Origin of the sequence: Stenotrophomonas chelatiphaga (assembly GCF_032054965.1) — a bacterium.
Classification (GTDB): domain Bacteria; phylum Pseudomonadota; class Gammaproteobacteria; order Xanthomonadales; family Xanthomonadaceae; genus Stenotrophomonas; species Stenotrophomonas chelatiphaga.
This window is the reverse complement of sequence record NZ_DAMBRS010000002.1, coordinates 1-230,686: the sequence shown is the minus strand read 5'-3', so window position 1 is coordinate 230,686 and position 230,686 is coordinate 1. Positions and strand designations below refer to the sequence as shown.

General features: G+C 66.9%; 204 protein-coding genes and 1 tRNA gene (1 of these 205 cut by a window edge). 101 read left to right on the top strand and 104 right to left on the bottom strand.

The features are described 5' to 3' along the window. Positions 1-702, bottom strand: partial view of an alpha/beta hydrolase family protein gene (locus RTX79_RS05580; protein ID WP_312682539.1) — the start only. The gene continues 1,278 nt to the left of window position 1, outside the view; 702 of the gene's 1,980 nt are visible here — the first part of the coding sequence; it begins with the start codon at positions 700-702; its stop codon lies beyond the left edge, outside the window. A gap of 147 nt (positions 703-849) precedes the next feature. After that, positions 850-1,485, bottom strand: a complete 636-nt coding sequence (locus tag RTX79_RS05575; protein ID WP_057508841.1) for a LysE/ArgO family amino acid transporter — start codon at positions 1,483-1,485, stop codon at positions 850-852. A gap of 136 nt (positions 1,486-1,621) precedes the next feature. On the opposite strand from RTX79_RS05575, the gene RTX79_RS05570 reads away from it, so the two are divergent. The 4 genes from RTX79_RS05570 to RTX79_RS05555 all read left to right on the top strand — a co-directional run bounded on the left by RTX79_RS05570 (position 1,622) and on the right by RTX79_RS05555 (position 7,976). After that, positions 1,622-2,527, top strand: a complete 906-nt coding sequence (locus RTX79_RS05570) for a LysR family transcriptional regulator ArgP (protein ID WP_042614669.1) — start codon at positions 1,622-1,624, stop codon at positions 2,525-2,527. 183 nt (positions 2,528-2,710) lie between these two features. Then, positions 2,711-4,417 carry a malate dehydrogenase (quinone) gene (gene mqo, locus RTX79_RS05565; protein ID WP_312682535.1) on the top strand — a complete coding sequence of 569 codons (1,707 nt, stop codon included), beginning with the start codon at positions 2,711-2,713 and terminating at the stop codon, positions 4,415-4,417. 196 nt (positions 4,418-4,613) lie between these two features. Further along, the gene (locus RTX79_RS05560) at positions 4,614-6,770 is read left to right on the top strand and encodes a TonB-dependent siderophore receptor (protein ID WP_312682532.1); all 2,157 of its coding nucleotides are present in this window, start codon (positions 4,614-4,616) and stop codon (positions 6,768-6,770) included. A 255-nt stretch (positions 6,771-7,025) separates the two neighbouring features. Next, complete coding sequence (locus RTX79_RS05555) at positions 7,026-7,976, top strand: nucleoside hydrolase (RefSeq protein ID WP_428695960.1); 951 nt, start codon at positions 7,026-7,028, stop codon at positions 7,974-7,976. Between the two features lie 119 nt (positions 7,977-8,095). On the opposite strand, the gene RTX79_RS05550 is transcribed toward RTX79_RS05555, so the two are convergent. Further along, positions 8,096-9,337, bottom strand: a complete 1,242-nt coding sequence (locus tag RTX79_RS05550; protein WP_312682530.1) for an MFS transporter — start codon at positions 9,335-9,337, stop codon at positions 8,096-8,098. A gap of 186 nt (positions 9,338-9,523) precedes the next feature. Between RTX79_RS05550 and RTX79_RS05545 the strand changes: the two genes are divergently transcribed. Then, on the top strand, positions 9,524-10,489 hold the full coding sequence (locus RTX79_RS05545) for a TIGR03571 family LLM class oxidoreductase (RefSeq protein ID WP_312682527.1): 966 nt from the start codon (positions 9,524-9,526) through the stop codon (positions 10,487-10,489). On the opposite strand, the gene RTX79_RS05540 is transcribed toward RTX79_RS05545, so the two are convergent. After that, on the bottom strand, positions 10,455-11,594 hold the full coding sequence (locus tag RTX79_RS05540) for a metallophosphoesterase (RefSeq protein WP_312682525.1): 1,140 nt from the start codon (positions 11,592-11,594) through the stop codon (positions 10,455-10,457). The genes RTX79_RS05545 and RTX79_RS05540 overlap by 35 nt on opposite strands. Before the next feature lie 372 nt (positions 11,595-11,966). Between RTX79_RS05540 and RTX79_RS05535 the strand changes: the two genes are divergently transcribed. Continuing rightward, a complete protein-coding gene (locus RTX79_RS05535) occupies positions 11,967-12,629 on the top strand; it encodes an SDR family oxidoreductase (protein WP_312682523.1) in 663 nt (220 codons plus the stop codon). Between the two features lie 32 nt (positions 12,630-12,661). Beyond that, positions 12,662-13,504 carry an isocitrate lyase/PEP mutase family protein gene (locus RTX79_RS05530; RefSeq protein ID WP_312682521.1) on the top strand — a complete coding sequence of 281 codons (843 nt, stop codon included), beginning with the start codon at positions 12,662-12,664 and terminating at the stop codon, positions 13,502-13,504. A 98-nt stretch (positions 13,505-13,602) separates the two neighbouring features. Here RTX79_RS05530 and RTX79_RS05525 read toward each other — a convergent pair whose 3' ends face one another. From RTX79_RS05525 to RTX79_RS05480, 10 genes are all read right to left on the bottom strand, one after another. Further along, positions 13,603-14,304, bottom strand: a complete 702-nt coding sequence (locus tag RTX79_RS05525; RefSeq protein WP_312682519.1) for an MOSC domain-containing protein — start codon at positions 14,302-14,304, stop codon at positions 13,603-13,605. After that, complete coding sequence (locus RTX79_RS05520; RefSeq protein ID WP_312682518.1) at positions 14,301-15,011, bottom strand: FadR/GntR family transcriptional regulator; 711 nt, start codon at positions 15,009-15,011, stop codon at positions 14,301-14,303. Before RTX79_RS05520 ends, RTX79_RS05525 begins: the two co-directional genes overlap by 4 nt. Positions 15,012-15,093: 82 nt before the next feature. Continuing rightward, positions 15,094-16,941, bottom strand: coding sequence for an NPCBM/NEW2 domain-containing protein (locus tag RTX79_RS05515; RefSeq protein WP_312682517.1), 1,848 nt, complete (start codon positions 16,939-16,941; stop codon positions 15,094-15,096). Between the two features lie 11 nt (positions 16,942-16,952). Further along, positions 16,953-18,515 (bottom strand): sodium/sugar symporter, encoded by a 1,563-nt coding sequence (locus RTX79_RS05510; RefSeq protein ID WP_312682515.1) that lies wholly within the window; start codon positions 18,513-18,515, stop codon positions 16,953-16,955. Between the two features lie 83 nt (positions 18,516-18,598). Next, a complete protein-coding gene (locus RTX79_RS05505; RefSeq protein WP_312682512.1) occupies positions 18,599-19,477 on the bottom strand; it encodes a 2-dehydro-3-deoxygalactonokinase in 879 nt (292 codons plus the stop codon). Then, a complete protein-coding gene (locus RTX79_RS05500) occupies positions 19,474-20,391 on the bottom strand; it encodes an SMP-30/gluconolactonase/LRE family protein (RefSeq protein ID WP_312682510.1) in 918 nt (305 codons plus the stop codon). The genes RTX79_RS05505 and RTX79_RS05500 overlap by 4 nt, the downstream gene beginning before the upstream one ends. A gap of 2 nt (positions 20,392-20,393) precedes the next feature. Further along, positions 20,394-21,542, bottom strand: coding sequence for a galactonate dehydratase (dgoD, locus tag RTX79_RS05495; protein WP_312682508.1), 1,149 nt, complete (start codon positions 21,540-21,542; stop codon positions 20,394-20,396). After that, the gene (locus RTX79_RS05490) at positions 21,539-22,189 is read right to left on the bottom strand and encodes a 2-dehydro-3-deoxy-6-phosphogalactonate aldolase (RefSeq protein ID WP_345784477.1); all 651 of its coding nucleotides are present in this window, start codon (positions 22,187-22,189) and stop codon (positions 21,539-21,541) included. The genes dgoD and RTX79_RS05490 overlap by 4 nt, the downstream gene beginning before the upstream one ends. After that, positions 22,161-22,928: an SDR family oxidoreductase gene (locus RTX79_RS05485; protein WP_312682503.1), complete on the bottom strand. Its 768-nt coding sequence runs from the start codon at positions 22,926-22,928 to the stop codon at positions 22,161-22,163. Before RTX79_RS05485 ends, RTX79_RS05490 begins: the two co-directional genes overlap by 29 nt. Further along, complete coding sequence (locus tag RTX79_RS05480; protein WP_312682501.1) at positions 22,925-23,926, bottom strand: aldose epimerase family protein; 1,002 nt, start codon at positions 23,924-23,926, stop codon at positions 22,925-22,927. Before RTX79_RS05480 ends, RTX79_RS05485 begins: the two co-directional genes overlap by 4 nt. Positions 23,927-24,377: 451 nt before the next feature. Here RTX79_RS05480 and RTX79_RS05475 point away from each other — a divergent pair, with 451 nt between their 5' ends. After that, positions 24,378-25,916: a M4 family metallopeptidase gene (locus tag RTX79_RS05475; RefSeq protein ID WP_312682500.1), complete on the top strand. Its 1,539-nt coding sequence runs from the start codon at positions 24,378-24,380 to the stop codon at positions 25,914-25,916. 69 nt (positions 25,917-25,985) lie between these two features. Here RTX79_RS05475 and RTX79_RS05470 read toward each other — a convergent pair whose 3' ends face one another. After that, positions 25,986-26,993 (bottom strand): LacI family DNA-binding transcriptional regulator, encoded by a 1,008-nt coding sequence (locus RTX79_RS05470; protein ID WP_312682499.1) that lies wholly within the window; start codon positions 26,991-26,993, stop codon positions 25,986-25,988. 93 nt (positions 26,994-27,086) lie between these two features. Between RTX79_RS05470 and RTX79_RS05465 the strand changes: the two genes are divergently transcribed. The 5 genes from RTX79_RS05465 to RTX79_RS05445 are packed head-to-tail and all read left to right on the top strand — an operon-like array spanning position 27,087 to position 31,719. Continuing rightward, a complete protein-coding gene (locus tag RTX79_RS05465; protein WP_312682498.1) occupies positions 27,087-28,139 on the top strand; it encodes a sugar phosphate isomerase/epimerase family protein in 1,053 nt (350 codons plus the stop codon). A 27-nt stretch (positions 28,140-28,166) separates the two neighbouring features. Beyond that, a complete protein-coding gene (locus RTX79_RS05460) occupies positions 28,167-29,384 on the top strand; it encodes a nucleoside permease (RefSeq protein ID WP_309684076.1) in 1,218 nt (405 codons plus the stop codon). A gap of 12 nt (positions 29,385-29,396) precedes the next feature. Next, the gene (locus RTX79_RS05455) at positions 29,397-30,521 is read left to right on the top strand and encodes a Gfo/Idh/MocA family protein (RefSeq protein WP_312682494.1); all 1,125 of its coding nucleotides are present in this window, start codon (positions 29,397-29,399) and stop codon (positions 30,519-30,521) included. 19 nt (positions 30,522-30,540) lie between these two features. Further along, on the top strand, positions 30,541-31,404 hold the full coding sequence (locus RTX79_RS05450) for a sugar phosphate isomerase/epimerase family protein (RefSeq protein ID WP_312682492.1): 864 nt from the start codon (positions 30,541-30,543) through the stop codon (positions 31,402-31,404). 18 nt (positions 31,405-31,422) lie between these two features. Continuing rightward, positions 31,423-31,719 carry a c-type cytochrome gene (locus RTX79_RS05445; protein WP_312682490.1) on the top strand — a complete coding sequence of 99 codons (297 nt, stop codon included), beginning with the start codon at positions 31,423-31,425 and terminating at the stop codon, positions 31,717-31,719. A 29-nt stretch (positions 31,720-31,748) separates the two neighbouring features. On the opposite strand, the gene RTX79_RS05440 is transcribed toward RTX79_RS05445, so the two are convergent. From RTX79_RS05440 to RTX79_RS05420, 5 genes are all read right to left on the bottom strand, one after another. Further along, positions 31,749-32,492 (bottom strand): 3-keto-disaccharide hydrolase, encoded by a 744-nt coding sequence (locus tag RTX79_RS05440; protein WP_312682488.1) that lies wholly within the window; start codon positions 32,490-32,492, stop codon positions 31,749-31,751. 44 nt (positions 32,493-32,536) lie between these two features. Then, positions 32,537-33,112: a gluconate 2-dehydrogenase subunit 3 family protein gene (locus RTX79_RS05435; protein ID WP_312682487.1), complete on the bottom strand. Its 576-nt coding sequence runs from the start codon at positions 33,110-33,112 to the stop codon at positions 32,537-32,539. After that, positions 33,112-34,800 (bottom strand): GMC family oxidoreductase, encoded by a 1,689-nt coding sequence (locus RTX79_RS05430; RefSeq protein ID WP_312682485.1) that lies wholly within the window; start codon positions 34,798-34,800, stop codon positions 33,112-33,114. The genes RTX79_RS05435 and RTX79_RS05430 overlap by 1 nt, the downstream gene beginning before the upstream one ends. Before the next feature lie 30 nt (positions 34,801-34,830). Beyond that, positions 34,831-35,739 (bottom strand): hydroxypyruvate isomerase family protein, encoded by a 909-nt coding sequence (locus RTX79_RS05425; RefSeq protein ID WP_312682483.1) that lies wholly within the window; start codon positions 35,737-35,739, stop codon positions 34,831-34,833. 230 nt (positions 35,740-35,969) lie between these two features. Continuing rightward, on the bottom strand, positions 35,970-36,533 hold the full coding sequence (locus RTX79_RS05420; protein ID WP_057509070.1) for a single-stranded DNA-binding protein: 564 nt from the start codon (positions 36,531-36,533) through the stop codon (positions 35,970-35,972). Between the two features lie 736 nt (positions 36,534-37,269). Here RTX79_RS05420 and RTX79_RS05415 point away from each other — a divergent pair. Continuing rightward, on the top strand, positions 37,270-38,301 hold the full coding sequence (locus RTX79_RS05415) for a LacI family DNA-binding transcriptional regulator (protein ID WP_312682478.1): 1,032 nt from the start codon (positions 37,270-37,272) through the stop codon (positions 38,299-38,301). 52 nt (positions 38,302-38,353) lie between these two features. Here RTX79_RS05415 and RTX79_RS05410 read toward each other — a convergent pair whose 3' ends face one another. From RTX79_RS05410 to RTX79_RS05390, 5 genes are all read right to left on the bottom strand, one after another. Beyond that, positions 38,354-38,668 (bottom strand): hypothetical protein, encoded by a 315-nt coding sequence (locus tag RTX79_RS05410; RefSeq protein WP_312682476.1) that lies wholly within the window; start codon positions 38,666-38,668, stop codon positions 38,354-38,356. Further along, positions 38,668-39,048 (bottom strand): SseB family protein, encoded by a 381-nt coding sequence (locus RTX79_RS05405; protein ID WP_312682475.1) that lies wholly within the window; start codon positions 39,046-39,048, stop codon positions 38,668-38,670. The genes RTX79_RS05410 and RTX79_RS05405 overlap by 1 nt, the downstream gene beginning before the upstream one ends. Positions 39,049-39,243: 195 nt before the next feature. Next, the gene (locus RTX79_RS05400) at positions 39,244-40,962 is read right to left on the bottom strand and encodes an alpha-amylase family glycosyl hydrolase (RefSeq protein ID WP_312682474.1); all 1,719 of its coding nucleotides are present in this window, start codon (positions 40,960-40,962) and stop codon (positions 39,244-39,246) included. Beyond that, the gene (locus RTX79_RS05395; RefSeq protein ID WP_312682473.1) at positions 40,962-42,461 is read right to left on the bottom strand and encodes an MFS transporter; all 1,500 of its coding nucleotides are present in this window, start codon (positions 42,459-42,461) and stop codon (positions 40,962-40,964) included. The genes RTX79_RS05400 and RTX79_RS05395 overlap by 1 nt, the downstream gene beginning before the upstream one ends. Beyond that, positions 42,458-44,680 (bottom strand): Six-hairpin glycosidase-like protein, encoded by a 2,223-nt coding sequence (locus RTX79_RS05390; protein ID WP_312682471.1) that lies wholly within the window; start codon positions 44,678-44,680, stop codon positions 42,458-42,460. The genes RTX79_RS05395 and RTX79_RS05390 overlap by 4 nt, the downstream gene beginning before the upstream one ends. A gap of 237 nt (positions 44,681-44,917) precedes the next feature. On the opposite strand from RTX79_RS05390, the gene RTX79_RS05385 reads away from it, so the two are divergent. Both RTX79_RS05385 and RTX79_RS05380 read left to right on the top strand, forming a co-directional pair. After that, positions 44,918-46,972, top strand: coding sequence for a glycoside hydrolase family 97 protein (locus RTX79_RS05385; protein WP_312682469.1), 2,055 nt, complete (start codon positions 44,918-44,920; stop codon positions 46,970-46,972). Between the two features lie 285 nt (positions 46,973-47,257). Continuing rightward, positions 47,258-50,023: a TonB-dependent receptor gene (locus RTX79_RS05380; RefSeq protein WP_312682467.1), complete on the top strand. Its 2,766-nt coding sequence runs from the start codon at positions 47,258-47,260 to the stop codon at positions 50,021-50,023. 60 nt (positions 50,024-50,083) lie between these two features. Here RTX79_RS05380 and RTX79_RS05375 read toward each other — a convergent pair whose 3' ends face one another. Together RTX79_RS05375 and RTX79_RS05370 are read right to left on the bottom strand one after the other, a co-directional pair. Then, the gene (locus RTX79_RS05375; RefSeq protein ID WP_312682465.1) at positions 50,084-50,401 is read right to left on the bottom strand and encodes a hypothetical protein; all 318 of its coding nucleotides are present in this window, start codon (positions 50,399-50,401) and stop codon (positions 50,084-50,086) included. Positions 50,402-50,607: 206 nt separating this feature from the next. Further along, positions 50,608-52,224 carry an alpha-glucosidase gene (locus RTX79_RS05370; protein ID WP_312682464.1) on the bottom strand — a complete coding sequence of 539 codons (1,617 nt, stop codon included), beginning with the start codon at positions 52,222-52,224 and terminating at the stop codon, positions 50,608-50,610. A gap of 227 nt (positions 52,225-52,451) precedes the next feature. On the opposite strand from RTX79_RS05370, the gene RTX79_RS05365 reads away from it, so the two are divergent. After that, positions 52,452-53,450: a polyprenyl synthetase family protein gene (locus RTX79_RS05365; RefSeq protein ID WP_057507036.1), complete on the top strand. Its 999-nt coding sequence runs from the start codon at positions 52,452-52,454 to the stop codon at positions 53,448-53,450. 141 nt (positions 53,451-53,591) lie between these two features. Here RTX79_RS05365 and murD read toward each other — a convergent pair whose 3' ends face one another. The 3 genes from murD to RTX79_RS05350 all read right to left on the bottom strand — a co-directional run bounded on the left by murD (position 53,592) and on the right by RTX79_RS05350 (position 59,024). Continuing rightward, positions 53,592-54,998 (bottom strand): UDP-N-acetylmuramoyl-L-alanine--D-glutamate ligase, encoded by a 1,407-nt coding sequence (gene murD / locus RTX79_RS05360; RefSeq protein WP_312682461.1) that lies wholly within the window; start codon positions 54,996-54,998, stop codon positions 53,592-53,594. Further along, on the bottom strand, positions 54,979-56,331 hold the full coding sequence (gene murL / locus RTX79_RS05355; protein ID WP_312682459.1) for a UDP-N-acetyl-alpha-D-muramoyl-L-alanyl-L-glutamate epimerase: 1,353 nt from the start codon (positions 56,329-56,331) through the stop codon (positions 54,979-54,981). Before murL ends, murD begins: the two co-directional genes overlap by 20 nt. A gap of 98 nt (positions 56,332-56,429) precedes the next feature. Beyond that, positions 56,430-59,024: a bifunctional aspartate kinase/diaminopimelate decarboxylase gene (locus RTX79_RS05350; RefSeq protein ID WP_312682458.1), complete on the bottom strand. Its 2,595-nt coding sequence runs from the start codon at positions 59,022-59,024 to the stop codon at positions 56,430-56,432. A 76-nt stretch (positions 59,025-59,100) separates the two neighbouring features. Here RTX79_RS05350 and RTX79_RS05345 point away from each other — a divergent pair, with 76 nt between their 5' ends. Further along, a complete protein-coding gene (locus RTX79_RS05345; RefSeq protein WP_312682456.1) occupies positions 59,101-59,973 on the top strand; it encodes a PhzF family phenazine biosynthesis protein in 873 nt (290 codons plus the stop codon). A 29-nt stretch (positions 59,974-60,002) separates the two neighbouring features. Further along, complete coding sequence (locus tag RTX79_RS05340; protein ID WP_312682454.1) at positions 60,003-60,878, top strand: PhzF family phenazine biosynthesis protein; 876 nt, start codon at positions 60,003-60,005, stop codon at positions 60,876-60,878. 78 nt (positions 60,879-60,956) lie between these two features. Here the strand turns inward: RTX79_RS05340 and RTX79_RS05335 are convergent, their stop codons facing one another. Beyond that, entirely contained in the window at positions 60,957-61,388 is a 432-nt protein-coding gene (locus RTX79_RS05335; RefSeq protein WP_057507030.1) for an OsmC family protein, read from the bottom strand. A 351-nt stretch (positions 61,389-61,739) separates the two neighbouring features. Here RTX79_RS05335 and RTX79_RS05330 point away from each other — a divergent pair, with 351 nt between their 5' ends. The 4 genes from RTX79_RS05330 (at position 61,740) to RTX79_RS05315 (ending at position 64,233) form a co-directional block, all read left to right on the top strand. Further along, positions 61,740-62,138 (top strand): HU family DNA-binding protein, encoded by a 399-nt coding sequence (locus tag RTX79_RS05330; protein WP_312682451.1) that lies wholly within the window; start codon positions 61,740-61,742, stop codon positions 62,136-62,138. A gap of 264 nt (positions 62,139-62,402) precedes the next feature. Then, positions 62,403-62,711, top strand: a complete 309-nt coding sequence (locus RTX79_RS05325) for a DUF3861 family protein (protein ID WP_123700475.1) — start codon at positions 62,403-62,405, stop codon at positions 62,709-62,711. 323 nt (positions 62,712-63,034) lie between these two features. After that, positions 63,035-63,559: a hypothetical protein gene (locus RTX79_RS05320; protein ID WP_312682448.1), complete on the top strand. Its 525-nt coding sequence runs from the start codon at positions 63,035-63,037 to the stop codon at positions 63,557-63,559. A gap of 77 nt (positions 63,560-63,636) precedes the next feature. Continuing rightward, entirely contained in the window at positions 63,637-64,233 is a 597-nt protein-coding gene (locus tag RTX79_RS05315) for a DUF1439 domain-containing protein (protein ID WP_312682446.1), read from the top strand. 63 nt (positions 64,234-64,296) lie between these two features. Here RTX79_RS05315 and RTX79_RS05310 read toward each other — a convergent pair whose 3' ends face one another. Then, positions 64,297-64,839: a type 1 glutamine amidotransferase domain-containing protein gene (locus RTX79_RS05310; protein WP_312682444.1), complete on the bottom strand. Its 543-nt coding sequence runs from the start codon at positions 64,837-64,839 to the stop codon at positions 64,297-64,299. 87 nt (positions 64,840-64,926) lie between these two features. Continuing rightward, complete coding sequence (locus RTX79_RS05305) at positions 64,927-65,394, bottom strand: SET domain-containing protein (RefSeq protein ID WP_057508052.1); 468 nt, start codon at positions 65,392-65,394, stop codon at positions 64,927-64,929. A 195-nt stretch (positions 65,395-65,589) separates the two neighbouring features. On the opposite strand from RTX79_RS05305, the gene RTX79_RS05300 reads away from it, so the two are divergent. From RTX79_RS05300 to RTX79_RS05265, 8 genes are all read left to right on the top strand, one after another. After that, complete coding sequence (locus tag RTX79_RS05300) at positions 65,590-66,045, top strand: SUF system Fe-S cluster assembly regulator (protein ID WP_042615235.1); 456 nt, start codon at positions 65,590-65,592, stop codon at positions 66,043-66,045. 16 nt (positions 66,046-66,061) lie between these two features. Next, complete coding sequence (gene sufB, locus RTX79_RS05295) at positions 66,062-67,537, top strand: Fe-S cluster assembly protein SufB (RefSeq protein WP_057508053.1); 1,476 nt, start codon at positions 66,062-66,064, stop codon at positions 67,535-67,537. An 81-nt stretch (positions 67,538-67,618) separates the two neighbouring features. Then, positions 67,619-68,383 carry a Fe-S cluster assembly ATPase SufC gene (sufC, locus tag RTX79_RS05290; RefSeq protein WP_312682441.1) on the top strand — a complete coding sequence of 255 codons (765 nt, stop codon included), beginning with the start codon at positions 67,619-67,621 and terminating at the stop codon, positions 68,381-68,383. Further along, positions 68,383-69,645 carry a Fe-S cluster assembly protein SufD gene (gene sufD / locus RTX79_RS05285; RefSeq protein ID WP_312682439.1) on the top strand — a complete coding sequence of 421 codons (1,263 nt, stop codon included), beginning with the start codon at positions 68,383-68,385 and terminating at the stop codon, positions 69,643-69,645. Before sufC ends, sufD begins: the two co-directional genes overlap by 1 nt. Next, complete coding sequence (locus RTX79_RS05280; RefSeq protein WP_312682436.1) at positions 69,642-70,898, top strand: cysteine desulfurase; 1,257 nt, start codon at positions 69,642-69,644, stop codon at positions 70,896-70,898. Before sufD ends, RTX79_RS05280 begins: the two co-directional genes overlap by 4 nt. Positions 70,899-70,998: 100 nt before the next feature. Then, positions 70,999-71,754 carry a hypothetical protein gene (locus RTX79_RS05275; RefSeq protein WP_312682433.1) on the top strand — a complete coding sequence of 252 codons (756 nt, stop codon included), beginning with the start codon at positions 70,999-71,001 and terminating at the stop codon, positions 71,752-71,754. A 44-nt stretch (positions 71,755-71,798) separates the two neighbouring features. After that, a complete protein-coding gene (locus tag RTX79_RS05270; RefSeq protein WP_312682430.1) occupies positions 71,799-72,338 on the top strand; it encodes a GNAT family N-acetyltransferase in 540 nt (179 codons plus the stop codon). Beyond that, positions 72,335-72,667: a non-heme iron oxygenase ferredoxin subunit gene (locus RTX79_RS05265; RefSeq protein ID WP_057508058.1), complete on the top strand. Its 333-nt coding sequence runs from the start codon at positions 72,335-72,337 to the stop codon at positions 72,665-72,667. Before RTX79_RS05270 ends, RTX79_RS05265 begins: the two co-directional genes overlap by 4 nt. 1 nt (position 72,668) lies before the next feature. Here RTX79_RS05265 and RTX79_RS05260 read toward each other — a convergent pair whose 3' ends face one another. Then, positions 72,669-73,754, bottom strand: coding sequence for a hypothetical protein (locus RTX79_RS05260; RefSeq protein ID WP_312682427.1), 1,086 nt, complete (start codon positions 73,752-73,754; stop codon positions 72,669-72,671). A 228-nt stretch (positions 73,755-73,982) separates the two neighbouring features. Between RTX79_RS05260 and RTX79_RS05255 the strand changes: the two genes are divergently transcribed. The 11 genes from RTX79_RS05255 to RTX79_RS05205 all read left to right on the top strand — a co-directional run bounded on the left by RTX79_RS05255 (position 73,983) and on the right by RTX79_RS05205 (position 87,417). Then, positions 73,983-74,366 (top strand): hypothetical protein, encoded by a 384-nt coding sequence (locus tag RTX79_RS05255; RefSeq protein WP_312682425.1) that lies wholly within the window; start codon positions 73,983-73,985, stop codon positions 74,364-74,366. 117 nt (positions 74,367-74,483) lie between these two features. Beyond that, positions 74,484-76,808, top strand: a complete 2,325-nt coding sequence (locus RTX79_RS05250) for a catecholate siderophore receptor Fiu (RefSeq protein ID WP_312682423.1) — start codon at positions 74,484-74,486, stop codon at positions 76,806-76,808. 57 nt (positions 76,809-76,865) lie between these two features. Next, positions 76,866-77,543 (top strand): Fe2+-dependent dioxygenase, encoded by a 678-nt coding sequence (locus RTX79_RS05245; RefSeq protein WP_312682421.1) that lies wholly within the window; start codon positions 76,866-76,868, stop codon positions 77,541-77,543. A 232-nt stretch (positions 77,544-77,775) separates the two neighbouring features. Then, positions 77,776-79,359 (top strand): hypothetical protein, encoded by a 1,584-nt coding sequence (locus RTX79_RS05240; protein WP_312682418.1) that lies wholly within the window; start codon positions 77,776-77,778, stop codon positions 79,357-79,359. A gap of 141 nt (positions 79,360-79,500) precedes the next feature. Further along, entirely contained in the window at positions 79,501-79,947 is a 447-nt protein-coding gene (locus RTX79_RS05235; protein ID WP_312682416.1) for a hypothetical protein, read from the top strand. Between the two features lie 149 nt (positions 79,948-80,096). After that, positions 80,097-82,478, top strand: coding sequence for a TonB-dependent receptor domain-containing protein (locus tag RTX79_RS05230; protein WP_312682414.1), 2,382 nt, complete (start codon positions 80,097-80,099; stop codon positions 82,476-82,478). A 231-nt stretch (positions 82,479-82,709) separates the two neighbouring features. Then, positions 82,710-83,348, top strand: coding sequence for a PepSY-associated TM helix domain-containing protein (locus RTX79_RS05225; protein WP_312682413.1), 639 nt, complete (start codon positions 82,710-82,712; stop codon positions 83,346-83,348). Between the two features lie 31 nt (positions 83,349-83,379). Continuing rightward, complete coding sequence (locus RTX79_RS05220) at positions 83,380-83,898, top strand: DUF2271 domain-containing protein (RefSeq protein ID WP_057508067.1); 519 nt, start codon at positions 83,380-83,382, stop codon at positions 83,896-83,898. Positions 83,899-83,987: 89 nt separating this feature from the next. Continuing rightward, complete coding sequence (locus RTX79_RS05215) at positions 83,988-84,791, top strand: DUF4198 domain-containing protein (protein WP_123700489.1); 804 nt, start codon at positions 83,988-83,990, stop codon at positions 84,789-84,791. Between the two features lie 56 nt (positions 84,792-84,847). Next, positions 84,848-85,807: an FAD:protein FMN transferase gene (locus RTX79_RS05210; protein ID WP_312682408.1), complete on the top strand. Its 960-nt coding sequence runs from the start codon at positions 84,848-84,850 to the stop codon at positions 85,805-85,807. Then, positions 85,804-87,417: a sulfite reductase subunit alpha gene (locus RTX79_RS05205; protein WP_312682405.1), complete on the top strand. Its 1,614-nt coding sequence runs from the start codon at positions 85,804-85,806 to the stop codon at positions 87,415-87,417. Before RTX79_RS05210 ends, RTX79_RS05205 begins: the two co-directional genes overlap by 4 nt. 53 nt (positions 87,418-87,470) lie before the next feature. Here the strand turns inward: RTX79_RS05205 and RTX79_RS05200 are convergent, their stop codons facing one another. From RTX79_RS05200 to RTX79_RS05185, 4 genes are all read right to left on the bottom strand, one after another. After that, positions 87,471-88,079, bottom strand: a complete 609-nt coding sequence (locus RTX79_RS05200) for a HutD/Ves family protein (RefSeq protein WP_312682403.1) — start codon at positions 88,077-88,079, stop codon at positions 87,471-87,473. A gap of 49 nt (positions 88,080-88,128) precedes the next feature. After that, complete coding sequence (locus RTX79_RS05195) at positions 88,129-88,845, bottom strand: murein L,D-transpeptidase catalytic domain family protein (protein WP_312682400.1); 717 nt, start codon at positions 88,843-88,845, stop codon at positions 88,129-88,131. Between the two features lie 31 nt (positions 88,846-88,876). Next, on the bottom strand, positions 88,877-89,977 hold the full coding sequence (locus RTX79_RS05190; RefSeq protein ID WP_428695959.1) for a L,D-transpeptidase: 1,101 nt from the start codon (positions 89,975-89,977) through the stop codon (positions 88,877-88,879). 300 nt (positions 89,978-90,277) lie between these two features. Further along, positions 90,278-90,604 (bottom strand): ComEA family DNA-binding protein, encoded by a 327-nt coding sequence (locus RTX79_RS05185; RefSeq protein WP_057508079.1) that lies wholly within the window; start codon positions 90,602-90,604, stop codon positions 90,278-90,280. A 262-nt stretch (positions 90,605-90,866) separates the two neighbouring features. Between RTX79_RS05185 and RTX79_RS05180 the strand changes: the two genes are divergently transcribed. The 4 genes from RTX79_RS05180 to murU all read left to right on the top strand — a co-directional run bounded on the left by RTX79_RS05180 (position 90,867) and on the right by murU (position 94,489). Continuing rightward, the gene (locus RTX79_RS05180) at positions 90,867-92,360 is read left to right on the top strand and encodes a M20 family metallopeptidase (RefSeq protein WP_312682395.1); all 1,494 of its coding nucleotides are present in this window, start codon (positions 90,867-90,869) and stop codon (positions 92,358-92,360) included. A 69-nt stretch (positions 92,361-92,429) separates the two neighbouring features. After that, the gene (locus RTX79_RS05175) at positions 92,430-92,702 is read left to right on the top strand and encodes a GlsB/YeaQ/YmgE family stress response membrane protein (RefSeq protein ID WP_123700492.1); all 273 of its coding nucleotides are present in this window, start codon (positions 92,430-92,432) and stop codon (positions 92,700-92,702) included. A 54-nt stretch (positions 92,703-92,756) separates the two neighbouring features. Further along, entirely contained in the window at positions 92,757-93,779 is a 1,023-nt protein-coding gene (locus RTX79_RS05170; protein WP_312682392.1) for an aminoglycoside phosphotransferase family protein, read from the top strand. After that, on the top strand, positions 93,776-94,489 hold the full coding sequence (gene murU, locus RTX79_RS05165; RefSeq protein WP_312682390.1) for an N-acetylmuramate alpha-1-phosphate uridylyltransferase MurU: 714 nt from the start codon (positions 93,776-93,778) through the stop codon (positions 94,487-94,489). The genes RTX79_RS05170 and murU overlap by 4 nt, the downstream gene beginning before the upstream one ends. A gap of 518 nt (positions 94,490-95,007) precedes the next feature. On the opposite strand, the gene hda is transcribed toward murU, so the two are convergent. From hda to RTX79_RS05150, 3 genes are read right to left on the bottom strand one after another with little or no spacing between them, the layout of a single operon-like run. Then, entirely contained in the window at positions 95,008-95,718 is a 711-nt protein-coding gene (hda, locus tag RTX79_RS05160; protein ID WP_057687340.1) for a DnaA regulatory inactivator Hda, read from the bottom strand. Then, on the bottom strand, positions 95,715-96,887 hold the full coding sequence (locus RTX79_RS05155) for an AI-2E family transporter (protein WP_057687339.1): 1,173 nt from the start codon (positions 96,885-96,887) through the stop codon (positions 95,715-95,717). The genes hda and RTX79_RS05155 overlap by 4 nt, the downstream gene beginning before the upstream one ends. After that, positions 96,884-98,020: a DUF2066 domain-containing protein gene (locus RTX79_RS05150; RefSeq protein ID WP_312682388.1), complete on the bottom strand. Its 1,137-nt coding sequence runs from the start codon at positions 98,018-98,020 to the stop codon at positions 96,884-96,886. Before RTX79_RS05150 ends, RTX79_RS05155 begins: the two co-directional genes overlap by 4 nt. Positions 98,021-98,118: 98 nt before the next feature. On the opposite strand from RTX79_RS05150, the gene purM reads away from it, so the two are divergent. The 6 genes from purM (at position 98,119) to RTX79_RS05120 (ending at position 102,423) form a co-directional block, all read left to right on the top strand. Beyond that, positions 98,119-99,180 carry a phosphoribosylformylglycinamidine cyclo-ligase gene (gene purM / locus RTX79_RS05145; protein ID WP_312682386.1) on the top strand — a complete coding sequence of 354 codons (1,062 nt, stop codon included), beginning with the start codon at positions 98,119-98,121 and terminating at the stop codon, positions 99,178-99,180. A gap of 130 nt (positions 99,181-99,310) precedes the next feature. Continuing rightward, on the top strand, positions 99,311-99,751 hold the full coding sequence (locus tag RTX79_RS05140) for a hypothetical protein (protein ID WP_312682385.1): 441 nt from the start codon (positions 99,311-99,313) through the stop codon (positions 99,749-99,751). Between the two features lie 7 nt (positions 99,752-99,758). Beyond that, on the top strand, positions 99,759-100,196 hold the full coding sequence (locus tag RTX79_RS05135; protein WP_312682384.1) for a hypothetical protein: 438 nt from the start codon (positions 99,759-99,761) through the stop codon (positions 100,194-100,196). Further along, a complete protein-coding gene (purN, locus tag RTX79_RS05130; protein WP_312682383.1) occupies positions 100,193-100,855 on the top strand; it encodes a phosphoribosylglycinamide formyltransferase in 663 nt (220 codons plus the stop codon). The genes RTX79_RS05135 and purN overlap by 4 nt, the downstream gene beginning before the upstream one ends. Before the next feature lie 66 nt (positions 100,856-100,921). Then, on the top strand, positions 100,922-101,737 hold the full coding sequence (locus RTX79_RS05125) for a DUF3108 domain-containing protein (protein WP_312682381.1): 816 nt from the start codon (positions 100,922-100,924) through the stop codon (positions 101,735-101,737). A 2-nt stretch (positions 101,738-101,739) separates the two neighbouring features. Beyond that, on the top strand, positions 101,740-102,423 hold the full coding sequence (locus RTX79_RS05120; RefSeq protein WP_312682380.1) for a DUF3108 domain-containing protein: 684 nt from the start codon (positions 101,740-101,742) through the stop codon (positions 102,421-102,423). A gap of 130 nt (positions 102,424-102,553) precedes the next feature. Here the strand turns inward: RTX79_RS05120 and RTX79_RS05115 are convergent, their stop codons facing one another. From RTX79_RS05115 to RTX79_RS05105, 3 genes are read right to left on the bottom strand one after another with little or no spacing between them, the layout of a single operon-like run. Further along, complete coding sequence (locus RTX79_RS05115) at positions 102,554-102,853, bottom strand: EF-hand domain-containing protein (protein ID WP_309683951.1); 300 nt, start codon at positions 102,851-102,853, stop codon at positions 102,554-102,556. Then, positions 102,850-104,121, bottom strand: coding sequence for a UDP-N-acetylglucosamine 1-carboxyvinyltransferase (gene murA, locus RTX79_RS05110; protein WP_312682378.1), 1,272 nt, complete (start codon positions 104,119-104,121; stop codon positions 102,850-102,852). The genes RTX79_RS05115 and murA overlap by 4 nt, the downstream gene beginning before the upstream one ends. A gap of 21 nt (positions 104,122-104,142) precedes the next feature. Then, on the bottom strand, positions 104,143-104,373 hold the full coding sequence (locus tag RTX79_RS05105; RefSeq protein ID WP_005408396.1) for a BolA family protein: 231 nt from the start codon (positions 104,371-104,373) through the stop codon (positions 104,143-104,145). Positions 104,374-104,426: 53 nt separating this feature from the next. On the opposite strand from RTX79_RS05105, the gene RTX79_RS05100 reads away from it, so the two are divergent. The 17 genes from RTX79_RS05100 to RTX79_RS05020 all read left to right on the top strand — a co-directional run bounded on the left by RTX79_RS05100 (position 104,427) and on the right by RTX79_RS05020 (position 117,938). Further along, positions 104,427-105,452, top strand: coding sequence for a KpsF/GutQ family sugar-phosphate isomerase (locus RTX79_RS05100; protein WP_309683936.1), 1,026 nt, complete (start codon positions 104,427-104,429; stop codon positions 105,450-105,452). Positions 105,453-105,513: 61 nt separating this feature from the next. Beyond that, on the top strand, positions 105,514-106,062 hold the full coding sequence (locus RTX79_RS05095; protein ID WP_312682376.1) for a KdsC family phosphatase: 549 nt from the start codon (positions 105,514-105,516) through the stop codon (positions 106,060-106,062). Next, positions 106,059-106,619 (top strand): LPS export ABC transporter periplasmic protein LptC, encoded by a 561-nt coding sequence (gene lptC, locus RTX79_RS05090; RefSeq protein ID WP_312682374.1) that lies wholly within the window; start codon positions 106,059-106,061, stop codon positions 106,617-106,619. Before RTX79_RS05095 ends, lptC begins: the two co-directional genes overlap by 4 nt. 65 nt (positions 106,620-106,684) lie before the next feature. Continuing rightward, positions 106,685-107,194: a lipopolysaccharide transport periplasmic protein LptA gene (lptA, locus tag RTX79_RS05085; RefSeq protein ID WP_057508253.1), complete on the top strand. Its 510-nt coding sequence runs from the start codon at positions 106,685-106,687 to the stop codon at positions 107,192-107,194. Next, entirely contained in the window at positions 107,194-107,913 is a 720-nt protein-coding gene (lptB, locus tag RTX79_RS05080; protein WP_309683928.1) for an LPS export ABC transporter ATP-binding protein, read from the top strand. Before lptA ends, lptB begins: the two co-directional genes overlap by 1 nt. Positions 107,914-107,953: 40 nt before the next feature. Beyond that, on the top strand, positions 107,954-109,393 hold the full coding sequence (locus RTX79_RS05075) for an RNA polymerase factor sigma-54 (protein ID WP_312682369.1): 1,440 nt from the start codon (positions 107,954-107,956) through the stop codon (positions 109,391-109,393). 54 nt (positions 109,394-109,447) lie between these two features. Then, on the top strand, positions 109,448-109,780 hold the full coding sequence (gene hpf / locus RTX79_RS05070) for a ribosome hibernation-promoting factor, HPF/YfiA family (protein WP_042614640.1): 333 nt from the start codon (positions 109,448-109,450) through the stop codon (positions 109,778-109,780). Positions 109,781-109,801: 21 nt separating this feature from the next. Beyond that, entirely contained in the window at positions 109,802-110,254 is a 453-nt protein-coding gene (locus RTX79_RS05065) for a PTS sugar transporter subunit IIA (RefSeq protein WP_057508250.1), read from the top strand. Beyond that, positions 110,251-111,201, top strand: coding sequence for an HPr(Ser) kinase/phosphatase (gene hprK, locus RTX79_RS05060; protein WP_057508249.1), 951 nt, complete (start codon positions 110,251-110,253; stop codon positions 111,199-111,201). The genes RTX79_RS05065 and hprK overlap by 4 nt, the downstream gene beginning before the upstream one ends. Positions 111,202-111,259: 58 nt before the next feature. After that, on the top strand, positions 111,260-112,141 hold the full coding sequence (gene rapZ, locus RTX79_RS05055; RefSeq protein WP_057508248.1) for an RNase adapter RapZ: 882 nt from the start codon (positions 111,260-111,262) through the stop codon (positions 112,139-112,141). A 159-nt stretch (positions 112,142-112,300) separates the two neighbouring features. Next, positions 112,301-112,693 (top strand): PTS sugar transporter subunit IIA, encoded by a 393-nt coding sequence (locus RTX79_RS05050; RefSeq protein ID WP_057508247.1) that lies wholly within the window; start codon positions 112,301-112,303, stop codon positions 112,691-112,693. After that, positions 112,686-112,955, top strand: coding sequence for an HPr family phosphocarrier protein (locus RTX79_RS05045; RefSeq protein WP_042614635.1), 270 nt, complete (start codon positions 112,686-112,688; stop codon positions 112,953-112,955). Before RTX79_RS05050 ends, RTX79_RS05045 begins: the two co-directional genes overlap by 8 nt. A gap of 2 nt (positions 112,956-112,957) precedes the next feature. Further along, a complete protein-coding gene (gene ptsP, locus RTX79_RS05040) occupies positions 112,958-114,715 on the top strand; it encodes a phosphoenolpyruvate--protein phosphotransferase (protein ID WP_057508246.1) in 1,758 nt (585 codons plus the stop codon). 155 nt (positions 114,716-114,870) lie between these two features. Further along, complete coding sequence (mgtE, locus tag RTX79_RS05035) at positions 114,871-116,232, top strand: magnesium transporter (RefSeq protein ID WP_057508243.1); 1,362 nt, start codon at positions 114,871-114,873, stop codon at positions 116,230-116,232. 12 nt (positions 116,233-116,244) lie between these two features. Next, complete coding sequence (locus tag RTX79_RS05030) at positions 116,245-116,511, top strand: hypothetical protein (protein ID WP_312682366.1); 267 nt, start codon at positions 116,245-116,247, stop codon at positions 116,509-116,511. Positions 116,512-116,581: 70 nt separating this feature from the next. Continuing rightward, positions 116,582-117,382, top strand: coding sequence for a prolyl oligopeptidase family serine peptidase (locus RTX79_RS05025; protein WP_312682364.1), 801 nt, complete (start codon positions 116,582-116,584; stop codon positions 117,380-117,382). Between the two features lie 103 nt (positions 117,383-117,485). After that, on the top strand, positions 117,486-117,938 hold the full coding sequence (locus tag RTX79_RS05020; protein WP_312682362.1) for an REP-associated tyrosine transposase: 453 nt from the start codon (positions 117,486-117,488) through the stop codon (positions 117,936-117,938). A 22-nt stretch (positions 117,939-117,960) separates the two neighbouring features. On the opposite strand, the gene RTX79_RS05015 is transcribed toward RTX79_RS05020, so the two are convergent. From RTX79_RS05015 to RTX79_RS05005, 3 genes are read right to left on the bottom strand one after another with little or no spacing between them, the layout of a single operon-like run. Next, positions 117,961-118,911 (bottom strand): aspartate carbamoyltransferase catalytic subunit, encoded by a 951-nt coding sequence (locus RTX79_RS05015; RefSeq protein WP_057508242.1) that lies wholly within the window; start codon positions 118,909-118,911, stop codon positions 117,961-117,963. Between the two features lie 18 nt (positions 118,912-118,929). Next, positions 118,930-119,397, bottom strand: coding sequence for a Holliday junction resolvase RuvX (ruvX, locus tag RTX79_RS05010; protein WP_042614628.1), 468 nt, complete (start codon positions 119,395-119,397; stop codon positions 118,930-118,932). Beyond that, positions 119,390-119,956: a YqgE/AlgH family protein gene (locus RTX79_RS05005; protein ID WP_057508241.1), complete on the bottom strand. Its 567-nt coding sequence runs from the start codon at positions 119,954-119,956 to the stop codon at positions 119,390-119,392. The genes ruvX and RTX79_RS05005 overlap by 8 nt, the downstream gene beginning before the upstream one ends. A gap of 76 nt (positions 119,957-120,032) precedes the next feature. On the opposite strand from RTX79_RS05005, the gene RTX79_RS05000 reads away from it, so the two are divergent. Together RTX79_RS05000 and RTX79_RS04995 are read left to right on the top strand one after the other, a co-directional pair. Further along, positions 120,033-121,826 (top strand): DUF4153 domain-containing protein, encoded by a 1,794-nt coding sequence (locus RTX79_RS05000; protein ID WP_312682358.1) that lies wholly within the window; start codon positions 120,033-120,035, stop codon positions 121,824-121,826. Then, entirely contained in the window at positions 121,823-122,359 is a 537-nt protein-coding gene (locus RTX79_RS04995; RefSeq protein WP_312682357.1) for a DNA-3-methyladenine glycosylase I, read from the top strand. The genes RTX79_RS05000 and RTX79_RS04995 overlap by 4 nt, the downstream gene beginning before the upstream one ends. Before the next feature lie 60 nt (positions 122,360-122,419). Here RTX79_RS04995 and RTX79_RS04990 read toward each other — a convergent pair whose 3' ends face one another. Together RTX79_RS04990 and pilB are read right to left on the bottom strand one after the other, a co-directional pair. Further along, positions 122,420-123,127, bottom strand: coding sequence for a YitT family protein (locus RTX79_RS04990; RefSeq protein WP_057508238.1), 708 nt, complete (start codon positions 123,125-123,127; stop codon positions 122,420-122,422). 154 nt (positions 123,128-123,281) lie between these two features. Then, entirely contained in the window at positions 123,282-125,006 is a 1,725-nt protein-coding gene (gene pilB, locus RTX79_RS04985; RefSeq protein ID WP_312682353.1) for a type IV-A pilus assembly ATPase PilB, read from the bottom strand. A 313-nt stretch (positions 125,007-125,319) separates the two neighbouring features. Between pilB and RTX79_RS18280 the strand changes: the two genes are divergently transcribed. Further along, positions 125,320-125,499, top strand: coding sequence for a type II toxin-antitoxin system HicA family toxin (locus tag RTX79_RS18280; RefSeq protein WP_428695958.1), 180 nt, complete (start codon positions 125,320-125,322; stop codon positions 125,497-125,499). Continuing rightward, a complete protein-coding gene (locus tag RTX79_RS04980; protein ID WP_312682351.1) occupies positions 125,499-125,930 on the top strand; it encodes a type II toxin-antitoxin system HicB family antitoxin in 432 nt (143 codons plus the stop codon). The genes RTX79_RS18280 and RTX79_RS04980 overlap by 1 nt, the downstream gene beginning before the upstream one ends. A gap of 163 nt (positions 125,931-126,093) precedes the next feature. Here RTX79_RS04980 and RTX79_RS04975 read toward each other — a convergent pair whose 3' ends face one another. The 5 genes from RTX79_RS04975 to RTX79_RS04955 form a co-directional block, all read right to left on the bottom strand. Further along, complete coding sequence (locus tag RTX79_RS04975) at positions 126,094-126,381, bottom strand: hypothetical protein (protein ID WP_312682349.1); 288 nt, start codon at positions 126,379-126,381, stop codon at positions 126,094-126,096. Next, complete coding sequence (locus tag RTX79_RS04970; protein ID WP_312682347.1) at positions 126,378-126,791, bottom strand: hypothetical protein; 414 nt, start codon at positions 126,789-126,791, stop codon at positions 126,378-126,380. Before RTX79_RS04970 ends, RTX79_RS04975 begins: the two co-directional genes overlap by 4 nt. An 807-nt stretch (positions 126,792-127,598) precedes the next feature. Next, the gene (locus RTX79_RS04965) at positions 127,599-130,622 is read right to left on the bottom strand and encodes a fused MFS/spermidine synthase (RefSeq protein ID WP_312682346.1); all 3,024 of its coding nucleotides are present in this window, start codon (positions 130,620-130,622) and stop codon (positions 127,599-127,601) included. Positions 130,623-130,926: 304 nt separating this feature from the next. Further along, positions 130,927-135,333, bottom strand: a complete 4,407-nt coding sequence (locus RTX79_RS04960) for an RHS repeat-associated core domain-containing protein (RefSeq protein WP_312682345.1) — start codon at positions 135,331-135,333, stop codon at positions 130,927-130,929. 173 nt (positions 135,334-135,506) lie between these two features. Then, positions 135,507-135,905: a pilin gene (locus tag RTX79_RS04955; RefSeq protein ID WP_312682343.1), complete on the bottom strand. Its 399-nt coding sequence runs from the start codon at positions 135,903-135,905 to the stop codon at positions 135,507-135,509. Positions 135,906-136,260: 355 nt separating this feature from the next. Here RTX79_RS04955 and RTX79_RS04950 point away from each other — a divergent pair, with 355 nt between their 5' ends. The 3 genes from RTX79_RS04950 to coaE are packed head-to-tail and all read left to right on the top strand — an operon-like array spanning position 136,261 to position 139,001. After that, positions 136,261-137,520: a type II secretion system F family protein gene (locus RTX79_RS04950; protein WP_312682341.1), complete on the top strand. Its 1,260-nt coding sequence runs from the start codon at positions 136,261-136,263 to the stop codon at positions 137,518-137,520. Between the two features lie 3 nt (positions 137,521-137,523). Beyond that, positions 137,524-138,387 (top strand): prepilin peptidase, encoded by an 864-nt coding sequence (locus tag RTX79_RS04945; protein ID WP_057687384.1) that lies wholly within the window; start codon positions 137,524-137,526, stop codon positions 138,385-138,387. Next, positions 138,384-139,001: a dephospho-CoA kinase gene (gene coaE, locus RTX79_RS04940; protein WP_312682337.1), complete on the top strand. Its 618-nt coding sequence runs from the start codon at positions 138,384-138,386 to the stop codon at positions 138,999-139,001. The genes RTX79_RS04945 and coaE overlap by 4 nt, the downstream gene beginning before the upstream one ends. 104 nt (positions 139,002-139,105) lie before the next feature. Here coaE and RTX79_RS04935 read toward each other — a convergent pair whose 3' ends face one another. From RTX79_RS04935 to RTX79_RS04905, 7 genes are all read right to left on the bottom strand, one after another. Then, positions 139,106-140,449 (bottom strand): sensor histidine kinase, encoded by a 1,344-nt coding sequence (locus RTX79_RS04935; RefSeq protein ID WP_312682334.1) that lies wholly within the window; start codon positions 140,447-140,449, stop codon positions 139,106-139,108. Then, the gene (locus RTX79_RS04930) at positions 140,442-141,119 is read right to left on the bottom strand and encodes a response regulator transcription factor (RefSeq protein WP_057687381.1); all 678 of its coding nucleotides are present in this window, start codon (positions 141,117-141,119) and stop codon (positions 140,442-140,444) included. Before RTX79_RS04930 ends, RTX79_RS04935 begins: the two co-directional genes overlap by 8 nt. A gap of 145 nt (positions 141,120-141,264) precedes the next feature. Next, complete coding sequence (locus RTX79_RS04925; protein ID WP_245625359.1) at positions 141,265-141,753, bottom strand: hypothetical protein; 489 nt, start codon at positions 141,751-141,753, stop codon at positions 141,265-141,267. Positions 141,754-141,898: 145 nt separating this feature from the next. Next, positions 141,899-142,393: a hypothetical protein gene (locus RTX79_RS04920; protein ID WP_312682330.1), complete on the bottom strand. Its 495-nt coding sequence runs from the start codon at positions 142,391-142,393 to the stop codon at positions 141,899-141,901. A 248-nt stretch (positions 142,394-142,641) separates the two neighbouring features. Beyond that, positions 142,642-143,520 carry a 30S ribosomal protein S6--L-glutamate ligase gene (rimK, locus tag RTX79_RS04915; RefSeq protein ID WP_309683852.1) on the bottom strand — a complete coding sequence of 293 codons (879 nt, stop codon included), beginning with the start codon at positions 143,518-143,520 and terminating at the stop codon, positions 142,642-142,644. Between the two features lie 398 nt (positions 143,521-143,918). Then, positions 143,919-143,992, bottom strand: a tRNA-Gly gene (locus tag RTX79_RS04910). 102 nt (positions 143,993-144,094) lie between these two features. Continuing rightward, on the bottom strand, positions 144,095-145,909 hold the full coding sequence (locus tag RTX79_RS04905) for an autotransporter outer membrane beta-barrel domain-containing protein (protein WP_312682327.1): 1,815 nt from the start codon (positions 145,907-145,909) through the stop codon (positions 144,095-144,097). A 187-nt stretch (positions 145,910-146,096) separates the two neighbouring features. Here RTX79_RS04905 and thiS point away from each other — a divergent pair, with 187 nt between their 5' ends. The 4 genes from thiS (at position 146,097) to RTX79_RS04885 (ending at position 149,793) form a co-directional block, all read left to right on the top strand. Further along, on the top strand, positions 146,097-146,297 hold the full coding sequence (thiS, locus tag RTX79_RS04900; protein WP_312682326.1) for a sulfur carrier protein ThiS: 201 nt from the start codon (positions 146,097-146,099) through the stop codon (positions 146,295-146,297). A gap of 89 nt (positions 146,298-146,386) precedes the next feature. After that, a complete protein-coding gene (locus tag RTX79_RS04895; protein WP_057687375.1) occupies positions 146,387-147,181 on the top strand; it encodes a thiazole synthase in 795 nt (264 codons plus the stop codon). Beyond that, complete coding sequence (gene trmB, locus RTX79_RS04890) at positions 147,181-147,915, top strand: tRNA (guanosine(46)-N7)-methyltransferase TrmB (RefSeq protein ID WP_312682325.1); 735 nt, start codon at positions 147,181-147,183, stop codon at positions 147,913-147,915. The genes RTX79_RS04895 and trmB overlap by 1 nt, the downstream gene beginning before the upstream one ends. 30 nt (positions 147,916-147,945) lie before the next feature. Beyond that, positions 147,946-149,793: an SLC13 family permease gene (locus RTX79_RS04885; protein WP_312682324.1), complete on the top strand. Its 1,848-nt coding sequence runs from the start codon at positions 147,946-147,948 to the stop codon at positions 149,791-149,793. Between the two features lie 66 nt (positions 149,794-149,859). On the opposite strand, the gene RTX79_RS04880 is transcribed toward RTX79_RS04885, so the two are convergent. Next, the gene (locus tag RTX79_RS04880; protein ID WP_312682322.1) at positions 149,860-150,195 is read right to left on the bottom strand and encodes a Rieske (2Fe-2S) protein; all 336 of its coding nucleotides are present in this window, start codon (positions 150,193-150,195) and stop codon (positions 149,860-149,862) included. 182 nt (positions 150,196-150,377) lie between these two features. Between RTX79_RS04880 and RTX79_RS04875 the strand changes: the two genes are divergently transcribed. The 4 genes from RTX79_RS04875 (at position 150,378) to RTX79_RS04860 (ending at position 153,635) form a co-directional block, all read left to right on the top strand. Next, complete coding sequence (locus tag RTX79_RS04875) at positions 150,378-150,653, top strand: hypothetical protein (protein ID WP_057687371.1); 276 nt, start codon at positions 150,378-150,380, stop codon at positions 150,651-150,653. Between the two features lie 199 nt (positions 150,654-150,852). Next, entirely contained in the window at positions 150,853-151,560 is a 708-nt protein-coding gene (locus tag RTX79_RS04870; protein ID WP_312682321.1) for a fumarylacetoacetate hydrolase family protein, read from the top strand. 53 nt (positions 151,561-151,613) lie between these two features. Then, the gene (mscL, locus tag RTX79_RS04865) at positions 151,614-152,027 is read left to right on the top strand and encodes a large-conductance mechanosensitive channel protein MscL (RefSeq protein ID WP_057687369.1); all 414 of its coding nucleotides are present in this window, start codon (positions 151,614-151,616) and stop codon (positions 152,025-152,027) included. A 186-nt stretch (positions 152,028-152,213) separates the two neighbouring features. Next, entirely contained in the window at positions 152,214-153,635 is a 1,422-nt protein-coding gene (locus RTX79_RS04860; protein ID WP_312682320.1) for a M28 family peptidase, read from the top strand. A gap of 44 nt (positions 153,636-153,679) precedes the next feature. Here RTX79_RS04860 and RTX79_RS04855 read toward each other — a convergent pair whose 3' ends face one another. Then, the gene (locus tag RTX79_RS04855; protein WP_312682318.1) at positions 153,680-155,149 is read right to left on the bottom strand and encodes an alanine/glycine:cation symporter family protein; all 1,470 of its coding nucleotides are present in this window, start codon (positions 155,147-155,149) and stop codon (positions 153,680-153,682) included. Between the two features lie 448 nt (positions 155,150-155,597). On the opposite strand from RTX79_RS04855, the gene RTX79_RS04850 reads away from it, so the two are divergent. Continuing rightward, the gene (locus tag RTX79_RS04850; RefSeq protein ID WP_312682316.1) at positions 155,598-156,926 is read left to right on the top strand and encodes a YcaO-like family protein; all 1,329 of its coding nucleotides are present in this window, start codon (positions 155,598-155,600) and stop codon (positions 156,924-156,926) included. Between the two features lie 189 nt (positions 156,927-157,115). Here RTX79_RS04850 and RTX79_RS04845 read toward each other — a convergent pair whose 3' ends face one another. The 5 genes from RTX79_RS04845 to RTX79_RS04825 all read right to left on the bottom strand — a co-directional run bounded on the left by RTX79_RS04845 (position 157,116) and on the right by RTX79_RS04825 (position 164,482). Beyond that, positions 157,116-157,949, bottom strand: coding sequence for a TrmH family RNA methyltransferase (locus tag RTX79_RS04845; RefSeq protein WP_057687365.1), 834 nt, complete (start codon positions 157,947-157,949; stop codon positions 157,116-157,118). Further along, positions 157,950-159,455, bottom strand: a complete 1,506-nt coding sequence (locus RTX79_RS04840) for an alanine/glycine:cation symporter family protein (RefSeq protein WP_312682314.1) — start codon at positions 159,453-159,455, stop codon at positions 157,950-157,952. A 185-nt stretch (positions 159,456-159,640) separates the two neighbouring features. After that, positions 159,641-160,237: a GNAT family N-acetyltransferase gene (locus RTX79_RS04835; protein ID WP_312682312.1), complete on the bottom strand. Its 597-nt coding sequence runs from the start codon at positions 160,235-160,237 to the stop codon at positions 159,641-159,643. Beyond that, a complete protein-coding gene (locus tag RTX79_RS04830; protein WP_312682309.1) occupies positions 160,230-163,355 on the bottom strand; it encodes an efflux RND transporter permease subunit in 3,126 nt (1,041 codons plus the stop codon). Before RTX79_RS04830 ends, RTX79_RS04835 begins: the two co-directional genes overlap by 8 nt. Next, positions 163,352-164,482: an efflux RND transporter periplasmic adaptor subunit gene (locus RTX79_RS04825; RefSeq protein WP_428695957.1), complete on the bottom strand. Its 1,131-nt coding sequence runs from the start codon at positions 164,480-164,482 to the stop codon at positions 163,352-163,354. The genes RTX79_RS04830 and RTX79_RS04825 overlap by 4 nt, the downstream gene beginning before the upstream one ends. A 263-nt stretch (positions 164,483-164,745) precedes the next feature. Here RTX79_RS04825 and RTX79_RS04820 point away from each other — a divergent pair, with 263 nt between their 5' ends. Further along, the gene (locus RTX79_RS04820; RefSeq protein WP_312682307.1) at positions 164,746-166,290 is read left to right on the top strand and encodes an amidase; all 1,545 of its coding nucleotides are present in this window, start codon (positions 164,746-164,748) and stop codon (positions 166,288-166,290) included. Here RTX79_RS04820 and RTX79_RS04815 read toward each other — a convergent pair. Beyond that, positions 166,280-167,263 (bottom strand): LysR family transcriptional regulator, encoded by a 984-nt coding sequence (locus tag RTX79_RS04815; protein WP_057687362.1) that lies wholly within the window; start codon positions 167,261-167,263, stop codon positions 166,280-166,282. The two genes, RTX79_RS04820 and RTX79_RS04815, sit on opposite strands and share 11 nt — an antisense overlap. Positions 167,264-167,463: 200 nt before the next feature. On the opposite strand from RTX79_RS04815, the gene cysK reads away from it, so the two are divergent. Then, positions 167,464-168,423, top strand: coding sequence for a cysteine synthase A (cysK, locus tag RTX79_RS04810; RefSeq protein ID WP_057687361.1), 960 nt, complete (start codon positions 167,464-167,466; stop codon positions 168,421-168,423). Positions 168,424-168,629: 206 nt separating this feature from the next. Further along, complete coding sequence (locus RTX79_RS04805) at positions 168,630-169,235, top strand: O-acetyl-ADP-ribose deacetylase (RefSeq protein WP_312682301.1); 606 nt, start codon at positions 168,630-168,632, stop codon at positions 169,233-169,235. Positions 169,236-169,275: 40 nt separating this feature from the next. Here the strand turns inward: RTX79_RS04805 and RTX79_RS04800 are convergent, their stop codons facing one another. The 8 genes from RTX79_RS04800 to gap all read right to left on the bottom strand — a co-directional run bounded on the left by RTX79_RS04800 (position 169,276) and on the right by gap (position 180,611). Beyond that, positions 169,276-170,403, bottom strand: coding sequence for an ABC transporter substrate-binding protein (locus RTX79_RS04800; RefSeq protein WP_312682299.1), 1,128 nt, complete (start codon positions 170,401-170,403; stop codon positions 169,276-169,278). A 126-nt stretch (positions 170,404-170,529) separates the two neighbouring features. Then, entirely contained in the window at positions 170,530-171,534 is a 1,005-nt protein-coding gene (locus RTX79_RS04795) for a class I fructose-bisphosphate aldolase (protein WP_057687359.1), read from the bottom strand. Between the two features lie 139 nt (positions 171,535-171,673). Further along, positions 171,674-173,140: a pyruvate kinase gene (gene pyk, locus RTX79_RS04790; RefSeq protein ID WP_312682297.1), complete on the bottom strand. Its 1,467-nt coding sequence runs from the start codon at positions 173,138-173,140 to the stop codon at positions 171,674-171,676. 225 nt (positions 173,141-173,365) lie between these two features. Next, positions 173,366-174,055, bottom strand: coding sequence for an HAD hydrolase-like protein (locus RTX79_RS04785; RefSeq protein WP_312682296.1), 690 nt, complete (start codon positions 174,053-174,055; stop codon positions 173,366-173,368). Continuing rightward, on the bottom strand, positions 174,052-175,227 hold the full coding sequence (locus RTX79_RS04780) for a phosphoglycerate kinase (RefSeq protein ID WP_057687355.1): 1,176 nt from the start codon (positions 175,225-175,227) through the stop codon (positions 174,052-174,054). The genes RTX79_RS04785 and RTX79_RS04780 overlap by 4 nt, the downstream gene beginning before the upstream one ends. A gap of 162 nt (positions 175,228-175,389) precedes the next feature. Next, complete coding sequence (locus RTX79_RS04775) at positions 175,390-176,757, bottom strand: DUF3999 domain-containing protein (protein ID WP_312682294.1); 1,368 nt, start codon at positions 176,755-176,757, stop codon at positions 175,390-175,392. After that, on the bottom strand, positions 176,754-179,444 hold the full coding sequence (locus RTX79_RS04770; RefSeq protein WP_312682293.1) for a DUF2339 domain-containing protein: 2,691 nt from the start codon (positions 179,442-179,444) through the stop codon (positions 176,754-176,756). Before RTX79_RS04770 ends, RTX79_RS04775 begins: the two co-directional genes overlap by 4 nt. A 162-nt stretch (positions 179,445-179,606) precedes the next feature. Then, complete coding sequence (gene gap / locus RTX79_RS04765) at positions 179,607-180,611, bottom strand: type I glyceraldehyde-3-phosphate dehydrogenase (protein WP_057687352.1); 1,005 nt, start codon at positions 180,609-180,611, stop codon at positions 179,607-179,609. 190 nt (positions 180,612-180,801) lie between these two features. Between gap and RTX79_RS04760 the strand changes: the two genes are divergently transcribed. The 4 genes from RTX79_RS04760 to RTX79_RS04745 all read left to right on the top strand — a co-directional run bounded on the left by RTX79_RS04760 (position 180,802) and on the right by RTX79_RS04745 (position 185,279). Beyond that, positions 180,802-181,428, top strand: a complete 627-nt coding sequence (locus tag RTX79_RS04760) for an OmpW/AlkL family protein (RefSeq protein ID WP_057687351.1) — start codon at positions 180,802-180,804, stop codon at positions 181,426-181,428. Positions 181,429-181,528: 100 nt separating this feature from the next. Further along, positions 181,529-182,344 carry a S1/P1 nuclease gene (locus tag RTX79_RS04755; protein ID WP_312682288.1) on the top strand — a complete coding sequence of 272 codons (816 nt, stop codon included), beginning with the start codon at positions 181,529-181,531 and terminating at the stop codon, positions 182,342-182,344. 11 nt (positions 182,345-182,355) lie between these two features. Next, positions 182,356-183,156: an MBL fold metallo-hydrolase gene (locus tag RTX79_RS04750; RefSeq protein ID WP_312682287.1), complete on the top strand. Its 801-nt coding sequence runs from the start codon at positions 182,356-182,358 to the stop codon at positions 183,154-183,156. A 170-nt stretch (positions 183,157-183,326) separates the two neighbouring features. After that, on the top strand, positions 183,327-185,279 hold the full coding sequence (locus RTX79_RS04745; RefSeq protein WP_312682286.1) for an acetyl-CoA hydrolase/transferase C-terminal domain-containing protein: 1,953 nt from the start codon (positions 183,327-183,329) through the stop codon (positions 185,277-185,279). Between the two features lie 180 nt (positions 185,280-185,459). On the opposite strand, the gene tkt is transcribed toward RTX79_RS04745, so the two are convergent. The 13 genes from tkt to RTX79_RS04680 form a co-directional block, all read right to left on the bottom strand. Further along, on the bottom strand, positions 185,460-187,460 hold the full coding sequence (tkt, locus tag RTX79_RS04740) for a transketolase (RefSeq protein ID WP_312682285.1): 2,001 nt from the start codon (positions 187,458-187,460) through the stop codon (positions 185,460-185,462). A 206-nt stretch (positions 187,461-187,666) separates the two neighbouring features. Then, positions 187,667-188,989 (bottom strand): dicarboxylate/amino acid:cation symporter, encoded by a 1,323-nt coding sequence (locus RTX79_RS04735; protein WP_123699014.1) that lies wholly within the window; start codon positions 188,987-188,989, stop codon positions 187,667-187,669. A gap of 64 nt (positions 188,990-189,053) precedes the next feature. After that, complete coding sequence (locus tag RTX79_RS04730) at positions 189,054-190,739, bottom strand: BatD family protein (RefSeq protein ID WP_312682738.1); 1,686 nt, start codon at positions 190,737-190,739, stop codon at positions 189,054-189,056. Positions 190,740-190,765: 26 nt separating this feature from the next. Continuing rightward, positions 190,766-192,589, bottom strand: coding sequence for a VWA domain-containing protein (locus RTX79_RS04725; protein ID WP_312682282.1), 1,824 nt, complete (start codon positions 192,587-192,589; stop codon positions 190,766-190,768). After that, the gene (locus RTX79_RS04720; protein ID WP_312682280.1) at positions 192,586-193,587 is read right to left on the bottom strand and encodes a vWA domain-containing protein; all 1,002 of its coding nucleotides are present in this window, start codon (positions 193,585-193,587) and stop codon (positions 192,586-192,588) included. The genes RTX79_RS04725 and RTX79_RS04720 overlap by 4 nt, the downstream gene beginning before the upstream one ends. Further along, complete coding sequence (locus RTX79_RS04715; protein ID WP_312682278.1) at positions 193,584-194,033, bottom strand: DUF4381 domain-containing protein; 450 nt, start codon at positions 194,031-194,033, stop codon at positions 193,584-193,586. The genes RTX79_RS04720 and RTX79_RS04715 overlap by 4 nt, the downstream gene beginning before the upstream one ends. Then, entirely contained in the window at positions 194,030-194,947 is a 918-nt protein-coding gene (locus RTX79_RS04710; protein WP_312682277.1) for a DUF58 domain-containing protein, read from the bottom strand. Before RTX79_RS04710 ends, RTX79_RS04715 begins: the two co-directional genes overlap by 4 nt. Positions 194,948-194,952: 5 nt before the next feature. Beyond that, the gene (locus RTX79_RS04705; RefSeq protein WP_312682276.1) at positions 194,953-195,972 is read right to left on the bottom strand and encodes an AAA family ATPase; all 1,020 of its coding nucleotides are present in this window, start codon (positions 195,970-195,972) and stop codon (positions 194,953-194,955) included. 583 nt (positions 195,973-196,555) lie between these two features. Then, on the bottom strand, positions 196,556-198,526 hold the full coding sequence (locus RTX79_RS04700; RefSeq protein ID WP_312682275.1) for a type IV pilus secretin PilQ: 1,971 nt from the start codon (positions 198,524-198,526) through the stop codon (positions 196,556-196,558). A 21-nt stretch (positions 198,527-198,547) separates the two neighbouring features. Further along, the gene (locus RTX79_RS04695) at positions 198,548-199,081 is read right to left on the bottom strand and encodes a pilus assembly protein PilP (RefSeq protein WP_057687505.1); all 534 of its coding nucleotides are present in this window, start codon (positions 199,079-199,081) and stop codon (positions 198,548-198,550) included. Next, on the bottom strand, positions 199,078-199,764 hold the full coding sequence (locus RTX79_RS04690; RefSeq protein ID WP_312682273.1) for a type 4a pilus biogenesis protein PilO: 687 nt from the start codon (positions 199,762-199,764) through the stop codon (positions 199,078-199,080). Before RTX79_RS04690 ends, RTX79_RS04695 begins: the two co-directional genes overlap by 4 nt. Then, entirely contained in the window at positions 199,761-200,585 is an 825-nt protein-coding gene (locus RTX79_RS04685; RefSeq protein ID WP_312682271.1) for a PilN domain-containing protein, read from the bottom strand. Before RTX79_RS04685 ends, RTX79_RS04690 begins: the two co-directional genes overlap by 4 nt. Further along, positions 200,585-201,643, bottom strand: coding sequence for a pilus assembly protein PilM (locus RTX79_RS04680; protein WP_057687502.1), 1,059 nt, complete (start codon positions 201,641-201,643; stop codon positions 200,585-200,587). Before RTX79_RS04680 ends, RTX79_RS04685 begins: the two co-directional genes overlap by 1 nt. 219 nt (positions 201,644-201,862) lie before the next feature. On the opposite strand from RTX79_RS04680, the gene RTX79_RS04675 reads away from it, so the two are divergent. After that, positions 201,863-204,295, top strand: a complete 2,433-nt coding sequence (locus RTX79_RS04675; protein WP_312682267.1) for a penicillin-binding protein 1A — start codon at positions 201,863-201,865, stop codon at positions 204,293-204,295. Between the two features lie 101 nt (positions 204,296-204,396). After that, positions 204,397-205,017, top strand: a complete 621-nt coding sequence (locus RTX79_RS04670) for a hypothetical protein (protein WP_312682266.1) — start codon at positions 204,397-204,399, stop codon at positions 205,015-205,017. A 32-nt stretch (positions 205,018-205,049) separates the two neighbouring features. Here RTX79_RS04670 and RTX79_RS04665 read toward each other — a convergent pair whose 3' ends face one another. The 14 genes from RTX79_RS04665 to RTX79_RS04600 form a co-directional block, all read right to left on the bottom strand. Continuing rightward, positions 205,050-207,710 (bottom strand): YadA-like family protein, encoded by a 2,661-nt coding sequence (locus RTX79_RS04665; RefSeq protein WP_312682264.1) that lies wholly within the window; start codon positions 207,708-207,710, stop codon positions 205,050-205,052. A gap of 50 nt (positions 207,711-207,760) precedes the next feature. Then, positions 207,761-208,468 carry a pilus assembly protein gene (locus tag RTX79_RS04660; RefSeq protein WP_312682263.1) on the bottom strand — a complete coding sequence of 236 codons (708 nt, stop codon included), beginning with the start codon at positions 208,466-208,468 and terminating at the stop codon, positions 207,761-207,763. A 17-nt stretch (positions 208,469-208,485) separates the two neighbouring features. Beyond that, positions 208,486-209,607 (bottom strand): CfaE/CblD family pilus tip adhesin, encoded by a 1,122-nt coding sequence (locus RTX79_RS04655; RefSeq protein ID WP_312682262.1) that lies wholly within the window; start codon positions 209,605-209,607, stop codon positions 208,486-208,488. Then, positions 209,604-212,321 carry a TcfC E-set like domain-containing protein gene (locus RTX79_RS04650; RefSeq protein WP_312682261.1) on the bottom strand — a complete coding sequence of 906 codons (2,718 nt, stop codon included), beginning with the start codon at positions 212,319-212,321 and terminating at the stop codon, positions 209,604-209,606. The genes RTX79_RS04655 and RTX79_RS04650 overlap by 4 nt, the downstream gene beginning before the upstream one ends. Positions 212,322-212,365: 44 nt before the next feature. Then, positions 212,366-212,878, bottom strand: coding sequence for a CS1 type fimbrial major subunit (locus RTX79_RS04645; protein ID WP_312682259.1), 513 nt, complete (start codon positions 212,876-212,878; stop codon positions 212,366-212,368). Positions 212,879-213,150: 272 nt separating this feature from the next. Continuing rightward, positions 213,151-214,470, bottom strand: coding sequence for a citrate synthase (locus RTX79_RS04640; RefSeq protein ID WP_276540900.1), 1,320 nt, complete (start codon positions 214,468-214,470; stop codon positions 213,151-213,153). 245 nt (positions 214,471-214,715) lie between these two features. After that, entirely contained in the window at positions 214,716-214,958 is a 243-nt protein-coding gene (locus RTX79_RS04635) for a type B 50S ribosomal protein L31 (RefSeq protein WP_057687495.1), read from the bottom strand. A 116-nt stretch (positions 214,959-215,074) separates the two neighbouring features. After that, positions 215,075-216,010 (bottom strand): nucleoside hydrolase, encoded by a 936-nt coding sequence (locus RTX79_RS04630; RefSeq protein ID WP_312682256.1) that lies wholly within the window; start codon positions 216,008-216,010, stop codon positions 215,075-215,077. Between the two features lie 409 nt (positions 216,011-216,419). Then, on the bottom strand, positions 216,420-218,528 hold the full coding sequence (gene recG / locus RTX79_RS04625) for an ATP-dependent DNA helicase RecG (RefSeq protein ID WP_185000325.1): 2,109 nt from the start codon (positions 218,526-218,528) through the stop codon (positions 216,420-216,422). 7 nt (positions 218,529-218,535) lie between these two features. Continuing rightward, a complete protein-coding gene (locus tag RTX79_RS04620) occupies positions 218,536-218,922 on the bottom strand; it encodes a RidA family protein (RefSeq protein ID WP_057687518.1) in 387 nt (128 codons plus the stop codon). 110 nt (positions 218,923-219,032) lie between these two features. Beyond that, positions 219,033-221,189 carry a RelA/SpoT family protein gene (locus RTX79_RS04615; protein WP_312682253.1) on the bottom strand — a complete coding sequence of 719 codons (2,157 nt, stop codon included), beginning with the start codon at positions 221,187-221,189 and terminating at the stop codon, positions 219,033-219,035. A 102-nt stretch (positions 221,190-221,291) separates the two neighbouring features. After that, on the bottom strand, positions 221,292-221,591 hold the full coding sequence (gene rpoZ, locus RTX79_RS04610) for a DNA-directed RNA polymerase subunit omega (protein ID WP_042614409.1): 300 nt from the start codon (positions 221,589-221,591) through the stop codon (positions 221,292-221,294). Positions 221,592-221,701: 110 nt separating this feature from the next. Then, positions 221,702-222,367, bottom strand: a complete 666-nt coding sequence (gmk, locus tag RTX79_RS04605) for a guanylate kinase (RefSeq protein WP_309683741.1) — start codon at positions 222,365-222,367, stop codon at positions 221,702-221,704. Further along, entirely contained in the window at positions 222,364-223,224 is an 861-nt protein-coding gene (locus RTX79_RS04600) for a YicC/YloC family endoribonuclease (RefSeq protein ID WP_057687515.1), read from the bottom strand. The genes gmk and RTX79_RS04600 overlap by 4 nt, the downstream gene beginning before the upstream one ends. 119 nt (positions 223,225-223,343) lie before the next feature. On the opposite strand from RTX79_RS04600, the gene rph reads away from it, so the two are divergent. From rph to pepQ, 7 genes are all read left to right on the top strand, one after another. After that, a complete protein-coding gene (gene rph, locus RTX79_RS04595) occupies positions 223,344-224,069 on the top strand; it encodes a ribonuclease PH (protein WP_057687514.1) in 726 nt (241 codons plus the stop codon). Then, complete coding sequence (locus RTX79_RS04590; protein WP_309683734.1) at positions 224,066-224,455, top strand: VOC family protein; 390 nt, start codon at positions 224,066-224,068, stop codon at positions 224,453-224,455. Before rph ends, RTX79_RS04590 begins: the two co-directional genes overlap by 4 nt. Continuing rightward, complete coding sequence (gene rdgB / locus RTX79_RS04585) at positions 224,455-225,069, top strand: RdgB/HAM1 family non-canonical purine NTP pyrophosphatase (protein WP_312682244.1); 615 nt, start codon at positions 224,455-224,457, stop codon at positions 225,067-225,069. Before RTX79_RS04590 ends, rdgB begins: the two co-directional genes overlap by 1 nt. Positions 225,070-225,078: 9 nt before the next feature. Beyond that, positions 225,079-226,311 (top strand): radical SAM family heme chaperone HemW, encoded by a 1,233-nt coding sequence (gene hemW, locus RTX79_RS04580; RefSeq protein WP_312682242.1) that lies wholly within the window; start codon positions 225,079-225,081, stop codon positions 226,309-226,311. Positions 226,312-226,361: 50 nt separating this feature from the next. Next, complete coding sequence (locus tag RTX79_RS04575; protein ID WP_428695956.1) at positions 226,362-228,794, top strand: DUF1631 family protein; 2,433 nt, start codon at positions 226,362-226,364, stop codon at positions 228,792-228,794. Then, positions 228,791-229,153: a PilZ domain-containing protein gene (locus tag RTX79_RS04570; protein ID WP_312682238.1), complete on the top strand. Its 363-nt coding sequence runs from the start codon at positions 228,791-228,793 to the stop codon at positions 229,151-229,153. Before RTX79_RS04575 ends, RTX79_RS04570 begins: the two co-directional genes overlap by 4 nt. Before the next feature lie 73 nt (positions 229,154-229,226). Next, the gene (gene pepQ, locus RTX79_RS04565; protein WP_312682236.1) at positions 229,227-230,558 is read left to right on the top strand and encodes a Xaa-Pro dipeptidase; all 1,332 of its coding nucleotides are present in this window, start codon (positions 229,227-229,229) and stop codon (positions 230,556-230,558) included. Positions 230,559-230,686 lie beyond the last annotated feature (128 nt).

The window sequence follows — 230,686 nt, the reverse complement described above, 5'->3', positions numbered from 1 at the left end:
CAGCTTCCAGTTCTCGTTGTTGCGATCGCGGTAGAACAGCTTGTTGACGTTGTCCGAACCGGCGCCCAGCGCGAAACGCGCGTTGCCTTCCCCATCGGTGGTGAAGGAGGCGCGCTGCACCGGCGAGCGGGTCACCGGGATGCGGCGCCCACTGGTCACGTCCATCCGCTCCAGCCGCGTGTACGGGTCGCCGTTGAACGAGGACACCGCGATCAGCACGTGCTTGTCATCGCCGGGCAGGTCATCGCTCAGGAACGCGGCGACGGCTTCGGCTTTCTTGCCGGAAATGCGCGTGCCGGTGTTGCCGCCGGTCACCCGGTAGCCGACCAGCAACTCGCCGCTGGTGGTGTTGGCGCGCAGCGAGTACAGCTCGCCGGTGGGCTGTGGCTCGTCGAGCGAACCGAATTTCTGTCCCAGTTCGATCAGCACGCGGTCATCGCTGACCCAGTCGAAACGCCGCGCGTCGTTGTTTTCCGGCGGCACGAAGCGACCCACGATCTGGCCGTCGGCCACGCGCAGGATCGCGACGGCGGTGGACTTCTCCAGCGGAATGGTCGCTGCGTAGTACTCGCCATTCGGCGACAGCTTGAGATCGGTGAAGCTGTCGCGCTTGAGGAACGTGTCCAGGTCCACGTCGGCGGCCGTTGCCATCAGCGGCAGGGCCATCGCGGCCATCATCGCCGCCAGTATCGTCTTGCGCATCCTTATCCCGCCCCTTGCGGACACCATGTCCGCGACCGGGCGATTGTAAACAGGACGTGAACGGATTGGGAATCAGGAAAACCTGAAAAAAAAGGGCGGCACCGTTTCCGCTGCCGCCCTGCACACCACACCTTGGAGAGAGTGGAATCAGTGCACGCCACGGACCGCCAGGGTCAGGGCGAGGATGCTCAGGATCACCGCGATGGTGCCGTCCAGCACCCGCCAGGTGCCGGGCTTGTTGAACAGCGGCGCCAGCAGGCGCGCGCCCAGGCCCTGTGCGGTCAGCCACATGCAACTGGCGGTGACCACGCCGGCCGCGTAGGCCATGCGGTCGTTGCCGAAGTTTTCGGCGATCGAGCCGATCACCATCATGTCCAGCCAGAAGTGCGGGTTGATCAGCGAAAAGCCGACCGCGGCCATCAGCACCGCGCGGCGGCTGCCGTCATCGCTTTCGGCTTCGCCCATGCCGCCGCCGCCGGCGATCGCACGCCGTGCCGACTTCAGGGCATACCAGGCCAGGAACGCCACGCCGGTCCACAGCACCGCGCTGGTCAGCCACGGCGCGGCCTGGATGAGGGTACGCAGGCCGGCCACGCTGGCGAAGATGAAGACCGCATCGATCGCCGCGCAGGTCGCCACGACCGGCACGATGTGCTTGCGCAGGATGCCCTGGCGCAGGATGAAGGCGCTCTGCGCGCCGACCACGGCGAACAGGCCGATGCCGGTGGCGGCACCACTGAACCAGGCCGCAAGGCCGGTGCTGGCGGAAATGATCGAGAACATGGGAGACAACCTTGTCGTGCAGGGGGGCGGTGCCTCGCGAAGGCGGACAGCACCGGGTACGGGGCGTATTGTCGCGTTGCACCAATCCCAAGAAAAGCTAAACTTACTTAAGCCTCTTTAGCAGAACTTAATCGCCATGCGCGTCGACCATGCCCAGCTCCGCGCCCTCGCCGCGGTCATCCGCGAAGGCAGCTTCGACCGCGCCGCGCAGGCGCTCAACGTCACCGCGTCGGCCGTGTCGCAGCGGGTCAAGGCGCTGGAAGACCGGGTCGGCCGGCTGCTGGTCAAGCGCGGCGCACCGGCCACCGCCACCGCCGAAGGCCAGGTGCTGGTGCAGCTGGCCGAGCAGACCGCGCTGCTGGAACACGATGCGCTGCACCGCATGGGCCTGGCCGACGAAGACCTGCCGCAGGCCAGCATCCCGGTGGCGGTCAACCATGACAGCCTGGAGACCTGGTTCCCGCAGGCCGCCCAGCAGTTCGCCCAAGTCACCGGCACCACCCTGGACCTGCGCGTGGAAGACCAGGACCACACCGTGGAACTGCTGCGCCAGGGCACCGTGCTGGGCGCGGTGACCACACTGGATGAGCCGGTGCAGGGCTGCCAGATCCACGCGCTGGGCAGCATCCGCTACGCGGCCACCTGCACCCCGGAATTCCGCGACCGCCACTTCGGCAAGGGGGTCAGTGCGCAGGCGCTGGCCCAGGCCCCGGTGCTGGTGTTCAACCGCAAGGACGACATGCAGGCCCGTTTCGCCCGCCGCATGGCCGGGGTGGAGGTCCCCAACACCGCCCCCACCTGGTGGATTCCGTCCACCCGTGCCTTCGTGCAGGCGAACCTGGGCGGGCTGGGCTGGACCATGAACCCGTTGCCGCTGGTCAAGCGCCACCTGGATGCCGGGCGGCTGGTCTACGTGCGCCAGCGCGCCTGGGAGGACGTGCCGCTGTACTGGCAGCACTGGAAGGGCGATGTGCAGACCATGGCCCTGCTGACCCGCGCCGTGCTGGGCGCTTCGACCGCGCTGATCCGCCGCAAGCGCTGAGGCTTTGCCGGGTCGGGCCGGTCGCGCGCGACGTCCCGCAGGATGCTGCGTCGCACCAAATCCGTACCGGAAAGGGGTAAAATCGGACACTGGTTGCCGTGGGCGGCTCTATCCTGACGCGTTTTTCACGCGCCGTACCTGTCCGGCACGCATCCTGATTCCCTCCCCAAACGAATCGTTCCCATGAAGAAATTTGGCAAGGCTTTAGTCGCCCTGCTCGTGCTGCTGTTGGTGGCGTCGGTACTGTTCCTGTACTGGCCGCTCACCACGCGCTCGGTGCCGGCGGCAAGCAACGAAAAACCCGTTGATGTGGTCCTGGTGGGCGCTGGCATCATGAGCGTCACCCTGGCGACGTACCTGCAGGAACTGCAGCCGGACTGGAACATCCAGATCTACGAACGCCGCGATGGCGTGGCCGAAGAAAGCTCGGATGGCTGGAACAACGCCGGCACCGGCCACTCCGCGTTCGCCGAACTGAACTACACCCCCGAGCTTCCCGATGGCAGCATCGAAACCAAGCGCGCGGTCGGCATCGCCGAGCAGTTCGAGATCTCGCGCCAGTTCTGGTCGCACCAGGTGCGCGAAGGCCGCCTGAGCCAGCCGAGCGACTTCATCAACCCCACCCCGCACATGAGCTTCGTGTGGGGCGATGAGAACATCAACTTCCTGCGCAAGCGCCAGCAGGCGCTGGTCAAGAACCCGCTGTTCTACGGCATGCAGTACTCCGAAGATCCCGCGCAGATCAAGGCGTGGGCACCGCTGTTGATGGAAGGCCGCGACCCGGCCCAGAAGGTCGCCGCGACCTGGATGCCGCTCGGCACCGACGTGAACTTCGGCGTCATCACCCGCCAGCTGACCGATGGCCTCAAGCGCAGCCCGAACTTCGGCCTGCACCTGGGCCATGAAGTGAGCGCGCTGCGCCAGAACGACGACAAAACCTGGAACGTGACCGTCAAGGACCTCAAGTCCGGCAACGAGAGCACCACCCACGCGCGCTTCGTCTTCATCGGTGCCGGTGGTGCCGCACTGAAGCTGCTGCAGCTGTCGGGCATCCCGGAATCGAAGAACTACGGCGGCTTCCCGGTCGGCGGCCAGTTCCTCGCCTTCAAGGGCGCCGACGTCGCCTCGCGCCACAGCGTAAAGGCCTACGGCATGGCCGAAACCGGTTCGCCGCCGATGTCGGTGCCGCACCTGGATTCGCGCAAGCTGGATGGCAAGCCGGTGGTGCTGTTCGGACCGTTCGCGTTGTACAGCACCAAGTTCCTCAAGCACGGTTCGTGGTTCGACCTGTATTCGTCGGTGACCCACAACAACGTGGCGCCGATGTTGAACGTGGGTGCGGACAACCTGGACCTGGTGAAGTACCTGATGAGCCAGGCCCAGTTGAACGACGACGACCGCCAGGCGGAACTGGTCAAGTACTACCCCAACGCCAAGCGCGAAGACTGGACGCTGGTCACCGCAGGCCAGCGCGTGCAGATCATCAAGAATGATCCGCAGAAGGGGCCGCTGCTGCAGTTCGGTACCGAGATCGTGACCGACAAGGACCACACCCTGGCCGCCCTGCTGGGTGCGTCCCCGGGTGCCTCGACCTCCCCGCCGATCATGCTCGACCTGATGGCCAAGGCCTTCCCGGAAGAGATGAAGGCCGGCTGGGAAGCGCGCCTGCGCGAGATCGTGCCGTCCTACGGCCGCAAGCTCAACGAGAGCCCGGCGCTGACCAACGAGATCCGCACGCTGACCAGCCAGACGCTGAAGCTGCCGTTCCTGGACGTGCCGGCCGAGGTGGCCCCGCCGGCCGCCATTCCGGCGACCGTGGCGCGCCCGGCCGAAGCGCCGCTGCCGCCGCAGGAAAAGCGCAACAAGAACGAGGAACTGCAGGCACTGTAAGCCTGCCCCGCGCTTCCGGCACCACACCAACGGCCACCTTCGGGTGGCCGTTTCTGTATCTGGCCGCCAGGGCCAACAGATGCGAATTGTAAAGTTTTCGATAATCATTTACATTTGCGCACCCTGATCCATCCGCTGGCGGCATCCCCGCCGGCCTTGCCCTGCCCGCCTTCCAGGCCCTTCCAGCGAACCCGTCATGACCGCCATTGTTTCGTTCCGCCACGCCCCGTTGGCCGTCGCCCTGCTGGCCGCGCTGTCCACCGCGCCCGCCCTGGCCGATACCCTCGCCGATGCCAGCGCTGCCGCCGACGCCAAGACCCTCGACGAGGTCAACGTGCGCGGCAGCCGCGCCGTCCCGTCCAGCACCACGCGCCTGCCCATCACCCTGCAGGAGACGCCGCAGTCCAGCACCGTGATCGGCCTGGAGCGCCTGCAGGACGAATCGCTGTTCAGCATCAACGATGTGATGCGCAACGTCACCGGCGTCAACGTCTCCTTCTACGATACGCAGCGCCCGCTGTACTACGCGCGCGGCTTTGCCATCACCGATTTCCAGGTGGACGGCCTGCCGACCTACAGCGGTTCGACCAACCAGGAATACGACACCGCTTTCTATGACCGCATCGAAGTGATCCGCGGTGCCAACGGCCTGCTCAGCGGCGCCGGCGTGCCGTCGGCCACGGTCAACCTGCTGCGCAAGCGCCCGGGCAAGGACTTCGATGCCTCCTTCGCGGTCAGTGCCGGCAGCTGGGACTTCCGCCGCATGCAGGCCGACGTCAACGCACCGCTGACCGCCGATGGCCGTTTCCGCAGCCGCGTGGTCGCTGCCTGGCAGGACAAGGACTACTACTACGACCGCTACAGCGAGGACAAGATGTCCGGCATGGCGGTACTGGAAGGCGACCTGACCGACTCCACCACCGTCACCGTCGGCTTCCAGACCCAAGACAACAACCCCACCGCCACCACCTGGGGCACGGTGCCGTTCTTCAACAGCGACGGCAGCTTCGCGCACCTGCCGCGCAGCACAAACCTGGCCCCGGACTGGGCCAAGTGGCAGCGCCAGACCAGCACCGCGTTCGCCAACCTGGAACAGCGCTTCGGCGAGAACTGGCTGCTGAAGGTCAACACTGCCTACACCCGCGGCAACGTGCAGAACGTGCGCGTGTACGGCAGCGGTTATCCGGATGCGACCACCGGCGCAGGCATCTACCTGCTGGGTGCGGCCGGCGAGACCGATGACACCCGCAAGGGCGTGGACGTCTACCTGTCGGGCACCTTCGGCCTGTTCGGCCGCGAGCACGACGTGGTGTTCGGCGGCAGCTTCTCCGACCTGCAGTCCACCGCCTGGACGATGACGCCCACCGCCAGCTGGCGCTACGACATCCCGGACATCCACGCCTGGAATGGCGATGCGCCGGAACTGGTGGTCAACCGCACCGGCGCCCACCGCGATGCGCGCACCACCCAGCGCGGCGTGTATGCCTCCACCCGCCTGCGCCTGGCCGAGCCGCTTTCGCTGATCGCCGGCGCGCGCCTGAGTTCGTGGGAAACCCGCACCCGCGCCTACAACACCGCCAACACCTATATCGCCACCAGCGGCGCCTACAAGGTGGATGACGAGGTCACCCCGTACGTGGGCCTGGTGTATGACATCACCCCGAACGTTTCCGGGTACGCCAGCTACACCGAGATCTTCAACCCGCAGAACTTCAAGGACCGCAACGAAAACCTGCTGGCGCCGGTGGAAGGGTCCAATGTCGAGGCAGGCATCAAGTCGCAGTGGCTGGACGGCCGCTTCACTGCCAATGCAGCCGTGTTCGAGGCGAAGCAGGACAACTACGCCGTGCGCGATGCCAGCGTGCCGGACGGTTCGCTGAGCGACGGCAGTTCGGCCTATATCGGCATCAACGGCACCAAGGCGCGCGGTTGGGAAATGGACCTCAATGGCGAGATCCTGCCGGGCTGGACGGTCAATGCCGGCTTCACCCACGTCAAGGTGACCCGCGCGGCCACCGACCTGCTGTACGCGAACCTGCCCGAAGACTTCCTGCAGCTGAACACCAGCGTGCGCCTGCGCGGTGCCTGGGAGCGGCTGACCCTGGGCGGTGGCGTGCAGTGGCAGAGCAAGGTGCAGGGCTTCAACGTGCCCTACCCGCCCGGTGGCACGGTGACGGTCAACCAGCCGGCGTATTCGCTGGTGCAGTTCAACGCCAACTACCGCATCAGCGACAGCTGGACGGCCACGCTGAGCGTGCGCAACGCGCTGGACAAGACCTACTGGGCCAACCTGGACTACAACAACTACGGCGAACCGCGCTTCGTCGCCTTCAGCCTGCGCTGGAAGTACTGAGGGCAAGGCACGACCCTCTGCCCCGGTAGTGACGACCGCTGGTCGTCACGCGCTTCGCCGCTGCGCTCGCCGAGCATGGCTCGGCGCTACCGACCGCCGACCCTGCCCCGATAGTGACGACCGCTGGTCGTCAGCGCCCTGCCGCTGCGCCCGCCGGGCGCGCCTGTCATCATGTCCGGACACTTGAGACACTACGCTACGGGCAGCCCCGCTGGGCGCGCCCCGCACCACCACGGACAGAAGAAGAACAACAACATGATGCACAACGTAATTTTCGATACCGACCCGGGCGTCGACGACGCCCTGGCGCTGCTGTACCTGCACAAGCACCCGCAGGTGAACCTGCTGGCCGTCACCACCGTGTTCGGCAATGCCGCCGTCGAATCGACCACCCACAACGCGCTGTTCCTGAAGCAGGCCTGGGGCCTGGACGCACCCGTGGCGCGCGGCGCCGCCGGCCCGCTGCAGCCCGATGCACAGCCCGAAGCCTGGCCGGTGCACATCCACGGTGACAACGGCCTGGGCAACCACCCGGTGCCGGCACAGCTGGACGTGGCCGCCGATCCGCGCAGCGCACACCAGCTGATCATCGACCTGGTCCGTGCGCAGCCGGGCCAGGTCACCCTGGTCGCGGTGGGCCGCATGACCAACCTGGCACTGGCCCTGCGCGAAGCACCGGATATCGCCTCGCTGGTACGTGGGGTAGTGATCATGGGCGGCGCGTTCCATGTCAATGGCAACATCACCCCGGCCGCCGAGGCCAACATCTGGGGCGACGCCGAAGCCGCCGACATCGTGTTCACCGCCAGCTGGCCGGTGATCGCCATCGGCCTGGATGTCACCACCCAGGTGGAGATGGATCGCCACGGCCTGGATGCACTGGCCCACGCCGGCGGCGCCGATGCCGACCTGGTGCGTGCGCTGTCGCAGGACTACGTGGACTTCTACCTGCAGGCCGGCCACAAGGGCATGGTGGTGCACGACTGCTGCGCCTGCATCGCGCTGACCCGTCCGGAACTGTTCGAGTTCGAGCATGCCAGCGTGCGCGTGGCCACCGATGGCGTGGCACGCGGGATGACCATCCCCAAGCCGGCCGGCATGGCCTTCGGCCCCAGCGTGTGGGACGGCCAGGCAATGCAGTCGATCGCGATCGGCGTGGATGCCAGCGCCGTGCTGGCCGACATCGAAAAGACCCTGTCGCTGTAACGGAAGGGACGCTGTAACCGCAGGGACGGCCGCTGGCCGTCCTCTGCTGGTGGGTGACGACCGCTGGCCGTCCCCTGCGGGTGGGTGACGACCGTTGGTCGTCACGGCCGGCCGCGGCGCTACCGGAGCGGGCGGGTTTCCGGCAGGCGCCACAGCACCGGCAGCACCAGCACGGCGACGATGGCGATCATCGCCCCGGGCGCGGCATTCCACCCGCTGCGCTCGACCCACCATTGGGCCAACCACGGCGTGGCACCGCCGAATACCGCCGTGGCCATGGTCACCCCCAGCGCCAGCCCGCTCAGCCGGCCTTCGCCGGGGAACTGTTCGGCCGTGGCCGAAGCCGCCACCGCACTGATGCCGCCGGCCACGCAGGCCAGCACCACCGCAGCACCAATCACGCCCATCGTCGATGCCTGCGCCATCCACCCGAACATCGACAGCGGCAGCAGTGCCGACAGCAGGGTCAGCCCCAGCAGCAGGGGCCGCCGACCGAACCGGTCCGACAGCAGCCCGAACAGCGGCGTGGCCAGGATCACCGCCACCGCGGCGATGGTCGACAGCCACAACGCTTCGCCCTCCCCGCGGCCATTGGCGTGCAGGAAGGCCGGCACGTAGGTGATGCCTACGTAATAGGTGATCGAACCGAGTGCGGAGATCGCGAAGGTGCGTGCGACCGCGCCGGGATGGTTGCGCAGGATCTGCCGTATGGGCGCACTGGGCACGCTGCCCTCGCGCTGCTGGCGCTCGAATTCGGGCGATTCGTGCATGCCCGAACGTGCCAGCAGGATGAGCAGCGCCAGGCCGGCGCCGACGAAGAACGGGATACGCCAGCCCCATGTATCCAACGCAGGGGCCGGCAGCAGCGCCACGGTCAGCGCGGACAGCGCCACCGCCAGCAGCGCGCCCACTTCACTGGCTGCCGAGGCCAACGAGGTCACCAGCCCGCGTCGTCGTGGCGGCGCGCTTTCCAGCAGGTAGGCCACCACCCCGGTGTATTCGCCACCGACCGAAAACGCCATCACGCAGCGCAATGCCAGCAGCAGCACGCCGGCACTGGCACCGATCTGCGCATAGGTGGGCAACAAGGCCGTGGCCAGCATCGCCGCCGCCATCAACGCCATCGAGGCCAGCAGCATCCAGCGCCGCCCCAGGCGGTCGCCGAGATGGCCGAAACACAGCGCACCCAAGGGACGCATCAGATAGGACACCGCGAACCCGGCGAGGGTGGCCAGCAGGGCGGTCTCGCCGCCGCCGAAAAACACCCGTGACAGCACGGTGGCGAAATACAGGTAGAGCGTGAAGTCGTACCACTCCACGACGGTGGACAACGCCGCCACCCACATGGAGCGACGATGCATCGTACCAACCGCGCTTCCTGCCCGATCCTGCATCCGCCCGCCTCCGCTCCAGAAGCGGCCACCCTAGCGCAGCGCAGGTGAAGAATAGACCGTGTACGCCACTGGGCTGCAGCATTCCAACGGGCGTGGCGCCTGCTGCACGGCATTGCGGCTAGGCTGCAGGACTTGCCGGAAGGACGCATGCCCGTGCCCCGATACAATGCCGCTTACGACACCCTTTTCATTCGTGGAGGCGTGACGCTCGGGCTCATGACGCCCGTCGGCAGCGACGCCGGCGCCCAACCCGACGCCCCCCGGGCGACCGCGCTGGCACGCCTGGCCGAAGCACAGGGTTTCGCCGCACTGTGGGCGCGCGATGTCCCGTTGATGGTGCCGCAGCGGTCACCTGCGGACACGGCCGCGCCGCAGGCCAGCGCCGTCGATGATCCCTTCGTCTGGCTCACCCTGCTCGCCGCCGCCACCTCGCGCATCGCCATCGGACTGGCCGCGGCGGTGCTGCCACTGCGCCACCCGCTGCACATCGCCAAGGCCGCCCTGAGCCTGGAACGCGTCTCGAATGGGCGCTTCGTGCTGGGGCTGGGATCGGGCGACCAGCCCGAAGAGTTCGCCGCCTTCGGTGCCGTGCTTGAGCAGCGCGCGCAGGTGTTCCGCGAGCGCTGGCCGTTGCTGCGCGCGGCGCTGTCGCCGGATGCACAGGAGCGTGCGCTGATGCTGCAGCAGGTCGGCTATCCGGTACTGCCCGCGCCTGCCGCACGGATCCCGATGCTGGTCGTGGGATCGGCCCGGCAGTCCCTGCAGTGGATCGCCGAACATGCCGATGGCTGGGCCACCTACCATCGCGAAGAAGCCACGCAGGAAGGCCGGATCGGACTGTGGCAGCACGCCCTGCGGCAGAAGCTCGGCAGTGCAACCAAGCCCTTCGTGCAGTCCGCGCAGCTGCAGCTGCTGGAAGATCCTGCAGCGCCGGCCATGCCGCTGGAGCTGGGCCTGCGTGGCGGCAGCGCTGCCGTTCGGGACTACCTGCAGCGCATGCATGCTCTCGGCGTGGACCACGTGATGTTCAACCTCAGTGGCGGGCGGCCCGCCGAAGAGGTCATCGAACAGATCGGCGCGGAGATCATTCCCGCGCTGTCGGCGCCGCCTTCAGGGTGATCAGGGTGATCTCCGAAGGCACGCCGATGCGCGCGGCAAAGCCCGGCCACAGGCCCGCGCCGTTGCTCACGTACAGGGTCATGTTGCCCACCTGGTAGCGGCCGGATACATAACCGCCGTTGGCCCGCTTCACCAGCTGGTCCATGCCGACGATGTGGCCGCCGTGGGTGTGGCCGGACAACTGCAGCTTCACCCCACGCGCCGCATTGGCCTGTGCTTCGCGCGGGCGATGGTCGAGCAGGATCACCGGCGCCTGCGGATCGGCCCCCTGCAGCGCGGCTGCCAGGTCCGGCTGCGGCAGGTCATAGCGCGCCGCCACCGGATCGGTAACCCCGGCGATGGTCAACGCCGCATCGCCACGACGCACTTCGGTATGGGTGTTTTCCAGCACCTGCATGCCCAGTCCGCGGAAGGCCTGCATCCATTGCGTGTACTGGGCGTAATACTCGTGGTTGCCGGTGATGGCGATCACCCCGTCCGGTGCCTGCAGGCCACCCAGCGGGCGGAAATCATCCGCACGGGCAGTGACCGTGCCATCGATCAGGTCACCGGTGATCACCACCAGGTCCGGCTTCAGCGCGTTGCTTTCGGCCACGACCTTGAGCACCCAGTCGCCGGTCAGCAGGCGGCTGGCATGGATATCGGTCAGCTGCAGCATGCGGTAGCCATCGAACGCGGGCGGCAGGCCGGCGATCTCCACGTCGATGCTGCGCGGCTTGGGTACGGCCATGCCCTGGCTGACCCCGAAGATGCCCAGCGCCAGCGCAGTGATTCCAGCCGTGGGCCGCAGCCAGCGCGCGCGCAACGCCGCGGTTGCTCTGGCCGAGCGCAGCAGGCGTGCAAGCAGCAGGGCGGCATCCAGCAGCAGCAGGAACAGCGCCCCCAGCAGCAGGGAGGTAAAGCCCGTGGCGAGCACGGCGATGGCCATTTTCGGGATTTCAGGCGAGGCCATGGTGCCGGCGAACTGGGCCACGATGCGGTGATGCAGGGCCATGGCGAATACCAGCACGGCCAGGACAAGACGCACGGGCAGTGGCAGGCGCAGCGGCCAGACCAGGCGCAGCACGATGTACAGCGCGAGAACGGAAGCGATGACACTCAGCACGATGGGGGTTCCAGGGGGAGCAGTGGGGACGATAGCCGTCCATCGTGACTGATTTCGTATCCGGGGTTCCAGTGCGGAAAGCAGTGTTCCGCTGCGAACGGCGGGGTTCCTCGCGGGCGGCGTTTGGCGGTGGTGCTGGGGGTGGTCCGGGCGGGTGGGGTTGGCAGGACACGCCGCAAGTACGTCCGTGTAGGCTGCATCGCCGCACCCATGCGGCTCAGCGTCCTGCCAACCCCACCCGCCCGGCCCATGACAGGTTCACTGCGCCGGCCGCGGTTGGGAGAAAAAAAAGAAGAGCGCGCGTGGGCCGCTACATGGTGGCAACGTTGGGTGGCGCATGGTGGGGTCCCTTTCCTGTCTGGAGTGCTCGGTATGAGCCAGGTCTTTGTGGTGGGTGCGGCTGGCAAGGTCGGGCGGCACCTGGTGCGGCAGTTGGCGGAGCGCGGCCACCGCGTGCGGGCCCTGCATCGCAAGGCGGAACAGGCTGATGCGCTGCGGTCCGATGGCGCGCTGCCGGTGTCCGGGGACCTGCAGCAGTTGGATGCGGTGGGCCTGGCGGAACTGCTGGCCGGGAGTGACGTCGTGGTGTTTTCGGCCGGCGCCGGCGGCAAGGGCGGCGTGGAGACCACGCGTGCCATCGATGGGCGCGGACTGCAGGTCGCGGTGGATGCGGCGCGGCGTGCCGGCGTGCAGCGCTTCCTGCTGGTCTCTGCGTTCCCGGAAGCCGGACGTGGCACCTCGGTATCGGACACCTTCGAGGTCTACATGGAGGTCAAGAAGCAGGCCGATGTGTACCTGGCCGGGTCCGGGCTGGAGTGGGTGATCCTGCGGCCGGGCACGTTGTCCGATGCCGAGGGCACCGGGCTTGTAACGGCCGGCCCGGCCATCGCCTACGGCGAGGTGCCGCGTGCCGACGTGGCCGCTACCCTGGTGGCCCTGGTCGAGCGCCCCACCATTGCGCGGGCGATCATCGAACTGACCGCGGGCAGCACGCCGGTAGGCGAGGCGCTGCACTATCTTGCTCCGCAGGCCTGACACCCCCTCCACCGCCCACCGGGATTTCCCGCATGCCCACGCCCGATATCGGCGAACGCCGCCGACAGTTCCGCGCCCTGCACCAGCACGGCTGCTTCGTACTTCCCAACCCCTGGGATGTCGGCAGCGCGCGTTACCTGCAGAGCGCAGGCTTCAAGGCCCTGGCCTCGACCAGTTCCGGCCACGCCTGGAGCCAGGGCAAGGCCGATGGCGGTGAGGACCTGGAGCAGGTACTGGCGCACCTGCGCGACATGGTCGATGCCACTTCGCTGCCGCTGAACGCGGATTTCGGTGATGGCTTCGGCGCGACCCCGGCCGATGTCGAACGTGCCGTCCTGCGCGCGATCGACACCGGCGTGGCCGGGCTGTCCATCGAAGATGCCGGGCCGAATGCGTTCCAGCCGCTGCGGCCCCTGGATGAAGCATTGGACCGGCTGCGTGCCGCGCGCGCGGCGATCGACCGTTCGGGTGCAGACGTGATGCTGATCGGTCGTGCCGAGAATTTCTTCGTCGGCCAACCCGACATCGACGACACCCTGATGCGCCTGCGCGCCTATGCCGATGCGGGCGCGGACTGCCTGTATGCACCGGGCATCGTGCAGCGTACGCACATCGAGGCGGTGGTGGCCGCCGTGGCACCCAAGCCGGTGAACCTGCTGGTCGGTGGACCCAGCGCGTTCACCCTGCAGGACATCGCGGCGATGGGCGTGCGGCGGGTCAGCCTGGGCGGCGCACTGGCACGCGCGGCCTGGGGCGGTTTCATGCAGGCCACGCAGTTGCTGCAGGAACAGGGAAGCTTCGCCGGACTGCAGGGCGCAACACCGGGCGCCACGTTGAATGCCTTGTTCGACGCGCCCCTCCACCGCGATGCCTGATGCAGGCCGCCGGGCATGGCGATGCCGGTCGTCCTGACCGTCACTCTCCGGGCCGTCGCGAGCGACGTTGGCAGCGCCTCCTGTCGCTGCCTTCGCCGCTACGGGTTATCCGGTCCCTGCAACCGAGACTGCCAGGATTCCACTTCGTTGCGCTGCAGCCGGTTGGACAGCAGCTTCTTCCACGATTCGGTCAGCGGCAATCGGCTGGCTTCCTCCAGCACGCTGCGCTCCAGCGTCCGGTCGAACAGCACATGGCCCAGCCGGCGCAACGGCCAGTCCGGGCACACCCGCTCCACCACCGTCATCGCATCGCCCGGAGCCACCTGCCCGCCTTCCAGCACACGGTAGTACCAGCCGGTGCGACCGCTGGACTGCATGCTGCGTGCCACGTCCGGCAGCCCGAAGCGGTCGTTGAGCTTCCAGCAGGGCTGGCGGCCCTGTGATACCTGCAGGGTGGCCGTGCCGACCCGGATCACGTCGGCCAGGTGGATCGTATCTTCGGTCCAGCCGGTGCTGGAAAAGTTTTCGCCGAAGGCCCCACTCCCCGCCAGCAGCGGATGCGGATGTCCTTCGCGCCAGAAGGGATAGTGGTCGAAGGGATAATGATGGATGGCTTTTTCCGGCCCCCCGTGCACGCGGCGATCGCCCTGTTCATCGCCTTCGATGCCTTCGGCATGAATGCGCACGGCCTGGATGACCGGCGATTTGGCGATCGCACTGCAGCTTCCGGGCCGCGTGTACGGCACCGCGCGTCCGGTATGGATCGCGTCCAGGGTCACCTCGGGCGGTATCGTGCTCATCGCGGTGCGGGCGCCTCGCTGCGCAGGTTGCTGCGGGAATCGGCAATCATCTCCAGCATCGCCTGCCGGGCCTGTTCGGGCTGCTGCGCGGCGATGGCTTCATGCACGCGCGCATGTCGTGGCAGCGAATACTTGAAGTCCGCATCGGCCTTGCGCGCGGACAGCAGCAGGTAACTCCCCAGCGCGGTTTCGATCACGCTGAACAGCGGGCGCAGCAGTGCATTGCCGGTCGCGTCCAGCACGGCATGGTGGAAGCGCAGATCTGCTGCCGCCCAGGCCTCCATGTCTTCGGACGCCGCCATCGCGGCGTACGCCTGGCCGATACGCGCCAACTGGGCATCGGTACGCCGCTGCGCGGCCAGCGCGGCTGCCGGCGGCTCGATCAGTTCGCGCATCTCCGCCAGTTGCTCGACGAACGCAAGCGTGGGCAACGCCGCGCCGTGCCAGGACAGTACGTCCGGATCCAGCAGGTTCCAGTGTTTGGACTCCCGCACCCGCGTGCCGATCTTCTGGCGGGTTTCGATCAGCCCCTTGGACCCCAGCACACGCAGTGATTCGCGCAGCGCGGTGCGGCTGACCTGCAGCTGCAACGCCAGCAGTTCTTCGCGCGGCAGTATTTCCCCGGGCTTGTACTGGCCAGCCACGATCAGCTTGCCCAGCTCATGCACGATCTGCCCATGCAGGCTACGACTGGACGTCGCCATCATGTCCGGACCTGGTCGGGGGCGCGTGGTTGTTGCATGCCGCCAGTATAGACCGGCCCTGCGCATGCCCCCGGCGGGCCTGCGGTCACTGCAGGCCCGCGCCGGCCCAGGCCACCACCGGAGCGGGGCCGCCTGCTGCCGTGCTGGCCGCCTCGGCCACCAGTTCCAGCACCTGCACACCGTCCAGCCCGACCGCGATCCGCACCGGTGCCTGGCCGCGCCCGACCGGCGCGCTGGTGAACAACGGCTTGCCGTCTCCGTAGACCTTGAACACCACCTTGGCCGAAGCGGCGGCGGTACTGTCATCCACGCCCGCCAGCGCAGTGAAGCGCTTGAAATCGCGCGCTGCCAGCACTTCAAGACGGGAGTTGGCGTGGATGCCGATCCCCCGCGCGTAGGACGTGCCGGCGATGCGCAGCGGCTCGCCCTGCGGCGTGCGGTCCACCCGCGGCGTGCCCGATACCTCGGCCGGCCGGGCGCTGTAACCGGGCAGGCCATCCACCGCCACATGGATGCGGCCGGTGATCTCGCCCAGTGAAATGCCGTCGCGGGTATCCGGCGTCCCGCTGACCTTCAGCAGCACCGCGCCGTGGGCTGGCAGGGTGAATCCCAGACCGCCTCCGGTGGCTGCGATGTCGCGCTGTTCCCACAGGTCGCGGGCATGCAGGGGCGCTGCGTCGCTGAGCAGCATCTGCGCAGCGCTCACCCGTGCCTGCACCGTTGCCTCGCCCCGGTTGAACAGCAGCACGCCGCGTTCGCCGCGGGCGGACAACGGCTTGACCAGCACCTGCACGGGCCCGTCGCTGGCCACGATGCGCCCCTGGTTGCCGGCCGGATCCTGGTTCAGCGCGATCACCTCCGGATTGGACAGCAGCGCCACCTGTGCGGGGGTCGCATGGTTCACATCGAAGCCCACCAGCAGCGGCGCCGCCAGGATGGCCCACATCGAAAAGTGCGTGCGTGCTTCGGTCATGTGGTCGGCACCGAACTCACCCAGTCCCACCGCCAGCATGTCCGGATCATTCCAGCGCCCCGGACCGGCATACAGTTCCCGGCGCGATGCGGTGTCGAAGTTGTGCAGCATGCTTTCCCAGGTCATTTCGATGTCCGCGCTGGTGCGCCACAGGTTGCCGTGGCGGCCGCCCCAGTTGCCCACGCCGGCTTCGCCCCATGGACAGATCGACAGCACGAAGTCGTTGTCCGGATTGAGCTGTGCCAGCAGCCTGCCGACCCGCGCGTACGCACCTTCGACCTTGTCCGCGTCGGTGGCCTGGGCGTCGGCACGCACGATCAACGGACGCCCTTCGCGGTAGGTCGCGCTCGCCAGCGCCTTGCTGCCCTGCCCGAAATCGGCCAGCCCGCAGGCGTCGACCTTGATGTAGTCGAACCCCCATTCCCCGAACATCGTGGCCAGGTCGCTGGCCTCGAAGCCTTCCAGGCCGATCTCGCGCTGCGCGGTCGTGCCCACCGGCAGGTTGGGGCTGTGCGCGTCGTGCGCCTGCGAGCACGCGTTGCGCCCCACGTCGGTGTACAGCCCGGCCTTGAAGCCCATCGCATGCAGGTGGTCGGTCCACGGCCGCAGGCTGGGCGGCCCGCTGCGGCTGGCCGCCATCGGGAACATGCTCGTGCGGATCTGGATGCCGCCGTCGGCGCGACGCTGCAGCCACCAGCCATCGTCGATGTTGATGTAACGGTAGCCGGCCTGCTGCATGCCGTTGCGCTTGATGGTTTCGGCCACCGACAGGATCTTGTCCTGGGTGACTTCGGTACGGAACGCATTCCATGGGTTCCAGCCCATCGGCGGCGTGGCCGCGGCGCCATGTCCGTACACGCTGAAGCGTGCGCTGGGCTGCAGGTCCTGGCGGGACTCGGCGGCCATGCCGGACAACGGAACCAACGCCAATGCGACGGCAAGCAGGGTCGTGCGGGTCATGCTTTCTCTCCTCACCAGAACAGGGTGTACAGGGCGATCAGGATCGCGACGACCGCAATGGCCCCCACGTTGAAGGACGGGCGTGTTGCATACACCACGTCATCGGTGCGCACCACGTCCCTGGCCGGCGCGGCGGGCGTGGCAAGGGACACACCCACCGCCAGCAGCAGCGCCAGCAGGAACACCAGGCCGACCCGATCAATGAACGGCAAGGACGGCCAGGCCAGCTTCAGCACCACCGACAGCACGAACGAACCCACCGCCGCGGCCAGTGCACCGGCTTCGTTGGCGCGCTTCCAGAACAGGCCCAGCAGGAAGATCACCACGATGCCGGGAGTGAAGAAGCCGGTGTATTCCTGGATGTACTGGAACGCCTGGTCGAAGCTGCCCAGCAGCGGCTTGGCGGCCAGGATGCCCAGCACCACCGTCACCGCCGCGGCGATGCGGCCCACGCGCACCAGCGTGGCCTCGTCATGCGGTCCTTTGCGCTGGGCGTAGAAATCCAGGGTGAAGATGGTCGCCACGGAATTGATCTTCGAGGCGAGCGACGCCACGATCGCCGCCACCAGCGCGGCGAATACCAGGCCGAGGATGCCGGTGGGCAGCAGCCGCATCATGGTCGGATAGGCCTGGTCCGGTGCGTCCAGGCCCGGTGCCAGCATCACCGCAGCGATGCCCGGCACCACCACGATGACCGGCATCAGCAGCTTCAGGAAGGCAGCGAACAGCACGCCCTTCTGCGCCTCGCCGATGTCCTTGGCCGCCAGCGCGCGCTGGATGATGTACTGGTTGAAGCCCCAGTAACTGAGGTTCATGATCCACAGCCCACCCACCAGCACGCTGATGCCCGGCAGGTCCTTGTAGAACGGGTTGTCCTTGCTGAGGATCATTTCGAAGTGGCCCGGATGCGCCTCCCACAGACGCTGCACGCCGGCCACGATGCCGGCGCCCTCGCCCAGCTGGCTGAGCGTCAGACCGGTCACCAGCAGCCCGCCCAGCACCAGCAGTGACACCTGCACGATGTCGGTCAGCGCCACCGCTTTCAGGCCGCCGTACAACTGGTACAGCAGCGCGAACACGCCGATCAGCACCACCGCCAGCATCTGGTCCATGCCGGTGACCTGGCTGACCGCGATTGCGCCCAGCCACAGGATGGAGGTGACGTTGACGAACACATACAGGCCCAGCCAGAACACCGCCATCAGCGTGCGGATGCGGCTGCCGTAACGCTGCTCCAGGAACTGCGGCATGGTGTAGATGCCATTGCGCAGGAACACCGGCAGGAACCACTTGCCGACGATCAGCAGGGTCAGCGCGGCCATCCACTCGTAGGAGGCGATCGCCAGCCCGATCGCATAGCCCGAACCGGACATGCCGATGATCTGTTCGGCGGAGATGTTGGCGGCAATCAGCGAGGCGCCGACCGCCCACCACGGCAGCGACTTGCTGGCCAGGAAGTAGTCCTTGGCGTCCTTGGCGTGGCCGGCTTTCTCACGCGAAACCCACTGCGCCAACACGAATACGCCGGCCAGGTAGACCAGTACGATGGAGGTATCGAGCACCGAAAGTTGCATGTCCTGCTTCCTTGAGACGAGTGCGGTGGCGTGCCACCGGCGTTCGGAGATGAAACAAGTAACCCCTTGCCTTGCGCCTGCGCTTATATCGGCAGCTCACGCGCCCGCGCGAGCAGGTACAGGCCGCGGGCCACGGTATCTTCGGCATGCCGCGTCGCCGTCCGGCCCACCAGCGCCAACGCGGACAGGTAGGCGTCGGCCAGGCCCTCTGCCGCGATCACGTGCACCGGTGCGCTGTGCGCATCGAGGTCCTGCAGTTCAGTGCCTATGAGCAGGCCGGACAGGTAGCTGGCCAGCTGCGCCGGCAGCAACTGGTCGAACAGCGCGCGGGTGCGCACGCCGAACAGCTGATGCAGCAGGCTGCCGTCGCGCGCGGCCATCGCCACGCCCTCGGCAAAGGCCGCCGCATCCAGCGGCGCATCGACCATCATCCGGCCCAGCAGGCTGTGCTGGCGCAGCACCGCGAACAGCTCGCCGGTCATGAAGGTGCTGAACCGTTCGATGCGTCCGTCCACCACGCGTGCATGCTTGCTATGCGTACCCGGCAGCAGCACGACGTGCCGGCCCGGCCCCAGCACTGGCAGCAGTGCACACAACTGGGTTTCCTCGCCGCGCATCACATCCGGTGTTCCGTGCACGTCCATGCAGCTCAGTCCAGGTACCAGCCAGAGTTCGCGCTGGACGGCCGCCGATTGCAGCCTGCGCATGCCCGCTGCGATCTCCTGCACCCCTGCGGGCGCCTGCACGTACGGCACTTCCATCCAGCCCTGGCGGCTGCCGATCATGCCCGCCATCACCACCAGCGCATCGTCCCAGCCGTCGATCAGCGTCTCCAGCACCTCGGCAAAACGGCCATCGGCGTTCAACAGCCCCTGGTCGGAGCGCCGGCTGTCCACGCGGTGTCCGTCACGGTCCAGGCGGAACGCGCGCAGGCTGGAGCTGCCCCAGTCGATGGCGATCATGCGTCCGTGAACCGCAGGTCGGGCAGGCCACGCGCACCCTCGAGCGAAACCCGGAAGACCCCGCCGCTGGTCGGCTGGTCCTGCAGCATCGCCACATCCAGCCCATCGCGGGCCGAGGTGACATACAAGGTGCCGAGACCATCGCCGGCAAACGCCACGCAGGTAGGTTGCAGGGCCGGCACCGGCAGGATCCGATCGACCTCGCCAGCGGCGGAGTAGCGCACCACCCTGCCCGCTCCCCACTGCGCGCCCCACACCCGCCCGTCGGCATCCACGACGGCCCCATCCGGCTCGGCTCCGCCATCGATCACCGCGAACACTCGCGGATCGCTGACCGTCGCCGTGGCGGCGTCGTAGCCGGCGTGCATGATCCTTCCCTGCAGCGAATCGCAGTAGTACAGGCCCTGGCCATCAGGATCGAAACAGATGCCGTTGGCGATCGCCACCGGTTCAAGCGCCAGCGCGCGCAGCCCCTGCGCAATGGAGTACTGATGGAACCGCGCGGTGCGCGCACGCGCTGGATCTTCGTTGATGCAGCCGAACACGAAGTTGCCGTTCCGGTCCAGGCGACCGTCATTGATGCGCAGCGCGGCGCCGTCCATCGGCACCTCGCACACCTGCTCGCAGTTCAACCCTGCGCCGGGTTCCTCGCGCGAGGGGTCGGCGAAATACAGCGCTTTTTCCATGCCCAGCAGCAACCGACCCGATTCGCACAGCGCCAGCGATCCCACCCGTCCCGGCGTGCTCCACCACTGCGCGCTGCCGGTATCCGGGTTGCCGCGCCAGATCCGTCGGCCGTTGATGTCGGTCCACCACAGCACGCGCTCGCGCGCACACCAGGTGATGCTTTCGCCCAGCGTGCAACGGCTGTCAAACGCCAATGCGGCCGTCGGCAGGATACCGTCCCCGCTCATGCTCACCATTCGGCCACGCTCCCGTCTTCGTGCCGCCACAAAGGATTGCGCCAATCACCGGCACGGCGCGCGCGTTCGACCACCACCTCCTCGTCGATCTCCACGCCCAGCCCCGGCTGGGTGAAGGGCAGCATCGAACCGTTGTGCAGGGTGAAGGCGTCCTTGTTCCTGACGTAGTCCAGCAGCTCGCCATCGGCGTTGTAATGGATGCCGATGCTCTGCTCCTGCAGTACCGCGTTCCAGCTGGCGAAGTCCACGTGCAGGCAGGCCGCCAGCGCCACCGGGCCGAGCGGGCAATGCGGCGCCAGCGCCACGTCGTGGGCTTCGGCAATCGCAGCGATCTTCATGCATTCGGTGATGCCGCCGGCATGCGAAAGATCCGGTTGCACGATCGACAGGCCACCTGCAGCGAACACGCTCTTGAACTCGGTGCGCGAGAACATCCGCTCACCAGCCGCCAGCGGAATGGCGGTCTGTTCGGCCAGGCGCGGGTAATACTCGGCCTGTTCGGCCAGCACCGGTTCTTCGATGAACAACGGGCGGTAGGGTTCCAGTTCGCGGATCAGCGTCTTGGCCATCGGCCAGCCCACGCGTCCGTGGAAATCCAGGCCGAACTCGATGCTCTGGCCGAACGCTTCGCGTATTTCGGCCACCTTGGCCACGGCCGCGTCGATGGTGCGGCTGGGCGCCAGCAGCGGCATCTCTTCGCAGGCGTTGAGCTTGAAGGTGTCATAGCCCAGCGCCACGCGTGCACGGATCTGTTCGATGATGTCGGCCGGCCGGTCGCCGCCGACCCAGCAATAGGTCTTCATGCGGTCGCGCACCAGCCCGCCCAGCAGCTGGTACACCGGCACGCCCAGCGCCTTGCCCTTGATGTCCCACAGCGCCTGGTCGATGCCGGCCAGTGCGCTCATGAACACCGCGCCGCCGCGATAGAAGCCCCCGCGGTACATCACCTGCCAGTGGTCGTTGATGCGCGCCGGATCCTTGCCGACCAGCTGCTCGCCCAGTTCGTGCACGGCCGCTTCCACGGTGCGCGCACGGCCTTCGATGACCGGCTCGCCCCAGCCGACCACGCCTTCGTCGGTCTCGATCTTCAGGAACATCCAGCGCGGCGCCACGCGATAGGTACTCAGGCGGGTGATCTTCATGCGTTGGTCCTCCGCAAGGCAGCAACGAAGGCGTCCGCATGCTGGGCCGTGGTAGCTGCATCCTGGCCGACGCGGTACAGCTCCCCGCCCAGTCCGGCACCGGCGCAACCGGCCTGCAGGTACTCGGCCAGATTGCCGGGGCCGATGCCGCCCACCGCATACAGCGGCACATCGGCCGGCAGCACGGCCTTCAGCGCACGCACATAGCCCGGGCCGAACTGCGAGGCCGGGAACAGCTTCAGGCGCTGCGCACCGGCGGCCACTGCAGCGAAGGCCTCGCTGGCGGTGGCAAACCCGGCTGCGATATCCAGTCCACGCGAACGTGCATGCGCGATCACCAGCGGGTTCGTATTCGGCGTCACCATCAGCCGCGCGCCGCTGTCCGCCAGACGGTCCACGTCGGCGATGTCCAGCACGGTGCCGGCGCCGACCTCGGCGTGGCCGTCGGCTTCCTGCAGGGCCAACTGCACGCTGCCCAGCCAGTCCGGCGAGTTGGTCGGTATTTCAATCTGGCTGATGCCGGCGTCGATCAGCACGCGCACGTGCGCACGCACCTCGTCTGGGGTGATGCCGCGCAGGATCGCGATCAGCGGGAGCGGGGAAGGGGTCATGGTTGGCTCAGTAGTAAAGTTGGCTGCGGCCGCCATCGATCAGGATGTCGGCGGCATTGATGAAGCGGGCTTCGTCGCTGGCCAGGAACAGCGCGGTCTGGGCGACTTCCGACGCTTCGCCGATGCGTTTCGGTGGCAGCAGCGCTTCCTGTTCCCGGCGCGCCTGCGCGGGATCGGGCTGCGATTCGAACCAGCGTTCGATGCGGTCCACCAGGATCAGCCCGGGCGAGATGGAGTTGAAGCGGAGGCCTTTGTCGGCGTATTCCAATCCGAGTGCCTTGGTCAGGCCGATCAACGCGTGCTTGGCCACGTTGTACGGGAAGGCGCCCTGGATGATGCGATGGCCGTGCACGGAGGCGATGTTGACCACCGATCCCCTGCCCTGCCGCAGCATGCACGGCAACACCGCGCGGGCGAAGTTCCAATGGCCGCCAAGGTTGACGTCCAGGTTGCGCTGCCAGGTCTGCGAAGACAGCTCCAGCGGTGTGGAAAACACATCCATGCCGGCATTGCTGACCAGCACGTCAACCTGGCCGTAGGCTGACACCACGCGTTCCACGAACGCCGCCACGGCATCGGCATCGCTGACATCGCCCTGCTGGAACAGCGCACAAACCGCGTCGTCGGCGCCGGGCGCGGTCTGGTCGTAGCCGGCCACGATGGCACCGTGCGACTGGAACAGTCCGGCGATGGCACGGCCGATGCCGTTGGCCGCACCGGTGACGATGGCTACCTTGCCAGCCAGCCGCTGGGCGGGGTCAGTCACTGCATTCATGGGGTGTCCTTGCTGAAGCGATAACGGATGCGGTTGCGGTAGACCGCACCGGGCTGCAACGTGATGTCCGGAAAGCCGGGCTGGTTCATCGCATCGGGAAAGGCCTGCGGTTCAATGCAGATGGCCGCGCGCGCCTGGTACGCCCTGCCCGATGCACCCTGCAGGCTGCCGTCCAGGAAGTTTCCCGAATACACCTGCACGCCCGCCTGGTCGCTCGACACGTCCAGCACGCGGCCGGAATGCGGATCATGCAGGCGCGCCGCCGCGCGAACGCCGGCGCCTGCCGGGGTATCGAGAATCCAGTAGTGATCCAGGCCCCCGGCGAGCTGCAGCTGCGCATCGCCCCTGACTGACAGCGCGTCGCCGATCACGCGCGCGCGGCGGAAGTCGAACGCGCTGTCGGCGACGTCGCGCACCTGGCCGGTGGGGAGCAGCGCAGCATCGAGCGCCACCGTGCGCGACGCAGGCAGCGTCAGAAGATGCGCGTCCACCGGGCCCGCTCCTTCGCCCGCCAGGTTCCAGAACGGATGGTGGGTCAGGTTGACCACCGTGGGGCGGTCGCAGGTGGCGGCGTAGTCCACGTGCAGGGTGTCGTTGTCATCCAGCCGATAGTCCACGGTGACCGTCAGCGCGCCCGGGAAGCCCTGGTCGCCATGCGGGCTGACCAGCTGCAGCCGCGCCCGGTCACGGCGCACGCCCAGCCATTGCCAGTCCCGTGCATCGAATCCCTCGGGCCCGCCATGGTGGGTGGTGAGGCCATCGACCGAATCAAGCCGGTGATGCTGGCCGCCGAGCATGAAGCCGGCCGTGCTGATGCGCCCAGCCACCCGGCCGATGCTGGCACCGAGAAACGCCCGACCCGATGTCCGCTGGCGCTGCGGGGCATGGCCCAGCACCACGTCTGCGAGCTGCCCATCACGGTCCGGCACCCACATGCCCGCCAGCGCGGCGCCGCGCTGCGCGATCTCTGCCCGAAGCCCTTGGGCGTTTGCCAGCATCACCATGCAATCCACGCTCCACGCCAGGAAACTCCAGGGACACCACGATTCCACAGGTTCGAATGCGGTGCGACGCGGCCTTCGGCCTGAACGGCAATTAATCAAATAATACTACAATTGAAAAGTTGCACTGCAGCATGCAGTTCGTCCTGCATGCCTGGCTGTCATTCACTACCCCCTCCAGCTCCGGCAAGTTTGCCGGCGCTACGGCGCGAAGGGTCAGCCACTCACGTGCACGAGGGTAAGGGATGGCGAGGATCCCGCCAGGATTTCAAGCCAATTCCCCCTGGCACCCTGCTGGCCCGTGCTGCTCCCTTACAGACCATCGCATCCGGCGCCGTTGCCGCGCCGAGCGCCCCGCACCACGGTGTCCTCGTCGGCGCTATCCCCTGAAAACACGGTCTTCCGCAGGGCTACCGCTCCGGCATCCATCCAGCGAGGAGCGCCACCCATGATCCACCTGCCGTCCCGCAGCATGCTGTCCCTCACCCTGCTTTCCGCCGCGATGCTCGCCGCACCCGCGGCAGCGGCCGAGCGCATTCCCCTGCATCGACTCGACCTCGCCGCGACCCCGGCGTTGGCCCACCGCAGCGCTGACGCCGCTGCACTGCCATCGATGCTCGGGCTGGATGCTGGTTCCAGCCTGCAGCTGCTGTCCAGCCACACCGACCGCAACGGCGTGCAGCACCAACGCTTCGAACAGTTGCACCAGGGCGTACCGGTGTTCGGTGAACATGTGGTGGTCGCCACCGCTGCCACGGGCCAGGTGCGCAGCCTGTTCGGCACGGCGGTTGCCTCGCTGCAGGCCGATCTTCCCGATGTGACACCCCGCATCGACGGTGCGCGGGCTGCGGCCATCGCCAAGGCCAGTGCCCCCGGCATGCGCGCCGGCGGCATGCAGGTACAGAACCAGAACCAGCGCCTGATGATCCACCTCGATGCGCACGCCGTGGCACGGCTGGCATGGGTGGTGGATTTCCTGGCCGAGGGCGAAGACCAGCCAGCCACCCGCCCTTTCACCATCGTCGATGCGATGGACGGCAAGGTGCTTGCACAGTGGGAGGGTCTGGCCACGGCCAACAACGGCATCGGTCCGGGCGGCAACGAGAAGATCGGACAGATCGAATACGGCGCCACCGCGCCCTACCTCGACATCACTGCTTACGGGGCAACCTGCAGCCTGGAAAACGAAAACGTAAAAACCATCAACCTCGACCACGGCCACTCAGGCTCGGTGACCGAAGCGCACCGCTTCAGCTGCCCGCAGAACACCGTCAAAGCCATCAACGGTGCGTACTCGCCCTTGAACGATGCGCACGCCGCCGGCGGCGCCGTGTTCGACATGTACCGCGACTGGCTGGATACCGCGCCCCTGCGCTTCCAGCTGAAGCTTCAGGTCCATTACGGACGCAGTTACGAGAATGCGACATGGAACGGTCGCGTCATGTCCTTCGGTGATGGGCTGTCCATGTTTTATCCGCTCGTTGCACTGGACGTGGTCAGTCATGAGGTATCCCATGGCTTCACCGAGCAGAACTCGGGGCTGATCTACAACGCCCTGCATTCCGGCGGCATGAACGAGGCCTTCTCGGATATGGCTGGCGAAGCTGCCGAGTATTACCTGAAAGGCAGCAACGACTTCCTGGTGGGTGCCGAGATCATCAAGCGTGACGCCGCGCTTCGCTACTTCGAAGATCCCAGCCGGGACGGCAGGTCGATCGGGCACGCGCGCGATTTCCGCCCCGGGCTGAACAATCATTATTCGTCCGGCGTCTACAACAGGGCCTTCTACCTGCTGTCCCATCGCGAGGGCTGGGATACCCGGATGGCGTTCACTGCGATGGCGACGGCCAACCGCAACTACTGGACACCCAGCAGCACGTTTGAAAGCGGCGCCTGCGGCGTCATCAAAGCGGCGTTGGACCTGGATTACCCGATAGAGGATGTGGTGATCGCATTCGATGAGGTCGGCGTGCGCTGCGATGCCTGAGCATCCCGTGGCGTGATGCCAGCAACGAAACCCGGCGGGTATCGCGCCTGCCGGGCTGTCGCCGCGCCGTCATCCCTGGCGGGGCCCGGCCGTCGATCCGCGCAGCATCAGGCTGAACGCCAGCGTCTGCTGAAGCGGGACGTCCCGACCTTCGATGATGGCCAGCAGCAGGTTGACCGCGCAGGCGCCGATGTCCCGCATCGGTTGCCGGATGGTCGTCAACGCCGGCGTCAGGTAACGGGACGACGCGAGATCGTCGAAGCCGACGATGGACAGGTCATCCGGTACGCGGATACCCCGATCCCGGCAGGCCGCCAGCGCGCCCAGCGCCATCTGGTCGCTGAAGCAGAAGATCGCCGTCGGCGCAGGCGTTCGGGCCAACTGCGCCAGCACCGCCGCATGGCCGGATTCCACGGAGAAATCCCCCGGCACGACGCGCAGGCTGCGCAGGCGGCCGTGCGCCTTGCCGGCGGCCCGGGCGCCTTCCAGCCGTTGCTGGTGAAGTGGGTTGTCAGTCGGCCCGCCGACCACCGCGATCCGCTCGTGACCCAGCCCATACAGATGCTCCATCACCGCGCGCGCGGCGGCCGCGTTGTCGATGTGGACGCTGGGAATGCCCAGCGCGGGATCGAACTCACAGCCATTGACCACCGGCGCGGTGGGACCCGACTGCTCGACGATCGCGCGCGCGGTCGGGGGCAGGCGATGGCCCAGCACGATCAGTCCATCGGCCTCGTTGCGCCGGAGCATCTGCGCGTAGCGTTCTTCGCGTTCGGGTTGATGCTGGGTATCGCCCAGCAGCACGGCGTAGCCGAGCGCCTGCGCCGCATCCTCCGCACCCTGCAGGATCTGCGCGAAGAACGGATTGGCGATGTCCGGCACGGTGACCAGGATCTTGCCGCTGCGCTGGGTCTTCAGCGTCCGGGCCACCGTGTTGGGGACATAGCCCAGCGCGGCGGCGGCCTGCTCGATGCGGCTGCGCGTGGCCGGCAGCACTTTGTCCGGGCGGGAAAGCGCGCGCGACACCGTTCCGGCGGAGACGCCGACGTGTTTTGCGATGTCGTAGATGGTGGCCATGGTCGGTTCTGGTTGCCGCTGTGCAGTGCACAACAGGTTTCGCGGGACGTGCTGCTAGGGTAATGCAATCGATTGCATCCAGGGTAACCCCGCTTGAAGACACTCAAGGGTCCCGCGCTGTTCCTGGCGCAGTTCATCGGTGACACCGCTCCTTTTGACCGGCTGGACACGCTGGCCGGCTGGGCTGCGGGGCTGGGCTATTCCGGCGTACAGGTACCGACCGGCGCGCCGCACCTGTTCGACCTGGCCGAGGCCGCGTGCAGCCAGGCGTACTGCGATGACATCGCCGGCATGCTCGGCGCACACGGTGTGCAGATCACCGAACTGTCGACCCACCTGCAGGGCCAGCTGGTCGCCGTGCATCCCGCCTACGACAGCCTGTTCGACGGCTTCGCACCGCCGGACAAACGCGGTGATCCCACCGCCCGCCAGGCCTGGGCGGTGGAGCAGCTGTTGCTGGCCGCCAAGGCCAGCCAGCGCCTCGGGCTGACCGCGCATGCCACGTTCTCCGGCGCGCTGGCCTGGCCGTACTTCTATCCCTGGCCGCAGCGCCCACCCGGGCTGGTGGACGAAGCCTTCGCCGAACTCGCCCGTCGCTGGCGCCCCATCCTGGATGCCTTCGATGCCTGCGGGGTGGACCTGTGCTTCGAAATCCACCCGGGCGAAGACCTGCATGATGGCGCGACCTTCGAGCGCTTCCTGGACGTGGTGGACCACCATCCCCGCGCGAAAATCCTGTACGACCCCAGCCACCTGCTGCTGCAGCAGATCGACTACCTCGGCTTCATCGACCGTTACCACGATCGCATCGGCATCTTCCACGTCAAGGACGCGGAGTATCGGCCCAGCGCGCGCAGTGGCGTATATGGCGGCTACCAAGACTGGATCGACCGTCCGGGACGTTTCCGTTCGCTCGGCGACGGCCAGATCGACTTCAAGGCGATCTTCTCGAAGTTCGCCCAGTACGATTTCCCGGGCTGGGCGGTGCTGGAGTGGGAGTGCTGCCTGAAGCACCCGGAAGATGGCGCACGCGAAGGCGCCGCCATCATCGCCGACCACATCATCCGCGTGACCGAACGGGCCTTCGACGACTTCGCCGACAGCGGCGCGGACACGCAGTCACTGCATCGCATGCTGGGGATCTGAGCCATCACCGCCCTGGGAGGGGTAGCCATGACGTACGCCATGTCGCGCTTGGGCGCGATGATGTTCCTGCAGTTCTTCATCTGGGGCGCATGGTTCGTGACCCTGGGCACGTACCTGGTGCAGGGCCCGCTGCAGGCCAGCGCCAGCCAGGTGGCGACGGCCTTCCTCAGCCAGTCCATCGGCGCCATCGTGGCACCGTTCCTGGTCGGCCTGGTCGCCGACCGCTACTTCGCCGCGCAGCGCATCCTCGCGGTGCTGCACCTGGCCGGCGCGGTGCTGATGTGGATGGCCTCCACGGCGACCGACTTCGGCACGTTCTCCGCCTGCGTCATGGGCTACATGCTGCTGTTCATGCCGACCCTGGCGCTGGCCAACAGCGTGGCGATGCGCCACATGCAATCGCCTGAAAAACAGTTCCCGCTGGTGCGTGTCGCCGGCAGCGTCGGCTGGATCGTGGCGGGCGTGCTGATCGGCTGGTTGGGCTGGGAACAAGCGCATCGGCTCGAGCTGACGTTCCAGATGGCGTCGATCGCCTCGCTGGCACTGGGCCTGTATGCCTTCACCCTGCCGCACACGCCGCCGCTGGCCCGCCAACGCGATGCCGGCATGGGACAGATCCTGGGGCTGGATTCGCTGCGGCTGCTGAAATCACGCTCTTACCTGGTGTTTTTCCTGGCCTCCATCGCCATCTGCATTCCGCTGGCGTTCTACTACAACTTCACCAACCCGTACCTCAATGACCTGGGCGTGCGCGGCGCGGCCGGCCTGCAGTCGCTGGGCCAGGTGTCCGAAGTGCTGCTGATGCTGGCCATGCCGTTCCTGTTCGTGCGGCTGGGGGTCAAGACGATGCTGGCCGTCGGCATGGCGGCCTGGGTGCTGCGCTATGTCATGTTCGCCTTCGGCGATGCAGGCGGCGGCTTCTCGCTGCTGGTGATCGGCATCGTGCTGCATGGCATCTGCTACGACTTCTTCTTCGTCACCGGCCAGATCTACACCGATGCGCATGCCGGCCCCGCCGCGCGCAGCAGCGCGCAGGGGTTCATCACCCTGGCCACGTACGGCGTGGGCATGTTGATCGGCACGTTCCTGTCCGGCGCGGTGGTGGAGCACTACACCACCGCCGCCGGTCCGGACTGGCAGAAGATCTGGCTGTTCCCGGCAGGCGTCGCGCTGGTCGTGCTGATCGCCTTCCTGCTGCTGTTCCGCGACCGGCCGGTCATCGCGGCCGCGCCTTCCACGCCCTGAGGAGCCCACTGGATGAGCACGCTTGGAATCGCCATTGTCGGCACCGGCATGATCGGCGCGGTGCACCGGCGCGCCGCGCTGCTGGCCGGTGCCACGGTCCGCGGCGTGGCCGCCTCTTCGGCGCAGCGCGCAGGCGAGGTGGCGCAGTCGTGGAATGTCCCGCGCGCGTACCGCGATCTCGATGAGGTCCTCGCCGATCCGCAGGTCCAGGTGGTGCACGTGTGCACGCCCAACCACCTGCACCGCGGCATGGCGCAGGCAGCGCTGGAAGCCGGCAAGCACGTCATCTGCGAAAAGCCGCTGGCGACCACGTTGGAGGACGCGCAGGCGCTGGCCGCATTGGCCGCTGCGCGCGGGCGGGTGGCCACGGTGCCTTTCGTCTACCGCTACCACCCGGTGGTGCGCGAGGCCCGCGCGCGCATCGCGCAGGGAGAGCTGGGGCCACTGCACCTGATCCACGGCAGCTACCTGCAGGACTGGCTGCTGGACCCGGCCAGCAACAACTGGCGCGTGGACCCTGCACTGGGCGGCGCATCGCGTGTGTTCGCCGATATCGGATCGCACTGGTGCGACCTGGTGGAATGGGTCGGCGGCGCGCGCTTCGTCGACGTCAGCGCGGCCTTCGCCACCGTGATCGACGAACGTGGTGCCCCGACCGGGCAGAGCTTCAGCACCCCGGCGGCGGGCGGCGCGCGGCAGCCGGTCACCAGCGAGGACGTGGCCGCGGCGATGTTCAGGACCAGCGCCGGTACGCTCGCGTCGTTGACGGTCAGCCAGGTATCGGCGGGCCGCCGCAATCGCCTCTGGTTCGAGATCGATGGCGCCCGTGCCAGCGTGGCGTTCAACCAGGAAGATGCCGAACGGCTGTGGATCGGCCTGCCCGACCAGCGTGAGGAAATCTTCGTGCGTGGGCCGGGCGCCGGCAGTGCCGAACAACGCAGGCTGTCGGTGCTGCCGGCCGGGCATGCGCAGGGCTACGGCGGCTGCTTCGACGCCTTTGTCGCCGACACCTATCGCGCCATCGAGGGCGAGCAGCCGCAGGGCCTGCCCACCTTCGAAGACGGCGTGCGCTCGGCACTGATCGTCGACCGCGTCATTGCATCGGCCAGGACGCGCGCCTGGACCCCCATCGGTTGAATCCCCGGAGGATCTGTTGATGAACATCCCTGCACGCACCGCCACGCTCGCCCTGCTGTTGTGCGCTGCCCTGCCCGCCTTCGCAGGCCCGGCCGCCGCCCCGCAGCAGCCCATCGCGGTGCAGATGTACACGCTGCGCGACGCCGGCACGCTGGACCAGCAGTTGAAGATCGTCCAGGCCGCGGGCGTGCATGCGGTGGAGACGGTCGGCACGCAGGATGTCAGTGCCGCGCAGCTCAAGCAGCTGCTGGACCGCTATGCGATCAAGGCGATTTCATCCCACGTGGCGCTGGCCGACCTGCGCAAGGACCTGGGTGGCGTGGTCGCGTTCAACCGGTTGATCGGCAACACCACGCTGGTGGTGCCCTACCTGGAGGAAAAGGACCGGCCCACCGATGCCGCGGGATGGACCGCATTGGGCCAGGAACTGGGCAGGATCGCCAAGCAGGTGCGCGCCAAGGGCATACATCTGGCGTACCACAACCACGATTTCGAACTGGTCGACTTCAACGGCAGGACCGGTCTGGAGCTGCTGTTCGCCGCGGCCGGGCCGGATCTGCAGACCGAACTGGACCTGGCCTGGGTAGCGCGCGCCGGCCATGACCCGGCGCTGATGCTGGAAAAATTCCAGGGCCGCCTGTTCGCGGTACACGCCAAGGACAACGCGCCGAAAGGCCAGGCCGAAGACGAGGACGGCTTCGCTGCGGTGGGCCAGGGCGTGCTGGACTGGCCCGCGATCCTGCGCGCCGCCGAAGCGGCCGGCGTGCAGTGGTACATCGTGGAGCACGACCATCCACGCGATCCGGCCACCGTCATCAAGACCGGCGCGGACTATCTGCGCGAACACCTGACCGCCCCCCAGCCCGCCGGCGCAGCGCGCTAGCACGCCAAGGACCCCCACGTGAAAAAGATCCTGATACTTGCCGTGGTGCTATCGGCGGCGACCCTCGCGAACCCAGCGTGGTGCAAGGACGATGCTGCTGCCGGCGCGGCGCTCTACGCAACGCACTGCGTCGCCTGCCATGGCGCTGATCGTGCGGGCGTCCCGCCCACGTTCCCCGCCCTGACCGACGTGGGCAAGCGCCTGCAACCGGCGCAGATCAAGGAGAAGATCAGCAAGGGCGGCGGCCTGATGCCGCCGTTCTCCCAGCTGTCAGCACAGGAAATCGACGACATCACCCGCTTCCTGGCCAAGTAGGATCGCGGCGCCGCGAGGGCGCCGCGCGGTCATAGTTCGCGCACCCAGATGTTGCGGTAGCTGACCGCGGAATCGTGTTCCTGCAGGGAGATCGGCGCGCAGTCATGCGGCGCATACGAAGGCGCACCGATGTATTCGGTCCTGCCGGCCAGCACAGTGTCGTCCTGCACCAGCACGCCGTTGTGCAGCACGGTGATGCGCGCCGGTGAGACCAGCCCGCCGCCGGGCGAAAAACGCGGTGCTTTCCAGATGATGTCGTAGGCCTGCCATTCGCCCGGCGCACGCGAGGCGTTCACCAGCGGCATCGCCTGCTTGTAGATCGAGCCGGCCTGGCCATTGGCATAGGTCGGGTTGTTGTAACTGTCCAGCACCTGCAGTTCGTACCGGTCCTGCAGGAAGATGCCACTGTTGCCGCGGTTCTGGCCGTCGAATCCTGCGGTTGCGGCGGGCGTGTGCCACTCGACGTGCAGCTGGATATCGCAGAAGCGCTGCCGGGTGCGGATACCCTTGCTGCCCGGCACCACGGTCAGCGCGCCATCGGCGAGCCGCCACGGCACGCGTCCGCCCTGCTCCGACTCCCATGCGGAGACATCCTTGCCATCGAACAGCACGGTCGCGTCGGAGGGCGCGCCGCCCGCGGGCGTGGCCACGCTGGCAGGCACCGGCTTCCACACTTCGGTCCTGGTCGGATCGCGCGCGGGGTCGCCGCCGGACTGCGCGTACACAGACACCGCGGCCAGCAGGCCGGCCGTCACCAGAAGCGGTTTGATCATAGGGATTCCAAGCGTGGGAGGCATGAGCGGAACGTGGCGGGCCATCAGCCGGTCGCCCAGGCAGGCGTACCGGGAACATAGGGCACCTCGCCGTCGTAGCGGCCCGGCACGGCGACGTATTTGAGCGCCTCGGTCGCGCCGACTTTCGAGGTAAAGAAACTGAAAATGGTGAGTTGCTTGATCATGGTGAAGTAATGCGGAATTTTCTCGCCCGCCTCAGCGGTGCCGGTTTCGCTTACCTCGGCAACGCGTTTCCGGGCTTCAGCATCCAGGCCGCGCAGCAGTTCAGTGCGGTCGCCCGCGACGAGCGACACGAATCCACCACCGGCGCGTTTATCGATATCGGCCAGGCCGGCGCGGAACGCTGCCTGCTGCTCGGCGGTGTAGCAGTCGCTGACGAACCGTGCCATGAACGCACCTGCGCCGGCGTCCTTCGCGCCCGGCGTGCCGGTGCGCGGCAGGATCGTTTCGGCGATCTCATCCAGCGTGGCGATATCGGCGGCGGAGAAGGCGGCCCTCGGCCCCGCGGCGGGTGCCTGTCCGTGGACCAGCGCAGGCAGGCCGACCATCGCCGCGCCGGTGGCGGCGACGATCATCTTCAGCAGTTCACGGCGGTCCATCACAGGTTCCCCGCTTTCAGTTCGCGCACCGCGTGGTCGGCCGCGCGCGCGGTCAGGGCCATGTAGGTCAGCGAAGGATTCACGCAGGCGCTGGACGTCATGCAGGCGCCATCGGTCACGTAGACGTTGGGGGCGTCCCAGACCTGGTTGTGCTGGTTCAGCACCGAGCTCCTGCGGTCACGGCCCATGCGCGCAGTACCCATCTCATGGATGCCCTTGCCCGGCGCGTAATCGTTGTCGTGCATCTCCACGTCCTTGACTCCGGCGGCCTCCAGCATCTCGGCGGCATCGGCGGCCATGTCCTTGCGCATGGCCGTTTCATTCGCGCGCAGGGACACGTCCATCGCCAGTACCGGCAGCCCCCATTTGTCTTTCCTGTCGCTGTCCAGGCGGATCGTGTTGTCGTGATGGGGCAGCATTTCACCGAACCCGGTCATGCCGATGCGCCAGTCGCCGGGCAGGGTCAGCGCGTCCTTCAGCTCGGCACCGATGTTCAGCTCGGCGATCTCGCGCGACCAGCCGTTGCGGCTCGCCCCACCCTGGTAACCGAAGCCGCGGGAATAGCCACGCTTGTCATTCGTGCCGACGTTGCGGAATCGCGGAACGTAGAAACCGCAGGGACGACGGCCGAAGTAGTACTTGTCATCGTATCCCTCGACCCGGCCGGAGGCCCCCGCGCCGAAATGGTGGTCCATTACGTTGTGGCCCAGTTCGCCGGACGAAGAGCCCAGCCCACCGTCCCAGACATCGGTGGCCGAGTTCATCAGCAGCCAGCTCGAATTGAACGAAGACGCGTTGAGGAAGATGACGTTGGCGGTGTACTGGTAGGTCTGTCCGTTTTCGGCGTCGATGATCTCCACGCCACGCGCCCGCTTGCGGTCCTTGTCGTACAGCACTTCCTTGACGATCGAGAACGGCCGCAAGGTCAGGTTGCCGGTCTTCATCGCGGCCGGCAGCGTCGCCGACTGGGTCGAAAAATACGCGCCGAACGGGCAGCCCAGGATGCATTTGTTGCGGTACTGGCAGTTGACGCGGCCCTGTTCGACCTTGGGCTGGGTGATGTTGGCGGTGCGCGAGTGGATCATGTGCCGGGTGCCGCCGAATGCCTTCTTGATCCGCGCGGCCACGTCCTTTTCGACGATGTTCAACGGGATCGGTGGCAGGAATTCGCCGTCCGGCAAAACATCCAGCCCCTCGCGCGTGCCGGCGATACCCGCGAACTTCTCCACGTGGTCATACCAGGGCGCGATGTCGGCGTAGCGGATCGGCCAGTCGGTGGCGATGCCGTCTTTCAGGTTCGCCTCGAAATCCAGGTCCGAAAGGCGATAACTCTGCCGCCCCCACATCAGCGAGCGGCCGCCCACGTGATAGCCGCGGAACCAGTCGAAGCGCTTGGTCTCGATGTAGGGCGAGTCCTTCTCATCGGCCCACATGCCTTCCAGATTCTCGGCCAGGCCGTAATCGCGCATCAGTACCGGAAAGTCCGCTTTCATTGCCTGGGTGGGCCGGTTGCGGTGCGGGAAATCCCACGCCTCCTTCATCGCGTTGACGTAGCCCTTGACATGCTCGATGTTGCGTCCGCGTTCGAGCATCAGCACCTTGAGGCCTTTCTCTGTCAGTTCTTTCGCCGCCCAACCGCCACTGATTCCGGAGCCGACGACGATCGCGTCGTAATGATTGTCTGCCATGGGTCTTGCATCACCTTGGTGGATATCGTTTCAGACGTCGCAGAGGCGTATCGCCTCGCGCAGCGAGCCGACGGGGTCCGGCGCCGCAGGCATGAATTCCTGCGCCAGATACCCATCGAAACCGGTGTCGCGGATCGCGCGACAGATGGCGGGGTACTGCAGTTCCTGCTGGTCTCCAATCTCGTGCCGGCCAGGCACGCCTGCGGTGTGGTAATGCTTGAAACATGCGTGATGCCGGCCGATGGTGGCAATGATGTCGCCCTCCATGATCTGCATGTGGTAAATGTCGTAGAGCAGGCCGAAATGCGCCGAGCCAATCCGCTGGCACAATTCAACGCCCCATGCGGAGTGGTCGCACAGATAATCCGGATGATCGACCCTGGAGTTCAGCAGCTCCATCACCAGCACCACGCCGCGCTTTTCGGCATGACCGAGGATGCGCTTGAGTCCTGCTTCGGCATGCGCGATGCCCTGCTGGGGGTCCATGCCGTTTCGATTGCCGGAAAAGCAGATCAGGTTGCGATAGCCGGCATCGGCCACCAGGTCGATATGCCGCGTGTAGCGCGCCACCAGTTCATCGTGGAACCGGGGGTCGGCGAAGCCTTTTTCCAGGCTGATTTCTGCGCCGTTGCACATGGAGCTGTAAACGCCATGGGCCTTCAGCGTGGGCCAGTCCTCCGGGCCGACCAGGTCGATGGCGGCAAAGCCGATGTCCCTGACCGTCTGGCAGAGCTGGGCTACCGACTGCTGCGGGAACGTCCAGCGGGCGACGGCGTGCTTCAGGTTGCCCTTCAGCGGAGCCGCAGCGATGTCCGCGGCGCGCGCGGACAAAGCGGTTGCGGCACCCAGGCCGACGCTGCCGGCGGCGACGGCCATGCGCAACGCGTCCCGTCGCGTGAAGCCCGGAGCCGGGCCCGGTCCGTTCGAATGGATGGACATCCACCTGCCGGCCTCCCAACCGGTTTCAAACGCTCTCGATTGCGGCAATGCAATCGATTGCACCATAGAGGAGGCGTTTGTTTTATTGCAAGACGCAGTGCACGAAAACGCGTGCTGCAGGGCACAACGTGGCGCGTGCGCGGGATCTTCGACAGATCCATCGGACACAAAAAAGCCCCGTCAAAACGGGGCTTTTTCAGACGGTCTTACGACCTGCAGCATTCCATTGATCAGAACGGGATATCGTCGTCAGCGAAGTCGTCCATCGGCGGCGCCTGCTGCGGCTGCTGCTGCGGGCGCTGCTGACCGTAGCCGCCGCCCTGACCCCCCTGGCCGCCCTGGCGCTGACCACCACCGCCACCGCCGCCGTATTCCTGGCGCGGGGCCTGCTGGCGCTGCGGACGATCACCGCCGTAGTTGCCACCGCCGCCGCCTGCTCCACCGCCGCCGCCGCCTTCACCGCGACCGCCAAGCATCTGCATTTCGTCGGCAATGATGTCGGTGGAATACTTTTCCACGCCGTCCTGGCCGGTGTACTTGTCATAACGCAGGCTGCCTTCGACATACACCGAGCTGCCCTTGCGCAGATATTCACCGGCGATTTCGCCGAGCTTGCCAAAGAACACCACGCGGTGCCATTCAGTACGCTCCTGCTGGTTGCCATCCTTGTCCTTGCGGACGCTGGTGGTGGCCAGGCTGATGCGGGTGATGGCCATGCCGCCCTGGGTGTACTTCACGTCCGGGTCGTTGCCGAGGTTGCCGACCAGGATGACTTTGTTGATGCCACGCGCCATAGGAGTGTTCTTCCGTTGTCCGGGGACGGTCCGGGCGGGCCCTGGGGGCGCCGGCGCGGGACCGCCCCAGTGAATTGGGGGGATTGCAGAACGCCCCATGTTACCACCGGACGGGCCTTGGACTTGGGTGGGATCGGGTCGTGCGGGGTCGGGTTTCTACCCGTGTGGGGCTCCCGCCGTGCGGGGTTTGGCGGCAGGAGGTTTCCGGGCGGCGGCGGCGGCGACGGCCTGCGGCGGGATTCCGCCGAGGGTGGCTCGGCGCTACAGGGCCATGGAGGGCGTTGCGACTGTTGGCCTGCGTTGGGATTTCGCCGAGCGTGGCTCGGCGCTACCCGCTTACGGGCGGCGGCACCGGTAGCGCCGACCCATGGTCGGCGTCGCGGACCTGCAGATTGCAACTTTTCTCATAGCCGCTCGGGATCGTTCCGCGCAGGATGACGGGGCTGGTCCAGAAGGGCCAGCGGGGATCACAGTCCCCAACTGAGTAGTTCCCCCCCGCGCTTTGCCCGTGCTTGGAGTCAGGGCAGAGTATGCATCGCCCCGTCGGTTCCATGGCGGGCGGTGCGCGGGGGTCTTCGGATCCGCCGGATCATTGGGGGGGTTTGCTCAGCCGGTACTGTGACCCGCACCGTCCGCCACCTCGTGCTCCGGCGCGGGTGGCTTTCCGGCATGGCGCAAACCAGCGACCCGCGACAGCCCATGGCATCATGAAGGCCGTCATCCCAGCGCCGCGTTCATGACCATCAAAGGCAAAGCCACGTCCCTGGACATCGCCCACCTGGCCGGAGTTTCCCAGCCCACGGTGTCGCGCGCCCTGCGTGGCAGCCCGATGGTCAATGCCGAAACCCGCCAGCGCATCATCGCCATTGCCCGCGAGCTGAACTACAAGGTCGACAAGAACGCCTCCAGCCTGCGCCTGCGCAATGCCGGCACGCTGGCGTTGCTGTTCTTCGAAGACCCGACCACCGACGATTCGCTGATCAATCCGTTCTTCCACGCGATGCTGGGCTCGATCACCCGCGCCTGCGCGCTGCACGGCCGCGATCTGCTGGTGTCGTTCCAGCAGCTGTCCACCGATTGGCACACCGATTACGAAGACAGCAACAAGGCCGACGGCATCATCCTGCTGGGCTATGGCGACTACCACGAATCGCTGACCCGCCTGCAGCGGCTGGTGGAACAAGGCACCCACTTCGTGCGCTGGGGCGCCGCCCTGCCCGGCCAGCCCGGCGTATCGATCGGCAGCGACAACTATCAGGGCGGCTTTGACATCACCGCCCACCTGCTGGACCAGGGCTGCACCCGCATCGCCTTCCTCGGCCATGCCTCCAGCCATTACCCGGAGTTCCAGGAGCGCTATCGCGGGCACGTGGCGGCGCTGGAAGCACGCGGCCTGGTGGCCGACCCGCAACTGCAGGTCGATGCCATCACCACCGAAGAGTACGGGCAGACCGCCTGCGAACTGCTGCTGACACGCGGCGTGCCGTTCGATGCCATCTGCGCGGCCAGTGACCTGATCGCCATCGGCGCGCTGCGCGCCCTGCGCGAACATGGCCTGCGGGTACCGCAGGATGTGCGCGTCACCGGGTTTGATGACATTCCACTGGCCGCGTCGGTATCGCCGCCGCTGACCACCGTGGCGCAGGACACCAAGCAGGCCGGTCAGCTGCTGGTGGAGAAACTGCTGGCACTGGTGGCCGGTGAAACCGCCGAAGGGATGAGCATCCCGGTGAAACTGGTACTGCGCGAATCATCGCAGCAACGCTGAAGGAACAGGGACGACGGTTACTGCAGGCGCCGCGTAACGCGCGCGGCGTGCGTCAGCGCTGGTCCATCGTGCGCGCCCACGCGGACGAATAGAGCAAAATGCAGACCGCGATCGCGGCAGGCGGCAGACCGGCGGCCAGCGTGTACAGCCAACGGTTGCGCCCGAGCGCCTGTGCGGCCTTGCCAAGATGGTAGGCCACGACGAGGTTGCACACCAGCAGCGGCAACACGGCCAACTCACTCATGAAACCGAGTGCATCCAGTGCCAGGCCGAGCACCAGCACGCCGATGAACTGATAAAGCAGGAGCGTTCCGGCCGTCGAGACGTGCTTCATCGCCAAGGCGCCGGATGTCGGGGCGGCGACCATTACGCGAAATCCTTCAGAATCTCGCCCACACCCGCCGGCGAAATCTCAAAGCCCAGCGTGGTGCCGGGATTGATCACCACGCCATAGCCGCCCGGTACGCGACGCAGCACGTCGAGCATCAGCCAGCGGATCTGGTGCGGGGCCTGTTCGGAATGGAAGCCGACGCGCGCCGGATCGGTGAACACGGCAACGTGCAGCACGCCCTGCTTGTCGAACAGCAGCGGGTCGAAACCGGTGCCATCGGGGGTGACCAGACTGCCGGTGACCAGCACCACCTCGGAGGCGACGAAGGCCTGCATGAAGGCCTTGATCGGCAATTGGCCGGCCATGGCGGTCTGCAGCAGGGTTTCGATCGGGGTCTGGGGCGGAAGGTCGGTCATGGCGGGTGGAGCACGGCGAGCGGAAGCGTGATTGTACCCAGCGTCGCGACGCAGATGCCCGGTAGTGACGGCCGCTGGCCGTCAGGGCGGAGGGCTGGGCTGATGTGGTGGGTGATTCAGGAGCAAGAGCCTGACGGCCAGCGGCCGTCACTACCAGGAGCAAGAGCATGACGGCCAGCGTCCGTCATCGCCGGGTCAGGGGGCGGCTAGTCTGCGGGTGCGGGCCTGCTGGTCGGCCATGGCGCGGTCGAGTTCGGCCTGCAGGGCTTTCTGCTGCACGGGGGCGTCCAGTATGTAGACCTTGATGCCGTGCGCGGGGACGTCGGCCTTCAGCGAGGCGGACACCTGCAGCGTGCCGCCGTCCAGCGCGTCGCGCCAGGTGCCGGCCTGCAGGTAACGCTTCACTTCGATGCGGGCCACTGCATCGCCCTTGTTCAACAGCACCAGCGCGGTCTGGTTGACCCCGCCATGCTGCAGCACGCGGAAGAACACCGCTTCGTTGCCTTGCAGGCGCTCGTTGACCTGCAGGCCGCGCTGCAGTGCCGGGGTGGCTTCGCGCAGTTTCGCCACGCGCTGCAACGGGCCGAAGATCGGGCTCTGTGCTGCCGCATCCACGCGCTGCTGGCCGAAGTAGGCACGGTTGCCGGCGTGCTCGGCGCGGCCGCGCATGAAGCCGGTTTCCGAGCCGTAGTACAGCACCGGGATGCCGCGCGCGGTGAACAGCCAGTTGTTCGCGTCGATGAAGCCGGCATCGCTGGCATCCAGCCGCGGCATGTCATGGTTGTCGTAGAAACTCATCAGCTCGTACGGATTGGCGTACGGCCCGCCCAGCAGGTGCAGCGGCTCGGCCAGCGTTTCGAAGCCCTTCTGCTTCAGCCCGAAGGTTTCTTCCATCGCCCCGCGCGAGGGGAAATCCAGCACGCTGACGTTGGCGTTCGCCGGCCAAGTGTGCTCGGCGATCTTCGCCGCGTCGTAGTCGAACGCTTCGCCGAACATGAACATGCCCGGATGCTCGGCACGCACGCGGCGCACGAACTCGTTCCACCACGGGTGCGGCAGCCAGCCGATGGTATCGATGCGCAGCGCATCCACGCCCTGCGCGGTCCACTGCAGGTAGGCGCCGACCAGGTAATCCATCACCGCCGGGTTGTGTTCGTTGAAGTCGCCGAGCTCGGCCAGGTTGCCATCGAAGATCGAGCCCTTCGACGCATCCACCGGCCCGATGTTGTTGTAGAAGGCGTGCAGCGGATTGTGGCTGGGATCCAGCTGCTGAGGCGCGAGGTTTTCGTGGTCGGCGATCAGCCTGCCGTCCTTGTCGAAGATCTGCCCGAACTGGGGCTGGCGCACCGGCATGGTCCACGACGGCGAGCCGTGGTTGCCGACGATATCCAGCACCACCTTCAGCCTGGCCGCGTGCAGGCCCTTGGTGAAGTCGGCGAACTGCAGGCCGGCGCTGGGCAGGTGCTCGTCCACCTTGTAGAAATTGGTGCCCCAGTAGCCGTGGTAACCGGTCTTGCCGCGGTCGGTCAGGGTGCTGGTGCAGCTGATCTCCTTGCTGCCGGTGAAGGCCTGGTCCGGGTTGTCGACGATGGGGGTGATCCACACCGCGCCGAAGCCCAGGTTGCGGATGTAGTCCGCATTGTCCAGCACGCCCTTGAAGTCACCGCCGAGGTAGCCGATGTTGCCATCCACCTTGTCCGGGCACGGTACCGGGATGTCGAACGTGCGGTGCGCACCGCCCTGGTCGCGGTGGTCATTGGACGGGTCGCCGTTGACGAAGCGGTCGGTGACCACGAAGTACACCGCATCGCGCGCGAACGGTTCGGTGGTGCCTACGTAGTCCGGGCGCGGGGCGGCGAGCGCCTGGCCAGCGAACAGGGCGAAACCTACAGCAACAGACAGACGCACATGCATCACACCACCTCCGGACGGGACGGAACACGCAGCACGCACAGGCCGGCCACGAGCAGGCTGCAGCCGCCCAGCACCAGCACCTGCATCGGCTGGCCACCCAGCCATGCGCGCAGGGCAAAGCCGAGCGCGCTGGCGGCCACCAGCTGCGGGATCACGATGAAGAAATTGAAGATGCCCATGTACACGCCCATCTTCGCCGCCGGCACGCTGTCCGACAGCAGGGCGTAAGGCAGGGACAGGATGGAGGCCCAGGCAAAGCCCACGCCCACCATCGACAACAGCAGCCAGTGCGGATCGTCGATGAACATCATCGACACCAGCCCCGCCCCGCCCAGCCACAGGTTGACCAGGTGGCTCCAGCGCAGCCCGATGGCGCGCACCATCAGCGGGATCAGCAACGCGGCCAGCGCGGCGAAGCCGTTGTACGCACCGAACAGCACGCCGACCCAGTTGGCGCCCTCGTTGTAGGCGGCCGACTGCGGATCGGTGGAGCCAAAGTGGGTGCCGGCCACTGCGGCGGTGGTGTAGATCCACATGGCGAACAACGCGAACCAGGAGAAGAACTGCACCCACGCCAGCCGCCGCATGGTGCCCGGCATGTTGCGCAGGTCATCGACGATGGTCGCCAGCATGTGTGTGCCGGGCAGCACGCGCGCCACGCCCAGCAGGGTGCCGTAGGCCGCACACAGGCCGGCCAGCACGTACAGCATCTTGTCCCCCCGCTGCCAGGCGATCAGCGCTGCCAGCACGATGCCCACCAGCAGCCACAGCGCGATCTGCGCCCACGGTGGCACGCCGCGCGCGGCCACCGCATGGGCATGCGGCGGCTCGGCATCGGCGAAGCCGGCCAGCTCGGTCGGTGAGTATTCGCGCGTGCTCAGCACGGTCCAGGTGATCGCCGCCAGCAGCACCACCGCACCGAAGTAGAACGCATAGCGCACGGTGTCCGGCACTTCGCCCTGGGCGGCGGTATTGGCCACGCCGAAGTGGGTCAGGATGAAGGGCAGGAAGCTGGCGACGATGGCGCCCACGCCGATGAAGAAGCTCTGCATGGCAAAGCCGGTCGGCCGCTGGCGCGGCGCCAGCTGGTCACCGACGAAGGCACGGAACGGCTCCATCGACACGTTGATGGACGCATCCAGCACCCATAGCGTGCCCGCCGCGATCCACAGCGTCGGCGAGTTCGGCATCACCAGCAACGCCAGCGTGGTCAGCACCGCGCCGATCATGAAGAACGGACGGCGGCGGCCCCAGCGCGTCCAGGTGCGGTCGGACAGATAGCCGACGATGGGCTGCACCAGCAGGCCGGTCAGCGGCGCGGCGATCCACAGCCCGGGCACCGCTTCCATCGACGCACCGAGCGTTTCGAAGATGCGGCTGGCGTTGGCGTTCTGCAGCGCGAAGCCGAACTGGATGCCGAGGAAACCGAAGCACATGTTCCATATCTGCCAGAACGACAGCTGCGGTTTGTCGGGCCGGACGACGGCAGGACGGTTCATGGGCGGTCTCCTGCCAGGGCGGCGATCGGCGACAGCAGCAACGCCTTGACGTCTGCAGTGTTGAGCACGCCCGCGCGACCGCCCTTGCCGCCGGTGTAGTGGGCAAAGTGCTGCAACGCGCTCATGTTGAAGCCGTCCTGCAGCTGGAACGTACACGTACCGGCGGGCAGATCGAACTCGGCGGCGGTGGATTCCTGCACCGCCACGCTGTGCGGCATCACTACGGTATGCAACTGCGCGGGCTGTCCGGCACACCTGACGGCGAGCTGCTTCACTGCCGCGGTGACCCCGGTATTGATCGGCCCGTTGGGGTTGTTGAACTGCAGCCGCAGGCGTACGCGACCGGCAGCGGGCTGCGTCCACGACCACGCCTGCGCGCCGGGCAGGCGCTGCTGCGGGCCGACGCAGGTGGTCGGGCTGTGCAGCGATTCCAACGCGTCCGCGCGGCGGGTCAGGCTGAGGCAGTGCTGCAGGCCGTCGTCGGCAAAACGTGCCACGCCATCGTGCGCGTCGACTGCGGCACCATCGTGCCACAGCACGTGCTGGGCGGGGACGGGGATGGTCCAGGCATTGCCCTCCCGCTTGGCCGAAGGCGCGGCTGGCGTGGCGGGTGCATAAGCGGCCGCAGCTGGGTGAGCCGGCGCGGGGTCAGCGCCCTTTCGCTTTGCGAAAGCATTCTGACCCCTTTCAGGTACCAGTTGCACGGTGGTGGTGGCACCGTCGCGCTGCGTCTTTCCGGCAACCAGCAGCTCACCCTGCATCTTCTCAGGCTTCAGCAGCACGTAGCGCTTGCCGTCCATCTGCAGCGTGATCCGGTCCCGCGTGCCGAACAACTGGAGCACCAGCGCGACCGGCAGCTTGGGTTGTACCTGGCCGTCGGCTTCCACGCCGAACACGCCCTGCAGCACCATGTCCAGGTAGCCGGCGACCGACCACAGCTGGCGTTCGGAGTTCACCACCGGGCCACTCAGCGCGCCTTCGTCGACATGGATCTTCTGCGTCAGCAGCTCGTAGTTTTCCATGTTGGAACCGGCCAGCGCGGCACCGCGCATCAGCGATTGCACTTCGCTGGTGATACGCGGTGCATCGTCCAGCAGCCGCGCGGCGCGCAGCGAATACGCACTGACAAACGGCCAGATCGCGCGATTGTGGTAGACCGGCTGGTTGCCTTCCTGCGGCCACACCACCGGGCTGCCGGCCGCACTGGCCGGATACGCCGCCAGTGCACGGCGCGCGCGGTCGGTCGGCAACACGCCGGCCAAGACGCCCAGCGAGGTCGCCAGCAGATCGTACTTGGCGTAGGGCACAGGGTGCGCCGCTTCGCCGATGTAGCTCATGTACTGTCCGGCGTCTTCGCGCCAGAAGCGTGCGTCGATCCGCGGCCCCAGGGCATCGGCCCAGGCCTTGTACTGCGCCGCGCGCGTGGCATCGCCGCGCTGGCCCGCCAGCTGCTCACCCAACCGCAGTGCCTGGTAGTGCAGCACGTTGGTGGACAGCGCGAACGAATCGCCGATGAAGCGCACGTCTTCGCGGGTCCAGTCCGGATAGGTCTGCTCGCGCCAGTCCAGGAACGAGGTCTCGCCGCGGTACAGGCCGGTGGCCGCGTCGAACACCATGGCACGGTCCTGCGCCAGCGTGCCCTGCAACGCCTGCCAGACCTGGTCGGCGAAGGCGCTGTCGTCCAGCAGGTGGCGGGCAGCGAGGAACCACACGATGCGGTCGCTGCTGATCGGCCAGCTGCCACCGGAACCGGTGTCCTGGGCCACGAACAGGCCGGGGGTCATGCCATCGCGCGCTTCGGACAACTTGAACTGCAGCGACTGCCGGGTGCGTTGCGGATCCAGCCGTGCCAGCGCCAGGTCGGCGGCGAAGCTGACATCGCGCGTCCAGACATACGGCCAGTTGGCACCGGTCTTGAAGCACTCGCACGGCACCGGCCGGCCTTCGTCGAAGGACGGATCGCGGATCGCATCCACGCGGTCCTGGTCCATTTCCTGCTGCGCAAGCGCGAACAGGGCATCGAACATCGGGCTGGCGGTGTCGCTGCGCATCGGCTGCGCGGCAATGCGCAGCTGGCGATCCGGCGTGTGCAGCACGAAGCCACCACCGGCCACGGATTCAGCGCGCGCGGTGCGACCCTCGAATTCCAGGTCGGCGGCATGCGCGGCCGAACCCAGCGTCGTCGCGATGGCGACGGTCAGGCAGATCATCTTCAGCATCGAAGCGGACGACCGGCTTGCGCCCGTCACCCTCCCTCCCTCTTTGCATGTTGTAGGTCCCCGCTTGCCAGGCGGCCGGCAGGGGCGCAACGCCTCCCTCAAGGCATCGTGCGGACATGGTAGACGGCAGGCGCGGGAGCTGCCCTGCCTGCATACGTATTCATGGGCTGCCGCGTCTGGCCTCCCGGCCGGCTGGGCTATGGTCGGCGCAGTTCCTGCATCGCCCTGGGAGGGGAAATGTCGCTGTTTTCGTTGTTGCTGCGTGCTCGCCGCGCGCCCTGGCTGGGCCTGGCCCTGCTGCTGGCCAGCCCCGTGTTGCTGGCTGCCACCGTGCCGTCGGCCAGCGTCGAATCGCCGGGGAAGATCCTGAAAGTGACGCTGCAGGTGGACGGCGGCACCGCCCGTTACCAGGTGCAGCGACTCGGCGATACGGTGGTGGACGCCTCCAAGCTCGGCTTCGAGCTGCGCGATGGCCGGCTGGACCGCGATTTCGAAATCACCGGCAGCAGCACCCGCCGCTTCGATGAAACCTGGGAACAGCCCTGGGGCGAGCGCCGGCTCACCCGCAACCACTACAACGAACTGACCGTTTCCCTGCGCCAGACCACCGGTGACAGGCGCCGGCTGGACGTGGTGTTCCGGGTATTCGATGACGGTGTCGGCTTCCGTTATGTGTTCCCGCAACAGCCTGGACTGGCCGAGGCGATCATCGATGAGGAGCTCACCGAGTTCGCCATCGCCCAGCACTCCACCGCGTGGTGGATCCCGGCCGGCGAACCGATCCACTATGAATACCTGTATGCGCGCACCCCGCTGCAGGAGGTGCCGCTGGCACATACCCCGATCACCCTGCGCAGCGACAGCGGCCTGCACGTGGCCATCCACGAAGCCGCGCTGGTGGACTACGCCGGCATGTGGCTGCGCCGCACCGATGGCCAGCGCCTGCGCGCGCAGCTTTCCCCGTCCGCCGAAGGCTGGAAGGTGCGCCGCGCCCTGCCCTTCGCTACGCCGTGGCGCACGCTGCAGATCGCCGACCGCGCCGGCGGGCTGGTCGAATCGGACCTGATCCTCAACCTCAACGAGCCCAATGCGCTGGGCGATGTCAGCTGGGTCAAGCCGTCCAAGTATCTGGGCGTGTGGTGGTCGATGCACCTGGACGAGGAGAGCTGGGCCACCGGCCCGCGCCACGCCGCCACCACGGCGAAGACCAGGAAGGTGATTGATTTCGCCGCCGCCAACGGCTTCCGCGGCGTGCTGGTGGAAGGCTGGAATCCCGGTTGGGATGGCAACTGGGTGGGCAACGGCTACGACTTCGACTTCACCCGCGCCACCCCGGACTTCGACATCGAGGCGCTGTCCGCCTACGGGGCGAAGAAGGGCGTGCACCTGGTGGGCCACCATGAAACCGGCTGTGCCATCGACCACTACGAGGACCAGCTGGGCGCGGCGCTGGACCTGTACGCGCGACTGGGCGTGGATTCGTTCAAGACCGGCTACGTCTGCGATGACGGCCAGGTCGACCGGCGCAACCCGGCCGGTGGCCCCCTGCTGCGCGAATGGCACGACGGCCAGTTCATGGCCCGCCACCATTTGAAGGTGGTGCAGGAAGCGGCCGCGCGCAGGCTGGCGGTCAACCCGCACGAGCCGATCAAGGACACCGGCCTGCGCCGCACCTATCCGAACTGGGTATCGCGTGAAGGGGCGCGCGGCATGGAGTACAACGCGTGGGGCCAGCCGCCCAATCCGCCGGAACACGAGGTCAACCTGGTGTTCACCCGGATGCTGTCCGGGCCGATGGATTACACCCCCGGCGTGCTGTCATTGAAGGGCCGCCATGGCCAGGCCATTCCCAGCACGCTGGCCCGCCAGCTGGCGCTGTACGTGGTGCTGTACAGCCCGATCCAGATGGCCGCCGACCTGCCCGAGCATTACCTGCAGCACCTGGACGCTTTCCAGTTCATCAAGGACGTAGCGGTGGACTGGGAACAGAGCCGGGTGCTGGACGGCGAGGTCGGCGACTTCGTCACCATCGTGCGCCGCGACCGCAACAGCCGCGACTGGTTCCTCGGCAGCATCACCGACGAACACGGCCGCGTGCTGCCGGTGTCGCTGGGCTTCCTGGAACCGGGTGTGCGCTACCGCGCGGAGATCTACCGCGATGGTGACGGGGCCGATTTCCGCAGCAATCCCTTTGCCTTCGCGCGCGAAACCCGGGAAGTCACCAGCGCCGACGCGCTGACCCTGGTGCTCGGCCCCGGCGGTGGCCAGGCGATCCGCTTCACCCCGCTGTGAAGGGCGGGACGCCAGACGCGGTCAGGTGGTGACGGCCGCTGGCCGTCTTCAAACACCACGCGCTGACGGCCAGCGGCGTCACTACCCACACCCTGTCGCTGTGCTGACCAACATGTAATCGCTTACACCGCGTGTCGCTGCATTGAATACGTATGCAGGCTGATTCCAGCGCGCGGCGCGCTGCATACCATAGCGTCGCAGTCAGCGGCCACCGTGCCGCGACCCGTATCGGCAGTGCCGGCGCGGACCACAACTAGATTCGGCAACATTGCCTGGGAGGGGAAAATGTCGAACCACAAGCGCAACGCGCTGTCATTGGCGCTGGCCGTCGCACTGTCACCGGTACTCGCTTTCGCGCAGTCCACCACGTCCACCACCGCCAGCGGCCAGACCGGCAGCGGCGCCACCAACCTGGACGCGGTGCAGGTCACCGGCATCCGTCGCGGCATTGAAAACGCCATCGCGGTGAAGCAGGACGCCACCTCGGTGGTGGAAGTCATTTCCGCCGAAGACATCGGCAAACTGCCCGACGTCAGCATCGCCGAATCGCTGGCCCGTTTGCCCGGTCTGGCCGCCCAGCGCGTGGCCGGCCGTGCGCAGGTGATCAGCGTGCGCGGCCTGTCCCCGGACTTCGCCACCACCCTGCTCAACGGCCGCGAAGTGGTCAGCACCGGCGACAACCGCAGCGTCGAATTCGACCAGTACCCGTCCGAACTGGTCAATGGTGTGACCGTGTACAAGACCCCCGACGCGGCACTGGTCGGCCAGGGTCTGTCGGGCACCATCGACATGCAGACTGCCCGCCCGCTGAGCTTCCCGGACCGCGTGATCGCGGTCAGTGGCCGCTACCAGAAGAGCTCGCTGGGCGACGCCGCCAACGTGGATGAGTTCGGCAACCGCATCAGTGCCAGCTACATCGACCAGTTCCTGGACAAGACCCTTGGCATTGCCATCGGCTACGCGCACAGCGACAACCCGATCCACGAAAACCAGGTCGGCCTGTACGAGCCGTGGACCACCGAACACACCGACAACGGCAACCGTCCCGGCCTGGCACCGGGCGTGACGTTCAGTGACGGCATCAAGGCGCTGCGCCGCACCGGCAACAACAAGCGCGACGCCTTCATGGCGACCGTGCAGTTCCGCCCGAACAACAGCTGGACGAGCACGCTGGACGCGTTCCATACCGACGCCGAGCAGATCGACACGGCCAACCAGTTCGAGGTCAATCTCAGCAACTTCAACGGCGGTTATACGCCGGGCCTGCTGATCACCAACCCGCAGGTCGGCGCCGACGGCACCTTCCAGGGCGGCACCGCCACCGGCGTCTATCCGCTGGTGCGCGGCATGTACAACAAGCGCGAAGACAAGATCGATGCGTTCGGCTGGAACAACGAGTTCACTTTCGGCAACGGCGTCAAGCTGGTGGCCGACGTGAACTACTCCAAAGCCACCCGCGATGAGCTGAACCTGGAAAACAACCTGCAGCTCACCCCCATGCCGCAGCTGGACAGCGTGGGCGTGGTGGTGCGGCCCAACGGGTTCTCGCAGATCAACCCGGGCCTGGACTATTCCAATCCGGATGCGCTGTTCCTGACCAACACGATCTACGGCTCCGGCTACGGCAAGGTGCCACAGGTGGAAGATCGCCTGAAAGGCGGCAAGATCGCGCTGACCCTGCCGGCACCGGAGGCCCTGTCCAGCTGGTTCGCCGACATCGATGTGGGCGTGAATTACGCTGATCGCCGCAAGCAGAAGACCCAGGCCGAAGGCAACATCCTGCTGGGCGCGCAGGGCGATGCCAATGTGGCGTCCGACCTGCAATACCGTCCCGTCAACCTGGGCTTTGCCGGCATCGGGTACATCCCGGCCTGGAACGTGCCGGCCGCGGTCGAGCGCTACATGGAGTTCAACCCTGTCACCGACCTGGACTATCTGATCCCGAAGTCGTGGACGGTGCAGGAGAAGATCACCACCGCGTGGCTGCGCGCCAACATCAACACCGACATCGGCGTGGTCGGCGTGCGTGGCAACATCGGCGTGCAGATGCAGCACGTGGATCAAAGCTCGCAGTCCAACTACTTCGATCGTTCGCGTCCGGTGGGCCAGGAAGTGCTGCCGATCGACGACGGCAAGACCTACAAGGACTGGCTGCCCAGCTTGAACCTGGCCTTCATGTTCCCGCACCAGCAGACGCTGCGCTTTGCAGCCGCCAAGCAGGTGGCGCGTCCACGCGTGGACCAGATGCGCGCCGGGCTGGAGTTCGGCGTGGACACCGCCACCGGTCGACCGGGTGGCAGCGGCGGCAACCCGCTGCTGGATCCGTGGCGCGCCACCGCCTTCGACCTGTCGTATGAAAAGTACTTCGCCGAGCGTGCCTACGTGGCCGCCGCGGTGTTCTACAAGGACCTGAAGAGCTACGTTTACACCCAGTCGGTGGATGACTACGACTTCAGCGATCTGTTGGCCAGCTATGTGCCGCCGCCGGGCATGGTCGCGCCGGTGCTGCCGACCGGCACGTTCTCCTCGCCGCAGAACGGCAAGGGTGGCACCCTGCGCGGCCTGGAGCTGACCGCTTCGCTGCCGCTGGACATGTTCACCGATGCCCTGCGTGGCTTCGGCGTGCAGGCCAGTGCCACGTTCAATGACAGCGACATCGAGATCCTGGATCCGGAAAGCGCGTCCAGCGTAGGCAGCGATCCGATCGCACTGCCGGGCTTGTCCGATCGCGTGTACAACCTCACCGCCTACTTCGAACGCAACGGGTTTGAAGCACGCGTGAGCCAGCGTCGCCGCTCGGACTTCATCGGCGAGATCGGCAACTTCAATGGCAACCGCACGCTGCGTTACGTGGTGGGCGAGAACGTGACCGACGCGCAGATCAGCTACACCTTCAGCGACAGCAGCTCGCTGGCTGGCCTGACCGTGCTGCTGCAGGGCACCAACCTGACCAACGAACCGTACCGCACCTACGCAGGCACCACCGATCGCCCGCTGGAATATGTGGAATGGGGCCGCACCTACATGCTGGGTGTGAACTACACGTTCTGATCCACCTGCCAGGTCGAGGACAAGGGGCGCCCAATGGGCGCCCCTTTCCATTTGCACATGTCAGTCACAGCGGAAGCCGAGCGTCCCGCCGCAGTTCTGGAAGAGCGGAACGTTGACCAGACGTGTCGAGGTTCTGTTCTGCTGGCGGCTACCGTCCGGGCGCGCACAGAGGGCATGGATCGCACAGATGTCGTTGGCAAAATGCGCCCAGTGCAGATCACATCCCTGCGAGGACGCCGGCGACTGCTTGAAGGCATTTGCGCAGGCGGCATGGTCACTGCGCGGGACACCGCTACGTTCTCCCGATGCAAGGGCTGCTGGGGGCAGGATGGCTGCAACAGACGCCAGGACGAGGACACAGCTCAGGATGGATTTCATGAGACACCTCACGTTGATGAAGTGCCAGTGTCGAGCGCGGCCGTGGCGCGGTCTCTGCACCATTCTGCAAAAAGGGATTCGAATTCGACGCGCTGCGGACAGGATTCACCACCACGCCCTATCGAACCTCGGCGCGCCAGCCGCGCGCAAAAAAGGGACGCCGCCTCTCGGCAGCGCCCCTGAAATACCACCAACGGAGAAAACAATCAGCCGATGCGTCGTGCGCAGTACACCGCGTGCGCAGGCAGTGCCAGCTCGGTGCCATCCAGCGAACCAGCATCCGGGCCGGGCACGTCCATGGCCTGCCACGCGCCCTCTGGCAGCAGCTGCCGCGCTGGCAGCGAAGACAGGTTGAAGGCCAGCAGCATCACTTCATCCCCCAGCGTGCGTTCGAACAACAGCACCGGCTCGGCGCTGTCCAGGAAGCGGATATCACCGTGCAGCAGCACCGGCTGTGTGCGCCGCCAGGCCAGGAAGCGACGGAACGCCGACAGCACCGAATCCGGCTGTGCTTCCTGCACGGCAACCGCGCGCGACTGATGGTCGGCCGGGATCGGCAACCAGGGTTCGCCGGTGGTGAAACCGGCCAACGGCGCATCGATCCACGGCAACGGCGTACGGCAGCCGTCGCGTCCCTTGAAGTTCGGCCAGAAGGTGATGCCGTACGGATCCTGCAGGGCCTCGAACGGGACATCGGCCTCGCCCAGCCCCAGCTCTTCGCCCTGGTACAGGCAGATGGACCCGCGCAGCGAACACAGCATCGCCACCAGCATGCGCGCCAGGCGCGGATCGGCCGGATGCCCGCCCCAGCGGGTCACTGCACGCTCCACGTCGTGGTTGGAAATGGCCCAGCACGGCCAGCCCTCGGTCATCGCCGTTTCCAGCCGCGAGACCGTATCGCGGATGTAGGCCGCGCTGTAGTCGTCCACCAGCAGTTCGAAGCTGTAGCCCATGTGCAGGCGCTTGGCGGTGGTGTACTCGGCGGTGGTGGCCAGCGAATCCTCCGAAGAGATTTCGCCCAGGCTGACCGCGCCCGGATACTGGTCCAGCAACGCGCGCAGCTCCTCCAGGAACGGCAGGTTTTCCGGCTGGGTATTGTTGAAGTAGTGGTACTGGTAGGCGTACGGATTGTCCGGACTGAAACCGCGCCCGACCCGCTTGTCCGCCGGCTTGGGTGGGTTGTCGCGCAGCTGCCGGTCATGGAAGCAGAAATTGATCGCGTCCAGGCGGAAACCATCCACCCCGCGATCCAGCCAGAACCGCACGTTGTCCAGCGTGGCCTTCTGCACCGCCGGATTATGGAAATTCAGGTCAGGCTGGTCGGCCAGGAAGTTGTGCAGGAAATATTGTTCGCGCCGCGGCTCCCACTGCCAGGCCACGCCACCGAACAGTGACATCCAGTTGTTCGGCGCAGTGCCGTCTTCGCGCGGGTCGGCCCAGACATACCAGTCCGCCTTCGGATTGGTGCGGTCCTGGCGGCTCTCGCGGAACCAGTCGTGTTCGATCGACGTATGGCTCAACACCTGGTCGATCATCACCTTCAGGCCCAGCGCATGCGCCTTGGCCAGCAGCCGATCGAAATCGTCCAGGTTGCCGAACAGCGGATCCACGTCGCGGTAGTCGGCGATGTCATAGCCGAAATCGGCCATCGGCGATTTGAAGAACGGCGAGATCCAGATCGCGTCCACCCCGAGCGCGGCGATGTAGTCCAGGCGGTCGATGATGCCGGGCAGGTCGCCGACTCCATCGCCGTTGGCATCGAGGAAACTGCGCGGGTAGATCTGGTAGATGACGGCGCCGCGCCACCATGGCGTATTGGACATCAGGCCCCCCTCCGGGCTCTGTGGGCCCCTGCGGAAACACGGGCCGGAATGCAGCTGAGGAAGCTTAGCCTCGGGCCCTGCGGCATGGTGCCGGCTGCATACGTATTCACGGCTCACGGAGCGTTTCCGCGACTGATCCAGTCCACTCGCCGGCCCCGCCGCCCGCACATGCGCCCGAATTCACGGCCAGCGCCTATAATTGGCGGCGAGCCTTGAAGCCAGACCGCATGACCATCATCGAAGACACCCGTGCCGCCCTGGGCCTGCCCCAGATCCAGACGCTTGCCGCCGACGACATGGCCGCCGTCGATGCCCTGATCCGGCGCCGGCTCGCTTCGGACGTGGTGCTGATCAACCAGATCGCCGACCACATCATTTCGGCCGGCGGCAAGCGCCTGCGCCCGATGCTGGTGATGCTGGCCGGCCGCGCGGTCGGCGGCGCCGGCCCGGAACACCACCAGCTGGCCGCGATCATCGAGTTCATCCATACCTCCACCCTGCTGCACGACGACGTGGTGGACGAATCCAGCCTGCGCCGTGGCCGCAGCACCGCCAACGCGCTGTGGGGCAACGCGCCCAGCGTGCTGGTGGGCGATTTCCTGTACTCGCGCAGCTTCCAGCTGATGGTGGAACTGGACCGCATGCCGGTGATGCGGATCCTGGCCGACACCACCAACCGCATCGCTGAAGGTGAAGTACTGCAGCTGCTGCACGTGCATAACCCGGACACCGACGAGGCCGCCTACCTGCGCGTGATCGAGCGCAAGACCGCGGTGCTGTTCGCCGCCGGGACCCGGCTGGGCGCGCTGGCCAGCGGCGTTGACGAGGCCACCCAGCAGGCGCTGTACGACTACGGCATGGCGCTGGGGTATGCCTTCCAGATCGCCGATGACGTGCTGGATTATTCGGCCAACGCCGAAGAACTGGGCAAGAACCTGGGCGATGACCTGGCCGAAGGCAAGGCGACCCTGCCGCTGATCCATGCCATGGCCCATTCCGACGAGGCCACCCGCCAGCGCCTGCGCAGCATCGTGCAGGATGGCGACGCCAGTGCGATGCCCGAGGTGCTGGCAGCGATCCATGCCACCGGCGGGCTGGACTACAGCCGCAACCGCGCCGAGGAATACGCCGCCGCCGCCGAACGCGCGCTGGACGGCCTGGCCGACAACGATGCGGTAGCTGCCCTGCGCGGCCTGGCCCGCTACGCCGTCAGCCGCAGCCACTGACCCGGCAGCGCCGACCCAGCGTCTGACCGGTAGCGCCGACCCATGGTCGGCGAGCGCAGCGGCGCGGTGCAGCAGGCATGATCGCCAACGTCCCGCCGAGCACGGCTCGGCGCTACCTGCTCCACCCGCAGCAGTTCGCGGTCAAAGACCGATGCCGGGGATCGCGCTGATCAGGTCGGGGTCGAAACCGGCCAGTTCGGCGAAATGACGGCCGCGGGCGACGTAGTCGCGGTATACGCCATAACTGGGGGCGCCCGGTGACAGCAGCACCACCCCGCCAGCAGCGCCCAGCGCAGCGCGTGCCAGGGTCATTGCCTCGGCAAGGTCCTGCGCGGCGTGCAGGCCGAAGCGGCCGGCGTCGGCCAGCGGCTGCAGCAACGCGTTGATCCGCGGCCCGTTGGCACCCATGGTGACGATCTCCAGCGGCGGCTGATCGTGCGCCATGTGCTGGACGAAGTCACTCCAGTCCAGCCCGCGGTCATGCCCGCCCACCAGCAGTGCGATGCGCTGCCCGGCGAAGCAGTCCAATGCGGCCAGGCTCGCGTGCGGGGTGGTGCTGATCGAATCGTTGACGTAGACCACGCCCTCGCGCGCACCGATGCGCTGCAGCCGGTTGGGCAGCGGCCGGAAAGACTGCACCGCCGGCGCCAGCGCCACCGCGTCCAGCCCCAGCGCCTCGATGGCCGCCAGCACCGCACACAGGTTGCCGCGGTTGTGCCGTCCCGGCAGCGGCGTATCGCAGCTGTTGAATACCGGCTGTTCGCCGCGGTGCACGATGTCGCCCCGCATGTGCCAGCCGCGCGGCTGGTTGAACCAGATCACCTCGCTGTCTGGCAGGGTCAGCGCGGCAAGCTGCGGATCAGCCGCGTTGAGCACTGCGATGCGCGGCGCGCCTTCGGTGACCAGCGCCAGCTTGTCCTGGATGTAGCGCTGTTCGCTGCCGTGCCAGTCCAGGTGTTCAGGGAAGATGTTCAACACCACCGCGACCTGCGGATGCGCACCACTACGGGCGACCTCGCCGGTCTGGTAACTGGACAGCTCCACCGCCCAGTACGCCGGCGCCGGCCGGGGGTCCAGCACTTCCAGCAAGGGCAGGCCGATGTTGCCGACCAGCCCGGTGCGATGCCCCGCCGCGCGCAGCAGGTGCGCCAGCAGCGAGGTGGTGGTGCTCTTGCCCTTGGTACCCGTCACGCAGATCGTGTTGCCTACCGTGCCGTCAGCGGCGGCGTGTTCGGCGAACCACAACGCGGTGCCGCCGATGAACTGCGTGCCCTGTGCCAATGCCGCCTGCGCCACCGGCAGGTAGGGGCTGATGCCCGGCGATTTGATCACCACATCGAAGCCGGCCAGCTGATCCGCGCTGGGTTCGCCGCGGACATCCAGCGCGGTGCTGGCCTCCGCCCGCGCCGCGTCCATTTCGGCGGCCGGGCAGAACAACGTCAGCGGCAGCGCCGGCAGGCGCGCGCGCAGTACCGCGTAGGCCGCACGTCCCTCACGGCCCCAGCCCCACAACGCGACCCGCTTTCCCTCAAGCTGCGAAATTTTCACGCACCCGCTCCCACAACGCGGCCGGGATGCGATGCTCGCCCTGCAGTTCCAGCATCGGCTCCACGGCCAGTTCGTTGGCATCAAGCTGCGGCAGGATCTCGTTGCAGAAACGCTTCACCAGCGCGTCTTCCTTCCAGTCCGGGCGCGTGGCCAGCGTGGCCATCGCCGCGCGCGACTCCTTGCCCTCGCCCACGCATTCGAACGGCTTGTGGTCCTGGAATTCGAGCAGCGCGTCAAAGCCGCCGGCCTGGTCCAGGTCATCCAGCAAATTGCGGCCGAAGATGCGCACCAGCCGCGCCTTGGACATGAACGGTGCGAGCGCCAGGAACACGAAGTGGCACTTCGGGCACACCCCACACCAGCGGTTCACCGGACGCTCGCCGAGGATATGGAAATTGCGGTTGCAGCTGGAGAAATGCGCGTCGTAGAAATCGGTCTTGGCGAACTGGCGTGCAACCGCCAGTTCGGACATCGGCCGCAGCAGCGAGTAGTACTGCAGGTCGGCGGCGACATAGCGCTGTACGTGGCGGCCGAAGGCCTGCTCGAACGCCCAGCCTTTGGACCACTGGTGGTTGACCTCGCCGGTGCCCGGGATCTGGCTGCCATAGCTGGCCGAACGTTCGTTGGAAAACACCACCTGGTCCACGCCCTGCAGCAGCGCAGCCAGCACCATGATCGCCGAGTTCACCGCGGTCACCGGGATGTGCCCGTTCCAGGCCCCCTGGCGGTTGAGCTCGAACAGCTCCGGCGCCAGCGCGCGGCCCAGGTTGAGGGTCGGCAGGCCGGTACGCTCGGCGCAGGCGCGGATCAACTGTGAGCCGCCGATCCAGGTGACCGTCTCATCCACGCCGGCACGGCGCAGCGCTTCGATGCTGACCAGCGAATCCTTGCCCCCGCCGATGGCCACCAGCGCATGCGGCTGCAGGCCCAGCGCCGGCGCCGGCGCCACCTCGCCGGCCACCGGCAGGCGGAAGCGCCCGCGCAGGTTCAGGCCGTTGCGGTAGGCGAACTCGCCCAGCCCGTGCAGGTAGATGCTTTCCACCAGGGCTGCGGTTTCCGCGTCGATCGCATAGCCATCGATGGCCACCGTGTCCGGCACGCCCGCCTTGTAATAACTCACGCCGGCGATCAGATGCAGCAGTTGCAGCGCACGCTGTACCGCGGCGGCGCGCTCCGGCGACAGAGAGAACGGGGCGCCGGGCACGGTGATGGTTTCCACCATCTCCGGGCCGTGGTCGAAGGCGTAGACCAGGCGCGCCACGCCGGTGTCCGCGGCGAAATCGCAGCGGACGAAGCGGAAGCAGGCAACCTGGTGTTTATCGAAAGCAGTCATGGGGTATCCGGATCAGGCACGTTTGCGTGCGGGCACGCAGGCGGTTTTTGCAGGGGGGTGATGCGCAGCGACAGGCGCCGGCGCGAAGCAGGCGCCGCTCATTCCAGGATGTCCTCGCGCGGCATCGCACGCTGGTTGTAGGTGCTGGCCATCACGTAGCCATAGGCCCCTGCATCGGCCACCACCATCACATCGTCCGGTGCGGTGGACGCCGGCAGCTTGCGGCGCTTGCCGAACACATCGCTGGACTCGCAGATCGGCCCCACCACATCGAACGCGGCTTCGGCGTAGCCGCCCTGCCGGCTAAGGTTTTCGATGTCATGCCAGGCGTCATACAGCGCCGGCCGGATCAGGGTGTTCATGCCGGCATCCAGGCCGACACGGCGCACGCCCTCCTTTTCCACCACCTGGGTGCAGCGGGTCAGCAGCACGCCCGATTCGGCCACCAGGTAGCGGCCCGGTTCGATCGCCAGGCGGAACGCCGGATGCACGGCCTTGACCTCGGCCAGGCCCTCGGCCCAGGCCTCCAGGTCGAAGGGTTCGTCTTCTTCGCTGTAGGGGATCGGCATGCCGCCGCCGATGTCGATGGTCTGCACGGTGCCGATGCGGCGGGCGAAGCCGGCCAGCTCATCGCACATCAGGCGCCAGTGCTGCGCGGTTTCCACGCCGCTGCCCAGGTGCGCGTGCAGGCCGACGATGGTGGTGCCCAGCTCGGTGGCGGCACGCACGAATTCGTCCACGCGTGCCATCGGCAGGCCGAACTTGGATTCCTTGCCGCCGGTGCGCACCTTGGCATGGTGGCCTTCGCCACGGCCCAGGTCCACGCGCAGCCACAGTTCGCGGTTGCGGAACAGGTCCGGCCAGCGCTGCAGGGCTTCCACGTTGTCCACGGTGACGGTGACGCCGAGCGCGAACGCCGCCTCGAATTCTTCGCGGGGGCAGAAGCTGGGGGTGAACAGCACGCGCCTGGGCGACAGCCCCGGCAGCACATTGAACACGTGCTTCAGCTCACCGTGGGAGACGCACTCCAGGCCGAAGCCCTCGGCTTCCAGCGTCTCCAGGATGGCCGGATGGCTGTTGGCCTTGATCGCATAGTAGCGCTGGTCGATCGGCGTGATCGCAGCCAGCGCGCGCGCACGGGCGCGTACCGTCGGCAGGTGGTAGACATAGCGCGGCGTACCGGCTTCGGCCAGCTGCAGCAGGTGCGCACGCTGGCCACGCCACCACGGCGTGCCGCGCGGGCGCACGGTGCCGGCGATTTCACGCCAGCGCGGGCCGAACACCGCGGTTTCTTCCACCGGCATCGCACCGCTGTCGATCAGCTCGGCATGCAGGATCGGCAGCAGGCCGTCGGCGTCGGTCTCATCGATGACGAAGGTCAGGTTGAGGTCGTTGGACGACTGCGAAATCATGTGCACGCGCTCGCGGCCGAAGGTCGCCCAGACATCGGACAGCTTGTGCAGCAGCGAGCGCATGCCGCGGCCGACCAGGGTGATCGCCGCGCAGGGCACGATGATCTTGACCTTGCAGATCTGCGACAGGTCCGCCGACAGCGCGGCCAGCACATCGGTGTTGACCAGGTTTTCCGAGGGATCCAGCGACACGGTGACGTTGGTTTCGGCCGAACCGATCAGGTCCACCGACAGCCCATGCTTCTTGAACAGCCCGAATACATCGGCCAGGAAGCCGACCTGCTGCCACATGCCGATGCCTTCCATCGACACCAGCACGATGCCGTTGCGGCGGCTGATCGCCTTCACCCCCGGCACCGGCGCGGCACTGCCGTCGATGCTGGTACCAGGCAGTTCCGGGCGCTCGGTATCCAGGATGGCCATCGGCACGCCGGCATCGCGGCACGGCTTGATCGAGCGCGGATGCAGCACCTTGGCGCCGGTGGTGGCGATTTCCTGCGCTTCGTAATAATCCAGCCGGGTCAGCAGGCGGGCGTCGGGCACGTCCTTGGGATTGGCGCTGAACATGCCCGGCACGTCGGTCCAGATCTCTACGCGGCTGGCGCCGAGCAGCGCACCGAAGTACGCCGCCGAGGTATCCGAACCGCCCCGGCCGAGGATCGCGGTGCCGCCGTCGGCGTGCCGCGCGATGAAGCCCTGGGTGATCAGCAGGCGGGTCGGCTGCGCGCGGAAGCGCTGCGCCCATGCCTCGTCGGATTTCCACTGGCAGTTGACGGAAAGGCGCTGCGACCACGGGCTCTGGTTGGGCAGCGGCGGCAGCGCGTCCAGCCACTGCCGCGCATCCATCCAGCCCATGTCCAGGCCGTTCTGGTGCAGGTAGGCGGCACCGATGCTGGACGACAGCAGCTCGCCCTGGCCCAGTACCTCGGCCTGCCAGTCCAGCGTACGCGCGGCGGCGCGCGCATCGTCCAGCAGCGCCTGCAGCGCGGCCAGGCGTTCGCCCAGCACCGCGCGCGGCAGCTCCAGTTCGTCCAGAAAGGCCTGGTGGCGCTCGACCAGCGCGGCCACGCGCGTGCGGCTGTCAGCCGCGCCATCGGCGATGGCGGTCAGCTCGTTGGTCACCCCGGACAGCGCCGAAACCACTACCAGCACACGCGAGCCGGTCTCTTCCGCACGTTTTTTCGCCAGTTTCCCGATCGTGTCCCAGCGATGGCGACGCGACACCGAAGTGCCGCCGAACTTGAGTACGATCCAGCGATCGACAGGGGAAGAAACTGGCATGTAAGTATTCTGGTTATGGTGGGGGAGACCGCCCGCGAGGAGCGGAACCCCCGATTCTAAGCCCAAGACGCCGCCCATGACCGCCCACCGCTACCTTCAGCTTGATGTCTTCGCCCCGCGCCCCGGCACCGGCAACCCGCTGGGGGTGGTACTCGGCGCCGACACCCTGTCCCCCACAGCCATGCAGGCCCTCGCCGCGTGGCTGAACCTGTCCGAGACAGTGTTCTTCGTGGCACCCACCGCGCCGGGTGCGGATTACCACATCCGCATCTTCACCCCCGGCAGCGAGCTGCCCTTCGCCGGCCACCCCAGCGTCGGCGCGGCCTGGGCTGCGGTGACCAGCGGCCTGGCGATTCCGCGCGATGGCACGCTGCTGCAGCAGTGCGCCGCCGGCCTGCTGCCGGTGCGGGTGGACGGTCCGCATGCCGCGCCGACCATCCACCTGGCCAGCCCCACCGCCCGCCGCTGCGCGGTGGACCCCGGCGAGCTGCCGGCCAGCCTGCAGGCGCTGGGCGGGCCCGCGCAGGCCGCCGAACTGTGGGACAACGGCCCGCGCTGGTGGCTGCTCGCTGCGTGCGATGCCCGTGCCGTGCGCGAGCTGCGTCCCGACATGGCCGCCCTGCGCGACTGGACCAACGCCACCGATGCCACCGGCGTGGCGGTGTATGCGCACGAATGCGCCGACGGCCACGACCTGGTGGTGCGCGCGTTCTGCCCGGGCGATGCGGTGAACGTGCCGGAAGACCCGGTGACCGGCAGCGCCAACGCGCTGATTGCCAGCGTGCTGGCCCAGCGCCACCAGCTGCCCGGCCACGATGGCCGCTACATCGCCAGCCAGGGCCGCGAAATCGGCCGCGATGGCCGCGTGCACCTGCACGTGGACGGCGGCGGGGTGGCCTGGATCGGCGGACAGGTGCAGCCGGTCATCGACGGCACGGTGCACTGGTAAGCTGCGCGACCCCGTTACGGAGCCTGCCGATGACCACCCGCCGTTTCCTGCAGCTGGACGTATTCTCGCCTTCGCCGGGCGCTGGCAATCCGCTTGCCGTGGTGCTGGATGCGGAGGGCCTGGACGCGGCCGCAATGCAGGCCATCGCCCGCTGGACCCGGCTGCCGGAGACCACCTTCGTGTTCCCGCCGCAGGATGCGGCGAGCAGCTATCGCCTGCGGATGTTCAGCCCGCAGAAGGAAGTCCCGTTCGCCGGCCACCCCAGCATCGGCACCGCTCACGCGGTGCTTGAGGCCGCACTGGCCGTGCCGGTGGACGGGGTGCTGGTACAGGACGGCATTGCCGGAATGCTGCCGCTGCGCGTGCAGGGCGATGGCGCGCAGCGCCGTATCGCCATCCGCACCCCGCGCGCATCGGTCGCCGAGGTGGTCGACCCTGCCGATGCCCGGCTGGCCAGCGTCCTGCGTGGCTGGTCGCTGGGTGCCCTGCCGCCGGCACGCATGCAGGGCGGACGCAGCTGGTGGGTGGTGGAACTGACGGACGAAGCCGCGCTGCGCAGGCTGCAGCCTGATTGGGACGCGGTCGCGGCGCTGGCGGAATCCACCGACAGCATGGGCGTGTTCGCGTATGCGCGCTGCAGCGGTCAGGCATGGGACCTGGCCGTGCGTGCCTTCGTGGGCAACGGCAGGCGTTTCGAGGATGCGGCGTCGGGCGCGGCGAATGCGGTGCTGGCGGCATGGCTGGACGAGCGCGGCGCACTGCCCGGCGGACGTCGCGACTACGTGGTCAGCCAGGGCCGCGAGGTCGGCCACGATGCGCGCCTGCACCTGCATGTGGATGCAGAAGGCGAAGTGTGGTCCGGTGGCCAGGTGCAGACGGTCATCCGCGGCACGATCCATTGGTAGCAGGTGACAGGACGGCCAGCGGCCGTCCCTACCGGGTAAGCGGGACGGCCAGCGGCCGTCCCTGCCAGGCCTGCGGCGTCAGAGCAGCTCGGCTTCCAGCGCCACCGGTACCGCGCTGAGTGCCTTGGAGACCGGGCAGTTCTGCTTGGCGTCATCGGCGATGGCACGGAACTTCTCCGCCTCGATTCCCGGCACCTTGGCCTTGACCTTCAGCGTGATCTGCGAAAGCTGCGGGCCGCCTTCCATCGACAGGTCGACCTGGGCTTCGGTGTCCAGCGCCTCGGGCGGGAAGCCCGCTTCGGTCAGCTTGGCCGACAGCGCCATGGTGAAGCAGCCCGCATGCGCGGCGGCGATCAGTTCTTCCGGGTTGGTGCCCTTCTCATCACCGAAGCGGCTGCTGAAGGCATAGCGGGTATTGTCCAGCAGGCCACTCTGTGGCGTGCTCAACTGTCCCTTGCCTGTCTTCAGGTCACCTTCCCAGTGCGCGGTGGCGCGGCGCGAAATACCCATTGTGCAGCTCCTTCGGTTGAGTTCGGGACCTACCGTACGCAGGCCCGCGTTAGCGTCGCGTCGCTCTGCTGCGACGCGATGGCGCACGCCGTTCCGACGAACGGCCAGCATCGCGCGGCAGGGCCTCCGCCGTGACCGGAAAACCGGGTTTTTCCCTTCCAATTCCACGGCTTCAGTGCGATGCCCCAGCACCGGCTGGCGACCATGCCCCCCGACAAAGGTCGAGTGGCAGCGAAAAAAGCAGGCTTTTCCGCGTATAACCTATTGGCGGCGCGGTGTAGTTGCCCTACATTGCGCTTGCCGACGGGGTCGGCATGACCAAACAACCAACCGTTCACGGAACAGGAAACCATGGCAAAGACCGCTAAGAAGGCTGCCCCGAAGAAGGCAGTAAAGAAAGTTGCTACCAAGGCAGCCGCCAAGCCGGCCGCGCCGAAGCCGATCAAGGACGTGCTGACCAAGTCCGGCCTGGTTGCGCACATCGCTGAAGCGTCCGGCGTGGTCGCCAAGGACGTGTGCGCGGTGCTGGCCTCGCTGGAGACCGCCGTTGCCTCTTCGGTGCACAAGAAGGGCGCGGGCAGCTTCACCCTGCCGGGCCTGCTGAAGATCACCACCGTCAGCGTCGCCGCCAAGCCGAAGCGCAAGGGCATCAACCCCTTCACCAAGGAAGAGCAGTGGTTCGCCGCCAAGCCGGCCACCACCAAGCTCAAGGTGCGCCCGCTGAAGAAGCTCAAGGACGCCGCGCTCTAATCGCGCCGGCATACCGGGTTTCACCGCGAACGGGACGGCTGATGGCCGTCCCGTTCGTTTTTGCGGCGTCGCATGCGGGCCGCAACACAGTGTGCCGTTGCTGGCCGATGCCGCGCGCAGCGGTGCGAGGTGCTGTGCTGCAAGGCGTTGCGGCCGACGCGGGCGGCCCATCTGCGGGACAATGGAACACTGCGTGCAGCGGGCTTGGTCGTAGTGCCTGCATGGCAGCCCTATGGTGGATGCATCCCCCAATGGACGCCCGCCATGGCCAGCCCTTCCACCCGCTATCGCCTGACCGTTACGCCGATTGAAAAAGACGGCCTGCAGTGCAGCGGCCGTTGCACCATCGAAGTGGAACATCGCGCGCAGCGTGACTGGATGCGCCTGCTCGAGGGTGCCCCGCGGCTGGCGGGCTTCAGTGGCGATGAACGCGCGGCGGTGTTGATCGCCGCCCAGATCCTGCGCGATGTGGTGCAGCGTCACGTCGACGAACCCAACCATCCGCTGGCCGCGCACGCGGTGAAGCTCAATGCGGCGCTGGACGCTTTGGACAGCCTGCACGCCCCGGCGTGAGGGTGAGGCTGCAACAGCAACGGCAACGTCAGAAGCTGCAGGACTGCCTGTTGGCGGGGCGATGAGGCCGTGCAGGACACGCCGTTAACCCGTCCTTGGGGGCTCGCTGTTGCCATCCATGGCAACAGACGGTCCTGCACGGCCTCACCGCCCCGCCTTTGACAGGTTCATGGCGGCCTCGGGTTCTTGGTAGCGACGGCCCGCAGGGCGCAGGTGGGGGTGACCGGGATACCCGTGGTTGGCGGCATCCGGGGTGGAACCTGATGGCAGGCGCAAAGGTGCCTTGGCTACACTGCCTGCTTCCGTTCTGACGAGTGCGACCGATGCGCGGTGCCGGCTGGCTGTTCCCGATGCTGATGCTGCTGGGTGCGTGCCAGCGCGCGGCAGATGCTCCGCCTGCAGCGGACGTTGCGGTCGCCGGGCAACCCACAGACGCAGCGCCGGCCGGCACTTCCGCGGTTGGTGACGCCGATGCGCTGCCGCTTTTGGCGGCCGTCGCCGCTGATGCGCCGGATCCGGGCGCGGTGGTGCGTACCTACGCCGGCCACCTGCTGCGCCGCGATTTCGACAAGGCCGATGCCAGCTGGATGGTCGCCCCGCCTCCCGGGCGGGCAGACGATGTCGCACTGCGTTCGCTGCGCGATGTGCGTGACCTGCGGATCAGCACCCAGCCGCCGCAGGCGCGTGACCAGCAGCGCCCCACCCACCTGATCGAAGTGCCGGTGCGCGTGCGCGTGCTCACGGCCACCACCACCCTGCGTTACAGCGGCTGGTACCGTCTGGTGCCGGACCCGCAGCGCAGTGGCTGGCTGATCCAGGCGGCCCGCCTGCAGCCGGTGCTGGACTGACCGCTCCACCACCATGCACGCGCGGTTCAGTGCGACCGGCTATCTTCTGCATGTCTCCCTTTCAGATGGCCACGACCATGCGTCTTCGTCCGTTTTTCACCCGCTTGGCCACCGCCACGGTGCTGGTGGCCGCCGCCATCGGCGCGCAGGCCGCGCCGTCCATTGATGGCCGCCAGTTGTCGGTGGGTGCCGGCGACGTGCAGCAGTACCTGGAAAGCAGTTTCCCACGCACGCAGGACGCGCTCGGCGGGTTGATCGCACTGACCATGAGCCACCCGCAGCTGACGCTGCCGGCAGGCGAACGCCTGAACCTGGGCATGGATATCGCGCTGGCCACGGCGGGTGGCGCGCCGGCGAAGCTGGGCACGGTGAAACTGAGCAGCGGCCTGCGCTACGACCAGCAGACCCAGGGCTTCCACCTGCAGCAGCCCACCATGGAAGACTTCGTGCCGGCCCAGCAGGGCGCGCGCCTGGATTCGCGCACCAAGTCACTGCTCAACGCATGGCTGGGCGACTACGCACAGCGTGAGCCGATCTATCGGATCGACCCGGCCGTCGCCAGCCTGCTGGGCACCTTGCAGGTGCAGTCGGCACAGGTGAAGAACGGCCGCCTGCAGGTCACCTTCAACCAGGATCTCGGCACGATGGTGCCGCCGGGGTTGTTGGGCAAGTGAGGCGGCCGGGTGTCAGGCAGCGGACCGGCAGCGCCGGACCCTGCCCGGCGCTGCCAGTGAGCCTCAGGCGTCGAGTGCCTTTGCCAGGGCTTCGCTGAAAGCCGGAATATCGTCGGGCTTGCGGCTGGTGATCAGCGCTCCATCGACCACCACTTCCGCATCGCGCCACTGCGCGCCGGCGTTTTCAAGATCGAGGCGCACCGACGGCCACGACGTCACCTGCTTGCCCTTGGCCAGACCGGCATTGATCAGCAGCCACGGGCCGTGGCAGATCGCCGCCACCGGCTTGCCGGCGCTGCCGAAGGCTTCGATGAAGGCCAGCGCGGCTTCGTCGATGCGCAGGGTATCGGGGTTCATCTGGCCCCCGGGCAACAGCAGCGCGTCGAAGTCGTCCGCGTTGGCATCGGCCAGCGCCAGGTCGACGCTCACCGCTTCGCCCCAGTCTTTTTCTTTCCAGCCCTTGATGCTGCCTTCCTTGGCGGGGGACACCACGCGGGTGGTCGCGCCCCAGCCTTCGAGCAGTTTCTTCGGATCGGTCAGTTCGGACTGTTCGAAACCGTGCGTGGCCAGGATCGCGATCTTCTTGCCTTCAAGACGCTGTGCCATGGGGATGCTCCGATGTGTAAAGGAGCTGCCAGCATCACCGCCGGCCCATGTTCCGGCGGTGATACCGATGTGGACGAGGCGTGCAACTCAGCGCTTGGGCTGCAGCATGGTGCCGGTGCACTTCTTCGATCCGCAGCGGCACTCCCAGATCTTCTTCAGCCGCGCGGTGTGGCGCTCGGCCAGGGTGATGCCGTAGTTGTAGACCAGCTCCTCGCCCGGCGCGATATCGCGCAGTGCTTCGATGAACACCTTGTCTTCGCGCGTGTTGCCGTCCTCGCTTTCCTCGATCAACGCTTCGCAGTTCGGATCGCAGCTGTGGTTCATCCAGCGCGCCTCGTTGCCCTTGTAGTTGGCATCGATCACGTAGTCGTCGTTCAGGGTGAACAGGAAGGTGTGGCCACTTTCCACGTCGCCGCTGTCGTCGGCGTCAACGTCGGCGTGGCTGCGCAGCAGGCCCTTGTACTGGATCACCCGCTCACCCTGCTTCAGGGGCGCGATGGCGAACACGCCGTTGCCATGGATGGCGGATTTGCGGGCTTTGATCTTCTTCGGCATGGGCGCAGGGGGCGTTCTGGAAAGAGGAGCGTTGATTCTCCCTTAATCTTCGTGATTGCCAAAATCATGGCCAGGCCGCACCATTGCGCGCTCGCGGCGACCCCACGGGTCGGCGCCCCGGAAAGGCCTGGCTTGGACGCGGGCGCATAAAAGAGTACAATTTCGGTCCGCTTTGCAAATCAGCTGCAGACCCCCATGCTCCGCGTCACCAAGCTCACCGATTACGCCACCGTGGTGCTGACCGTGCTCGCCGCTCGTCCGGCCGAGGTGCTCAGTGCGACCGAGCTGGCCGAGTTCACCGGCCTGGAACCGCCGACCGTCAGCAAGGTGCTCAAGCCGCTGGCCCAGGCCGGGCTGGTCGAAGGCCTGCGCGGCGTCCGCGGCGGCTACCGGCTGACCCGCGCGCCCGGCGAAATCTCGCTGTTCGAGGTGGTCGAGGCCATGGAAGGTCCCTTGGCGCTGACCGAATGCAGCCACGACAACCACCAGTGCAACATGGCCCCCAAGTGCGGCGCGCGCAGCAGCTGGCGGCTGATCAACGACGTGGTGTCCGAGGCGCTGCGTGCGGTCACGCTCGCCCAGATCCTCTCCCCCCTTCCCCTTGTTGACGACTCCCAGCGCCGTGCCATCGCGGCCGCTGTCGTCTCCTGATCCACAGGCAGCCCCCATGGCCACCGACATCATCGATACCGTCGTCACCGACGACACCCCCAATCGCGAGATCCACGAGCAGCTTGGCCGCAAGTATTCGGCCGGCTTCATCACGGACATCGAATCGGATTCCCTGCCGCCGGGCCTGGACGAGGACACCATCCGCGCCCTGTCGGCGAAGAAGGAAGAGCCCGAGTGGATGACCGAGTGGCGCCTGCAGGCGTACCGCCATTTCCTCACCATGGCGATGCCGGACTGGGCCAAGCTGAAGATCGCGCCGATCGACCTGCAGGGGCTGAGCTACTACTCCGCGCCGAAGGGCCCGAAGTACGCCTCGCTGGACGATGTGCCCAAGGAACTGCTGGATACCTATGACAAGCTCGGCGTGCCGCTGCACGAGCGCGCCAAGCTGGCCGGCGTGGCGGTGGATGCGGTGTTCGATTCGGTGTCCGTCGGCACCACCTTCCGCAAGGAACTGGCCGAAAAGGGCGTGATCTTCTGCTCCATGTCCGAAGCGATCAAGGAGCACCCGGAGCTGGTCAGGCAGTACCTGGGCACCGTGGTGCCGGTCGGTGACAACTATTTCGCCGCGCTCAATTCGGCGGTGTTCTCCGATGGCAGCTTCGTGTTCATCCCCAAGGGCGTGCGCTGCCCGATGGAACTGAGCACCTATTTCCGCATCAACGCCGGCCACACCGGGCAGTTCGAACGCACGCTGATCATCTGCGAAGACAAGGCGTACGTGTCCTACCTGGAAGGCTGCACCGCGCCGATGCGCGATGAGAACCAGCTGCATGCCGCGGTGGTGGAACTGGTCACGCTGGAAGATGCGGAGATCAAGTATTCGACGGTGCAGAACTGGTACCCGGGCGATGAGAACGGCGTCGGCGGCATCTACAACTTCGTCACCAAGCGTGCCGAATGCCGTGGCGCGCGCAGCAAGGTCACCTGGACCCAGGTCGAGACCGGTTCGGCGATCACCTGGAAGTACCCTTCCTGCGTGCTGCTGGGCGATGACTCGGTGGGCGAATTCCACTCGGTGGCGTTGACCCATCACCGCCAGCAGGCCGACACCGGCACCAAGATGATCCACGTCGGCAAGCGCACCAAGAGCAAGATCATCAGCAAGGGCATCAGCGCCGGTCGCGGCCAGAACACCTACCGTGGCCTGGTGAAGATCGAGCGTGGTGCCGAAGGCGCGCGCAACTACACCCAGTGCGATTCGCTGCTGATCGGCAAGAAGTGCGGCGCGCACACCTTCCCGTACATCGAGGTCAAGAACCCCGCTGCGACGGTGGAACACGAAGCGACGACCTCGAAGATCTCCGACGACCAGCTGTTCTACTGCCGCGCGCGTGGCATCAGCCAGGAAGACGCGGTGTCGCTGATCGTGGACGGCTTCTGCAAGCAGGTCTTCCGCGAACTGCCGATGGAGTTCGCGGTGGAAGCCAAGAAGCTGCTCGACGTCTCGCTGGAAGGTTCGGTGGGCTGACCCCCGCCCTGCCCCCGCGTATTGCATTCGAACCAAAACATCATTGGCGGGCCCCGGGCCCGCACCACGGAAACCCCCACCATGCTGAAGATCGACAACCTCCACGCGCGCATCGGCGACAAGGAAATCCTCAAGGGCCTGTCGCTGGACGTAAAGCCCGGCCAGGTGCACGCCATCATGGGCCCCAACGGTGCCGGCAAGTCCACGCTGGGCAACGTGCTGTCCGGCCGTGAAGGCTATGACGTGAGCGAAGGCAGCGTGCAGTTCGAAGGCAGCGACCTGCTGCAGCTGTCGCCGGAAGAGCGCGCGGCGGCCGGCCTGTTCCTGGCCTTCCAGTACCCGGTGGAAATCCCCGGCGTCAACAACACCTACTTCCTGCGCGCGGCGCTGAATGCACAGCGCAGGGCGCGCGGCCAGGAGGAGCTGGATTCCATGCAGTTCCTGAAGCTGGTGCGGCAGAAGCTGGCCGTGCTGCACCTGAAGGACGAACTGCTGCACCGTGGCGTCAACGAAGGCTTCTCCGGTGGCGAGAAGAAGCGCAACGAGATCTTCCAGCTGGCCGTGCTGGAGCCGAAGCTGGCGATCCTGGACGAAACCGATTCCGGCCTGGACATCGATGCGCTGAAGAGCGTCGCCGACGGCGTCAACGCACTGCGCAGCCCGGAGCGTTCGTTCCTGGTCATCACCCACTACCAGCGCCTGCTGGACTACATCAAGCCGGATTTCGTGCACGTGCTGGCCGATGGCCGCATCGTGCAGTCCGGTGGACCGGAGCTGGCGCTGCAGCTGGAACAGCACGGTTACGACTTCCTGAAGAACCGCGTGGTGCCGGAGGCAGCGGTCTGATGAGCGCATTGCTGGATTCATTGGCCGCCACGTTCTGCGGCAGCGACGCGCGCCGCGACGTGCTCGATGCCGCGCTGCGCGATGGCCTGCCTGGCCCGCGCACCGAGGCCTGGAAATACACCTCGCTGCGCCAGCTGGAGCGTCGCAGCTTCGGCGCTGCCCCGCTGGCACCGCCGACGCTGGATGTCTCCCTGCTCGATGACATTCCCGCCCCGCGCCTGGTATTCGTCAACGGTCGCCTGCACGACGGCCTGAGCGACACCCACGGCCTGCCGGCCGGCGTGCAGCTGGAGCCGCTGTCGGCCGCGTTGGCCGCCGACGAAGCTGGCGCGCGCGTGCTGGCCCGCCGCTATGAGCGCGGCGATGAAATCTTCGCCCGCCTGAACGCGGCACTGGCCGATGAAGGCGTGGTGCTGCGGGTGGACGAAGGCGTGCAGGTGGACGTGCCGCTGCAGCTGGTGTTCGCCAGCGTGGCCACCGGCAGCGACCTGGCCTGGCACCACCGCTCGCTGATCGAACTGCGTGCCGGGGCCAGCCTGGGCATCGTCGAACACCACCTGCAGGCCGGTGATGGCGCCCACCTGGACAACAGCGTGGTGCATGTCCACCTTGCCCGCGAGGCGGTGCTCAAGCATGCCCGCCTGCAGGCCGGCAGCACGCGCCAGACCAGCTTCCTGCGCACCGACGCGGTGCTGGCGCGCGATGCGCAGTACCACCGCGTGGACCTGGAACTGGGCGCCGCGCTGAGCCGCCATGAGCTCAACGTGCGACTGGAAGGCGACAACGCACAGCTGACCGCCAATGGCGTGCTGCTGGGCACCGGCCGCCGCCACGTGGATACCCGCCTGGGCATCGAACACATCGCGCGTGACACCAACTGCGAACTGCTGTGGCGCGGCGTGGCCGCCAACCGCAGCCGCGTGGTCTTCCACGGCGGCATCCACATCCGCGAAGGGGCCGACGGCACCGACGCCAACCTGTCCAACAAGAACCTGCTGCTGTCGGCTGACGCCGAGATCGATACCCAGCCCACGCTGGTGATCGACGCCGAAGAGGTCAAGGCCGCGCACGGCGCCACCGTCGGCCAGCTCGATGCCAATGCGCTGTTCTACCTGCGTTCGCGCGGGTTGCCGCAGGAACAGGCGCAGGCCCTGCTCAGCGCTGCGTTCTGCCACGAGCCGCTGAAGATCCTGCCGGACGCACTGCGCGAGCAGCTGGGTCGCCGGCTGGACCGCGCCCTGTCCGAGGCGGGCGTGGCATGAACCTGTCCACGCCGCGCCCGCAGGCCGACACCGGCGCCGCCCCGGACTGGGACCGCGTGCGGCTGGACTTCCCGCTGCTGATGCGCGAAGTGCACGGCAAGCCGCTGGTCTATTTCGACAACGCCAACACCGGCCAGAAACCGGTGCAGGTGATCGGTGCGGTGGATGAGTTCTACCGCCGCTACAACGCCAACGTCAGCCGTGCGGTGCATGCGCTGGGCACCGAGGCCACCGACGCCTACGAAGGCGCACGCACCAAGCTGGCGCGCTTCCTCAACGTGCGCGCCAGCGAGCTGGTGCTGTGCAGCGGCACCACCTTCGCCCTCAACCTGGTCGCCTATTCGTGGGCATTGCCGCGGCTGAAGGCAGGCGATGTCATCCTGGTCTCGCGGATGGAACACCACGCCAACATCGTGCCGTGGCAGCTGGTGGCCGAACGCACCGGCGCCAGCGTGCGCGTGGCCGAGATCAGCCCGGATGGATCGCTGGACCTGGACGCCCTGCGCCGCGCCATGACCGCCGAGGTCAAGCTGCTGGCCGTGGCCCATGTATCCAACGTGCTGGGCACGGTGAACCCGGTGCGCGAGATCTGCCGCGAAGCCCGCAAGCGCGGCATCATCACCGTGGTCGACGGCTCGCAGGCGGTGCCGCACCGCAAGGTCGACGTGGCCGCGATCGGCTGTGATTTCTACGCGATCACCGGCCACAAGATGTGCGGACCGACCGGCACCGGCGCGCTTTGGGCCCGCCGTGAGCACCTGGATGCCATGCCGCCGTTCCTCGGCGGTGGCGAAATGATCAAGGAAGTCAGCTTCGAGGGCACCGTGTTCAACGAGGCCCCGCACAAGTTCGAAGCCGGCACGCCGAACATCGCCGGCTTCATCGGGCTGGGCGTGGCGGTGGATTACCTGGAATCGCTGGGCCTGGCGCACGTGGAAGCCCGCGAAGCCGAGCTGCTGGCGCACTTCACCGAGGAACTGCAGAAGATCGACGGCCTGCGCATCTTCGGCACCGCGCCGGAGAAGGCGGCCGTGGTGTCCTTCCTGGTCGAGGGCGCGCACGCCCACGACCTGGCCACCCTGCTGGACCTGGAAGGCGTTGCGATCCGATCGGGCCAGCACTGCGCGCATCCGCTGCTGCAGTATTACGGCGTCGCCGCGACCTGCCGCGCCTCGTTGGCGTTCTACAACACGCACGAAGAAATCGAGCGCTTCATCGTGGCGCTGAACAAGGTCCGCAAGCTGCTGGGTTGAGAAGAAGGGGTCAGAGCCGGGGTGTCGCGCTTGCCTGATGTGCATCGGGCCGCGTGGCTGGATGCTGTGCAGGCCATCCGGCGTCCCAGGAGTTGCATCGATGATCCGTCCATTTGCACTTGCCGTGCTGCTGTCGATCCCCTTCGCGGCGCTCGCCGCGTCCTGCGAGCAGTCTGTGCACAGAACCGTGCTCGAGACCCGCAAGGCTGGCCGGACCGTGATGTTCACGTTCCCGTCCGCGCCCGGGCCGGCAGCAGCCGATCAGCGCGAGAGCGAGCACCTGGATTGGGTCCGCGCCCATACCTCCCTGGATGCCAGGCAGATCCTGGTAAACCATGACGATATCCTGCGCGACGCCTTGCCCCGTGTCCCACCGGGCAGTGAATTGCGCGCGTCGCTTGAGAAGGCCATCCGCAACAACGAACGCATCCTGTCGGGTGCGATCGGCCGCTTCCGTGCTCCCGCCTGTATGGACCAGGTCGCTTTCCGAGAATTCCTGCATCTTGTCGACCTGACGAAGCGTCCCCAGGAGTTCCTTGGCTCTATTTACAGCAAAGGCATGGCCAAGGTGATGGTCGCCGATTTCGACGACAAGCCAGGCGACGTGATCGGGGCACGACCCTCGGCGCGTCTGCTTGCCGAAAGGGCCCGGCTGCAGCAGGAGGGCTGGACATATCAGGTTCACCTGCACAACCACCCCTTCGTCTTCGACAATCCGTATGGGGACATCGGCCCCATCGTGCCGAGCGCGCCGGACATAGGGAGCTACAAGAGCGGATCCCCCCTCGCCGCATGGATCACCAATGGCGTGGACGTCTTCGAGCTTGAACGCGACGAGTATCAGCGATTGGAGTAGGCCCGGCCTGTCGCCTGCCCGCGGGCGGATTTACACTAGGGCGCATGACCACGCTGACCTTCCGGGCCGCCACGCCGGCCGACATTCCTGCCCTGATCGGCCTCGTCACCTCGGCCTACCGTGGCGACGCCAGCCGGGCCGGCTGGACCACCGAAGCGGACATCCTGGACGGTGCCCGCATCGATGCCGAGGGCCTTCAGGCTGACATCGCGCGTCCGCGCTCGACCATCCTGCTCGCCGAGCGCGATGGCCAGCTGCTGGCCTGCGCCCACGTCGCCGACGGCGGCGAGCACGGCTATTTCGGCATGTTCGCCGTGGACCCCGCCCAGCAGGGCAGCGGGCTGGGCAAGCAGGTCATTGCCGAAGCGGAGGCCCATGGCGTTCGCGAGTGGGGCCTGACCAGCATGCTGATGACCGTGATCGACATCCGCGAGGAGCTGATCGCCTTCTACGAGCGCCGCGGCTACCAGCGCACCGGCATCAAGAAGCCGTTCCCTTATGGCGACGAGCGGTTTGGCATTCCCAGGCGCGATGACCTGCAGTTCGAGATCCTGGAAAAGCACCTGCCGGGGGCGACGCGATGAGCGGGGCCTGGACCTTCGTCTGCGCCAGCAACGAGCTGCTGCCCGGCGAAATGAAAAGCGTGTTCGACGAGGTCACTGGCACTCCGATCGTGGTGTTCAACCTGGACGGCGACCTGTACGCGCTGGAAGACCAGTGCACGCATGAAGAATTCGAGCTGTCCTCCGGCGAGTTCAACAGCGCCGAAGGCAGCATCGAGTGCGTGCTGCACGGCGCCCGCTTCGACGTGCGCGATGGCCGGGCGCTGTGTGCCCCCGCGTACAGCCCGGCGCCGAAGTTCCCGGTAAAGCGCGAACACGACGCGGTCTGGACGCGGGACGACCGCGACTAGCCTAGTGACGGCGCAGCGACGCCTGCGCAACGGGCACCTGGCCGGCGCACGCAGTGCCTTGCTCGTACACCCACTGCGCCAGGTAAAGGTCGAGTACCGGCAGCCCCACGCAGGTCATCAAGGCCGGACGCGGGAGGCGCGTAAGACCCTGCAGCGCGCGGTCATGCAGGCTGCGGATCCTGAACAGTCCCGCCAGGTCGGACAGCCGCAGGTTCTGACGCGCGAAGTACAGCGGCAGGCTCTGCGAACTGCGGTGACACACGCTTGCCACGTCGTCGCAGAGCACCGTACCGCGCCCCAGCGTGCGTTCGATGAAGGCGGCCGGCAGCTCGTCCCCCCCCAGATGCAGCACCACCGCATCGTCGTGCAGCCTGTCGGCCGGCACGATGGGCGCGCCGGCGTTGGTAGCGGTGATCAGCAGATCGGCGTGTCCCGGGTCGTCCCCGCCGCGGCAGACCTCCAGCCCGGTGCGCGCGGCTGCCGCCGCAGCGAATGACCGTGCGCTCGACGGCCGGCGGCTGCAGACCTCGATCCGGCTGATGCGGTCGGCATGATGGGCATGAAGGTCATCGACAACGCAGTCGGCAATGGGCCCGGCGCCATACAGGCGGACCGAAAGCCGCTGCTTGTCGGCGAGCAGCTGGTCGACCGCCAGCGAGGCATAGGCGCCGGTCCGTTGCGCCGACAGGCCGGTGCCGTTGAACTGGGCAAGCGGGGTCATGGTCAGCTTGTCGTACAGGATCAGCTGCGACTGCGAACGCGGAAGGCCCAGCGCGTGGTTGCACCCGTTGGAGCCGACGATCTTCACCGCGCAGTACCTGGCATTTGCACTCACCAGCGCGTTGAGTTTCCAGTTCAGTCGCTGGTTGCCCGGGCACACGTCGGCCGCCGTTTGCCCCAACAGCAGCGCCAGCTCATGGTCATGGGGCTGCAGCACCACCTTGCTCCCATAGGCGATGCCCTCGCCCATGTCGGCAATGGCGCGGCGGACCAGCCTGCCGGTGGTTCGTGGATCCAGGCCGTCCTGCGGCATGGTGTCGGATTCGGGGAGTGCCGATAGATCCCCATTGTCAGGCGGAAAATGCATGGCAAGCGACCAGGTGAGCCGGAATTGGCGTGGCAGAGGCTAACGGCGCCTGCCCTGCGCAATCTTTGACGGAGTTCCTGCAGCCAGCGCCCTAAGGCATCCCCTTACGACGATTCAGGCATCCCCCGAACCCGCTCCTCTCCGACTTCGCACGGACCGCACGCTTTACATGCGAATGGTTCGCGTTACTGCTACCATTTGTAACACCATGTATCAGGACTCTCCTGCGTGACTCCGCGCCAGCCGCGTTTCCCCGATCTCTCCGCCCTGTTGGGCCGCGGAGCGTGGGCGCTGTTGGCCGTGGTGATGGTGCTGATGCTCTGGCAGGCCAGCGCGCGGGGTGCGGTCAACGTCTCCGCCACCGGCTACAGCGCGGTCCTGCTCCGGGGCGACCCGATGCCTCACCCGGGGGTGCCCGTTGATCACGCGATGGCGTCGGCCGAAGCGGAATCCGAGGCCGGACGCAGCAAGCCATCGGGCTGGAAGGCGACAACCCGCAGCCTCCTGCTGCAGCACCGGCCACGGACCACGCAGGTACCGGACCAGGCGCTGGCATTCCGTGCGCGCCTGCCACGGCGACCGCTGGGACAGGCGCCTCCGCGCAGCGCCTGACTGCCGCCGCCCACAGGCTCCGGCTCGCCATCTCCTCCGCACGCCGCCGGCCGACCGCCGGCCGCTGCCCTGTTGTCGCCTGGCGGACAGCTACCCGCCATCATCGAATTCCTGCCCATGAACCCGATCAAAAGCCGCAAGCACGCTTCCGCGTTCCGTCCCCTGCCGCTGGCCACCGCCAGCCTTGCCGCGGGCCTCGGCCTGGCCGCCCTGCCCTCGCTGGCCTTCGCCGACAGCAACGACGGCGCACGCACGCTGGACAAGGTGGACGTGCACGCTACCCGCGGCTACAAGGCCGACAAGGTCGCCTCGCCGAAGTTCACCCAGTCGCTGCAGGACACCCCGCAGACCCTACAGGTGATCACCGCCGACCTGTTCAACCAGCAGGGCGCCACCACCCTGACCGAAGCGCTGCGCAACAGCCCGGGCGTGGGCACCTTCTTCGTCGGTGAGAACGGCAACACCGCCACCGGTGATGCGCTGTACATGCGCGGCTTCGACACCTCCAGCAGCCTGTTCGTGGACGGTGTGCGCGACCTGGGGTCGATCTCGCGCGATGTGTTCAACACCGAGCAGGTGGAGATCACCAAGGGCCCGGCCGGCACCGACAACGGCCGCTCGGCCCCCACCGGTGCGATCAACATGGTCAGCAAGCAGGCCACCCTGCACGATGAAGTGTCCGGCACCGCCAGCCTGGGCAGCGACCAGCAGCGCCGCGCCACCGCCGACTGGAACCAGTCGCTGGGGGCGACCAGTGCGCTGCGCCTGAATGCCGTGTGGCAGGACAGCGACCAGCCCGGCCGCGACCACGTCAACAATTCGCGCTGGGGCATCGCGCCGTCGCTGGCATTCGGCCTGGGCACCGACACCCGCTACGTGCTCAACCTGCTCTACGTGGACCAGGACAACGTGCCCGATGGCGGCGTGCCGACCCTCGGCCTGCCCGGCTGGATTCCGCAGCCCACCCTGGAAGCGCTGGCCGGCAACCCGGTGGATCCGCAGAACTTCTACGGCACCCGCGCCGACCATGACGATGTCAGCGCGAAGATGGCCACCTTCCGGATCGAACATGATTTCAACGATGCCGTGCGCCTGACCAACACCGCGCGCTGGGGCCGCACCGAACAGGACTACCTGCTCACTGCGTTCATGGGCACCGGCACCCGCGCCGCCAACGGCGCACCGACGGGAAACATCCGCTACACCGACCGCAACGACCTGTCCACGTACACCATCGCGCGCAGCCTGCCCACGCTGAAGGACCAGCGCAACACCCTGCTGACCGACCAGCTCAACCTGCGCGCGGACTTCGCCACCGGTGCCATCGCGCACAACCTCAGCACCGGCCTGGAGTACACCCGCGAAGAGATGGACAGCTTCGGCCAGGCCGTCACCGGTGGCAGCAGCTGGCCGGCAGCGAACCTGTACGCCCCGGACTGGAACGTCGGCGGCCTGACCTGGGCCCACAACGGCGCCGATGCACATGGCAGGACCACCACCTGGTCGGCCTACCTGTTCGACACCCTGCACCTGGGCGAAAGCCTGCTGCTGACCGCCGGCGTGCGCGCCGACCACTACGACACCCGATACGCCAGTTCGGTGGTGTGCGGCGGCCGTGCGGGTCCGGCCTGCGGCACCAACCCGGTCGGCACGGTGCTGCAGACGCCGACGCTGGAAGCATCGGACACGCTGCTCAACTGGAAGCTCGGCGTGCTGTACAAAGCCGGCGATACGGCCAGCATCTACGCCAATTACGCGCTGTCGCAGCAGCCGCCGGGCGGCAGCAACTTCGCCCTCAGCAGTTCGGCCAGCAGCCTCGACAACCCGCGCCTGGACCCGCAGGAAGCGAAGACCTTCGAAGTGGGCAGCAAGTGGGCCTTCCTTGATGATGCGCTGGCGCTGAACCTGGCGATCTTCCAGACCGATGTAGAAAACGAGATCAACACCCAGGTGCTGGATGATGCCGGCAACCCGACCCAGACCGGCAGCAAGCGGGTCAAGGGCGTGGAACTGTCCGCCGTGGGCCGCGTCACCGAAAACTGGTCGCTGTCGGCCGGTTACAGTCACCTGGACACCGAGGTCAAGGAGGGCGCCAACGTAGCGGCGGACGGCACCAGCAACCTGACCTACACCCCCGATGACGCCTTCACTGCATGGAGCACCTATGCGCTGCCGTTCGGGCTGACGCTGGGCGGCGGCGTGCGCTACAGCAGCGCCATGCATCGCGGCACCGACGGCGCGGTGGGCACGCCCTCCTTCACCAAGTCGTACACGGTGTACGACGCGGTGCTGTCGTACGCGGTGAACGAAGCGCTGGTGCTGCGCTTGAACGCGTACAACGTGTTCGACAAGCAGTATGTGGCCGCGATCAACAAGAGCGGCTACCGTTACACCCCGGGCACGCCGCGTACGTTCCTGCTCAGCGCGGACTTCCGCTTCTGAACCCAGCGCGCGGGACGCCCACGCGTCCCGCGCCTTCTCCCTTACCGGATGAACACGATGCTGCTGCACATCCCCAACGTGCTCACAACCGAGGAACTCGGCGAACTGCAGGACACGCTGCAACAGGCCGACTGGACCGATGGCCGCGAGACCGTCGGCCGCCAGGGTGCGCAGGTCAAGCGCAATGAGCAGTTGCCCGATGGCTCGCCGCTGAAAGCGCGGTTGGGCGGGGTGGTGCTGGCGGCCCTGCAGCGCAATCCACTGTTCTTTGCTGCCGCGTTGCCCTTGAAGATCCTGCCGCCGCGCTTCAACCGCTACCAGGGTGGCGGCACCTACGGCTTCCACGTCGATGGTGCGGTGATGGCCCATGGCGCTCAGGGACACCTGCGTTCGGATGTGTCCTGCACCCTGTTCCTGTCAGCACCGGAGTCCTACGACGGGGGTGAGCTGATCATCAGCGATACCTACGGCGAGCACGAGGTAAAGCTGCCGGCCGGCGACCTGGTCCTGTATCCGTCCAGCAGCCTGCACCAGGTGAACCCGGTCACCCGCGGTGCGCGCGTGGCCTCGTTCTTCTGGGTGCAGAGCATGGTCCGCGACGATGCCCAGCGGCGCCTGCTGTGGGAGATGGATACCTCCATCGAGCGGCTGCGGCAAAGCCAGGCCGATGGGGCCGCCGTGCTGCAGCTGAGCGGGGTTTACCACAACCTGCTGCGACGCTGGAGCGAGGTCTGAAATTGCGGCGAGGATGTCGCAATCCGCCTCCCGGAATTTTCTTCTTTACGCAGCCCATTCCAGCCAGCGAGCGACGCAAAACGCACTTTTCACCCTCCCCTGCGGCAACCACTGGTGTGGCACGGGGGCGCGCACATTCTGGAGTTCCTGCTTTCCCCAGGACTCTGTCATGTCATCCAGATCGACCTGCAACACAACCCTTCGCCCCCTGGCTACCTTCGCGTTACTCGCGATGTCTACCGCCGCACACGCCGAGCTGGCGCGCCCGGACCTCATCTTCGACTACTCCAAACGCGTAGACGAGCTGGTGATGGTGATGGCGCACAACGCGTTCAATCACTCCGGATTTCTTCCCAACCAGCGCCTGAGCATCCAACAGCAGCTTGAGCGTGGCGTGCGCGGCTTCATGCTGGATGTGCATAAGCACAATGGCGATCTGTACGTCTGCCACGGCGCATGCAATCCGGCCATTTCCCGCGTTGCGCCGCTGAAGCGCGATCTGGAAACGATGCAGCGCTTCCTTGATGACCATCCCGCTGCGGTCCTTGCGATCCATCTTGAACCCTACATTGAGCGGGAAGATCTGGAGCGCTTCCGGGACCAGCACCCCCAGCTGTTCAACCACGCGTTCAATCCGAACAGCCCGCTCTGGCAGAAACACCGGAACTGGCCTGACATCGGCGAGCTGCTGGCCTCCGACCAGCGTCTGCTGTGGATCAGCCAGGATCGCAAGCTGAGCGGAGACCTGAAGGATTCAAAGGCGCATGTGATGTTCGACCAAGACATCATGGTCCAGAACACCTACAACATCGGCGACACCATTGGCCAGCACGATTTCAGCTGCGAAACGCGTTGGACGTCCATTCCGCTGAGCACGGAAACCGGCCTGAAGGGCTGGAAACGGTTGTTCCTGATGAACCATTTCCACAAGATACCCGAGCTGATCCATGGCGACTACGACAACCACTGGGAGTACGTCGAGGCGCGTGAGCTCGAACACTGCAAGCGGATGCCCAACTTCATCGCCATCGATTCGGTCGAACGCGGCGACGCACTGGAGTATGTGGAGCATCGCAACAATGGCGGCATTGTCGCCTACGAAGGCGACAATGCCACGCAGAACGTGGTGTGTGGCTTCAGCTCCGCCATCGGTCGCGACTGGAGCATGCAGGACGGGGAACGGCTGGGGTGCGAGAACGATGAGATGCGCTCGCTGAAGATCCGGGGCATGAAAAAGGGACAGCGGATCACGTTCCATGATCGTCCCGACGGCACCCGTGATGATGATTTTGGCGTGCTCAATATCGATCGCGATATCCCGTGGGATTCGCCGATGGTGCTCAACGCCTTGGATCGCGTGCAGTACAACGATTCCTTCCGCTATCTGTACTCGGGTGGAAACGGGCTGGCCGGCAAGGTGTCCCACATCAAGGTCCAGCCGGTGGCCACTCCGCATGGGGAAGCCGCGGTCATCCTGACACGCGGCAATGGCGGGACGCAGCGGATCTCGTGCACGATCGGACTCACCCGGTCGGGCTTCTGGAACATCCAGAAAGAGCCCCACTGCCACAATGATGACGCGCGGTCGGTCAACCTGATGGCCGCGAGAAAGGGCACTGTCATCACCCTTTACGACTCCCCGTCCGGATCTACCGGTGATGACTACACGAAGATCCGCGTCAAACAGGACCTGGTGAAGGTCTGGAACATCTCTACGCTTGAAGAAAGCGGCGAGAACGACCAGATCGCGGTTGAGCACCGCCATGTGAATGGGCTGGACGGAAAGGTCTCGGCCGTGCGGGTCGAGCTACCCTGATGGACGGCCGCCGGTGCGCAGAGGTGCACCGGCGGCACCCCTTGATGCGAACAGCTATCATTTGCGAAACGAAACGGTTCTCACTACAATCACGCCCCGTGCACGCCGGGTTCCGCCGGCGGCCACTATCCGGGGCCTTCCTTGCGTCATCCGCACCGCCACCATCAGCTCGGCGCCGCCATGCGCGGCCAGCGTCCCGCGCTGGCCAGCCTGCTGGCGTGGGTAGCGCTGCTGGGGTTGCTGCTGGGCTCCCTCGCGCTGCTCGCACCGAGCGCCGATCCGCTTGCGCCGTCAGCCCTGCTGCAGGCGCCGTTGCCGGTGGAAGAACGCGGCGGCGGCGAAGTGCCGCTGCACGAACAGGCACCGGCCAAGCTGCGCCGCGCGTCACTGGCCGACGAAGCGCCTGCGGCGCAGACCGCGCCCGACCCGGGCGCTGCCATTGCCGTGTTCGGCTGGACCCTGTTGGCGCATACGCCCACCGACACCGCTGACCCTTCCCGCGACTGGCGCCATGCCAGCGCGCAGCCGCCGCGCGCCGATGCGCCCGGTCGCCGCCAGCAACGCGGCCAGGCGCCTCCGCTGGCCTGATCCACCTTCCGCGCAGGCCCTGCCCGGGGCATGCGCGTTGATCGTTTCAGCCGCTTCATTTCCCTCTCGGCCCGGACCGGGCCCTACGCACTGCACCGCGCCACCGGCGTCGGCTGCGGCGCTTTCCAGCACCCTTTGGAGTTACTGCCATGGCCCAGCGCCATCGTCTGCGTTCGTCTGTTTCCCGCACTGTCCTGTCCAGCGCCCTGCTGTGCGCCCTGGCCGCCCCGGCCTTCGCCGAAGTCGCCGCGCCGCGCACCCTGGACCAGGTGGTGGTCACCGCCTCCGGCTTCGAACAGAAGATCACCGATGCACCGGCCAGCATCTCGGTCATCACCCGCGAAGAACTGGCCAAGCGCCCGTACATGACCCTGCTGGATGCCGTGCGCGACCTGGAAGGCGTGGACGTGGGCGAAACCCGCGACAAGACCGGCCAGGGCTCGGTGTCCATGCGCGGCATGGGCTCGGACTACACACTGCTGCTGATCAACGGCCGCCGCCAGAACAACCACGGCGACATCTACCCGAACAACTTCGGCGGCAACCAGTTCAACCACATTCCGCCGCTGGATGCGATCGAGCGCATCGAAGTGATCCGCGGCCCGGCCTCCACCCTGTACGGTGCCGATGCGATGGGCGGCGTGATCAACGTGATCACCAAGCGCGCGCTGGACAGCTGGCACGGTTCGGCCACGATCGGCCGCACCGTCGAAACCGATGACCAGTTCGGCGACGACAGCACCGTCGATGCCTTCATCACCGGCCCGCTGGTGCCCGGCGTGCTGAACCTCAGCGCGCGCGCCAGCTGGTATGACCGCAAGGCCTCCAATCCGGTGTATTCGCCGTCCACCGATCCGGCCGGCGTGGAGCACACCCGCCCGCTGGGCTTCGGCGCGGGCGGCAAGACCGTGGACAACACCAACAAGGCCGGTGGCATCAGCCTGGAATGGAATGCCACCGATGCCCAGCGCATCACCCTGGACTTCGATACCTCGCGCCAGGAATACGACAATTCGATCAAGATCAACGACGCCGGCGTAGAGGAATATCCGGTCGGCACCGTCGATGGCATCGCCTCGATCTGGCGCGGCAACTCCACCACCTGCATCACCCGCCGCAACTGCACGCGTGCCGATCCGCGCGTCGGCTACAGCGCCAGCCAGGAGTTCACCCGCGATGCGTGGGCGCTGACCCATGAAGGTGACTGGAGCTTCGGCCGCAGCCTGGTGTCGCTGGCCCACGTGGCCACCAACAACGATGGCCGCACCATGCCGTTCACCGTGGACGAACGCCGCCAGCTGCTGCAGATGCTCAACGGCACCGGTGCCTACGTCGGCCAGACCGAGGCACAGCGCCGTGCCGCCGCCGAAGCCGCCTTCCTGCCGCGTCCCAAGCGCACGCTGGAAAGCGCGCAGTACACCCTGGATGCCAAGCTGGACATCCCGTTCCAGGCCGCCGGCGAACATGTCGCGGTGGTCGGCGCGCAGGTGATCCGCGGTGAGCTGACCGACGGTGTGTTCGGCATGGAAAGCGGCAATCCCGGCCAGGTCCAGGACCACAACATGTACTCGCTGTTCGCCGAGGACACCTGGAACATCACCGAACCGTTCGCGCTGACCTACGGCCTGCGTTTCGATGACCATGAAGTGTTCGGCAACCACCTCAGCCCGCGCCTGTACGGCGTGTACACGCTCAATGAAGCGTGGACCATCAAGGGCGGCGTCAGCACCGGTTTCAAGACCCCCAAGACCACCCAGCTGTATGACGGGGTGACCGGCTTCGGTGGACAGGGCACGTCGCCGATGTACGGCAACCCGGACCTGCAGCCGGAAACCAGCACCAGCACCGAACTGGCGGTGTACTGGCAGCACCCGCAGGGCCACAGCGCCAATGCCACCGTGTTCCACAACAAATTCGACGACAAGATCACCTCGCAGCCGTGCGGCCCCGGTTTCGCGCAGGCCTGCACCAGCTCCGGCGAGTACGCCGAACTGGGTTATGCGAGCAGCTCGCGCACGGTCAACATCGACGAAGTGGTGATCCAGGGCGCGGAAGTGGCCGGCCGCTGGGAGATCAGCGAACGCTTCGCACTGCGCGCCAATTACACCTATACCGACAGCGAACAGAAGAGCGGCGCGGAGAAGGGCCTGCCGCTGGGCAACAGCGCCAAGCACATGGCCAACGCCACCTTCGACTGGCAGGCCAGCGAGCGCTTCAACGTGTTCCTGACCGGTGAAATGCGCTCCAAGCGCTACCGCGCCGTGAGTGCGGTCACCAACCAGCCGCTGTACTACAAGGACTACACCGTGCTGCACCTGGGCGCCTCGTACAAGGCGACCGAATGGCTGACCGTGAACGCGCGCATCAACAACCTGCTGGACCGCGACTTCACCACCTACCAGGCCACCTTCACCGACCTGGACGGCAACGGCGCCTATGCCGATGGCACCAACGAAGTGCTGTTCGAGGACGACTACAACAACAAGGACAAAGCGCGCAGCGTCTGGGTCAGCCTGAACGTCTCGTTCTGAGGGTGGTGACGGCCGCTGGCCGTCATCCTGCTTGGTAGTGACGGCCGCTGGCCGTCATCCTGCTTGGTAGTGACGGCCGCTGGCCGTCATGTTGCCTGGGGGGTGACGACCGTTGGTCGTCACAAGGCATGAGGACCAACGGTCCTCACCCACCCCCTACCCCATCCGCTAATTGCGAACAATTCTCATCAATGCTGTAATGCCCCCTCTCCCTGAGCCCTGCCCATCTGCGTGAGCCGTTCTGTCTCTTCTACCGTGCAGCAACAGCAAAGCCGCGGTTTCTGGCTGCGCACGCTGCATCAATGGCACTGGATCAGTTCGGCCGTCTGCCTGGTCGGCATGCTGCTGTTCGCCGCTACCGGCATCACGCTCAACCACGCGGCGAAAATCGAAGCGACCCCGCAGGTGGACAACCGCCAGCTGGAACTGCCCGCCGCAGTGCTGGGCCAACTGGGCACGCGCGAAGACGGCAATGCGCCGCTGCCGCGTGCCGCACGCCAGTGGCTGGATGCCGAACTGGATATATCAATTGGTGGCCGCGCCGCGGAGTGGTCGCCGGAAGAGATCTACCTGTCGCTGCCGCGTCCCGGCGGCGATGCCTGGCTGAGCATCGACCGCGAAAGCGGCGTGGTGGAATTCGAATCCACCTCGCGCGGGGCGGTGTCCTACCTCAACGACCTGCACAAAGGGCGCAATGCCGGCCCGGCGTGGGGCTGGTTCCTGGATGTGTTCGCCGTGGCCTGCCTGGTGTTCTGCATCACCGGACTTTTCCTGTTGCACCTGCATGCGCGGCAGCGGCGCATGACCTGGCCGCTGGTCGGCCTGGGCCTGATGATTCCGCTGCTGATCGCCCTGTTGTTGATCCACTGACCTTCCCTGCCCTTTCCTGCTGGAGCCGCCCATGCGCGTCACCCTCACCATCGCCCTCAGCGGCCTGCTGGCCACCTCGCCGGCCTATGCGACCACGCTGGACATCAACGTCGAAGTGCCCAAGCTCAACGTCGCCGAGTACCACCGTCCGTACGTGGCGATCTGGCTGGAAGGCGCCGACCAGAAAGTCGCCGCCAACCTGTCGGTCTGGTACCAGCAGACCGGCAACAGCGAAGGCCATGGCACCAAGTGGCTGCCGGACCTGCGCCAGTGGTGGCGCAAGAGTGGCCGCACGCTGGAGGTGCCGGTGGACGGGGTGACCGGTCCGACGCGTCCGGTCGGCACCCACGCGCTGTCGTTCAACGATCGCCAGCCGGCGCTGAAGGACCTCGCGCCGGGCAACTACACCCTGGTGGTGGAAGCGGCGCGCGAAGTCGGCGGGCGTGAACTGGTCAAGGTGCCTTTCAGCTGGCCGGCCAAGACCGCGCAGAACGCTTCGGCGCAAGGCAGCACCGAACTGGGCAAGGTTACCCTCGCCGTCAAGCCCTGACCGGTTCCCGCATGGGGTCAGGTCCCTTCTGCACAGCAGAAGCGATCCGACCCCGGTTCCTACTTTCTTCTTCCTGGAGTGTCATCCCGATGAAGCGCACGCTCGTCCTCGCCGCCGCCCTGGCCGCTGCCCTTCCGTTCTCCGCGCTGGCCCACAAGGCCTGGCTGCTGCCGTCGCAGACGGTGATCGCCGGTACCAACCCGTGGATCACCGTGGACGGTGCGGTGTCCAACGACCTGTTCTACTTCAACCATGTGCCGCTGCGCCTGGAATCGGTGGTGGTCACCGCCCCGGACGGCAGCAGCGTGCAGCCGCAGAACGGTGCCACCGGCAAGTTCCGCAGCGTGTTCGACATCGAGCTGAAGCAGGCCGGCACCTACCGCATCGCCTCGGTCAACGACGGCCTGTTCGCCACCTACGAGTTGAATGGCGAGCGCAAGCGCTGGCGCGGCAATGCGGCCAGCTTCGGCGAACTGCCGAAGGAAGCGAAAAACGTGCAGGTGTCCGAATCCGTCGGCCGGGTGGAAACCTTCGTCACCAATGGCGCGCCGAATGCCACCGCACTGAAGCCGACCAACAAGGGCATCGAGCTGATCGCGGTGGGCCACCCGAACGATCTGTTCGCCGGCGAGGAAGCGACCTTCCGCGTGCTGGTGGACGGCAAGCCCACCGCAGGCCTGGAGTTCGAGATCGTGCGCGGCGCTACGCGTTACCGCAATGCGCAGGACGAGATCAAGGTCACCAGCGACGCCAAGGGCGAGATCAAGGTGAGCTGGCCGGAAGCCGGGATGTACTGGCTGGAAACCGGCACCGAAGACAACAAGACGTCGGTGAAGCAGGCTGAAAAGCGTAGGCTGAGCTACGTCGCGACGCTGGAAGTGCTGCCGCAATGATGAACCCCGGAGCCGGGCCTGGCCCGGCTCCACAGGCACCTTGCACGCACTCGCCGATGACCAGCCCGCTACTCGATATCGCACGCCTCGGCGGCACCACCATGGGCACCTCGTGGTCGGTTTCACTGGCGCTGCCGCGCAGCCGCGACCTGCATCCGCTGCACGCCGGCATCCAGGCCCAGCTAGACCGCGTCGTGGCGCAGATGAGCACCTGGGAACCGACATCCAACCTGAGCCGCTACAACCGTGCCGCGGCCGGCAGCTGGCACCCGTTGCCAGCGCAGACCCGCCAGGTGCTGGCCTGCGCGCAGCAGGTGGCGGCAGCCAGCAACGGCGCCTTCGATCCCACGCTCGGCCCGCTGGTGGCGCTGTGGGGCTTTGGTGCACACGCCGCCGCGCGGGGCCGCCCGGATGCGCAGGCGGTCGAAGCCACCCGCGCACGCTGCGGCTGGCAGAAGCTGCAGTGGCAGGGCGATGCGCTGCTGCAGCCCGGCGGACTGGAACTGGACCTGTCGGCCATTGCCAAGGGCTTCGGCGTGGACGAGGTGGTGCGCTGGCTGCAGGGCCAGAAGATCAGCGCCGCGCTGGTGGAAGTAGGCGGCGAACTGCACGGCTATGGCCGCAAGCCTGACGGGCAGCCGTGGCGGGTGCTGGTGGAATCGGCACCGGAAGAAGACGCACACACACCCACCCCGCCGCGCGTGCTGGACCTCGATGGCCGGGCGATCGCCACCTCCGGTGACCGCTGGCACCACTACCAGCAGGACGGCGAGCAGATAAGCCACAGTGTGGATCCGCGCAGCGGCCGGCCGGTACAGCGCGCGGCGGCGGCGGTGACCGTGGTTGCCGCCGATGCCATGCACGCCGATGCGTGGGCGACCGCGCTGACCGTGCTGGGCCGCGATGCCGGCCTGGAACTGGCCACCCGCCTGCAGGTGGCGGCGCGCTTCCTGGAACGCAGCGCGGATGGCCCGCTGGAAACCCTCAGCCCGGCCTTCCAGGCGCTGCTGCCATGAGCCTGCGCCCGTCCCGCGCGCTGCTCGGCAACCTGCTGGTACTGCTGGCGCTGGCGCTGGTGGCCTGGCTGCTGCTGCGCCTGCACCTGGACGACAACGGCTGGATGCCTGCCCCGCGCCGCGCTGCGTTGTGGACCGCGATCGCCAGCGTGGGCGGCTATGCCGCGCTGTGCGCCCTGCTGTGGTGGCAGGGACGGCCACGCCGCGAGCGGATAGATCCGGCGCAGCGGCCGATCCTGCTGGTATGGGCCAGCCAGACCGGCTTCGCCGCACAGTTGGCCGAACGCAGTGCCGATGCCCTGCGCAGTGCCGGCCTTGCGGTGCGGCTGCGCAGCATCGAGCAGCTCGATGCCGCGCTGCTGGCGGACAGCGAACGCGCGTTGTTCATCGCCAGCACCACCGGCGAAGGCGATCCGCCCGACCATGCCGCCCCGTTCCTGCGCCGGCTGATGACCGCAACCCCCTCGCTGGGCCACCTGCACTACGGCGTGCTGGCGCTGGGCGACCACAGCTATGCGCACTTCTGTGCGTTCGGCCACCAGCTGGATGACTGGCTGCGCCGGCATGGCGCGCACGCGATGTTCGACACGGTGGAAGTGGACAACGCTGATCCGGCCAGCCTGCGCCACTGGCAGCAACTGCTGGGCCAACTGGGCGGCGATGCCAGTGACCAGCCGGACTGGAGTCCGGTGGACTACCAGGCGTGGACGCTGCTGCAGCGCGAACATCTCAATCCCGGCAGCGCGGGTGGCCCGGTGCACTGGCTGCGGCTGCAGCCACCGCCGGTCGAAGCCGGAAGCGAGGCAACGTGGCAGGCCGGCGACATCGCCGAGATCGGCCCGCGGCATGCGCCGGAGGTGGTGCGGGCGTGGCTGCAACGGCACCAGCTGCAGGGCGACACGCTGCTGGCCGACGGGCAGACCCTGGGGGCGCGGTTGTCACGTTCGCAGCTGCCCGGTGTCACCGCGGGCGGCGACCTGCAGACGTTGCTGTCGATGCTGCAGCCGCTGCCGCATCGCGAATACTCCATTGCCTCGGCGATGCACGACGGCGCACTGGAACTGGTGCTGCGCCGCCAGCTGCGCGCCGACGGCACGCCGGGCATCGGCAGCGGCTGGCTGTGCGATGTGGCAGCGGTCGGCGGGACGATCGACCTGCGCCTGCGCCGCAACCCCAATTTCCATGGCGTGGCCAGCACGCGACCGTTGATCCTGATCGGCAACGGCACCGGCATCGCCGGCCTGCGCGCGCACCTGCACGAACGTGAAGCCGCCGGCGCCAGCCGCAACTGGCTGCTGTTCGGTGAACGCCATGCCGCGCACGATTTCCACTTCGGCGACGAACTGCTGCAGATGCAGCAGCGCGGGATGCTGGAGCACCTGGATGCGGTGTTCAGCCGCGACGGCGGTGCCCATCGTTACGTGCAGGATCGCCTGTTGGCCGAAGCCGCACGGTTGCGCCGATGGGTCGATGACGGTGCCGCCATCCTGGTCTGCGGCAGCCTGCAGGGCATGGCGCCGGCGGTGGATGCGGTGATCGAACAGGTGCTGGGCGCGGAAGGAAAAGAGTCGCTGGTGCTGGCCGGACGCTACCGCCGCGACGTGTACTGAAATACACACCGCAGAAGCACGCTCTACAGAGGCACGCGGAACGGAAGCACGCGCTACGGCACCGCCGGACCGAGCCGGATCGCCAGCAGTTCACCGCCACCGTGCAGTGCATGCCGACGACGCGCGCCGGCGGCCAGCCAGGCGGTATCACCCTGCTGCATCGGCGGCAGGCCGGCATCGGCGTCGAACCGTGCCTGCCCGGCCAGCAGGTGGATGGCCCAGGCCACGCCAGGTTCGGTGAAGAAATACATCGGCCCTACGATCGGGCGGTGCAGCAGTTGCGCGGTGAGCGTGTCGCGCCGCCACATCAGGTTGAAATCATGGGTGGTGCCGTCGACCAGTTCGCCGTGCAGTGCCTGTTCGCCGGCGAACCGCACGCGACCATGCGGCGGCAGCACCTCGTCCAGACGGCCATCATCGAAGCGCAGGCGGACCCCGTTTCCGTGCAGCAGCACCAGCTCGCGATCCACGCCCGGAAAGCTGGAAAACGCAGCGTCTGATTCGATTTCGGCGATTGAAAGACGCAGCGCCCAGTCTTCGCCCTGCAACGGCAGGCGCAGGATTTCACGCGTCCAGCCCAGGCCATTGCGCCAGCGCTCGCGACGGTAGTCGACGCTGGGGATGATCTGGCTGGGATGCTGCAGGATGTCGGCGGCGTTCATGCGCCCATTGTGCCGTGCCGCCTTCGCGCTGACGAACGCAACGGCGCGGTCAGCGCTTGGCCAGGCGGCCGCCACAGTCGGCGTCGAGCAGCTGGGAGCGCTTCAACCAATCCTGGTCCGGGTAGTACGCAAACACCATCGTGCCGCCACTCAGGGCGTCGATCAGCGGCTTGGCCACCGTCAGCCGTACGGCGGGGCAGCCGAGGCTGCGGCCCAGCCGGCCCTGCAGGCGCGCCGCGGACGGGTTCACGTAGGGCGCGCCATGGATCACGATCGCCCGCTCGCGCGCATGGTCGTTGAAACCCGGCTCCAGCCCGTCCAGGCGCAGCGAGTACCCATTGCCACCGACGTAGGTTTCCTGCGCGGTGAACGCCCCGATGCTGGACATGAAACTGCCCTCGCGATTGGAGAAGTGTTCGGTGCGGTCAGCGCCGCTGTTGCGACCATGCGCGACCCACTCTTCGAACAGCAGGCGCTGCCGACGCAGGTCGAACACCCACAGGCGCTGCTGGGTGGACGGTCGCGAATAGTCGATCACGCCCAGGCGATCGGGCACCACGCCCAGTTCGGGACGGCGCAGCGCACAACGCATCGCACTGGCGGCCAGCTGCAGCACCTTGCGGTCTGCATTGGGCGCAACCCGGGCCAGGATCGCGCCCAGGTCGGGGCCGGACGCCGCAGCGGGCGGGGTCTGTGCAAGGGCAGGCAGGCTGCAGGCGGTGAACAGGCCGACGGCAGCCGGCCAGCGGGGGCGTGGCGGTTTCATCTGGGCAGCAACACGAGGTTGGATGCAGACCTTACAGGGTGGACCCGGCCGGCTCGGATTCCAACACCGGCTGCAATCCCGGTTCAGCTGCACTTGGGCGTACCGCTGGCAGCGAGGTCACCAGCAGCGTGGTGCCCGGGACCAGCGCGGCGTACAGCTTGCGGGCGAAATCCGGCGGCAGGGCCATCGGCAGCGACGGCGTGGCCAGCAGGTCCGGCGTGGCCTTCGCATCGGCCTGCCCCAGCAACGGGTAGGCGGTCCAGCGGTGCAACCGCTGGTGCGCATCCAGCGGACTGGGCTGGTCGGCATAGCCTTCGCCCATCACGAACAGCGTGGTGCCATCGAAAGCCGGCAGCGCCGAGGCCGCAAGCGGTGATTCACCGATCAGCACGCCATCGCGCAGCACGTAGACGCGCTGGTCATGCAGGCTCACCAGCACGCCGACCTGGCCGGCCGGGGCATCCTGTTCGTTCCAGTAGGCCGCCGTTTCCGTGCCGGCCGGGACCTCCGGCAGCGACTGGCCGCGGCTGGTGACCGGGGCCAGCACGGCCGGGTAGGCCAGGGTCATCGGCGAGCTCTTGGCATCGGCCACCACCACCGTATCGCCGCGCTGGGTGGCACTGAACAGCTTCTGCGCGAAGGCCTGCGGCAACCGCACGCAGCCGTGCGACGCCGGGTGCCCGGGCAGCGCGCCCCCATGCAGGGCGATGCCATCCCAGGTCAGCCGCTGCATGTAGGGCATCGGCGCGCTGTTGTAGATGTTGGAGCGGTGGTCCTTGTCCTTCTGCAGGATGGTGAACACCCCGGTCGGCGTCTCGTGGCCCGCCCTTCCCGAACTGATGGTGCTCAGGCCGATGGCGATGCCGTTGCGGTAGACGTAGGCGCGCTGCTCTTCCAGGCTGACCACCAGCACGATGGGGCCCGACGGGGAGATCTCCGGGTGCCAGAGGTATTCACCGGGCTTGAGGTCGGTGGGTCCGCGCACGGCGGGTTCGGCCGATGCCTTGGTCGGCGCGGCCGGCGCGGGCCCTTGCGCATGCAGCGGCCGAGGAGCGGAAAGCGCAAGCGCCGTGGCGATCATCAGGGAACACTGCAGCAGTCGCATCAGTGTGGTCATCCGGTGGGGTGGCAAGGTTTCACGCTAGCGGGTCGGCGGCCTGAAAAAAAGAAGGCCCGGCGACACAGCCATGTGTCGTACCGGGCCCTGACAACGTCCTTGTCGGCCTCCCGCCACCCCGCGCATCCTGCGATGGGGGCAGCGTGCTCCGTGCACGGAGGCCGCGATCATCCCTGGTTGTTTATCCCAGCCCCTTCCACAGGTCTGTGATGCCACCATCCTGGTGTGGTTGACGCCTCCCTGCGCCAGTCGCTGCCGCCACGTCCCGTGGCCGGCCCGGGTCCGCTTCCTGCGAACCGCGACAATTCCCCTGTATCAACGCCTTGGCACGGACCGCACCGGTACCGCTCCGGGTACCGGATCCACCCGGGACGTCATGTCCCCGGTCGTGATCCGCTGTCGATTCCGTTCGACGATGGCTTTCCCTATGCCCTTCACCTGCGTCAAGTCCTCGACGCGTCGGAAAGGCCCGTGCTGCTGCCTGTGCTCGACGATCGCGGCAGCCCGGCTGGGCCCCACCATCGTCAATCCCTGCTGCAGAGCAGAGGCATCTGCCCGGTTGATGTCGACCGGCGCGGCCGCAAAGGCCTGCGTGATCCCCATCGCCAGAAGCAGTGCCCGCACCACGATCCACCAAGGCACGACGTAGTTCTCCTTGTGATCCGAACCTGTCCCGACCGGCATTCCCGTCGGTAGAGACACTGTCCGTCACCACATGTACACAGACTATCGCCCGATGACATTTCTAACAGCCAGCTAAATACCCGACGCTGTGTAGGAAATTTCCTACCCCGGCTAACGTGAAAAGACGCGCCGACCCCGTCAGCCGCCCCTATGGCGCACAGCCGGCCATTTCCCGCACGCGTAGAATGAGCAGATCAGTCATTCCAATTCGGAGCTCCAGATGGACAGCGCCAAGCTCGGCCACTATGTCAACCAGAAATGGGACGAGGAAATCGTCCCGCAGCTGGTGGATTACATCCGCATCCCCAACAAGTCGCCGATGTTCGACGCCAACTGGGTGCAGAACGGCTACATGGAGCAGGCCGTTGTCCTGATGGAGACCTGGGCCAAGGCCCAGGACATCCCCGGCCTGAAGGTCGACGTGGTCCGCCTGGAGGGCCGCACCCCGCTGATTTTCCTGGAAATCCCGGCAAGCGGCAGCGAGACCGGCGACGACACCGTGCTGCTGTATGGCCACCTGGACAAGCAGCCGGAAATGACCGGCTGGGACGAGGACCTGGGCCCGTGGATCCCGGTGCTGCGCGATGACAAGCTGTACGGCCGTGGCGGCGCCGATGACGGGTACGCCATCTTCGGTTCACTGGCCGCGGTGCTGGCGCTGCAGGCCCAGGGCCTGCCGCATGCACGCTGCGTGATCCTGATCGAAGCCTGCGAAGAATCCGGCAGCTACGACCTGCCCGCCTACGTCGACCATCTGGCCGACCGCATCGGCAAGCCCTCGCTGGTGGTGTGCCTGGATTCGGGCTGCGCCAACTACGACCAGCTGTGGTGCACCACCTCGCTGCGCGGCCTGACCGGCGGCAACTTCTCGGTCAAGGTACTGAATGAAGGCGTGCACTCCGGTGACGCATCCGGCGTGGTGCCGTCCAGCTTCCGCCTGCTGCGCCAGCTGCTGTCGCGCATCGAGGACCAGGACACCGGCCGCATCCTGATCGACGGCATGCAGGTGGAGATTCCCGCCGAGCGCCTGGAGCAGGCCAAGCGCGCCGCCGAAGTCGTCGATACCGCCATCTTCGACAAGTTCCCGCTGGTCGACGGCCTGGTGCCGATGAACGAAGACCTGACCGAGCTGGTGCTCAACCGCACCTGGCGCCCGGCCCTGTCGGTGACCGGCATCGGCGGCATGCCGTCGCTGGAATCGGCCGGCAACGTGCTGCGTCCTCACACCGCGGTGAAGCTGTCGCTGCGCCTGCCGCCGACCGCCGACGGCAAGGCCTGCGGCGAACTGCTGAAGGAAGCGCTGCTGCGCGACCCGCCTAACGGTGCCGAAGTGACGCTGGACCTGGAGAAGGCCTCCAGCGGCTGGAACGCACCGGCGATGTCGCCGTGGCTGACCAAGGCGATCGACGATGCCAGCCAGATGTTCTTCGACAAGCCGGCCATGTACATGGGCGAAGGTGGCTCCATCCCGTTCATGGGCATGCTCGGCGAGAAGTTCCCCGGCGCCCAGTTCATGATCACCGGCGTGCTCGGCCCGCATTCGAACGCACACGGTCCGAACGAGTTCCTGCACATCCCGATGGGCAAGAAGGTCACCGCCTGCGTGTCCAAGGTGATCAGCGAGCACCACGCCGCCAGCCTGCGCGGGGAAACCAGTGGTTCGCCGGTCGCCGCCGACAGCGGCACCCGCCACGGCGGCCACGGCTGCTGCTGAACTGGGTAAAGTGAGCGACGCCGCCGGCCTGGCCTGGCGGCGTCCCTCCGTGCAAAGGATTCGATGCCCATGAATGGTCTGTTCGGCAGCAGCAGCTGGCTCTACATCATCCTGGTCGGCTTCGTGGTCGGCCTGCTCGGCCGCTTCGTCATGCCCGGCAACAACCGCATGGGCTGCCTGCTGACCATCGTGCTCGGCATCGTCGGCGCGTTGCTGGCCGGCTGGTTCGGCCAGTACATGGGCTGGTACGCCGCCGGTGAACCGGCCGGTTTCCTCGGTGCGGTGCTCGGCGCGGTCGCGGTGCTGGCCCTGCTCCGCCTGGTCAGCGGCGGTCGTCGCTGATCCTTCTTTCTTCTTCCTGATGTCGGCGCCCGCGGGCGCCCGGATGCTGCCTGCATGAACGATCCCGCTTCCCATCCCGAACGCGCCGCGCAGCGCCTGCATTGGGCGCGCGCACGGCTGGGCGATGAACTGGCCACGCTGGACCGGGCGTCGGTGGATGCGGGCATGCGCAGTTACTGGCGCGCCACCAGCCGCGCTGGCAGCCACATCGTGATGGATTCCCCGCCCGGCCTGGAAGACGTGCGGCCGTGGCTGCGCATGCGCACGCTGCTGCAGGCGCAGGGCCTGCGCGTGCCGGCGGTGCTGGCCGAAGACATCGAGGTGGGGTTGTTGTTGCTGGAAGACCTGGGCGGGCCGACCCTGGCCAAGGTGATCGACGCCGACAGCGCCGATGCGTGGTTCGAGCGCGCGATGGACCAGCTGCTCAGCCTGCAACGGATGCCGGTGCCGGACGACTTCGGTCGCTTCGGCGAGGCCCTGCTGCAACGCGATGCGGGGCTGTTCGATGACTGGTTCCTGCAGCGCCACCTGGGCATCAGCCTGGACGCGGATGACCGCGCCAGCCTGCAGGCCGCCCAGCAGGTGCTGATGGACAACGCACTGGGCCAGGCGCAGGTAATGACCCACCGCGATTTCATGCCGCGCAACCTGATGCCGGTGGCCGATGGCCCGGCGGTGCTGGACTTCCAGGACCTGGTGCGTGGCCCCATTGCCTACGACCCGGTCAGCCTGTTCAAGGATGCCTTCCTGAGCTGGCCGCTGGAACGCGTGGATGGCTGGCTGGCGCGCTACCACCAGCGCGCGCTGGCGGCCGGCCTGCCGGTGCCGGCGCTTGCGGTTTTCCTGCGCGATGCCGACTGGCTGGGCATCCAGCGCCACCTGAAGTGCCTGGGCATCTTCAGCCGCCTGCGCTACCGCGATGGCAAGGGTCATTACCTGGACGACGCACCGCGTTTCATCGCCTACCTGGATGAAGTACTGCCGCGTTACCCGGAACTGGCCGGACTGCAGCAGCTGCTCGATACGCGCATCAAGCCGGCGATGGCAGCCCAGGGCGAACCGGTACCGGCCCGATGAAGGCGCTGATCTTCGCTGCGGGCCTGGGCGAGCGCATGCGCCCGCTCACCCTGCACACGCCCAAGCCGCTGTTGCCGGTGGCCGGCAAGCCGTTGATCGTGTGGCACCTGGAGCGGTTGGCGGCGCTTGGCGTCCGCGATGTGGTGGTCAATATTTCGTGGCTCGCCGGCGCGTTTGCGCCCACCTTGGGCGATGGCAGCCAGTGGGGCCTGCGCCTGCACTTCGTCAACGAAGGCGACACCCCGCTGGAGACTGGCGGCGGCATCCTGAACGCCCTGCCGGCACTGGGCGATGCCCCGTTCCTGGTGGTCAACGGCGATATCTGGACGGACTTCGACTTCGCTGCCTTGCCGCGCGAGCCGGCCGGTCAGGCGCACCTGGTGATGGTGGACAACCCGGCCCAGCACCCGCACGGCGACTACCGACTGGATGCCGACGGCGTGCTGCACCACGACCGCGCCGGCGACTGCCTGACCTATGCCGGCATTGGTGTGTACCGGCCCTCCATCGTGGCCGACTGGCAGCGCGTGATCGGCACGGCAGCGGGCAGCGAACGCACGCCGCCGCGCTTCAGCGTGGTGCCGCTGCAGAAGCATTTCATGGCGCAGGCGTTGGTCACCGGGCAGCACCATCGTGGACGCTGGACGGATGTGGGGACGGTGGATCGGCTGCGCGCGCTGGAAGCGGAGTTGGGTTGGTCGAACGGGTGAGACCCCCTCGCGGGTGGCTGTTTTTTGAAGCCGCCGCTGGGGGCGGGCCGGGCGGTGGGGCTGGTCGGGGGACGGCAAAGACCGCATCCTGCGGGCCTCGTTTCGCGCCATCCATGGCGCTCAACGCCCCCGCCCAGCCCCGCCGCCCGTCCCCCTGACAGGTTCCGGTGGCCGCCACCCGCGTGATGAAAGAAATAAAGGCAGGGGTCAGAGTCCTTTCGCTATGCGAAAGGACTCTGACCCCGTCTGTTTCCCCACTCCCTTCACCCTGCGATCCGCCGACCATGGGTCGGCGCTACCCCGTGTTCCAAGGCCACCATGGACCTGTCGAAGGTGGGGCGGGGTGGGTTCGCGGGACGCTGAGCCGCATGGATGCGGCGATGCAGCCTCCATGGATGGATTCACGGCGTGTCCCGCCAACCCACCCCGCGCCGCCAACACACAGCCCTGCAGGCTGTTGCCGTTGCCGTTGCTCCAAAGCGGGCCGCCGGGCTGCAAGCCCGGCATCCACCCACCGCTCAGTAACGCGGCCGGCCGTCTTCCAGTACCTGGCGCAGGAACGGCACGGTGATCCGCCGCTTGGCCGCCAGCGATTCGCGATCCAGCCAATCCATCAGCGTGATCAGCCCGCCCAGCTCGCGCCCGGAATGCGACAGCAGCCATTCGATGGAGGCCTCGTCGATGGCCAGGCCACGGCGCAACGCGCGGTCGCGCAGCACCGCCGCACGCCCCTCCTCGTCCAGCGCCTGCAGCACCACGCGCACGCACTGGCCCAACCGCGAACGCAGGTCCGGCAGCACCAGCCCCAGCTCGGCCGGCGAAGCCTGCGCCGTATACATCACCGCCGTGCCCGCCGCGCGCGCACGGTTGTGGAAATCAAACAACGCCACCTCGTCCTCGCGCCCACCGGCCACCGCGTCCAGTCCATCGAGCACCACCAGGTCGCGCTGTTCCAGCCCTTCCAGCACCGCACGCACCCGCCCCACCACCGCGCTCAGCGGTACGTAGGTCGGCGTGCGCCCGGCCTGTTCGGCGTTGGAACACATCGCCAGGGCCTGGTGGGTCTTGCCGGTGCCGGCCGCACCTTCCAGGTACACCCAGTCCGGGCTGGCGCCCACGGCGATCGCGCGCAGCTGCGCCAGCGCACCATCCGGTGCGCCGATGAAGGTCTCCAGCCGCTCGTCCTGCGGGTAATGCAGGGCCAGCGGCAGCTGCGGTACTGCGCTCACTTCGGTTCCGGCCCCTTCGGCGAACCGTCGACGATGATCACCGGCTTGTCGATGTAGGAATCGAGCACGATGGACGGCTTCTCACCGGCATACAGCTCGCTTTCGCGGTAGCGCTGGTGCGCGTAACGCAGCAGCACGTTGCTGACCGCCGCCACCGGCAGTGCCAGCAGCATGCCGAGGAAACCGAACAGCTGGCCACCGGCCATCACCGCGAAGATCACCGCCACCGGATGCAGGCCGATCTTGTCGCCGACGATGCGCGGGGTCAGCACGTAGCTTTCCAGCAACTGGCCCACGGTGAACACCACGCCGACCAGCAGCAGCAGCTTCAGGTCGAAGCCCTGCGCCTGCACCAGGGCGGCGATCACCGCCATCAGGATGCCGGTGGTGGCGCCCAGGTAGGGAATGAAACTGATCAGCCCGGCGATGATGCCGATCAACAGCCCAAGGTTGAGGCCGACCATCGTCAGGCCACCGGCATAGATCACGCCCAGCGCGATCATCACCAGGAACTGGCCACGGATGAACGCGCCGAGCACGTCGTTGGACTCGCGCGCCAGCTGGGTGATGGTGCCCACATGGTTGCGCGGGATGACCGAACGCACGCGCTCCACCAGCAGGTCCCAGTCACGCAGGAAGTAGAACGCCAGGATCGGCAGCAACAGCAGGTTGACCACCCAGGTCACCATCGCAAAGCCGGAACGCTGCACATAGCCGAAGAACTGCTTGGCCACCCCGCCAGCCTGCTGCCAGTGGCTGCGGATGTAATCCATCACCCGCTCCGAATCCAGCCATTGCATCACTTCCAGGCCGGTCTTCTGTTCGAACCAGGGAATGCCCTTTTCCATCAGCCAGGCCTGGGCCTGCGGCGCGGAAGCGATCAAGGTGCTGATCTGGCGCTCGATCATCGGCACCAGGATCAACAGCAGCGCGGTGATCACCAGCACCATCGCCACGAACACCAGGATCACGCCGGTGTTGCGCGAACGTCCGGTGGCCTCGATGCGGTCCACCAGCGGATCGCCGAGCCAGGCCAGCGCGAGCGCCAGCACGAACGGGGTCAGGATGGGCGCCAGCAGCCAGACGACCCAGCCGATCAGCAGCGCAACCGCGACGAACTTGACGCGGCGCAGGAACAGGGCGATTTCCGCCTCCGGGGTGTGGATCATCGCAGGCGGTACTCGTTGCTGGCCGGGGCCGGGTTCTGTTCTTCACCGTCCAGGGTGATCGCCACCGGGGCGACCGGCACCAGCACGCCGTCCTCGCCCAGCATGCGGTTCAACCCGGCAAGGCCGGTGGTCATTTCAACGCTCAGTTCCAGCCGGTTGCCCAGCGCGCGCAGCGGGATGATGTTGCGCACCACCGGCACTTCGCGCAGGCCGGCGGCCAGGCGCATGTAGTCGTCGGCGCTGTCGATCCCGGTCACCACGATGCGGTAGGTGCCGGCCTGTCCGGTCGCCGCGCCAGGCTTGGCATACCGGCGCACCAGCGCGTCGGCCGCGCCATCGGCACCGCCGGCCATCGCGCGCATCGCGTTGGCATCCTTGGTGGTCCATTTGTTCAGTTCACGGCCGTTGTCGACGAACACCCAGTCCGCCGTCCAGCCGCCATCAGCGCGCGACAGCTTGCCGATCAGCTGCATCGGCGGGGCGTAACGGGCCGAAGCCCGGGCCACCGCCGCGGTGTCCTGGCGCCAGATCGCGCCGACCAGCGCCTGTTCGGCGGTGCTGCCGGTGGGCAGGCCCAGCTTGAAGCCGCGTTCCACCGCGCGCGCCAGCACCGGGCGCACCGCGTTGGCCTGCTGCACGGTCACCAGCCGCGGGCCGCTGCCATCGTCGATGGCCAGCCACAGCACCGGCTTGGGGCGCGGCAGCGGCCACACCGGCAGGCCCAGCGCGGCCACCATCGCATCCACGTCGTCTTCCCGGAAGCGGGCGACCAGCAGCGTGCGGAAGTTCGGCGCGCCGCTGGCGGTGGTGCTCTGGTCCTGTTTGTAGTCGTAGCTCTGCACGTAATCCTTGGCGTTGCGCAGGGCCTGCACCACGCCCGGGCGGGCGGTGATGTTGCGGTCGCCGGACAGTTTGCCCAGCACTTCGGCCAGCGCGCGCGACAGGCCGCCGTTGCGATCGGCGTCGCTTTGGCCCCGGACCGGGACCTCGGCCTCGTAGGCGCCGGCGGCGGTGGCCACGTCTCCTTCGGTGCGCAGGCCGCTCTGGGCCAAGGCGGCAAAGGGCAGGCACGCCGCGAGGAGCATGATGAGAAACGTGGTCCTGAGGGGGCTGCGGGGCATCTGGACTTCCATTGGCTCGACGTATCCGGGGAGATTGTTGCCCGAATAGGGTCTTTGCGCCAACGTGGCCTGTTAAAATCGCCGTCTCACCCTTGCCAGCGCCGACGCCCGTGACCAACAGCCCGTCCTCCGCCCCTACGCCCCTCACCTACCGTGACGCGGGTGTCGACATCGATGCCGGCAACGAACTGGTCGAACGCATCAAGCCGCTGGTCAAGCGCAGCTTCCGCCCTGAAGTGATGGGCGGACTGGGCGGCTTCGGCGCCCTGTTCGACCTGTCCAACAAGTACCGCGAGCCGGTCCTGGTGTCCGGTACCGACGGCGTCGGCACCAAGCTGAAACTGGCCCAGCAGCTGGGCCGCCACGACACCATCGGCATCGACCTGGTCGCCATGTGCGTGAACGACGTGCTGGTGCAGGGCGCCGAGCCGCTGTTCTTCCTGGATTACTTCGCCACCGGCAAGCTGGACATCGACACTGCGGCGGCGGTCGTGGGCGGCATCGCCAACGGCTGCACCGAAGCGGGCTGCGCGCTGATCGGCGGCGAAACCGCTGAAATGCCCGACATGTATGCCCCGGGCGAGTACGACCTGGCCGGTTTCACCGTGGCCGGCGTGGAAAAGAGCGAACTGAAGGACGGCGCCAGCGTTGCCGAGGGCGACGTGCTGATCGGCATCGCCTCGTCCGGCCCGCATTCCAACGGCTATTCGCTGGTGCGCCGCATCTATGACCGCGCCGGGCAGCCGGCCGGACACGTGCTGGAAGACGGGGTGAAGCTGGTCGATGCGCTGATGGCGCCGACCCGCCTGTACGTGAAGCCCATCCTGGCCCTGCTCAAGACCCACGGCGAGGCGATCCACGGCATGGCCCACGTCACCGGCGGTGGCCTGACCGAGAACATCATCCGCGTGGTGCCCGAAGGCCTCGGCCTGGACATCGACGCCGGCAGCTGGACCCTGCCGCCGGTATTCCAGTGGCTGCAGCGCGAAGGCGCGGTGGCCGATGCCGAGATGTGGCGAACCTTCAACTGCGGCATCGGCTTCGTGCTGATCGTGGCCGCCGACCAGGTCGCCGCCGTGGCCGACGCCGCCGGCGCACAGGGCCTGCAGCACTGGACCATCGGCAAGGTGGTGCCGGCCGTTGAAGGCGCCGAGCGCGTGCACATCGGCTGACAGAAGGAGCCTGCCGGTAACGCCGAGCGATGCTCGGCGGATCCCGGTTACCGCTGCGCTCGCCGGGCATGGCCCGGCGCTACCTGTTCCGGGCGCCTGCCCGGTTCTCACGGCCATCAAGGAGACCGCCATGTCCACTACGCCCCTGGGTGCGCAGGACGCTGACCATCTGCGCCTGCTGTCGATCTTCCATTACGTGGTGGCCGGCATCACCGCGCTGTTTTCGCTGTTCCCGCTGATCCACCTGGTCATGGGCCTGGCCATCGTCACCGGACACCTGCCCATGGAAAGCGAACAGGGCAACGAACCGTTCGACCCCCGGCTGTTCGGCTGGTTCTTCGTGGCCTTCGCCGGCGCGTTCATCGCCGGCGGCCTGACCCTTGCCGGCTTCATGGCCTACGCAGGCCGCTGCCTGGCCCAGCGCCGGCGACACGTGCTGTGCATGGTCGTGGCCGGGATTTCCTGCTGTTTCATGCCCTTCGGCACCGTGCTCGGCGTGTTCACCCTGATCGTGCTGGTGCGTCCTGCGGTCAAGGCTGCCTTCGGCGCCGCGCCGGTCACCCCGGCCTGAGGCACCCATGTCCGCCACGCCTCCCCCGCTTCATGCCCCACGCGGCTGGACCGCGATGCAGGTCGATTCGCACCTGCACACGTTGAAGATCCTGTTCTATGTACTGGGGGGCTTCGAACTGGTCCTCGCCGCCTTCCTGCTGCTGGTCACCGTGGCAGGCTACGTCAGCGAGCCGCCCGGCAGCGGGCCCGATGCCGCGCCGTGGCTGCTGTTCATCCTGATGGGCGTGGGCGCAGGCCTGTACGCAGTGCTGGGCGGATTGAGCCTCAAGGTGGCCGGATGCATCGGCAAGCGTCGCCAGCATCGGCTGTGCCTGGTCGTGGCCGGGCTGGCCTGCCTGACCGGGGCACTGGGCGTGGCGCTCGCCGCCTATGCGCTGTGGGCGCTGCTGCGCACCGAAGTGACGGCCAGCTTCCTGGACAGCCCGCGCAAGGCCGTGGCATGACCGGTTGCACGCGCATCGCCGTGCTGGCCTCCGGCCGCGGCAGCAACCTGCAGGCGATCCTGGATGCGATCGCGCAGGGGCAGCTGCAGGCCGAGGTCGTGGGCGTGTTTTCCGACCGCCCCGACGCTGAAGCCCTGCAGCGCATGCCGGCGCCACGGCGCTGGGCCGCGGCACCGCGCGACTTCGCCGACCGCGCCGCCTACGAGTCCGCGCTGGGCGACGCGGTCGCCGCCAGCGCACCGGACTGGATCGTCTGCGCCGGCTACATGCGCATCCTCGGTGCCGCCTTCGTGGCCCGCTTCGAGGGCAGACTGGTCAACATCCATCCGTCCCTGCTGCCGCGGCACAAGGGCCTGCACACGCATGCGCGGGCGCTGGAAGCCGGCGATGCCGAACATGGCGCCAGCGTGCATTTCGTGGTGCCGGAACTGGATGCAGGCACCGTATTGGCGCAGGCCCGGGTGCCGGTACTGCCCACCGATACCCCGCAGACCCTGGCCGCGCGCGTGCTGGACGTGGAGCATCCGCTGCTGATCGCCAGCCTGCAGTTGCTGGCCAGCGGCCGGGTAACTGAACAGGACGGTCAGCTCCAGCTCGACGGTCACCCCCTTTTCAGCCCACTGGCCCTAGATTCGGCACGCATGCTGCAGGCTTACTGAGTTGCTGAACACGCGCCGCTGACCCCGGCGCTGGCATGCTCCCCTTTCCCTTTGCCGCTGCCTGGTATGAAGAACACGACGCTGCACCGTCCCGCGCTGTTGTTGTCCGCCCTGTTCTGCCTGGCAGCGCTGCCTTCGGCTGCGCAGCAGGTGCCGCAGCCCGCGCCCGCCGCCGCCCCGGCCGAGGCGGCGCCGGTGGCTCCTGCGCTGCCCGCGCTGGCCTGGGAACCGCCCGCGCTGGAACCGTTCACCGCTACCTACCAGGCCTTCTACAAGGGCAAGGAAGCAGGCGATGCGACCATGCGCGTCACCCACGCAGGTGGCACGCAGTGGCGCGTGGACATGCAGGTGGTCGGACGCCGCGGCTTCGCCAGCGTGCTGGGCCTGAACCTTGAACAGAGCACCGTGTTCGAGAACAGCGGTGGCCAGTACCGGCCACTGAGCCAGAGCACCGTGCGCAAGGGCCTGTTCCTGGGCAAGAAAGTCACCGGTACGTATGACTGGCAGGCCGGTACCGCGCGCTGGACCGGCGACCTGAAGAAGGAACGCACGCAGCCGATTCCGCTGCAGGCCGGTGACCAGAGCGCGCTGCTGCTGAACCTGGCGATCATGCGTGACGCCCGCCCGGGCAGTGCGATGCATTACCGCTACGTCGATGTCGGCCGCGTGCGCCAGCACGATTACCAGGCCGCCGGCGCCACCGAAAGCGTGCAGGTAGGCGAACTGTCCTACGACGCGCTGCGCGTGGCGCGCAGCAATGGCGGCAACGACGAAACCATCCTGTGGATCGCCAACGGCGTACCGACGCCGGTGCGCATCCTGCAACGCAAAGATGGCCAGGACTACATCGACCTGCGCCTCATCGAATACCAAGGAGTCTGAGCATGACCACGTTCCAACGCCCGCTGACCTGGATCGCCGCTGCCGCCCTGTCGGTAGCCAGCCTGCCCGCGATGGCACTGCAGCCGTTCAAGGCCGATTACCTTGCCAGCTACATGGGCATGCAGGCCAACGGCACGATGACCCTGGCCAGCGAAGGCACCGGCAAATGGCGTTACAGCCTGAAGGTCAAGAACCAGCTGGCCGACCTGAGCCAGAGCACCGTGTTCGAGGAAGCCAACGGCCGCCTGCGCCCGCTGAGCAGCCAGGACAGTTCGGTGCTGCTGGTCAAGAAGCGCAACGTGCAGGCCAACTACAACTGGACCAGCAACCAGGCAACCTGGACCGGCGACATCAAGCCGGACCGTGCGGGGCCGGTGGCGCTGAAGGCGGGTGACATGGATGCGCTGCTGATCAACCTGGCCATCGCGCGCGACCTCGCCGCCGGCAGGCCGCTGAACTACCGCATGGTGGACGAAGGCCGGATCAAGCCGATGAGCTACCGCGTGGTCGGCAAGGAAGCGGTCACCGTGGCGGGCAAGAACTACGAAGCGACCAAGGTGTCGCGCGTGGATGGCAACAAGGAACTGATTGCCTGGATCGTGCCGGAGTTCCCGGTGCCGGCGCGCCTGCTGCAGCGCGAGAGCGGCAAGGACGCGCTGGACTTGACCATCAAGGGTCTGAACTGACTTATCGGTAGGGACGGCCGCTGGCCGTCCATCACCGCATTGACGGCCAGCGGCCGTCACTACCGGATGCGCGGTGGTGGGTGACGACCAACGGTCGTCACCCACCGGCATCCAGCGGCCGTCGCTACCCTTACTCGGCCTGGAACACCGTGCGGCAGTCCACGCGGATCTGTTCGCCGGTACTGCGCCACACGAAGGTGCGGCACTCGCGGTTGCCCTCCTTCGTGTCGGTCGCGCCCACCGCGTGGAAGGCCTGGATGATCTCGTCACGGGTGACGGTGCCATCGCCGTTCCAGTCCATGTCCTTCTGTTCCACGCCCTTGGTGATGGCGATGTCGGCAAACCAGGCGTAGCCCAGGTAAGCCAGCATCAGCAGCACCAGCGCCAGCAGCGCCTTGCGACGGCGGGTGAACCTGCCGCGCAGGATCATTGCACGCGCCTGATGGTGGCACCGAGCGCGGACAGCTTCTCTTCGATGTTCTCGTAGCCGCGGTCCAGGTGGTAGATGCGGTCGATGGTGGTATCGCCATCGGCCATCAGGCCCGCCAGGATCAACGACGCCGACGCACGCAGGTCGGTCGCCATCACCGGCGCACCGCTCAGCCGTTCGGCACCGCGCACGATGGCGGTATGGCCTTCCACCTGGATGTCCGCACCCACGCGCAGCAGTTCGTTGACGTGCATGAAACGGTTTTCGAAGATCGTCTCGTTGATCACGCCCACGCCGTCGGCCACGCAGTTGAGCGCCATGAACTGCGCCTGCATGTCGGTGGGGAACGCCGGGTACGGCGCGGTGGTCAGGTTGACCGCCTTCGGCCGCTTGCCCTGCATGTCCAGAGTGATGGTGTCGGCGGTGGTGCTGATGGTGGCGCCAGCTTCGATCAGCTTGGACAGCACCGCTTCCATCGTGTCCGGGCGCGCACGGTTCACCGTCACGCTGCCACCGGTCATCGCCGCGGCCACCAGGAAGGTGCCGGTCTCGATGCGGTCCGGCAGCACTTCATGACGACCACCGCCCAGGCGCGGCACGCCTTCGATCACCAGCCGGGCAGTGCCCAGGCCTTCGATCTTCGCGCCGAGCGCGATCAGGCAATGCGCCAGGTCGGTGACTTCCGGTTCCATCGCGCAGTTGTCCAGCACGGTGGTGCCTTCGGCCAACACGGCGGCCATCAGCACGTTCTCGGTGCCGGTCACGCTGACCATGTCGAAGGTGAAGTGACCGCCCTTCAGCCGCTTGGCACTGGCCTTGATGAAGCCGTTCTCCACGACGATCTCCGCACCCAGCGCCTGCAGGCCCTTGATGTGCTGGTCCACCGGGCGCGAGCCGATCGCGCAGCCGCCGGGCAGCGATACTTCGGCTTCGCCGAAGCGGGCCAGCAGCGGGCCCAGCACCAGGATCGACGCACGCATGGTGCGCACCAGTTCGTACGGCGCCACGTGCTGGTTGACCGGACGCGGGTCGACCACGATCGCGCTGCCGCGCGACAGCGTGCCCTGGTCGATGGTCACCTTGGCGCCCAGTTCGCCCAGCAGCTTCACCGTGGTCACCACGTCGTGCAGGTGCGGCACGTTGGTGATTTCCACCGGCGCATCGGCCAGCAGGGTGGCGCACAGGATGGGCAGGACGGCGTTCTTGGCGCCGGAGATGCTTACTTCACCGTGCAGCGCTTTGCCGCCGGTCACAACGATCTTGGCCATGTATCAGGGTCTTTTCCAGGTTCAGCCGGCTTCGGCCGGGGTCACGGTCTTCAGCGCCAGCGCATGGATCGCGCCGCCCATCAGATCGCCGAGGGTGGCGTACACCATGCGGTGGCGGGCCAACGGCATCTTGCCGGCGAAGGCCTCGCAGACCACGGTCGCTTCGAAGTGCACGCCATCGTCACCCTGCACGTCGGCGCGGGCGCCGGGCAGGCCGGTTTCGATCAGATTGCGGATGGTGTCGGCGTCCAACGGGCTTTCCTAATAAAATGTCCGCACATTCTACTCTGCTGCGTGGCGCTCGCATGGCTGATCCCACCCTGCCCTTCCCTGCTGCCGGCCTGCCGGCCCGCCCTTCCGCCGACCCGGCCGCGCTGGTGGCCAGTGGCAAGCGCGTGTTCCAGATCGAACGCGAAGCCCTGGACGCGGTCGCCGCCGGGCTGGGCGAAGCGTTCCAGCAGGCCTGCCAGCACATCCTGTCCAGCCGTGGGCGGGTGGTGGCCACCGGCATGGGCAAGTCCGGGCACATCGCGCGCAAGATCGCCGCCACGCTGGCCTCCACCGGCACCCCGGCGTTCTACGTGCACCCGGGCGAGGCCGGCCACGGCGACCTGGGCATGATCACCGAAGCCGACGTAGTGCTGGCGCTGTCCTACTCCGGTGAGTCCGACGAACTGCTGATGCTGCTGCCGGTGCTCAAGCGCCAGGGCAACCTGCTGATTTCGATGACCGGCAAGCCGCAGTCCAGCCTGGCCCGCGCCGCCGACGTGCACCTGGATGTCAGCGTGCCCGCCGAAGCCTGCCCGCTGGCGCTGGCGCCGACCTCCAGCACCACCGCCTCGCTGGCGATGGGCGATGCGCTGGCGGTGGCGCTGCTGGATGCGCGCGGCTTCACCGCCGATGATTTCGCCCGCTCGCACCCGGCCGGCAGCCTCGGCCGGCGCCTGCTGCTGCACATCACCGATGTCATGCACAGCGGCGACGACCTGCCCCGCGTGGACGCCGGCGCCAGCCTCAGCGAGGCGCTGGTGGAGATGAGCCGCAAGCGCCTCGGCATGACCGCCGTGGTCGATGCGGACGGGATCCTGATCGGGCTGTTCACCGATGGCGACCTGCGCCGGGCGCTGGACAGCGAACTGGACGTGCGCAGCGCGAAAATCGCCGAGGTGATGACCCGCAGCCCGCGCACCATCGGCGCCGACCAGCTCGCGGTGGAAGCGGCGCGGCTGATGGAAACCCATAAAATCAACGGCCTGGTGGTGGTGGATGAGGCTGGACGCGCGGTCGGCGCGCTGAACATTCATGACCTGTTGCGGGCCCGGGTGGTTTAACCGAACTCGCCCCGCCCCCATTCATCCCTTACCGCACGACAACCCGGATACCCGCGAACCGATGCCCTGGTCCCCCCTGCCTGCTTTCCCTGCCCACCTGCATGCCGCCGCCGCGCGCATCCGCCTGGCGTGTTTTGACGTGGACGGCACGCTCACCGACGGTCAGCTTTACTACGACCGTGAAGGCAACGAGAGCAAGGCATATTTCGTGCAGGACGGCCTGGGACTGAAACTACTGCAGAAGCACGGCATCCACCCCGTGCTCATCACCGCGCGCAACAGCCAATCGGCGTTGAAGCGCGGCGCCGACCTCGGCATCGACACCCAGATCGCGGTCGGCGACAAGCTGGCCAGCGTGCAGGCGTTGTGCGCGCAGCACGGCATCACCCTTGACCAGGTCGCTTTCATGGGCGATGACCTGCCCGACCTGGCCCCGCTGAGCCATGTCGGCCTGGCCGTGGCCCCGGCCAACGCCCACCCGTGGATCGCCGAGCGCGTGCACTGGCAGACCCGCGCCGAGGGCGGACGTGGCGCCGCGCGCGAACTGTGCGACGTGCTGCTGGCCGCGCAGGGCCGCGTCGACGCGGTGCTTGCAGGGTTCGGGGCATGAACTGGCGTACCGCCATCGGCGCGACCCTGCTGGTCGTGGCCATCCTCAGCGGCTGGTCGCTGCTGCGCAACCGCGACAAGGGCCCGCAGGCCGTCGTCGACGATGGCAGCGTGGATTACGTGCTGCACGATTTCCAGATCGTCATGCTGGACGATGAAGGCAAGGAATCGACCACGCTGCGCGCCCCGCGGCTGGAGCGCCTGCGCGCCGACCAGACCCTCACCATCGCCACCCCGGTCTTCGAAATGCCCGGCCAGGACGGCAACCACTGGACGCTGCGTTCGGAAACCGGCTGGGTCAGTGCCAAGGGCGAAGAAATGCGCCTGCGTGGCAACGTCGCCGGTGACAGCCCGACCGTGGGCAACACCCCGCCGACCACCTTCCGCACCACCCATCTGAACGTTTTCCCCAAGGAAAACCGGGCACGTACCGATGCGCTGGTGACCATGACCCGTCCGGGCATGGAACAGAGCGGCGTCGGGTTCGAACTGGATTCCAACAACAACACGTATCATTTCCTCAGCCAGTCCAAGGGCCGCTACCTGCCCCGGCGATGACCCTGCGGCATGCTTCCCTTTTCCGCCTGGCGCGACCAGGCCACCATCCGGCAGAAACGGACACGATGAAAATCCACCTTGCAGCCCTTTGCGCGCTCAGCCTGATGTTCCCGCTGCTGGCCAGCGCGAAATCCACCGACCGCAACGAACCGATGAACATCGATGCCGGTGCGCAGACCGGTACCCTCACCGGTGACGGCAAGACGCTGATGACCGGCGGCGTGGTGATCACCCAGGGGTCGCTGGACCTGCGTGCGGCCAATGCCGAGATCCAGATCAAGGGCGGCGAAGCGGTGCGCGCGATCTTCACCGGCAAGCAGGCCACCATGCGCCAGCAGATGGACGATGGCACCTGGATGGATGCCACCGCCGACCGCATCGACTACGACATCACCAGCGAAATCATCACCCTGACCGGCAACTACAAGGTCACCAGCGCGCGCGGCACCAATGCCGGCCAGCGCATGGTCTACAACACCCGCAGCGGTGAAATGAACAGCGGCGGCGACGGCAGCCGCGTGCGCACCGTCATCCAGCCCAAGAACAAGGCGCCGGCCGCCGGGAGCAGCAAGTAATGCTCGTCGCCAAGGGCCTGCGTAAAAGTTACAAGCAGCGCGAAGTGGTCAAGGACTTCGGCCTAACCCTGGAAGCCGGTGAAGTGGTCGGCCTGCTGGGCCCCAACGGTGCCGGCAAGACCACCTGTTTCTACATGATCGTCGGCCTGGTGGCTGCCGATGCCGGCAGCATCGTGCTGGACGGCAAGGACATCACCAGCGACCCCATGTACACCCGCGCCAAGCAGGGCGTGGGCTACCTGCCGCAGGAACCGTCAGTGTTCCGCAAGCTCACCGTGGCCGACAACATCCGGCTGGTGCTGGAGCTGCGCGATGACCTGGACCGCGCCGGCCGCGAACGCGAACTGGCCAGCCTGCTGGACGAACTGCAGCTGGGCCATGTCGCCGAACAGCAGGGCGCCAGCCTGTCCGGTGGCGAGCGTCGACGCTGCGAAATCGCCCGTGCCCTGGCCGCCCAGCCGCGGCTGATCCTGCTCGACGAACCGTTCGCCGGCGTCGACCCGATTTCAGTGGGCGAGATCCAGCGCATCGTCACCCACCTCAAGCAGCGTGGCATCGGCGTGCTGATCACCGACCACAACGTGCGCGAAACCTTGGGAATCTGCGACCGGGCGTATATCCTCGCTGAAGGTACGGTGCTGGCCCAGGGCGCGCCTGCGGACCTGCTGGAAAACGCAGAGGTCCGCCGCGTCTACCTGGGAGACTCCTTCAAGCTGTGAAGGTGGCCGCCGGACCCTTCCTTTTACGTTGGGCGGTGGCATGAAGACGCGGTTGCAGACATCGCTGGGGCAGCACCTGGTCATGACGCCACAGCTGCGTCAGGCCATCCGGCTGCTGCAGATGTCCACCACCGAACTGGACGTGGAAATCGCCGAAGCGGTGGAAACCAATCCGCTGCTGGACTGGGCGGAGAATGCCGAACCGGTCCCCGGCAGCGACCAGCCGACCGAACAGCCATCGCCGGACCAGCAGCCACGCGACAGCGACGAGCGCGCCAGCTCCGGCGATGATGACTGGGCGCCGGCCGAAGTGGACTGGAGTGGCGGCGCCGGCAGTGGCGGCTCCTTCGACGATGACGACCTGGACAACGCGGCAGAGCGTGTCGCCGACACCGAAACCCTGGCCGACCACCTGCTGTGGCAGCTGCATCTTTCGCCGCTGTCGGCGCGCGACCGCAATATCGGCGCGGCGCTGATCGATGCGATCGAAGACGATGGCTACCTGCGCGAGACCTTCGCCGGCATCGCCGAGACCCTTCTGCCGGCCATCCACGCCGGCGACGATGAAATCCTGACCGTGCTGCACCAGATCCAGCGCTTCGACCCGGTGGGCGTGGGCGCGCGCGATCTCGGCGAATGCCTGCGCCTGCAGCTGGACGTGCTGCCTGCCGATACCCCGGCGCTGGCGCTGGCCCGGCAGATCACCGACGGCCCGCTGGAGCGGCTGCCACGCAGTGGCGTCAGCGGCATCGCCCATGAACTCAAGTGCCCGGTGGCCGACGTGGACGCCGCCGTGGCCCTGCTGCGCTCGCTGGATCCCCGTCCCGGCACCCAGATCGCCCCGGTCAGCCAGGACACCTACGTGGTGCCGGACGTGGTGATCTGGCGCCAGGCCGGCGTCTGGCGGGCGGCACTGGCCGGCCATGCCGGGCCGAAAGTGATCATCCACCGCGGCTACGAAAGCATGATCCGCCGCTGCGGCGAAGCCGATGCCGGCTATCTGAAGACGCAGCTGCAGGAAGCGCGCTGGTTGCTCAAGGGCCTGGAAGCACGCGGTGAAACCCTGCTGCGCGTGGTCCACAGCCTGCTGCAGCAGCAGGCCGGCTTCCTGGAGTTCGGCGCGCAGGCGCTGCGTCCGTTGACCCTGCGTGAAATCGCCGGCGAACTGGGCCTGCACGAATCCACGGTGTCGCGCGCCATCGCCCGCAAGCACGTGCGCACCCCGCGCGGCACCATCCCCCTGCGCGCCTTCTTTGCGTCGGGCATCGACACCGAGGGCGGCGGCGAAGCGTCCAGCACCGCCATCCAGTCGATGATCCGCCGGCTGATCGACGACGAAAATCCGCGCAAGCCGCTTTCTGACGCCAAGCTGGCTGACCTGCTCAAGACCTCCGGTATACCGGTAGCGCGCCGGACCGTGGCGAAGTATCGTGAAGCCATGAACATTTCCGCCTCGCACGAAAGAGTCCGGATCGCCTGACGCACACCGCGCCCGGCGGAGAGGTTCATTGGCAAATCCAAAAGGAGAAACCCGATGCGCATTGAAACGTTTGGCAAAGACGTCGAAGTCACCCCGGCCCTGGAAAAGTACGTGGCGGACAAGCTCGCCCGGCCCGGTAAACACTTCGTCGGCGAGCACTGCGAAACTCGGGTCACGCTGAAGCTGCAGAAGAACGAACACCACGTCGATGCCACCGTGAACATCCCCGGCCAGACCCTGCACGCCGAGGCCAGTGGACAGACCATGTACGCGGCGATCGACATCCTGGCCGACAAGGTCGACCGGCTGCTGACCTCGGAGAAGGAAAAGAAGCAGCAGAAGAAACAGCAGCACGTCCCCCTGCCGTTGAGCGACAATGAAGTCTGATGACTTCACTTTCCCCCTGATATGCCCCTGACCGATCTGATGGCCGCCGTGCAGACCCAGGTCTGCGCGGCTGCCGACCGCGAAAGCGTGCTGCTGGCAGCGGCCCAGCTGCTGGCCTGCCGCCAGGCCAATACCGAACAGATCCATCGCAACCTGTGCGAGCGCGAAGCCCTCGGCAGCACCGCCATCGGTCACGGCATCGCCATTCCGCACGGACGTGCACCGGCATTGGAACGCCCGCGCGGCGCCCTGCTGAAACTGGTGGCGCCGGTGGACTTCGGCGGCGACGAACCGGTGGACCTGGTGTTCGCTATCGCGGTGCCTTCGCATTACACCCACCAGCACCTGATGCTGCTGTCCGAACTGGCCGAGCTGTTTTCCGAGCCGGGCATCCGCCAGGCCCTGCGCGACGCTCCGGATGCGGCCGCACTGCGCGCCATCATCGACCTCCCGCCACCGGCGAGTGCCGCATGAATACCAGCATCACCGCACGCGAACTGTTCGACCAGCAGCGCGACAAGCTGGCCCTGCGCTGGGTGGCCGGGCAGAAAGGCGAGAAACGCGAACTGGAAGCGGGCAATACGGTCTCGCGGCGCCCCTCGCTGGCCGGTTACCTCAACGCCATCTACCCGAACAAGGTGCAGATCCTCGGCACCGAAGAACTGACCTGGCTGGATTCGCTGGATTCGCGCCACCGATGGGAAACCATCGAAAAAATCATGCAGTCGCACCCGCTGGCGCTGGTCATCACCCGCAACCAGCCCTGCCCCGAAGACCTGCGCGCGGCCGCCGATGAATCCAACACCCCGCTGTGGCTTTCGCCCAAGCGCGGCCACGAACTGCTCAACCACCTGTCCTACCACCTGGCACGCACGCTCGCACCGCGGGTGATCCTGCATGGCGTGTTCATGGAAATCTATTCCATCGGCGTGCTGATCACCGGCGAAGCGGGATCAGGCAAGAGCGAGCTGGCACTGGAACTGCTCAGCCGCGGCCATCGGCTGGTGGCCGACGACGCACCGGAGTTCACCCAGATCGCCCCGGACGTGCTCGATGGCACCTGCCCGGAGCTGCTGCAGGACCTGCTGGAAGTGCGCGGCCTGGGCGTGTTGAACGTGCGCGAAATGTTCGGTGACACGGCGGTAAAGAAGAACAAGTACCTTCGGCTGATCGTCCACCTGACCAAGCCGATGACCGAGCCCAGCGCCTACGGATACGAACGCCTGACCGGCGACTCCGGCACCCGCCACGTACTGGACCTGGACGTGCCGCTGATCACCCTGCCGGTGATGCCCGGACGCAACCTGTCAGTGCTGACCGAAGCGGCCACCCGGCTGCACATACTGCGCACCAAGGGCATCGATCCAGCCGCCATGTTCATCGCCCGCCACAGCAACCTGCTCGAACGCCGCACCCCGTAAACCCGGTAGTGACGGCCGCTGGCCGTCAACCACCCGCGCCACCAACAAAGAGCCCGCCATGAACCGCCCTGCCCCGTCCGCCCCGACCCTGATCATCATCAGCGGCCTGTCCGGCTCCGGAAAGTCCGTGGCCCTGAAGACCTTCGAAGACCAGGACTACTACTGCTCGGACAACCTGCCGATCGACCTGCTGCCGGCCTTCGTGCGCGGCGTGCTGGGCGCCCCCGGCGGTGCCCCGCGGCGGCTGGCGGTGGGCATCGACGTGCGCGGCCAGAGCGACCTGGGCCAGCTGGAACAATGGCGGCAACTGGCCGCCGAGGCCGGCGTGCACGCACAGTTGCTGTTCTTCGAAGCCAGCGACGAAACGGTGCTCAAGCGCTATGCCGATACCCGCCGACGCCACCCGCTGAGCCAACTGGGCCTGTCCCTGCCCGAAGCGATCGCCCGCGAGCGCGAACTGACCGCACCGCTGCGCCGTGCCGCCGATGCGATCATCGATACCAGTACGTTGAACGTGCACCAGCTGCGCCGCCGCATCGTCACCGAGTACACGCTGGGCCACACCACGCCGCTGTCGCTGCTGTTCGAATCCTTTGCCTACAAGCGCGGCGTACCGGCCGAGGCCGACTTCGTGTTCGACGCCCGCGTGCTGCCCAACCCGCACTGGGATCCGGAACTGCGCCCGCTCAGCGGCCGCGAAGGCGGCGTGCGCGACTACCTGGAAGCGCAGCCGGAGGTGCAGCGCTACGTCGGCCAGCTGACCGATTTCCTGGATACCTGGCTGCCCAAGCTGGGCAATGACACCCGCAGCTACGTCACCGTGGCCTTCGGCTGCACCGGCGGCAAGCACCGCTCGGTATTCCTGGCCGAACGGCTGGCCCGCCACGCCCGCGAACAAGGCTGGCAGGACGTGGCCACCTACCACCGCGAACTCGACTGAAAAAAGGGGACGGAGGGGATTAAGTCGCATCCGGCACGTGGCATGCCGGATGCGACTTAATCCCCTCCGTCCCCTTTTTGGTTGTGCAGCTGAATACGGAACACTGAAGGGCTCTGCGCCTGCTATCGCAGCGTCATCCCGACCTGTTAACGTTCAGGCATGACCTGTGGCATTCTCCTCGTAACACATCCTGGCGTCGGATCGGCCCTGCTTGAGGTGGCGACCCGGCTGCTGCGGCATCTGCCGCTGAAGACTGAAGCGTTCGACGTACCGTTCGATGCAGATCTCGATGCCCTGCTTCCGCTCGCTTCGGCCGCCCTGCGGCGGGTGGACGGCGGTGACGGGGTCCTGATCCTGACCGACCTGTACGGTGCCAGCCCCAGCAACCTGGCCGCGCAGTTGGCCAGGCTGGGAACGCCGGCCCGTCGGGTAGCTGCACTGAGCCTGCCGATGTTGTTGCGTGTGATGAATTATCCGGAACAGGGACTGGATCAACTGCCCGCCACTGCGGCGGCGGGCGCGCGCAATGGAGCGATAGTCGACGATGCTTGAGAAAGAACTCACCGTAACCAACCGCCTGGGCCTGCATGCCCGCGCCACGGCAAAGCTGGTGCAGGAACTTGCGCCCTTCCGCTGCAACGTGACCATGGCCGCCAAGGGCCGTGAGATCAACGCCAAGAGCATCATGGGCGTGATGCTGCTGGCCGCCGGCCAGGGCACCCCGGTCACCATCCGCATCAACGGCGAAGACGAACAGGCCGCCATGGATGCGGTGGTCTCGCTGTTCGAGCGTCGTTTCGACGAGGACAGCTGAGCATGCCGCGCGCCCGTGCTGGACTGGCTCCCACCGGCCTGCGGCCGGTGCAGCTGCTGTCCGGCCACGGCGCGTCGCGGGGTACCGCGCTGGGCCGCGCGCGGGTGCGCTTGGCGCATGCGCTGGAAGTGGCCGAACAGCGCGTGGCGCCGCAGCAGGTGGACAAGGAGCTCAAGCGCCTGCACGTGGCGCTGGATGCCGCGCGCAATGAAATGCACGACCTGCGCCAGCGCCTGCAGGGTGCGCTGAACCAGGAAGCGGGCGAGTTCCTCGACCTGCATGCGCTGCTGCTGGACGATCCGGAACTGCTGTTCGGGCTGGATGAGCTGATCCGCAGTGGCCCGTACAGCGCAGGATATGCCCTGCGCCTGCAGCGCGACCGCCTGGCCAAGGTCTTCGACGGCATGGATGATGCCTACCTGAAGAGCCGGATGGACGACCTGGACCATGTGATCGGGCGCATCCACGCCTTCCTGCAGCCGGTGCTGCCGCCGGCGGTGAAAGGCCTGGCCGGCGAGATCCTGGTCTGCGACAACATCGCCCCGTCCGAGATGGCCCAACTGCAGTCCCAGGGCGTGGTGGCCATCGTCACCACGGCCGGCAGCGCGCTGTCGCACAGCGCGATCCTCGCCCGCAGCCTGCACCTGCCGCTGATCGTCAACGTGCCCGGCCTGCTGCACAAGGTCAGCGATGGCGACGTGCTGATCGTAGATGGCAGCGACGGCAGCATCACCGTCAACCCGCAGGCTGAAAACCTGCGCGATTACCGCGTGCGGCTGAAGGAACATGCGCGCGAACAGCGTGAGCTGGGTCGCCTGCGCAGCAAGCCCAGCCGCACCCGCGACCAGGTCGACATCGCGTTGCTGGCCAACGCCGAATCGCTGGAAGACGTCACCCAGGCGCATGCGTTCGGCGCGCAGGGACTGGGGCTGTACCGCACCGAATTCCTGTTCCTGCAGCGCAACGAGCTGCCGGACGAAGAAGAACAGTTCCACACCTACCGCGATGCCGCGCTGGGCATGGCCGGCCGGCTGGTGACCATCCGCACGCTGGACCTGGGCGCGGACAAGGCCGACCGTACCGGCCTGACCCTGAGCAACGAAGAAAACCCGGCACTGGGCCTGCGTGGCGTGCGCCTGTCGCTGGCACGGCCGCTGGTGGCCGATACCCAGCTGCGCGCGATCCTGCGCGCCAGCGCCTACGGCAAGGTGCGCATCCTGATCCCGATGGTCAGCACGCGCGAAGAACTGCTGGCGGTACGTCGGCGCATGACCCGGCTGACCGCCCAGCTGCGCGCCGAAGGCCACGCGGTCAGCGAACGCGTGCCGCTGGGCGCGATGATCGAAGTGCCGGCCGCCGCGTTCGCGCTGGAAAGCTTCATCGACCTGGTCGACTTCCTGTCCATCGGTACCAACGACCTGGTGCAGTACCTGCTGGCGGCCGACCGCAACAACGAAGCGCTCGGCGAACTGTATTCGCCACTGCATCCGGCCGTGCTGCGGCTGCTGAAGCTGGTGATCGAAACCGGCCAGCGCCACCAGATTCCGGTGGCGGTATGCGGAGAAATCGCCGGTGACGCACGGCTGGCCCCGCTGCTGCTGGCACTCGGCCTGACTGAGTTCAGCCTGCATCCCGGCACCCTGCTGGAAGTGCGCCGCGCGATCCGCGAAAGCGACCTCGGCGAACTGCGCGCCCGCGCGCCGAAACTGCTGGCCGCCCGCGACCGCCGCAGCATCGAACGCTGGATCAACGGCAACTGACCGGTAGTGACGGCCGCTGGCCGTCTACGCTCGGTAGTGACCGCCGCGGCGGCGCTACCGCATTGACACACGCGCGGGCGATAATGACGCGCTGACCACCCCTGATGCCGCATCCTCTCCAGGATCGCAGCCTTTTCTTTCCTGCGGGAGTTCCGATGGCCGAGGCCGTTCGCCACGACAAGACCGCGCGCCAACTGCGCCTGCTTTCCGATGCGCTGGACAGCGGTCGGCTGGGTCCGGTGCGTCGCCTGGTCAATACGCTGGCCCCGGCCGAGATCGGCAACCTGCTCGAATCGCTGCCGCCTGGCAAGCGCGAAGTGGTGTGGGGCCTGGTGGACCCGGAAGACGACGGCGAGGTGCTGGTCCACGTCGGCGACGAGGTACGTGAAAGCCTGCTGGCGGACATGGACCCGGACGAGATCATCGCCGCGGTCGAAGACCTGGACATCGATGACCTTGCTGATCTGGTCGAAGACCTGCCGGACACCGTCATCGACGAAGTCCTCAAGTCGATGGACCGCGAAAACCGCGAACGGCTGGAGCAGGTGCTGTCCTATCCCGAGGACAGCGCCGGCCGCCTGATGAACCCGGACGTGGTGACCGTGCGCGCCGACGTCAATGTCGACGTGGTGCTGCGCTACCTGCGCCTGCGCGGCGAACTGCCCGACCACACCGATCACCTGTTCGTGGTCAGCCGCCGGCATCAGTACCTGGGGCGACTTTCGCTGGCGGCACTCGTGACCCACGAAGACACCACGCCGATCAACCGGTTGATCGATGACGAGCAGCCGGCCATCGACGTCGGCGAGAGTGCCGATGAAGTGGCGCGCCAGTTCTCCGATCATGACTGGGTATCCGCGCCGGTGGTGGATGACAACAACATCCTGCTCGGCCGCATCACCATCGATGACGTGGTGGATATCATCCGTTCGCAGGCCGAGCACCAGGCGCTCGGCGCGGCCGGCCTGGACGAAGAAGAAGATCTGTTCTCGCCGATCAAGCGCGCCGTGCGCGGCCGCGTGGTCTGGCTGGGCATCAACCTGTGCACCGCCTTCCTGGCCGCCAGCGTGATCGGCCAGTTCGAACTGACCCTGCAGAAAGTGGTCGCGCTGGCGGTACTGATGCCGATCGTCGCCGGCGTCGGCGGCAATGCCGCGGTGCAGGTGCTGACCCTGATGGTGCGCGGTATCGCGCTCGGCCAGGTCGGCCCCAGCAATGCCAAGATCCTGCTGTGGAAAGAACTGCGGGTGGCGATGATCAACGGCACCCTGATCGGCCTGCTGGTCGGTCTGATCGCCTTCGTCTGGTTCCACAGCTGGCTGCTTTCGATCGTCATCACGCTGGCGTTGATGATCAACTTCTGTGCCGCCGCACTGGCCGGCGTGCTGTTGCCGCTGATGCTCAAGCGCATGAACGTGGACCCGGCCGTGGCCGGTACCGTGGTGGTGACCGCGGTGACCGATGTCATGGGCTTCTTCAGTTTCCTCGGCCTGGCCACCCTCATCCTGCTGCACTGACCGGTACCGACCATGGCCACCACCGTAGACAACTATTTCCAGCCCGGATGGCGCGACCAGCAGCACACCTGCGCAGCCTGTGAGTGGAAAGGCAGCTCGCGCGCGATGGTGATGGAGCTGGCCGAGGACGTGACCGAGTACGACTGCCCGGTCTGCGAGAATCCGCTGCTGATCGTGGTCCATCCGGATATCGATCAGGTGCAGGCCGCCGCCGCGTCGGGCAATGAGGAAGCCCAGCAGCAGCTGGAGATCATCGCCAGCTTCCCGCGACCGGACTGATGCGCTGCACGATGCTGCGGGTCGCCCGGACCGCTAGGATGGAACCGTTTCCATCCTGCCGGGAGCTCCCATGTATCGCCTGCTGCTGCGCCTCACCGTTGCCGCCACCCTGCTGATGTCGCTGGCCGGCTGCGCCACCACGCCAGACCCCACGGCGGGGCGATTTGAATCGCGCAGCGTCACCGTGGACGGCCACGTCTCCCGCTACCAGGTGTTCGTCCCCGCCGATGCCCTGCGCGCTGCCGGACCGTTGCCGGTGGTGCTGTTCCTGCATGGGTCCGGTGAGCGTGGTCGTGATGGCATGAAGCAGACCAAGGCGGGCATCGGCCCCTACCTTCGGGAACATGCCAGCACGTTCCCGGCACTGGTGGTGCTGCCGCAGGTGCCCAACCACCAGGAATGGGATGGCCTGAACAACCGCATCGCCTTGGCGGCGCTGGACGCGACGCTGGCCGAGTTTTCCGCTGACCCGTCGCGGCAGTACCTGACCGGCATGTCGATGGGCGGCTATGGCAGCTGGAACATCGCGCTTTCCGCGCCGGACCGGTTCGCTGCCATCGTGCCGGTATGCGGGGCGGTGATCGCGCCGCGCGAAGAACGCCAGACCCTGTTCGTCGCCGCCGTCGCCAACGAAGCAGATCCGTACACCGCGCTGGCCCAGCGCCTGAAGAACGTGCCGATCTGGATGTTCCATGGTGCGCAGGATGACGTTGTGCTGCCCCGCGACGACCGCAGGCTGCATGCCGCGTTCAAGGCCGCCGGCGCGGCAGATGCGCGCTACACCGAGTATCCCGATGGCAACCACAACGCCTGGGACGCCACCTATGCCGACACCGCGATGTGGACCTGGTTGTTCGCGCAGAAGCGCTGACCCCACGGTAGTGACGGCCGCTGGCCGTCAACGCAGCATCCGCTGACCCGCATCTGCCCGCTCCCCTTACTCCAACGCGCGTCTACCCATCGCACGATGGGACATGAGCAGCGAACAGTTGAATCGCGGACGCCGATCCATTCCCGGGCAGGTGTACGTCCTGAGTACTACGTGCCACGCGCGACAACGCAGGTTCCTGACAAAAGCGTCCCCCGACTTCGTGATCACGCAGTTCCATGAAATGGAGACGCTCGGACACGTCTGCTCGCTTGCCTGGGTGGTGATGCCGGACCACATGCACTGGATGCTGCAACTGAAGTCTGGAACGCTTGCCCACCTCGCCCGACGTGTGAAGTCATCAAGTGCGCTTGCACTCAATCGGCTGGGCAGCAGGCAAGGCCGCGTGTGGCAGGCGGGGTATTTCGACCACGCGGTGAGGGCAGAAGAATCACTGCAGCGGCAGGCGATGTATATCCTCGCCAACCCGGTGCGTGCCGGGCTGGCGTGTGCAATCGGGGAGTATCCGTTTGCGTGGTGCGTTTGGGGATTGGATTGACGGCCAGCGGCCGTCACTACCTTCAGCCGAGCAGGGTTTCCAGGACGGCCATGCGCACGGCGACGCCGTTGGCGACCTGGCGCAGCACCCACGATTGCGGGCCGTCGGCCACTTCATCGGTGACTTCCACGCCGCGGTTGATCGGGCCGGGGTGCAGCACGGCGGCGTCCTTGCCGGCGCGGGCCAGGCGGGCGGCGTGCAGGCCGTACTGCTGGTGATACTGCTCCAGCGACGGCACCAGGCCTTCTTCCATGCGCTCGCGCTGCAGGCGCAGCATCATCAGCGCATCGGCGCCTTCCAGCATCTCGTCGAAATCCTGGCCGACCACGCAGCCCTTCAGCGTGTCATCGTCGGGCAGCAGCGACTGCGGGCCGCACACGCGGATCTCGCCCACGCCCAGCGTGCGCAGCGCGTGCAGGTCGGTGCGGGCCACGCGCGAATGCTTCACGTCGCCGACGATCACCACCTTCATCTTCGAAAAATCACTGCCCTTGGCCTGGCGCAGGGTCAGCATGTCCAGCAGGCCCTGGGTGGGGTGCGAACTGCGGCCGTCGCCGGCGTTGATCAACGCGGTGCCCTCGCCCGCCGCAGCAGCCAGCGCGGCCACCGCCCCATCATCGGGATGGCGCACCACGAAGCCGCGCACGCCCATCGCTTCCAGGTTGCGCAGCGTATCGGTCGCGGTTTCCCCCTTGCGGGTGGACGAGGTGGACGCATCGAAGTTCAGCACGTCCGCGCCCAGCCGCTGGGCGGCCAGCTGGAACGAACTGCGGGTACGCGTGGACGGTTCGAAGAACAGCGTGCACACCGCCGAACCGGCCAGCACCGCGCGCTTGTTGCCGACCCGGCCGACCGCCGCGTCGCGGATCTGGCCGGCCCGGTCCAGCAACTGCAGCAGGGTCTCGCGTGGCAGGCCCTGCAGGGTGAGCAGGTGGCGCAGGCGTCCGGATGAATCGAGTTGCGAGGCAGTCATGGGCAGGCGGTCGGCAGGTCAGGGAATGGGGGTGGCGTCGTCCGGTGAAGACAGCCAGCGGTCGATGATCACCGCAGCGGCCACCGCATCCAGGGCGGCGGCATCGCGGCGGCGCTTGCGCCCTTCGGCGCGCTCGACGGCAAACCGGCGCGCGGCTTCGACCGAACTGGAGCGCTCGTCGATCATCGCCACCGGCAGTTTGAAACGTTCCCGCAGCTGGCGGGCAAAGCCCTGCGCGCGCTTGCGGTTGGGCTGGTCCTGGCCGTCCAGGGTGAGCGGATCGCCCACCACCAGGCCGTCCGGGCTCCATTCTTTGATCAACCGCTCCACCGCGCCCCAGTCCGGGCCGCTGCCGTGCACGTCGATCACCGCCACCGCGCGCCCATGGGCGGCGAAGGCACTGCCGATGGCCACGCCGATGCGGCGCGAACCGACATCGAAGCCGAGCACGGTGCCGTCGCGGCGGATGGCCGCAGGCTCAGACATGGCCGCTGTAATCGGTCAGCCGGAACAGGTCCACGCCGATGCGCGCGGCCGCACCCTGCCAGCGCTGCTCGTACGGGGTGCGGAACAGCAGGTCGGCGTCGGCCGGTACGGTGAGCCAGCTGTTGTCGGCCAGTTCGCCTTCCAGCTGGCCTTCGCCCCATCCGGCGCAGCCCAGCGTGACCAGCGCATTGGCCGGCCCTTCGCCGCGTGCCATCGCTTCCAGGATGTCGCGCGAGGTGGTCAGGTACACGCCTTCGCCGACCAGCAGGCTGGACTCCCACGGACGCGCATCGTCATGGATGACGAAGCCGCGTTCGGGGTGCACCGGTCCCCCGTTGAGCACCGGTCGCTGGCGCAGTTCGTCGTCTTCGGTGGCGATGTCCATCTGCGCCAGGACTTCACCGATGGTGTAGTCGGAGGGCTGGTTCACCAGTACGCCCATGGATCCGTTCTGGTCGTGCTGGCAGATCAGCGCGACGCTGCGGGCGAAGGGCTCGTCGGCCAGCGAGGGCAGCGCGACCAGCAGGTGATGGGCAAGGGAAGTCGAAATCTCGGACATGGCTGCATTCTACCCGCTGGGCCGTGTGCAGGCGCGTGAGACGGTAGGATGGCGACCACCCAGCAAGGAGCCTGCGATGTCCACCAGCACGACGCTGCCGCCGTCCACCCGAAGTGCCATCGTGTTGATCGCCCTGCTGCAGGGCCTGCTGCTGTACCTGGCGCAGCAGCTCGACGGCAGCTGGCCACTGCACGATGTCGGTTCGCGCTATCGCTGGTACGCCTGGGTGCTCACCGTGCCCAGCGCGATCGCCCTGACCGTGGTGGACCTGCGTGATCGCCGGCTGTGGCTGCACGCGCTGCTGGCTTCGGTGGTGGTGCTGGGGCTGGCCAGCTGGATCGGCTGGAACCTGGACGGGGAAGCAGGCCTGCGCTCGGAGCCGCTGCGCCTGCCGTTCTCGCTGGCGATGGCGATCGCCACCTTCATCAGCCTGCCGTGGTGGCAGCACCGCCTGCAGCACGGCCACTGGCGGGCCAGCTACGATGCGCTGTTCGAACGCGCCTGGCAGAACGGCCTGACCCTGGCACTGGCGCTGCTGTTCACCGGCCTGACCTGGATGCTGCTGTGGTTGTGGGCGTCCCTGTTCGGGCTGCTGAAGATCACCTTCTTCACCGAACTGTTCCGCGAAGATGCCTTCATCGCGCTCGCCACCGGCACGTTGGCCGGCTTCGGCATCCTGATCGGGCGCACCCAGCAACGCGCCATCCAGATCACCCGACAGGTGCTGTTCGCGGTGTGCCGGGGGCTGCTGCCGCTGCTGTCCTTCATCACCGTCATCTTCACCCTGAGCCTGCCGTTCACGGGATTGCAGCCGCTGTGGGAAACCCGCTCGGCCGCCTCGCTGCTGCTGGTGCTGGCGCTGCTGCTGGTCACCTTCACCAACGCGGTGTACCAGCATGACAACGACCAGCCGCCCTACCCGCGCTGGCTGCGCCGGCTGGTGGAAGCCAGCCTGCTGGCGCTGCCGGTGCTGTCCGTGCTGGCGCTGTACGCGGTGTGGCTGCGCATCGGCCAGTACGGCTGGACCCTGGACCGTTTCTGGGCGTTGCTGATCGCGGTGCTGGTCACCGGTTATACGCTGGGCTATGCGCGCGCCCCGTTTAGCCGCGGACGCTGGCTGCAGCCACTGGAAGCGACCAACCGATTGATGTGCTGGGTGGTGCTGGGCGCGGCGCTGCTGGCCAGTTCGCCGCTGATCGATCCGGTGCGGATCACCGTCGCAAGCCAGCAGGCACGGCTGTTGGCCCACCCCGATGGCATCACCACCGCCGATGCGATGCTGCTGCGCTTCGACCTGGGCCGGCGCGGCGTGGCGGCACTGCGCGGGATGCAGCGCGATGCCCGTTTCAGCGCCGATGCGCGGGCTGCCAGCGTGGCGGCCCAGGCCCTGGCGCGCACGGCCTACTGGGGCGGCGGCGAGCGCGCGATCGACGATGGCATCCGTGACCTGGCGGTGCTGCGCAAGCGGCTCGTGCTCGCCGACGGTTCGGCCACCCCGCCGGACAGCTGGTGGGACGCGATGGTCGCCCGCAAGGTGGAGACCGGCAGCTGCCTGGATGCCGATTCACGCTGTGTCGCCACGACCCGCGATTTCGACGGCGACGGCCAGCCCGACGTGCTGCTGTGCGGGTTGATGCAGGGATCCGGGGCGTACTGCCAGCTTCACGCGCTGGGTGTGCGCGGCTGGTGGACGGTGGGGTCGTACGGCTTCCCGCGCGGCGATTCGGCATCGGAAACCGCACGCATCCACGACGCCGTGCGCGCCGGCAGGCTGACCCTGAAAGCACCGCGCTGGCCGGAAATTTCGCTGGACGACGGCGCCCCGTCCAGCATCGGCAACCTGTCCAAGGAACCCCGGGAGACACCATGAGCGGATACTGCAGCATCGCCCCAGGCCATCCGGTCCACGGCCATTACCACGACCATGAATATGGATTCCCGCAGCGCGCCGAAGCCGAACTGTTCGAACGCCTGGTGCTGGAAATCAACCAGGCCGGGCTGAGCTGGGAAACCATCCTGAAGAAGCGCGAAGGCTTCCGTCGCGCCTACGATGGCTTCGACGTGGATACCGTGGCCGCCTATGCGCAGCCGGATATCGACCGCCTGCTGGGCGACGCCAGCATCATCCGCAACCGGTTGAAGGTGCTGGCCGCCATCCACAATGCGCAGGTCATCCAGGGCCTGCGCGCCAGCCACGGCAGCTTCGCCGGATGGCTGGATGCGCACCACCCGCTGGACAAGGCCGGCTGGGTGAAGCTGTTCAAGAAGACCTTCCGGTTTACCGGCGGGGAAATCACCGGCGAATTCCTGATGAGCCTGGGTTACCTCAAAGGCGCCCACGCCGATGACTGCCCGGTGCAGAAGCGGATCCTGAAACTGAAGCCGGCGTGGTCCCGAAAGTGACGGCCCACCCGCCCGGTAGTGACGGCCGCTGGCCGTCAGGTTTCGTGCCCGATGATTGCGTCAGACGCCCATGTACCGGCCCGGGCGGTGGTTGAACATCAGCACCAGGCTGAGCACCACCGCGCCGATGGCCGAATACATCACCTGGATGGGCGACAGCACGCTGAACGCCACCAGCATCAGCATCGCATCGAAGCTCATCTGCACCTTGCCGGCGCTCCAGCCACGCGTGCGCTGCAGGTAGACCGCCAGGATGCCGATCCCGCCCAGGCTGGCGCGGTGGCGGATGAAGAACAAAATGCCCAGGCCGGCCAGCGCGCCGCCCACCAGCGCCGAATACAACGGCGCGATATGGGCAAAATCCGCCCAGCGCGGCAGCAGGTCGGTCAGGATCCCGCAGGCGGTGACCGCCGCGAAGGTCTTCAGGGTGAACTCCCAGCCCATCCGGCGCACGCCCACCCAGTAGAACGGCAGGTTGACCAGCACGAACACCAGGCCGAAGTTCCAGCCGGCGGCGTAATGGATCAGGAAGGCCAGCCCGGCCATGCCGCCGATCATCAGCCCGCCCTTGGCGAAGATGGCCAGGCCGAGCGACGCCACCAGCGTGGCCAGCACCATGCCCTGCACGTCTTCGGCGTGGGAATGGCGCAGCGCGCGGTCGTCCTGCGGGGTGCCGGCGCTATCCGGCGGCGGCGTCAGCGGGCCAGCGGTGACGAGGTGGCCGTCAGCGTCGTCGCACGGCGCGGGGCCATGGGATTGGAGGGACATGAGCGTGGGGTGTCGCGGTGGGGAGTCGTATTAGACACGATCCCGATGACAGTTGCAGGTGAAATCATTCACGGTAGTGACGGCCGCTGGCCGTCAAATTCACAAAATGACGGCCAGCGGCCGTCACTACCGTGATCCGGCGGCCGTCAGGTCGTCAGTCCTTGGTCACCCGGTTGATCTCGGCCAGGCTGGTCACGCCCTTGCTGGCCTTCACCAGCGCTGACTGGCGCAGGTCATTTACCCCGATCGCCTGGGCGGCGTCGGCAATCTGCAGCGCATTGCCACCGGCCAGGATGATCGTGGAAATCTCATCGGTCATCGGCATCACCTGGTAGATACCGGTGCGGCCCTTGTAGCCTTCGGTGCATTCATCGCAGCCAACGGCTTCATACAGCTCGATTCCCGCATCCAGCTGGGCCTGGGTGAAGCCTTCGGCCAGCAGCGCGTGGGCCGGCAGATCAGTGCGGCGCTTGCAGTTGTTGCACAACCGGCGCGCCAGGCGCTGGGCGATCACCAGCGTCACCGAACTGGTGATGTTGTACGGCGCGATGCCCATGTTCATCAGGCGCGCGATGGTCTGCGGCGCATCGTTGGTATGCAGCGTGGACAGCACCATGTGGCCGGTCTGCGCGGCCTTGATCGCGATCTCGGCGGTTTCCAGGTCGCGGATTTCGCCGACCATGATGATGTCCGGATCCTGTCGCAGGAACGAACGCAGCGCCGCGGCGAAGGTCATGCCGCGCTTGTTGTTCTGCTGCACCTGGTTGACGCCGGGCAGGCGGATTTCCACCGGGTCTTCGGCAGTGGAGATATTGCGCGTTTCATCGTTCAGGATGCCCAGCGCGGTATACAGCGAAACGGTCTTGCCCGAACCGGTCGGGCCAGTCACCAGCACCATGCCGTAAGGCTTGTGGATGGCTTCCTTGAACAGCTTTTCCTGGTCCGCTTCGTAGCCGAGCTTGTCGATGCCCAGCTTGGCCGCGCTGCCATCCAGGATACGCAGCACCACCTTCTCGCCAAACAGCGTCGGCAGGGTGCTGACGCGGAAGTCGATCTGCTTGGTCTTGCTCAGGTTGAGCTTGATGCGTCCATCCTGCGGCACGCGCTTTTCGGCGATATCCAGCTGCGCCATGACCTTCAGGCGCGCCGCGATGCGCTGGTTCAATTTCACCGGCGCACGCGCCACCATCTTCAGCAGGCCGTCGATGCGCAGGCGCACGCGGTAGTCGTCTTCGTAGGGCTCAAAATGGATATCCGAGGCGCCCTTGCGGATCGCATCCACCAGCACCTTGTTGACGAACTTCACCACCGGGGTGTCATCGCCCTTGGCATCGATACCCGAATCGCCGGCGTTGTTGTCGTCGTCGGTACCGATTTCCAGATTGGCCATGCCCTCGTCGTCGTCGCCCATCTGCGAGGACATCGAATCGTGGCTGGTCTGCCATTGTTCCAGCGTGCGGCGTATCTGGTCTTCATCCACCAGGATCGGTTCCACCACCAGGTTGGTGTGGAACTTGATTTCATCCAGCGAATGGGTCGGGTCGCTGGTGCCCACGTACAGCTTGCCGCCGCGCTTGAACAGCGGCAGCACGTGGTGCTTGCGCAGCAGCTCTTCGCTAACCAGCTTGATCGCGCTCTGGTTGGCATCGAACACGCCGACATCGAACAGCGGCATGCCGAATTCGAGCGAATTGGCGGCGGCCAGCTGGGCGGCGGTGACGACCTTGTTCTGCGCGAACCACTGCGGCAGCGGCAACCGCGCGGCGGTCGCCTTGGCCATCGCGTCGCGCGCGCCGGCTTCATCCAGCGCACCGTCCTGGACCAGCCGACGGGCAATACCGGTGATGCCGACGAGATTTGCGGTGGCGACTGCGTTCATGCGGTTCCTCATTGTGTGCCGCCCGGCGCATCCCGCCCCGTACAGCTGCATATTGGTCCGCTGCTGGCTCCCCCTGCAGCAGTCACCATCTTACCCTGAGAGCGCCGGTTTCACCGCGCTCAACGTAGTGTCGAGCTTGGTCGGCAACGCGTCTCGTTGACGGCTTCACGAACCAACGTCGGGCAGACAACGCCGCCGGTCAGCGTTGCTTGCGGTAATCGTCACGCAGCCGGCCCCCGTACGCGGCTTGAGGATTTCTGCAAAATTGTTGTGTAGACTTGTGTAGCCAGAGCGCATCTGGGCTAATACGCCCATGCAAAGCCGCACGCTGCTCAAGCACCTACTCGCCGACGGATTCGAGCTGGTATCCACGCGCGGCAGCCATCACAAGCTTCGCAAGGGGCACCGCGTTGTGGTTCTTCCTCACCCGAAGAAGGACCTGCCTCTGGGCACTGTCAAAAGCATCTACCGGCAAGCCGGATGGAGGACCTGATGTTCTATCCCGTTTACGTCCACCACGAGCCAGGCGCCGCCTACGGCATAACCATTCCTGATCTTCCTGGCGTCTTCTCCGCGGCCGATGAAGCGGCCGATATTCCGCGCATGGTGCAAGAGGCAGTAGAGGCCATGTATGAGGGCGAATCAGCCGGCCCTGGACCTGCATCGCCACTGGATCGCTACAGCCAGAGCGACGAATACACCGGTGGCTTCTGGATGCTGATTGATGTCGACCTGTCCAAGCTCAGCACGAAAGCAGTACGCTTGAACATCAGCCTGCCAGAGTACCTGGTGGGCCGGATCGATGAAGCAGCGGCGCAGCGGCGTATGTCCCGATCGGCGTATCTGGCTCTGGCCGCGGAACATGAGTTGGGCGGTGTGGCTGGTAGCAATCCAGGGCGCTCCAAGCAGTCCCCGCATCGCTGACTTCGTGAGGCGCGGGACGCCCGCGCCCCTGCTGCACTGCGGACCGCGTTCAATATCAGGTTTTGAACGTGCGCTTGTTCACTTCCAGAGCCGCAGAACGCTCAGCACGGGCTGAGCGCTACACGCAGCCATGGCGCCGCCGCCATGGTTCTGCCCCACCACCTCAAACCACCTCGACCCGCAGCCGCACACCCAGCGCACGCATCACGCCCAGCACGCTGTCGCAGTACAGGGGACGGGTGCCATTCAACTGTCGGCGCATGGCTTCATCGCTCAGCCCGCACTCGCGCGCCGCATGCTCGATCCCATGCAGTTCGGCCGCCAGCAGCAGCGAGCGGGCGAAGGTGGATTCTTCATAATTGGCCATGTGCAGGCGGGCATCCAGATACTCGGCCGTCTCGGCGGCGCGAGGGTTGGCCACGCGGGCATTGGCACGCTCGTGGGGCGTCATTGCTGGCTCCACATGGCATCGGCCGATGACCGCACCAGGTCGCGCCCGGACAGGATCAGACCCTCCACCATCAGGCTGGTGACGCAGCCTTCTGACTGCACATCCCGTTTGCCCAGATGCACCGCGTGCAGGATTTCGAAGATCGATGCCAACGCCTGCAGGGTGCGAACGGGAACAGCGATCAGCGCGGCGCGTTGAGGTTCTGCCGGGCTGTCGTCAGCGGCGGCGGCCTCGCAATCGATGTCTGAAATCAGGCGCAAAGGCACCACCACGTGCTTGTTGCTGCGTGATGTTTCAAACGCTTCCAGCCGCCGCTCCAGGCGTTCGATGAAGTACGGTGGCAAGTCGAGCATCTTGTCGCCCATCAGGGCGTACAACCGCTTGGCGGCAAGGGGGTAATGCGCTTTCATCGGCGTACCTCACACGGCTTGAGGCCACCTGCGCCAAAGCGCGGGGTGGCGGGCGATGCGGGTTGCCATACCGGAGAATCAAGCAAAAAAGCCCGGCGGATCAGGGATCCCCCACATCGCCCGCCATGAGACCGACACGCGATGCAGCGCATTCTCCGCCGTGCCCAGAGGGCAAAACAGAGGCAAAAAAGCTTGATTCTTGCAGGATGGCAATCCCGGCTGACGCTCTTCGTCGCCAGCGTGTCCATACCATCAGCCGCAAGCCCTTGCGTACATGGGCGAAACTGCAAAAGTGACGCCCGATAGACCAAGCGCTCAGCACGGGGGTCGCACGCATCTCGAATTGGTTCCGCGTGCTCGCACCGGAGCGATGCCACGCCCACCGCGACACACCCCTCCCGTTGTGTCGAGCAAGCTCGACACCTACCTGCTCTACGGTAGTGACGGCCGCTGCCCTTCAGCTCCTGCTCTGCTGGGTGACGACCGCTGGCCGTCAGCATCTGCCCGGGTGGGTGACGACCGTTGGTCGTCACGCTTTTGCCCTTGCCGCTGCGCTCGCCGAGCACGGCTCGGCGCTACCTGCCCCACGGTAGTTACGGCCGCTGGCCGTCAGCTCCTGCCCGGGTGGGTGACGACCGTTGGTCGTCACGCCTTTGCCCTTGCCACTGCGCTCGCCGAGCACGGCTCGGCGCTACCTGCTGCACGGTAGTGACGGCCGCTGGCCGTCAGCTCCTGCTCTGGTAGGTGACGGCCGCTGGCCGTCAGCTCCTGGCCTCTGCCACTGCGCTCGCCGAGCACGGCTCGGCGCTACCGCTCTTGCTTTCCCAGCGCGGCCATATAGGTCAGCAACCTCAACCGCCCACTGGCCCGCGCATCGGTACCAAGCGAGTTCCAGTAGCGATCCGACAATGCCCGCGCCAGCGCCGTATCGCCACTGGCCCACGCCGCGTACTGCATCGCCCCGAACAGGTAATAACCCGACCGCGCATCGGCAAGCAGGCCAACACTGTGCGGGCCTTCCAACAGGCGCTGGCCGCTTTCAAGAACCTGCGCGTGATCGTCCGTGGCCGCCGCGGACACCAGCGCCAGCGCATCGATCACCGTGGCATCGCGCAGCGGACACGGGCGCCACGTCGGCCGCACCCACATCGCCTCGCGCTCGGCAGGCGCCAGGAACGGCACCGTTTCACCGGCCAGAAAGAACACCAGCCCGGCCGTTTCCAACGGGGTGATTTCCAGCTCACAACGCGCACCCAGTGAACGCAGCGCATCGGCCAACGCATGGTCGCCACCGCCGGGCAGGTCCGCGCCGTGCTGCAGCCGCTGCGACAACAGATACGCAGTGCTGCGACGCTGTAGCACCTGCAGGTTCAGCTGGGCGCCCCCCGCCGGGGGGACGCGCGGCTCCGGCCCTCCCCATGCACGGGTGAGCGGCCAAGGCGCCGTCATGATCGATTCCACGTCCCCCACATACCCCTGCTGGAAGCGAGCGATGGGTGCGCGCAGGGTCAGGATCGGGTGGTAATCGGAATGCCGCGGCGAAGGATAAAGTGCCGGGTAAGCGCGCAGCGCGGCATCGCCCATCGCGTAGGTATCGCGCAGGTCATCCATGCCGTGCACACCCACCCGCGCCAGCTCCGCACGCAGCGCCGGATGTTCGAACACACCCGCATTGAGTTCAGGCAGTTTCCCCTTCGGCGTGGCCACGATGATCAGGTCTGAATCGTTGGCCAAGTAAGCACGTACATCGCTGAAATGATCGACCAGTCCGTCCAGTACGGATGACACCAGTTCCGGGGTGATTTCGTACAGCTGCAACCATTGCACGAACAGCCCACCCTCGTTGAGCTGGCCCGGCACGAACGCGTAGAACTCATCGCTGAACAACGACGCGGTGCCGCCCACCCACGGATTGGAGGGTTCGGAGATGATCAGGTCATAGCGGCGCCCGCTGCCGGCGAAATGCGCCTTCGCGTCATCGATGACGATGTGCGAACGCGGATCGTCGTAGGCGCGGCTCACGCGGTCGCCGAACAGACGCGCGCCCTCCACCATGGCCGGCTCGATCTCCACCGTATCCACCTGGCCGACACGCGGATCGCCGAGCAGGGTATGCGTGGTCAGGCCGGATCCGAAGCCGATCACCCCCACCCGCTCGAAGCCATGGCCGAGCGCCAGCGGCAACGCGCCGAGCAGCACCATGGTGGACTCATCACCGCTGGGCTCCTGGTCCACGCTGACCGTCATGCCCGCATCCACCTTGCCGTTGGTGGCGATGGAGCGCACGGGCCCGGCCCCGCGATCGGTCTCGAACACCGACACCGTAGCGGTCTGCCCGTCCTTGAAGAACAGCATCTTCGCGCTGTCATGCAAGCGCGCCCCGCCATGCCGGTAGACCGAAGAACTCAGCACCAGCGGATCAAAGCGCACCAGCGCCACCGCCGCGATTACGCCGGCAACTCCAAGGCCCACAGCGAGTGCGGCGCCGCGGTAGCTGACGACCTCAGGTCGCCGCGCTCTTGATCCCACAACCCCACCCGGCCACAACAACCATACCCCCAATCCCACATCCACCACCGCCGCCACCAGCAGCGCGCACTTCAGCCCCAACACCGGCATCAGCACATGCACCGCCGCCAGAACACCGACAATCGCGCCCACCGTATTGAACGCATACACCTGGCCGATGACCCTCTCGCCGCGCCCCTGCCGCAACAGCGCCAGCGTCAACAACGGCAGCGTCATGCCCGCAAAGAACGCAGCCGGAAACATCACCAGCACCGCAATCACCGCACTGGCCACGCTGTACAACCCGTAGCCTTCGGCACTGCGCACGATGACGCGCATCAGCCAACCGACCCATTCGAATGCCTGCGCATACACAAACATTGACGCCAAGGCGGCCAGCCCCATCAGCACCTGCACCCACCCGGCTGCGCGCAACGGCGAGGCCATACGGTCCGCGCGATGGCGCAGCCACAGCCCGCCAAACGCAATGCCGGCAATGAACGCAGCGAGCATCAACTCAAAGGAATGCAACGTGGTGCCCAGCGCAAGCGACAGCATGCGCACCCAGGTGATTTCGTAGACAAACGAGCTGGCGCCGGTAAGCAGCGCAATGCAGAGCACTGCGGCAACCGTACGGTCCGTGCGACCCGCTCCACCCGGAACCGTTGGATTCTCAGACGGACCGCCACCCGGCGCACCCGCGCGCGCCAGCGGATAGATCAGCACAGCCACCAGCACATTAAGCGCCCCGGCCACCATCACCGCGCCCGGCAGCCCGAGCGCCGGCAACAACAGATACGTGGACGCCAGCGCGCCAGCCGCCGCGCCGATGCTGTTGGCGAAGTACAGACCAGCAAGCACTTCCCCCTGCGCCTGTGGCTGCACCCGCAGGTAACCGGCGCTCATCAGCGGGAAAGTGGCGCCCAACAGGATGCATTGCGGCAGCACCAGCACCGTGGCCAGCCCCCAGCGCAATGCCGTGGCGCCCTGCCCTTCGAGCCCAGGGAGCAGGTGCGCGTAGGCCCAGCCGGTGACGCCTTGGAAGATCCCGTCGAAGGCGAGGCCGAGCAGCCCGATCAGTAGTTCGATGGCCGCGTAGGCCAGCAGCGGGTAGCGCCAGTTGGTGCTGCGGCGGCTGGCCCACCATGCGCCGATGGCCATGCCGCCCATGAAGAGCATCAGGACCAGGGACTGGGCATGGGATGAGTGGCCGAGGAACAGGCCGAGGTACTGGCTCCACAGGGACTGGTAGATCAGGCCTGCGAAGCCGGAGAGGATGAAGATGGGGAGGAGGTAGATTGCCCTACCCTGCAAGCTTTTCAATATTTCCCACATTTATTCTGACCGCAAGACGGCACCCGAATCTAAACCTATCAACGTCCCAATAACATTGAGAATACCCATCTGAATCCGAATATTCAACTCGTGCCAGCCGAAATATATGCGGAAGCGTATGCAAAGCCACTTTGCGGGGGAGCAATATCCAGAACATCAGCACGAGCCAAAAGATACACGCACACTGCCTATCTCAGAAAATAGGCAGGATAAAATTAGCCAGCGCCGAAATTTCAACGGGGGACAGAGATGAATGTCCAAGAAAAACTCGATGAGCCACCGACCCCGGAACCTAGTCTCCACGACCATATGTACCGTTGACTACCGCCGGCCAGTGAATATCTACAATTTCCCTAATCCTATCCCTCATCCTTTTATTGCATGAGCGCCCATCGCAATCCGACTTCTCTAGCTTAGACGTCAAACAAGCTGCCTCGATTGCATGCGCCCTGAACTCAGATCGGAAATATTCTGGGAGCACACCAGGCGGACCCTCAGTAGGAAACGTCACGCTGCCAACTGGGTGCAGCAATGGCATCCATCCACCGTACTTGCAGACACCCGGATTACTAGACTCAGCATCTCTCGCATGCGAGAGTTCATGCTCCATGATACAACTACCAAAACAACCCATCTCCGCGTTAGAAATATTCATGAGAAATGGAGAAACAACACCATTCTGGCACCTGATGGAACCTCGCGCGCGCCTGTCAAAACTTGCAGCCGGGCCGATAGTTGCTTTCAACCCATCCGGGTCGTATTTTGACAAAGGATTGGATTCGGCGTAGGCGAACACATTCTGACCTCCCGCAAGACCAATGGGGTCCACTTGCACGTATCGGCCCACTCCAGGGTCATAGTCACGGTTCATATTCTGAACCAGCCCGCTCACCTCATCAAATCGCTGGCCCGGGAATCTCATTTCAAGTTTAAATGTCTGCCCATCATCATCGGCATCTTCATTGGGCAAAGAGCTACCAAATGAATCAGCTGTCATATCCCAGCTCCACACCGGCGCGTCGCGAACAGGATCGATTACCACGCGCGGGGAGCCAAGATGATCAACTTGGACGTAAAACAATTGCTGACCGACCAGTAGTCCAATCAGGCGATTCCCAAGCCAAACCGCCTGCTGAATCGACTTGCCGTTCTGATCGTAATCACCAATCCACCGAGACTGCTCGTCAAAGAAAGAGATCACGCTATACGATCCGAAATCTTTCTTGATTTGTTCACCTTTTGCGTTGTACAAATATCGGGCCAGCACCAAACCATCTTGGGACACGCTACTCATGCGTCCGTCACGATCATATGCATACGATCTCTGCGTCCCTACGAAGACCGTACTGCCTGCAGCGTCGTATCCTCGAGGTATACCACCGACCTCCTGCAACTTGTTACTGTCTTCTGCATACACGTAATCTTCGACAGCATTCTCACTGACGCGAGATATACGATTGCCATTTCCATCGTATCGATACGTAACCAATGAGTTCGGGCGATTCGGATCAGCAGTATCAGTAAGACGACCCAGTCCGTCATAAGCGAACATTCGCGACCCGTTATCGACAGACAATCTGGCGACATTCCCATCGGTGTCGTAAGCGAGACCAACATTAAGCCCGCCATCACCTCCTTCAATCTCTGTCGGCCTATAGGCAAAGTCGACGTGACGCATTACCCGCCTCCCATTTCCAAATACCCAAGACCTCAGGGGACCGAACGGATGGTGGGAGATCGAATGCATGAGAACCTGAGATCCCGCGCTTGAGTGGATAGCACGCACCTCCTGGACCGCTCCTTGAGGATTTCGCAAATATTGAATCCTCCAACCATCGGGATAAGTCATACTATCCACCTCGCCCGAAGGGCCAACATCCGTCGCCAGACTGAGCTTAACGCTTCCTACGGCTTGCGTTTTACGCACAACATTCCCGAAAGGCCCGTAACAGATAGCCGTTTTAACTTTCGAGTCGTCGATTAGAGACAGCCTTCCAACCGCAAACCGCTCTCCCACCTTACAGTCAGCGGAGGCAACATCGTATACATAAGCATGCTCCCTATCCCCGACTTTAGCCACCAGACGGTTCAGCCCGTCATACTTATAAGTAACAGCCTGACCCATGGCGTCTACGGCACGTGTCACGTTCCCCGCCTCGTCATATATAAAACTCACCCTCCCCCCATCTGGACTTTCCATTTCAGACAGGCCGCTATAATTATCGTACGCATAGCGAGTAGTGAGCCCCCTGGGATCCACGACGCTCGTAACTCTATCGAGGGTGTCATAAGCGATGGAGGAATTGGTCGCCAGCAGACGTGCATCCTGCGTATATGAGACCAGCCTCCCGATTGAGTCGAAGACTCGATCTTCAACGACTCCAGAAGGAGCTATCACCTTCGTTAGGTTGCCCTGTGTGTCGTAGTTGGCCACCGAGGCGTTTCCATATGCATCTATGGATGAGACTTTCTCTCCCCGCGCATTAAATATTCTCCTCCAACGTGCCCTAACGCTGCCACCCGCATCACTGATTACTTCGCCAGTACGCCTGCCAGCCCCATCCAGCGTGAAGTCAATCCCCTGCCCTCCCCCTTCTTGGATGCGCACCAATCTTTCCGATTGATCGTAAAAGTATTGGACGGAGTCACCGCTAGGCAAGTCAGACCTCTGTATCAGCCCATTTGCAAGATATGAAACCGACAGAATTTGGCTCGGGCCAGACGCATCGCTAACTGTTCTCGATAGAAAGCGTCCACGAGCATCGCGCGTAACGCGCGTATAGAGCCCATTGGGATCAAGCGCGCCGATCAGATTCCCACCACCGTCAAACTCGACCATTTCAACTGTGTTGCCTACAGCATCCTGGACCATCCAGAGATCGCCCTTTCGATAAGGACATGCCGCACCGGGCTTATCACACCCCGGTGCGCTTGTAGGATAATAGACAAGCACTGTCTGATCATTTACATCTGTTCGTGGACCATCCAGAGCAGTGAGTTGCCCTACGAATGGGCAAAGCCCCCTCGCCACGTCAGCCTGCTCACAATAGGTCCAAGTCGAGATTCGGGGACTGGCAACTCCAGCAGATCGTACGGATTCACTGACAATCTGCCCACGCTGGTTAACACCCCACTCGGTCGCTTTCACAACCGCTCCGTCAGCACCGAGAACATGCTCGCGCAACCTCACGTTCCAGTAATCGTGCCACTCGGTGAGCGTAGTTCGTAGTGGATTCGGATTGCTGGCCGCCTCCTTAAGTACAGCGACGCGCCCTCTATCATCATAGGAATACACCCGTTGCACGCCGGACGCATCTATCGATAAAGGGTTGCCCGTCTCGTCATAAGTGATCCGCGTCTGGCTTGGGGCACAGTTATCGCAAGTCTCATTAATCACAACCGGCCTAACCCAGCCATTCTTTACGGCGAAGCTCATTGCCCTACGATGGCCCGGCTGCGTTGATACAACTGTGCTGCTTGCAAAAGTTCCAGTTACATCCGTGGTGTATGCCGCTGTTTGCTCGTCAGTGCCATCCGCTAGAGCGGTATACGTCGCCCTTCCTTCTGCGTCGTAACGCTTGCTGACGTGCCTGACGCCGAGTTCGTTGATAATTCCAGTCAACAACCCCCTCTTCGCGTAACCAGTAACGAAGCCAGGCTCGTCGTAAAGATATTGAACGGTGGTTCCATCAGCGTAGGTAACGGCCGAAAGGTCTTTATACTTTGTATACGAGAAACGCGTAACAAGCCCTTTGGGGTCAGTCAACTTAGAAACCAGATCAAAGTTGTTGTACTCAAAACTGATCTCGCGACCTTGCCTATCCTCTACGGCTACAAGTCGTGCCTTCGCATCATAAATTAGCGTTTGATGACTCCCATCTGTGCTTCGCAACGCGATAAGACGACCATCCAAGGAGAACTCTTCAGTCACATCATCGGTGCCGACGAAGCGCCATGCGACGCTGTCACCATTCACCTCCACAAGGCGCTCACCCCTCCCCGTATTGGAGGCCCAACCCGTAGCCTCCAGGGTAAAGCGCAGGATATTTCCGTCAGGCCGTATCAAGGAAACAGACGAGTAGCCGTTGTAGTCGAACCTGTCAAGCTGCCGCGAGTAGTTCGAGAGCCGATTACGGCCGAATAAGCTCAGGGCGGCGACTCTCCCCTGCGCGAGTCCTAAGCTGTTGTAGGTCCATGAGACTTCCAGCGGCAGCCTCCCTTGCCCGGCGTACTCCCTGCGCTGTTCAAAGGAGTTGCCGGTACCGGCGTTTACGGGGTCTCCGAAGCATTGCGCCTTGCAATCGGGCACCCCCCGGTTCTTGTCTTGATCTGCCACCGGTCCGGCAGGAACATTAAAACGGAAAAAGTAGAAAGGAAGCTCTCCTGCAATGCGGTAATGTCCAGCATAGCCAGACCAAGCGCCATTTTTCCCATTCCAGTGACAACCCACAGAATGATAGGGTTGGAACGGCGCCGTCATTACGTCGCATTCCGCCCGGGCCTCCGCTAGCGTGGAGCAAGTCTGCTCCACCAGTATCTGAAACACCCCTGTGTACGTGAAAGCTGGCGTGGAGCAACCGGTGGCCGCGAAGGCAGCGTCCGCCGTTGGAACGCTTGCGAGAATGACAAGAAGCCATGGCAGCACTGAGCTTCTTATCGCCTGGCCATAATTCGTCAGCTTTGCGTTAAGTCGAGGCATATTCAACAGTCCTTGTCATTTCTGGCGGCCGTTTCCACATGGCATGCACTTCATTTTCTATTGCGGCTCTACGTAGAACCGAAACACCTACAAATGTCGTGTCCGTATTCTCGTGCAAACGAAAATGGGGAGGCCAAGGCCTCCCCATTTCGTGAACCAAACAGCCGAGCTAATTAGCCCTGGCAGGTACCCGGACGGTACTTGGCATCGACCGAACCAGCGCAGACCCAGGTGACCTGGTCATTGTCGGCCTTTTCAGCGGTCAGGGTGATGGTGCCTTCGGCGCCCGGAACGATCGAGTTTGCAGTGATCGTGGTGCCATTCCACTCAACGCCGTCAACGAAATCAGAGTTCTGAGCTTCCGGGGTCCAGTCAGCCGGCGGCAGCGCGCCGTTACCAGCAGCGTACTCGGACACGGCGGTACGGACAGCCGAGGCAGCCAGGATCACTTCGGAGACCTTGGCCTTCTTGGTGTAGTCGCTGTAAGCCGGCAGAGCGATGGCGGCCAGGATGGCGATGATCGCAACAACGATCATCAGTTCGATCAGGGTAAAGCCCTTCTGGTTCTTCATTTTGTACATCCCCAAGGAATTAGGTGGTGTGGAAAGGAACTGCTGCCGGAGCCGGTGGTCCCACCGGTTGAGCGGGCCGCAGCACCTTGCAGGAAAAGACTACGCAGGTTGCGTGCCAACTTCCCCGGCACGGCCTCCTCATCTCCCCGGCGGCAATAATGCCAGCATTCCTTCGATTGTGAAGCCCTGATTCCGGGTTCTGCGATGGGCCCAGCAATGTGACGCAGGGCGTCACCTTTGGCCCATGTCGACCTCCCGACTGCGTCACCCCATAGGCGGACTGCCCAGGAGGTCAGGAATCCGCTAGCATCTGCGGCTAGATGCCTGCTGGGGATGGCAGGCCGGGGAGCTCAAAATGTCAGCAAGTCGCAGTGCCATCAAGAAGCAGCCCGTGGCGCGTAGCACCATGGACTTGGCGCCGTTTGTCTGGGAGGGGACCGACAAGCGTGGCGTCAAGATGAAGGGCGAACAGTTGGCGAAGAATGCCAATATGCTCAAGGCGGACCTGCGCCGCCAGGGCATCACACCCAAGGTCGTAAAAGCGAAGACCAAGCCGCTGTTTGGCCAAGCCGGCAAGCCGGTATCGGCGAAGGACATCGCATTCTTCAGTCGCCAGATGGCGACGATGATGAAGTCCGGCGTGCCCATCGTGTCGTCGCTGGAGATCATTGGCGGGGGTCATAAGAACCCTCGGATGAAAAAGATGGTCGATACCATCCGCACCGACATCGAGGGCGGCTCATCGCTGTATGAAGCGATCAGCAAGCACCCCGTGCAGTTCGATGAACTGTACCGGAACCTGGTGCGTGCGGGCGAAGGCGCCGGTGTACTGGAAACCGTACTGGACACCATCGCCAACTACAAAGAGAACATCGAAGCCCTGAAGGGCAAGATCAAGAAAGCGCTGTTCTACCCTACGATGGTGATCGCGGTTGCGCTGCTGGTTTCGGCCATCCTGCTGATCTTCGTGGTGCCACAGTTCGAGGAAGTCTTCGCCGGCTTCGGTGCGGAACTTCCCGCGTTCACCCAGATGATCGTGAATCTATCGCGCTTCATGGTTTCTTGGTGGTGGCTGATGGCCATTGTCATCGTCGGAGCCATCGTCGGCTTCGTCATGGCCTACAAACGCTCACCGCGAATGCAGCACGGCATGGATCGTTTCATCCTGAAAGTGCCGGTGATCGGCCAGATCATGCACAACAGTTCGATCGCGCGCTTCGCCCGTACCACCGCCGTGACCTTCAAGGCCGGCGTGCCACTGGTGGAAGCACTGGGGATCGTCGCCGGCGCCACCGGCAACAAGGTCTACGAAGAGGCCGTGCTGCGCATGCGTGATGACGTGTCGGTCGGTTATCCGGTCAACATGGCGATGAAGCAGGTCAACATCTTCCCGCACATGGTGGTGCAGATGACCGGCATCGGCGAAGAGGCCGGCGCGCTGGATACGATGCTGTTCAAGGTGGCCGAATACTTCGAGCAGGAAGTGAACAATGCCGTCGATTCGCTGAGCAGCCTGCTGGAACCCATGATCATGGTCTTCATTGGCGTGGTCGTTGGCGGTATGGTGATCGGTATGTACCTGCCTATCTTCAAACTCGGCGCGGTGGTTGGATAACAAATGGCATTTCTAGACCAGCATCCGGTCCTCGGCTACCCCGCCGCGGCCGGCCTGGGGTTGCTGCTCGGCAGCTTCCTCAACGTCGTCATCCTGCGCCTGCCCAAGCGGCTGGAATGGCAGTGGAAGCGCGACGCGCACGAGGTGCTGGAGCAGGAGGACATCTACGAGCCGCCGCCGCCTGGCATCGTGGTGGAGCCTTCGCACTGCCCGCACTGCAAGCACAAGCTGTCGTGGTACGAAAACATCCCGCTGTTCAGCTGGGTGATCCAAGGCGGCAAGTGCCGCCATTGCAAGGCCCCGATCTCCATCCAGTACCCGCTGGTGGAGCTGCTGACTGCCGTGCTGGTGCTCGCCAGCGTGTGGCAGTTCGGCTTCGGCTGGCAGGGCTTTGGCGCGATCGTGCTGTCCTGCTTCCTGGTGGCGTTGTCGGGCATCGACATGCGCACCCAGCTGCTGCCGGACCAATTGACCCTGCCTTTGATGTGGCTGGGGTTGATCGGCGCAGTCGACAATCTGTACATGCCGGCCAAGCCTGCCCTGCTGGGCGCGCTGGTGGGCTATCTGTCGCTGTGGTCGGTGTGGTGGATCTTCAAGCAGCTGACCGGCAAGGAAGGCATGGGCCACGGCGATTTCAAGCTGCTGGCCGCGCTGGGCGCGTGGTGCGGGCTGAAAGGCGTGCTGCCGATCATCCTGCTGTCGTCGGTGGTGGGCGCCGTGGTGGGCTCGATCTGGCTGTACAGCCGGGGCCGTGACCGCGCCACGCCGATTCCCTTCGGCCCCTACCTGGCCATCGCCGGCTGGCTGGTCTTCATGTGGGGCGAGCCGTTGATAGACGGCTACCTGAGATACGCCGGCCTGCGATGAGCCGGTTCGTCGTCGGCCTGACCGGGGGCATCGCCTCCGGCAAGAGCGAGGTGACCCGGCGCTTCGAGGCGCTGGGGGTTACCGTCGCCGACGCCGACCTGGCCGCGCGTGCGGTGGTGGCGCCGGGCAGCCCGGCGCTGGCGATGATTTCCGAACGATTCGGGCCCGGCATGCTGCTGGGCGATGGTGCGCTGGACCGCGCGCGGCTGCGTGCCCACGTGTTCGCCGATGTGGCCGAACGCAAGGCGCTGGAAGCGATCACCCACCCCGCCATCCGCGAGCTGCTGCGCAGCCAGTGCGAGCAGGCCACAAGCCCGTATGCCATCGCCGCGATTCCGCTGCTGACCGAGGCTGGCGGGCGTCAGGTTTATGGCTGGCTGGACAGGGTGCTGGTGGTGGACGCGCCTGAGGCGCTTCAGCTTGCCCGGCTGATGCAGCGTGATGGCAGTGACGCGGTGCTGGCGCAGCGGATGATCGATGCGCAGGCCACCCGGGAACAGCGGCTGGCCTTGGCTGATGACGTGGTGACCAATGAAGGTCACCCGGATGCGCTGCAGGCGCAGGTGGAGCGGTTGCATCACGCCTATCTTCAGTTGGCGGATGCGCTGGGGTGATCTTCTGCGCTGTTTTAGGCGAGCGCAGCGGTAAGAGCGTGACGACCAACGGTCGTCACCCACCGAAGCATGACGGCCAGCGGCCGTCACTACCGATTTCCAGGCTAGCCTAGAAGCTTCGGGGCGAAGGTCAGGGTGGCCACTACGCCGCGGTCGCCGCCGGGGCGTACGCTTACCTGCCAGCCGTACAGGTCGCACAGGCGGCTGACGATCGACAGGCCGATACCGCCGCCCTGCGAGTGGCCGGCATGCGTGCCGCGGTAGCCGCGCTGGAACAGCTTGGCGGCATCTTCCTCGCTCAGGCCCGGGCCGCTGTCGGCGACCGATACGGCGTTGTTGCCGACGTTCACCCGCACTTCGCCGTCCTGCGAATACTTCACCGCGTTGCCGATCAGGTTGCCCAACGCCACCGACAACGCCGATTCCGGTGCGTCCACGATCACGTCGCGGGCACCTTCAAGGGTCAGCGTGATCGGCTTGCCCCCCAGCTGCGCGCGGTGCGAATCCAGCAGCTGTTCGGCCACCCGCGCCACGTTGCTGGTGCCCTGCCCGCGTTCGTTGCGCGACAACAGCAGCAACGCACCGATCAGATCGCTGCACTGCTGTTCGGCACGCTGGATGCGCTGCAGGCGCTGCAGCACTTTTTCGTCCAGGCCGGGCCGGGTCAGCAGCAGTTCGGTGGCACCCCGGATCACTGCCAGCGGCGTACGCAGCTCGTGGCTGACGTCGGCATTGAACTCGCGGTCGCGCTGTACCACTTCGGTCAGCCGCGACGAATAATCGTCCAGCGCCTGCGCCAACTGGCCCACCTCGTCGTCGGGGAAGCGCGGCGCCAGCGGCTCGGGATCACTGGTCCCACCGCGATAGGCGCGCAGCCGCTTGGCCAGGTCCGATACCGGTTTCATCACCTTCGACGCCGACCACCAGCCCAGCACCAGCGACAGCAGGCTGAACACCAGCACCGACAGGAACAGCGCGCGGTTGAGCTGTGTCTCGCCGCGCAGGCTTTCGGTCATGTCGTAGGCAAGGAAGAACCACGCCTGCGGCGTCTTGCGCACGGCGAGCTTGTACGAATACGGCTGGCCGCGATCATCGGTGCCACTGACGCTGTGGATGCCGTCGGTGAACTCATACCAATCGGGCTCTTCCTGACGCAGCGCTTCGAAGCGGTCCGGCTTGACCAGCCGGGCGAACATCTGCTGTACGGGAAGATCAGGATTGCGGCTGGAGTCGGACGCAAAACGCCGCGCATATTCGTCGATATTGCGATTCATCACGTCTTCGACGAGCTGGTTTTCCACCCGCATGCGCGCCCAGTTGGTGGCGAACGCAAACAGCGTGGTCAGGCAGAAGCCCAACAGCACGAAGGACACGATGATGCGGCTGCGTAGCCGGCGACGATACGGTCCGCGCCGGCGTGGCCGCCTGGGTGCTGCGTTTTCAGGCATCCGGCGCGGCGATCCGGTAACCGATGCCATGGCGGGTCTGGATCATCGGCACCTCGAAGGGCTTGTCCACCACCGCGCGCAGGCCATGGATATGTACGCGCAGCGAATCCGAATCCGGCAGTTCCTCGCCCCAGACACGGGTTTCCAGCTCCTGGCGGGTCACCACGGCCGGCGAGGCTTCCATCAGCGCCTGCAGGATCTTCAGCGCGGTCGGATTGAGCTGCAGCAGCTTGCCCTGGCGGCGCACTTCCAGAGTGTCCAGGTTGTATTCCAGGTCGCCGGTCTCCAGCACGCGGGTCTGCACGCCCTTGCCGCGGCGCGAAAGCGCATTCAGGCGCACTTCCACTTCCTGCAGCGCAAACGGCTTGATCAGGTAATCGTCGGCGCCGGAATCAAAACCGGCCAGTTTGTTGTCCAGCGAGTCACGCGCGGTCAGCATCAGCACCGGGGTCTGCTTGCGCGCTTCGTTGCGCAGCTTGCGGCAGACTTCGATGCCGTCCATGCCCGGCAGGTTGAGGTCCAGCACGATGGCGTCGAACTCGTGCACCACGGCCAGGTGCAGGCCGGTCACACCGTCCGCGGCGAAGTCCACCGTGTGGCCGCGGTCCTCGAGGTAGTCGCCGAGGTTGGCGGCAATATCACTGTTGTCTTCGATGACGAGAATTCGCACTGGGACCTCTGTTTCATGATGGGGTGCCGGTTCGGCATGGCCGCAACCCGCAGGTTGCGACCCGGGGCCTGTTGCCGGCTGACGCCAACCATACAGACCCGGGCATTAACATTTCACACGAAACCGCGCGCAGGGCGCGTCAAGGTCACCGATTGGTGTGCTGGAAGCGACGCAGGCCTTCCTTGGAGTCTTCCTGCATCTTGCGACGCTGGGCGACGGTCAGGCACACCCGCTCCGGCCGGTTGCTGCCGGTGGCGCGCTCGCGACGGCAGACCATGCGGCTGTCGGCGTGGGCCCGGCTGAGGATGGTATTGACCACCGACTGGTCGTTGAGGATGTCGGTCTGGGCCTGTGGCGTGGTCTGCTCGACGCTGTCGTGCTCGCCCAGCCGGGTGCGGATGCGGTTGATGGCCGCGCTGACCTTGCTTTTGTCTTCCAGGCTCACTTCGCTGTAGTGCTCGCTGTACAGCGCGCGCTCTACACCCGCGAGCTGCTCCTGGGCCGAGGCCCGCACATTGAGCTGGACCGGCGCGGCCGTGTTGCCGGCGGCCGATTCAGACTGCACATGGGCATGCGCGGAAAGGCTGGTCAGGCCAAGGGCGATGGCAAAAGCCATGGCGTGAAGCGTTTTCATCCGGGTCTCCTCCTTGAAAGAACCCTGACTGTAAGAGTCATGTGAGGAAGGAATCAAGGGAGGAAAGTACCACCGTGCGGTGGAGGCAGAAGAACGGGCGCACCAAGCCTTCATGCGCCCGTTCATAGCGGGGTACCGCTGCGGCTCAGAGCGTGCCGGCCTTCGGGTTGACACGGTTGTAGTTACGCAGCACATCGGCGCTGTTTTCGCGCGCTTCACGACGCTGGGCAACGGTCATGCAGACATTGGTATGGCGGTTGCTCCCGGTCAACCTCTCGCGCTGGCAGACCATCCGGCTGTCCGCATGGGCGCGGGTCAGGATCGAGTTGATGAGCTCCTGGTCGTTGAAGATCGCCGTGCGCTCGGCAGGATTGGCCTCTTCGACGGTCTGGTGTTGGCCCAGGTTGTCGCGGATGCGCGCGATGGCTGCGTTGACCTTGCTCTTGTCCTCAACGCCGATCTCGCTGTACCGCTCGCTGTGCAGGGCCCCTTCCACGCGGGCCAACTGCTGGGCGACCGATTCCTGCACGTCCAACTGCACCAGCGCGGCATCGGTGGCCGGCTTGGCATCAATCTTGGCGTGGGCGGCGCCAGTCACACCGAAGGCGACGGCGAATGCTGCAATCAGAACCGACTTCATCTGTGCTTCCTCCATGAACGAAACCCAACTGTACGAGCGATGGTCGGACCGATCAAGCGCAGGGGTGCCGGCTGGGGCAACGCATAAAAAAGACCCGGACGTCTCCGTCCGGGTCTGAAGTTTCATATCCCGATACCGATCCTGCTGATGAGGCAGAGCTGCGGTGTGATGGACGATACGTCAGCGGCGATTAAAGGGTCGTTAAATCGGGCTCTCACGCTTCAAGATAAATTATATTTCTTTTTATTTCAACGACTTACGATCTTCTCGACGTGCTGGATGATGCGCCCGGCAATATCCACGTTGCAGGCGCCTTCGACCCCTTCCAGCCCCGGCGTGGAATTCACTTCCAGCACCAGCGGTCCGCGCGCGGAGCGGATCAGGTCCACCCCCGCCACGCTCAGCCCGAGCGCCTTGGCCGATCTCACTGCCACCTGCGCCTCGGCACGACTGGCCTTGGCGGGCTGGGCGGTGCCGCCGGCGTGCAGATTGGAACGGAAGTCGCCTTCCGGTGCCTGGCGCTGCATCGCGGCCACCACCTGGTCACCGACCACCAGGCAGCGCAGATCCGCGCCCTGGGCTTCGCCGATGAACTCCTGCATCAGGAAGTTGGCATACAGGCCGCGCAGCGCATCGACGATGCCGCGTGACGCGCTCGCCTTTTCGGTCAGGATCACCCCCCTGCCCTGGGTGCCCTCGTTGAGCTTCACCACGTGCGGCGGCGGGCCCAGCATGGACAGCAGGTCGACGGTGTCATCCGGGTTGTCGCCGAACACCGTGATCGGCATGTCGATGCCCTTGGCCGCCAGCAGCTGGTGCGCGCGCAGCTTGTCGCGCGAACGCAGGATGGCGTCGGAGGGATTGGGCGTGCGCGCGCCCATCAGTTCGAACTGGCGCAGCACGGCGGTGCCGTAGCGGGTCACCGACGCGCCGATGCGGGGAATCACCGCATCCACGCCGGTCATCGGCCGACCCTTGTAATGCATGGTGAAGCCGTCGGCGGCGATGCGCATGTAGCAACGCAGCGGATCGAGCACGCGCACCGTGTGGCCCCGGCTGCGCGCGGCCTCCACCAGGCGGCGGGTGGAGTACAGCTTGCTGTTGCGCGAAAGGATGGCGAGTTTCATCGGGGCCGGGCCGTACGGAAGCGCGAAGCATAGCGCGCAGCATGTAAAAGGGGACGGAGGGAATTAAGTCCTCATCAGCCTGATGTGCGGTTAGCGACTTAATTCCCTCCGTCCCCTTTTCGCCGATCCCGCTTTTCCTGGGACCTTTCGGGTTCATTGTCGGGCCGCTCATGGCCCGGCGAGGAACACGGAAGGTAGAACGCCTTCAGGCGTGCCAATGACTGGACGGAGGTCGGTTGGGACGCAGAAACGTGCGTAGAGCCCAGCTGGGCGGGCCAGCAGCAAGGGCGTGGGCATGCGTGATACCTCGATCGATACCTCAAGGGGGCATCGCTCGGAATCATCAGTTGGCCCGAATTGCCAGCTCAATCAGACAGTTGTCGATTGAGTGGTCTCGATGGAGCGGGTGAAGGGAATCGAACCCTCGTCAGTAGCTTGGGAAGCTACAGCTCTACCATTGAGCTACACCCGCAGCGCAGGGCGACAGTGTAGGCGGCGGGCCATGAAAAGCGCAATCCGCCGCCGTGCGGAAGGTGACGACCAACGGCCGTCACCCACCAAGCCGTCACTCCCTTCAGAACGCGCCGCTGAAGCTGGCGAAGATCGAGGTGTCCATCGACTTCTTCTGCATCGTGGTGGCGCTCAGGCCGATGTTGCTCTGCAGGCCGAACAGTTCCATGCGCGCACCCAGGATGGCGGTGGCGTAGTCCTTGTCGAACTTCAGGCCCGGCACGCGGTAGCTGCCCACGCCCGGCAGGCTCTGCAGGAAGGCGCTGGCGTCCTGGCGGTCTTCGAACTCATGGTCGTAGGTGACCTGCACGTACGGCTTGATGCTGCCGCCGTCCAGGCGCGCCTGCCAACCCAGGCGGCCCACGGTGGAATCGGCATCCTGGTCGTTGTAGCCCAACGCGGTGCTGCTCGGGTTGCTTTCCAGGTAGCCGTCCAGCTTGACCTTCTGCCAGATCACCGCGGCCACCGGGCCGTGGCGGAAGCTGCCTTCCTGGCCGAACTCGTAGCCGGCATTCAGGGCCGCGGTCAGGTTGCTGCCTTCCGGCGAGCCGGTGTGTTCGCGGGTGGCCGGGCCGAGGTGCACCTTGCGGGTGACGTCGTAGTCCAGCCAGCTGTAGCTGACCTGGCCGTTCACCCACGCACGCTCGCCATACCAGCCGGCGAACAGGCCCACGGTGGTGTCGGACTGGGTGAAGTCACCCTGGCTGTTGCCGAAATCGGCATCCATGCGGCCGTAGCCGGCGAAGCCGCCGACGACCATGCCATCACGCGCCCAGTCGATGCCGAACAGGCCGGCCGGCGCCAGCCCGTCGTACAGATCGGCGTGGTCGTAACGCTGCATGTCGCCACGCACGCCGCCCCACCACGACAGGCCATCGGCCGGTGCACCGCCCAGGTGCAGGCTGACCTGGTCGGCACGCGAACGGCCGATGGTCTGTGCCGAATGGGTCAGCACCTGCTGCAGGCGCGGGGCTTCCAGCACCGAAATGGCGTACTGGCCTAGCATCTCGTGGGTGGCCGCGGACGGATGGATGCCATCGGCGAACACGTAGGCGGTGGCCGCATCCGGGGCCACCAGGCTGGTCGGGTTGCAGGTGACCGACGAAGCCACGGTGCACGCCGCGTTGGTCACGTTGCGGAAGCCGTAGGTGGCCGGGGAGGCGACGATTTCACGCAGGATGGTGAAGGTATCCAGCGGGATGAACTCGATGCCTGCCTGGGTCAGGCCGCCATACAGCGCGTTGTTGTAGGCAGTGGCCACGGCGGTGTACTGCGCCACCGCGGCCGGGCCGCCGGCACGCGCCATCGGGGTCAGGCCGATGTCGGGCAGGTTCGGCACCACCACGTACTTGGCGCCTGCCGCCTGCAGGCTGCCGACGATGCCGATCTGGCTGGTCACCGCCGCGCCGATCACCGCCGGTGCCTGCGCCGGCGTGGTGATGCCGAGCAGGTTGTTCGCGCCACCCCACACCGTATACAGCGCATTCGGATCGGCCTTGCCGCCATTGGCGGCGAGGTAGCGGCTGGCCTGGGTGGCCAGCGACGGGGTCGGACCGAGCGGGCCGACGACATCGGTGGCCACCGTGGCGCCACCGGCAGCGTAGTTGTCACCGCTCTGGCCGTTGCCGTTCGGGGTGGCGTTGGTGCCGTAGTAGTCGGCCACGTGTTCGGCCCATACCCAGGCCGGGTTGGTAGTGAACTTGCCGGTCACCGGCTGCACCGCGGCGGGCAGCAGCGGACGGAAGTAGCCGCTGTCGGTCAGGCTGTCGCCAAAGAACACCGTGCGGTTGAACGCCGGCTCGGCGGCCATGGCCGGCAGGGCGGCAAGGGCGAGCGCAGCGGCGATCAGCGTGCGGACGGGGCGTTTACTGGACAACATGGGGAAACTCCTGTGGGATCAAGCGCCGGCAATACGCCAGCGCACGGTGCAATGGTTTCATCAGCACAGGCAAAGTCACGCTGCGCCGCGGCATGTATTGTCGCCTGAAGCTGCTTCCGGGGGGACGATGCACGTTATCTGTCAGGCAAGGCCTGCCTGCGGGAGGCGCATCGGCGACAATGGCGACATGAACATCCAGCTCAACGGCCAAGCCCGCACCCTCGCCCCCGGCGCCACCGTCCAGGACCTGCTGCAGCGCGAGCAGCTGCTTGAACGCCGCGTGGCGGTGGAAGTGAACAGCGAGATCATCACCCGCAGCCTGCATGCCACGCACGTGCTATCCGACGGCGACGTGGTGGAGATCGTGCATGCGCTGGGCGGTGGGTGACGCCTGCCGCCGTGGGATCCGCCGAGCATGGCTTGGCGCCACCGCTTCCTGCAGCCCCTGCATTGGTTACCCCATGCGATAATCGCGTCATGAACCATCACGCCCCTTCTGATTCGCTGGTCATTGCCGGCAAGACCTACGCCTCGCGCCTGCTCACCGGCACCGGCAAGTTCAAGGATCTGGACGAAACCCGCGCGGCCACCGAAGCCGCCGGCGCGCAGATCGTCACCGTCGCCATCCGCCGCACGAACATCGGGCAGAACCCGGGCGAACCGAACCTGCTGGACGTGCTGCCGCCGGACCGCTTCACCATCCTGCCCAACACCGCCGGCTGCTATACCGCCGAAGACGCGGTGCGCACCTGCCGGCTGGCGCGTGAGCTGCTCGATGGCCACAACCTGACCAAGCTGGAAGTGCTGGGCGACCAGAAGTCGCTGTACCCGGACGTGGTCGCCACGCTGAAGGCCGCCGAGATGCTGGTGAAAGACGGCTTCGAAGTGATGGTCTACACCTCCGACGACCCCATCCTGGCCAAGCGCCTGGAAGAGATCGGCTGCGCGGCGGTGATGCCGCTGGCCGCGCCGATCGGCTCCGGGCTGGGCATCCAGAACAAGTACAACCTGCTGCAGATCATCGAAGACGCCAAGGTGCCGATCATCGTGGATGCAGGCGTCGGCACCGCGTCCGACGCCGCCATCGCGATGGAACTGGGCTGCGACGGCGTGCTGATGAACACCGCCATTGCCGGCGCGCGCCACCCGGTGCTGATGGCCAGCGCGATGCGCAAGGCGGTCGAAGCCGGCCGCGAGGCCTTCTTGGCCGGCCGCATCCCGCGCAAGCGCTATGCCAGCGCCTCTTCCCCCATTGATGGATTGATCGGCTGATGACCGACCCGTTTTCCAGTACCGGCTCCAAGGCCCCGGCCAAACCGTTCACCGTCCATGAAGGACGCCGCGAGATCCGCAGCTTCGTGCTCCGCCAGGGCCGCTTCACCCCGGCCCAGCAGCGCGCGTTCGATGAGCGCTGGCCGCGCTTCGGTCTGGATTTCAGCGGCGACGTGCGTGACCTGGCCGCCACCTTCGGCCGTGATGCGCACAAAGTGATGGAGATTGGCTTCGGCAATGGCGTGGCCCTGCGCTTCGCTGCCCAGCAGGATCCGAGCCGCGATTACATCGGCATCGAAGTGCACGCACCCGGCGTGGGCCGGCTGTTGAACGCGCTGGCCGATGACAACGTCGACAATGTCCGGCTGTACCACCACGACGCAGTGGAAGTACTGGAGAAGGAAATCGCCGACGGTGCGCTGGACGAAGTGCGCATCTATTTCCCCGATCCGTGGCACAAGAAGCGCCACAACAAGCGTCGCCTGCTGCAGCCGGCTTTCGCCGAACTGCTGGTGCGCAAGCTGCGCCCCGGTGGCCGCCTGCACTGCGCCACGGATTGGGAAGACTACGCCGAGCAGATGTGGGACGTGCTCGACGCCACCGCCGGGCTGGTCAACCGGGCCGGCCCGCGCGGCCATGTGCCGCGTCCGGAATGGCGGCCGCAGACCCATTTCGAGACCCGCGGCCAGAAGCTTGGCCACGGCGTCTGGGACCTGTTGTACGACCGCACCTGACCTCCTGACACCGACCGGACCGCGCCCCCCATGGAAACCGCGCTGACGCTGACCACCGACATGAAGCTCGTCCTCGGGCTGGTCGGTTTCACGATGGCGATGTTCCTGTTCGAGCGCATCCGCGCCGACGTGGTCGCGCTGGTGGTGCTGGTGGTGCTGGGCGTCACCGGCCTGATCGCGCCGGAAGAAATCTTCGGTGGTTTCTCCGGTAACGCGGTGATGAGCATCATCGCCACCACCATCCTGGGCGCGGGCCTGGACCGCACCGGCGCGCTGAACCGGCTGGCCGCCTGGCTGCTGCGGCGCGGGCATGGGGTGGAACAACGGCTGTTGATCATGACCACCGCGATCGCCGGCTTGAACTCCTCGTTCATGCAGAACCCGTCGGTGATGGCGCTGTACCTGCCGGTCGCCTCGCGGCTCGCCGCGCGCACCGGGCTCACCCTGCAGCGCCTGCTGCTGCCGATCGCCGCGGCCATCGTGATGGGCGGTGCGCTGACCATGGTCGGCAACTCGCCGCTGATCCTGCTCAACGATCTGCTGGCTTCGGCCAACAACAACTTGCCCTCCGGCCTGGCCACCATCGAACCGCTGCGGATGTTCGCCCCGCTGCCGATCGGCGTGGCCCTGCTGGTGGCTTCGCTGCTGTACTTCCACTTTTACGGCAACCGCAAGCTGGTGGAAGAGGAAACGCTGGCCAATGACGGGGTGACCCCGGCGCGTACGGAAAGTTACTTCGCCAAGACCTACGGTATCGAAGGCGATGTCTTCGAACTGGTGGTCACCGCCGAAAGCCCGTTGGTCGGCATGACCCTGGGCGAGGCCGAAACCGTGCACGATGCGCCGCTGCTGCTGGCGCTGAAGACCGGCAACGACACCCGCCTGGCGCCGCCGGCGGAGATGCGCATCTGGGTGGGCAGCGTGATCGGGGTGATGGGTTCGCGGCAGCTGGTCAGCGATTTCGCGCAGAACCAGTTCCTTCGCATGTCCTCGCGGCTCAGGCACCTCGGTGACCTGTTCAATCCCAGCCGCGCCGGTATTTCCGAAGCGGTGGTGCCGCCGACGTCCAATGTGATCGGCAAGAGCGCGGCAGAACTGCGCCTGCGCAAGGAACGCGGCCTGAGCCTGCTGGCGATCAACCGCGACAAGCAGGTCATCCGCGAGGACGTGCGCAAGGTGCAACTGCGTGCCGGCGACATGCTGGTCTTCCACAGCATCTGGACCGACCTGGCGCAGGCCGCGCGCGGGCGCGAGTTCGTCATCGTCACCGACTATCCGAAGGGCGAACAGCGCCCGCACAAGTTCAAGATCGCGATGAGCATCTTCGCGCTGACCATCCTGATCGCGCTGACCTCCAAGCTGCCGGTGGCGCTGACCCTGATGACCGGCGTGGCCGGCATGCTGCTGACCGGCGTGCTGCGCATGGATGAGGCCTACGCATCGATCAACTGGAAGACCATCTTCATGATGGCCGGGCTGATCCCGCTGGGCTGGGCGATGGATTCCAGTGGCGCGGCGGCCTGGGTGGCCGGGCACACCATCGACAAACTGCCCGAAGGCATCCCGCTGTGGGTGCTGGAAGTGGCGCTGGCGCTGCTGACCACGGCGTTCTCGCTGGTGATCAGCCATGTCGGTGCGACCATCGTGATGGTGCCGATCGCGGTGAACCTGGCGTTGGCGGCCGGTGGCAATCCCACCGCATTCGCGCTGATCGTGGCGCTGTCGGCGTCCAACAACCTGATGACCGCTTCCAACCCGGTGATTTCAATGATCACCGGCCCGGCCAACTACACCCCGCGCGAACTCTGGCGGGTAGGCGCACCGTTGTCGTTGATCTACACGCTGGTGGTGGTGGCGATGATCAACATCATGTTCTGAGCCGGGTACATGACGGCCCGGTACTGACGGCCGCTGGCCGTCATGCCCTGCCGTCGAGCACTGCCATTACCCCGCCAGGAACACCTGGCCATCGCGTACCTGCAGCGGCACGGCTCGCAGCCGGTCGCCCTTGCACGGGCCGGCCACGCATTCGCCGCTGTCCAGCGCGAAGGAGGCGCCATGGGCAGCGCAGACCAGATGGCCTTCGCGGCTTTTCAGGAACTGCCCCGGCGCCCAGTCCAGCCGTCGCCCGGCATGCGGGCAGATGTTGAGGAAGCCACGCACGCCATCGCCATCACGATGGATCACCAGCGATTCCGCATCGCCTTCAAGCAGCACCTCGACCTCGGCGAAGCCGCCGTCGGTAACGTTGTCGAGGGCGATCAGCGGCTGTTCGGACATTTCTGACTCTGGAGCTGGAATAAATCCAATTGTCGCATGGCTGGAGATATGGCTGGCTGCCGCATGAACGCAAGTCCTTGATATGCAATGAACACGGCGGCAAATTAACGATTTTTTCACTCACCGGGCAAAGCATCGCCCCGATACTGTTGGTTCGCTGATTTCAGCAAAGTGAGTTACCGATGATCAACCGCACCTTCCAGTTCGCCCAGTTCCGCACCCTGTTTGCGCCGCGCAAGCCGCGTCATCCGTTGGTGCGCGTCGCGGTGGGCCTGCTTGGCGTCGCCATCCTGGGCGTCATGGTGTTCGTCGGCGTGTTCGTGGGCGCGGCGATGATCATGGCCGGCCTGGCCTGGAAGCTGCTGGCCCAGCGCAAGGCGCCCGCACGGGCGGTCGATGCCAACGTGGTGGAAGGCGAGTACCGCGTGGTGCGCAAGCCGGCGTTGCCGACGCACTGATCGGGTCTTCCCGGCCTGGCGTTTGATTTGGTAGTGACGACCGCTGGTCGTCATACCCTTTGCCTTGGTAGTGGTGATCGCTGGTCGCCAGGCCCCTCCCGCTGCGCTCGCCGAGCATGGCTCGGCGCTACCGGCCCGACCAGCCTTACCGAACGCGACCGGCGCTACACTGCGACGACCTGATCGTTAGGACGTGCGCATGACCGATGTAATTCCTGCCCAGCCCATTCCCCGCATCCCGGTAGTCGGCGGCGGCACCTTCCCGGTGCACCGCATCTATTGCGTGGGCCGCAACTTCGCCGACCACGCCAAGGAAATGGGGGCGGCGGTGCCGGATGCAGCGGCACGCGGCAAACCGATGTTCTTCAGCAAGCCGGCCGATGCCATCGTGGTCGGCCATGACGATGTGATCCCCTACCCGCCCGCCACCAGCGACCTGCACCACGAAGTGGAACTGGTGGTGGCGATCGGCGTGGATGCGCCTGAGGGCGTGCTGCCGGTCGAGCAGGCGCTGTCGCTGGTCTACGGCTATGCCGTCGGCCTGGACCTGACCCGCCGCGACCTGCAGGCGGCGGCCAAGCAGAAGGGCCATCCCTGGGACACCGCGAAGGGATTCGATGCGTCCGCGCCGATCAGCGAGATCGTGCATGCCGGTGAAGTGGGTGACCTGGCCGCACTCAACCTGTCACTGGAAATCAATGGCGAAGTGCGCCAGCAATCGCTGTTGGACCAGATGATCTGGAACGTACCGGAAATCCTGCATGAGCTGTCCCAGCTGTGGCGCCTGCGCGCGGGCGACCTGGTGTTCATGGGCACGCCGGCCGGCGTGGCCGCATTGAAGCCCGGCGACCGTTTCAGTGCGCGTCTGGAGAACGTCGGCGAGCGCCATGGCGTCATCGCGGGCTGACATAGGCTGCGTTAGCCTTTAACGCGATTACCCCACTTTTTCAGGAGACCTCAATGGGATTCATCACTGAGTTCAAGGAATTCGCCACGCGTGGCAACGTCATCGACCTGGCCGTCGGTGTGGTCATCGGCGCGGCCTTCGGCAAGATCGTCACTGCGCTGGTGGAAAAGATCATCATGCCGCCGTTGGGTTGGGTGATCGGCCAGGTGGATTTCTCCGACCTGGTGTGGACATTGGCGCCGGCACGCATCGCGGCCGATGGGGCGGAGATCCCGGCGGTGGTGATCGGCTACGGTGATTTCATCAATACGGTCATCCAGTTCGTGATCGTGGCCTTCGCCATCTTCCTGGTGATCAAGGGCATCAACCGCCTGTCGAAGAAGAAGGAAGCCGCGCCGAAGGGCCCGAGCGAAGAAGTCCTGCTGCTGCGCGAAATCCGCGACAAGCTGTCCGCCCCGCAGGGCTGAGCCCCTGCCATATGCGACACCGGGGTCAGGTCCCTTCGCGTTGAAGGAACCTGGCCCCTTCTGCAGGTGACCTTTGCTCCATCTGTCCGGTTCTGGTCATTTCCGATGGGCATGACCTAGGGCCCATGCACCCGGCAATGACGCTGCTAAGCTCAGACGCTTATGCCCCCTGCCGGAGTCCTCTCCATGCGCCGCCGCGTTCTTGCCATCGCCTCTTCCCTTGCCCTGCTCGCCTCGCCGGCGTTCGCCGCACCGCGCATCACCACCCTGCCCCCGGCTTCGCTGGATACCGCCGCCCAGCTGCGTGAGCAGGCACTGGCCGATGACACCGGCTGGAAGGTGGTGGAATCGCTGACCACCGAAGTGGGCCCGCGCATCGCCGGCAGCGAAGCCGATGCCCGCGCCGTGGCCTGGGCCGAGGCTCGCTTCAAGACGCTGGGTTTCGACAAGGTATGGAAGGAACCGGTGACCTTCCCCAAGTGGGAACGCCGTAGCGAACATGCCGCCGTGGTCGGGGCGCATGCGCAGCCGCTGGCGATCACCGCACTGGGCGGCAGCCCGGGCGGCAAGGTGCAGGCCGAGGTCGTGCGTTTTGCCGACCTGGCCGCGCTGCAGGCCGCACCGGCCGGCTCGCTGCAGGGCAAGATCGCCTTCGTCGATTACCAGATGCTGCCGTTCCGCGATGGCCGCGACTACGGGCGCGGTGGCGCGATCCGCAGCAAGGGGCCGTCCGAGGCGATCCGCAAGGGCGCCGTCGGCTTCCTGATGCGATCGGCGGGCACCGATTCGCACCGCGTGCCGCATACCGGCATCACCCGCTACGACGACGGGCTGACCCCGGTGCCGTCGGCCGCCTTGTCCGTGCCCGATGCCGACCAGCTGGCGCGCCTGGTCGCGCGCGGTGCCACCACCGTCAGCCTGGCGCTGGATTGCGGCTGGGATGGCACGGCCACGTCCTACAACGTGATCGGTGAAATCACCGGGCGCACGCTGCCGAAGGAAGTGGTGGTGATCGGTGGCCACCTGGATTCCTGGGACCTGGGCACCGGCGCCATCGATGACGCGGCCGGCGTAGGCATCACCATGGCCGCGGGGCACCTGATCGGCCAGTTGAAGCAGGCGCCCAAGCGCAGCATCCGCGTGGTCGCCTTCGCCAACGAGGAACAGGGCCTGTACGGCGGCAAGGCGTATGCCGAAGCGCATTCCAAGGACATCGTGCTGCACCAGCTTGCAGCCGAGAGCGACTTTGGTGCCGGCCGCATCTATGCGTTCAATACCGGATCGCCGAACCCGGAAGGATCACGCGATGCGACCCGCCAGATCGCCGAAGTTCTGAAGCCGCTGGGCATCGAATACGTCGCCGACAAGGGCGGCCCGGGCCCGGATATCGGCCCGCTCGCCGCCAAGGGCGGCGCCTGGGCCTGGCTGGCGCAGGATGGAACGGACTACTTCAACCTGCACCACACCGCCGACGACACGCTGGACAAGATCGACCCGAAGGCGCTGGCGCAGAACGTTGCCGCCTACACCGTGTTCGCCTACCTGGCCGCCGACGCCGATGGCAGGTTCGGCAGCGAAGCCAAGGCGACCGTACCGCCGGGCGAATAAGCGCCCAGTCCCTTGCGCCCGGGCGGACCCGGGCGCAATGGCGTTCAGCCGGCGGTCTTGCTGATGCGGTTCCACAGGCTGGCGCCCTTGATGCCCAGCCGATCAGGTTCAAACACCGGATCGATGCCCGCCCTGCGGCTCGTTTCGTAGTCGCGCAGCGCCGCCAGTGCCGGCTTGTGCAGCAGCAGGATGGCGATGATGTTGAGCCAGCTCATCATGCCCACGCCGATGTCCCCCAGGGTCCAGGCAATGGTGGCGCTGTTGATGGCCGAGTAGGCGACCAGCGCCAGGAACAGCACGCGGAAGCTGTTGACGACCCATTCCGCCGGCTTGTTGCGGCACAGGTAACTTACGTTGGTCTCGCCCATGTAGTACAGCGCCAGGATGGTGGTGAAGGCGAAGGGCAGGATCGCCAGCGCCACGAACGACTTGCCGAAGCCTGGCAGCGCCGATTCCACCGCATGCTGCACGAAGCGCGGCCCGGCCTCCATGCCCGGCAGGTTGGCCAGCAGCATCCGGGTCTCGTCCGGAACACCGCCCACTGCCGGGTCATACACGTTGTACATGCCGGTGGACAGGATCAGGAAGGCCGTCGCGCTGCACACCACCATGGTGTCGACGTAAACCGAAAACGCCTGCACCAGGCCCTGCTTGACCGGATGGGAGACCTCGGCCGCCGCCGCCGGGTGGGCACCACTGCCCATGCCGGCTTCGTTGGACAGCACGCCGCGGCGGACGCCCCACTGGATCGCCACGCCGATCATCGCGCCGAACGTGGCATCGACGCCGAAGGCACTGCGCACGATCAGCGAGATCACTTCCGGAATGCGCTCGTAGCTCAGCAGCATCACCACCAGGGTCACCAGCAGGTAGGCGGCGGCCATCAGGGGCACGATCCACTGGGTGACGGCGGCGATACGACGCACGCCGCCGAAGACGATCAGTGCCAGCAGCACGATCACACCGACCGCGCTGGCCTGCAGGGGCACCTCCCACGCTTCGTTCAGCGCACTGGCGATCGCATTGGACTGGGTGCCGGCCAGCATCGCGGCGGCGGCCACCGTGCAGATGGCGAAGATCACCGCGTACCAGCGCTGGCCCAGCCCCTTTTCCATGTAGTACGCCGGCCCCCCGCGGTACTGGCCCTGAGCATCGCGCTCCTTGTAGATCTGCGCGAGCGTGGATTCGACAAACGCGCTGGATGCACCGAAGAATGCCACCACCCACATCCAGAAGACGGCGCCGGGCCCGCCAAAGGCGATGGCCATCGCGACGCCGGCGATGTTACCCACGCCCACCCGGCTGGACAGCGAGATGGTCAACGCTTGGAAAGGCGACAGGCCCGATTCCGACGCACGGTGCCTGAACATCAGCCGGAGCATCTCCGGTAGCGCGCGCAATTGGATGAAACGCGTGCGGATGCTGAAGTACAGGCCACCCAGCAGGCACAGCGCGACGAGGTAAGGGCTCCAGACGATGGCGACGATGGCGCCAACGATCGATTCAATGTTCACGACTCAACTCCACGAGGCAGAGGGGTTGCATCCACACTGGCCCGTTCAGGAAGACCCAACAATGAGGAAAACTGTGAAAGTGGCGCGGAAGCAGGGATGCGCCGGCGGGGGACATGGCGCGATCGAGGCGGGGCGGATCTGCGTCATTGCCTACGCACCAATCAGATTTCGCGCAGCATCAGCAGCCGGAATCCTGACCCTCCCGGCCCTTCCCGCACCGCAATGGAACGCGGTTGTCGCCTTACGCACGCTGCTGACGCGCACATTGGCAAACCCCTCCTGAATGGACGGCGCCGGCAGCCCCCTGCGACAGGTCCTTGGGACCAGCATCGCCCTGCCACATGCGGCCCCGCTGCCCGCCTTCCGGCACCGTCCTGACGCTCATCGTTTCCCGCGACGCGGCGTCCGGCGCGATGCAGCAGCACTGCAACCAAGGAGCTGTCCTACGATGAACGCACGTCCCTTGCCCACGGCCTCCACTGCCCTCGTGGATGTAGAGGCGCTGGAATCCGCAACGCCCAACGCCGCCGCCAACACCCTCGGACGCGGCTTCATCCGCGCCTTGCACGTGCCGCTGGAAGACATCCGCGTGCAGGAGCAGGGACTGCACCTGCACATGATCCAGCTGGACAGTGCCGCGTGGGTCGGGCACGACATCGAACGGTGCGGCGTGGGCGCCGACCCCGCGCAGGCGACCCGTTCAGGCATGTACGCGGCCATTGCGCAGATCATCCATGCCACCCATTGGCGGAGCTCGAAACTGGACGCGTGCAGGGTGGCCGACTATCTCGCACTGCCGGGCGTCGACGTCGCCCTGGGCGACCTGGTGCCGATCCTGGCCGAGCAGCCGGAGCGCCGCATGGCCATCGTCTCCCTGCAGGAACTGGGCAGCGAACGCACTCTGGCGGTACCGGTGGTCCTGCTGCATCCGACGTTCCAGTGCGGTACCGGAACGGACGCGGGCGCGTCGCAGGACGATTTTGACTACCACCTGCTGCGTCGCTACGGCAGCACGCACAGCATCGCCGCCGCACCCACGCAGGAGGAAGCCCTGCTGCTGGGCCTGCTGGCCGCGCAGGAACGGATGGCAGCGGGCATGTTCGCCGTGCAGGGGCTTGCACTGCGCCAGCAACGCTACCTGCGCCAGGTGGACATGGGCACCCTGCCGCCGCAGATCCGAAGCCTGTGGGAGCTGGTCCGGCAACGCGAGGGTCACCCGGTGCACCTGTTCGACATCAGCGGCAGGGGCACGGTCCCGACCTACCTGGCCTGCGTGGAGACCACGGCGGCGACCGCCTTGCGGGTGACCGCAGGTGCGGGGTTCACCTGCGAGCACGCCGCCACGCGGGCCCTGCGTGCCCTGCTGAAAGCGCACGAGTTCACGGCCTGGTCCGGCCGCCGCAGCGAGGGCGCCGCAGCGCGCGGCCTGCCGCACCACGAGGGGCTGCTGGGCATGCAGCAAGCACCGCAGCGCCCGTACGGCATCCAGAACATCCAGGAGATCCTCGCCAGGGGCGGATTCGAGAAAGTGCCTTTCGGCCGCACGATGGTCCCCGTCGCAGGGTCGCTCGGCGGGCGGATCCACCACCTGCATGACAATTTCAGGCGCAGCGGCATGACGGTGTGGCTTGCACGCTATCCCTCGCCCCGGAGCTGCAACGACGTGGCCTGCCTGCAGGTAGTGCTGACGCCGTTCGATGCCGGTTTCCTGCTGCTCAACGGCGTGCCGGTGAGTCTTTCACTGGCGTCACTGGATGCTGCCGCCAACGACGGCTGATGCCGCCAGGCGTAAAAGAGCCCGGCCGTGGAGTCGGCCGGGCTGCCGCAGCGACCCATCCCACGCGATGGGCGGCACCCTGTGGATGCACCGGCCAACGACATCGCATTGGAGAGACGATGCGATGCCGCGCCTACAGCGTGCTGGCCACTTCGGCCGCCGGCCATGGGATGAAAGACAGTTGTGGGGTCAGGCAATGCGGGAACGTGCCCACTGGGCCAGCAACACGGCCGTTGCCGACGCCACGTTGAGGCTTTCCACCGCCCCGCTGCCGGGGATCGACACCTGCAGGTCACACGCCGCGGCCAGGGCCCGGTCCATGCCTTCGGCTTCGGCGCCCATCACGTAGACCAGCCGCTGCGGCAGTTCGGCAGCGAATACGTTGCTGCCGCCATCGACCAGGGTGGCAGCGAGGCTGAAGCCGGCCTGGCGCAGCTGCGCCATGGCATCGGCGGTGGCCGGCAGCTGCACCAGCGGCACCGCCTCGGCACCGCCTTCGGCCACGCGCGCGGCCGCACCGGAAATGCCCAGCGTGCTGCCTTCGGCCAGCAGCAGCCCACCGGCACCGAAGTGCGCGGCCGAGCGCAGGATCGCGCCGAGGTTGTGCGGGTTGCCCACCCCGTCCAGCCATAGCGCCAGCACCGGGCCTTGCGGCAGCTGCTGCAGCCACTGCGAAAGCTCCAGCACCGGTGCGCGCTGTACATCGGCCACCACGCCTTCATGGTGGGTGGTGCCGGACAGCTTGTTCAGGTCCCCGTCTTCCACCACGCGGTAGCCGATCCGGTTGGCCACGCACCACTTCAGCAGCGGCTGCATGCGCGGAATCAGCCCTTCCAGCAGGTAGATTTTGCGGACCGCCTGCGGACGCTGGTTGAAGGCGGCCAGCACGGCATTGACGCCGAACAGGCGCAGTTCGTCGCCATTGCCACGTGCCGCCGGCGCTGCCGGCGCATCGGTGCGCGGCAGCGGGGTGGCGCGCGGCGGACGCGCGGACGGACGACGGTTGTTCCAGGGGTTGTTCACTTACGCTGCTTCCTGTTTCTTCTGCCAGAAATCGGCATTCTTGATGCCCAGTGCGACAGGGTCGAAGGTCGGGTCCAGGCCCAGCTTCTTCTGCCGCTCATAATCACGCAGGGCGATCATGGCAGGCTTCTGCACGATCAGGATCGCCACGATGTTCAGCCAGGCCATCAGGCCGACGCCGATGTCGCCCAGCGCCCAGGCCAGCTGTGCGTTGTGGAACGCGCCGAAGATGACCATGCCGATGATGCCCAGGCGCAGCAACAGCACCGTCAGCGGACGCTTGGCGTTGTTGTTGAGGTAGGTCAGGTTGGTTTCGGCCATGTAGTAATAGGCCATGATCGTGGTGAAGGCGAAGAAGAAGATCGCGATGGCCACGAACGAAGCGCCCCAGCCCGGCAGCACCGCTTCCACGCCGGCCTGCGCATAGCCGGCACCCTCGGCGATGCCCTTCAGGCCCTGGAAGATCGGCTCGGCGCCGGCGACCGGCGAGTACACGTTGTAGGTGCCGCTGGCCAGGATCAGGAAGGCGGTGGCGGTGCACACCATCATGGTGTCGAAGTAGATCGCGAACGCCTGCACGTAGCCCTGCTTGGCCGGGTGCGAGACCTCCGAAGCGGCCGCCGCGTGCGGGCCGGTACCCTGGCCGGCTTCGTTGGCATAGATACCGCGCTTGACGCCCCACTCCACCGCCAGGCCGATCATCGCGCCGAACGCTGCGTGGGTACCGAAGGCGCTGCTGAAGATGGTGTTGAACATCACCGGCACCTGATCGGCGTTCATGATCATGATCACGATGGCCATGATGATGAAGCCGGCGGCCATGAACGGCACCACGATCTCGGCGAAGTTGGCGATGCGCTTGACGCCGCCGAAGATCACCACCGCCAGCAGCACCGCGACCACCACGCCGATGCCCAGCTTCAGCGCCTGCACCTGGTCCATGCCGAAGGCCTGGCCATCCAGCGGGCCACACAGGGCACCGCCGCGGCAGGCGTTGATGATGCTGTCGGCGATCGCATTGGCCTGCACGCCGGGCATCAGGAAGCCGGCGGCGACGATCGTGGCCAGCGCGAAGGCCATCGCGTACCACTTCAGGCCCATCGCCTTTTCGATGTAGTACGCCGGGCCACCGCGGTAGCGGCCTTCGGCGTCCTTGGTCTTGTAGATCTGCGCCAGGGTGCACTCGACATACGAAGTCGACGCACCGAGGAAGCCCATCACCCACATCCAGAAGATCGCACCGGGACCGCCGAAGGCGATGGCGGTGGCCACGCCGGCGATGTTGCCGATGCCCATGCGACCGGCCATCGACATGGCCAGGGCCTGGAACGAGGAGACGCCGGCATCGGATTTTTCACCGGCCACGGTAAGCCGGCACATCTCGAAGAAGCCGCGTATCTGCATGAAACGGGTGCGGACGCTGAAATACAGGCCGGCGGCCAGGCACATGAAGATCAGTGCCTTGCTCCAGATGATGCTGTTGATGAAATGTACGGTTACTTCCACGCGCTCTCTCCAGTCGGCGGAACAAGGGACGTCCCGTCGGCTGGAAGGGACCGGTCGATTCTCCCTGATCGAAGGGCGCTGCGATAGCGCCGGATGTGGGGGCGTGTTATCCGCCGGGCATGGCCCGGCACTACCGGCAATGACCGTGCCCCCCACGGTAGCGCCGGGCCGTGCCCGGCAGCCTGTTACGGAAGCTGGCTGCGTACCCGGGCGAAGCGGCGCAGGTCATGCAGGACGCCGCGCTTGTAGACGGCGCAGCGCTCCACGCCCTCCTCCTGGAAACCGTTCTTTTCCAGTACCCGGGCCGAGCCCAGGTTGAAGTCGACGACCGTGGCCTGCAGCCTGAACAGGCCAAGCTCATCCATCACCCAGGGCGCGAACAGGCCGACCACAGCGGTCATCAGGCCCTGCCCCCAATGAGCCTGGCCGAGCCAGTAGCCCAGTTCCGCAGTATGCCCGCGCTCGGCCACGCCCTGCTGGGCGCCAACGCTGCCACAGGCCTGGCCCTCTATCTCGATGGCCAGGTTCAGCGTGCCTGGGGCCAGTACGCGCCCGCCCAGGAAGGCTTCGCCATCCTCTCGGGTGTACGGATACGGGAAGCGGTCACGCAGCCCACGCGAGACGTCCGCGTCGTTGGCGTGATGCAGCAGCGACTGCAGGTCATCACTGCGCCAGGGGCGCAGGACGAATCCGTTGCCTTGCAAGGGCGGGGTCAGAGCCCGTTCCCTCTGGGCAAGGGATCCGACCCCGACGCCGCCCTCGTTGGCAGCCTGCTCAGGCATGGCCACCCACCGATGGGGTGTCCTTCTCCTGCTGCTCCAGCTCGCGCGCCACCGCTTCAGGCGAACGCGTGAACGGGGCCAGCCTTGCGTAGAACGCCGGCACCACGAACAACGACAGGAACGTGGACAGGGTCACCCCGAAAATGATCACCACGCCGATGGTGCCGCGGCTGGCCGAACCCGGTCCGCCGGCCACCACCAGCGGGATCGCACCGACCACCGTGGCGATGGAGGTCATCAGGATCGGCCGCAGGCGCACCCGCGCCGACTCGATGATCGCTTCGCGCACCGTGCGCCCTTCATCGCGCAGCTGGTTGGCGAACTCCACGATCAGGATGCCGTTCTTCGCCGCCAGGCCCACCAGCATGACGATGCCGATCTGGCTGAACAGGTTCACCGTGCCCCCGCTCATCCACAGCCCGACCAGCGCACCGAGCACGCCCAGTGGCACGGTCAGCATGATGGTCAGCGGATGGATGAAGCTTTCGAACTGCGCAGCCAATACCAGGTACACCACCAGCAGGGCCATGGCGAAGGTCAGCAGTACCGCCCCGCCGGAACTCTGGTATTCGCGGGACTCGCCTTTCCAGCTGATCTGCGCATGCTGCGGCAGTTCCTCACGGGTGACACCCTGTGCCCAGGCGATGGCTTCGCCCAGCGGATAGCCTGGCGCCAGCCCGGCGCTGATGGTGATCGAGCGCAGGCGGTTGAACCGGTTCAGCGAACCCGCTTCGGCCACTTCGCTCAGGGTGACCAGGTTGGACAACGGCACCAGCTCGCCGGAGCTGGAGCGCACGCGGATCGCGGCCAGGTCGGCCGGGGTCGCGCGTCCATCGCGGCCGGCCTGCACCAGCACGTCGTATTCTTCGCCGTTGTCGACGAAGGTGGTCACCCGACGCGAGCCCATCATGGTCTCCAGCGCCGAACCAATCGCCGTCACCGGCACGCCCAGGTCGGCGGCGCGCTGGCGGTCGATGTTCACCCGCATCTGCGGGCGGGTTTCCTTGTAGTCCGAGTCCGCGCCGACCAGGCCGGGGTTGTCGGCCATGCGCAGCAGGATGCGGTCGCGCCACTGGGCGATCTCCGCATATTCCGGGCCACCGAGCACGATCTGGAACGGTTGCCCGCCACCGCGCACCAGGCCGCCGCCGACCTGGGTGCGCACGCGCACGCCACGCACCGCATCCAGGTCCTTCTGCAGTTCATCGGCCACTTCCGGGGTGGAGGTGGAGCGCTCGCGCCACGGCTGCAGGAACACGCTGATGCGGCCGGTGTGCATTTCCTCGCTGGACCCCCAGCCGCCCGGCACGCGCGGATTGGCGCGGATGATCGGGCGGTCCTCGCCAACGTGGCGGGCCACGATCGCTTCCACTTCCTGCACCTGGCCAACCGTGTAATCGAAACCGGCGCCTTCAGGCCCGTCGATCATGATCTGGAACGAGCCTCGGTCCTCGGCCGGGGCAAGTTCCGAGGGCAGGTGCTTGATCAGCAACCAGCTGGCAACCAGCGTGGCCGCCATCACCAGCAGATAGATCCAGGTACGGTCCACGTGCCGGTCCAGCACATTGCCGTATCCGCCGGCGAGTTTTTCCAGGTTGCGGTTGATCACCCCGTACAGGCCCCGCGGGGCCTTGCCGGTGTGCGGCTTGAGCAGCTTGGACGCCATCATCGGGGTGAGCGTCAGCGCCACGAACGCCGACAGCGCCACGGCCGCGGCCAGCGCCACGGCCAGTTCGCGGAACAGCCGCCCGGTGTTGCCTTCCAGGAAGCCGACCGGCAGGAACACCGCGACCAGTACCGCGGTGGTGGCGATCACCGCGAACGCCACCTGCGCGGTACCGCGCTTGGACGCCACCAGCGGCGGCTCACCCAGGTCGATGCGGCGCTGCACGTTTTCCACCACCACGATCGCATCATCCACCACCAGGCCGATGCACAGCACCAGCGCGAGCAGGGTCAGCAGGTTGATCGAGAAATCGAAGGCATACAGCGCGATGAACGCAGCCACCAGGCAGACCGGCACGGTGACCGCCGGGATCAGCGCGGCGCGGAAGCTGCCCAGGAACAACCAGATCACTACCAGCACCAGCAGCATCGCCTCCACCAGCGTGGCGTAGACACGGTCCACTGCTGCTTCGATGAAGGTGGTGTTGTCGAAGGTCACCGCGATCTGCGTGCCCTGCGGCAGGGTTTCGGCGATGAGATCGGCCTGCGCACGTGCCAGGCGGGTCACGTCCAGTGCATTGGCGGTAGAGGTCTTGACGATACCCAGGCCCACGCCCGGCTCGCCGTTGCTGCGGTAATAGGCACGGCGTTCGGCCGAGGCCAGCTCGATCTTCGCCACGTCGCCCATGCGCACCACGTAGCCATCGCTGCCCTTGCCCAGCGGGATGGTCGCGAAGTCTTCCGGCTTCACGTAGTTGCGCTCCACGCGCAGGGTGAAATCACGGTCGGCCGATTCGATGCGGCCGGCGGGCAGCTCCACGTTCTCGTTGCGCAGCGCGGCCTCTACGTCGCCGGTGGTCAAGCCGCGTGCCGCCAGCTGGTCGCGGTCCAGCCAGATGCGCATGGCATAGCGCTGCCGCCCACCGATGCGCACCTGCGATACGCCGTCCAGGCTGGCAAAGCGGTCCACGACATAGCGCTCGGCATAGTCGCTGAGCGCGAGGGTGTCCATGCTCGAGGACGACAGGTTGAACCAGATGATGGCCTCGTCGTCGCTGTTGGCTTTCTCGATCTCCGGCGCACGCGCCTCGTCGGGCATGCGGTCGGCCACGCCGCTGACGGCATCGCGCACATCGTTCGCGGCCGCCTCGATATCGCGGTTGCTGGTGAACTCCAGGCTGATCTGCGCCCGGCCATTGGTGCTGCGCGCGTTGATCATGTCAATGCCTTCGATGCCCGACAGGGAATCTTCCAGCACCTGGGTGACCCGGCTTTCGATGACCGCCGCCGATGCGCCGGGATAGTCCACCGATACCGACACCACCGGGGGATCGATGGCCGGCAGCTCGCGCAGCGTCAGCCGGGTGAACGACATGATGCCCAGCACGATCAGCAGCAGGCTCATCACCACGGCGAACACCGGCCGCTGGATGGAGATGTTGGAGAGCTTCATCCGCCGTTACCGGCCGGTACGACGGGCACGTCTGATGCGGGCGTGGCCGCTGGCGGCGGCAGCGTTTCCGGTTCCGGGGCATCCACCGGCGGCACCGCGCGGGCGTCCACCTTCAGTCCGGGGCGCAGCTTGCCGGTGCCATCCACGATGATGCGCTCACCGGCCTGGATGCCCTGCTTCAGTTCGACCACGCCGGCGCGACGGGCACCGGTCACCACGTCGGCGCGCTCTACGGTGCTGTCGGCCTTCAGGCGGTACACGAAGGAGTCACGGCCGACCTGCACCACGGCGATTTCCGGCACCACCAGCGCCTGCCGCTCGGGACGGTAGATGCGCACGTCCAGCAGCATGCCTGGGCGCAGCGCGTGGTCGCCGTTGGCGAAGTCGGCGCGCACGGTAACCGCGCGGGTGGACGGGTCGACGCGGGCGTCGATAGTGGTGACCTCGCCCTCGAAGGTGCGTCCGGGCCACGCCACGCTGGTGGCTTCAACCTTGTTGCCGTTGGCCAGCGAAGAAAGCTCCGCTTCGGGCACCTGGAAATCCACGTGCATGCGCTGGATATCGTCCAGCGTGGCGATCGCCGTGGTGGGCGTCACCAGCGAACCAGGGCTGACCTGGCGGATGCCGAGGACGCCGGCAAACGGTGCGCGCACGCTGCGATCACCGATCTCGGACTGCATTTCGGCCACGCGCGCTTCGGCGCTGTCGCGGATCGCTTTCTGGGTATCCAAGGTGGAACTGGCCACCAGCCGCTGCTGGGCCAGTTCACGCTGACGCTTGTACAGTTGGTCAGCTTCAGCGAAGGTCGCCTGGGCCTGGGTCAGCGCGGCCTGCTGGGCCAACCCGCGCAGGGTCACCAGCGGCGTGCCGGCGGCCACCTGCTGGCCGCTTTCAAAGTGCACCCGCTCGATGATTTCGCTGACCTTGGCGGTGATGGTCACCGATTCGCGCGCCTTGGCCGTGCCGAGGGCCTGCAACGTATCGCTCCACGCGGCCGATTCCACGACCTGCGCGGTGACCGGCACATCGGCGCCCTGGCGGCGCGCCGCCTGCGGTTCGCCCTTGCAGCCGGCCAACATAACCAGGACCAGGCCAACGGCCGTGCCCATTGCGATACGTCCCACCATGAATAGTCCCGCCCTGTACATGACCGGCGAGTGTAGGGGGCGCCATGCGAAGACCGTATGTGCCAAGCGTTTACCACCGCAGGACAGCCCCGAGATAGCGGCCGGAACCCTTTCCGTGCAAGGGCTTGCGCCGGGATGTCATCGTGTATCGGGATGTGTCGGCGGCAGCGCGCGCGCCGCTTGCGACGGCCGACGCGGCCGCCTCTGGGCTCCATCCGACCAGTAGCGCAGGCTGAACGCTCCCCTCCTGCCAAGGCCATGACATGCCCACTTTCAATCGCAGGCAGTTCCTCGCTGCCGCAGCGGCATCGGGCGCGATGGCCGGCACCGGGGGCATGGTGCCCGCTGCGGCGCAGGTGCCGCCCCTGTCGCTGCGGTCACCTGGCTCGCTCCCGGCGTGGGCGCTGTCGGCCACCGACGCGAGCGCGCTGCTGCGCCGCGGGGAGCTCAGCGCGGTTGAATTGACGCGCAGCTGCCTGGGTCGCATTGCGGTGGTGAATCCTGTCGTCAACGCATTGAACTTCGTTGACGAGGCCGCCGCGCTCCGCGCTGCCGAGCAGGCCGATGCCGCCCTGGCGCGGGGAGCCGTGAGCGGGCCCTTGCATGGCATTCCCGTTGTCATCAAGGACAACACCGACGTGCGTGGCCAACCGATGACCAACGGGATCGTCGCCCTGAAGGACAACATCGCCGATGCCGACGCGCCCCAGGTGGCACGTCTGCGCGCAGCCGGTGCCATCGTGCTCGGGCGCAGCAACACGCCGTGTTTTTCCTTCAGCTGGGATGCGCGCAACGACCTGCACGGCACCACCTGGAATCCATGGAGCCGTGCCCATACGCCTGGCGGCAGCAGCGGCGGGGCCGCCTGCGCGGTAGCGACGGGCATGGTGCCGCTGGCACACGGCAACGACATCGGGGGTTCGATCCGCCATCCTGCTTATTGCTGCGGCGTGGCCGGACTGCGTCCGACGCCCGGGCGCGTGCCGGGGCTGTTCAGTCCGGCCAAGGGCGATGAAGCACTCGGCCTGCAGCTGATGCTGGTCGATGGGCCGATCGCCCGCGACGTTGCCGATCTCCGTCTCATGCTGGAATCAATGACTGGATTCGATCCGCGCGTCCCGGGATCGCTGCCGCTGCCGTTCCCCGCATCACCGCTGGTGCCGGGCACCCGCATCGGCGTGCTGCGCAAGGACGATGTAAAGCCGCGCACGCCTACGGTGGCCGCCGCGCTGGAACGTGCGGTGGTGGCGCTGCAGCAGGCCGGTTTCACCGTGGAAGAGGTCAGGCTGCCGGAACTGGCCGAAGCGTGGCGTCTGTGGTGGCTGCTGGTGATGGAAGAAACCCGGGCGCTGCTGCCCAGCATCGAGCGCGACGGAGACGCGCCGATCAAGGCATGGATCGGCTTCAACTACGACGTCGCGAGTGAAATGTGGGGGCGTCGGCCTTCGCTGACCGACTACATCAACGGTTACGCGCGGCGCGCCAGGCTGATCGCCAGCCTGCAGCAGAAGCTGCGCCGGTATCCGGTGATCCTGATGCCGGTCGCCAGCGAGGAGCCCTTCAAGCATGGCCAGCACTACGCGGATCTTGCCTCCGCGCGAGCGGCCATCGCCTCCGGCTGGCCATTGATGGCCATTCCGGTGCTCGGCTTTCCGGCGCTGGCGGTGCCGACCGGGTGCGTGGACGGGTTGCCTACCGGCGTACAGCTGATGGGCAGGCGCTTCCATGAACGCGACGTGCTGCAGGTGGGCGCGGCACTGGAAGCGGCGATGCCGGTATTGACCCCGATGGATCCGCTCAGGACGTGATGGTCTGGGTCAACGATTCCCACGTAGGCGGCAGCGGCCAGTTCGCGGCCTGGTTGCCGTCCAGCACCCGGCGCAGGTCACGCGGGTCGATCTGCGGGGCCAGCACGTGCACCAGTTCCAGCGCGTAATCGCGCAGCACGCGGTCCCGCGGCAGCACCGCCCAGGCGATGCATTCGGCGATCGGCGCCGGCGCCACCCAGGCGCGCAGGTCGTGGTCGGCGGCGCTGACCGCCATTTCCGCCAGCAGGCCCACGCCCACCCCGCTGCGCACGTAGGTCTTGATCAGGTCGGCATCCAGCGCGGTCAGCGCGATGTCCGGCTCCAGCCCGGAACCAGCGAACGCCCGCTGCAGCGAAGATGCGGCGCGCGTGGACGATTCATAGCTGATCAGCGGATGGGCAGCCAAGGCGGCCAGGTCCGGCGCGCGGCCGGCGCGGTCCAGCGGATGGCCCTTGGGCACCAGCACCAGCCGCCGCCAGCGATACAGCGGCACGGCGATCCCGGCGCTGGGTTCGCCGCCGGCGGTACTGATGATGGCGATGTCCGCATCGCCCTGGCTGAGCAGGTCCAGCGCGTCGCTTTCAGCGGCCTGCTGCAGGTGCACGCTGACCTGCGGATAGGCCTGTTTGATCCGCGCCACCGCCGGCGGCAGCACGAAGCGGGCCTGGGTATGGGTGGTGGTCAGCACCAGCTGGCCCTGGCTTTCACGCCGCTGGTTGGCCGCGTAGGTGCGGATGTTGTTGGCTTCGGCCAGCACCGCGCGGGAGCGGCTGATGACTTCCACGCCGGCCGGGGTGACCGATTCCAGGCTGCGGCCGCGCCGCACGAACAGCAGGAAGCCCAGTTCATCTTCCAGCTGCTTGAGCTGCTTGGACAATCCCGGTTGGGTGGCATGCACGCGCGAGGCGGCGAGCGTGATGTTCAGCTCGGCATCGGCGATGGCGACCAGGTAGCGAAGCTGGGTCAGCGTCATGGCAGGCGGCTCGGTAGGGAAAACCACTGTAGGTCAATTGCCCTCACCAACATATAACCAAACGTTGTTTATGAAAGGTATCTGGTCATTTCCTGCCGTCATATGGCAGCGCTACGGTCAGCCGGCAAAGGCGGATGCCAGCAGCGGCCGCCTTCCCTCTTGCCCCCCGCGTCTGGCGCGGCCCCTCACGGAGTGCCCTCATGGCCCTGTACGAGTCCATCCTCGATACCATCGGCAACACCCCCATCGTCAAGCTGCACCGGCTGGCGCCGGCGCACGTCACCCTGTATGCCAAGGTGGAATCGTTCAATCCGGGCGGTTCGGTCAAGGACCGCCTGGCGCTGGCGATCGTGCTCGATGCCGAACAGCGCGGCCTGCTCAAGCCGGGCGACACCATCATCGAAGCGACCTCCGGCAACACCGGCGTGGCGTTGGCGATGGTGGCCGCCGCGCGTGGCTACAAGTTCGTCGCCACCATGGTGGAAACCTTCTCCATCGAACGCCGCAAGCTGATGCGTGCCTACGGCGCGAAGGTGATCCTGACCCCGGCCGCCGAGCGCGGCAGCGGCATGGTGCGCCGGGCGGCCGAGCTGGCACAGGAACACGGGTGGTTCCTGGCCAGCCAGTTCGCCAATCCGGCCAATCCGGCCTACCACCGCAGCACCACCGCCGCGGAGATCCTGCGTGACTTCGCCGGCCGCCGGCTGGACTACTTCGTCAGCGGCTGGGGCACCGGCGGCACCCTGACCGGCGTCGGTGAAGTGCTGAAGGTGGCCCGCCCGCAGACTCGCATCGTCGCCACCGAACCGGCCGGCGCGGCGCTGTTGAAGGGCGATGACTGGAAACCGCACAAGATCCAGGGTTGGACTCCGGACTTCGTGCCCGATGTGCTCAACCGCAACGTGGTGGACGAACTGCTGACCGTGGAAGACGACCGCGCGATCAGCACCGCGCGCCGGCTGGCGGCCGAAGAAGGCCTGTTCGTCGGCATTTCCGCCGGCGCCACGCTGGCCAGCGCACTGGACGTCGCCGAACGCGCCGAGCCGGGTTCGGTGATCCTGGCGATGCTGCCGGACACCGGCGAGCGCTACTTCTCCACGCCGCTGTTCGCCGATGTGAACGAAGGCTCCGACGACGACTGGCTGGCCGGCCTGCCCTGAGCACGCGCCCGCGGTCTCGATGGGGTCAGGTTCCTTTCCCGCGGAAAGGAACCTGACCCCGATGCCCTGCTCTTCCCGGCGTACTGTTCTTTTCCTGTTCGCAGCGTGTGAGACGGTCATGACGCAGCCTGCATGCAGCCCCGGTTACGGTGGCACATGCAACGCGGGACGTTGCGCCGTTTCAACGACAGTCAGGAGAAGGACGCATGAAGATCGAGGTTTGGCAGGGTGACATCACGACCCTGGCGGTGGATGCGATCGTCAATGCGGCCAACGAGTCCCTGCTGGGTGGCGGTGGCGTCGACGGTGCCATCCACCGGGCAGCAGGTCCTGGCCTGCTGCAGTCGTGCGAGCAGCTGCCGCAGCTGCGCCCGGGCGTGCGCTGCCCGACCGGCGAAGTGGTCGCCACCGACGCGCATGACCTGCCCGCCCGCTTCGTGCTGCACACGGTGGGGCCGGTCTGGCACGACGGCCAGCGCGATGAAAGCGCACTGCTGGCCAACTGCTACTGGAAGTCGTTGCAGCTGGCTGAAAAGCTCGGCGCACGCTCGATCGCCTTCCCGGCGATCAGCTGCGGCGTCTACGGTTATCCGCTGTACCGCGCCGCCGAAATCGCGGCCACCGAAACGCTGGCCTGGCAGCGCAGCCATCGCGAACCGCGACGGATCATCCTGGTGGCCTACAACACCGCCACGTTCAAGGCCTACCAGCAGGCGCTGGCGGCGGCAGGACAGACACTGGACGATCAAGCCGAGGCACCGCGTGGCGGTGATCGCGCTGTTGCCGCGTCGCCGTTGATGCCCGCTTTCTGAAGACGGTGACGACCCGAGGGTCGTCACCGTTGGAACGCGCTTAGTTGGCGTCCACGTCGGTCGGCGCCGCGACCGCTACGTCGTTGTCCGCCGATGCGGCATCACGCACCGAAAGCGATTCGCCGCTCTCCGCGCTCACCCGCACCTGCACCACGGCCTGGCTTTCTTCCAGGCTTGCAACCAGCAGCTGGTATCGACCCGCCGGCAGGTTCGCCTGCAGGCGTGCATTGGTGCCGCTGCCACCGTCATCGTCTTCCAGGTTGATGTTGCCGCCAGTCAGCCGAAGGGTGGTGTCGACCTGGTCGGACAGCGCATCGATACGCACCGCGCCGGCCTGCGGCACGTTCAGCACGAAGCGGCGCTCGCCGTCATCGCGCGACAACAGCACCTGCACGTTGGCGCCGACAGCGAGGGCGGTGCCATCGGTGGACACCACGTCCGCCGCCAGCGCGGTGTTCTTGACGTCCAGGCGGAACTGGCCGTTGCCTTCGTCATCCAGTGCACGCACGCCGAGCTTGTAGGTACCGGCGTCCAGCATCAGGCTCAGGCGCGAGTTGGTGGAACTGCCACCGTCATCGTCCTCTTCTTCCACGTTGGCACCCTTCAGGTCGAGCACGGTGTCGAACGCGTTGGAGGTCAGGTTGATCTGGTACAGGCCCGGCTTGTCGACCTGCAGGGTGTATTCCTGGCGCTCGCCGGCCAGCAGGTCGACGATCTGTCCGCCATTGGCCAGCGGCTTGCCGTCATACGGCACCACTTCGGTGGCCTGCAGGCGATACGGGCCGTAGGCATCGGCATCGTCGCCGTTGACCGCGATGCGGTAGCGGCCGGCACCGTCGGCACGGAAGGTCACTTCCAGGCCGCTGTCTTCGGAGCGTTCGCCACGGGTCACCAGGGTACCGTCGTCGCGGAACACCGACAGCGCACCGGACAGCGAACCGACCAGCTTCAGCGAAACCGCCTGCTTGTCCTTCAGTTGCATCGAATAGAGCTGGTAGCGGCTGCCGTCGCTGAAGCTCAGCGGGCTGGAGGTGGTGATCTCCCCGGCCACCGCCTTGTCGAAGTCCAGCGACGTGGCCTTGCCGCCGTCGGCGGCGCCCGCCTTCTGGCCACAGCCGCCGATCGCCAGCGCCAGGGCGGCGGCCAGTAGTGTCGTTGCAGTACGCATGGTGTTTCTCCTTGGCCCATCATTCAGAGGCCGCGAAGTGGCCATGCCCCGGGCAGGCGACACGATAGCCGAAAAAAAACGCCGGCACGTGGCCGGCGTTCTTTTTTCATTTCCGGAGCGGCTCGATCAGCCGTTCCACTTGCCCAGTGCAGCCTGGCCGTTTTCCTTGGCACGCTCGTACACGGTCTTCTGTGCGGCGGCGTAGTTGCCCTTGGTGTCCTTGCCCCACAGCGCCAGCGCGGCCTGCTGCATGGCACGACCGTAGGAGAAGCTCAGCGGCCACGGCAGGTTGCCCATCTGGTTCATCGCGTTGAGGTGTTCGGTGGACTGCTCGTCGCTCTGGCCACCGGACAGGAACACCACGCCTGGCAGGATCGCCGGCACGGTGCTCTTCAGGCACATCACGGTCGATTCGGCCACTTCCTCGGCATCGGCCTGCTCTTCGCAGTCCTTGCCGGAGATGACCATCGAGGCCTTCAGGATGGTCCCTTCCAGCAGCACGTTCTGCTGGTACAGCGCGTCGAACAGCGAACGCAGGGTGGCTTCGGTGACCTCGTAGCAGGTCTCGATGTCGTGGTCGCCGTCCATGATCACTTCCGGCTCGACCATCGGCACCAGGCCGCATTCCTGGCACAGGGCGGCATAACGGGCCAGCGCATGCGCGTTGGACTCGATGCAGGTGCCCGACGGGATGCTTTCGCCGATGTTGATGACCGCACGCCACTTGGCGAAGCGCGCACCCAGCTTGTAGTACTCCTGCAGGCGCTCGCGCAGGCCATCCAGGCCTTCGGTGACCAGCTCGCCCGGGCAGCCGGCCAGCGGGTGGGCGCCCTTGTCGACCTTGATGCCGGGGATCATGCCGTTGTCGGACATGTACTTGGCAAACGGCACGCCGTCCTTGGTCGACTGACGGATGGTCTCGTCGAACAGGATCGCGCCGGAGATGTGCTCGTTGAGCTTCGGCGTGGTCAGCAGCAGTTCGCGGTAGGCGCGACGGTTTTCTTCGGTGTTCTCAACGCCGACGCTGGCAAAGCGCTTGGCGATGGTGCCGGTGGATTCGTCGATCGCGATGATGCCCTTGCCCGGGGCGACCATGGCCTGGGCGGTTTCAGCCAGCTGTTCGATGCTCATGTACTTCCTGTGGCGGGTGCGGGAAAAAACCGATTATAGCGCCCGCCTCCCGTGAACTGTCCGTCCACGGGGTCTGGAACCGCTTTCAGCTTGCGCAACCGTGACGGCGCGACGTTTCCGCCGCGCCGCCGGGACGCCGTTACAGCTCGCCCAGGCCGCTGGCGCTGCCATTGGCGCCCACTTCCAGCAGGCGCAGGGTGTTGGTGGCGCCATGGGTCTCCATGTGCTCGCCACTGGTGAACACCACGCGGTCACCGGACTCGAGCAGGCCGGCTTCGGCCAGCAGGCGGATGCTGCCGCGCGCGGCTTCACGCGGGGTCAGGCCGCGGCTGTCGAAGTTGATCGGGAACACGTCGCGCATCAGCGCCATCTGGCGGCGGGCGCCGTCGTGGCGGGTCACCGCGAACACCGGCGCGGAGGCACGGAAACGCGACAGGTAGCGGGCGGTGCCGCCGGATTCGGTCATCGCCACGATCGCCCGCACGCCGACGTGCTGGGACAGGAACATGGTGGCCATGGCGATGGCCTGGTCGGCACGTTCCAGGTTGCGCGGCGAGGCGCCGAAGTCGGTTTCGGTCTGGAACTGGCGCTCGGCGCCGAGGCAGATGCGCGCCATCGCTTCCACGGCCTTGACCGGGTAGGCGCCGGCGGCGGTTTCCGCCGACAGCATCACCGCGTCGGTACCGTCGATGACCGAGTTGGCCACGTCCAGCACTTCGGCGCGGGTCGGGATCGGGCTTTCGACCATCGACTGCAGCATCTGGGTAGCGGTGATCACCACCTTGTTCTGCGCCAGCGAGGCCTTGATGATCTTCTTCTGCAGGCCCGGCAGCTCGGCATCGCCGATTTCCACGCCCAGGTCACCGCGCGCCACCATCACCACGTCGCTGGCGTCGACGATTTCTTCCAGGTTCTCGATGGCTTCGGTGCGCTCGATCTTCGACACCAGCGCGGCATAGCAGCCGTGCGATTCGGCGATCTGGCGGGCATCGTTCATGTCCTGCGCGTTGCGGCAGAACGACACGGCGATGAAGTCCACGCCGATCTTGGCGACGATGCCGATCAGTTCCTTGTCGCGCTCGGTCAGCGCGCCCAGCGACAGGCCACCGCCCTGCTTGTTCAGGCCCTTGCGATCAGACAGCACGCCGTCGTTGAGCACGGTGTTGATGATGCGCTCGCCCTGCACTTCGACCACCTGCAGCTGCATCAGGCCGTCATCCAGCAGCAGCACATCGCCCGGGCCGACGTCCTGCGGCAGGCCGAGGTAGCTCACGCCGACCTGGGTGGTGTCCCCCGGCGGCACGTTGGCGGCGGCCACCAGATCGAAGCGGTCACCGGCCTTGAGCTGGATCTTGCCCTCGGCGAAGCGCTCGATGCGGATCTTCGGGCCCGGCAGGTCGGCCAGGATGCCTACTTCCACGCCCACGCGGGCAGCGGCGGCGCGCACGTCGGCGGCACGCTTGGCCTGGCCGGACGGATCGCCATGGCTGAAGTTCAGGCGCACCACGTTGACGCCAGCGCGGAACAGCTCCTCGAGGATGCCGGGTGGATCGGTGGCCGGGCCGAGGGTGGCTAGGATCTTGGTGCGACGCTGACGCTCGAACATGGTGGATGGGCTCCCGTTAAAGCAGGGAAATTAGCACATCCTTCACGACCCATGTATGCGGTTACATCCTTACGGGGTCTGGTTCTGCGAGATGTCTGCAAGACAATACGGGGCAGCATGGATGACCCACGACAACGCCTGCAGCGCCGCGCCATGCTCGGCGCGCACGAACCGCGGCCAGCACCAGCACCCGCGCTGCCGGACGAATCCCTGCAGGCGCCGGCATTACCCGATCAGCGTCAGCAACTCCGTCGGCGTCGCCGCCAGCGCATCGGCGCCGGCCTCGCGCAGTTCCTCGGCACCGCCGAAGCCCCACAACACACCGATGTTGCGCAGGCCGTGGTGACGGGCCCCTTCGATGTCCATGCGGCGGTCACCGATCATCCAGCACTGGCCTGGCTGCAGCGACAAGCGGGACAACGCCTCGGCCACCAGCTGCGGCTTGCTGCTGCGGCTGCCATCGGCAGTCGCGCCGATGACCTCGTCGAAACACGCACCGAATGGCAGGTGCTCGATGATGCGCCGCGCATGGGCTTCATTCTTCGCGGTGACCACGGCCAGGCGATGGCCGCGCGCCTGCAGCGCACGCACCACCTGTTCAATGTCGTCGAACACCGCATGCTCCTGCCAGCCTTCGGTTTCGAAGCGCTCGCAGTAGTACGCAACGGCCTGCTCCACCTTGGCCGCATCGTTGAACAGCGGCGCGAAGCTGGTGCGCAGCGAGGGACCGATCCAGCCGCGCAGCGCCTCCACTGGAGGCGCCGGGTGCTGCATCCGCTCGAACGCGTGGGTGATGCAGCGGGTGATGCCGACCTGCGAGTCGATCAGCGTGCCATCAAGATCGAAGAACAGCGTGTCACGCGCCTCGGCAGGGTGAGGGCTCACGGCCGTCACCCACCGATCCTGCTCCATCATGCGCCCCGGGCTTCGAGCGCCGCCACGGCCGGCAGGGTCTTGCCTTCCAGGAACTCCAGGAACGCGCCGCCGCCGGTGGAGATGTAGCTGACGTCGCCTGCGATATCGAACTTGTCGACGGCGGCCAACGTGTCGCCGCCACCGGCGATGGAGAACGCCCTGGAGCCGGCGATGGCACGCGCCAGCGCTTCGGTGCCCTTGCTGAAAGCCTCGAATTCGAACACGCCGACCGGGCCGTTCCACACCACGGTGCCAGCCTGGTTGATCAGCGCGGCGTAGCGCTGGGCGGTGTCCGGGCCAATATCCAGGATCAGATCATCCTCGGCGACATCGGCCAGTGCCTTCACCGTGGCTTCGGCATCGGGCAGGAACTGCTTGGCCACCACGACGTCGGTCGGCAGCGGAATGTCGGCGCCGCGTGCCTTGGCATCGGCGACGATCTTCTTCGCCGTCTCCAGCAGGTCCGGTTCGTACAGCGACTTGCCGACCGGGTAACCGGCGGCGGCGATGAAGGTGTTGGCGATGCCACCGCCGACGATCAGCTGGTCGACCTTGCCGACCAGGCTGGCCAGCAGTTCCAGCTTGGTGCTGACCTTGCTGCCGGCGACGATCGCCAGCAACGGCTTGGCCGGTTCCTTCAGGGCCTTGGCCAGCGCATCCAGTTCGGCCATCAGCAGCGGGCCACCGGCCGCCACCGGGGCGAAACGGATCACCCCGTGGGTGGAGGCCTGCGCGCGGTGCGCGGTACCAAAGGCATCCATCACGAACACATCGCACAGCGCGGCGTACTGCCTGGCCAGCGCTTCATCATCCTTGCCCTCGCCAACGTTCATGCGGCAGTTTTCCAGCAGCACGATCTGGCCCGGCTGCACGTCCACGCCACCCACCCAGTCACGCAGCAGCGGGACGTCGCGGCCCAGCAGTTCGGACAGGCGGCGGGCAACGGGCTGCAGCGAATTCTCTTCGCTCCACTGGCCTTCCTTCGGACGCCCCAGGTGCGAGGTCACCATCACCGCAGCGCCCTGCTCCAGCGCCCGCTTGAGCGTGGGCAGCGAGGCGGTGATGCGCTGTTCGGAGCTGATCTGCCCGTTCTCGATCGGGACGTTCAGGTCCTGCCGGATCAACACGCGCTTGCCGGAGAGGTCGAGGTCGGTCATGCGGACGATGGACATGGGCATTCCTGTTCTGGGGAAAGAAGCGCGCCGCGCGGCGCAGCCCACTATTGTCCCGGCTGCGCAGGCGCATCGCAAACCCCAAGGTAGTGACGGCCGCTGGCCGTCAACCAAGGCATGACGGCCGCTGACCGTCACTACCGCGCCGTCACGACCGGGACGTCATTCCTTGTCCGTGGCCGGATGCTGCCGCAGCACGCTCAATGCCAGCCAGCCCACCACCAGCACGCCCAGCACCAGCAGCGCCCACAGCAGCCAGCGCTTCCAGTCGCGTGGTGCCTGCAGTGCAGCCTCGCCCGCCAGCGGCTCCGGGGCGCCCTCCAGCCGCGCCAGGGTGGGCTGCCACGCCGGCCCATTGCGCTGACGCAGATCATCGATCAGGACGCCGACCGGGGCCTCCTGGCGCACGGCCGTCGCACTGCCCACCGCCAGCGCATAGGGCGCCGCCCCCTGGCTCAGGAACACCAGCACTTCCGGCTGGTAGCCCACGCGCAGGGTGGGCACGGCGGTGGTCGTGGCCGGTTCGGCGACCAGCTTCCAGTACCGGTCGCGGGTCGCCCCCGACAACGACTGCGGCGCGGACTGCTGGGCACTGCCGCCGCCGGCCTGCAGCTGGTAGGCCACCCAGGGCGCGGTGCGGCGCTGCCAGTCGGCCGCCGGATCATCGCGACTGAAGGCCGTCCACTGCACCAGGCTGTTGTCGCGGGTGGATACATCCAGACGACTCACCGGATAGCGGCCGTCCACGGTGAACTCGAAGCTGCCGCCGCCCTGCTTCACCGGCTGCAGGGCAACCCATTCCCAGGGGATCGTCGCCGCGGCCGGCGGCAGCTCCGCCAGCACGCCGCGCAGCACCGGCAACGCCTGGTCCTGGTTGGGCAGCACGCGCAGGTAACGCACGCTGCGGTCCACGCCGATCCGGCGCTGCAGCAGGCGCTTGCCGGCGCGCTGCAGGTCGACCAGCGGCAGCGCCGCGTCGATCTGCTGCCAACTGCGCAGGTCGTCGCTGGCGTCCACCTGCACGGTGGCCTGCAACGGCTGCTCCTGCGTTTCCCAATCCAGCACCACGGCGGCCAGCGGCTGCTGTCCCAGCACGCTGGCGTCGATCAGCCAGCCGGCGGACCGCGTTGCGCCTGCCGATGCCCCCAGGCGCGCTTCGACCCGGCGCACGCGGCCGTCGCTGTCGCGCTCGGTCAGCAGCTGCAGGTCGTTGCGGCTGCGTGCATCCAGCGGCGGCAGCACGAACCAGGGCAGCTCACGCTGCACCGGCGGCTGCGCCAGTGGCTGGTCCGGCGCCAGCAGTGCCGACGGCAGCGCCTGGCCGGCGGCGTTGTAAACCTGCACGTCGGCCAGTTGCGCTGACCACGCACGGCGGTAGATCTGCGGCTCCAGGGTGATCCGGTAGGCACCGGACTGCGCGCTGGAAAGACTCAGCGGCCACTGCTCGACGTACTGCTGCCGATGTTCCTGCGCGTGCGCGGCAGCGGGGGCCACCAGCAGGGCCAACAACAGCCCCGTCCACGTTTTCATGCTTGGTTCTCCACGGTCTGCGGCTGGCGCGGCGGCGCCGGCGCGAAGTATCCCACCACGGTACACAACAGCCCGTAGGCGATGAACGAGGCGATGCCGAGCAGGTTGCCCAGGTGCTGGCGGTCGACCAGGATCAGCTTGGCCAGTACCACCGCCATCAGCACCGCACCGACCGTCCACAACACGCGCTGGCCGCGCCGTGAGCCCCATACCCAGGCGACCACGCCGAGCACGCTCCAGACCACGGTGAGGCTGGTCTGGGCCAGACTGGAACCCAGCAGCGCCTCGTTCCAGCGCACCCCGCCCCAATGATGCACGGCGTGCAGGGTCAGGCTGGTCACCGCGATGAAGCCGGCGATGGACAACAGCGGTACGCGGACCCGCTGCAGCGCGGCAGGCGCCTGGCCGATATACAGCCAGCGCGCAGCCAGCAGCAGGATCGCCCACTGGACCAGTTCGGAAGGATTGACCACCGGCAGCCACGGCAGCGGATCGGCGCTGCCCGGCGTGCTGTGCAGGTACAGCCAGACACAGCCCAGCAGGCCGAACAGCACGCTCTGCAGCACCGGCCGTGCCGGATCGAACGCCGTGCCCAGCGGCTGGCTGATCCAGCGCCAGCGATGCAGGGTCGCCACCACCAGCGCGATCCACGGCAACAGCACCACCACGACCTGCCAGCCGCCGGCCATGCCGAAGCGGCTGGCCACCTGCTGCAGTGCAAGCGACAGCACGCAGGGCCACAGCAGCCACCACAGGAACTGCGCGATAACGGCGACCCGGCCGGCGCCCTGGCGCAGCGCATGCAGCGAACGCGTACCGAGCACCGCCATCAGCGCCCACGCCAGGCCGCCATAGCCGGCGAACGGCTGCTCGTGCGTGCCCACCTGGGCAATCAGCAGCGGGAAGGCAAACGCGAGCATCGCCAGCGTGGTCAGCCCCAGCACGCGTGCAGGCTGGCGACGATACGCTTCGGCCGCCAGCCAACCGGTCACCGCGGCGATGATCAACAGGGCATCCGGCTGGTGGCGGTCAGGGACGAAGCGGAAGCATTCGGCCACCAGCCCCAGCAGCCACCACATCAGGCCCCACAGGTAATACACCAGCGCGATGTTGTCGCGGCCGTGCTGGCGGCAGCTCCACGCCGAAGCGAAGCCGGCCAGGGCCAGCAGCAGCACGCCGATCGCGGTGGGGTTGAGGAACATCCGCGCGTCGCCGTCCCAATGGTCGGCCCCGGCGACGAAGGCGAACGCAGCGGCGATCTGCAGCAGCGCGCCGCTGATCTGCGGCAGCCGGCGCTGCTGGCGCAGGCCCAGCCAGACCAGGCCGGCGCCTTCCAGCGCGAACACCGCGCCGGTGACCCGTGCCGACAGCGCCAGCGGCACCGCCAGCGTGGCAAAGCCCACCGCCAGCACCGCGTGCGACTGGGCCAGCACGCGGTACGACGGACGCGTGATCAGCGCGCGGGCAAGTACGGCATACACGGCGGCCACGCCGACCGCGATGCCGGCCAGCAGCATCGGCTGGTCATGCAGCAGCGCGGCCTGCAGCGAGAACGCCACCAGCGGCGTGCCGAACACCAGGCTGCCATCGACCAAGTCGCGTTTCCCCGCCGGCTGGCGGCGTGCATACAGCAGCGGAATCAGCAGGTAGAAGGCGAAGAACAGCACCAGGAACGGCTGCGTGGTGGGCAGGTCTTCCGGGCGGTACTGCAGCACGCCCCATGCGGTGCCGATGCCGAAGGTAAACACGAAGCCCAACAGGTTCAGCGCGCGCCAGGGGCGGAACCAGGCGATGGCGAAGATGCCGGCGTTGAGCACCGCGTAGTAGCTGAAAAGCCCGACGTGGTTGCCGCTGCCGGTGGACAGCCACAACGGGGCCATGAAGCCGGCCAGGATTCCCAGCACCGCCAGCGTGCGCGATTCCTGCACCACGGCCAGCACGCACAGGCCGGCGACCAGCAGGATGCTGGCGATGAACGCCGGTGCGGGATCGACCAGCCCGTAGATCTTGAATGCCGCGAAGGTGGTCAGCAGCAGCACGCCGATGGCGCCGCCCTGCAGCGCCAGCGCGAACAGGCGGCGCTGGTCGCGCTGCTTCCAGCCGAATACCAGCAGGCCCAGCGCAGCGACGGTGATGCCGGCCAGGCGCAGTTCGATCGGCACCTGCAGCAGGCCCTGGTCGCTGACGTACTTGAGCAGCGCCGCCACGCCGGCCAGCAGCACCAGCATGCCGATCTTCACCGGCACGTTGCCTTCGGTGAACCAGCGTTTGGCGCCTGCCAGCAGGCGCTCGACCGGGTTCGGGCCCGACGGCGGCGGCGGTGCACGATACACCGGCTCCGACAGCGCTTCGGGAGTGTCCTGCGGTCCAGGCGGCAGCGGCGGCGGTGCAGCGGGAGAGACGTTGGCGAACGCCCCCGCCGCTTCTTCGCGCTCGATCGCCTCGGCGTGCGGGGCGTGCAGCGGCCAGGGCGCAACGGCGGGAATCGGATCCCACGCGTCATCGACGACCGGCGTGCTTTCGCTGACCGCAGCGGAACGCTCGGCCACGGGCGCATCTCGCGCCAGCAGGGCCTGCTCCAGCGCACCCACGCGGCGTCGCAGCCCGGAGATCATGACCAGCGCGATCACCAGCAACAACGGGATGGCCAGCGCCACCAGTACCAGCAGTGCAATCAACGCTTCCATTCAGTCGCTTCCTGGTGGTCTTCCCGCGCCACGATGGCACCGCCGGACCGTGCCATGCTACGGCAAGTCAGGCAACTGCAGGAATCGACCGCCGCGCGGCTGCCGCTGGAACGACGAACCCCGGCCGGGGCCGGGGTTCGCAGGGTCACACGCGGTGCGGAATTACTTCGCCGCGACGACGCGCACCATTTCCAGGCACTTGTTGGAGTAGCCCCATTCGTTGTCGTACCACGACACCAGCTTGACGAAGGTGCTGTCCAGGGCGATGCCGGCTTCGGCATCGAACACCGAGGTGTGGGTTTCGCCGCGGAAATCGGTCGCCACGACCTTGTCTTCGGTGTAACCGAGGATGCCCTTCAGCGCGCCTTCGCTCTGTGCCTTCACTTCGGCGCAGATTTCGGCGTAGGTGGCTTCCTTTTCCAGTTCGACGGTCAGGTCGACCACCGACACGTCAGAAGTCGGCACGCGGAAGCTCATGCCGGTCAGCTTCTTGTTCAATTCCGGGATCACCACGCCGACGGCCTTGGCCGCACCGGTGGACGAAGGAATGATGTTTTCCAGGATGCCGCGGCCGCCGCGCCAGTCCTTGTTGGACGGGCCATCGACGGTCTTCTGGGTCGCGGTGGCGGCATGCACGGTGGTCATCAGGCCACGCTTGATGCCCCACTTGTCGTTGATGACCTTGGCCAGCGGGGCCAGGCAGTTGGTGGTGCACGAGGCGTTGGAGACGATCGCCTGGCCGGCGTAGGTCTTGTCATTCACGCCGAACACGAACATCGGCGTGTCGTCCTTCGACGGTGCCGACAGGATCACCTTCTTCGCACCAGCGTCGATGTGCTTCTGCGCGGTTTCCTTGGTCAGGAACAGGCCGGTGGATTCGATCACCACGTCCACGCCCACTTCGTCCCACTTCAGGTTGGCCGGGTCGCGTTCCTGGGTCAGGCGCACCTTCTTGCCGTTGACCAGCAGGTTGCCCCCTTCCACGGCCACGTCGGCCTTGAAGCGGCCGTGCACCGAATCGTACTTCAGCATGTAGGCCAGGTAATCCGGCTCCAGCAGATCGTTGATGGCCACGATTTCGATGTCGTCGCCGAAGTTCAGCACCGCCGAGCGCAGCACGTTGCGCCCGATGCGACCGAAACCGTTGATACCAACCTTGATTGCCATGTTGATGAGCTCCTGCGGCCGCGCGCGACGCGGCGGGATGGATAAGGCCCACTAGTCTAGCAAACCGCCCTGACCACCGGCGGTCAGGCCGCCCGGGACCCGGCTGCCCGGTCGGATTTGATCCGGATCAAGGCGTTGCAGGCGGGTCCGGCCGAGACTGGCCCCATCACCCCGCAACGAGACCTGCACCATGCGCATCACCGCTCCCCTGCTGGCCGGCCTGGCCCTCGCCCTGTCATCGGCCGCCGCCCCGGCCATGGCCCAGTCCAAGGGCGACTGGACGCTCTCCGCCGGCGTGCACCAGGTGGCACCGAAGTCCAACAACGGCTCGCTGGCCGGTGGCACGCTGAAGGTGGACGTGGACAGCGACATCAAGCCGACCATCACCGGTGAGTATTTCATCGCCGACAACCTCGGCATCGAGGTGCTGGCCGCGCTGCCGTTCAAGCACGACATCAACATCGCCGGCCTCGGCCGGGTCGGCAGCACCAAGCACCTGCCGCCGGTGGTGACCCTGCAGTACCACTTCAACAGCCAAGGCAAGGTGTCCCCGTTCCTGGGGGCGGGCATCAACTACACCACCTTCTTCAGCGAAGAAACCGGCGGCGCGCTGGCCGGCAGCACGCTGAAGCTCGATGATTCCTGGGGCCTGGCCGCGCATGCAGGGCTGGATTTCGCGATCAGCGAAAAGGCCGCGCTGCGCGTGGACCTGCGCTGGATGGACATCGACAGCAAGGTCAAGCTGGATGGCCAGAAGCTGGGCACGGTGAACATCGACCCGCTGGCGTACGGCGTGTCATACGTCGTCGCGTTCTGATCCACAGCTGGTCGTTCAAGCACGTGACGGCCCGCGGCCGTCACTGCCGACAAGCGTGACGTCCAACCCTGCGCGCGGGGCGGCCGCTAGAATACGCAGGATGAAATTCTCCTCCCTGATCCCGGCCGCTGCCCTGCTGGCAGCGCTCCCCCTCGTTTCCACCGATGCCCTGGCCTGGGGCGCCCAAGGCCACCGGCTGGTGGGCCGTGTCGCGGAAACCCGCCTCACCCCGGCCGCGCGCGCCGAAGTGGATCGCCTGCTGGCCGGCGAGACCGATCCCACCCTGTCCGGCATCGCGCCGTGGGCCGACCAGTTGCGCGCCAATGATCGGGACCTGGGCCGTCGTTCAGCGAAGTGGCATTACATCAACATGGCCGAAGACGGCTGCGTCTACGATGCACCCAAGCACTGCCCGGACGGCAACTGCGTGGTCGAAGCGCTGAAGCAGCAGACGCTGATCCTGTCCGATCGCAGCCGCAGCGACGCCGAACGTGCGCAGGCGCTGAAGTTCGTGGTGCACCTGGTCGGTGACATCCACCAGCCCATGCATGCCGGCTACGGGCACGACAAGGGGGGCAACGATTTCCAGCTGCAGTTCAACGGGCGCGGCACCAACCTGCATTCGCTGTGGGACAGCGGCCTGCTCAACACCCGCAAACTGGACGACGACGGCTACCTGAAGGTGCTGCAGGCGCTGCCGCAACCGTCGCTGGCACGCCGCGTGGACCTGCGCCGGGATGCTGCCGCCTGGGCCGAATCCAGCTGCCGCGTGGCGGTTGAACACGGTGTTTACCCGGCCTCGCGTAAGCTGGGCGACGACTACACCGAACACTATCGCCCCGTGGCCGAGGGCGAACTGCGCATCGCCGGCGAGCGGCTGGCGCAGGTACTGAACAGCGCCCTCGGCCGCCGCTGAGGAGGTGCCGCATGCCTGTCCACGTCCAGTCGTTCTTCCACCACGACAGCAATACCTTCAGCTATGTGGCGCACGACCCGGCCACCGGCCACGCGGCGCTGATCGACGCCGCGCTGGACTACGAGCCGGATGCCGGCGCGCTGTCCGATGCCGCGCTGCAGCCGCTGCTGGACCATGTGCGCGACAACGCGCTGGACGTGCGCTGGCTGCTGGAAACCCATGCCCATGCCGACCACGTGTCGGCCGGGCGCGTGCTGAAGGCACGTTTCCCGCAGGCCACGCTGGCCATCGGCGAAGGCATCCGCGCGGTGCAGGCCACGTTCGCGCCGCGTCTTGCACTGGACCTGTCGGCGACCCCTGAAGCTTTCGACCATCTGTTTGCCGACGGTGAACGCTTCGCGCTGGGCACGCTGGACGCACGCGTGATCGCCGTGCCCGGCCACACCAGCGACAGCATCGCCTACCTGATCGACGATGCGCTGTTCCCGGGCGATTCGCTGTTCATGCCCGACAGCGGCACGGCCCGCTGCGACTTTCCCGGTGGCGACGCCGCGCAGCTGTACCGCTCGATCCAGCGCCTGCTGTCGCTGCCAGGGCAGACGCGCGTCTTCGTGTGCCACGACTACGGCGCCGGCGGCCGCGATGTCGCCAACCAGACCAGCATCGCCGAACAGCGCGCGCATAACATCCACGTCGGCGAAGGCGTGAGCGAAGCCGAGTTCGTGGCCATGCGCCAGGCCCGCGATGCCACCCTGGCCGAACCGCGCCTGATGCAGCCGGCAGTAAGGGCCAACCTGCAGGGCGGCGGCTGAGCAGCCGAAAAATGGAAAAATGGGGACGGAAAAATGGGGACGGAGGGGATTAAGTCGCAATCGGCGCGCGGGCCGATTGCGACTTAATCCCCTCCGTCCCCTTTTTCTGGTTTGTGACGACGTTCAAGCCCGACATGCTGTAATGCCTTGATAAAGACCAAGGAGCGCGCATGACCGACCACCTGACCGATCTGGATGCGGCCGTCGATTGGCTGCAGGCGCGCGTCGAAGGCGCCGTTCGCATCGGGGCGCCGCTCGCGCTGGGCAAGCCACATCGTCTGCTCAACGCGCTGTACGCGCGGGTGGAAAAGGACCCGGCACGGCCGCTGCAGATCTACACCGCGCTGTCGCTGAACCCGCCGGTGGCGCGTGGCGATGGGCTGGAGGCGCGCTTCATGGGACCGTTCGCCGCGCGTCATTTCGGCAAGGACGCCGTGCGCCTGGCGTATGCCGATGCGATGGCAGCCGACACCCTGCCGGACCACATCCAGGTGGAAGAGTTCTACATGCAGTCGGGCGCATTGCTGCGCTCGCGGCAGGCGCAGGCCAGCTATACCAGCCTGAACTACACCCACGCCGCCGATGCGGTCGCCCAGCGCGCGCCACATGCCATCGTGCAGAAAGTGGCCCGCCGCGAAGGCAGCAGCCGGTTGTCGCTGTCGTGCAACAACGACATCACCCAGGACACCCTGGATGCCATGGCCGCACGCGGGCTGCCGCGCCCGCTGCTGATTGCCGAAGTGGATCCGCAGCTGCCGTGGCTGGGCGGCAGTGCGGCGGTGGACGAGACCTTCTTCGACCTGGTGATCACGCCGCCCGGTCCCTATCCGGCGCTGTTCGGCCTGCCGCGGCAACCGGTCAGCGATGCCGACCATGCCATCGGCCTGTACGCCAGCACGCTGGTGCGTGACGGTGGCACCCTGCAGATCGGCATCGGTGCATTGGCCGATGCGCTCAGCCACGCGCTGGTGCTGCGCCATACCGACAACGCGCTGTACCGACGCGTGCTGCATGCACTGGATCCGCAGCTGGCGGCGCATCCCCTGGTGGCTGAAATCGGTGGATTGGGGCCGTTCGAAGAGGGCCTGTACGGCTGCAGCGAGATGCTCAACGAAGGCTTCCGCAAGCTGGTGCAGTGCGGGGTGATCAAGCGCAAGGTGCACGATGACCTGGTGCTGATGAAACGACTGGACAACGGCAGCGCCTACACCGCCGACCATGCCACGCTGGCCGCCGAAGGCGAGTACCTGCACGGCGCGTTCTACCTGGGCTCGCCTGAGTTCTACGAGTGGCTGCGCACCCTGCCCGACGACGAATGCCGCGCCATCGGCATGCGCCGGATCAGTGAGATCAACCAGTTGTACGGCGGCAACGAAGAGCTGGAGCGGCTGCAGCGCCGCCATGCACGCTTCTTCAATTCCTGCATGATGGCCACCGCGCTCGGCGCCGCCGTCTCCGATGCGCTGGAAGACGGCCGCGTGGTCTCCGGCGTGGGCGGCCAGTACAACTTCGTGGCGATGGCGCATGCGCTGCCCGAAGCACGCAGCGTGCTGATGTTCCGCGCCGCGCGCGAAGATGCCGGCACCCGCGAGAGCAACGTGCGCTGGAACTATGGGCACACCACCATTCCGCGCCACCTGCGCGATGTGTACCTCGATGAATATGGCATCGCCGACCTGCGCGGACTGACCGACGCCGACTGCGTGCAGGCCATGGCCGCCATTACCGAGCAGCCGTTCCAGCAGGCATTGCTGCAGCAGGCGAAGGCCGCGCGCAAGCTGGCGACCGCCGCGCAGGTCGACCCGCGTGCACAACGCAATACGCCGCAGGCCTTGTCGGCCGCACTGGCCGGATTCCGCAGCGACGGCACCCTGCCCGATTATCCGCTGGGCAGTGATTTCACAGAGGTCGAGCAGGTCCTGTTGAAGGCACTCGGCTGGCTGAAATCCAACACGCAGACACGCGGCGCGAAGCTGCGCACGGTGTGGGCCGCGTTGACGCAACGCGCCGGCGATGGCGATGCGGTGTACCTGCAGCGGATGGGGCTTGAAGCGCCGGCGAACGTGGGCGAACGCTTGAACGCGCGCCTGTTGCGGTTGGCGCTGGCACGTACGGCCGCCTAGCGGCCGGTAGCGCCGAGCCGTGCTCGGCGAGCGCAGCGGTGACGGAGCAACCGCGTGACGACCAACGGTCGTCACCCACCAAGGCCAAGAGCAAGGGATGAGCTGACGGCCAGCGGCCGTCACTACCGGGCTGGGGCACAAAAAAAACGCCCCTTGCGGGGCGTTTTCCGTTGCTGCGTATTACAGCGCCTTGGCGGCTTCCACCACGTGCGCGGTGGTGATGCCGAAGTGCTTGTACAGCGCGTCCGCCGGCGCCGATGCGCCGAAGGTGTCGATACCCACCACCGCACCATCCAGGCCGACGAACTGGCGCCAGAAACCGGTGACACCGGCTTCGATCGCCACGCGCTTGCGCACCGCGTTCGGCAGCACCGATTCACGGTAGGCCGCATCCTGGCGCAGGAACACGTCGGTGGACGGCATGGAGACCACGCGGGTCTTCAGGCCGGCCGCGTCCAGCTGCGCCTTGGCTTCGGTGGCCAGCGACACTTCCGAACCGGTAGCGATCAGGATCACGTCCGGAGTACCGCCTTCGGCATCGGCCAGCACGTAGCCGCCCTGCTCGATCTGGGCGATCTGGCCGGCATCGCGCGGCTGGTGCGGCAGGTTCTGGCGGCTGAACACCAGGCAGCTCGGGCCGTCCTGGCGGGTGATCGCAGCCTTCCAGCTGACCGCCGATTCCACCGCGTCGCAGGGACGCCACACGTCGTTGTTCGGGATGTAGCGCAGCGAGGCCAGGTGCTCCACCGGCTGGTGGGTCGGGCCGTCTTCGCCCAGGCCGATCGAGTCGTGGGTATAGACGTGGATGGCGTGGGCCGGGATCAGGGCGCTCATGCGCACACCGTTGCGGGCGTAGTCGCTGAACACCAGGAAGGTGGCGTCGAACGGCAGGAAACCGCCGTGCAGGGCCAGGCCGTTGGCAATGGCGGTCATGCCGAACTCGCGCACGCCGTAATACACGTAGTTGGCGTTGGCGTCATCGGTGGCGACCGACTTGCTGGCCTTCCACAGGGTCAGGTTGGAGTGCGCCAGATCGGCCGAACCGCCCACCAGCTCCGGCAGCAGCGGTGCATAGGCTTCGATGGCCAGCTGCGATGCCTTGCGCGAGGCGATGGTCGGGCCTTCCGCCGCCACCTGGGCGATGTAGGCATCGGCCTTGGCGATGAAATCTTCCGGCAGCTCGCCGTGCGAACGACGGGTCAGCTCCTCGGCCTGCTGTGGGTACTGGGCGGCGTACTTGTCGAACTGCTGTTCCCACTCGGCCTGGCGCAGGGTGCCGGTACCGCCGGCACGCCAGCCGCCATAGATGGCTTCCGGGATCTCGAACGGGCCGTATTCCCAGCCCAGTGCCTTGCGGGTGGCTTCCAGCTCGTCCTTGCCCAGCGGCGCACCGTGGCTGGATTCCTTACCGGCCTTGGCCGGGGAACCGAAGCCGATGGTGGTGCGGCAGCAGATCAGGGTCGGCTTGTCGGACTGCGCCAGCGCGGCGTCGATGCCGGCCTTGATGCTTTCCGGATCCTGGCCGTCGACGTCACGCACCACGTTCCAGCCGTAGGCCTCGAAACGTTCCGGGGTGTTGTCGGTGAACCAGCCATCGGTATTGCCGTCGATGGAGATGTGGTTGTTGTCCCAGAAGCAGACCAGCTTGTGCAGGCCCCAGGTACCGGCCAGCGAAGCGGCTTCATGCGACACGCCTTCCATCAGGCAGCCGTCACCCATGAACACGTAGGTGCGGTGATCGACGATTTCCAGCTCCGGGCGGTTGAAGCGCTGGGCCAGCAGCTTTTCGGCCAGGGCGAAACCGACGGCATTGGCGAAGCCCTGGCCGAGCGGACCGGTGGTGGTCTCCACGCCGGGGGTTTCATGGTGTTCCGGATGGCCGGCGGTCTTGCTGCCGAGCTGGCGGAACGCCTTCAGCTGCTCGATCGGCAGATCGTAGCCGCTCAGGTGCAGCAGGGCGTACTGCAGCATCGAGCCATGGCCGTTGGACAGCACGAAACGGTCACGGTTGAACCACTTCGGGTTGTTCGGGTTGTGGCGGAGATAGTCGTTCCAGAGCACTTCGGCGATGTCGGCCATGCCCATGGGCATGCCGGGGTGGCCGGACTTGGCGGTCTCGACCGCATCGGCGGCAAGGAAGCGGATGGCGTTGGCCAACTGGCGGCGGGTAGGCTGCGTCATGGTTCTATCGGAATCAGGGAGGCGGCCGCGGACGTGCGGGCAAGCCATTGTAGCGCCGTGCCACGCCCGGCGGACTCACGCGGTAACCGGCGGGTCAGCAAGCGGTACGCCCCGCCCGCCCGGCACCGGTAGCGCCGACCCATGGTCGTCGAGCGCAGCGGCACGGGGGCATCCGCCGAGCACGGCTCGGCGCTACCCGGGCGGCATCAGCGCTCGGTCGTTGCCGCCGCGGCCACCGGCTCGTCCTTTTCGCCCTTGGCCACCAGGGTGGTCAGGGCCAGGTCGCCGGTGACATTCAGCGCGGTACGGCACATGTCCAGGAAGTGGTTCACGCCCAGGATCAGGCCGATGCCGAGCGGGTTCACCCCGACCATCGCGCAGATCATCGCCACCACCGGCAGCGACCCCGACGGCACGCCGGCCGTGCCGATGCCGCCAAGGATGCAGACGGCCATGACCATGATCTGCTGGCCGATGCTCAGGTCCACGCCGAAGAACTGCGCCAGGAAGATCACCGTCACGCCCTCGAACAGCGCGGTGCCGTTCTGGTTGGCGGTCGCGCCCACGGTCAGCACGAAGCGCGACACCTTCTGCGGCAGGCCCATCTCATCGGCCACGCGCAGCGCGGTCGGCAGGGTGGCGTTGCTGGAGGCGGTGGAGAACGCCATCACCGTGGCTTCCTGGGTATCGCGGAAGAACGCCAGCGGCGAGCGTCCGGACAACCACACGGCCACGCCATAGGTCACCACCATGTGCAGGCCCAGCGCCAGCACCACCACGCCGACGTAAGCGCCGAGCCGGATCAGCAGCTCGAAGCCGAACAGCGCGGCCAGGTTGAACATGAAGCAGGCCACTGCATACGGCGCCAGGCGGATGACCAGGTTGATCAGAGTCATCGAGACTTCGAAGATGCCCTCGATGGCACGCCGCAGCGGGGCGACTTTTTCATCGTCGGTCAGCACCATGCCGATGCCGAACATCAGCGCGAAGAACATCAGCGACAGGATCGCGCCATTGCTGGACGCGGCCTCCACGATGTTGCTCGGCACGATCGACAACAGCATGTCCATGCCCTTCGGCTGGCTGCCGACCCCGGCGACGATCTCCTTCGACCGTTCCAGGTTCTCGGCCAGGATCTGGTTGGCCATGGCCGGGTCCACGCCCACGCCCGGCTTGAGCAGGTTCACCAGCACCAGGCCGATCGCCACCGCGATGCTGGACAGCACGATGGTGTAGGCCAGGGTTTTCCAGCCGATCCGACCGAGCGCGCGGATGTCGCCCATCTCCGACACGCCCATCACCAGCGCGGAGAAGATCAGCGGCACGATCAGCATGAAGATCAGGTTGAGGAACAGGCCGGAGGCCGGCGTGGTGATGTAGTGCATCAACCACTTCGCCGCGTCCATCAGTGCCGGCGTCTGCGCACCCAACGCATGCACCACCAGACCCAGCACCAGGCCGATGGCGAAGCCGATGCCCATTTTCCAGTGCAGAGGCATCTTTTTCTTCGCGGGGCTGGCTGCTGTCATCGGGTCGGTATCCTGGGAAAGGGGAGTCACTGTAGCAAAGCGCCCCGCGGCCCCGTCTTGCCGATCACGGCGGTGGCGGGTACAGCGGCGGCAGGCCAGTCTGCGTCGAGATTACCGGCGCCGACCAGTGCGGTCCGTCATGGAACGCTTGTTTCAGTTCCCGTCGCACGTCCGGAAGCTCACCTTCGCCCGCCCAGCGCGCTTTCTGCAAGGCCTGCAGCGCCTGCCGCTGGCGATCGTCGCCCAATCTGGCCATGACCTGCTCCAGACGCGACACGCCGGCCATCGCACACAGCAACGCCGCCACATCGGCGAAGCTCTCCGCGTCCAGTGCGCGACGCAGCTCGGCCACGCGCGGCGCCTGCTGGCGCACGCCGTCGTGTGCCGGCGGCACAGGCCCGGACGGACGCATCGGCTGGCCGCGTCCGCGCCGCCAGCCCCACCACAGGGTCAGCAGCCACAACAGCAGCAGGCCGGCGGCCAACGCCATCCACGGCCCGGCCTGCCGCGCCTGGGCCGGGGCCGCCTCGAGAGCGGGCGCGTCGTCGCCACCAGGCAGCGCGGCATCGGTGTCCAGCGCCTGCGCCGGCGGGGTCGGCTGGCCGGTCGCCCCACTGCCGGCCGCAACTGCCAGGGTCAGTGCGGGAACACTACTGCTGCGCGCTTGGCCGCTCTTCACGTCCCACCAGCGCATCTGGATGCCGGGCACTTCCAGCGTGCCGACCGCGCGCGGCACGATGGAATAGCGCCGGGTGATCTTCAGCTGCGGCGAGCCGCCACTGAAGGTTTCGTCGTACTGCGCCGGCTCGGCGAACACCTGGGCATCGCTGCCGACATCGGGCACCGGCAGGTCGGTGAACTGGGCCCGGGTCGCTCCCACCGCGATCCCTTCGATCTCCAGCGTGGCCGCTTCACCGGCGCGCGCCCGGTCCGGTGCCAGCGTGTAACGCAGGCGCAGGTCGTGCAGCGGCAGCCACGGCTGCGGCGCGTCGACCGGTTGTGCCTGCACCTGCAGGGTCTGGTCGGCCGCTGCCGCGCGCAGCCGGCCATCACCGCGCCCGCCGAAGAAATCATCGAAGAAACTGCCCGCGGTGCGCCCGTCGAAGCGCGCACCGGCCACCCGCAGCGGACCGCTGCGTTCGGGAATCAACAGATAACGCCGCTCGGCCACGTTGTAGCGTCGTCCGTTGACCTCGCGCACGTCGGTGCGGTCCTGGCCGATCACCTGCAGCGATGCCCCTTCGGGGGTATCCAGCACCAGTGAACCCGACGCCAGCTGCGCGGCGTAGAACAACCGCACCACCACGCCCACGCTCTGCTGCACGTAAGGGCTGCTGTCATCCACTTCGGTTTCGATGAACGCCAGGGCAGTGCCATCGTTGCGTGCCGGGGCGGCCGCGCCCACCTGCAACTGCAGGGGCTCGGTGAATACCTGGCCGACCTGCAACGGCGGCACCACCAGCGTGCCGCTGCGCCGGGGTGACAGGGCCACCCCGTGCAGCGTGCGCGTCTGCATGCGACCGTTGATCCACTCGACCTGGCGGCTGCGGGTCTGGTTGCTGAGTTCGAAATCGGCCCCCAACGGCGTCAGCACCGGCGAGGCGGCCGAATCGGACTGGATGTTCAGGGTGACCGTGTCGCCGAGCGAAACCTGGGCGCGGTCCAGCCACGCACGGGTCTGCGCCGATGCGGACTGCGGCACACATGCCAGCACCGCGAACACCGCGAGCAGCCACGGCAGCACGTGCATGAGGGCTGATGGAGAGGCGGTGCGGATCATGGTCCTTCCTGTTTCCTGCGTTCGTTTTCCAGCTGGAATTTGGCGCGCAGCAGATCGCCGGGCCGGTCAGGCACGCGCCGCATCCACGCTTCGACCGCCTGCTGCTGCTCGCGCTGCTGCGGCGTGCGGCCATCGCTGCGTCGTGCCGGCTGCTTGCCGTCCTTGCCGTCCTTGCCCTCGTTGCCCTGCTGCACCGCCTGCTGCATGCGCTGGCGCTGTTCTGCATCGGCGCGCGCCTGCGCCTGGGGATCGACAGGGGGCTGCCGCGCCGCCTCACCTTGTCCGGGCTTGCCTGATGGTGCGCCCGCGGGCGGCGGCTGGGCAGGCTCGCCCGGCTTCGGCGACCCCTTGCCGGTGGACGACGGCTGGCCGGACGCTGGCGGCTGCGCCTGGCCCTGGCCCTGGCCCTGCGGTGGCGGCTTGCTGTTTCCACCCTGCGATGGCGGGGACTTGCCGTCCTTCGGCGAAGGCGGTGGCCTGCGTTTGCGCGCGGCATCGACCACGGCCCGGTTGGCCACCGCATCGGGCATGCCCGGGCGTCGGCTCAAGGCATGGTCGTAGGCCTGCACGGCGCCATCGAGATCGCCCTGGCGCGCACGCGCGTTACCGAGGTTGTACCAGCCTTCGGCGGTCTGCACGCCTTCGAACGTGCGTGCGGCGGTGCTGAAATCGCCGGCGTGGTAGGCCTGCACGCCCTGCTCCAGTTGCTGCTGGCGGCGCTGGTCATCGCGCAGCCAGAGGCCGGAACGGGCACCGGCCTGCGGGGCGGCCTGCGGGGCGGCGGACGCGCCTGCCTGCGCCAGCACCGGCGTTGGCTGCAGGCCTGCCGCCCCGATCAACAGCAGCACCGACAGCACCGCGCTGTGCCGCCGGAATGCCAGCAAGGCAAGCAGCATCAGCGGCGGCAGCAGCCAGTAGCCCTGGTCCAGCCACTGGCGCGCGCTCCCCTGCTCGCTTTCCCCCACCGAACGGTCGGCGCGCAGCAGATCCAGGGCGCGCAGGTCGGCGGTGTCGCGGGCCAGCCGCTGGTAGCGTCCGCCACCGGCGTCGGCCAGGCGGCGCAGGCTGGCTTCGTCCAGCGCGGCGTTGGAGATCTGTCCCCGGGTGTCCCGGTAGGCCGCGCCGGTCGTTGTACCCAGCCCGATCACCGATACCTGCACGCCCTGGCCGTGCGCCTGGCGCGCGGCGTCGATGGCAGCCGCATCGGCGCTGTCGGTCAACAGCAGCACCTGCCCGGCGCGCATGCCACTGCGTTGCAGCAGCCGGGTGGCCCAGTCCAGTGCGCGGTCGGTGCGCTGGCCATCGACCGGCATCACCTGCGGCGACAACGCATCCAGGTACAACGCGATGTTGGCCACGTCATCGGTGAGCGGCGCCACGGTGTAGGCATCGTCGGCATAGACCACCAGCGCCAGTTGGCCGCCTTCGCGTTGCTGCAGCAGGCTTCCCAGTTTGGCCCGTGCCTGCAGCAGCCGCGACGGCGGCAGGTCGGTGGCGGTGATGCGGGTGGACAGGTCCAGCACCACCACCAGCGGTGACTGCGGTTGCAGCAGCGGTTGGGCCTGCTGCTTCCAGCCCGGGCCCGCCAGTGCCAGTACGGCCAGCGTCCAACCCAGCAGCAGCATCCACGGCCAGCGCCGTGCCCCCTTGCCGCTGGCCTGCAGCAGGTGCGGCAACAGGTGGGGATCCACCGCGTGCTGCCAGCGTCCGGCATCACGCCCGCGACGCCATGCCCACAGGGCGATGAGCGGCAGCACGCACAACGCCCACAGCAGCTGCGGACGGGCCCAGTGCAGCGCGAAAAGCAGGTCCAGGCTCATGACCGACGTCCCGGCCACAGCCAGGCCAGTGCACCCAGCAGCATCGCCAGTCCCAGTGCCCAGAAATAGACTTCGCTGCGTGGCCGCAGGGCAGGCCCCTTGGCGGTCACCGGCTCGAGCCGATCCAGTTCGGCATAGATGCCGGCCAGCTCGGCGGTGTCACGTGCGCGGAAGAAGCGCCCGCCGGTGCGCTCGGCGATCTGCCGCAGCGTGGCCTCGTCGACGGGATCCTGGCCCTGGCCGAGGTCCATGCCGAACAGCTTCATGCCGCCATCCCCACCGAAGGCCACCGGGTAGACCCGCACCTGTTCGGTGGCCGCCAGCTCCGCCGCACGCAGCGGTGACAACACGCCGGCGTTGCTGACGCCGTCAGTCAGCAGGATCAGCACGCGCTGGCCTTCGGGCTGGTCACGCAGGCGTTTGACCGCCAGTGCGATCGCATCGCCGATGGCGGTCTCGCGGCCGGCCAGTCCAACGACCGCATCGCCCAGCTGTTCGCGCACGCTGGCCAGGTCAGCGGTGATCGGGGTCAATGCATAGGCACGGTCGCCGAATACCAGCAGGCCCACGCGATCGCCGGCACGACGGTCCAGGAAATCCGCCAGCACCGCCTTGGCGGCGACCAGTCGTTCCACCACCTGCCGACCGAGCACCATGTCCGGTTCACCCATGCTGCCGGACACGTCCATGGCCAACATCAACTGCCGCGCCTGGGCGGGCGGACTCACCGCTTCACCGAGCAGCTGCGGACGGGCCAGCGCCACGCACAGGCAGCACCATGCCAACCACAGCAGCAGGCGATGGACGCGTGCGCCATCGTGGCCGCTGCCACCGGCGATCTGCTGCAGCTGCTGCGCCGACCACGGCACGCGCAGCGCGGCGCCTTCCGATGCCACGCGGCGTGGCCACCAGCGCATCAGCCACGGCAACGGCAGCGCCAGCAGCGCCCACGGCCATGCCAGCAGCAGGTCCGGCCACGGCCAAGCGGGAAGGGTCATCGCGTGCGCTCCCGCAGCAGCGCGACATGCCGCGCGCGCGCCCAGCGTTCGAGCGTTGCCAGCTGCACTGCATCAATGGCGGGTTGGTAAGCGCCCTGCAGCAGCAGCGCGCGTTGCGCCGGCGCAAGCGCATTGGCTGGATCGAGCACCTGCAGCCACGCCTCCCCCTGCAACAGCTCGCTGCCGGCGCGGTTTGCGCGGGCGGCGCGGCGCAGCAGCTCCACCAGCGCGGCAAGCCGCAGCGGCCCTTCGCCCGCCGCCTGCAGCTCAGCGTCGAACTGCCGCTGCCAGGCCCGTTCGCGGCGCAGCCGGCGGGCGCGCAGCAGCACGGGAATCGCCACCAGCAGCAGCATCACGGCGGCGACAAGCCACCAGCCGGGCGCAGGCGGCCACAAGCTGGGCGCCGGTGGCAGGTGCACATCACGCAGCGGCAGGTTGGTGCTCATGCCACCACCTCGCGCACTGCAGGGGCAAGCCAGCCGGCACTCGGGGCATCGGTGGACATCACATGGGCGGTGACCCGGCGCGTGGCCAGGCTGTCCTGCAGCTGCTGCAGCGGCGTGGCGAAGTGGGCCTGCCAGTGCGCGCGCACCTGCGGACTGCGCAGGTCGACCCGCACGCGACGCTGTTCGGCGAGGAAATCGAGTGCCTCGGTGGGCGGCTGCATCTCCAGCGGATCCACCAGCAGCACCACGTCCACCTGATGATGCAGGGCCAGCCCGGACCAGCGCGCGAGCGGCACCGCGGCGGCGCGCAGCGGGTCGGCCAGCACCAGCAGGCGCGCGCCCGGCCGCAACACGCGCGCGGCCTGCTGCAGCGCGTGCTCCAGCCCGGCGTCTTCGGCCGGGGGCGCGGCATACCAGCGGCCCAGTGCATCGAGCACGCGCAGCACGCCACGGGTTCCGCCGGCTGGCGGAATCGGGGCTTCGTGCAGGCTGCCGCGCAGCGCCGCGATGCGATCACCACGCCGCTGCGCCGACCACGCCGCCACCGCACCCACGCGTGCGGCCTGTACCGATTTGAAGCGCGTACGCGTGCCGAAGTACAGGGCCGGATCGGTGTCGGCGACGATCAGCGTGACCCGCTCGCGTTCGGCCTGGAACAACTTGGTATGGGTGCGGCCACTGCGTGCGGTCACCCGCCAGTCGATATGCCGCGCGTCATCGCCGGCGACATACTCGCGTGATTCGGCGTACTCCATGCCACGCCCGCGCAATGGCGATGGCGCCTGGCCGGCCTGGCCGATGCGTCCACGCTTCGGCGCCGGCGGGCGGATGGCCGTGCCGCGCAGCGCCACCAGTTCGGCAAGCGTGGGGACCAGGCCATCGCCGTGCAGCAGGTCGGGGGAATCAACGGCCATCGCGGTCAGGGGGCCGGCACCTTGGCCAACAGCTCCTGCACCAGCCGTTCGCCATCCCAGCCTTCCGCGAGCGCCTCGTAGCTGGGCAGCACGCGGTGGCGCAGGACGTCAGCTGCGATCGCGCGTACATCGTCGGGGGTCACGAAGTCACGCCCGGCCAACCAGGCGCGCGCGCGCGCGCAGCGTTCCAACGCGATCGAGCCACGCGGGCTGGCGCCCCAGGCAATGCGCCGCGCCAGCGCGGCGTCGTAACGGGCCGGCTGCCGCGAGGCCAACACCAGCTCCACCAGATAGCGCTCCAACGGCGGCGCCATGTGCAGGTCCAGCACTTCCCGGCGCGCCTGGTGGACGTCTTCCAGTGGCATCCGCCGCGGCGGCTCCGGTGCCTCGTCCAGCGCACCGCGCGCGCGTTCACGGGCCAGCCGCAGGATCTCGGTCTCGGCGCCTTCGTCGGGGTAGCCGATGCGGACGTACATGAGGAAGCGGTCGAGCTGCGCTTCCGGCAGCGGGAACGTGCCTTCCTGTTCGATCGGGTTCTGCGTCGCCATCACCAGGAACAGCGGCGGCAGCGCGTAGGTGTGGCGGCCCACGGTCACCTGGCGCTCGCCCATCGCTTCCAGCAGCGCGGACTGGACCTTGGCCGGGGCGCGGTTGATCTCGTCCGCCAGCAGGATCGGGTGGAAGATCGGACCGGGCACGAACTCGAAGCGGCCCTCCTGCGGGCGCCAGATTTCGGTGCCGGTGAGGTCGGCCGGCAGCAGGTCCGGGGTGAACTGCACGCGGGAAAACTCAGCGTCCAGGCGACTGGCCAGGGCGCGGATGGCGGTGGTCTTGGCCAGCCCGGGCGCGCCCTCCACCAGCAGGTGGCCATCGGCCAGCAAGGCGATCAGCAGGCGTTCGACCAGCTCGGCCTGGCCGACGATTTCACTGGACAGCGCAGCGCGCAGGGCCTGGAAATCAGCATGCAGGCGCGAGGCATTGCTGCCTGCGGTGAGGGCGGGGGGAACGGCGGGGATCTGATTCATCGTGCTTGGACCAGCACCGGTGGATTCCGGTTCCCCATCATCGCAGGGGTCGGTCATGAATGTGATCAAGATTGGATGAACAGTGGATCGAGCGGTGATGCCCCTCGCGGGTGGCGTTCTGGAGTTGCAGCTGGGGGTGGGCCAGGCGATGGGGCTGTGCGGGGGACGGCAACAACTGCATCCATGCGGGCCTCGTTTCGCGCCATCCATGGCGCTCAACGCCCCCGCCCAGCCCCACCGCCCGACCCCTGACAGTTTCCGGTGGCCGCCACCCGCGCTAAAAAAACAAAGGCAGGGGTCAGAGTCCTTTCGCTGCGCGAAAGGACTCTGACCCCATGTTTCTCCCACCCTTCCAACCCACCGCCTTGTCCATGGCCACCATGGACCTGTCTAAGGGGGGCGGGGTGGGTTGGCGGGGGCGTTGAGCGCCATGGATGGCGCGAAACGAGGCCCGCAGGAGCGGCTGTTGCCGTCCCCCGCCAACCCACCCCGCCCCCCACCAAGCAGCACTGCAGCTGTGGCTGTGGCTGTTGCTGTGGCTGCTGCCTGCAGCGGGTGCCGGGCCGCAGGCCCGGCACCTCCATTACTTGCCCTTGGCGACGCGCAGGACCTTCGGGGTCACGAACACCAGCAGTTCGGCCTTGTCCTTGTTGCGGCTGCGCTTCTTGAACAGGTTGCCGAGGAACGGCACGTCACCCAGGAACGGCACCTTGCTGATGCTGTTGCGGTCGGTGAACTCATACACACCACCGATCACCACCGTCTGCCCGTCTTCCACCAGCACCGCGGTGTTGACTTCGCGGCGGTTGATCGACGGCACCGTGCCGTAGCCTTCCAGCTCGATCCACTGGTCGACTTCATCCTTCTTGACCGCCATGTTCAGGAACACGCGGTTGTCGTTGGTGATCGTCGGGGTGACCTTCAGCTCCAGCACCACTTCCTTGAACTGGACGTTGGCCTGGTTGCCGCCACCGGCGCCGCCGGCGGAGATGGTCACGTAGCCGATTTCCTTACCCTGCTTGATCAGGGCTTCGCGCTGGTTGGTGGTCACCACGCGCGGGTTGGAAATCACTTCGCCGCGCGATTCGGTCTGCATCGCCGACAGCTCGACATCCAGCAGGTAACCCGCGTTGAGGATCGACAGCGCCAGCGAGGCCGGATTGCTGGTCGCCGCCACCGGCAGGTTGGACATCAGGCCGCGGGTGATGGTGTACGGATCACGCACGGGCGCCGCACCGGTGCCGCCGGCGGCGGCCCATTCGTTGACCGCACGCTGGTAGGCGGTGTCCACGGTGGCCTGGTTCCTGATGTTGGCCCCGTTGTTGTCGACCGTATTGTTGAAGAACACGTTGTCGCGGCTGCCGCTGACGCCGAACTTCGCACCCAGTTCGCGCGCGAAGGTGTCAGTGGCGATGACGATGCGGCTTTCGATCAGCACCTGGTCGACCGGACGGTCGATCACCCCGATCAGCTCACGCATGCGCGCGACCTTCTTGGGGATGTCGCTGATCATCAGCATGTTGGTGCGTTCATCAGCGACGATGCGGCCGCGCGAGGTCAGGAAGCCACTTTCTTCCTGCGCCGAGTTGCCACTGCCGCTGCCGCCCTGGCCACCACTGCCGTTGCCGATGCCACGGGCTTCGGTCAGGGCTTTGAAGATCGCCGAGGCGCTGTGGTAGTTGATCTGCACGTAATCGGTGATCAGGTCTTCGCGGTTTTCGATCGCGATGCGCGCGTCTTCTTTTTCCTGCTCGAACTTGGCCAGCTCGGCCTGCGGGCCGACCCAGATCACGCTGCCGTCGCGGCGCTTGTCCAGGCCCTTGGCACGCAGCACGATGTCCAGTGCCTGGTCCCACGGCACGTTGACCAGGCGCAGGGTGACGTTGCCGGCAACGCTGTCCGATGCCACCACGTTGAGGTTGGACTCTTCGGCGATCAGCTGCAGCACGGTGCGCACCGGCACGTCCTGGAAGTTGAACGTCACCGGGCGTCCGCTGTAACCGCGCTGGGCCACCGCACTGGCGGCCTGGGCGACGGTGCTGGTGGTGATCGCACCGGTAGCCGCGATGCCTTCCTTCGGGGTGATCTCCACTACGTATTCGTTGCCGCTCTGGTAGGCCAGCGACTCGAACGCGCTGTTGGTGCTCAGCACCAGCTGGGTGCCACCGCCGTACGGCTTGGCGTCGATGCGCTGCACCGGCGTGGCGAAGTCGGTGACGTTGAGCGGCTTCTGCAGCTGCTCGGGCAGGCGTGCATTGCCGACGTCGATGACTACGCTGTTGCCCTGGTTGCGCAGGTCAGGGTTCGCGCCCTGGCCGTCGAACTGCAGGACCAGGCGGCCGGCGCCGTCTTCGCCCCGCTTGAAGTCGATCTTGGACACCGACAGTGACGCCGGTGCGCTGACCGGCGTGGCCGCGGCAGCGGCGGGCGCGCCGGTGGGCGCAGCCGCAGTCGCGTGGCCGCACGCCAGCATCAACGCGACTCCCAGCGCGCCGATCCGGTTCAAGGTTGGGCGCCGGATCGGACGCAGCCCCTTGGCATTGTGAAAGGTCATCGTGCTATCCCCAGTAAACGATCATTGATCTTCAAGCGAGAGCGCGGCCGGCCGTTCCAGCCACCCGCCCGCGCCATCCGGCACCAGCTCTATCAGTTCGATGCGGTCCTCGAAGACCCCGGTCACCCGGCCATCGCTCTGCCCCATGTACACGCCCGGCCGCACGCGGTAACTCACCTTGTCAGGTGCCATCACCACCGCCACCGTGCCGCCCCCGGTCCCGATCGTGCCGACCATGTCCAGGCTGTCCAGCGGGAAGGCTTCCAGCGGCTCCTTGCGACGGTTCGGATCAGGACGCAGGCCACTGCCGCCCTGCGGGTTGGACCAGGCATCGGTGAACGGATCGCGCATGCCCTGCGCCGAATATTCGAACGTCTCGAACTGCTGCATCACCGGCAGCGGTTCAAGGGCGGGGGCCGGACGTGCGCGCACGTCTTCCACCCATTTCTGCAGATTGGGCGCATCACCGGGCGTGCTGGTCACGCCGCGGCCGCAACCGGCCAGCAGCACCAGCGCCAGCAGGCCTGCGCTGCGCAGCAGGGAGGAGCGGATCATGGCTTGCCCCCCTTCTCTGCAGCGGCCTTCTCGGCGGCAGCCTTCTCCTGCTGCTCCATCTCGGCCTCATCCAGGTAGCGATAGGTCTTGACCGTACCGGACAGTTCCAGCGCACCGGCGCGGATCGAGGCCGGGTTGATGCCGGTCTTGGGATCCTTCGGCTTCAGGTTGATGTCGTGCATGGTCAGGATGACCACGCGCGGCAGCGAGGCCACGCCGCTGACGAACGCACCGAACTGGTGGTAACTGCCCACCATGCGCAGCTTGATCGGCTTTTCGGCGTAGAACTCACGCACCTGCTCGGCTTCGGGTTCGAACAGTTCGTTGACCAGGCCGCTGGACAGCGCGGTCTGCGAAACGTCGATGATCAGGTCCGGCATTTCGGTCTTGCTGGGCAGCTGGCGCAGCATCTGCTGCAGCACCTGTTCCATCTGCGCGAGCTGCTGCTTGAGCGGCTCCAGGTTGACCGCGCGCCCCTGTTCTTTTTCGAACTCGGTACGCAGTTCGGTCTCGCGGCGTTCCAGGGTGGCCAGCTCTTCGCGCTTGCCACTGGTCAGCAGGAACCACGACACCGCCATGATGACCAGCGCGATCAACACGCAGAACACCACCTTGGCCTGCTGCGGCCAGTTGCCGATGTCGTTGAAGTCCAACTCGTTGATATTGAATTTCTTCTGGCTCACGGCGAGCCCTCCTGGCCGCCGGCCGGTGTCGGCGGCGGCGTCTGCTGCGGGGCGGCCGGGGTCAGCCGGCTGCCAGCGGGCGGTGCGGGAGCCGCCGGTGCGGCATTGCCAGCGGGCGCCGGGGCTGTGGCAGGCGCGGCAGCGTCGCCCGGGGCCAGCGGGGCCAGCGCGGCTGGATCAGCGGCAACCGGTGCATTCGGATCAGCCACCGAGCCATCCGGATTGAGCGTGGATTCCTCGCTCTGCGCCGGCAGCTTGACCTTCACCACGAACACATAGGGCAGCGCGCTGACATCCGCCAGCGGCAGCGTCTTGGCTTCCTTTTCCTTTTCCGGGTCACGCGCTTCGATGATCGACAGTTCCGGGTTGGTCATCCAGCCGGACGTCTCCAGGTTGCGCATGTAGGCCGAAACGCGGGCATTGGACTGGGTGCGCCCTTCCAGGGTCAGCACGTCGCCTTCCTGCTTCAGTGCGGTCAGCACCACGCCATCGGGGATGGTACGGACCAGCGCATCGAACAGGTGCACCATCTGCGAACGCTTGGACTGCAGCTCCTCGATGACGGCCTTGCGCGCGAGCAGGCGGTCCTTCTGCGCATCAAGCCGGTCGATCTCCTTGTTCTGCAGCTTGACCTTGTCGATCTCGGCCTGCAGGAAGGTGTTGCGCTCGCCCTGGCCGCTCACCTGGCGGTCGTAGTAGAACCACACCATCAGCGACAGCAGCAGGCCACCGACGGCGGCCAGGCCCAACATTGCGTAGAACTCACGCTGGCGTTGCTTGCGACGTTCGGCACGCCACGGCAGCAGGTTTATGCGTGCCATCAGTCGAAACTCCTCATCGCCAGGCCGGTGGCGATCATCAGCGCCGGGGCGTCCTGCGCCAGCGCGTGCGCCTGCACCTTCGGACCCAGCGTCATCTGCGCCAGCGGGTTGGCCACCACGGTCGGCACGCCAAGCTGCTCTTCCACCAGCTCCGGCAGGCCGGTCAGCGCGGCACAGCCGCCGGCCAGCACGATGTGGTCGACACGGTTGAACTCACTGCCTGCATAGAAGAACTGCAGCAGGCGGCTGATCTGCTGGACCGTCGCTTCCTTGAACGGCTCCAGCACCTCCATTTCGTAGCTTTCCGGAAGCCCGCCCTGGCGCTTGGCCAGGCCGGCTTCTTCGTAGCTCAGGCCGAAACGGCGCATGATTTCGTCGGTCAGCTGCTTGCCGCCGAAGACCTGCTCGCGGCTGTACAGGCTGCGCCCCCCGCGCAACACGTTCAGCGTGGTCATGGTGGCGCCGATGTCGACCAGCGCGACCACGCCGTCACTGGACACCGGCAGCTCGCTGGCGACCAGGGCAAAGGCGTTTTCGACCGCGAAGGCCTCCACGTCCATCACCTTGGCGGTCAGCCCACCCAGTTCCAGCGCCGACTGGCGCAGTTCGACGTTTTCCGAACGCGAGGCAGCCAGCAGCACCTGGACCATTTCCGGATTGTTCGGGATAGTCCCGAGCACTTCGAAGTCCAGGTTCACTTCTTCGATCGGGTACGGGATGTAGTTGACGGCTTCCAGTTCGACCTGGGCCTCCATCTCGTTCTCGTCCAGATCGGCCGGCATCGGGATCACCTTGGTGATCACCGCCGAGCCGGCCACCGCCGCCGCAGCGAACTTGACCTTGCTGCCCGACCGGTTGACCGCGCGACGGATGGCTTCGCCCACCGCCTCCACTTCAACGATGTTTTTTTCTACGACGGCGTTCGGCGGCAACGGTTCCACGGCGTAGTGTTCCACGCGGAAACGGTTACCACTGCGTGAAAGCTGCAAAAGCTTTACCGCAGTCGAACTGATGTCGACGCCAATGAGCGACGACTGGCCTTTTGGGATGAGCCCCACGGTTTCTCCCCTGCCGATGGGCACTTGGACGCAATAGCTGCGCCCGCGCATTAATAACGTTTTTTTTGCAAATGGCAACCGTCCCGCCGTGAAGGATCCTTCACAGAACGACACACGGTGACGCGGCTTCCCCTTGCACTCCCCAGAGCCGACCCCAGCCAGCCCCTTGCGTAATCTATACTCTGCGGCCATGAATTCTGCAATCGGAATCTGTCACCGATGACACGCCTTCGCCGCTGGCTGCGCTGGATCCTGGTCGTTTTCCTGGTCCTGGCGTTGATTGGCGCGGCCGCTGCGGGCGGCCTCTATTACGCCATTTCCTCCAAGCTTCCCGACGTGCAGACCCTGCGCGACGTGGAAATGCAGGAGCCCATGTACGTCTACGCCGCCGACGGCAAGCTGATGGCGGTGTTCGGCGAAACCCGGCGCACGCCGATCACCATGAAGGACGTGCCCGAGCGCCTGAAGCAGGCGTTCCTGGCGACCGAGGATGCCCGCTTCTACGAACACGGCGGGGTCGATTACAAGGGCATCGCGCGCGCGGTATGGCTGCTGGCCACCACCAGCGACCGCCGGGTGCCGGGCGGTTCGACGATCACCCAGCAGGTGGCGCGGCAGTTCTTCCTGAGTTCGGAGTACAGCTATACGCGCAAGCTGGCCGAGATCCTGCTGGCGCGCAAGATCGAGTCGGAGCTGAGCAAGGACGAGATCTTCGAGCTGTACCTGAACAAGAGTTTCTTCGGCAACCGGGCCTACGGCGTGGCCGCGGCAGCGCAGTTCTACTACGGCAAGCCGCTGGACCAGCTGGACCTGGATGAAATGGCTTCGCTGGCCGGCATCCCCAAGTTCCCGTCCTCCGGCAACCCGATCTCCAACCCGGAGCGCGCCCAGCAGCGTCGTGACAACTACGTGCTGCAGCGCATGGCGGACCTGCGTTTCATCAGCCAGGCCGAGGCCGATGCGGCCAAGGCCGTGCCGATGCATGCCGCCGCGCACGAGCCGCCGGTGCAGGTCGACGCCCCTTACGTCGCCGAACTGGTGCGCCAGGAAATGATCGCCCGCTTCGGCGGCGACGTGGTCAACAAGGGCTACCACGTGACCACCACCATCAATGCCGAGCTGCAGACGGCGGCCAACCTGGCCGTGCGTGACGGCCTGCTGCTGTACGACCACCGGCATGGCTGGCACGGCGTGGAGAAGCAGGTCGCGCTGGGCGCTGGCGACGACGTGGCGACGCTGGCCGGCCACCTGTCCGGGATCAGTGCGCAGTCCGGCCTGCTGCCGGCGATCATCGCCGCCACCGCCGCCGACGGCAGCGCCACCGCGGTGCTGGCCAACCGCACCGAGGTCACCCTGCCCGCCGGCGCGGCCCGCTGGACCAACAAGACCCCCGCCAAGCTGGTCCAGCGCGGCGACATCGTGCGCGTGCGCGTGGGCGAGAAGGAAGGCCAGTGGCTGCTTGACCAGATCCCGCGCGGACAGTCCGCGCTGGTGTCGGTGGATGCCAACAGCGGTGCCTTGAAGGCGCTGGTGGGCGGCTTCAGCTTCTCCGGCAACAAGTTCAACCGTGCCACCCAGGCCCGTCGCCAGCCGGGGTCGAGCTTCAAGCCCTTCATCTACGCGGCGGCCTTCGACAAGGGCTACAACCCGGCATCCATCGTGCTCGACGCCCCGGTGGTGTTCCGCGACCGCCGTGGCAAGACCTGGTCGCCGCAGAACGATGGCGGCGGCTTCCGTGGCCCGATGCGCCTGCGCGAAGCACTGGTGCAGTCGCGCAACCTGGTGTCGGTGCGGCTGCTGGACGGCATGGGCGTGGACTACGCACGCAAATACATCAGCGAATTCGGCTTCGCCGAAGCCGAGCTGCCGCCGAACCTGTCGATGTCGCTGGGCACCGCCTCGCTGACCCCGCTGTCGGTGGCGCGCGGTTACGCGGTGTTCGCCAACGGCGGTTCGCGGGTGGACACCTGGCTGATCGACCGGGTCAGCGACCGCGACGGCGTGGAAGTGTTCAAGGAGAACCCGGCAATGGCCTGCCGCGACTGTGCAGGCGTCAGCAACGGGCAGCCGGCCAACGCGGTGGTCGATGGCTTCAACTTCGGCGCCGCCGCCGCACCGGCCGCGGCGACCGCCAGCGCGGCCGCACCGCAGGCACCGGCCGAGGCGCCGGCACCGGCGCCGGTCAATCCCGATGCGCGTACCGCGCCGCGTGCGATCGACGCGCGCACCGCGTACCAGCTGGTATCGATGATGCGCGACGTGGTCCAGCGCGGCACCGGCACGGCGGCCAAGGTCCTCGGTCGCGAGGACGTCGGCGGCAAGACCGGCTCGACCAACGACCACCGCGATGCCTGGTTCTCCGGCTTCGGTGGCCCGTATGCCACCACCGTGTGGGTGGGCCGCGACGACTTCCGTTCGCTGGGCTACCGCGAATACGGCGGCAAGGCCGCACTGCCGATCTGGATCGACTACATGCGCACCGCGTTGAAGGACACCCCGATCGCGCAGAACGAGCCGCCGTCGGGCATGGTGCAGGCCAGCCTCAACGGCGCGACCGAGTGGGTGAAGGTGGAAGACATGGATCGCCTGCAGGACTACGACCTGAACCTGCAGACGCCGCAGGCCGATGCGGCGGCCTTCGATATCTTCTGATCGGCATCGGCTGGCCCGGTAGCGCGGCGACACACGCCGCGCTACCCGCCGTTCACGCCTGCGGTGTAGGCTGATCGCAGGCCATGCAGGGGGAGCGACCTATGCACCGTGCGCGCGAACACACCGCCACACAGACCCGCGAACGCCGCCAGCGGCTGGCCCATGAAGCGGCGCGGCTGATGGCCGAGGGCGGCATCCAGGATTTCCACCAGGCCAGGCGCAAGGCGGCCACCCGGCTGGGCATCCATGACGAGGCGTCACTGCCGCGCAACGTGGAAATCGAACAGGCGCTGCGCGAGCACCAGCGCCTGTTCGCTGGAACGCGCCAGGCCGATGCGCTGCGCACCCTGCGGATGGCCGCGGTGCCCGCGCTGGAGTTTCTGCAGCCCTTCGCCCCGCGGCTGGTCGGACCGGTGCTGGAAGGCACCGCCGATGCCCACAGTCCCGTGCACCTGCACCTGCACGAGGACGACGCCGATGCCGTGCCGCGCTTCCTGGAAGAGCACGGCATCCCGGCGCAGCCGCGCAGCCGGCGCCTGCGCTGGGATCGCACGCGTGTGATCGATGTGCCTGTGTGGGGGTTCAGCGCTGATGGGGTGAGCTTCGAACTGCTGGTGCTGCCGTATGACGCCCTGCGTCAGGCGCCGCTGTCGCCCGTGGATGACCGGCCGATGCAGCGGGCGTCGCTGGCGCAGCTGCGCGGGCTGCTGGCCGCTGGATAGCCCGCCGCCCGCGCGCCGGGAGCATCGAGCGGTCACCAACCGATACCGACACCCAGGCCAACGCCGCGCTCTCCGCTGTTGGTGAAAGCGCCGTGCAGGCTGACAGTGGACGAACCGCGATCGTTGAGCACCCGCTGGTACCCTACCGCCATTGCCGCCTCACCTTCGGCATGGCCTATGCCCGCTCCCAGCCGGTTATAGGTTGCCAGCCCTGCGGTGTTCATCGCCATGGCGCTCTGCGCGGTATTCATCGCCGCCATGCGATTGAAGCGGCGATCCATTTTCTCCAGTCTACGCTCGATACCGGCCGTGGCCTGATCGCTGTAGCGGTTGGCACGTTCCAGCAGCGCATCAAGCTGCCGCGTGTCGACAGTGGCAGGCGGCTCCGCCTGCGGCGTTGGCGGCAGTCGCTGCTCGGACGAGGCGATCTGCGCAGCCCCCGATGCTCCATCCGCTGGCTGTGATGAGGAGGCCGTAGGGTGCGTCGACACCACCTCCGCGTCGAGCCCCTGCGCCTGCGCAATGCGCGATGGTCCGCCGGGCTTCTGGATGCGTTGCTCCAGTCCGTCGATACGGCCATCCAGCTGTTCGCGCATCTCGTGCAGCTGCCCGCCGTTGACCGCCTCACGGCTGCCAGCAGCAATCCGGCCAGCGGCGAGGTTGCCGAGCACCATTCCCTGGCCGCCCGCCAGGTTCAGCTGCCCCGCGCCACTGGCAGCCCGCACCGGCGCGCCCTGGAACACAGAGTCCAGCTGCTGCTCGATATGCTGCACACGCGAGCCCTGCGTCATCACGGCACCATCCAACGCAGACAAGGCATCACCCACGTTGTGATGGACGCCTCCCTGCACGAGGTAGGACGGTGCGACGACGCTGCCTGCCGGATCGATTCCTGCCCCGCTGCCAAGCAACGCCAGCGTGCTGCGCAGCTGCGCCACGCTGGTCGCATCTCCCTGCCCGATGCCCGGCGCGATATTGACCAGCCGGCGCTGCAACTGCGCGTTGCCGAAGGACGCGGTATCGGCTTGGCTGGCGATCGACCCGCTGCCGATCGCCACGCCATTGCGGGCTGCAGCCTGGACCAGGCTCTCTGCCCCCAGTGCAACGCCACCGGTCACATCGACCTTGGAACGTCCCCCGAGCGCAAAGCCGTCTTCCGCGTTCTCCGTCACGTAGGCGGCACGCCCCAGCGCCAACGCGTTCCTGCCCTGTGCCACGGCGTAGAATCCAACCGCGGTAGCGCCTTCCTGTTCCAGCGAGGCTTCGGCGCCATCGCCTATGGCGACCGCTGCTGCACCGGCCCGGGCCGACGTGCTGAACCCATCGCTGCCGACGCTCAGGAATCGGGCCTGTTCTTCCACCCGCTGCAGCCGATGGTTGGTGTCGAACAGCTGCCCCGCATTGACCGCGTCGGTGCCACCGGCAACGGAGATGTCACCGGCCGCTACGCGCTGCAGGCGGGCAGCTTCGACATCGACCGCGCTGCGATCGGCATTGAACTTCAGCACGCCGCCCAGATCCGGATCCAACTGATCCACGTCGATGCGCAACTGGTCGATATCCCTCCGGTTGTCGCCGATGCGACGATCGTGCAGCTGCAGCAGCCCGCTGTGCACGGTAAGCGTCTGGCCGTGCGCGGTCAGCACCTGGCCATGGCTGTACAGCAGCTGGTTGCTGGCATGCAGCTGGCGGCCAGTGACGGCTTCATTGCTGGTGCTGTCCAACGCGCCTTCGGCCACGCCGCTGATGCGGCGATTGCCGTTGGACCGGTTGCCCACTTCCAGCACGCTGCCTGCCGTGACACCGCCAATGCGTATCGGCCCGTCCAGCCCGGTCTGGCTGATCAGATCGCTCACCTGCGATGCGCGCGCCAGCGCGGCGTCGGCAGTGGTCTTGGCGAGGGTGGCGGTGCTGGTTGCCGTGGCTACGCTGCGGTTGGTTGCGTGCAATTGCCTGCCGGTCACCGCGTCACTGCTGCTTTCACCCAGGCGCGCATCGGCCACGTTGACCACGCGCCGCCGCGTGGTGGCGTTGCCGACCGACACGCTGTAGTCCTCGCTGGCGACGGCACCACGGCCGAGTGCCACCGCATTGGACCCCGTGGACCGTGCTTCATAGCCTATCGCTACGCTGTCATGTTCAGCCCTGGCCGCCCCGCCGACGGCGATGGCGCCGGTTATGCCACTGCTGCCGGCATGCGCGTTGGCACCGATGGCGATCCGATCCGTGCCGGCACCTTGGGCCGTGCGCGCGCCGCTCCCCACCGCCACCGCATCGTTACCGTGCGCGACGCTGTCCTGGCCGACAGCGGTCGCGCCGATCCCATGGGCTTGGGCGCGCCCACCGAAAACGGTCGAATGGCCCTGCTCGGCGACCGCTGCTTCACCAAATACCGCGTTCCAGTCTCCCACCGAGCGCGACCGGTTGCCGAAGCTGGCCGCGTTGTAGCCCCGCAGGTAGGCACCGGCCCCCAGGACCAAAAAGTTGCCGCCATTGCCGTCCGGCATCGGTGACTGCCCGTCGCCTGCATGGCCCATCAGCGGGACGCAGCCGGTAACGATGGGCTCGTTGAGCTTGCATCCGAGAAATACCCTGGCCGAGGCCGAGGGCGACGGTGCGCACAGGGCAACCGCCAGGCTTGCCAGCAGCGAGTGCCGGGTCTTCAGGCACGGGACGCGAAGCCGAGGCTTCATGGGTGTCTCCTGTGGTAGGCAAAGGAATGTAGAAACACGGCAAGGCACACTCAGCCCGCCGGGGCGGTCAGCACCTTGAGATGCTCGCGGTAGCCGTCGCCGCTGAGGCGGTAGCGCAGCTGCAGCGTGTGGCCGGTTTCGACGCTGACCGGCAGCTGCAGCGATGCGCCCGGGTACAGGCTGCGCGATACGTCATGGGCCGCACAGGCCCCCGCGGCATCGCAGTTGGCGACGCTGGTGATGCCCACCCGCAGGGCGCCGGTGTTGTTCAGGGTACGGCCGTGAAGCTCCAGCTCCACGTTGCCTTCGGCAGGCACGACGTTGACCAGCGCCCCCCACACCAGACTGACGCCGATGCTCGCCTGGGCGGTGTCCGTCGCTGCGGCCTCGACCTCTTCCTCCGGCGCACGGACGCCTTCGAAGTAGATCCGGTAAGCGGATTCCTGTTCGACTGCGCGCAGTGGAATGATGCGGATCAGCCGGTTGCCGCCGCCGGCCAGCGCGAACCTGGACGGGGTCACCGCAATGGCCGCCTCGCTCGCTTCAACGCCGATCTCGTGCTCGCCGTCACCGGCCGGATCCACGACGCGGCGCAGCGACGCCTGCACGTACTGCGGCTGCGTGGACTGCGAGTAGATGCGGATGACCGCTGCTTTGTCCGCACCGACCGAAGTCCGCATGGGGTGGATGGTCAGGTTGGCGTGCGCCGGTGGTGCAAGCAGCACGGCCAATGCAAGGTAGGACACTCTGGATTTCACATGAAGCTCCATTGGATTCAAGGGCGGAAGGTCGGCACGCGCAGCTCGACCTGCAGTTCGCCTTCGTAGTAGCCGGGGCGTTTGCTCGAAATCGGAACCCGCGGCGTTTCCAGGCTCAGTGGGGTCGGTACGCAGTAGACGGGCTGGGTCATTCCCGGCAGCACGACCAGCCGCAACCGGGCGCTGTCGATACCCGCAAGGAGCTGTTCGACGCCATTGGCCATCGGGAGCCGCGCGCCGCCGTGGTCCAGCGTCACCGTGTAATCCACGCGCCGTGCCGGGTCGCTGCCTCCCTCGTGGTGCCAGACCGCGTAGCCGTCGCCGGCCGACGGCCCGGCCCGCGTGTCACGCAGCGTCACGCCGAGGAATTCACTCTGCGATCCCAGCCCGTCGTACAGGCACATGTCCAGCGCGGCCCGTCCGCCCACTGTCCGCGAGATCGGGTCGTACTGCAGGTTGAGTCCCACGTGGGGCTCTACCAGATCGAAGGCAGGAAAGTAGATCGCCACCGCATCGCGGTCGCTGACGGTCAGCTCCACCTGGAACTCATAGGTCGCCAGCGGGGTGCCGTTGCTGTCGCTACGCAGGTCCAGCAGCAGCCTGGCGTCCCAGCGACCGGCGACCAGTTTTGACAGCTCGGCCGCGGGAATGGACAGCGTTGCACCGGTACCTCCCGGTGGCAGATCGATGCACGACGGTCCGAAACTGGTACCCAGCGGCCGTTGGACGCTGTTCCAGTGATCCAGCGCGCAGCGGCGATCGACGAACGCCCGCTGCAGTGAACCGGTTGCAGTGATATCGGTGCGCAATCCACTTCTGCGCTCAGTAAAACGAAGCGCGATGTCGGTACTGCCGGCACCGTTGGCGCCGGTGTCGCGGGTCGGGCAACGACCGTTTGCGCTATCTGAATCAGAGCGGCAGGTGAGGTGGATCCGCCCGTAACCGCGTGCGGGATCGGCGTTGTAACCGAGCAGCGTGCGCGGTGCCAGGAGCTCGATGGTGGGTGGAACGGCCGATCGATCGTACGCCAGCGGGTGATGCTGGACCACGCTGGCCGGATCGGTCGGCGGTGGCGCCTGCGCCCATCCGGCGGGCACCACGAGCACCCACGCCAGCAGGGCCATCCAGCGCCGGCTCATGGCGTGGCCCCCTGCTGGGCGGTCCGACCAGGCGCAATCAGGGCGCGTTCCTGCAGCAGCCGGGTCACCCGTGGCTGCTCCCGGACGTGGGCCGGCAGCTGGGTCACCGGCAATGACCGGCACTGCACCGCACCCACCATCAGCACCGCCATCCGACGTTCACGCACCTGCAGCGGACAGGACAGCAGCTCGCTGCCCTGCAACAGGTAGAGTGCCTGTTCGCGGCGCGGAAAGTCGACGACGAAGCCCCCATTGGCTTCGGTGGCCGGCACCGGCGCATTGAGGATGCGCGCCGACGGTACCGGCATCCCGGCAAGGTCCTGCGCATGCCCGATGAAGGTATAGGTCACTTCAACCGGTACTGCCAGGGTCACCAGCCTGCCCGGGGACAGGAACACCGAACGCGCCGCACCGGTTGTGCCGACGCGCACGGCGGCGATGCTGTCCATGCTGCTCGCATCCTGCAGTTCGGCCCGGTGTGGCTGGTAAGCGGGCAAGGACAGCAGGCGACGTTCGCCCAACTGCAGTCGCTGCCTGCGCAGACCCGACACCTGCAGTTCGGCGGCTACCCCGGACAGGTCCACGTCCTCGCTCGGATCGACCTTCACCGCCAGGCCGGCATCGGCGCCCCCGTCGCCCCAGTAGAAACCACCAGGCCCCCAGGCGAACGCGGCGTTGTGGTTGATGCTGTAGGCCATGTCGCGGCGCCCGGCGTGCTGGTAATGGGCCACGGTGGCACTGGTGCGGCCGGTGTGGTCATGCAGCAGTGCGCTGACGCCGGCGCTGTAACGCCCGGCGTCGCTGCCACGGAAATCAGCCGATACCTCACGCAACTGGTCATCGCGTTCCTGCCGCAGCGTCTGGCCGGCGCTGTAGCTCAGCTGCGGCCGCTGGTGGGCGGGCTGGCGAAGATCAAGTCCGTAACGCCGCTGCGAGGCAAGCCGCGCGTCGCGCTGCAACCGGGTGAGGGTGAGGGTGAGGAAGATGCCGCGATCACGGCGCGCGCCGGTGACGGCATCATTGCGTTGGTGCCAGAAACCGATGCGGTGGGCGGCGCTGAAGTCCTGCCAGCGCTCGATCCGGCTGTAGCTGCCCTGCCAGCTGCGACTGCGAAGGGGGTCACTGCGGCCGACACCCGGATCGATCACCGGCAAGCCAGGCACGGCTGCCGGATCGTCGAGGCCGCCCGGCAGCCACGCACCGCTGCGCCAGGTCTGCCGGCGGGTGTAGCCAAGAAAGACGCTTCCTCCGCGCAACGGCAGCGCCATCGACGCGCTCAGGGAATCGGAACATCCCGGACCGTCGCGCCCCGCCCCCGGCTGGCAGACGCCATCGCGCAGCTGTTGATGATGGACATTCCACGATGCCGTGCGACGGTAGGAAAGTTGGGCCTGCGTACCTCGGCTGGCGTCGCTGCCCCGCATGGCGCTGAATGCGCCACGAAGTTCCTGGGTAGCAAAATGCCGCCGCAGATCCACCCTCAGTTCGGCGTAATCGCCCGATTCAACGTCCACCGCCCCCGCGGTCACCGTCATGTCACGACCCAGTGGCAGGCGCAGTCCCGCCATCGCGGCCGGTCCCGGCGCGGCATGTCGGTCGCCGCGCTCCGCGCGCCGGCCTGCCTGCACGAACCATTGCAGGCTGCCATCGGCGCCGTCGCCGCGCTTGTCGAAGGGCGCCTCTTCGCTGCGCACCAGGACACCGTCTTCGTAGATGCGCAGGGTGATGCCGTAGTTGCCGAAGGGAAACGAGCGGGTATCGAGCTCGTTGATGCCGGCGGCCAGATAGTAGGTCTGCAGCAGCCGCGTGCCATCGAACGCATCCACGCGTGCATCGCGCGCCAGCAGCACGGTGAGTGGGCTGGACTGCACGGCGGCGTCGACGTCGACATAGGCCTGGCTGCTGCCCAGGCGCAGGCCGTCGAGGCGGTCCAGCGGCAGCATGCCAAAACCGAAAACGCCCCCCAGCGGACTGGACAGGTTGCGCCGGTCCAGCCGGCCAGCCTGCAGGTAGTGCCGACGATCGAGGTCGTGACGGTAGTAAGCGTTGTCCAGCTCGAACGCCTGACGGGCAGGTTGGCCCTGCTGTTGCTGCTGGCTGTAGTTCCAGTTGGCTGCCAGATGCCCGTGCTCGAACAGCCCCCGTGTCCCCATGCCCTGCACCGCCAGCGCGCGTACGCCATGGCTGCCGCCGGCATTGATCACGTGCTGGTGCAGGAAGGCGTTTTCGGATGCGCCACTGATCTGGTGGAAGCGCTCGCCGGCAGGCGCGGCGGGCAGCCACTGCCGCGCCATGAACAGGCTTACGGTGCCCTCGCCTTCATCGTAGATGGCAGCTGCGACGGACGCATCATCAGGCGGATCCAGATAGCCGCAACCTGCATCGGCGATGCCATGGCGACACGCCAGATGACTGTTGCGTGGCAACGCGACCGACAGCGCGGGCAGCAGCACCGCCTGGGCCTCCGGGCTCAGTTGCAGTGCCTGCAGCACGCGGGCCGGGTCCTGCAACTGCAGGCTGTGGAGTGTGACCAGCACCGGGGTCAGCCCGGCCGAGCGCCCGAACAGCCGGACGTCGAGCTGCTCGATCTGGCCTTCGGCAAGCTCCTCGAAGCCAGCCGGGACCCCGCGCGCGGCAGCGTGGGCGCCATCGAGAGCCAGCGCGAGCGCAAGCGCTGTCGCCAGCCTGGTCACGGCGGGAGCGGTGGTTACCATGTTGGATCCCCGAAGGCCGGCCCTGGACGGGCCGGCGCGGTTGGTTATGGACTGCCGGCCTTCTGGACCAGAACGACGCTCACCAGGCCCTCGTACAGACCGGCGGCAGTGATCGGCCCGCGGGTGGTCTGCTCGATCACCAGCGGCATGGCAATCGAGGCGCCGGGCAGTGCGCCATCGAACAGCGTGCTGGCGTCGAAATCCGCGTTGGAGACCGCGAGCGGGCGGCCGTTGAGGCGGACCGTCATCGGTATCGGCGCGGCGCCAGTGGCAGCGACCACCGGACGCAGTTCCGCGGCGTTGCCCAGGCGTACGCTGACATCCTTCGAGGTGTCGTTGGAGAAGATGCGGACCTGCTCGGTCCACGGCGACAAGCCGCTGAGGGGCTGGTAAGTCAACGCCACTGCATCAGGCAGTGCACTTCCATCGGCACGCAGCAGCGACAGCGTGGGATCGACATCGGCCCAGATCTTGATATCGGCCTGCACGGCATGGGCCGAGGTGGAGGCAGCGGCAAGCGCAAGGGCCAACAGGGCGTTCCGGCAATGCGTCTTCATGGTTATCTCTCCTTGATTGCGATAGACGGCGTCAGCGATTTGGCGCCGTGCCATCAGCGAAAGCTGGCGGCGGCAGGAGAATAGGCAGCGTCCGGCGATTTGAACGTAAGGAAATCTTCAAAAACGTCACGACAACAGCGTATCTGTGCACTGCGTTGAAGAACAGAACAGCCAACCGTGTATGGATGTGATCTGGCGCTTTTCTGACAGCGCGGGCAAAAAAAAACGCCCCGCAAGGCGGGGCGTTTCATGCAACAGAGGGATGCCCGGAATCAGCCCTGGTAGTCGCGCACGTCGCTACCGGTGTAGACCTGACGCGGGCGGCCGATCTTCATTTCCGGATCGACCTGCTGCTCCAGCCAGTGCGCGACCCAGCCGGAGGTACGGCCCAGGGCGAACATGACGGTGAACATCTCGGTCGGGATCTGCAGCGCCTTGTAGATGATGCCGCTGTAGAAATCGACGTTCGGGTACAGCTTGCGGGCGACGAAGTAGTCGTCCTGCAGCGCGGCCTGTTCCAGCTTGACGGCCACGTCCAGCAGCGGATCCTGCACGCCCAGCTGTTCCAGCACCTTGCCGGTCATGACACCGATGACCTTGGCGCGCGGGTCGAAGTTCTTGTACACGCGATGGCCGAAGCCCATCAGGCGGAAGCCGGAGGTCTTGTCCTTGGCCTTGACCACGGCGGACTCGACGTTGTCGGCCGAACCGATTTCTTCCAGCATCTTCAGCACGGCTTCGTTGGCACCGCCGTGGGCCGGACCCCACAGTGCGGTGACGCCGGCGGCGACCGAGGCATACGGGTTGGCGCCGGTCGAGCCGACCATGCGGACGGTCGAGGTCGAGGCGTTCTGTTCGTGGTCGGCATGCAGGATGAACAGCAGGTCCAGCGCCTTGACCACGTCCTGGTTCAGCTCGTACTGGCCGTCGGCCGATTCGAAGGTCTGCTTCAGGAAGCGGCTGACGTAATCCAGCGAGGTGTCCGGCGTGTTGGCCGGCAGGCCCTTGCCGTGGCGGTAGATCAGCGCCGACAGGGTCGGCACCTTGGCGATCAGGCGCACGGCGGCCTTGCGGCGCTGTTCGGCATCGGACAGGTCCAGCGAGGCGTGGTAGATGCCCGACAGCTGCGCGATCGCCGCGGTCAGGATCGCCATCGGATGGGCATCCTTGGCGAAGCTGCCGATCAGCGTGTTGACCGACGCATCGACAGTCGCTTCAGCGGCCAGCTCTTCGTTGAATGCCTTCAACTGGGCAGCGTCGGGACGCTCGCCGTTGATCAGCAGGTAGACGACTTCGACATAGCTCGACTTTTCCGAGAGCTGCTCGATCGGATAGCCGCGATACAGCAGAACGCCCTTGTCGCCATCGATGTAGGTGATGGCCGACTTGCAGCTTGCGGTGGCAGTGAAGCCGGAATCGTAGGTGAAGTACCCCGTTTCCTTGGTCAGCTTCGAAATGTCGACGCAGTCGTTGCCGAGAGTGGGTTTGATGACCGGCAGAACGACCGACTTTTCGCCGGCGTTGAGCGTGACCTGATCAAGATCGGACACTGTGTGCGCTCCTTCAAGGGGAAGGCGCCTGCCCAAGCGCATTGGTCAGGCACGTGAATGACGTCCACGACCTGTGCCGCGGATCCCGCCATTATCGCACAGCAGCATTTTCCGGGGGTTAGACGGAAGTCGTAGATGACATATAAGGACTGCCCACCGCCCACGGGCGCTCCGGGCAGGCCCCGCGCCGAACGCAGCGTTCCACCACCATACGCCAGGGCATCGAAGCGCTGAAAAGCAAACGGCCGCGCAATGCGCGGCCGTTCGCCCAGGCATGGATCGACGGATCAGCGCGCGTAGCGCTTCTGGAACTTGTCGATACGGCCGGAGGTGTCGATCACCTTGTGCTTGCCCGTGTAGAACGGGTGCGACGAGGAGGAGATTTCCACCTTGATCAGCGGGTATTCGTTACCGTCTTCCCACTTGGTGGTTTCCTTCGCCGACATGGTCGAACGGGTCAGGATCTTGAAATCGGAGGTGACGTCTTCGAAGACGACGTCACGGTACTCGGGATGGATATCGTCCTTCATGGGCGTACACCGTAAATAGGTAAGGGAAACACAAGAGCGGCATTATAAAGGCGGACGGCCGCCGGGGCAACCACGACCCGCGCCGTGCCTGCGCGGGCCGTCGGCCGCCGCGCCCGTCAGGCGCCCAGTGCCTGGCGGACCAGGGCCTCGAACCTGGCCTGGTCATACGCCATCAGCAGCGTGCAGTTGTCCGGCTGGCCGGTCTGGCGATTCCAGTCGACGAGGGTCGCACCGCGACTGAACGTCCCGTTCAGCTCGATGTTCACCGGACGCGACTCCACCTGCAGCTGGCCTTCCGGGTTCAGCGCCCAGGCCATCGCCAGCGCGTCGGCGGTGAACCAGCGCCCGCCCTTGCTGTCCTCCGACAGTGCACGGGTCTTGCGCGAGATCAGCTCGTAGAAGCGTGCGCGATCGGAATCGGCGGCCAGCCACTGTTCGGCCTGCTGCAGCGGCAAGCCGTGGGCCACGGTCGCCTCCCAATCCGATACCAGCAGGTGCGCGAACGCGCCGAACACCACGTGGGCGGCTTCCGGATCGAAGGCGATGTTGAACTCGGCCGCCGGGGTGATGTTGCCGTGGCAGGTGACCGCCCCGCCCATCACCACGATGCGCTTGATGCGCGTGGGCAGGGTCGGATCGAGCTTGAGCGCCAGCGCCAGGTTGGTCAGCGGGCCGAGCATGACCAGCATCAGCTCGCCGCGGTACTGGTGCGACAGGCGCAGGATCGCAAGCGCGGCGTGTTCGGCCTCGGCGCTGCGGGTGGGAGGCGGCAGGTCGACATCGCCGTAGCCGTCGCGACCGTGCACGTGGGCGGCATCCAGCGAGGGATGCAGCAGCGGATCCGGGCTGCCGGCGAACACCGGGACGTCGTCACGGCCGACCACTTCACACAGCTTGAGTGCGTTGCGGACGGTGAAATCCAGGCCGACGTTGCCGGCGGCGATGGTCAGCGCGACCACCTCGTGGCGGGTATCGGCGAAGGCCATCAGCAGGGCCAGTGCGTCGTCCACACCGGGGTCGGTGTCGATCAACAGCGGGATCTTGTGGGTCATCGTTGCCGTCTTCTGAGCGGCAACGGAGTGTCGCACCGGGATGCCTGCAAATACAACAGGGGCATGAGGAGGCGCGTTTCCGGTGGGGCCGGGCGGGAGGGGTTTGCAGGGGACGGCAACAGCCGCATCCTGCGGGCCTCGTTTCGCGCCATCCCTGGCGCTCAACGCCCCTGCAAACCCCTCCCGCCCGGCCCTGATCGTCTGCGACCGCGTCGGTCCCGGAAAAAAGAAGAAGAGCGGTAGCGCCGAGCCACGCTCGGCGAGCGCGAAGCGCGGCCTGCGTCAGGCGACGCGATGGCGGGAAGCATCCACCGCCCCTGGGTCGGCGCTACCGGCTCAGGCCGAGGCATAACGGTCGGCTGTTGCCGTCCCCTGCAACCCCCTCCCGCCCGGCCCCTCCAGCAGCGGCTTACGCCGAGGCGTAACGCACGGCGGTGCCGATCCAGCGGTCAACGACGCGGTCGGCCAGGCCGGGCTGCTCCTGCAGCAGCCGTTCGGCCAGTGCGTGCACGTCCGGCAGCAGGTTGGCATCGCGCGCCAGGTCGGCGATGCGGAAGCCGGCCAGGCCGGTCTGGCGGGTACCCAGCAGCTCGCCGGGGCCGCGCAGCTCCAGGTCCTTTTCGGCGATGACGAAGCCGTCGTTGGTTTCGCGCATGGTCTGCAGGCGCTCGCGCGCCATCGCCGACAACGGCGTCTGGTACAGCAGCATGCAGCGCGATACCGCCGATCCGCGCCCTACCCGCCCGCGCAGCTGGTGCAGCTGCGCCAGCCCGAGCCGCTCGGCGTTCTCGATCACCATCAGCGAGGCATTCGGCACGTCCACGCCCACTTCGATCACCGTGGTGGCGACCAGCAGGTCGATCTGCCCAGCCTTGAACGCCACCATCGTGGCCAGCTTTTCCGCAGCCTTCAGGCGACCGTGGACCAGGCCCACGCGCACGCCGGGCAGCAGCGCCTGCAGCGACTCGAAGGTGGCCTGCGCCGGCGTGGCATCGAGCTCCTCGCTTTCTTCGATCAGCGTGCAGACCCAGTACACCTGGCGCCCTTCGCTGCAGGCCAGCGCGATGCGCTCGATCAGCTCGGGGCGACGATCCGCATTGAGCGCGACGGTCTGCACCGGCGTGCGGCCGGGCGGCAGCTCATCGATCGCCGATACATCCAGATCGGCATATTCGGACATCGCCAGGGTGCGTGGGATCGGCGTGGCGGTCATCACCAGCTGGTGCGGCACGCTGTTGCCGCCTGCGCCCTTGTCGCGCAGCGCCAGCCGCTGGTGCACGCCGAAGCGGTGCTGCTCATCGACGATGGCCAGCGCAAGGTCCTGGAACACCACCGCGTCCTGCATCAACGCATGCGTGCCGACCACCACCTTGGCCTCACCGCTGGCCACATCGGCAAGCACCTTGGCGCGCGCCTTGCCGGTGACCTTGCCGGCCAGCCAGGCGACCTGCACGCCCAGCGGTTCCAGCCAGCCGCGCAGGTTGTTGAGGTGCTGTTCGGCCAGCAGTTCGGTGGGTGCGGCCAACGCGACCTGCTTGCCCTGTTCCACCGCCAGCATGGCGGCAAGCGCGGCCACCACGGTCTTGCCCGAACCCACGTCGCCCTGCACCAGCCGCAGCATCGGGCTGGGCCGGGCGAGGTCGTCGCGGATCTGCTTGAACACGCGCTGCTGCGCGCCGGTCAACGCGAATGGCAGCTGCTTGAGCAGCGCCTTGGCCAGCTTTCCCGGCCCGGCCAGCGGCGGCGCATGATGGGCCTGCAGGGCGATGCGCTGGCGGCGCAGGCTCAGGTGGTGGGCGAGCAGTTCTTCCAGCGCCAGCCGGCGCTGTGCGGGATGGATGCCGTTGGCCAGCGCGGAAAGATCCGCATCCTGCGGCGGCTGGTGCACGGTCAGCAGTGCGCTGCGCAGCGATGGCAGGCCCAGGCCATCCAGCCATCCCGGCGGCAGCAGCTCCAGCAGGGATTCGTCCGGCAAGCGCTCCAGCGCCTGCAGGATCAGCTTGCGCATGGTCGCCGGGCCAACGCCTTCCACCGCCGGATACACCGGATCAAGCCGGTCCCCCAGCGCCGGGTCGTCCAGCCGCCCCAGTACCTGGTAACTGGGATGGACGATTTCCAGGCCAAGCTGGCCCGGGCGCGGGGTCCCGAAGCAGCGCAGGCGGTTGCCGACCGCGAACTGCCCGACCTGCTGCTGGCGGAAATGGAAGAAGCGCAGCACCAGCGTGCCGCGCCCTTCGTCTTCGATGGCGACCTTCAGCATCGGCCGGTAGCGCATGCCGCGCTCCACCGCCATCACCCGGCCTTCGACCTGCGCCGGAACGCCGGAACGCAGGTCTTCGATCAGGGTCAGCCGGGTCCGGTCTTCATAACGCAGCGGCAGGTGCAGCCACAGGTCCTGCAGCGTGCCCAGGCCACGCGCCTGCAGCTTGCCGGCCACGGCCGGACCGACCCCGGCCAGCATCGCCAGCGAGGCTTCACCGGACGGGGCCAGTGCAGGGGCGGCGGCCTTGCGTGCCACGCAGGGTTCAGCCGATGACCATCACCGCATCGACTTCGAAGTTGGCGCCCTTCGGCAGGCCGGAGACTTCGATGGTCGAACGCGCCGGGAACGGCGCCTTGAAGTAGTCCTGCATGACGGCGTTGACCTTGGCGAACTCGGCCAGGTCGGTCAGGTACAGGCCCAGGCGGACGATCTGGTCGAGCGAGCCGCCGGCTTCTTCGGCCACCGCCTTGAGGTTGTCGAAGGCACGGCGGGCCTGGGCTTCCACGTCACCGGCGCCGACGATGTCACCGGTGGCCGGGTCCAGCGGGATCTGGCCGGAGAAGTACACGGTGTTGCCGGCGCGCACGGCCTGCGAGTAAGGACCGATGGCAGCGGGGGCCTTTTCGGTGTTGATGATCTGGCGGGTCATGGGTGCTCCGGTATCAGGAAAAACAGAGCCCTCATTGTACCGGCTCGCGGCACGGGGTCAGGTTCCTTTTCCCGCGGAAAAGGAACCTGACCCCTGCCTGCCCCTGCCGGTTACTGGCGGCGGACCGACTGCACCACCGACAGGCGGCGAAGCCTGCGCATGACCTCGGCCAGGTGGTTGCGGTCGCGCACCTGCACGTTGAAGGCCAGCACGGCGGCGTTGAAGTCGCGGTCCAGGTAGTCCACGCGTTCGATGTTGGACTGGCTCTGCGCGATCGCCGCAGCCAGCTGCGCCAGCACGCCGGTGCCGTTCTCCACTTCGACCACCAGCGAGGTGTCGTAGTCACCGGATACCGACGAATCCCAGCCGATCGGCACCCAGCGCTCCGGCGACTTGCGCAGCTCGGCAAGGTTGGGACAGTCCATCCGGTGCACCACGATGCCCTTGCCGGCGGTGTGGTACCCCATGATCTCATCGCCCGGAATCGGCTGGCAGCAGTTGGCGAAGGTGACCACGCCGCGTTCGCTGCCGTTGATCAGGATCTTTTCCTGCGAATGGTGGCGTGCACCGCCGCGCAGTTCGGCATAGGCCATCAGCGCCTGCGCGGCCTGGGTCGGCATCCAGTTGCCCAGCGCCACTTCGGCCAGCAGGGCCTCCAGGCGCGGGTAACGGTGCTCGGCCAGGAACGCATCCAGCCGCCCCTTCGGCAGCCGCTCCAGCGACGAATCCATCGCCTCCAGCGCGCGATCCAGCATGCGGTGGCCCAGCTGCACGGCATCTTCGTGTTCCAGCTGCTTGAGCTGGTGGCGGATCGCCGTACGCGCCTTGCTGGTGACCACGAATTCCAGCCACTGCGGCTTGGGCGTGGCCGAACGCGCGGTGATGATCTCCACCGTTTGTCCGCTGACCAGCTTGGTGCGCAGCGGCACCAGCTTCTTGTCCACGCGCGAGGCCACCGCGGTGTTGCCGACGTCGGTATGCACCGCGTAGGCGAAGTCCAGCGCGGTCGCATTGCGCGGCAGCGCCATGATCTTGCCCTTCGGCGTGAACAGGTAGACCTCGTCCGGGAACAGGTCGACCTTGACGTTGTCCAGGAATTCCAGCGACGAACCGGCGGCGCGCTGCGAATCGATCAGTTCGACGATCCACGCATGGGCCCGGCTCTGCGCACTGTTGGGGGTGTCGCCGCCGAACTTGTAGGTCCAGTGCGCGGCCACGCCGCGTTCGGCGATCAGGTCCATTTCCTCGGTGCGGATCTGCACCTCGATCGGCGAGCCGTAGGGGCCGAACAGCACCGTGTGCAGCGACTGGTAGCCGTTGGCCTTGGGAATGGCGATGAAGTCGCGGAAGCGCCCGTCCAGCGGCTTGAACGCGGCATGCACGGCACCCAGCGCGTGGTAGGCGTTGGGCACGCTGCGCACCACCAGGCGGAAACCGAAGACATCCATGACCTGGTCGAAGGATTTGTTCTCGTCGTGCATCTTGTTGTAGATGCTCCACGGGGTCTTGATCCGGCTGACCAGCCGATGTTCCAGCCCTTCCTTGGCCAGCCGCTGGCTGAGCTGCACTTCCACCTGTGCCATCGCTTCGCGGCGCACGACCGGCTGGCTGCGGATGTGCTTTTCCAGGATCGCATGGCGCCACGGGTACAGTGCCTTGAAACCGAGGTTCTGCAGTTCGCTCTTGACCAGGCTCATGCCCAGCCGCTGCGCGATGGGCGCATAGATTTCCAGCGTTTCGCGCGCGATCCGGGCACGCGCCTCGCTGCTCTGCGCGCCCAGGGTGCGCATGTTGTGCAGGCGGTCGGCGAGCTTGATCATGATCACGCGCAGGTCGCGCGACATCGCCAGCAGCATCTTGCGGAAACTCTCCGCGGCCGCTTCCTGGCGGTCGCGGAACTTCAGCTTGTCCAGCTTGGTGACCCCGTCGACCAGTTCGGCCACCGGCTCACCGAACTCTGCGGCCAGCTCTTCGCGGGTCAGCGGCGTGTCTTCGATGGTGTCGTGCAGGATCGCGGCGATCAGCGCTTCCATGTCCAGGCCCAGTTCGGCCAGCACCTGTGCCACGGCAACCGGGTGGGTGATGTAGGGTTCACCGGACTTGCGGGTCTGCCCCGCATGCGCAGCGGCGCCCACTTCCCAGGCACGGCGCAGCAGTGGCAGCTGCTCCGGCGGCAGGTAGTGCGCTGCGCGCTCGAGTTGAAGGACGTAATCGGGTACGTCCGCGCGTGACGGCGCGGCTACCTTGGCAGTGGGGCCTGGGTTCATGGCCGAAGCCTATGCCAGCGTCACAATTTCAGCAAATCCTGAATGCGAAACAGCCCGCTTGCGGCGGGCTGTTTCGCATCTGGCCAAGGGCGTCGACGGGACTCAGTCGTCGTTCTTGGACATGTCTTCGTCGGCGACCACTTCGGCGGCAGCCCATTCCAGCGCTTCCCGTTCGGCACGCTCGCGCTCGGCCTTCTCGACTTCGTCGATCAGCGCGTTGTCGATGCGACGGGCGGCGATCTCGCGCAGCGCCAGCACGGTCGGCTTGTCTTCGGTTTCGCTGTTGTCCAGCGTGGCCTGCACGCCGTTGGCAAGCTGGCGGGCGCGCTTGGACGCCATCATGACCAGCTCGAAACGGTTGTTAACGACTTCCAGGCAATCTTCTACGGTGATGCGGGCCATACGGGCTCCCGGCGACCGGTCGGCCGCTCAGTCGAATGAGGGAAAGGGGACGGAGTGTAAGGGCAGGGGCTGGACAAAATCAAGCCAACCCCTCCCTGTTCCTTTTGCAATCAGTCAGTTGCAGACGGATCAGCGGTCAAAAGGGCCTGGATCAGCCCCGCATGGCGGACCTTCTGCGCTTCGCGGCGCAGCCGGCTGGCGGTGAAGATGGCACACAGCTCATCCACCGCGGTGTCGAAGATCTCGTTGACGATGACGTAGTCGAAGTCGTTGAAGTGCAGCATTTCCTCGCGTGCGGCCGACAGGCGCTGGCTGATCACCGCCTCGCTGTCCTGGCCGCGCTTGCGCATGCGGTCCTGCAGCGCCTGCCTGGACGGCGGCAGGATGAACACCGTCACCGTGCCGGGCACCAGCTGGCGCACCTGCTGCGCCCCCTGCCAGTCGATTTCCAGCAGCACGTCCTGGCCGGCGGCCAGCTGCGGTTCCACCGATTGCCGGGCGGTGCCCTTCCAGTCGCCGTGCACCCAGGCGTGTTCGAAGAAATCGCCGGCGGCGATCATGGCCTCGAACTCGGTCGCGCTGACGAAATGGTAGTGCTCGCCGTTGATCTCGCCCGGACGCGTGGCCCGCGAGGTGAACGAGATCGACAGCGCGATCTGCGGGTCGCGCGCCAGGGTGGCGTTGACGATGCTGCTCTTGCCGGCACCGGAGGGCGCGGCAACGATGTACAGCGTGCCGCGCGCGGGCGTGCCGGCCGGGGAAGGTTGGATGCTCATTCGATGTTCTGTACCTGTTCGCGGATCTGGTCGATCAGCACTTTCAGTTCCACCGCGGCACTGGAGGTGCGGCTGTCCACGGATTTGGAGCCCAGCGTATTGGCTTCGCGGTTGAACTCCTGCAGCAGGAAGTCCAGCCGGCGCCCGACCGGATCGCGCTGCTTCAGCACGCGGCGGATTTCCACGATATGGCTGCCCAGGCGGTCCAGCTCTTCATCCACGTCCAGCTTCTGCAGCCACATCACCAGTTCCTGCTCGGCGCGGCCCGGATCCACCGGGTGCGGCAGGTCGGCCAGGCGCGCGGCCAGCTTGACCCGCTGGCCTTCGCGGATGGCGGGAATCAGGGTGCGCACTTCAGCGGCGATACGCTCGATCGCATCCACCCGTTCACTGATCGCGGTTGCCAGCTTGTCGCCTTCGCGTTCGCGGCCGGCGATGAAGCCATCCAGGGTCTGCTCCAGAAGGGCCAGCGCCTCGGCCTGCAGGGCGGTGGCATCGGTGGCTTCGCCCTGCATCACGCCGGGCAGCTGCAGCAGGTCGGTGAAGCTGACCTGCAGGTTCGGGAAGTCGGACGTCAGCCGGTGCGCCAGCTGGCCCAGCTGGCCCAACAGGACATCGTTGACCTGCAGGCTGGCTGACGTTTCCGGGGTACGCAGACGCATCACCAGGTCCAGCTTGCCGCGGCTCAGGCGTGCGGCGATGCGTTCACGCAGCTGCGGTTCCAGCGCGCGCAGTTCCTCCGGCAGGCGGGTGCCGACTTCGAGGAACCGGTGGTTCACCGAGCGCAGCTCGCAGCCCAGCGTGCCCCAGGCGGTGGCGCGCTCGCCACCGGCGTAGGCGGTCATGCTTCGGATCATGGGGTTTTCCAGATGCTCCCAAAGAGGGAATGGTACCCTAGCGGCTTCATTCGAGCCTCCTGCCTGCCCCTCCCCGGCGCGGGCATGGACCCGTTCCCTCGCTCCAACGGTACCCCGCCATGTCCGATACCCGCCCCAGTGGCCGCCAGCCCGACCAGATGCGCCAGGTCACCCTCCAACGCGGTTTCACCCGTCACGCCGAAGGCTCGGTGCTGGTCTGCTTCGGCGAAACCCGCGTGCTGTGCACCGCCACCGTGGAAAACCGGGTACCGGGCTTCCTGCGTGGCAAGGGCGAAGGCTGGGTCACCGCCGAGTACGGCATGCTGCCGCGCGCCACCCACACCCGCAGCGACCGCGAAGCGGCGCGTGGCAAGCAGGGCGGCCGCACGCTGGAAATCCAGCGCCTGATCGGCCGCAGCCTGCGTGCGTGCGTGGACCGCAACGCGCTGGGCGAGCGCACCATCACCCTGGACTGCGACGTGCTGCAGGCCGACGGCGGCACCCGCACCGCAGCCATCACCGGCGCCTACGTGGCCCTGGCCGATGCGGTGAACCTGCTGCTCAAGCGCGGTGACATCAAGCGCAACCCGATCATCGGCGCGGTGGCGGCGGTATCGGTGGGCGTCTACCGCGGCACTCCGGTGCTGGACCTGGACTACGCCGAAGACAGCGACTGCGACACCGACATGAATGTCGTCATGAACGATGGCGGCGGCTTCATCGAACTGCAGGGCACCGCCGAAGGCCACGCGTTCCGTCGCGACGAACTGGATGCGCTGCTGGCGCTGGCCGACAAGGGCGTGCGCGAACTGCTGGCGGCACAGCAGGCGGCACTGGGCGCATGAATCGCCGGCTGGCCCTGACCACCTTGCTGGTGGACGACTACGACCGTGCCATTGCCTGGTTCACCGGCGCGCTCGGCTTCCACCTGCAGCAGGACATCGACCAGGGCAGCGGCAAGCGCTGGGTGGTGGTGTCCCCGGCCGCCGACGGCGCCGCCGGGCTGCTGCTGGCGCGCGCCAGTTCGGACGTGCAGGCCGCGCGGATCGGCGACCAGACCGGCGGACGGGTCGGCTTCTTCCTGGAGACCGATGACTTCGCGCGTGACCACGCCGCGATGCTGGCCGCCGGGGTGGAGTTCCTCGAAGCACCGCGCAGGGAACCCTATGCCACCGTGGCGGTGTTCCGCGACCTGTACGGCAACACCTGGGACCTGCTGGAGCTGGCCTGATGAACCTCGCTGACACCTCCCGGCTGGTGCTTGCCAGCCACAACGCCGGCAAGCTGAAGGAAATGCAGGCGATGCTGGCCGACCTGCCGCTGCGGATCCTGTCGGCCGCCGACGCCGGCGTCGGCGATGTGCCGGAGACCGGCCTGACCTTCGTGGAAAACGCGCTGATCAAGGCGCGGGCGGCCTGCCAGGCCAGCGGCCTGCCCGCGCTGGCCGATGATTCGGGACTGATCGTCGACACGCTGGGGGGTGCGCCGGGCCTGTACAGCGCGCGCTACGCCGGCAGCCCCACCGACGATGCGGCCAACACTGCAAAGCTGCTGGCCGAACTGCACGGCGTGCCGGCGCAACAACGCACCGCACGCTTCTTCGCGGTGATCGTGCTGCTGCGCCACGCCGCCGATCCGCAGCCGCTGGTCTGCGAAGGCAGCTGGGAAGGGGTGATCCTGGAGGCCCCGCGCGGGCACAACGGATTCGGCTACAACCCGGTGTTCCTGGACCCTCGCCATGGCCTGACCGCCGCGGAAATGGAACCGGCCCTGAAGAACACGCTCAGCCACCGTGCGCTGGCCCTGCAGCAGCTGAAGCAGCGGCTGTCCACGATCTCCCTGTAACCGACCCCGATGCCCGCCCTGATCCCGCCACCGCTGTCGCTCTACGTGCACCTGCCGTGGTGCGTGCGCAAATGCCCGTACTGCGATTTCAACTCGCACCAGGCCAAGGGCGAACTGCCCTTCGATGCCTACGTCGATGCGCTGGTGCGCGACCTGGACCAGGACCTGCCGCTGGTATGGGGCCGGGTGGTGCACAGCGTGTTCTTCGGCGGCGGCACGCCCAGCCTGTTCCCGGCCGAAGCGATCGACCGTTTCCTGCAGCAGGCCTCGGCGCGGCTGCGCTTCGCGCCGAATGCCGAAGTCACCCTGGAGACCAATCCGGGCACGACCGAACACGGCCGTTTCGATGGGTACCGTGCGGCGGGCGTCAACCGGCTCAGCTTCGGCATCCAGACCTTCAATGACGACGCGCTCAAGCGGTTGGGCCGTATCCATGACAGCGCCGAAGCCGAGCGCGCGGTGAAGATGGCCCAGGATGCGGGCTTCGACAATTTCAACATCGACCTGATGTACGCCCTGCCCGGCCAGACCCTGGCCGCCGCAGAGCATGACCTGGAGCGTGCGTTCGCGCTGCATCCCGCGCACCTTTCGCACTACCAGCTCACGCTGGAACCGAACACGGTGTTCTTCGCCCGTCCGCCACAGGGCATCCCGGACGAAGACAGCGCCTGGGACATGCAGGAACACTGCCAGGCCCTGCTGGCGCAGGCCGGCTTCGACCAGTACGAGGTCAGTGCCTATGCCCGGTCGGGCCGGCAGAGCGCGCACAACCTGAATTACTGGCGCTTCGGCGACTACCTGGGCATCGGTGCCGGTGCGCACGGCAAGATCAGCTCCGGGGCCGAGCAGAACGTACGCCGGCGCTGGAAGCTCAAGCATCCGCAGGCGTACATGGATGCCGCCGGCACCACCGCCAGCTTCGGCGGCGATGACATCATCGCCGCGGACCGGCTGCCGTTCGAATACATGCTCAACCTGCTGCGCCTGCACGAAGGCTTCAGCCTGCGCGATTTCCAGTCGCGCACCGGCCTTGCCGCCACGGCCATCGACGCACCGCTGCAGCAGGCGCTGCAGCGCGGTTGGCTGGAGCGCGTGGACGAGGGCCACGATCACGGGCATGGCTGCGACGACCATGGCTGTGCGGGCGCGGACGGCCACGACCACGGCGAGGTGCTGCTGCGACCGACCGAGCTGGGTCGGCGCTTCACCAACGACGTGGTGGAGCTGTTCCTGGGCGAGTAGCGCGGCCCCGCCCGACACGGTAGATTCCGAGCCCGACCCCGGGAAAACGGATGCCCAGCCCCATGCCCTCCTCGCCTCCGCCGATGCCCGAGGACACCGCGCGCTTCGCTGCGGTGGATGCCCCACCGCGGGTGCGTCGGCTGCTGGGTGCCCTGCTGGCACTGTCGCGGCAGTCGTTGACCGCGCCGTTGACGCTGACCGTAGTGGAGCTGGAGCGCGAACTGCTGCGCGAGGCCGAGCGCGCCCGCAACAGCCAGGTGCAGGCCGACCTGTTCGCGCAGGCCAGGCAGATCCATCCCTTCGCCGAAGGCTTCAGCCAACGCTTCCTGGAACAGCTGGCGCAGGCGCTGGCCGCGCTGTTCGCCCCGCCCGGCGAAGCACCGGTGGCGGTGGAGCCGCAACGCCCGTCGATGTCCGCGCTGACCCTGGTCAACGACACCGACATCGACCGCGACATCGTGCTCAACGAGATCATGCGGCGCGAAATGCTGCGCTCGGCCAACGCACTGCAGCTGCTCGGACAGCGGCTGGCGGTGCTGGCCGCCGCGCCGGCGCTGGATGCCGAGCACGTACCGTTCGGCCCAACCCTGCTATGCGGCATCGTGCGCCGGATCGGTGACGAAGCCGGGCTGGAACTGGAAGCCCAGCTGGCGCTGTACCGCAGCTTCGAACGCCAGGTGCTGGAGCGGCTGGGCGAGCTGCTGGAGCGCACCAACGTGCTGCTCGGCCACGAAGGCGTGCTGCCCGGACTGGTCTATACCCCGTACCTGGCGCGCTCGGCGGCAACCCGCCGGATCGTCACCCAGCCGGGACGCAGCCAGGCCGGGGGCGCACGCGCCCACACCACGCCGGTCACCAGCTGGAACGGGGCCAGCAGCAACGCGGCCAGTTCCTGGTCGGCGATGATGCAGGCCGAACTCGGCGGGCATCCCGCGCCGGCCGGCGCGCACCCGCCGCCGCTGCCCGCCGGTACGCAGGATCAGCTGGCGACAGCCGCCCCGGTGGTGGATCTGGCAGCGCCGGCGATGAGCGCACTGCACGAACTGCTGGCCGGGGCGCGGCATGCGATGGCCGCCGGCGCGGCACCAACGCCCGGCCTGGAGGCGCCGCTGCCGGGCGCTGCCATGGCAGACGAACGCGCCGTGCCGGGGGCTGCGCCCGATGCCAACGCCGTGCCCAGCGCGATGGTCGATGCGATCCTCGGGCAGCTGCAGGCACGCATCGCCGGCGGCGCCACCTCACGCAGCATGTCCGACCTGCAGACCGCCCTGCTGACCCAGCTGCGCGCCGAACACGGCGAGCAGGCGGCGCTGACGGTCAAGGATGGCGACACGCTGGACCTGCTCGGCCTGTTGTTCCAGCAGATCCGCCAGGAGCAGCGCCCGCAGACCACAGGCAACGACCTGGTCGGCAGGCTGCAGGTGCCGCTGGCACGCGCCGCGCTGGCCGACCCGGGCTTCTTCGTGCGCGATGAACACCCGGCGCGCGAGCTGCTCAACACCATCGCCGAACTGGGCGCCAGTGGCCTGCAGGACGATGACCTGGACCCGCAGCTGGTGCAGAAACTGGAGCGCACGGTGGACACGGTGGTGGCGCAGTACCACGACGATCCGGCCGTGTTCGCCGCCGCCAACGAAGAGGTACAGCAGCACTTCCGCGCCGCTGCGCACAAGGCTGAACTGGCCGAACGCCGCCACGTGGAAGCCGCGCGCGGCAAGGAGCGGCTGGAGGTCGCACGCCAGCAGGCTGCCGCGCTGATTGAACAGGCCTGCGCGCAGGACCCTCCGCCGCGCTTCGTGCAGACGCTGCTGCGCCAGGCATGGGCCGACGTGCTGACCCTGACCCAGCTGCGCCACGGCGAAGACTCCGCACTGTGGCAGCAGCGCTTGCAGCAGACCGCGCGCATCACCGCGGTCACCGCGCAACCGCCCGGCAACGGGCACGCTGCCGATGACGCCCTGTTCGACGAGGTCGAGGCAGCCGTCCTGCAGATCGGCTGCCACCACGACGAAGCCCGCGCGATCGCCCGCCGCCTGTCCACTCCCGGCGGCGAGGACGACAGCACCTCACGGACCGAGCTGACGGCGCGCCTGAAGGCGCGTACCCGGCTGGGCGAGCAGGCCGAAGCCCATGACACCCGCCGGCTTGCACCGCTGGCGCGCAGCCCCGTTGAAGAAGACTGCTACCGGCAGCTGCGCACGCTGCCGTTCGGCACCTGGTTCGAGTTCATCAGCAACCAGCAGGGTGACCTGCACCGACAACGCCTGTCCTGGTACAGCCTGGTCACCGAACACGCGCTGTTCGTCAACCCGCGCGGGCAGAAAGTGGCCGAGTACACGCTGGATACGCTGGCGCGGCTGATGGCACTGGAGCAGGCCCGCGTCGTCACCGAAGACAAGGGACGCCTGATCGATCGCGCGTGGCAGGCCACCCTGCGCACGCTGCGCTCGCTGGCCGGCGCCGAACAAGGGGAAGCCGCATGAGCGTAGCCGACGAAAACCCCGACACCCGCCGCGCGCCGCGCCGCAACGTGGCCGACCTGGTGCCGGTGACCGACCAGATCGCCGAACGCGTGGTCGGCCGTCTCGGCAACCTCTCCGAGACCGGCATGCTGATGCTGGCCTCCGTGCCCCTGCGCGAAGACGCGCTGTACCAGCTGCAGTTCACCCTGCCACTGGCTGACGGCCACGCCGCGCCGATCGACGTCGGCGTGCACCTGCTGTGGGCCGACCCGGCGCACGTGGCCGGACAGGCCTGGGCCGGTTTCCGCTTCATCACCCTCTCGCGCGAACACCGCGAACTGCTGCGCGGATGGATCGGACAGGAATCTCCGGCGCTCTGAGCGCCGGTTCCGGCACAGCAGCCGCGCGGCGCTTGCGGCACAATCAAGGGCTGTTTTCCAGCGAGTCACCGCGATGATCCAGCACGACCCCGGCGCCCTTTATCCCGACCACCTGGCCGTGCTTTGCCGGCGGGCCGAAACAGCGCTGGCGCGCGGCGGCTTCGACCATCTGGTGGTTCCCAGCGGCACCCTGCACTACCACCTGTTCGACGACCGCGATTATCCGTATGCGGTGAATCCGCAGTTCAAGGCGTGGCTGCCGCTGACCCGGGTGCCGCACAGCTGGCTGGTGTTCACCCCGGGCAAGCGTCCCACGGTGATCTTCCACCAGCCCTTCGACTACTGGCACGTGGTGCCCGACGCACCGAGTGGCTGGTGGGTGGAGCACTTCGACATCCAGGTCATCCGCAAGCCGGAAGAAGCGCTGGCGCTGCTGCCGCGTGACCGTTCGCGCTGCGCCGTGCTGGGCGAGCCGCAGAGCACACTGGGCGAGTGGGCACCCAACAACCCGGCGCCGGTGGTGGATTACCTGGAATACCACCGCGCCTGCAAGACGCCTTACGAGATCTCGCTGATGCGCCAGGCACAGGTGCTGGGCGTGCGCGGCCACCGCGCTGCAGAAGCCGCCTTCCGCAACGGTGCCGATGAGTTTTCCATCCACATGGCGTACTGCGCGGCGGTCGGCCAGGATGCCAACGAACTGCCGTACGGCAACATCGTGGCGCTGAACGAACATGCCGCCGTCCTGCATTACACCGAACTCGGCCGCACCGCGCCGCAGCCACTGCGCAGCTTCCTGATCGACGCCGGCGCCAGCGCGCTCGGCTACGCCAGCGACATCACCCGCACCTACGCGGCGCACGGCCACGACGAGTTCGCCGCGATGATCGGCGCGGTCGACGCTGCCCAGCAGCGGATGTGTGCCGCGGTACGCGCCGGCTTCGACTACAAGCAGCTGCACGTGGACGCGCACCTGTCGCTGATGGGCGTGCTGAAGGACTTCGGCGTGCTCAAGGTATCGCCGCAGACCGCGCTGGAAACCGGGGTCAGCGCGGCCTTCTTCCCGCACGGCATCGGCCACCTGATCGGCCTGCAGGTCCACGACGTGGCGGGCTTCGCGGCGGGCGATGCCGGTGGCCGGATCGAGCGCCCGGACGGCCATCCCTACCTGCGCCTGACCCGCGTGCTGGAGCCGGGCATGGTGGTGACCATCGAACCGGGCCTGTACTTCATCGACATGCTGCTGGACGAAGTGAAGCAGGCCGGGCATGGCGCCAGCATCGACTGGGAGCGCGTCGATTTCTTCCGTCCCTATGGCGGGATCCGGATCGAGGACGAAGTGCTGTGCACCGATGGCGAGGCGGACAACCTGACGCGGCCGGAGTTTGCGCTGGCGAACGGGTGAGACCGCCTCGCGGGTGGCTTTCAGGCTGAAGCTGGGGTGGGCCGGGCGGTGGGGCTGGTCGGGGGACGGCAACAGCCGCTCCTGCGGGCCTCGTTTCGCGCCATCCATGGCGCTCAACGCCCCCGCCC

Coding starts and splice junctions, on each gene's coding strand:
- hprK (WP_057508249.1), top strand. CDS start 110,251: ATGAATACCAGCATCACCGCACGCGAACTGTTCGACCAGCAGCGCGAC.
- RTX79_RS04905 (WP_312682327.1), bottom strand. CDS start 145,909: ATGTTGTCCAGTAAACGCCCCGTCCGCACGCTGATCGCCGCTGCGCTC.
- RTX79_RS05570 (WP_042614669.1), top strand. CDS start 1,622: ATGCGCGTCGACCATGCCCAGCTCCGCGCCCTCGCCGCGGTCATCCGC.
- lptA (WP_057508253.1), top strand. CDS start 106,685: ATGAAAATCCACCTTGCAGCCCTTTGCGCGCTCAGCCTGATGTTCCCG.
- RTX79_RS04630 (WP_312682256.1), bottom strand. CDS start 216,010: ATGACCCACAAGATCCCGCTGTTGATCGACACCGACCCCGGTGTGGAC.
- RTX79_RS04875 (WP_057687371.1), top strand. CDS start 150,378: ATGATCAACCGCACCTTCCAGTTCGCCCAGTTCCGCACCCTGTTTGCG.
- RTX79_RS04945 (WP_057687384.1), top strand. CDS start 137,524: ATGGCATTTCTAGACCAGCATCCGGTCCTCGGCTACCCCGCCGCGGCC.
- RTX79_RS05210 (WP_312682408.1), top strand. CDS start 84,848: ATGACCAGCCCGCTACTCGATATCGCACGCCTCGGCGGCACCACCATG.
- RTX79_RS04600 (WP_057687515.1), bottom strand. CDS start 223,224: ATGATCCGAAGCATGACCGCCTACGCCGGTGGCGAGCGCGCCACCGCC.
- RTX79_RS04970 (WP_312682347.1), bottom strand. CDS start 126,791: ATGAAAGCGCATTACCCCCTTGCCGCCAAGCGGTTGTACGCCCTGATG.
- RTX79_RS04825 (WP_428695957.1), bottom strand. CDS start 164,482: ATGGTGGGACGTATCGCAATGGGCACGGCCGTTGGCCTGGTCCTGGTT.
- RTX79_RS05500 (WP_312682510.1), bottom strand. CDS start 20,391: ATGAGCGGGGACGGTATCCTGCCGACGGCCGCATTGGCGTTTGACAGC.
- RTX79_RS04665 (WP_312682264.1), bottom strand. CDS start 207,710: ATGAAGCCTCGGCTTCGCGTCCCGTGCCTGAAGACCCGGCACTCGCTG.
- RTX79_RS05175 (WP_123700492.1), top strand. CDS start 92,430: ATGAATGGTCTGTTCGGCAGCAGCAGCTGGCTCTACATCATCCTGGTC.
- RTX79_RS04655 (WP_312682262.1), bottom strand. CDS start 209,607: ATGAGCCGGCGCTGGATGGCCCTGCTGGCGTGGGTGCTCGTGGTGCCC.
- RTX79_RS05560 (WP_312682532.1), top strand. CDS start 4,614: ATGACCGCCATTGTTTCGTTCCGCCACGCCCCGTTGGCCGTCGCCCTG.
- RTX79_RS05250 (WP_312682423.1), top strand. CDS start 74,484: ATGAACCCGATCAAAAGCCGCAAGCACGCTTCCGCGTTCCGTCCCCTG.
- RTX79_RS04980 (WP_312682351.1), top strand. CDS start 125,499: ATGTTCTATCCCGTTTACGTCCACCACGAGCCAGGCGCCGCCTACGGC.
- tkt (WP_312682285.1), bottom strand. CDS start 187,460: ATGACGCAGCCTACCCGCCGCCAGTTGGCCAACGCCATCCGCTTCCTT.
- RTX79_RS05475 (WP_312682500.1), top strand. CDS start 24,378: ATGATCCACCTGCCGTCCCGCAGCATGCTGTCCCTCACCCTGCTTTCC.
- RTX79_RS05300 (WP_042615235.1), top strand. CDS start 65,590: ATGCTCCGCGTCACCAAGCTCACCGATTACGCCACCGTGGTGCTGACC.
- RTX79_RS05320 (WP_312682448.1), top strand. CDS start 63,035: ATGCGCGGTGCCGGCTGGCTGTTCCCGATGCTGATGCTGCTGGGTGCG.
- RTX79_RS05530 (WP_312682521.1), top strand. CDS start 12,662: ATGCCCACGCCCGATATCGGCGAACGCCGCCGACAGTTCCGCGCCCTG.
- RTX79_RS05555 (WP_428695960.1), top strand. CDS start 7,026: ATGATGCACAACGTAATTTTCGATACCGACCCGGGCGTCGACGACGCC.
- RTX79_RS05550 (WP_312682530.1), bottom strand. CDS start 9,337: ATGCATCGTCGCTCCATGTGGGTGGCGGCGTTGTCCACCGTCGTGGAG.
- RTX79_RS04955 (WP_312682343.1), bottom strand. CDS start 135,905: ATGAAGAACCAGAAGGGCTTTACCCTGATCGAACTGATGATCGTTGTT.
- RTX79_RS04575 (WP_428695956.1), top strand. CDS start 226,362: ATGCCCAGCCCCATGCCCTCCTCGCCTCCGCCGATGCCCGAGGACACC.
- RTX79_RS05005 (WP_057508241.1), bottom strand. CDS start 119,956: ATGTCCGAGATTTCGACTTCCCTTGCCCATCACCTGCTGGTCGCGCTG.
- RTX79_RS05410 (WP_312682476.1), bottom strand. CDS start 38,668: ATGGTCGCCGCCCCGACATCCGGCGCCTTGGCGATGAAGCACGTCTCG.
- pepQ (WP_312682236.1), top strand. CDS start 229,227: ATGATCCAGCACGACCCCGGCGCCCTTTATCCCGACCACCTGGCCGTG.
- RTX79_RS04850 (WP_312682316.1), top strand. CDS start 155,598: ATGAACGCACGTCCCTTGCCCACGGCCTCCACTGCCCTCGTGGATGTA.
- RTX79_RS05350 (WP_312682458.1), bottom strand. CDS start 59,024: ATGCCAGTTTCTTCCCCTGTCGATCGCTGGATCGTACTCAAGTTCGGC.
- RTX79_RS05275 (WP_312682433.1), top strand. CDS start 70,999: ATGATCCGTCCATTTGCACTTGCCGTGCTGCTGTCGATCCCCTTCGCG.
- RTX79_RS04745 (WP_312682286.1), top strand. CDS start 183,327: ATGACCGACCACCTGACCGATCTGGATGCGGCCGTCGATTGGCTGCAG.
- sufC (WP_312682441.1), top strand. CDS start 67,619: ATGCTGAAGATCGACAACCTCCACGCGCGCATCGGCGACAAGGAAATC.
- RTX79_RS04950 (WP_312682341.1), top strand. CDS start 136,261: ATGTCAGCAAGTCGCAGTGCCATCAAGAAGCAGCCCGTGGCGCGTAGC.
- RTX79_RS05505 (WP_312682512.1), bottom strand. CDS start 19,477: ATGATCGCCATCGACTGGGGCAGCTCCAGCCTGCGCGCGTTCCGCCTG.
- RTX79_RS04640 (WP_276540900.1), bottom strand. CDS start 214,470: ATGCGCTTGGGCAGGCGCCTTCCCCTTGAAGGAGCGCACACAGTGTCC.
- RTX79_RS05340 (WP_312682454.1), top strand. CDS start 60,003: ATGACCACCCGCCGTTTCCTGCAGCTGGACGTATTCTCGCCTTCGCCG.
- RTX79_RS05515 (WP_312682517.1), bottom strand. CDS start 16,941: ATGACCCGCACGACCCTGCTTGCCGTCGCATTGGCGTTGGTTCCGTTG.
- RTX79_RS05050 (WP_057508247.1), top strand. CDS start 112,301: ATGACCTGTGGCATTCTCCTCGTAACACATCCTGGCGTCGGATCGGCC.
- RTX79_RS04645 (WP_312682259.1), bottom strand. CDS start 212,878: ATGAAGACGCATTGCCGGAACGCCCTGTTGGCCCTTGCGCTTGCCGCT.
- mqo (WP_312682535.1), top strand. CDS start 2,711: ATGAAGAAATTTGGCAAGGCTTTAGTCGCCCTGCTCGTGCTGCTGTTG.
- RTX79_RS05065 (WP_057508250.1), top strand. CDS start 109,802: ATGCCCCTGACCGATCTGATGGCCGCCGTGCAGACCCAGGTCTGCGCG.
- RTX79_RS04815 (WP_057687362.1), bottom strand. CDS start 167,263: ATGACGCTGACCCAGCTTCGCTACCTGGTCGCCATCGCCGATGCCGAG.
- dgoD (WP_312682508.1), bottom strand. CDS start 21,542: ATGAAGATCACCCGCCTGAGTACCTATCGCGTGGCGCCGCGCTGGATG.
- RTX79_RS05170 (WP_312682392.1), top strand. CDS start 92,757: ATGAACGATCCCGCTTCCCATCCCGAACGCGCCGCGCAGCGCCTGCAT.
- RTX79_RS05140 (WP_312682385.1), top strand. CDS start 99,311: ATGTCCACTACGCCCCTGGGTGCGCAGGACGCTGACCATCTGCGCCTG.
- RTX79_RS04725 (WP_312682282.1), bottom strand. CDS start 192,589: ATGAGCCTGGACCTGCTTTTCGCGCTGCACTGGGCCCGTCCGCAGCTG.
- RTX79_RS05020 (WP_312682362.1), top strand. CDS start 117,486: ATGAGCAGCGAACAGTTGAATCGCGGACGCCGATCCATTCCCGGGCAG.
- RTX79_RS05195 (WP_312682400.1), bottom strand. CDS start 88,845: ATGAAACCGCCACGCCCCCGCTGGCCGGCTGCCGTCGGCCTGTTCACC.
- mscL (WP_057687369.1), top strand. CDS start 151,614: ATGGGATTCATCACTGAGTTCAAGGAATTCGCCACGCGTGGCAACGTC.
- RTX79_RS04800 (WP_312682299.1), bottom strand. CDS start 170,403: ATGCGTACTGCAACGACACTACTGGCCGCCGCCCTGGCGCTGGCGATC.
- RTX79_RS05245 (WP_312682421.1), top strand. CDS start 76,866: ATGCTGCTGCACATCCCCAACGTGCTCACAACCGAGGAACTCGGCGAA.
- RTX79_RS04830 (WP_312682309.1), bottom strand. CDS start 163,355: ATGAAGCTCTCCAACATCTCCATCCAGCGGCCGGTGTTCGCCGTGGTG.
- RTX79_RS04860 (WP_312682320.1), top strand. CDS start 152,214: ATGCGCCGCCGCGTTCTTGCCATCGCCTCTTCCCTTGCCCTGCTCGCC.
- RTX79_RS04700 (WP_312682275.1), bottom strand. CDS start 198,526: ATGACCTTTCACAATGCCAAGGGGCTGCGTCCGATCCGGCGCCCAACC.
- rph (WP_057687514.1), top strand. CDS start 223,344: ATGTCCGATACCCGCCCCAGTGGCCGCCAGCCCGACCAGATGCGCCAG.
- hpf (WP_042614640.1), top strand. CDS start 109,448: ATGCGCATTGAAACGTTTGGCAAAGACGTCGAAGTCACCCCGGCCCTG.
- RTX79_RS04820 (WP_312682307.1), top strand. CDS start 164,746: ATGCCCACTTTCAATCGCAGGCAGTTCCTCGCTGCCGCAGCGGCATCG.
- RTX79_RS05045 (WP_042614635.1), top strand. CDS start 112,686: ATGCTTGAGAAAGAACTCACCGTAACCAACCGCCTGGGCCTGCATGCC.
- RTX79_RS05310 (WP_312682444.1), bottom strand. CDS start 64,839: ATGGCACAGCGTCTTGAAGGCAAGAAGATCGCGATCCTGGCCACGCAC.
- RTX79_RS04795 (WP_057687359.1), bottom strand. CDS start 171,534: ATGAGCATCGAACAGCTGGCTGAAACCGCCCAGGCCATGGTCGCCCCG.
- hemW (WP_312682242.1), top strand. CDS start 225,079: ATGCCCGCCCTGATCCCGCCACCGCTGTCGCTCTACGTGCACCTGCCG.
- RTX79_RS04705 (WP_312682276.1), bottom strand. CDS start 195,972: ATGAATCAGATCCCCGCCGTTCCCCCCGCCCTCACCGCAGGCAGCAAT.
- RTX79_RS05385 (WP_312682469.1), top strand. CDS start 44,918: ATGTCGCTGTTTTCGTTGTTGCTGCGTGCTCGCCGCGCGCCCTGGCTG.
- RTX79_RS05370 (WP_312682464.1), bottom strand. CDS start 52,224: ATGTCCAATACGCCATGGTGGCGCGGCGCCGTCATCTACCAGATCTAC.
- RTX79_RS04835 (WP_312682312.1), bottom strand. CDS start 160,237: ATGCCTGAGCAGGCTGCCAACGAGGGCGGCGTCGGGGTCGGATCCCTT.
- RTX79_RS05430 (WP_312682485.1), bottom strand. CDS start 34,800: ATGGCAGACAATCATTACGACGCGATCGTCGTCGGCTCCGGAATCAGT.
- RTX79_RS05395 (WP_312682473.1), bottom strand. CDS start 42,461: ATGAACCGTCCTGCCGTCGTCCGGCCCGACAAACCGCAGCTGTCGTTC.
- lptC (WP_312682374.1), top strand. CDS start 106,059: ATGAACTGGCGTACCGCCATCGGCGCGACCCTGCTGGTCGTGGCCATC.
- RTX79_RS05280 (WP_312682436.1), top strand. CDS start 69,642: ATGAACCTGTCCACGCCGCGCCCGCAGGCCGACACCGGCGCCGCCCCG.
- coaE (WP_312682337.1), top strand. CDS start 138,384: ATGAGCCGGTTCGTCGTCGGCCTGACCGGGGGCATCGCCTCCGGCAAG.
- RTX79_RS05260 (WP_312682427.1), bottom strand. CDS start 73,754: ATGCATTTTCCGCCTGACAATGGGGATCTATCGGCACTCCCCGAATCC.
- RTX79_RS05205 (WP_312682405.1), top strand. CDS start 85,804: ATGAGCCTGCGCCCGTCCCGCGCGCTGCTCGGCAACCTGCTGGTACTG.
- murU (WP_312682390.1), top strand. CDS start 93,776: ATGAAGGCGCTGATCTTCGCTGCGGGCCTGGGCGAGCGCATGCGCCCG.
- RTX79_RS04780 (WP_057687355.1), bottom strand. CDS start 175,227: ATGTCCATCGTCCGCATGACCGACCTCGACCTCTCCGGCAAGCGCGTG.
- RTX79_RS05240 (WP_312682418.1), top strand. CDS start 77,776: ATGTCTACCGCCGCACACGCCGAGCTGGCGCGCCCGGACCTCATCTTC.
- RTX79_RS05380 (WP_312682467.1), top strand. CDS start 47,258: ATGTCGAACCACAAGCGCAACGCGCTGTCATTGGCGCTGGCCGTCGCA.
- RTX79_RS05440 (WP_312682488.1), bottom strand. CDS start 32,492: ATGATCAAACCGCTTCTGGTGACGGCCGGCCTGCTGGCCGCGGTGTCT.
- RTX79_RS04670 (WP_312682266.1), top strand. CDS start 204,397: ATGCACCGTGCGCGCGAACACACCGCCACACAGACCCGCGAACGCCGC.
- RTX79_RS05520 (WP_312682518.1), bottom strand. CDS start 15,011: ATGATGGCGACGTCCAGTCGTAGCCTGCATGGGCAGATCGTGCATGAG.
- ptsP (WP_057508246.1), top strand. CDS start 112,958: ATGCCGCGCGCCCGTGCTGGACTGGCTCCCACCGGCCTGCGGCCGGTG.
- RTX79_RS04695 (WP_057687505.1), bottom strand. CDS start 199,081: ATGATCCGCTCCTCCCTGCTGCGCAGCGCAGGCCTGCTGGCGCTGGTG.
- RTX79_RS04775 (WP_312682294.1), bottom strand. CDS start 176,757: ATGAAAACGTGGACGGGGCTGTTGTTGGCCCTGCTGGTGGCCCCCGCT.
- RTX79_RS05330 (WP_312682451.1), top strand. CDS start 61,740: ATGGCAAAGACCGCTAAGAAGGCTGCCCCGAAGAAGGCAGTAAAGAAA.
- RTX79_RS05120 (WP_312682380.1), top strand. CDS start 101,740: ATGACCACGTTCCAACGCCCGCTGACCTGGATCGCCGCTGCCGCCCTG.
- RTX79_RS05535 (WP_312682523.1), top strand. CDS start 11,967: ATGAGCCAGGTCTTTGTGGTGGGTGCGGCTGGCAAGGTCGGGCGGCAC.
- RTX79_RS04650 (WP_312682261.1), bottom strand. CDS start 212,321: ATGGTAACCACCGCTCCCGCCGTGACCAGGCTGGCGACAGCGCTTGCG.
- RTX79_RS05375 (WP_312682465.1), bottom strand. CDS start 50,401: ATGAAATCCATCCTGAGCTGTGTCCTCGTCCTGGCGTCTGTTGCAGCC.
- RTX79_RS04920 (WP_312682330.1), bottom strand. CDS start 142,393: ATGAAGTCGGTTCTGATTGCAGCATTCGCCGTCGCCTTCGGTGTGACT.
- RTX79_RS04960 (WP_312682345.1), bottom strand. CDS start 135,333: ATGCCTCGACTTAACGCAAAGCTGACGAATTATGGCCAGGCGATAAGA.
- RTX79_RS04715 (WP_312682278.1), bottom strand. CDS start 194,033: ATGAGCACCAACCTGCCGCTGCGTGATGTGCACCTGCCACCGGCGCCC.
- RTX79_RS05180 (WP_312682395.1), top strand. CDS start 90,867: ATGGACAGCGCCAAGCTCGGCCACTATGTCAACCAGAAATGGGACGAG.
- RTX79_RS05305 (WP_057508052.1), bottom strand. CDS start 65,394: ATGCCGAAGAAGATCAAAGCCCGCAAATCCGCCATCCATGGCAACGGC.
- RTX79_RS05075 (WP_312682369.1), top strand. CDS start 107,954: ATGAAGACGCGGTTGCAGACATCGCTGGGGCAGCACCTGGTCATGACG.
- RTX79_RS05135 (WP_312682384.1), top strand. CDS start 99,759: ATGTCCGCCACGCCTCCCCCGCTTCATGCCCCACGCGGCTGGACCGCG.
- RTX79_RS04620 (WP_057687518.1), bottom strand. CDS start 218,922: ATGACCCGCCAGATCATCAACACCGAAAAGGCCCCCGCTGCCATCGGT.
- RTX79_RS05030 (WP_312682366.1), top strand. CDS start 116,245: ATGGCCACCACCGTAGACAACTATTTCCAGCCCGGATGGCGCGACCAG.
- RTX79_RS05155 (WP_057687339.1), bottom strand. CDS start 96,887: ATGATCCACACCCCGGAGGCGGAAATCGCCCTGTTCCTGCGCCGCGTC.
- gmk (WP_309683741.1), bottom strand. CDS start 222,367: ATGAGCATCCAACCTTCCCCGGCCGGCACGCCCGCGCGCGGCACGCTG.
- RTX79_RS04615 (WP_312682253.1), bottom strand. CDS start 221,189: ATGAACCCAGGCCCCACTGCCAAGGTAGCCGCGCCGTCACGCGCGGAC.
- RTX79_RS05415 (WP_312682478.1), top strand. CDS start 37,270: ATGACCATCAAAGGCAAAGCCACGTCCCTGGACATCGCCCACCTGGCC.
- RTX79_RS04570 (WP_312682238.1), top strand. CDS start 228,791: ATGAGCGTAGCCGACGAAAACCCCGACACCCGCCGCGCGCCGCGCCGC.
- RTX79_RS05230 (WP_312682414.1), top strand. CDS start 80,097: ATGGCCCAGCGCCATCGTCTGCGTTCGTCTGTTTCCCGCACTGTCCTG.
- RTX79_RS05460 (WP_309684076.1), top strand. CDS start 28,167: ATGACGTACGCCATGTCGCGCTTGGGCGCGATGATGTTCCTGCAGTTC.
- RTX79_RS04935 (WP_312682334.1), bottom strand. CDS start 140,449: ATGCCTGAAAACGCAGCACCCAGGCGGCCACGCCGGCGCGGACCGTAT.
- RTX79_RS05525 (WP_312682519.1), bottom strand. CDS start 14,304: ATGAGCACGATACCGCCCGAGGTGACCCTGGACGCGATCCATACCGGA.
- RTX79_RS04925 (WP_245625359.1), bottom strand. CDS start 141,753: ATGAAAACGCTTCACGCCATGGCTTTTGCCATCGCCCTTGGCCTGACC.
- RTX79_RS05095 (WP_312682376.1), top strand. CDS start 105,514: ATGCCCTGGTCCCCCCTGCCTGCTTTCCCTGCCCACCTGCATGCCGCC.
- RTX79_RS05575 (WP_057508841.1), bottom strand. CDS start 1,485: ATGTTCTCGATCATTTCCGCCAGCACCGGCCTTGCGGCCTGGTTCAGT.
- RTX79_RS18280 (WP_428695958.1), top strand. CDS start 125,320: ATGCAAAGCCGCACGCTGCTCAAGCACCTACTCGCCGACGGATTCGAG.
- RTX79_RS04590 (WP_309683734.1), top strand. CDS start 224,066: ATGAATCGCCGGCTGGCCCTGACCACCTTGCTGGTGGACGACTACGAC.
- RTX79_RS04635 (WP_057687495.1), bottom strand. CDS start 214,958: ATGAAGGACGATATCCATCCCGAGTACCGTGACGTCGTCTTCGAAGAC.
- RTX79_RS05400 (WP_312682474.1), bottom strand. CDS start 40,962: ATGCATGTGCGTCTGTCTGTTGCTGTAGGTTTCGCCCTGTTCGCTGGC.
- gap (WP_057687352.1), bottom strand. CDS start 180,611: ATGGCAATCAAGGTTGGTATCAACGGTTTCGGTCGCATCGGGCGCAAC.
- RTX79_RS04685 (WP_312682271.1), bottom strand. CDS start 200,585: ATGGCACGCATAAACCTGCTGCCGTGGCGTGCCGAACGTCGCAAGCAA.
- cysK (WP_057687361.1), top strand. CDS start 167,464: ATGGCCCTGTACGAGTCCATCCTCGATACCATCGGCAACACCCCCATC.
- RTX79_RS05100 (WP_309683936.1), top strand. CDS start 104,427: ATGGCTGATCCCACCCTGCCCTTCCCTGCTGCCGGCCTGCCGGCCCGC.
- murA (WP_312682378.1), bottom strand. CDS start 104,121: ATGGCCAAGATCGTTGTGACCGGCGGCAAAGCGCTGCACGGTGAAGTA.
- RTX79_RS05125 (WP_312682381.1), top strand. CDS start 100,922: ATGAAGAACACGACGCTGCACCGTCCCGCGCTGTTGTTGTCCGCCCTG.
- rdgB (WP_312682244.1), top strand. CDS start 224,455: ATGAACCTCGCTGACACCTCCCGGCTGGTGCTTGCCAGCCACAACGCC.
- RTX79_RS05315 (WP_312682446.1), top strand. CDS start 63,637: ATGCGTCTTCGTCCGTTTTTCACCCGCTTGGCCACCGCCACGGTGCTG.
- RTX79_RS04990 (WP_057508238.1), bottom strand. CDS start 123,127: ATGTCCCTCCAATCCCATGGCCCCGCGCCGTGCGACGACGCTGACGGC.
- RTX79_RS04755 (WP_312682288.1), top strand. CDS start 181,529: ATGAAATTCTCCTCCCTGATCCCGGCCGCTGCCCTGCTGGCAGCGCTC.
- RTX79_RS05485 (WP_312682503.1), bottom strand. CDS start 22,928: ATGAATGCAGTGACTGACCCCGCCCAGCGGCTGGCTGGCAAGGTAGCC.
- RTX79_RS05510 (WP_312682515.1), bottom strand. CDS start 18,515: ATGCAACTTTCGGTGCTCGATACCTCCATCGTACTGGTCTACCTGGCC.
- RTX79_RS04870 (WP_312682321.1), top strand. CDS start 150,853: ATGACCGATGTAATTCCTGCCCAGCCCATTCCCCGCATCCCGGTAGTC.
- RTX79_RS04760 (WP_057687351.1), top strand. CDS start 180,802: ATGCGCATCACCGCTCCCCTGCTGGCCGGCCTGGCCCTCGCCCTGTCA.
- RTX79_RS05325 (WP_123700475.1), top strand. CDS start 62,403: ATGGCCAGCCCTTCCACCCGCTATCGCCTGACCGTTACGCCGATTGAA.
- RTX79_RS05025 (WP_312682364.1), top strand. CDS start 116,582: ATGTATCGCCTGCTGCTGCGCCTCACCGTTGCCGCCACCCTGCTGATG.
- ruvX (WP_042614628.1), bottom strand. CDS start 119,397: ATGTCTGAGCCTGCGGCCATCCGCCGCGACGGCACCGTGCTCGGCTTC.
- RTX79_RS05220 (WP_057508067.1), top strand. CDS start 83,380: ATGCGCGTCACCCTCACCATCGCCCTCAGCGGCCTGCTGGCCACCTCG.
- RTX79_RS04805 (WP_312682301.1), top strand. CDS start 168,630: ATGAAGATCGAGGTTTGGCAGGGTGACATCACGACCCTGGCGGTGGAT.
- pilB (WP_312682353.1), bottom strand. CDS start 125,006: ATGAACGCAGTCGCCACCGCAAATCTCGTCGGCATCACCGGTATTGCC.
- RTX79_RS04975 (WP_312682349.1), bottom strand. CDS start 126,381: ATGACGCCCCACGAGCGTGCCAATGCCCGCGTGGCCAACCCTCGCGCC.
- RTX79_RS05420 (WP_057509070.1), bottom strand. CDS start 36,533: ATGGCGCGTGGCATCAACAAAGTCATCCTGGTCGGCAACCTCGGCAAC.
- lptB (WP_309683928.1), top strand. CDS start 107,194: ATGCTCGTCGCCAAGGGCCTGCGTAAAAGTTACAAGCAGCGCGAAGTG.
- sufD (WP_312682439.1), top strand. CDS start 68,383: ATGAGCGCATTGCTGGATTCATTGGCCGCCACGTTCTGCGGCAGCGAC.
- sufB (WP_057508053.1), top strand. CDS start 66,062: ATGGCCACCGACATCATCGATACCGTCGTCACCGACGACACCCCCAAT.
- murL (WP_312682459.1), bottom strand. CDS start 56,331: ATGACTGCTTTCGATAAACACCAGGTTGCCTGCTTCCGCTTCGTCCGC.
- RTX79_RS04750 (WP_312682287.1), top strand. CDS start 182,356: ATGCCTGTCCACGTCCAGTCGTTCTTCCACCACGACAGCAATACCTTC.
- rpoZ (WP_042614409.1), bottom strand. CDS start 221,591: ATGGCCCGCATCACCGTAGAAGATTGCCTGGAAGTCGTTAACAACCGT.
- RTX79_RS05365 (WP_057507036.1), top strand. CDS start 52,452: ATGACCATCATCGAAGACACCCGTGCCGCCCTGGGCCTGCCCCAGATC.
- RTX79_RS04735 (WP_123699014.1), bottom strand. CDS start 188,989: ATGACAGCAGCCAGCCCCGCGAAGAAAAAGATGCCTCTGCACTGGAAA.
- RTX79_RS05470 (WP_312682499.1), bottom strand. CDS start 26,993: ATGGCCACCATCTACGACATCGCAAAACACGTCGGCGTCTCCGCCGGA.
- RTX79_RS05150 (WP_312682388.1), bottom strand. CDS start 98,020: ATGGAAGTCCAGATGCCCCGCAGCCCCCTCAGGACCACGTTTCTCATC.
- RTX79_RS04730 (WP_312682738.1), bottom strand. CDS start 190,739: ATGCACGTGCTGCCGTGGCTGCTCGCGGTGTTCGCGGTGCTGGCATGT.
- RTX79_RS05335 (WP_057507030.1), bottom strand. CDS start 61,388: ATGGGTATTTCGCGCCGCGCCACCGCGCACTGGGAAGGTGACCTGAAG.
- RTX79_RS05200 (WP_312682403.1), bottom strand. CDS start 88,079: ATGAACGCCGCCGACATCCTGCAGCATCCCAGCCAGATCATCCCCAGC.
- RTX79_RS05345 (WP_312682456.1), top strand. CDS start 59,101: ATGACCGCCCACCGCTACCTTCAGCTTGATGTCTTCGCCCCGCGCCCC.
- RTX79_RS05435 (WP_312682487.1), bottom strand. CDS start 33,112: ATGGACCGCCGTGAACTGCTGAAGATGATCGTCGCCGCCACCGGCGCG.
- RTX79_RS05015 (WP_057508242.1), bottom strand. CDS start 118,911: ATGACTGCCTCGCAACTCGATTCATCCGGACGCCTGCGCCACCTGCTC.
- RTX79_RS05450 (WP_312682492.1), top strand. CDS start 30,541: ATGAACATCCCTGCACGCACCGCCACGCTCGCCCTGCTGTTGTGCGCT.
- pyk (WP_312682297.1), bottom strand. CDS start 173,140: ATGTTCGAGCGTCAGCGTCGCACCAAGATCCTAGCCACCCTCGGCCCG.
- mgtE (WP_057508243.1), top strand. CDS start 114,871: ATGGCCGAGGCCGTTCGCCACGACAAGACCGCGCGCCAACTGCGCCTG.
- trmB (WP_312682325.1), top strand. CDS start 147,181: ATGACCGACCCGTTTTCCAGTACCGGCTCCAAGGCCCCGGCCAAACCG.
- RTX79_RS05490 (WP_345784477.1), bottom strand. CDS start 22,189: ATGGCGGCCGCAGCCAACTTTACTACTGAGCCAACCATGACCCCTTCC.
- RTX79_RS04710 (WP_312682277.1), bottom strand. CDS start 194,947: ATGGCCGTTGATTCCCCCGACCTGCTGCACGGCGATGGCCTGGTCCCC.
- RTX79_RS04880 (WP_312682322.1), bottom strand. CDS start 150,195: ATGTCCGAACAGCCGCTGATCGCCCTCGACAACGTTACCGACGGCGGC.
- thiS (WP_312682326.1), top strand. CDS start 146,097: ATGAACATCCAGCTCAACGGCCAAGCCCGCACCCTCGCCCCCGGCGCC.
- RTX79_RS04720 (WP_312682280.1), bottom strand. CDS start 193,587: ATGACCCTTCCCGCTTGGCCGTGGCCGGACCTGCTGCTGGCATGGCCG.
- rimK (WP_309683852.1), bottom strand. CDS start 143,520: ATGAAACTCGCCATCCTTTCGCGCAACAGCAAGCTGTACTCCACCCGC.
- RTX79_RS04885 (WP_312682324.1), top strand. CDS start 147,946: ATGGAAACCGCGCTGACGCTGACCACCGACATGAAGCTCGTCCTCGGG.
- RTX79_RS04785 (WP_312682296.1), bottom strand. CDS start 174,055: ATGATGGAGCAGGATCGGTGGGTGACGGCCGTGAGCCCTCACCCTGCC.
- RTX79_RS04675 (WP_312682267.1), top strand. CDS start 201,863: ATGACACGCCTTCGCCGCTGGCTGCGCTGGATCCTGGTCGTTTTCCTG.
- RTX79_RS05265 (WP_057508058.1), top strand. CDS start 72,335: ATGAGCGGGGCCTGGACCTTCGTCTGCGCCAGCAACGAGCTGCTGCCC.
- RTX79_RS05115 (WP_309683951.1), bottom strand. CDS start 102,853: ATGATCCTGCGCGGCAGGTTCACCCGCCGTCGCAAGGCGCTGCTGGCG.
- RTX79_RS04895 (WP_057687375.1), top strand. CDS start 146,387: ATGAACCATCACGCCCCTTCTGATTCGCTGGTCATTGCCGGCAAGACC.
- RTX79_RS05405 (WP_312682475.1), bottom strand. CDS start 39,048: ATGACCGACCTTCCGCCCCAGACCCCGATCGAAACCCTGCTGCAGACC.
- RTX79_RS05455 (WP_312682494.1), top strand. CDS start 29,397: ATGAGCACGCTTGGAATCGCCATTGTCGGCACCGGCATGATCGGCGCG.
- rapZ (WP_057508248.1), top strand. CDS start 111,260: ATGAACCGCCCTGCCCCGTCCGCCCCGACCCTGATCATCATCAGCGGC.
- RTX79_RS05000 (WP_312682358.1), top strand. CDS start 120,033: ATGTCCACCAGCACGACGCTGCCGCCGTCCACCCGAAGTGCCATCGTG.
- RTX79_RS05270 (WP_312682430.1), top strand. CDS start 71,799: ATGACCACGCTGACCTTCCGGGCCGCCACGCCGGCCGACATTCCTGCC.
- RTX79_RS05390 (WP_312682471.1), bottom strand. CDS start 44,680: ATGCTGAAGATGATCTGCCTGACCGTCGCCATCGCGACGACGCTGGGT.
- purN (WP_312682383.1), top strand. CDS start 100,193: ATGACCGGTTGCACGCGCATCGCCGTGCTGGCCTCCGGCCGCGGCAGC.
- RTX79_RS05425 (WP_312682483.1), bottom strand. CDS start 35,739: ATGTCCATCCATTCGAACGGACCGGGCCCGGCTCCGGGCTTCACGCGA.
- RTX79_RS05215 (WP_123700489.1), top strand. CDS start 83,988: ATGAAGCGCACGCTCGTCCTCGCCGCCGCCCTGGCCGCTGCCCTTCCG.
- RTX79_RS04770 (WP_312682293.1), bottom strand. CDS start 179,444: ATGGAAGCGTTGATTGCACTGCTGGTACTGGTGGCGCTGGCCATCCCG.
- RTX79_RS05480 (WP_312682501.1), bottom strand. CDS start 23,926: ATGCTGGCAAACGCCCAAGGGCTTCGGGCAGAGATCGCGCAGCGCGGC.
- RTX79_RS04995 (WP_312682357.1), top strand. CDS start 121,823: ATGAGCGGATACTGCAGCATCGCCCCAGGCCATCCGGTCCACGGCCAT.